Raw genomic sequence first — 218,387 nt, 5'->3', positions numbered from 1 at the left:
GCAAGATCTCCAACCACAGATCCCCTTTGGCGTAATTGACCGGTAGACAGTGAAGTGCGCCCGCGTACAAGGCCGTTCGGATGCACAACCTCAGCACCCCGGTGCCGTGATACCTTGAGTACACAACGACGCGGGGTGGAGCAGCTCGGTAGCTCGCTGGGCTCATAACCCAGAGGTCGCAGGTTCAAATCCTGTCCCCGCTACTGGAAAACGAAGGCCTGGATCCAACTGGATCCGGGCCTTCGTCATGCGTGGGGACCGGTGCGGTGCGCGCCGGGTCGAACGGTGTATGTGGGGAACCTGTGTGCTTGAGTTTGACAAGTCGCCGTATCGGGAAGTCGACAAACCGCTGAAGTGACCTCACTGGCTGCGGTATACCAGGTGTACGCGGGTTACAGGTGATGCGACGATGGGTCTTATGGGGGACAAGGCAAGGTTGTTGGAGACAGACCGGTTTGTGCATGCGCCCGACGACGGGCGCGAACCCGAGCTGCCGATGGATGCGATGGAGGCCGCGGAGGCCGCCGAAGCGTCCGACGCGGTGACCGAGACCGGCCACCGCCGGGCCGCCGAGGCGGGCGACACCGCCGCCATGAGCGCGCTCGGCGCGCTGCTGCTGCGCCGCGGCGATCTCGACGGCGCCGAGCCGCATCTGCGTTCCGCCACCGCCGCCGGTGACCGCGCCGCCGCCAACAACCTTGGCGTTCTGCTGCATCAGCGGGGATACGCGGACGAGGCGGCCGGCTGGTGGCGTATCGCGGCCGTCGCCGGTTCCGCCGCCGCCGCGCACGCCCTCGGGCGCCACTACCGCGAGCGCGGCGACGAGCCGGCCGCCGAGTACTGGCTGCGCCAGTCCGCCGAATCCGGCCATTGCCTGGGCGCTTACGCGCTCGCCGACCTGCTGGAGCACCGCGGCGATGTCGGCGCCGGACGCTGGTTCCGCGCCGCCGCCGAGCGCGGCCACCGCGAGGCCGCGTACCGCCTGGCCCGGCTCATCGAGGACGGCCGCGAGGCGGACCGCCGGGCCGTTCCCGCCTACGGGGAGCTCACCCAGGAGGCGGAGGCCGAGCAGTGGTACCGCCAGGCCGCCGCGCGCGGACACCAGCGCGCCGCACTGCAGTTGGGCACGCTCCTGGAGGAGCGGGGCGACGTCCAGGAGGCGGGCCGCTGGTACCTTTCCGCCGCCAAGGACGGCGAGGCGCGCGCCGCCTGCGCGCTGGGCTTCCTGCTGCGCGACGCCGGTGACGAGGAGAGCGCTGCGGAGTGGTGGCGCCGTGCCGCCCAGGACGGCGATGGCAACGCTGCCAACGCCCTGGGCGCACTGCACGCCGACCGCGGCGAACTGCAGACCGCAGAGCGCTGGTACCGCGTCGCGCTGGACGCCGGGGACGTCAACGGCGCCTACAACATCGGGCTGCTCTGCGCCGAGCAGGGCCGGGCCGGGCGCGGTGAGCAGTGGTACCGCCGGGCCGCCTACGCCGGGCACCGCGAGGCGGCCAACGCGCTCGCCATCCTGCTGCTGCAGCGCGGCGACGCCTCGGGCGCCGAGCCATGGTTCTCGAAGGCCGCCGAGGCGGGCAGCGTGGATGCCGCGTTCAACCTCGGCATCCTGTTCGCCGGGCGCGGCGAGGAGCGGATGGCGCACGCCTGGTACGAGCGGGCCGCCGCGGCCGGGCATACGGAGGCGGCGCTGCAGGTCGCCATCGTGCAGCTGCGCGACGGCGAGGAGGGGGCAGCGGAGCGGAATCTGCGCTGTGCGGCCGACGGCGGCAGCCCCGAGGCGGCCTTCCGGCTCGCCGACCTCCTGGACCGCCGGTCCGCGGAGGCGAGCGACGCCGGGCTGCCGGACGGTGAGCGGGCGCCCGACGACGAGAGCACGGAGTGGTACGAGCGGGCCGCGCGACAGGGACACCGCCGCGCCCAGGTTCGGGTTGGCATGTTCGCGGCGGCTCGCGGCGATGTCGTCGAGGCGGCGACGTGGTACCGCGCGGCGGCCGAGGCCGGCAGCGGTAACGGCGCCTTCAACCTCGGGCTGCTGCTGGCCCGCGAGGGCAGCCTCCCCGAGGCCGCCCTCTGGTGGCAGCGGGCGGCCGAGGGCGGGCACGGTCGCGCGGCCCTGCGGCTGGCGCTGCTCGCCGCCCGGCGCGGCGCGCTCGCCGAGGCGCAGGCCTGGTGCGCGCAGGCCGTGGAGCTCGGTCCGCCGGAGGTGGCGGAGCGGGCGGCACGGCTGCGTGCGGCGCTTCAGGAGGAGCTGAGCGCGTAGGCGCGGTCTGATGCCCAGGGCCGGGTCCCGGAGGCCGGGGCCTGGGTATCAGGAAGGGATTTGCGCTGGTCGTCGGCCTGGGGTTAGAGTTGACCCACAACGACGCGGGGTGGAGCAGCTCGGTAGCTCGCTGGGCTCATAACCCAGAGGTCGCAGGTTCAAATCCTGTCCCCGCTACTCAAAGACTGAGGCCCGGATCCATTGGATCCGGGCCTTCGTCGTGTCTGCGTGCCGAACGCGAGGGCCGGCCGTCTTCCGGATGCACGAAGGAGCCCGCGGCCATGAGGGCGCGGGCTCGGTGTGGGGTGCGTGGGGGCGGCCCCGGACGGGGGCCACTCCCCGGTGCGTCAGGAGTGAGCGCTGCAGTTGGGGCAGATGCCCCGGTAGGTCACGGTGACCTCGGAGACCTGGAAGCCGTAGCGCTCCGGTTCGGGCAGCGCGGAGAGCGGGTCGCCCTGGACGTGGACATCGCGGATCGTGCCGCACCGCGAGCAGACGAGGTGCTGGTGGTCGTGGTGGGCGTTCGGGTCGTAGCGCTTCGCCCGGCCGTCCGTGCTCACCTCGATCACCTCACCGAGCGACACCAGCTCGCCGAGGGTGTTGTAGACGGTGGCGCGGGAGATCTCCGGGAGCCGGTCGGCCGCCCGGGCGTGCACTTCGTCAGCGGTGTAGTGGACGTGGTCCCCGTCGAGGACCTCGGCGACGACGCGTCGCTGCGCGGTCAGCCGCCAGCCGCGTCCCCGGAGCCGTTCAAGCAGGTCACTCATGCCATTCACCTATCAGTCAGATACAGCAAGGGTAGCAGTGGCCGGTCCATCCCCGGATCAGGTACGAGTTTCGGCTTCATCTTGACTTAGACAATGTCCAATGTAGGATCGAGATCGGCGCAAGCCAGGGCAGGGACAAAGACTTCAGGAGGCGCACGTGTCGGTAGAGAGCACCACCGGACCGCTGACCACGGAGGCCGGAGCTCCGGTCGCGGACAACCAGAACAGCGAGTCGGCGGGCATCGGCGGTCCCGGCCTGATCCAGGACCAGCTGCTGATCGAGAAGCTCGCGCACTTCAACCGTGAGCGCATCCCGGAGCGCATCGTGCACGCCCGTGGCGCCGGTGCGTACGGCACCTTCACGGTGACCGCGGACGTCACCAAGTACACCCGCGCGAAGTTCCTCTCGGAGATCGGCAAGCAGACCGAGACCTTTCTGCGCTTCTCGACGGTCGCCGGCAACCTCGGCTCGGCCGACGCGGTGCGTGACCCGCGCGGCTTCGCGCTGAAGTTCTATACGGAGGAGGGGAATTACGACCTGGTCGGGAACAACACCCCCGTCTTCTTCATCAAGGACGCCATCAAGTTCCCCGACTTCATCCACACCCAGAAGCGCGACCCGTACACCGGCTCGCAAGAGGCCGACAACGTCTGGGACTTCTGGGGTCTGTCGCCCGAGTCCACCCACCAGGTGACCTGGCTGTTCGGCGACCGCGGCATCCCCGCCACGCTCCGCCACATGAACGGCTACGGCTCGCACACCTTCCAGTGGAGCAACGCCGCGGGCGAGGCCTTCTGGGTCAAGTACCACTTCAAGACCGACCAGGGCATCAAGAACCTCACCCAGGCCGAGGCCGACAAGCTCGCCGGTGAGGACCCGGACAGCCACCAGCGCGACCTGCGGACGTCCATCGAGAACGGCGACTTCCCGACCTGGACCGTGCAGGTGCAGATCATGCCGGCGGACGAGGCGGCCGCCTACCGCTTCAACCCGTTCGACCTGACCAAGGTCTGGCCGCACGAGGACTACCCGCCGATCGAGATCGGCAAGCTGGAGCTCAACCGCAACCCGGAGAACATCTTCGCCGAGGTCGAGCAGTCGATCTTCTCCCCGCACCACTTCGTGCCGGGTATCGGTCCGTCCCCCGACAAGATGCTCCAGGGCCGTCTCTTCGCGTACGGCGACGCGCACCGCTACCGCGTCGGCATCAACGCCGACCACCTGCCGGTGAACCGCCCGCACGCCACCGAGGCGCGCACCAACTCCCGTGACGGCTTCCTGTACGACGGCCGGCACAAGGGCACGAAGAACTACGAGCCGAACAGCTTCGGCGGCCCGGTCGAGACCGGTCAGCCGCTGTGGCAGCCGGTCGCGGTGACCGGCCGGTCCGGTGAGCAGGCCGCCCCCTCGCACGCCGAGGACGACGACTTCGTGCAGGCGGGCAACCTCTACCGCCTGATGTCCGAGGACGAGAGGGAGCGTCTGATCAACAACCTGGCGGGCTTTATCGCCAAGGTCTCCCGTGACGACATCGCGCAGCGCGCGATCGAGAACTTCCGCAAGGCGGACGCGGACTACGGCAAGCGGCTGGAAGCCGCGGTCCAGGCCCTGCGCGGCTGAGCTTTGCGGCGCCCTTTGCGGCTAAACCGCCGCCGCTCTCGCGGTTGTGGTTGATCGCCGTGGGGGTTGCTCAAGCGCCGCTTGCCGTACAAACGAAGAGGCCGGATGCCAATGGGCTCCGGCCTCTTCGCGTGCCCGGGGCCGTACGGGCGGGGCGGCTCAGGCAGGTATCGCGCCGGCCCGTTCGATGACCTCCGACCAGCAGTGGAGGATGTCGCGTACGGAGACGATGCCGACCGTTTCTCGGTCGTCCAGCACGATGAGATGGCGGAAGCCGCCGCGTACCATGGCTTCCGCCGCCTCGTCCAGGGTCCAGTCCGGAGCGGCGAAGACCACGTCTGAGGTGGTGTGGGCCTGGGCGGTTTCCCGGTCGGGGTTCTCGCCCGCGCCGAGCGAGTTGAGGATGTCGCGTTCGGTGAGGATGCCGATGCCGCTGGTGTCGCCGTCGAGGACGACGGCCGCGCCGACGCGGCGCGCCGACATCAGCCGGGCTGCTTGGCGGAGGGTGTGAGCGGGCCCGATGGTGAGGACCACCGTGCTCATGGCGTCGCGGACGTACATGGGCATGGAGTGGAGCCACCTCCTTCGTGAACGTGGCTTGCGAATGAATTCACAAGTTCACAAACTGGCGGATTCTCATGTTCACATGCTCACGCCGATGCAACAAGGGGCAGGCGCCGGACCGTTAGGAAGGTGTCCCCCCGGCGGTCCGGTCCGCGCCCGCCCCCTCGCAGCTCAGTGCCGGTCGTCGCCCACGTAGCTCAGCAGGTCCTCGTGCAGCAGGCCGTTGGAGGCCGCCGCGTTGCCGCTGTGCGGGCCCGGCTTGCCGTCCAGGCCGGAGAACCGGCCGCCGGCCTCCTGGACGACGACCGCGCAGGCCGCCATGTCCCACAGTGAGAGCTCCGGCTCCGCGCAGATGTCCACCGACCCCTCGGCGATCATCATGTACGGCCAGAAGTCGCCATAGCCCCGGGTGCGCCAGCAGTCCCGGGTCAGATCGAGGAAGCCGGGCAGCTTGCCGCGCTCCTCCCAGCCGGTCAGCGAGGAGTACGCGAACGACGCGTCCTGGATGCGGCCGACCTTCGAGACCTGCAGCCGGGACGCGGACGTCAGGCTGCGTCCGGTGAAGGCTCCCAGGCCCTCGGCGGCCCACCAGCGGCGGTTGAGCGCCGGCGCGGAGACGATGCCGACCACCGGCCGGTCACCGCCCTCGCCGCGCTCCATCAGCGCGATCAGGGTCGCCCAGACCGGAACCCCGCGGACATAGTTCTTCGTGCCGTCGATCGGGTCGATGACCCAGCGGCGTGGACCGGCGCCCTCGCTGCCGAACTCCTCGCCGAGCACCGCGTCCCGTGGCCGCGCGCGCTGGAGGTGGCCGCGGATCAGCTCCTCCGCGGCCTTGTCCGCCTCGCTGACCGGTGTCATGTCCGGTTTGGTCTCGACCTTGAGGTCGAGCGCCTTGAACCGGTCCATGGTCGCGGCGTCCGCGGCGTCCGCGAGGACATGGCCGAGGCGAAGATCATCGTGATAGTCGGGCATGTGCGAACAGTATCTACTGGTATACGCGGGAGCCACATGGCCATGCCCGGCCGGACGTGTGACACCCGCCGGCCCGGCGTGTGACGGCTCCCGGCCCGCCGTGCGGCGACCCTTGACAGTGCATGGCGCCGCGTCAATTCTGTGCGGACTCCGGCCATATGGGCCGGCGGCCCGGGAGGCGACGGATGACCGCAGCGCGTGAATCCTTGCTCGACGCCGCCATGACGGCGCTGACGACCCGGGCGTGGGCGGCCATCCGGATGGTCGATGTCGCGACGGCGGCCGGTGTCTCCCGGCAGACCCTCTACAACGAGTTCGGCAGCAAGGAGGGGCTGGCCCGCGCCCTCGTACGCCGGGAGACCGACAACTACCTGGCGGGCGTCGACCGGGTGCTGACCCAGGAGGGCGCGGCGGCCGCCGGGCCGCAGGACGACGCGGCCGGCCGAGTGGTGGCCGCGGCCGCCTGGACGCTGCGCACGGCGCGCGCCAACCCGTTGGTCCGGGCCGCGCTGACCGGCTGCTGGAGCGACCGGCTGCCGGCCCCGCCCGAAGCGTCGGCGGAACCGGCCCCCGTACGGGCCGCGCATCCGGGCGTCCCCGCGCAGCGTGCCGCGTCGTCCGGCGAGGGGCCGCTGCCGGGGCCCGCCGAACTGGTCGGCCGGTTCTGCGACCGGGCGGTGGCGGCCCTGGAGACGGACTGGCCCGAGGAGGAGCTGCCCGCCCTCGGAGCCGCCTGCGAGACCGCGGCACGGCTGACCCTGTCCTGTGTGGTCGCCCCGACCGGCCCGGCCGCGCCCGTACCGGCGCCCGCCGGGTCAGCGGTGGGACAGCCGCGGTGCGAGGCCGAGGCGGAGGCGGTGTCGCGGCTGGTGCGGGGGGCGTTCGCGCGGCTGCCGGCCGGGGATGCGGCGGCTGACACGACGTCACAGGGGGTGCGGGGGCGGCCGGATGGCGACCCGTAGGAGGCGGGGGAACAGATCCCTTACGGGATGCGAGCGCCCCTTGCGGGCCACAACGTGGGGGAACCGGTTGGTATTCCTGTAGGGGCGGAGGGAGAGAGCAGCTGCTCTCAGTGAGACGAGCTGAGAGCAGCTGCTCTCAGTGCGACGAGCCCGACAGTTGCAGGCCGATGACGCCGACGATGACCATGGTGATGGAGACCAGCTTCAGGGTGGAGACCACATCGCCCAGGAAGACCATGCCGTAGATGGCCGTGCCGGCCGCGCCGATACCGGTCCAGACCGCGTAGGCCGGGCCGACGTCGAGCCTGCGCAGAGCCAGCGTCAGCAGGCCGAAACTGCCGAGGGCGAAGGCGGCGAAGGCGACGGTGGGGAAGAGCCGGGTGAAGCCGTGCGAGAGCTTGAGGCAGACCGCGAAGCCGGTCTCCAGGAGCCCGGCCACGACGACCAGCAGCCATGCCATCGCCATATCGCATTGCCTCCGCCCGCGTCCCCGTCCCGGCGAAGCGACCCGGTGACCGCTTCGCCAGCCTTGGTGTGATTATGCAGTTACCCCGGACGGACGGCAGCGAATTCCGGCGATCAGTCGCCCTCGCGTCGCTCCCGGGTGGCCAGCAGGCGGCGCAGCGAGTACAGGCGGGCCGGATCGGCGTGCCCGTCGGAGACCCATGTGTCCAGCGCGCAGTCCGGTTCGTCGTGGCTGCAGGCGCGCGGGCAGTCGGCGGTGCCCGGTTCGAGGTCGGGGAAGGCGTGGATCACGCGCGACGGGTCGACGTGGTGCAACCCGAAGGACCGTACGCCCGGGGTGTCGATGACCCAGCCCGAGTCATCGGGGAGGGGGAGAGCCAGGGCCGAGGTGGTGGTGTGGCGGCCGCGGCCGGTGACCGCGTTGACGTGCCCGGTGGCCCGACGGCGGTCCGGTACCAGGGCGTTGACCAGGGTCGTCTTGCCCACCCCGGAGTGCCCGACGAACGCCGTCATACGGCCCGTCAGCTGTTCCCTGATCCGCTCGGCGGCGCTGCCGTCGGTCAGCTCGTCGCGGTTGGTGACGACAAACGGGACGCCCAGCGCGCCGTACGACTCCAACAGGGCGTCCGCGGACGCCAGATCGGACTTGGTCAGCACGAGGAGCGGGTCCAGGCCGGCGTCGTACGCGGCGACCAGGCAGCGGTCGATCAGGCGCGGGCGCGGCTCGGGGTCGGCGAGGGCGGTGACGATCGCGAGCTGGTCGGCGTTGGCGACCACGACCCGCTCGTACGGGTCGTCATCGTCGGCCGTACGGCGCAGCGTCGAGGTGCGCGGCTCGACCCGGACTATCCGGGCGAGGGTGTCCTTGGCGCCGGTCAGATCGCCGACGACGGCGACCCGGTCGCCGACCACCGCGCTCTTGCGGCCCAGTTCGCGGGCCTTCATCGCGGTGACCTTGCGGCCGTCGATCAGACAGGTGAGGCGGCCGCGGTCGACGGTCAGGACCAGGCCTTCGCCCGCGTCCAGATGCTTGGGGCGGATGTTGGTGCGGGGGCGGTTGCCCTTGGGGTTGGGGCGGACACGGATGTCGTCCTCGTCGGGGTTCTTGCGGTAGCGGCGCATGGCGGCGTGACCCCTCAGCCTCTCCGGGCGGGGACGGCTGCCGGGTCGAGCATGTCCGTCCACATCGCGGGGAAGTCGGGCAGCGTCTTGCCGGTGGTGGCGACGTTCTCCACCTCGACGCCCTCGACGGCGAGGCCGATGACCGCCGCGGCGGTGGCCAGCCGGTGGTCGTCGTAGGTGTGGAAGACACCGCCGTGCAGCGCGCGCGGCCGGATGTGCAGACCGTCCGCGGTCTCGGTGACATCACCGCCCAGCTCGTTGATCTCCTTGGTGAGGGCGGCCAGGCGGTCGGTCTCGTGGAGGCGCAGGTGGGCGACGCCGCGCAGGGTGGACGGGGAGTCGGCGAGGGCGGCGACGGCGGCGATGCCGGGGGTCAGCTCGCCGACCTCGCCCAGGTCGACGTCGATGCCGTGGATACGGCCGCTGCCGGTGAACGTCAGGCCCTGGTCGGTCAGCTCGCAGGAACCGCCCATGGTGGTGAAGATCTCGCGCAGCGCGTCACCGGGCTGCGTGGTGTGCTCGGGCCAGTCCGGGATGGTGACCCGGCCGCCGGTGACCAGCGCGGCAGCCAGGAACGGCTGGGCGTTGGACAGGTCGGGCTCGACGATCAGATCGCGGCCCAGCAGGGCGCCGGGGGTGACCCGCCAGACGTTCGGCTCGCCGCCGGCCTCGGGGGTGTCCACCTGGGCGCCGACACCGCGGAGCATGTCGACGGTCATCCGGATGTGCGGCATCGACGGCAGCGCCGAGCCGGTGTGCCGTACCTCCACGCCCTGGTTGAAGCGCGGCGCGGACAGCAGCAGGGCGCTGACGAACTGGGAGGACGAGGAGGCGTCGATCTCGACCGGGCCGCCGTCCAGGGCGCCGCCGCCGTGCACCGTCATGGGGAGGGAGCCGCGGCCGTCGTCGTCGATCCGGGCTCCGAGCGCGCGCAGCGCCTCGATGACGCCGTCGAGCGGGCGCTCGTAGGAGCGCGGGTCGCCGTCGAAGCGGATCGGGCCGTCGGCGAGCGCCGCGACCGGGGGCAGGAAGCGCATGACCGTGCCGGCGTTGCCGACGTCGACGGTGGCCGGGCCGTGCAGCCCCGCCGGGATCACCCGCCAGGCCTCACCGCCGCCGGCCTGCCCCACCGCGCCCGCGGAGCTGGAGGAGGCGGTCTCCTCGATGCCGACGCCCATGGTGCGCAGGGCCTCGGCCATCAGGAGCGTGTCGCGGGAGCGCAGCGGGCGGCGCAGCCAGCCGGGCTCGGAGGACAGGGCGGCCAGCACCAGGCCGCGATTGGTGACCGATTTCGAGCCGGGCACCGTCACGGTTGCATCGACCGCCCCGGGGGCGAGGGGGGCGGGCCACAGGGCGGGGAAAGCGGGGCTCTCGGTCATGCCCTTACTTTAATGGCTGGGCAAGGGTGCCGATCTTGATCAAAAGTGGCGCAACGTATACGAAACACGACGCTGGTAGTGCGCCTGCGCGTCGGGGGAGCGCCGCACCACGGGTCCCAGGTGCGGTGGGACACGCGTCGGAGCGGACCGCCGGGCGGGGGTCAGAGGCCGAGCATCCACTGGCCGCCGCCGATCAGGGAGCACAGCGTCACCACATGGAACAGACCGAGCCAGATGGCCGCCGGGACGTTGGTGAGCCGGGCCAGCTGGTCCGGGTCGGAGTCCCCCGCGCTGCCGCGCCGCCGCTTGCCCATCAGCTCGAACGGCGGCCGGACGCCGCCCAGTAGCAGGAACCACACCACCGCGTACGCGAACGCCGCCTGCACATCCGGCGTCGTCAGCCAGGAGACGAGGAAGAAGGCGGCACCGGCCAGGACGACGGTGAGCACCCCGTAGGCATTGCGGATCATGACCAGCATCGCGATGAGCAGCGCGGTGGCGCCCCACAGCAGCGCCGTGATGTGCCCCGCGGCCAGCAGCGCGGCGCCCGCGAGGCCCAGCAGGGACGGCGCGATGTAGCCGGCCGCGGCGGTCAGCACCATGCCGAGCCCGGTCGGCTTGCCCCGGGAGACGGTCAGCCCCGATGTGTCCGAGTGCAGCCGTATGCCGTCCAGGCGGCGGCCGGTGACCAGCGCGATCAGCCCGTGGCCGCCCTCGTGCGCGATGGTGACGGCGTTCCGCGACAGCCGCCACACGGGGCGCGGGAGCACGGCGCCCAGTGCGAGCACCCCCGTGGCGATCACCAGCCAGAACGACGGATCGGGCTGGGTCCCGAAGACTCGGCTCCATACGTCGGTGATGTGGTCGGTGTCCATAGTCCGCGTCTCCCCTTGGTTTGGCATGGCAGTGTGGCATGCATGTGCGGTAGGTATGCAGCGAGTCGTCGGCCCGAGGACCTGGTGGGGATCTTCGACGTCCAGCAGTGGGAGCCGACGGAGACCTTGGCGCCCAGTTGGAACGTGGCTCCCACGGACAACGTGCACGCGGTGCTCGAACGTCCCCTCAAAGGCGCGGCGGCCGACGATTTCCCGCCGGGCCCGGTGCGCCAGCTGCGGACGCTGAAATGGGGCCTGGTCCCGTCGTGGTCGAAGTCACCCGACACCGCCGCGAAGATGATCAACGCGCGGGCCGAGACGGTGCACGAGAAGCCGTCCTTCAAGCAGGCCTTCGCGGCCCGTCGGTGTCTGCTGCCCGGGGACGGCTATTTCGAGTGGGTCACCGATGCCGCCGAGCGGCAGCTGGAGGAGCAGGGCCGTAAGAAGCGGCCGCGTAAGCAGCCATACTTCGTGACGCCCGCCGACGGCTCCGTCATGGCGATGGCCGGGCTGTACGAGTTCTGGCGGGACCGGACCCTGCCCGGTGACCACCCGCTGGCGTGGTGGGTGACCTGCACCGTCGTGACGACCGCGGCGGAGACCGCACCGCTGGCCGGTGCCACCGGGGGCGAAGGACCGCAGTCCCTCTCCGACATCCACCCCCGGATGCCGCTGGTGCTGACACCGGACCGCTGGGATGCCTGGCTCGACCCGTCCCACTCCGACCCCGACGCCCTGCGCGAGCTGCTGGCACCGCCGCCGGGCGGGCTGATGCGGGCCTACCCCGTCCCGACGGGCGTCAGCAATGTCCGCAACAACGGGCCCGAGCTGGTCGAGGAGCTGGACGGACCGGAGGTCGGCACCCTGTTCTGATCGGCACCCTGTTCTGAGGGGAAGGGGTGCGGGGCGGCCCGGCGCGCTGCCGTGCCGGGACAGGTGAGTCCGGTGTCCCGGCCGCAGGCAGGATGGACGTATGAGCACGAGGGCGAACGAGAACGAGGCCGAGACGGTCGGGACGCCGGTGGGCGACGCGCGGATCACCTGGTACCGCGATCCGGAGCCGGCCCGGGGCGTGGTGGCCGTCAGCCACGGCGCCGGCGGCGGGATCGGGGCGCGTGACCTCCAGGCCCTGGCGGTCGCGCTGCCGGCCCGCGGTTACACCGTGGCGCTGGTCGAGCAGCCGTGGCGGGTGGCGGGCAAGAAGGTGGCGCCCGCGCCGAAGACCCTGGACGCCGGGTGGACCGCGCTGTGGCCCGCGCTGGCGAAGCCGGGGCTCCCGGTGGTCGCGGGCGGCCGGAGCGCGGGCGCCCGGGTGGCCTGCCGTACGGCGCGCGAGCTGGGCGCGCACGCCGTGCTGGCGCTGAGCTTTCCGCTGCATCCGCCGGGCAAGCCGGAGCGGTCCCGGGTGGACGAGCTGACCGGCGCCGGGGTGCCGACGCTGGTCGTCCAGGGCGCGCGGGACCCGTTCGGCCGGCCCGAGGAGTTCCCGCCCGGTACGGAGCTCACCGAGGTGGCGTACGGGGACCACGGCTTCGCGGTGCCGAAGTCGGCGGGCGTCAGCGAGGCGGAGTCGATGGCCGCGATCACGGACGCGGTGCTGGCCTGGCTCGACGGGATGTTCGGCTGAGGGCAGTCCTCAGCCGTCGAGCCGACGCGATCAGTCTGCCCGCCCGTCGCCCGACCTCCGCCCCCAGGAGACGGCGCTACGCGCCGGCTGCCTGTCCGCGCGGCCGGGCGCGGATGTGCATCCGTTCACCCTGCCGGCCGAAGAGGCTCAGCAACTCGACCGGTTCGTCACCGGCGGGGCCGAACCAGTGCGGCAGCCGGGTGTCGAACTCCGCCGCCTCCCCGGCCCGCAGCTCCACATCCCGGTCGGCCAGCAGCAGCCGCAGCCGCCCGGACAGCACATACATCCACTCGTAGCCCTCGTGCGTACGCTGCTCGCGAGGGCCCTCGACCGGTTCCATGACGAGCTTGAACGCCTGAAGGGCACCCGGCTGGCGGGTCAGCGGCACCACGGTCATATGGTGGCGCCGCTGCGGCACCGCCCGCACCCGCGGATCGCCGACCTCCGGCGCCCCCACCAGCTCGTCCAGCGGCACCTGGTGGGCCTGGGCCAGCGGCAGCAGCAGTTCGAGGGTGGCCTTGCGGCCGCCGGACTCCAGCCGCGACAGGGTGCTCACCGAGATGCCGGTCGCCGCCGAGAGCGCGGCCAGTGTCACCCCGCGCTCCTGCCGCACCCGCCGCAGCCGCGGCCCCACCTCGGCGAGGACCCGCTCGTACGCGTTGTCGCCCATCCCGCTATCGCTCATCCCCTCATTGCTGAAGCGGCAATCTGATTTGTCAAATCGATGCGGTGCGAGGAAGTCGTGGGGGTCGGGAATGAGCCGCGGGGTGCGGCTGTTGTGCCATGCGTAGGTAGCCAGAAAACCAGCGCAGCATGAGGAATGGGAGCCCGCCGCATGGGAATCGCCTGCCCCGCCCGCCCGGCCGCTGACCTGCAGTGGTCGCAGATGCAGGGGACGCAGCCCGCCATGGCTGGAGCGGCGGCGGCACCGGATCGTCGTCTATTCTCCGGTTCGAGGGGGTCCGCATCCGGATCCGTCACGGTGTTGGAGGAGGTGGGTCCGGTCACTGGGACCGACGCAGGGACCGACAGCACGGCTGGGGAGCAGGCTGCGAGCCGGAAGGAAAGCGCCGCCGAGCGCAACGCGCGCTTCGAGCGCGACGCGCTCACCTTCCTGGACCAGATGTACTCCGCCGCGCTGCGCATGACGCGCAATCCGGCCGACGCGGAGGACCTTGTGCAGGAGACGTACGCGAAGGCGTACGCGTCCTTCCACCAGTTCCGCGAGGGCACCAACCTCAAGGCGTGGCTGTACCGCATCCTCACGAACACGTTCATCAACTCCTACCGCAAGAAGCAGCGGGAGCCGCAGCGCAGCGCCGCCGACGAGATCGAGGACTGGCAGCTGGCGCGCGCCGAGTCGCATATGTCGACCGGGCTGCGCTCCGCCGAGTCGCAGGCGCTCGACCACCTGCCCGACTCGGACGTGAAGGCCGCGCTCCAGGCGATCCCGGAGGAATTCCGTATTGCCGTCTACCTCGCGGATGTCGAGGGCTTTGCGTACAAGGAGATCGCGGACATCATGGGGACACCTATCGGCACGGTGATGTCCCGTCTGCACCGCGGCCGGCGCCAACTGCGCGGCATGCTGGAGGATTACGCCCGTGAGCGCGGGCTGGTCCCGGCGGGAGCGTCGGCCACCGATGCGCAGGCCACGCAGACGTCGGGGTCGCACGACCGGAAAGGTTCGGGATCATGAGCTGCGGAGAGCCGCACGAGAAGGACTGCTCAGAGGTCCTTGACCACCTCTACGAGTATCTCGACCGCGAGATGCCCGCCGGGGAGTGCGCGGACTTCCAGGTGCATCTCGACGAATGCTCGCCATGCCTGGAGAAGTACGGCCTGGAGCAGGCCGTCAAGAAGCTCGTCAAGCGCTGCTGCGGCCATGACGATGTCCCCACCGACCTGCGCTCCAAGGTCATGGGCCGGATCGATCTGATCCGGGCCGGGGAAGAGGTGCCCGAGCTGAGCGTGCTCGAACAGGCCAAGCACGAGCAGGCGCAGCGTGAGCAGGCGGCGGAGGCCGCGGGCTCCGAGGCGCCGGGCTCCGGCGCGGCAGGCGCGACCGACACTGCCGACCCGGCCGAAGCACGGACCGAGACCGCGCGGGCCGAATAAGGCGACGCGTCACCCTAAGGGGTGAGGGCGGGGCGATTGGTCCCGCCCGATCCGCTGATGCGCCCTCTCCGGCGCCCCGGCCCCTCTATTCTCACCGAACCCGCCGCGCACCCGATGAGGCGCGAGCGGGATCCCCTGCTCCCCAAGAGATCGGGGGAGAGCAGTGGGCATGTGAGGAGGGCGCGATGCGGGGACTTCCGGCGGCCGCGCGAGGATATATCGGATGTACGGCCCTGGCCGCCGCACTGTGCGCGGCCCCCGCGGTGCGGCTCGGCGCCAACACCCCCTGGGTCGGCGCCCTGGCCCTCGCCACTCTCTACGGACTCTGCGAACGGATCCGCCGCTGCCCCTTGTTGGGCGGCCGGGTGCCGTTCGGTATGGGCTCCTACGGGAGACCCGGGGGGCTTCCCTCTGGTTGGGCAAGCCCCGTTCTGCTTGCCGGATCCTTTCTGCTGCCGCCGCCGCTGGCCGCGCTGACCGCCGTCCCCGGCGCGCTGATCGCACAGGCCCGGCCGCGCTCGGCCGGCGCCCGCCGGATCTGGCACGCCGCCGAGCTGGCCCTGGCCTGCTGCGCGGCCTCCCATGTCTTCCAGACGCTCGTCGACCACCCGCTGTCCGCACCGCAGTTCCCCGTACTGCTGCCGCCCGCCGCAGCCGCCGCCGGGACCTTCTGCGTGGTGCTCGCGGCACTGGACGGCGGAGTGCTGGTCGCCGCCGAGCGCCACCCGGCGCGCACGGCCTGGCGCGGGCTGCTGACCCGCTCGCTGGCGCCGTATCTGGTACACGGGCTCGCCGGGCTGATGATGGCGGTCCTGTGGCGCAGTTCGTACGGGCCGCTCGCGGCGCTGCTTGTGCTGCTGCCGATGTATCTCTCCTGCTGGGTCTTCGCCCAGTACCAGCGCGAACGTGCCGCCCATCAGGCCACCATCCGCGCCCTCGTCCAGGCCGTGGACATCAAGGACCGCTACACCCGCGGGCACAGCGAGCGGGTCGGCCGCGCGTCGGTGATGATCGCCCGCGAGCTGGGCATGGCGGAGGACCGGGTGGAGGTGCTGCGGTTCGCCGGCATCCTGCACGACGTCGGCAAACTCGGCGTCCCCACCCGGCTGTTGCGCAAGGACGGGCCGCTGACCCCGGAGGAGCGCAGCGTCATCGAGCTGCATCCCGAGTACGGGCACGAGATCGTGCGCGGCATCGGCTTCCTCGGCGAGGCGCGCGCCGCGATCCTGCACCACCATGAGCGGGTGGACGGCAGCGGCTATCCGTACGGCCTGGTGGGGCATCAAATTCCCGAATTCGCCCGGGTGGTGGCCGTCGCGGACGCCTTTGACGCGATGACCTCCACCCGCTCCTACCGCCGGGCCCGGCCGGTGTCCGTGGCGGTGGCGGAGCTGCGTAGATGCGCCGGTGCGCAGTTCGACCCGCGGATGGTCCGGGCGCTGACGGCGGCGCTGACGCGGTACGGCTGGCAGCCCGAGCTGGTGATGGCGGCGGATCCGGATCCGGACGCGACGGCCGGTAGAGGAAACGTCTCGCCTCCACGGCCGGACCGCGTGGGACGGGTGCCGGCGGCTGTGGGACGCGCGGACCGGGCGGACCGTCCGGAACACGGGCGCCGGGACGGTGACCGGTGAACGGCGGCCCGGGGGCGCCCCGCGGCTTGCGGTTGCCGGACGGTGGGCGCACGGCGGGCCGTGCCACCACAGCCCCGACCGGAACGACGCCGTCCCGCCACGCGAGCGCCGTCGTCGCCGGTGTCTACGCCGCGGCCGCCGCGCTGGCCTGCTGGGGGCTCGGCCGGACGCTGTGGGACGGCGTGGCCGAGCGGGGGACCGCGCTGGCCTTCGGAGTGCTGATCGCGGTGGGCGAGCTGGTGCGCTGGGCGCCCGCGCGGGTGAGCGGGCCGGGCCGGACGGCCGGGGAACGGGAGAGCGCACCGCTCGGCGCGGCCGGTGCGCTCGCGTACGCGTTGCTCGGCGAGGTCGGCGGGCGGCCGACGACGCATGATGTGCCGCAGGTCGTGGCGGTCGTCCTGGCGGCCGGCCTGGTGGGGCTCGTCCCGCGTATCGCGCTGGGCACCCGGGGCCCGGCCCTCGACCACCTCGCCCGCCGCGTGCTGACCGCCGGCTTCGCCGCCGTCTGCTTCCAACCCCTCTACAACACCGGGACGTTGGCGCAATGGCTGGCGGACGGCCCGGCCTACCCGCTGTTCATGATCGGGCTGCTGGCGCTCACGGCGCTCTGTGACGCGGTCCTGGCCGCCGCGCTCGCCCGCGCCGGCTGGCCGTACGGGCCGCTGCTGCGCGACGAGTTGCAGGCGCTGCTCGGGATCGGCTCGGCGGTCTGCGCCACCGGAGTGGTCATCTCGCTCGCCACTGCGGTCGCCGGGCTCTGGGCGCTGCCCATCTTCTGCCTGCCGCTGCTGCTGACCCAGTTCGCCTTCCGCCGGTTCGCCGCCGTACGGACCACCTACCACCAGACCATCGCCTCTCTCGCCCGCGCCACCGAGATCGCCGGCTACACACCCCACGGCCACGCCCGCCGGGTGGCCGCGCTCAGTCGGGCGGTGGGCCGCGAACTGGGCCTGAACGAACCGGATCTGGACGTCCTCGAATACGCCGCCCTGATGCACGACATCGGGCAGCTCTCGCTCCTCGACCCGGTGCCGGCCGGTGCGACCGCGCCGCTGCCGGCCGCCGAGCAGCGCCGGATCGCGCTGCTGGGCGGCGCGGTTGTGCGGCAGACCGGGGTCCCGGCGGAGGTCGCGGTGATCGTCGAGCGGCAGGCGGATCCGTTCCGGGACCAGCCGGTCACGGCGCGCATCGTCCGTGCGGTCAACGCCTACGACGACCTGGCGGGGGAGCGCGCGGGGCCCGGGGGGCCGCTGCGCGCCCTGGAGCGGCTGCGGCTGTCCACCGCGCAGGATTACGAGCCGGGGGTCGTCGAGGCGCTCGCCCGGGTGCTTGCGCGCAACGGCCGGACGGCGTGATCCGCAAGACGTAGGACTGCCATCCGTAAGGCCGCGATCCGTAAGACTGCGATCCGTAAGACCGCGATGCGAAAGGCCGCGATCCCTCAGACCCTGACCCGTACGACCCTGATCCTTGAAGAAGCGTGATCCGCAAGACCGTGATCGCGCAGAAGCGTGATCCCGTATGGGTGGGATCCCGTACGCACGTGATCCCGGGAAGTGCGACATCGTGGCGTGTTCGCGGGACGCGGAACCGGAGCGATGCCCCGCTTTTCCGCGTGCTGCCGGAGGCCGTACGGGCGAGTAGGTGCGGAGACGCCCAGGAGCGCGCAGGGGCGCCCCGGCCACCGGTGTCCCGGAGCCCTGTCGTAGAGCGGCCCGGGCCGCCCAACGTCGTGGAACCCATGGGTAATGAGCGCCCTCCGAGATGGGCATGGTTGGATGCGAAGGAAGCCCCTCGCAGGGGGATTCAGGGGGTCGGCGAAGGGCAGGGAGCCGCAGGGGGCGCAGCTATCGGGCTGAGTCCCACGGCAATCTGTGGCAGGTTGTCGAGTGGGCCCCCAGACGGCCCCGGGCACCGCCCGGGACGCATCCGGAGCGGCATCAAGAGCAACCAGCAGGCGGGAATCGTGAGGATCTTCGGCAAGGTACGGCACCGGCCCTCCGCCTCGTGGCGGCAGGCGACCGACCGCGCTTTCACGCTGATCGGCGACGGCCGTTACGAGGACGCGGGCGCGCTGCTGACCCGCGCCGCGGACATGGAGCCGTGGCTCTCGGAGTCCTGGTTCAATCTCGCCCTGCTGCACAAGTTCCGGCACGACTGGGAGCAGGCGAGGGCCGCCGGGCTGCGCGCCGTCGCCCTGCTGGACCGCGAGTCCGGGGCCCCCGACTGGTGGAACGTCGGGATCGCCGCGACCGCCCTGCAGGACTGGCCGCTGGCCCGCCGCGCCTGGCAGGCCTACGGCCTCAAGGTCCCCGGCGAGGGCTCGCCGTCCGGTGAGCCGGTCGGCATGGCCCTGGGCAGCGCCGCCGTCCGGCTGTCGCCCGAGGGCGAGGCCGAGGTGGTCTGGGGCCGCCGGCTGGACCCGGCCCGTATCGAGGTGCTGTCCATCCCGCTGCCGTCCTCCGGGCGGCGCTGGGGCGAGGTGGTGCTGCACGACGGCGTCCCGCACGGCGAGCGCACCACCACCGCGGCTGCCGACGGCGCCACCCGGGCGTATCCCGTCTTCGACGAGATCGAGCTGTGGGCGCCCTCCCCGGTCCCCACCTGGGTGGTGCTCCTGGAGGCCGCCACAGAGGCCGACAGGGACGCCCTGGAGCGGCTGGCGGCCGATGCGGGCTTCGCCGCCGAGGACTGGTCGTCCTCCGTGCGGCTGCTGTGCCGTACCTGCTCGGAGAGCCGGATGCCCAGCGACGAGGGCGACGGCGAGCATCTGGACCCGCACGACCACAGTGAGCCGGGCCATCCCGGTCCGCTCGGGCACCGCACCGCCGGTTCGGGCTCCCTGTGGGTGCCGGAGCGTGAATGCGGTATCGCGGCGCCCGCCGCCCTGGTGCGCGGGCTGCTGGACGGCTGGGTCGCGGACAGCCCGGACAGCCGGGAATGGCGGGATCTTGAAGAGGTCTGCTGAGCGCCCCCGTAGTCTGTAGGGCGACTAATCAGGGTTTTCAGGGTTTTCAGGAAGGCGAACGGCGGAGATGGCCCAGCAGCCTGTGTTTGATCAAGACGGTGAGCAGCGCGTGGACGAAGAGTTCATCGACGACACGACGGATGCGGAGCAGCGGGAGGCCGCCCATCGGGAGCGCGGGACCTCGCGGCCGATCACCGTGGTCGGCAATCCGGTGCTCCACAAGGAGTGCAAGGACGTCACGGAGTTCGGCGACGAGCTCGCCCAGCTGATCGATGACATGTTCGCCAGCCAGCGCACCGCCGAGGGCGTGGGCCTGGCCGCGAACCAGATCGGTGTGGATCTGAAGGTCTTCGTCTACGACTGCCCGGACGACTCGGGTGTGCGGCACACCGGCGCCATCTGCAACCCGGTCCTGGACGAGCTCCCGGCCGAGCGCCGGGTGCTGGACGACTCCAACGAGGGCTGCCTTTCGGTGCCCGGTGCCTATGCCGAGCTGGCCCGTCCGGACTACGCCGTGGTGCGGGGCCAGAACGCCAAGGGCGAGCCGATCGCGATCGAGGGCACCGGTTACTTCGCGCGCTGCCTTCAGCACGAGACCGATCACCTCTACGGCTACCTCTACATCGACCGGCTCTCCAAGCGTGACCGCAAGGACGCGCTGAAGCAGATGGCCGAGCGCGAGCCGCGCTACCCCGTCGTCGCGAACGACTGAGCGCCTGTCGCTGTCCGTACGGGCCCCCGCGGTTGAGCCGCGGGGGCCTTTGTGCTGCTGTGGCGAGGTCGCTGTGCCGTCATGACCATGCCGCTGTGCGGCCGAGCCGTTATGACGCGTTCTGGTAGGCGGTCCAGATCTGCGGCGGGATGGCCGTGCCCAGCCCGGAACTGGGGCCGCCGACGCCGTTCATCGGCAGCAGCTCGGGCGTGCCCGCCTTGTTGCGGAACATGGTGATGGCGGTGGTGGGTTCGCTGCCGTCACCGGCGCCGGGCCCGCGGTCCGGGCGGATACCGGGTGCGACGCCGGGCCCGGACGTGGTGCCGATGAACCACGCCGACTTCATCCGGTCGCTGGGCTCCGTGACACCGGCCGCGACCGGCTGCAACGGCGGCTGCTGGTCCGGGGCCCCCAGTGTGCGCCAGCCCAGGCCCTCCAGGGTCCCGGTCACCCGCTGGGCGACCTCGGGAGTGAGGACCTGCTCGGGCTCCGGGCGGTCGAAGCCGGGCACCTGCTTCCCGTTGTAGGTCATGCCGGACACCGCGTACGGCTCCGCGTGCAGCCCGCCATTGGCGAAGGTGGTGTACGCGCTCGCCATCCGGATCGCGCTGGGCGCCGAGGTGCCGAGCGGGAAGGTCTGCTCCAGCTGCGCCAGGCTCTCCTCGCGCAGCCCCGCGTCCACCACCAGATCCCGGATGGCCTCCAGCCCGATACGCTGCCCGGCCTGCACGAACGGCGGGTTCTCGGCGTTCATCAGGGCCGCGGTCAGGTCCCCGAAATCGCGCTCCCAGACCGGCTTCTGCGGCGGCAGCGCTTCGGGCGCGTCGTTCTGCTGATGGAGGGCGGCCGCGAGCACGAACGGCTTGAACGCCGAGCCGACCGGTACGGCCGTGGTGTCCGCGTTGTTGCTGAAGTGTTTGGTCGCGTCCGCGCCGCCGTAAATCGCGACGATCGCCCCGTCCTTGGGGCGTACGGAGGCCGCGCCGAACTCCACAAAGGTGTCGGCCGCGCGATTCTTCGGGTCGATGTTCTTCTTGCGGACCTCGGTGACCGCTATTTCCAGCCGACGGGTGCGCTGTTTGTCGAAGGTGGTGTGAATGCGATAGCCGCCGCGCGCCAGGTCCTTGTCGGTGAGCCCGGTGTCGCTCTTGATGAACTTATTGGCGATATCGATGAGATAGCCGGTCTGGCCGGCCTGGCTGGTGGGCTTCGACAGCGGCCTGGGCTCGGGGAACGTACGGTACCCGGCCCGTTCCCGCTGGCTCATGTGGCCGGTGGCGACCTGCCGGTCGAGTATCCATTTCCAGCGTGCGACGGCCCGCTCGTGGTTGGCCTTGCTCAGGCCCGGATCGTACTGCTCCGAGCCCTTCAGCGTGGCGGCCAGCAGGGCTCCCTGGCTGGGGTTCAATTTCTCCGCGTCGATGCCGTAATACGCGTGGGCGGCCGCCTGGATTCCGTACGAACTGCGGCCGAACCAGCTGGTGTTCAGATAGCCGCGCAGGATTTCCCGTTTGGACTTCTGGTTGTTCACCTTCAGCGAGATGATGAATTCCCTGACCTTGCGGGTGACCGTCTGGTCCTGCGAGAGATAGGTGTTCTTCACATACTGCTGGGTGATGGTGGAGCCGCCCTGGGCGTCCTCGCCGGAGACCATGTTCACCATGGCGCGGGCGATGCCTTGGAGAGAGACGCCGGAATCGCTGTAGAAGGTGGCGTTCTCCGCCGAGATCACGGCGTTCTCGACGGAGTCCGGCACCTTGTCGAGGGAGACGTTCTGCCGGTTGACCGCGCCCACGCTCACCATCTGGCTGCCGTCCGCCCAGTAGTAGACGGTGGCCTCCTTGCCGGCGAGGGTGTTCTCGTTCGGAATGTCGACGTTGATGTAGACGATCACGAACAGCCCCGCGAGGCCGGCGACGCCGAGCGTGACGGTGCCGAGCAGCAGCCTCCACGACGGCAGCCAGCGACGCCAACCCTCCCGTCCCTGACGCGGATAGTCGATGAACCGGCGACGCCCCTTCGTGCCCTTCATGCCTACTTAGATGTGACGGGTGGGGCTCCCGGTTGACCTGCTAACAGAACGGTCATAATCCGCGGGAGCCCGGGACGAAGGGGCGTCGTGCTGTGCGGTCCGGAGATGAGGTGCCGCTCAGCCTGCTGAGCGGCTGCCCGGTCGCCTAGAAGTCATCGTCGAACGAGACCGAACCCTCGACGGCGACCTGGTAGGCCGAGGCCCGCCGCTCGAAGAAGTTGGTCAGCTCCTGGACGTTCTGCAGCTCCATGAAGGAGAACGGGTTCTCCGAGCCGTATACGGGCGCGAAGCCCAGCCGCTGGAGCCGCTGGTCGGCGACGCACTGGAGGTACTCGCGCATCGACTCGGTGTTCATGCCCGGCAGCCCGTCGCCGCACAGATCACGGCCGAACTGCAGCTCCGCCTCGACGGCCTCCTTGAGCATGTCCGTGACCTGCTGCTGGAGCGCGTCGTCGAACAGCTCCGGCTCCTCGGCACGGACGGTGTCCACGACCTCGAACGCGAAGTTCATGTGCATCGTCTCGTCGCGGAACACCCAGTTGGTGCCGGTCGCCAGGCCGTGCAGCAGACCGCGCGAGCGGAACCAGTAGACGTAGGCGAACGCCCCGTAGAAGAACAGCCCCTCGATGCACGCCGCGAAGCAGATGAGATTGAGCAGGAAGCGGCGGCGGTCGGCCTTCGTCTCCAGGCGGTCGATCTTCTCGACCGAGTCCATCCACTTGAAGCAGAACTGCGCCTTCTCCCGGATGGACGGGATGTTCTCCACGGCCGCGAAGGCGGCGGCGCGGTCGTCCGGGTCGGGAAGATAGGTGTCCAGCAGCGTCAGATAGAACTGGACGTGCACGGCCTCCTCGAAGAGCTGCCGCGACAGATACAGCCGCGCTTCGGGGGAGTTGATGTGCTTGTAGAGGGTCAGGACCAGGTTGTTCGCGACGATCGAGTCGCCGGTCGCGAAGAACGCGACCAGCCGGCCGATCATGTGCTGCTCGCCGGGGGAGAGCTTGGCGAGGTCGGCGACGTCGGAGTGGAGGTCGACCTCCTCCACGGTCCAGGTGTTCTTGATCGCGTCGCGGTAGCGGTCGTAGAAGTCCGGGTACCGCATGGGGCGCAGCGTCAGCTCGAAGCCCGGGTCGAGCAGGTTCTTGGTGCCGGTCGCGGGGCCGTTGCCGGCGGCCGTGGTGGTGTCAGGTGCGGTCGTCATTACTGGCATGCCTCGCAGGACTCGGGGTTTTCCAGGGAGCAGGCGACCGCTTCGGGGTCGGCCACCGGCAGTTGTGCGGGAATGGACGCGCGCGCCGACTGGGCGATCCGGGTCGCCGGGCGCGAGCGCAGGTAGTACGTCGTCTTGATGCCGCGCTTCCAGGCGTACGCGTACATCGAGCTGAGCTTGCCGATGGTCGGCGACGCCATGAAGAGGTTCAGCGACTGGCTCTGGTCGAGGTAGGGCGTACGGGCCGCGGCCATGTCGATCAGCGCGCGCTGCGGGATCTCCCAGGCGGTGCGGTACAGCGCCCGGATCTCCTCGGGGATCCAACTCACGTCCTGGACCGATCCATTGGCCTCGCGCAGCGCGTCACGGGTCCGCGCATCCCACATCCCCAGCGCCTTGAGCTCCTCGATCAGATAGGCGTTGACCTGGAGGAACTCGCCGGACAGCGTCTCGCGCTTGAAGAGGTTGGAGACCTGCGGCTCGATGCACTCGTACACGCCCGCGATGGAGGCGATGGTGGCGGTCGGCGCGATGGCCAGGAGGAGCGAGTTGCGCATCCCGGTCGCCGCGATACGGGTGCGCAGCGCCGCCCAGCGGTCCGCCCAGCGGGGCTCCGTGGCGGGGTAGTGGTCGGGGTGCAGCACCCCGCGGGCGGTGCGGGTCGCGGACCAGGCCGGGTGCGGGCCGTGCCGCTCGGCGAGGTCGGCGGACGCCTCGTACGCGGCGAGCATGATCCGCTCGGAGATCCGGGTCGACAGCGCCTGCGCCTCGGCCGAGTCGAAGGGCAGCCGCAGCCGGAAGAAGACGTCCTGGAGGCCCATCAGGCCCAGACCGACCGGGCGCCAGCGGGAGTTGGAGGTCCCGGCCTGCTCGGTCGGATAGAAGTTGATGTCCACGACGCGGTCGAGGAAGGTGACGGCGGTGCGGACGGTGGCGTCCAGCCGCTCCCAGTCCATGTCGCCGTTGTCACCGAGGTGCGCCGCGAGGTTCACGGACCCGAGGTTGCAGACGGCCGTCTCGCCGTCGTTCGTCACCTCAAGGATCTCGGTGCACAGGTTGGACGAGTGCACGACGTTGCCGGGCTCGGCGGTCTGGTTGGCGGTGCGGTTGGCGGCGTCCTTGAACGTCATCCAGCCGTTGCCGGTCTGCGCCAGGGTGCGCATCATGCGGGAGTACAGCACCCGGGCCGGGATCTGCTTGAGCGCCCGGCCCTCGGCCTCGGCCTTGCGGTACGCGGCGTCGAACTCGTCGCCCCACAGGTCCACCAGCTCCGGCGCGTCGGACGGCGAGAACAGCGACCAGTCGGCGTCGGCCTCGACCCGGCGCATGAACTCGTCCGGGATCCAGTGCGCGATGTTGAGGTTGTGCGTACGGCGGGCCTCCTCACCGGTGTTGTCGCGCAGCTCCAGGAACTCCTCGATGTCGGCGTGCCAGGTCTCCAGGTAGACACAGGCGGCGCCCTTGCGGCGGCCACCCTGGTTCACCGCCGCGACGGAGGCGTCCAGAGTGCGCAGGAACGGCACGATGCCGTTGGAGTGACCGTTGGTGCCCCGGATCAGCGACCCCCGTGCGCGGATCCGGGAGTAGGAGAGACCGATACCGCCGGCGTGCTTCGAGAGCCGGGCGACCTGGTGGTAGCGGTCATAGATCGAGTCGAGCTCGTCCAGCGGGGAGTCCAGCAGATAGCAGGACGACATCTGGGGGTGGCGGGTGCCGGAGTTGAACAGCGTGGGGGAGGAAGGGAGGTAGGAGAGCGTGCTGGTGAGCCGGTACAGCTCGGCGACGTCCGCGAGCGCCCGCTCGGAACGGTCCTCGGCGAGGCCGCAGGCGACCCGCAGCAGGAAGTGCTGGGGCGTCTCGATGACCTGACGGGTGATGGGGTGCCGGAGCAGATAGCGGGAGTGCAGGGTGCGCAGCCCGAAGTACCCGAACCGGTCGTCCGCCCCGTCCTCCAGGGCCTGCGTCACGAGCGCGTCCAGGCCGGCCGCGTGGGTCCGTACGAACTCCGCGGTCTCGTCGGCGATCAGGCCCTCGCGGTGGCCGACCTCGACGGAGGCGGAGAAGGCGACCGCCCCCTGTTCGGCCGCCTCCTCCGAGATTGCGAGGGTGAGCAGTCGCGCGGCGAGCTTGGAGTACTGCGGCTCGTCACCGATCAGCCCGGCCGCGGCGTCGATGGCCAGCGACCGCAACTCGGCCCCGCCTGCGCCCTCGTACCGGCCGCGCAGGGCGGCGGCGGCCACCTTGCCGGGGTCGGTCGCGGTCAGGTCCTCGGTCAGCTCGGTCAGGGTCCGCAGCAGGGCGACGCCCGGTCCGTCCTGTCCGTCGTCGGCCCGCCCGCCCCGGCCGGCGGGGGCGTGCTGCGTGGCCACCGCGGGCTGTACGACCTCGGCGTCTGACGCGGGCTCCGTTGGCGCGATGGTCACGTGGTGCTCTCCCTCACTCGGCGGGGGCCAGGAGGGAGGGGCACGACGGGCGCTCGCAGGCATGCGGCACCCCGGTAGGTCAGGGGTGCGCGGGCACACCGCGCGGCGTCCACCGGCCCAACCCGCGGGGCCCGGACGTATGACGTCCGCACCCATGGCGGTGCGGGCGTACCGTCGGCAGGTCCTCGGACTTGTGGGTACGCGGCTGCGTACTCTCGATACACCGTTGCGGGACAGTTCCGGATTCCCACCGGATTCCCCTGCGGCGACAGCGAGCATGAGCATACATGTGGGGGTGGCTCCTCACGCGCACCCCCACATCTAGTGTGTCGTGTGTGATCAAGTGGTACCTGTCAGTGGCCTCGCCGACGTCGGTTCCACGTCCCCGGTCCGTCCGACGGCAGAAGGAGAAGGCTCCATGACCGCGCTTGCCGACCGCCGGCACACCGTGTCGTACGGCAGGAAACGCCACCTCCCGGACCCTGCGGGCATCACCCTCGAAACCGAGCCGCTCAAGGACTGGGTGCACTGAACCCGCGCGGACGGTGAGCCGCACCGGGCACGCCGACGGGCCGCCGCACCCCCAAAGGGACGCGGCGGCCCGTGTGTTCGCCGGAGTGGAGGCTCAGTGGCCTGCCGGGGCCTTCTCCGTGACCGGCGGCAGGTCGGGGCGGACGTCCGCGTCGCCGGCGTCCGCCGTGTAGTCGCCGGGGCTGGTCTCGTCGACGCCTTCCGGTGCCTTCGCGGCCTTCAGGGCGACGGTCAGTACGACCGTGACCACGAGGTTCAGCACGATCGCGGTCAGGCCGATGTAGCCGATCTCACCGATGCCGGGGATCTCGGCGGCCGAGCCGCCGAAGTGCTTCTGGGTGGGGCTGGCCACGCCGTACGCGGCGAGCGTGCCGTAGAGCATGCCGACCGCCCAGCCGGCCAGCAGGGCCCAGCGGTGGAACCAGCGGGTGAACAGGCCGCCCACCAGGGCCGGCATGGTCTGCAGGATCCAGATGCCGCCCAGCAGCTGGAAGTTGATCGCGACTGTCTTGTCCATGGTCAGGACGAAGGCGAGCGCGCCGACCTTCACCAGCAGCGACACCAGTTTGGCGACCTTGTGCTCCTGCTCCGGGGTGGCGGCAGGCTTGAGGAAGTCCTTGTAGACGTTGCGGGTGAAGAGGTTGGCCGCGGCGATCGACATGATCGCGGCCGGCACCAGCGCGCCGATGCCGATCGCGGCGAACGCCACGCCCGAGAACCAGCTCGGGAACATGTCCTCGAACAGCTGCGGAATCGCCAGCTGCGGATTGCCCTTGATGTCCGTACCGGCCTTGATCGCCATGAAGCCGAGCAGTGCCAGGAAGCCCAGCATCAGGGAGTACAGGGGCAGGATCGTGGTGTTGCGGCGGATCACATTGCGGCTGCGCGAGGACAGCGTCGCGGTGATCGAGTGCGGGTACATGAAGAGCGCCAGCGCGGAGCCGAGCGCCAGCGTGGCGTACGCCCATTGCGCATCGGGGCCGCTGGTCAGCGCGCCGCGCGGTTTGCCGGTCGGACCGGGCTCCGCGAACGCCTTCCCGGCCGCGTCGAAGATCGCGTCGAAGCCGCCCAGCTTGATCGGGATGTAGATGATGGCGACCGCGATGACGAGGTAGATCAGCCCGTCCTTGACGAACGCGATGAGCGCGGGCGCCCGCAGGCCGGACGAGTACGTGTACGCCGCCAGCACCGCGAACGCGATCAGCAGCGGCAGGTCCTTGATGAACCAGTGGGTGTTCTCACCGCCGCCGATGCCCATCACGTCCAGGACGGCCTGGATGCCGACCAGTTGGAGCGCGATGTACGGCATCGTGGCGAGGATGCCGGTGAGCGCGACGGCCAGCGACAGGCCCTTGGAGCCGAAGCGGCCGCGCACGAAGTCGGAGGTGGTGACGTACCCGTGCTTGTGGGAGACCGACCACAGGCGGGGGAGGAAGGTGAAGATCAGGGGGTAGACGAGGATCGTGTACGGGACGGCGAAGAAGCCGGCCGCGCCCGCCGCGTAGATCGCCGCCGGGACGGCCACGAACGTGTACGCGGTGTAGAGATCGCCGCCGAGCAGGAACCACGTCACCCAGGTGCCGAAGCTGCGGCCGCCCAGGCCCCATTCGTCGAGGTTGGCGGACTGCTCGGCCTTGCGCCAGCGGGCGGCGAGGAAGCCCATGACCGTCACGGCCACGAAGAAGAACACGAAGACGGCCAGCGCGATGCCGTTCACGCCGTCGGTCGGAGCGGCCGCGAGCGGGGTGGAGGAAGGGTGCAGAGTCACTTCGCCGCACCGCCCTTGGCTGCGCGCTTCTCACGCTGCACGAGCTTGTACGCGACCGTCGTCAGCCCGGTCGAGATCAGCACCCACAGCATCTGGTACCAGTAGAAGAACGGGATGCCGATCAGGGTCGGTTCGAGCTTCGCGTACGAACCCACCCACAGCATCGCGATGAACGGAGCGAGCAGACACAGCCCGGCCACCACCCGTGTGGGCGTGATGATCTGTCTGGTACCTGGTGATTCGGCTGGCTCTGACATGGCGCTGGCTCCGTCCTGGCGATGTCCTGACGATCTCCTGTGTAATCGGCTGGAAATCTATGGCAGGGCCGTGGAGCGCGTCACTAGGTGTCCGCATATCGGTATGGCAACGCGCCGAGGCGGACGAGGCATTCGGGGCCGGCGTCAGCAGCAGCGGAACCCCGAGCGGGGGTCCCCGTCGCGCGCGTCAGTACGACGGCGCTCGAACTCGCGGCGGCTGGGGACCGGGGCGGCCGGATCGCGCTGACGGACATGGGCGGTATAGCGCTCGTATGCCGACTCACCCGTCAATTCCCGTACGTACCAGCGGATCCAGCGCGCCCAACGTGGGGCCCTCATGGAGTGCCGCCTCTCTGTGCCGCCGCCAGCTCGGCCTTCTCCTCCTTGGAGGCGATCAGACCGGCCGGCGCCACTATGGCCGAGGTGACATGCGGTGCCTCGCTCAGCAGGGTCGCATCCGGTTTCCGTACATGCCGTATGCACACACGCGCCGCATCGGCGATCACCACCACGATCAGCAGCGCCAGCGCGGCCGAAAGGACGCCGTCCACCGTGGAGTTGGTGACGACGGTGTGCATATCGCCCGTGGTCTTGGCGGGCGGCAGGATCTTGCCGGCGGCTATGGCGTCCTCGTAGACGGAACGCTGGGTGAAGAAACCGACCCGGGGATCACCGGAGAAGACCTTCTGCCAGCTCGCGGTCAGCGTCACCGTCGCGTCCCAGGCGAGCGGAACGCCGGTGATCCAGGCCCACTTGAGACGGCCGGATTTCACCAGCAGTGTGGTGCAGACCGTCAGGGCCACCGCCGCCAGCAGTTGGTTGGCTATGCCGAACACCGGAAAGAGCTGGTTGATCCCGCCGAGCGGCTCATGGACGCCGACCCACAGGAAGTAGCCCCACAGTGCCACCACCGCCGCACCGCACAGCAGCATCCCCGGCTTCCAGCTCACCCTGCGGAACGGCTTGAAGACATTGCCCAGCATGTCCTGGAGCATGAACCGGCCGACCCGGGTGCCCGCGTCCAGTGCCGTCAGAATGAACAGCGCCTCAAACATGATCGCAAAGTGGTACCAGAACGCCTTCATCCCGGCGCCGCCCACCACCTTCGAGAAGATGTCGGCCACGCCGACGGCGAGGGTGGGCGCGCCACCCGTGCGCGAGAGCAGGGTCTGCTCCTCCACCGCTTTCGCCGCCGCTGCCAACTGGTCGGGGGAGATGCGGTATCCGAAGTGCGCGACGGCCTGTGAGGCGGACTGGACGGTGTCGCCGATGACGCCGGCCGGCGCGTTCATCGCGAAGTACAGGCCCGGGTCGATGACAGAGGCCGCGACCAGCGCCATCACGGCCACGAACGACTCCATCAGCATGGAGCCGTAGCCGATCATCCGTATCTGGGTCTCCTTCTGGACCATCTTCGGGGTGGTACCGGACGAGATCAGCGCATGGAACCCGGACAGCGCCCCGCAGGCGATGGTGATGAAGACGAACGGGAAGAGGGAGCCCGCGAAGACCGGGCCGTCGCCGCGTCCGGCGAAGGCGGTCACCGCGTCCATCTTCAGGTTCGGCAGCGCGACGACGACGCCGAGCGCCAACAGCCCGATGGTGCCGGTCTTCATGAAGGTGGAGAGGTAGTCGCGCGGCGCGAGCAGGGTCCACACCGGCAGGACGGACGCGATGAAGCCGTACGCCACCAGCCAGATGACCAGCGTCTTCGGCTGGAGGGTGAAGGCGTCCGCCCAGGACGACTCGGCGACCCAGCGGCCGGAGACCAGGGCGATGAGCAGCAGGCCGACGCCGATCAGCGAGACCTCGGTGACCCGGCCGGGGCGCAGTACGCGCAGGTAGAGGCCCATCAGCAGGGCGATCGGGATCGTCATGGCGATGGAGAAGGTGCCCCAGGGGGACTGTGCCAGTGCGTTGACGATCACCAGTGCCAGTACGCCGAGCAGGATGATCATGATGGCGAAGGCGGCGAGCAGCGCCGCGGCCCCGCCGAACGGGCCGATCTCCTCGCGGGCCATCTGCCCCAGCGACTTGCCGTCGCGCCGGGTGGAGAAGAACAGCACCACCATGTCCTGAACGGCGCCCGCGAAGATGACGCCGACGATGATCCAGATGGTGCCGGGCAGGTACCCCATCTGGGCGGCGAGCACCGGGCCGACCAGCGGCCCGGCGCCCGCGATGGCCGCGAAGTGATGGCCCAGCAGCACCCGCCGGTCGGTGGGGTGGAAATCGACGCCGTCGTTGAGGCGCTCGGCGGGCGTGGCGCGGGTCCTGTCGACGCGCAGCACGCGCGTGGTGATGAAGCGGGCGTAGAAGCGGTACCCGATGGCGTACGAGCCGAGGGCGGCGGCCACCATCCAGGCGGCGGAGACCTCTTCGCCGCGGGAGAGGGCGAGTAGCGTCCAGCCGGCCGCGCCGATCAGGGCGACGGCCGTCCAGATGACGATGGTTCGTGTATTGGCAGCGCGCACCGGGGGTCCTCCCGTCATTGCGATGACGAGAGGACCGTAGAGCAGGAAAATGACCCGCGCTACACCCTGTGGACGACGGGACCATTGTGTACAACTCGGTCACTCGCCGGTGTGTTTGTGCTCAGTCGTTGGGGCGCTGCAGCCTGGCGACGAACTTGTAGCGGTCGCCGCGGTAGACCGAGCGCACCCACTCCACCGGCTGCCCCTGGGCGTCGAGGGAGTGCCGGGAGAGCATCAGCATCGGCAGTCCGACGTCGGTGCCCAGCAGGCCCGCCTCGCGCGGGGTGGCGAGCGAGGTCTCGATGGTCTCCTCGGCCTCGGCCAGGCGGACGTCGTAGACCTCGGCCAGTGCGGTGTACAGCGAGGTGTACTTGACGAGGTTCCGGCGCAGCGCGGGGAACCGTTTGGCCGACAGATGGGTGGTCTCGATGGCCATCGGCTCACCGCTGGCCAGCCGCAGCCGCTCGATGCGCAGCACCCGGCCGCCGGTGGCGATGTCCAGCAGCCCGGCCAGCCGGTCGTCGGCGGTGACGTACCCGATGTCCAGCAGCTGTGAGGTCGGCTCCAGGCCCTGGGCGCGCATGTCCTCGGTGTAGGAGGTCAGTTGCAGCGCCTGGGAGACCTTGGGCTTGGCGACAAAGGTGCCCTTGCCCTGGATGCGCTCCAGGCGGCCCTCGACGACCAGCTCCTGGAGGGCCTGACGCACCGTCGTACGGGAGGTGTCGAACTCCGCGGCCAGGGTGCGCTCGGGTGGCACCGGGGTGCCGGGCGGCAGGGTCTCGGTGATCTCCAGCAAGTGGCGCTTGAGCCGGTAGTACTTGGGCACGCGGGCGGTGCGTGTGGCACCGCTGCCGTTCTCGGCACTGCCCCCGTCGGTTTCCATGCCCCGCCTCTCCGACTCCTGTCGTGCTGCCGTCACCGGCTCCTCCGTACGTAGCGGCTCACATCGTGGCACGGGTGGGGTTCCCGTGCTCCCTCGCAGGTCCCAGCCCGCCAGATGTCGGTCCGGTAACGGACCTGACAGCGACTCTTATACACCCTTGACACCCCAAAAGGTCTAGGCCAAGCTGCGGGCACTGGTCTAAACCATTAAAGACCACACCCGGCCTTTAGGGGAGAGCGCAATGAAGCGTGGGCTCATAGCAGCGACGGCGGTCGCGGGAATGCTGGTGAGTGTCGCTGCCTGTGGGTCCAGCGACGGCAACAAGGCGGGCGCGGATGGCTTCAAGGGCCAGAAGCTGACCGTTTGGGTGATGGACGGGTCCAATCCGGCGCAGTGGACCAAGCAGGTTTCCGAGCAGTTCAAGAAGAAGACCGGCGCCACCGTCGAGTTCAAGGTCCAGCAGTGGAACGGCATTCAGCAGAAGCTGAGCACCGCCCTCTCCGAGGACACACCGCCGGATGTCGTCGAAATCGGCAATACCCAGACCGCCGCGTACGCCACGGCAGGTGCCCTGGCCGACCTCGGCGATCTGAAGAAGGAAATCGGCGCCGACTGGAACGACGCCTTCAACAAGGCGGCGATCGCGGACGGAAAGCAGTACGCGCTCCCTTGGTATGCGGGAAACCGCGTGGTCATGTACAACAAGAAGATCTGGGCCGAAGCGGGCCTCAAGGGCACGCCCAAGACCCGCAATGAGCTCTTCAAGGCGTTCGACACCATCGAGAAGAAGACCGACGCCGAACCGCTGTACCTCCCCGGCCAGAACTGGTACTTCTTCGACGGCCTGACCATCGGCACCGGCGCGCACCTGGTGAAGAAGGAGGGCGGCAAGTGGGTCTCCAACCTCGGTGACCCCAAGGTCTCCAAGGCCATGGACATCTACAAGCAGTACCAGGCCTTCAGCTCCGCGCCGAAGAACAAGGACGAGGCCACCCCGCAGCAGGCCGAGGTCTTCGCCAAGGGGAAGACCGGCGCCGTCATCGCCATGGGATACGAGGCCGGCACCGCCATCAAGGCCAACCCGAAGATAAAGAACGACATCGGGTTCTTCACCATCCCCGGGGAGACCGCCGCCAAGCCCGAGGGCGTATTCCTCGGCGGCTCCAATTTCGCCGTCGCCGGCATGGGCAAGAACCAGGAACTCGCCAAGGAATTCCTGAAGGTCGCCCTGTCGAAGGAAAACGACGGACAGATGGTCAAGGAGGTCGGCTGGACGCCGAAGTCCCCCGATCTGGCCGATGCCGCAAAGGAGAATCCGGCCGCGGCCGCCGCCGCGCCCGCCGCGGAGAAGTCCGGCGGTACCACTCCGCTGATTCCCCAGTGGGCCGCGGTGGAGAACGTGCCGAATCCGATCAAGAACTATATGACGGCGGTTCTGGGCGGCAAGGCGCCGGCCGACGCGGCCAAGGACGTCGAGTCCGAGATCAACGCGCGGCTCGCCAAGCAGTAGCCACCCCTGGCTGCGTACGGGCCGGCCGCCCCCGGCCCGTACGCGTCCACCGCATGCGCACCACGGTCTGACGGCGAGAAGGAGAACAGGGGTCATGGCAGTGCAGCTCGACGACGCGGTGGAGCAGACCGCGCCGCGGATCGGCAAAGGCGGCGCACCGCCCGACGACGGCGCGCCGTCCGCCCGCCGCGCCCCGCATTCTCCCGCCCGCCGCACCCCGCATTCTCCCGCCCGCCGCACCCTGCGTTCCCCCGCCCGCCGCGCCCCGTATCTCCTGCTGCTCCCGGCCCTGATCGCCACCGCGGTCTTCCTGGGCTGGCCGATGGTGCGGAATGCCCTGCTCTCCTTCCAGAACCTCAACATGAAGGAGCTGATCCAGCACCTCACGGACTGGCGGGGAACCGGCAACTACCAGGAGATCCTGGGCAGCGACCAGTTCTGGCGGGTCACCCTCCGCACCGTCGTCTTCACCGGCGTCAACGTCACCCTGATCATGGTGCTCGGCGTGCTCATCGGACTGCTGCTGGCCCGGCTCGGCAAGAAGATGCGGCTGACGCTGTCCGTCGCGCTGGTGCTGGCCTGGGCGATGCCGGTGATCGCCGCCACCACCGTCTTCCAGTGGCTCTTCGACTCACGCTACGGCGTCGTCAACTGGGTGCTGGACAAGCTCGGCTGGCATGCCATGGCCGACTACGACTGGGTCGGCACCCAGCTGTCGACCTTCTTCGTCATCACCGTCCTGATCGTGTGGCAGTCGCTGCCCTTCGTGGCCCTCAACCTCTACGCCGCCACCACGACCATCCCCAAGGAGCTCTACGAAGCGGCGCGGATGGACGGCGCGGGCACCTGGAAGGTCTTCACCTCGGTGACGTTCCCGTTCCTCAAGCCCTTCTTCCTCGCCACGACGTTCCTCGAAGTCATCTGGGTCTTCAAGGCGTTCCCGCAGATCTTCGCGATCAACCAGGGCGGCCCGGACCGGCTCACCGAAACCCTGCCGATCTACGCCTTCACCGAGGGCGTCGGCAACCTCCACTTCGGTATGGGCGCCGCGATCTCCCTGCTCACGATCGTGGTGCTGCTGGCCATGACCGCGTACTACCTGCGCCTGACGATCAGGCAGGAACAACAAGAGGAGGACGCGCTGTGAAGCGCTCTGCTTCTTCACCCTCGTCAACGGTTCGCCGTCTCTGGCCCAACGCGACGGCGATCGTGCTCGCCCTCGGCTTCGTCTTCCCCGTGTACTGGATGTTCAACACGGCCTTCAAGCCGACCCAGGACATCATCACCGAAGACCCCGTGTGGTTCCCCCTCCACGGCACCTTCGAGCACTTCGCGACGGCCGTGAACGCCCCGGACTTCTGGACCCTGGCCGGGAATTCGGTCATCGTGACGGTGCTCGCCGTGGGGCTGTCCCTGCTGATCGCGCTCTGCGGATCGTTCGCCATCGCGCGGATGCGCTTCAAGGGCCGCAAGGGCATCCTGCTGACCTTCATGGTCGCCCAGATGGCGCCCTGGGAGGTCATGGTGATCTCGATCTACTTGATCGTCCGGGACGCCGACATGCTCAACAGCCTGCTGCCGCTCACCTTCTTCTACATGCTGATGGTGCTGCCCTTCACCCTCCTGACGCTGCGCGGCTATGTCGCCGCGGTCCCCAAGGAGCTGGAGGAGTCCGCGATGGTCGACGGCTGCTCCCGCCGCCAGGCCTTCACCAAGGTCGTCTTCCCGCTCCTCGCACCCGGCCTGATGGCCACCTCCCTCTTCGGCTTCATCACCGCCTGGAACGAATTCCCGCTCGTGCTGGTCCTCAACAAGGAGCCGGACATGGGCACCCTGCCGCTCTGGCTCTCCCAGTTCCAGAGCCAGTTCGGGGACGACTGGGGCGCCACCATGGCCGCCGCCTCCCTCTTCGCCATCCCGATCCTGGTCCTCTTCCTGTTCCTGCAACGCAAGGCGGTCGGCGGTCTCACCTCCGGCGCAGTGAAGGGATAACGCAGCCCATGACCACACTCGTACACTCCGCCGGCACCCTCACCCGCGACGCACTCACCGTCCTCCAGCCGGGCTTCACCGGCACCACCGCCCCCGACTGGCTGCTGCGCCGGCTCGGCGAGGGGCTGGCTTCGGTGGGCCTCTTCGGCCGCAACATCGCCGACCCCGGACAACTTGCCTCGCTCACCGCCCAGTTGCGTGCCGAACGCGAGGACGTCCTGGTCGCCATCGACGAGGAGGGCGGCGATGTCACCCGCCTCGAAGTGCGCGGCGGCTCCTCCTTCCCCGGCAACCTCGCCCTCGGCGCCGTCGACGACACCGCCCTGACCCGCGACGTCGCCCGCGAACTCGGCCGCCGTCTGGCCGACTGCGGTGTCAACCTCAACTGGGCGCCGTCCGCCGACGTCAACTCCAACCCCTCCAACCCCGTCATCGGCGTCCGCTCCTTCGGCGCCGACCCCCAGCTCGTCGCCCGGCACACCGCCGCATACGTCGACGGCCTGCAGTCCGCCGGCGTCGCCGCCTGCACCAAGCATTTCCCCGGCCACGGCGACACCGCGGTGGACTCGCACCACGACCTGCCGAGGATCGCCGCCGACCTGCCCACCCTCCAGGAACGCGAACTGGTGCCGTTCCGCGCCGCCATCGCCGCCGGCACCAAGGCCGTGATGAGCGCGCACATCCTGCTGCCCGCCCTGGACGGCAGCCACCCCGCCACGCTCAGCCCGGCCGCGCTGCACGGTCTGCTGCGCGCCCCCGTCGCCGAGGGCGGCCTCGGCTTCGACGGGCTGATCGTCACCGACGGGATGGAGATGCAGGCCATCTCCGCCACCTACGGCATCGAACGCGGCAGCGTCCTGGCCATCGCGGCCGGCGCCGACGCCATCTGCGTGGGCGGCGGACTGGCCGACGAGGACACCGTGCTGCGGCTGCGCGACGCCTTGGTGAGGGCGGTACGCGACGGCGAACTGTCGGAGAAGCGGCTCGCCGACGCCGCGGCACGGGTGCGCGCCTTGGCGCGCTGGCGGAGTGCGGGCGCGGCGGTGGGGACCGCGCCCGCACCCGGCATCGGTCTCACCGCCGCCCGCCGCGCCCTGCGCATCACCCCCAACGGTCCCTTCGAGCCACTCACCGCCCCCGCCCACGTCGCCGCCTTCACCCCCCTCGCGAACATCGCCGTGGGGGACGACACCCCCTGGGGCGTCGCCGCCGAACTCGCCCGGCTCCTCCCCGGCACCGAAACCGCCACCTACCCCGCGGACACCGCCGCCACGGCCGGCACCCCGGCCCTGATCGCCGCGCTCCTCAAGGCCGCCGCCGACCGCCGGATCGTCGCCGTCGTCCGCGACGTCCACCGCCACCCCTGGATGGCCGACGCCCTGCGCACCCTGCTCGCCGCCCGCCCCGACACCGTGGTCGTCGAGATGGGGGTCCCCCAGTCCCCGCCCGAAGGCGCCGTGCACATCGCCACCCACGGCGCCGCCCGGGTCTGCGGTCAGGCCGCCGCCGAGACCCTGACGGGCCGCCGGCCGGCCACCGGCGCCTGATACGCCTGCGGCCGGGGCATCCCCGCAAGGACACCCCGGCCGCACCGGCAGTCGCAGCCACCGCTGCGGATGACTGCGCCGTCAGATCCCCTGCCAGTCCGGCTTGGCGGCGTAGGTGGCGCGGAAGTAGTCGGCGAGCTTCAGCTTGGCGGCCGCGGCCTCGTCGACGACGACCGTCGCATGCGGGTGGAGCTGCAGCGCCGAGGCGGGGACCAGCGCGGCGACCGGGCCCTCGACGGCCTGGGCCACTGCGTCGGCCTTGCCCTCGCCGGTGGCGAGCAGCACCAGGTGGCGGGCTTCCAGGATGGTGCCGATGCCCTGGGTGATGACGTGGTGCGGGACCTCGTCGAGGCTGTCGAAGAACCGGGCGTTGTCCTCCCGGGTCTGCTGGGTCAGCGTCTTGATACGGGTACGGGAGGCGAGCGAGGAACACGGCTCGTTGAAGCCGATGTGCCCGTCGGTGCCGATGCCGAGCAGCTGGAGGTCCACCCCGCCGGCCTCGCTCAGCGCACTGTCATACGCCGCGCAGGCGGCCTGGACATCCTTGGCCGTGCCATCGGGCCCCATGAACGAGTCCTCGCCGAGACCGAGCGGCTCGACGACCTCGCGCAGGACCACCGAACGGTAGGACTCGGGGTGCCCTGCGGGCAGGCCGACATACTCATCGAGCTGGCAGACACGGGCACGCGAGGCGTCCACCTCTCCGGCCCGGACCTTGGCCGAGAGCGCCTGGTAGATGGGCAACGGGGTCGAGCCAGTGGCCACGCCGAGCAGCGCGTCGGGCTTGCGGCGCACCAGGGTGGCGAGGGCCTCCGCGATGAGTGCGCCGCCTGCCGTGGCGTCCGGGACGATGACAACTTCCACGCTTGGCCTGCCGTTCTGGAGAATGGACTCATGTGGTATAGACCAATCTACCAGAGGGTGACCCGCCAGGCCCTGAGGTGTTCCCCAACGGCCGGACACGTTTTCCCGTCCGCTCGATGACCATCCGGCCACGCGACCGTACGGCCGGGAGGGGCCGCGGCAGCCGAGCCGCCCCCGTCAGAGCAGAACGCCACCCGTCGCGTCGATCCAGTGGCCCGTCACCCAGCGGCTGTCGTCCGAGGCCAGGAAGGCCACCACGTCGCCCACATCGGTGGGGTCCGCGACCCGGCCCAGCGGGGATATGTCGCTGACCGCCTGCCGCGCATCGGCATTGGCCTCGCCTTGCAGCCAACCGGCGTTCATATCCGTGTTGACCACGCCGGGTGCCACCGCGTTGACCGTGATCGCCCGCGGGCCCAGGTCCTTGGCGAGGGTCGAGGTGAACACATCGATCGCGCCCTTGGTCATGGCGTAGGCGATCAACTCGGGCTTGGCCGCGCCGCGTGTCAGCCCCGTCGAGACATTGATGATCCGCCCGCCGTCCCGCAGGCGGCTCAGCCCCTGCTGGGCGATGAAGAACGGCGCCTTGGTGTTGACCGCGAAGAGGCGGTCGAAGTCCTCCGTTGTCACCTCGCCGATCCGCTTGAGCGTCCCGTCGACCGCCTTGTTGATCCCGGCGTTGTTGACCAGGATGTCCAGCCCCTCGGCCTGCTCGTCGAACGCGGCCCACAGCGTCCCGGCGTCGTCCGGGACCCCCAACTCGGCCCGGACCGCGAAGGCCTGGCCCCCGGCGGCCTCGATCGCCGAGACCGTTTCCTTCGCCGCCGCCTCGTCGCGCCCGTAGTGCACGGCCACCCGTGCGCCGTCCCTCCCCAGCCGCTCCGAGATCGCCCGGCCGATTCCCCTGCTGCCGCCCGTCACCAGTGCCGTCTTGCCGCTGAGTGCACCGCTCATGTCAGGCCCCCCATTTCCGTATGCGTGTGTGCGTCAGTCGAGCGCACGCCGGTACCGCATCGAGCAGTTTTCTGTATCGCTCGCTACATAAAAACCGTAGCACGCCTTCCGTACCGACCGCTATAGAATTCATGGCATGGCGACCAAGGAGACGAAACAGCGCGGGCGGCCCCGGTCCTTCGACCGTGAGACGGCCCTGGAGCAGGCGGTTCGGTCCTTCTGGGAGCAGGGATACGAGGCCACGTCCATCTCCGACCTCACCCGCGCCATGGGCATCAGCGCCCCCAGCCTGTACGCCGCCTTCGGTGACAAGCGGGCGCTGTTCGACGAGGTCGTGGCCGAGTACGGGCGGCTGTACGGCGGCTTTCTCTCCCGTGCCGTGGCCGAGGAGCCGACCGCCCGCCGTGGTGTCGAACGGGCGCTGCGGGAGGCTGCGGCCGAATACACCCAGCCCGGCCGCCCCCGCGGCTGCCTCGTCATCAGCGCCGCGCTCAACACGGGCCCCGCGTCCGCCGAAGTCGCCGCATCCCTGCGGGAGATGAGGCTGTCGACAGTGCGGGAGATCGAGCGCAGCATCCGGGCGGACATCGCGTCCGGCGAGCTCCCCGCCGATACGGACGCGAGCGCGCTGGCTCATTACGTGGGCGCCGTCGTCCAGGGCATGTCGCAGCAGTCCCGGGACGGCGCGGACCGGCCCACGCTGGAAGGGATCGCCGCAGTGGCGATGGAGGCGTGGCCTGCGACATAGAAGGAGAGGGGAGGGAGAGGGAGTAAGGAGAAGGGGCACGCACCGTAGGGCCGTCCATAAGGCCCGCCCCGTAAGGCGGCGCTGTCCACCCGCGCCCCGGAATACCGCCCCCAGAAACACCCGCGGGCCGCGGCGCCGGGACAGGACCCTCAACCTGTCCGGCACCGCAGCCCGGAGCTACCATCGGCCGGCCCCGCTTCCGGGCGGGATGTACCCCAATGTGCGGTAGGGGTACGGTCCCGTCCTGGGACCGGTCGATCGGAGGCCTCGGCGCAGTCAGGGCAGAGAGCGCTTCCGGCCTCGTTCCACTCTCCTGTGCGGGGAGAGCGGAGGATCGGAGTCTGGGGTGTCCCCCAGAGGTGTTGTACCAGAGATTGTGGACTAGACCATTCTGATCTGTCCATGCTCGTGCGAGCACAACAAGTACACCGTACGCCGGTAGGCTCCCATACGTGCCCTCCATGAACGATCTCGTACGCCAGCACACCGCTCTGAGCGACTCCGACCTTGAGTGGCTGCACCTGCTGGTCTCGGAGTGGCAGTTGCTCTCCGACCTGTCCTTCGCCGATCTCGTCTTGTGGGTCCCCACGCTCGACGGCACCCGCTATGTCTCGGTCGCCCAGATGCGTCCCAACACCGGCCCGACCTCCTACCAGGACGACATGGTCGGCCATCTCGTTCCGCGCGGCCGCCGCCCGATGCTGGACTCCGCCCTCGACGAGGGCCGGATCGTTCGCGAGGGCGACCCGGAGTGGCGCGAGGAGGTGCCGGTACGCGTCGAGTCCATCCCGGTCCGCCGTGAGGGCCGGGTGCTCGGTGTGATCGCCCGCAACACCAACCTGCTGACCGTACGGACCCCCAGCCGGCTGGAGCTCACCTACCTCCAGAGCGCCTCCGACCTCGCCCAGATGATTGCCGCAGGATCGTTTCCCTTCCCCGGCCAGCAGGTCGACATGGATGCCTCGCCGCGCGCCGGCGACGGGCTGATCCGGCTCGACGGCGACGGCGTCGTCCAGTACGCCAGCCCCAACGCGCTCTCCGCCTACCACCGGCTCGGTCTCGCCGCCGACCTGGTGGGCCACCACCTCGGCCAGACCACCGCCGAACTCGCGCCCGCCCGCGGCCCGGTGGACGAGGCCCTGGTCAAGCTCGCCAGCGGCTGGGCACCGCGGGAGTTCGAGGTCGAGGGCGACGACGGTGTGATCCAGCTGCGCGCGATCCCCCTCAAGCCCAAGGGGACGCATATCGGCTCGCTCGTGCTGCTGCGCGATGTGACCGAGCTCCGCCGCCGTGAGCGCGAGCTGATCACCAAGGACGCCACCATCCGGGAGATCCACCACCGGGTGAAGAACAACTTGCAGACCGTCGCCGCGCTGCTGCGGCTCCAGGCCCGACGGATGGACTCCGAGCAGGGCCGCGAGGCGCTCAACGAGGCGGTGCGCCGCGTCGGTTCGATCGCGATCGTGCACGAGACGCTGTCCCAGAACCTCGATGAGCGGGTCGAGTTCGACGAGATCGCCGACCGGGTGCTGGCCATGGTCGCGGAGATCGCCCCGGGCAAGGTGACCGCCCGCCGCACCGGCCGCTTCGGCATCCTGGACGCCGAGGTCGCCACGCCGCTGTCCATGGTGCTCACCGAAGTCCTGCAGAACGCCCTGGAGCATGCCTTCGCCCCGGGGGAGCACGGCACGGTCGAGGTCGGCGCGGTGCGCGGCGGCAGTCGTACGGAGCCGCGTCTGCTGGTCACCGTCCAGGACGACGGCCGCGGGCTGCCCGAGGGTTTCGATCCGCAGCGCGCCGGCAACCTGGGGCTGCAGATCGTACGGACCCTGGTGGAGGGGGAGTTGGGCGGGACGTTCGACATGGTGCGGGCGCCCGAGCGCGGCACCCAGGTCATCCTCGACGTCCCCGTCCGGCCCGAGAAGCAGCACTGAGAAAGCAGTACTGAGCAGCGGCACCGGCTCTGAACAGCAGCAAGCCCCGGACCCATCCGGTCCGGGGCTCAAAGCTCATATCGCGATGCGATTACCGCCCAGGCGTTGCCGCTCTGGGGGAGCATCGGGGGGTACTGCGCGCTGCGGCTCGGGGGCCACGGGGTGTCTGGCTCAGGCGCTGGCGTTGCGCGCCCGGTTACGAGCCGCACGGCGCTTCATCGCGCGGCGCTCGTCCTCGCTCAGACCGCCCCAGACGCCGGAGTCCTGGCCGGACTCAAGCGCCCACTGCAGGCACTGCTCCATGACGGGGCAGCGGCGGCAGACAGCCTTGGCTTCCTCGATCTGCAGCAGCGCAGGACCGGTGTTGCCGATAGGGAAGAAGAGCTCGGGGTCTTCTTCGCGGCAAACGGCGCGGTGACGCCAGTCCATGGCTGCTCCATCTCCTCGTATGACGGGAACGTTGCTTGTGAATGTGAACGCTTTCACGAATCCCTCCACAAGGGAAGGCCCGAACCCCAGTTGTGAACTGGTGCGGTCCTGTGGAATGAGGAGGAGGATTCGGGCTCTCAAGGGGGCCGGTAAAGCGGCCGTCCCGATCGCCATGAAGAGACTCGCAAACCTCGGCGGCGGATACAACCCCTTCCGGAAACTTTTTTTTGATTCCTTGGTGTCGCCTAGCTCACAGCCGTCATTCCAGGGGGTGGAAGTCAGCCTAAACGTTCGAGTGAAAGGACTTTAGGCCCTACTGCTCACACAATCACACGCAGTGCACGGCGAACGCCTGTGAACGTCACACTCGTACGCAGTCCCAGGTGGTCACCGTCCATCTGAAAGGGCAGTGGCACCTGTGATTGCAAGGTGAAGTCCGTCAGATCGTGCAGAGACACCGCATGCTTGCCATGGGGGCCGCGGTCGGCGGTTGACGCCAGCAGCTGGGTCGCGTACCGGGCCGCCGACGGGTACGAGAGCTTGCTCAGTGCGAACAGATCCAGCGCCGAGTCGAACGATGCTTCAGGGGATGGGTACACCGGGCGATTGCCCAGGTAGGTCCAGGGGGAGGTGTTGCAGATTATGGACATCACGAGGCCCTCGACGACGTCGGCGGAGCCCTCGGTTCCGCCCGGCCGTTCGAGGGTGATGGTGCCGTGCCGGCGGTTCGCCTCGCCCATGAACTGCCGTACGACCTGTCGCACGTACAGGGCGTGGGTCGAACGCTTGCCGCGTTCGCGCTGCTGCTCGACCCGGCCGACGACGCCCGCGTCAAACCCGAAGCCCGCGCAGAAAGTGAACCAGCGGGCCGGTACGCCCTCGTCGTCGGTGCCCGGGGTGCCCGAGGCCAGCCCCAGGCCGACCGTGCGCTCGGTGCCGTCGCGCAGCGCGTCCAGAAGGGCGCCGGTCGCCTCGACGGCGTCGTTGGGCAGCCCGAGAGCGCGGGCGAAGACATTGGTGGAGCCGCCGGGGACGACCGCCAGCCGGGGGTGCGAGTCCGGATCGGGGCCGTTCGCCAGCAGACCGTTGACGACTTCGTTGACCGTGCCGTCGCCGCCGAGCGCCACGACCAGCTCGGTCTCGCCGCCCTCGGTCGCCTGCTGTGCCAGGTCACGGGCGTGCCCGCGGTATCTCGTCTCGGCGACCTCCAGATCGAGGTCGCTGGCGAGCGCGTGGGTGAGTACGTCACGGGTGCGGGCACTGGTGGTGGTTGCTGCGGGATTGACCACGAGAAGTGCGCGCATGTGCAGCAGCGTACCTACCTGCAGGTACCCGCTTCGATCCCCGGTCGGTCTCCGGGGCGACCCGGCGTCCCCGGGCGCCGGCGCTACCCTGCTGGGGTGAGCAGTCAGCAGAAGCAGTCCGCGCCCCGAGCCACCGGCACCCCCGCCGTGCCCGAGCCGACCGGCCCGCGGCCCGCCCGGCTGAGCGCCGCCGCGGCGCTCACCGCCGTCGAAGGGCTGGCACTGGCCGCCATGGGCGGGTACATGCTGATCATGGGACTGGCCGGTTCGCCGGACAGCCCGCAGCAGGCGGAGATGGGCGGGCTGACGATCCTGGCGCTGGCGGCGCTGCCGCTGGTCGCCGCGCGCGGGCTGTGGCTGCGCCGCCGCTGGAGCCGCGGCCCCTCGCTGATCACCCAGATCGTGGCGCTGCCGGTGGCCTGGACGCTGGTCAAAGGCGGTGGCGCACTGATCGCGGCCGGCGCCGGGCTGGCCGTGGCCGCGCTGGTCGTCCTCGTGCTGCTGGTCAACCCGACGGCCACCGAGGCGCTGGGCATCGGGCCCCGGGAAACGGAGTAGGCGGGGCCCGTACGGACCCCGCCCCGCTCACACCCCGGTCACGCCGGGATCAGGCACTCCGCAGTCACTCACTGCAGTCACTCACTCCGCGGTCACTCCCCGGTCATTCCTCAACGAGCAGCTTGTCGCGCAGCTGGGCGAGGGTGCGGGCCAGCAGCCGCGAGACGTGCATCTGGGAGATGCCGACCTCCTGGGCGATCTGCGACTGGGTCATATTGCCGAAGAAGCGCAGCAGAAGGATCTTCTTCTCGCGCGGCGGGAGGTCCTCCAGCAGCGGCTTGAGGGATTCCCGGTACTCCACGCCCTCCAGCGCCTCGTCCTCCGCGCCGAGGGTGTCGGCAACGGCCGGGGACTCGTCGTCGGTGTCCGGAACGTCCAACGAGAGCGTGCTGTACGCGTTGGCCGACTCCAGGCCCTCCAGGACCTCCTCCTCGGAGATACCGAGGTGCTCGGCCAGCTCATGGACCGTGGGCGCACGGCCGTGCCGCTGGGAGAGCTCGGCGGTCGCGGTCGTCAGGGACAGCCGCAGCTCCTGGAGGCGGCGCGGGACGCGGACCGCCCAGCCCTTGTCGCGGAAGTGCCGCTTGATCTCGCCGACGACGGTCGGGGTGGCGTACGTGGAGAACTCCACGCCGCGTTCCGGGTCGAAGCGGTCCACCGACTTGATCAGACCGATGGTGGCGACCTGGGTCAGATCGTCCAGCGGCTCACCGCGATTGCGGAACCGCCGCGCCAGATGCTCGACCAGCGGCAGATGCATACGGACGAGGGTGTTGCGCAGCTCCGCGCGCTCCGAAGAGCCCTCGGGAAGCTTGCGCAGCTCGTAGAACATCGCCCGGGCGCCGCTGCGGTCATGCGGATCCTGGGAATGCCGCGCATTCTGGGGCTTCTGGTCGGGGCCGGGCGGATCGTGCTGATGCGCCTGCTGCCCCTGCTGCTCGCTCTGGTCCATGTGGTCCGCCCGCTCTGCCTGCTCCGCCGCGTCCAACCGGCCGCCGTGGTCGTCTGCGCCCACCGGATGCGGCCGGGCCTGCTGGTCGGGGATGGTGACACTGGGCGCCATCCGCGCGCCGCGTTCGAGATCTTTCACGGGGCCCCCTGTTCGGTCATGACGGTCCGGGACCGGCGCCGCGCTCCTTGTACAGGCTGATGGTGACCGTGCGGTCCTCGGCGACGGTGGAGTCGACCTTGCCGGCCAGCGCGGAGAGCACCGTCCAGGCGAAGGTGTCGCGCTCGGGGGCGCGGCCGTCGGTCGTCGGCGCCGAGACGGTCACCTGCAGTGCGTCGTCGATGAGGCGGAAGACGCAGCTGAGCACGCTGCCGGGGACGGCCTGTTGCAGCAGGATCGCGCAGGCTTCGTCGACCGCGATCCGCAGATCCTCGATCTCGTCAAGGGTGAAGTCCAAACGGGCTGCGAGTCCGGCTGTGGCCGTACGCAGCACAGACAGGTAGGCACCCGCAGCGGGCAGTCGGACTTCCACGAAGTCCTGAGTCCCGGGCTCGCCTGCGATCTGGGACACCCTCACCTCCAAGGTGGCACAAGCTGGTTGAGCTGGTATGCGTGAACAGTTCGAGTGTTGCGCAGAATCCGCGCCGGTCGTCTCTTCTCTCCGGTGAGAGGAAACTCCCTCCGGTGAAAGGAGAACGATCCGGCGCAGCTCATGGTTCGGCTGCGACGCTATCGCGATCTGCGGGCCGGTGTCGCCCGGACGGAGCATGGGTGCCTCCGGACCACGATCCTGCCGCGGTTATCAGGCACGAGGTTGTCACTGATTGTAAAACTACGGGCACATACAGTGGCTAGTGGTGTGCGCTATCAAATCCATACCGATTACGCTCCGTTGGCACGCGCGGAGCCGGCGAGATTGTGCAGCGCATTTCCAGTGAGCCGGAAGACCGTCCATTCGTCCATGGGCTGCGCACCGATCGACCGGTAAAAGCCGATGGACGGTTCATTCCAATCCAGGACCGACCACTCGAAACGCTCGTAGCCGCGGCTCACGCAGATCTCCGCGAGGGCCGCCAGCAGCGCCTTGCCGTGGCCGCCGCCGCGTGCCTCCGGCCGTACGTACAGGTCCTCCAGATAGACACCGTGTGTGCCCGTCCAGGTCGAGAAGTTCCGGAACCACAGGGCAAAGCCCACGGGTTCGCCGTCCGCCTCCGCTATGAGCGCGAAGGCCGCCGGCTGGTCGCCGAAGAGGGCCTCTTTCAGCTGCGGCTCGGTGGCCTGGGCGGCCTCGGGGGCGCGTTCGTAGGCGGCCAGCTCGCCGATCATGGCGAGGATGACGGGGACGTCGGCGGGGGTCGCTGCGCGAATCATGCCGAAAGGCTAAAGGGGCGTCCGGGAGCGTCTTACACCAGGAGCTCGTCGGTGAAGCACCAGCGCCAGGAGGCGCCCGGCTCGAACGACCGCATCACCGGGTGGCCGGTCTCCTCGTAGTGCGCGGTCGCATGCCGGTACGGCGAGGAGTCGCAGCAGCCGACATGGCCGCAGACCAGGCACAGCCGCAGCTGTACGGGGTGGCTGCCGGCGGCCAGGCACTCCGGGCAGGTGGCGCTCAGCGGGGCCGGCTCGGCGCGCGGGAGTTCGAGAACATGCGTGCACTCACTCATGCCGAAACCTCGCTTCGCTCGGCCCCGCATTCGCGAGGCACGCACCTCTTGATGGTTCTCTCGCTGCGCTCACTCACGCCGAAACCTCGCTTCGCTCGGCCTCGCATTCGCGAGGCACGCACTTTTTAATGATTCGCTCGCTGCACTCGCTCATGATGGCCAGGTTAGATCGCGGGGACGGATGGCGACGAGCGAGGGGACGGGGCCCGGACCGATGGATGTGATGCCGCTGTTGCTGCTGGTCGCGGGGAGTGCGGCGGTCGCGGGGCTGGCGCGGCGCACGCCCGTCCCGGCACCGTTGCTGCTGGTCGCCGCCGGACTCGCGGCCTCCTACATCCCCGGAGTGCCGGACTACACCCTCGATCCGCACATCGTGCTGCCGCTGCTGCTGCCGCCCCTGTTGCACACCGCGGCCCTGGACAGCTCGTATCTGGACCTGCGGGCCAACGTGCGGCCGGTGGCGCTGCTGTCGTTCGGGTACGTCCTCTTCGCGACCCTGGTGGTCGGCTACGCGGCCTACCTGGTCATCCCGGACCTGCCGCTGCCCGCGGCGCTCGTCCTGGGCGCCGTCGTCGCACCGCCGGACGCCGTCGCGGCCACCGCCATCGCCCGCAAACTGGGGCTGCCGAACCGGATCACGACGATCCTCCAGGGCGAGTCGCTGGTCAACGACGCCACCGCGATCACCGCCTACAAGGTCGCGCTGGCCGCGGCCGTGGGGGTCGGCGCCACCTGGGGCAGCAGCATCAGGGAGTTCGCCATCGCGTCCCTGGGCGGCATCGGCACCGGAGTGGTCCTGATGGTGCCGCTGCACTGGCTGCGCCGCCGGCTGAGGGACTCGGCGCTGCTGGAGAACACCCTCGCGCTGCTCATCCCGTTCGTGGCGTACGCGGCCGCCGAGCAGGTCGGGGCCTCCGGGGTGCTCGCCGTCGTCGTGGTCGGCCTCTACCTCGGCCACCGCAACTGGCAGGTCGACTTCGAGACCCGGCTCCAGGAGGAGGCCGTCTGGAAGATGGTCTCCTTCATCCTGGAGTCCGCGGTCTTCGCGCTGATCGGGCTCCAGCTGCCGGTCGTGCTGCGCGGCCTCGGGGAATTCAGCGGCGCGCAGGCGGTCTGGTACGCGGTCGTGGTGTTCGTCGTGGTGGTCGTCGCGCGCTTCGCGTGGGTCTTTCCCGCGACCTTCCTGCCGCGCTTCCTGTCCGCGCGGATCCGCGCCCGGGAGCCCGATACGGACTGGACCGCGCCGGTCATCGTCGGCTGGGCCGGGATGCGCGGTGTGGTGTCGCTGGCCATCGCCTTCTCCATCCCGGACACCGTCCACGGGGGCGGCGACCTCCCGGCCCGCAGCCTCGTGCTCTTCCTGACCTTCACGACCGTCATCGGCACCCTCGTCGTCCAGGGCCTGACGCTGCCGCCGCTGATCCGCGCCCTGAAACTGCCCGGCCGGGACATCCAGGCCGAGACGCTCGCCGAGGCGCAGGCGCAGAACGAGGCGTCCCGGGCGGCCGAGGCCAGCCTGGACGAGCTGCTGGAGGACAGCCGCAACGCCCTGCCCGGTCCCCTCTCGGACCGGCTGCGGACCGTCATGGAGCGGCGCCGCAACGCCGTATGGGAGCGCCTGGGCACGGTCAACAAGGAGACCGGGGAGAGCGCCGACGAGACCTACCGGCGGCTCGCACGGGAGATGATCGACGCCGAGCGGCGGGTGTTCGTCGAGCTGCGCGACGCCCGGCGGATCGACGACGAGATGCTCCGGACGCTGCTGCGCAGGCTGGACCTGGAGGAGGCGGCCGCGTACCGGGAGGGCGCGACGTAGGCCCGGTGGGCGTACCCGTGGGTCAGGGCGTACCCGTGATCACGGCCGCGACCGTACTGCCCGGTGGGAAGGCTCCCTCGCCGGCCAGCGTCGTCAGGCCGAGCAGCACCTTGGCGACGTAGATGCGTTCCAGCGGCAGACCGTGCCGGTTCTCGAAGGCGTCCGCGAACGCGTCCAGCTCGGGGGTGCGGCGGGCGTAGCCGCCGCAGTGGAAGCGGTCCTCAAGCCGCCAGTCGCCGCGCCGCCCCCCGAACGCCGCGCGCTGGAGCTCCTCGACCGTCTCCTGGAGGAAGTGCGGGCGGCCTCCCTTGAGCACGGGGAAGCCGATGGCGCGCTGACCCGGTCCGAGCCCGGCGGCGAGACCGGCCAGGGTGCCGCCGGTCCCGCAGGCCACCGCGACCGTGTCCGCGGTGCCGTGCAGCTCCCGGCCGAGCTCCGAACAGCCCTGTGTGGCAAGGGCGTTGCTGCCGCCCTCCGGTATGACGCGGAAGGCGCCGAAACGGTCGTGCAGGGCGGCGAGGACGTCCGGGCCGGTCTTGCGGCGGTAGGTGCCGCGGTCGACGAAATGCAGCCGCATGCCGTCGGCCGCGCAGCGGGCCAGGGACGGGTTGAGCGGCGCGCCGGCCAGCTCGTCGCCGCGGACGACGCCGATGGTGGCGAAGCCGAGGAGGCGGCCGGCCGCGGCGGTGGCCCGCAGATGGTTGGAGTACGCGCCGCCGAAGGTCAGCAGGGCGCGCTCGCCGGCCGCGGCGGCGGCCCGCAGATTGGGCGCCAGTTTGCGCCACTTGTTGCCCGGCAGGTCGGGGTGGATCAGGTCGTCCCGCTTGAGCAGCAGCCGTATGCCACGGCGCGCGAAGGGCTCGTCCTCGATCTCCTGGAGCGGGGACGGCAGGCGCGGTCGCAGCGCGGCGGGGTCGGGCGGAGCGGGGCTGGTCACACGCCCCATTGTCGCGCGGGGCCGGTCAGGCGGGCGGCCGGCCCCGGGGCATGCTTCCGCCCGTTCGTCCGCCCGCTCGCCCACTTCAGGTGCTCGGACCGCACTTCGGGCGTTCGTCGGTCACTTCAGGTGCTCGGCGATCCGGTCGCGCAGCCCGTCCATCGAGAAGCCGCGCGGATCGACTTTGCCCGGCTGCCACTCCAGATGCCCGATCACCGAGCGCTCCGTCCAGCCGTGCGCCCGGCACACCGCCGCCGCGGCCTTCTCCAGCGCCTCGGCCTGGGCCGGCGGCCACGGGTCCTTGCCGTCGCCGAGGTTCTCGCACTCGAAGCCGTAGAAGGCGCGGTTGCCGTCGGTGTCGGACTCGTTGTCCGGCGGCAGCCGCTTCTCGGCGATCACCGCGCGCAGTACGTCGCCGTCGCCCAGGCCCGCGTGGTTGGCGCGGCCGTAGCCGACGAGATGCACCGTGCCGTCCTTGGTGATCACGCCGTGGCACAGCGGCCCCGGCAGGTCCGGGCGCCCGTCGTGGCAGAGCCGGACGGTGTCCTCGGAGCCGGACGTCGCGGTGTGGTGCACCAGCACGCCGTGCACCGGGCCCCACGGCCCCTTCTCGTTGCGGTGGTGCGTCTTCCAGCCGTCGACTTCGGCGACCCGCAGCCCCTCGGCCTTCAGGGCGTCGAGGAACCGGGCGGCGGACAGCGGCTCGGACATGGCCGACTCCGATCGGTACGCGGCGGCCGCCGACCGCGTACCGCCTCATGCCCCGCTTTTACCGGATTGGTCGACATTGATGGAGCGGAACGGAGTAAAACGGACCGGCCGGTCGGGGCCGTACGAGCGGAATCAGCCGCTCGGTGGTCCGGCCATGCGGTTGTCCTTACGCTCACCCGCACAGGAAAGCGTCACGCTCACCCGCGCAGGAAAGAGTCCCCATGGGTGTTGATGTGTGCCTCCAGAGCGTTGAGCGCTTCCTGGGTCGCCTCGGATGAACCGCTGCCGCTGCGCTCGGCGTAATACGCGGCACCCAGCTTCTTCAGCAGGTCGCCTCCGGCCCGGTGCTGCTGCACTTCTTCGACCTTCTGCTTGCCCTGCTCCAGCCCGTGCTGTGCCTTCTCCTTGGCGCGGTCGAGAAACCCTGCCATAGCTGCCTCCGTGAAGGTCGGTGTCGTAAGGATCAACGGCGCGGACGGCCGCCAGGTTCCCGTGCCAGGCTGGTGCACGTGGGCGAAGAGCGCGACACGAGTGAGCCGCACGGCGCAGCCGGCGCGGCGAGTGCGGCGTACCGGGAGCGGGCGTCCCGGCTGCCCGGGGCCGTGCTGTGGACGAAGGCCACCGGGTCCTCGGCGCGGCCGGTGCTGCCCGACGGCTGCACCGATCTGATCTGGAGCGCGGGGCGGCTGCTGGTCGCGGGGCCGGACACGGGACCGCACCTCCCGGAGACCGTGCCGGCCGATTCCGGCCCCGATAGCGTTGCGGGCAGGGGAGGGGCCCCCGCCGTGGGACTGCGCTTCGCGCCGGGGCAGGGGCCGTCCGTGTTCGGCGTACCGGCCCATGAACTGCGGAATCTTCGTGTGCCGTTGGAGGACCTCTGGCCCGCCGGACGGGTGCGGGAGGCGGCCGAGCGGGTGGCGGCGAGCGGGGCGCCGGGGCGGGTGCTGGAGGAGACCGCGGCGGGACGGCTGCGCGAAGCGGCCGACTTGGCCGGGCTGGCTGACTGGGCTGACCGGGCCGACCGGTCAGGGCTCTCCGGTCGCTCCGCCCGGACCGCGGCGATCGCCGCCGCGCTCGCCCGTGGCCGGCCCGTCGCCGACGTCGCCCTCTCCGCCGGGCTGAGCGCACGCCAGTTGCACCGCCACAGCCTGGACGCGTTCGGATACGGCCCGAAGACGCTGGCCCGGGTGCTCCGGTTCGTGCGCGCCCTCGATCTCGCACGTTCCGGGATGCCGTACGCCGAGGTCGCGGCGCGCGCCGGATTCGCGGATCAGGCGCATCTCGCCCGCGAGGTGAAGTCGCTGGCGGGGGCTCCGATGGGGGTCCTCCTAGGGCCGGGTTAACGTTTCCGCCATGGACTACCAGGCCGTTCTCGAAGAGGTAGCGGCCTACGCCAGGCCGTTCGTGGGGCAAGGACACGTTGCCGACTACATCCCGGCCCTGGAGCGGGTGGACGCGGACCGCTTCGGGATCGCGGTGGCCGACATCAACGGCGCGGTGTACGGGGTCGGCGACTGGGAGGTCCCGTTCTCCGTGCAGTCCATCTCCAAGGCGTTCTCCCTGGCGCTGGTGATGGCGGGCTCGCACGGCGACGACGACATCTGGAAGCGGGTCGGCCGCGAGCCCTCGGGTACGCCGTTCAACTCGCTGGTCCAGCTGGAGTGGGAGAACGGCATCCCGCGCAATCCGTTCATCAACGCGGGCGCGCTGGTGGTCACCGACCGGCTGCAGTCCCTCACCGGGGACGCCAGTACGACGATGCTGCACTTCCTGCGGGAGGAGAGCGGCAACCAGGACCTCGCCTTCGACCAGGGGGTGGCCGACTCCGAGGCAGACCACGGTGACCGCAACGCCGCCCTCGCGCATTTCATGGCGTCCTTCGGGAACCTGGAGAACCCCGTTCCCAGCGTCATCGAGCACTACTTCTGGCAGTGCTCGATCGAGATGAGCTGCCGGGATCTCGCCACGGCCGGCGGCTTCCTGGCGCGCCACGGGCTGCGCGCCGACGGCAGCCGGCTGCTGGAGGCGCGCGAGGCCAAGCGGATCAATGCGGTGATGCTGACGTGCGGGACGTACGACGCGGCGGGGGAGTTCGCGTACCGGGTGGGGCTGCCCGCCAAGAGCGGGGTCGGCGGCGGCATCGTCGCCGTGGTTCCCGGTCGGTGCACGCTGTGCGTCTGGAGTCCGGGTCTGGACGCCCGCGGCAACTCCGTCGCCGGAGCAGCGGCTCTGGATCACTTCACGACGTTGACCGGGTGGTCGGTGTTCTGACGAGTCGGGCTGGCGTTGTGGCCCGTGTTTCCTCGGCGCATCGTTGGCGTAGGAGGTACACCGCCATGGAGCACGAGATGCGGGCCGAGTACGAGGAAGGCGTGCTGCCCCACGAGGACACGCCGGTCAAGATCTGGCACATGGTCCGGCGGGACGGGACCACGGCGATGTGCGGACGGCCGCTGGCTCCGGCCGCCGCCACCCAATCGGCCGAGGGATGGGGCACGCCCACGTCAGAGCCGTTCTGTCATACCTGCGGCGCCATGTATCTGCGCGAGCACCCTCAGGACACCGGCTGACGCGCTGCACCCCAGGGCACCGGCTACGGCGCGTTCTGAGGCAGCGGCGCGAACAGGTCCACGCCATGGCCGTCCGGGTCCTGCACCACGGCGTAGCGCTGGCCCCAGAAGGCGTCCCACGGCGGCTTTTCGCCCGTGTAGCCGGCGTCGGTGAGTTCCGCGTAGACCTTGTCGACCTCGGCGGGGCCTGCGCACTCGAAGGCCAGGCCGGTCGGCGCGCCGGCCTGCGGCGGCGTCCAGTCCGGGTCGATGGCGCGGACGGTCTCGTAGGTGTCCCACATCAGCCGCAGGCCGCCGGGGAGCGGCGCCTCGGCGTGCGGGGCGGTGTCCGCGTCGGCGGGGAGGTCCAGGCCCAGGCGGCGGTAGAAGGCGAGGGAGGCGGCCATGTCGGCGACCACCATGCCGATGGCCGCGAAGCGCGGGGCTGCCGGGGGTGTGGTGGAAGTAGTCATGCGGCGAGCGTAGGCAGCGGCGTCCGGCGGGGTCTTGAAGAAATCGGACGCGGCCGCCGGGCCGGCCTCAGGGGCAGCGGATGACCTGGCCCGCGTACGAGAGGTTGCCGCCGAAGGCGAACAGCAGGACCGGGGCGCCGGACGCGATCTCGCGGCGCTCCACCAGCTTGGAGAGGGCGAGCGGGACCGAGGCGGCGGAGGTGTTGCCGGAGTCGACGACATCGCGGGCGATCACCGCGTTGACCGCGCCGATGCGCTCGGCGACCGGCTCGATGATGCGCAGATTGGCCTGGTGCAGCACCACGCCCGCCAGGTCCTCGGGGAGGATGCCGGAGCGTTCGCAGACCTGACGGGCGATGGCCGGCAGCTGCGTCGTCGCCCAGCGGTAGACCGTCTGGCCCTCCTGGGAGAAGCGGGCCGGCTCGCCCTCGATGCGTACCGCGCCGCCCATCTGCGGGACCGAGCCCCACAGCACCGGGCCGACCTCCGGTTCCGGGGCGGCGGTGACGACCGCGGCGCCCGCGCCGTCGCCGACCAGGACGCAGGTCGTACGGTCCGTCCAGTCGACCACGTCGGTGAACTTCTCCGCCCCGATGACCAGCGCGTTGGTCGCGGAACCGGCCCGGATGGCGTGGTCGGCGGTGGCCAGCGCGTGGGTGAATCCGGAGCAGACGACGTTGATGTCCATCGCGGCCGGCGCGTTCAGGCCGAGCTGGGCGGCGACCCGGGCCGCGGTGTTGGGGCTGCGGTCCGCGGCCGTGCAGGTCGCGACCAGCACCAGGTCGATGTCGTGCGGCGCGAGGCCGCTCGACGCGAGTGCCTTCGCGGCCGCGGCGGACGCCATGTCGTCCACCGTCTCGTCCTTCGCCGCGACATGGCGGGTACGGATGCCGACCCGGCTGCGGATCCAGGCGTCGTCGGTGTCCACGATCTTCGCGAGATCGTCGTTCGTGAGCACCTCGGAGGGCTGGTAATGGCCGAGAGCCAGGACGCGTGACCCCGTCATGAGTTCCCCTGTGGGTGGGCGGGCGGTACCCGACCAGTGTCGCCCCTGGGTGCCGGCCGATGGTTGCGCGATCTACCAATCTTCGGCCGTCAGAACTGGAGAGACCCGACGCCACGCCGCGCCCACGGGCGTCCCCCGCCGTGTAAGGGACGTCCACGGCGAAGGACGGGTGCGGCGGCCCGCACAGGCCTCCGGGCGGGGCGGTGGGCGTCGCGGCAAGGGGCAGCAGTCGGCCCGATCCAACGGCAGGGGTACGGCCTCCGGTCGGTATTGCTCCGCTCGCGGGCGCGTCCCGGGGCGGGCCCGCGAGCGGTGTGCCGCGGGCCCGCCCCGGAAGCTCCCCGCTACTGGGCCGGCGCCCGGAAGCGCCGCAGCCGCAGGCTGTTGCCGACGACGAAGACCGAGGAGAAGGCCATCGCGGCGCCCGCGATCATCGGGTTGAGGAGCCCGGCCGCGGCCAGCGGGAGCGCCGCCACGTTGTAGCCGAACGCCCAGAACAGGTTGGTCCGGATGGTGCCGAGGGTGGCGCGGGCGAGCCGGATGGCGTCCGCCGCGGCGCGCAGATCGCCCCGTACGAGGGTGAGGTCGCCGGCTTCGATGGCGGCGTCGGTGCCGGTGCCCATGGCCAGCCCCAGGTCGGCGGTGGCCAGGGCGGCCGCGTCGTTCACGCCGTCGCCGACCATGGCGACCGAGCGGCCCTCGGATTGGAGGCGTTCGATGACGGCCACCTTGTCCTCGGGGAGGACCTCGGCGATCACCTCGTCGATGCCGACCTCGGCGGCGACCGCCTCGGCGACGGCCTTGTTGTCGCCGGTGAGCAGGACCGGGGTCAGGCCCAGCGCGCGGAGCCTGCGGACCGCCTCGGCGCTGGTGGGCTTCACCGCGTCCGAGACGACCAGCACGGCACGTGCCGCGCCGTCCCAGCCGACGGCGACCGCGGTCCGGCCCTCGGCCTCGGCCTCCTCCTTGGCGGCGACCAGCTCGGGCGGCAGCTGCTGGCTCCAGTCGTCGAGCAGTCGCTCGCGGCCGACCAGGACGGCGTGTCCGTCGACGATGCCCTGGACGCCGAGGCCGGGGACGTTGGCGAAGTCCTCGGGGACGGGCAGGGAGCCGGACGGCTCCGCGGCCTCGGCGGCGGTGGCGATGGCGCGGGCGATCGGGTGCTCCGAGGAGTGTTCGAGGGCGCCGGCCAGCCGTAGCGCCTGGCCACGGGGCACGCCGTCGGCGAGGTGGACGCCGGTCAGGGTCATCACGCCGGTGGTGACGGTGCCGGTCTTGTCCAGGACGATGGTGTCGGCCTGACGGGTGGACTCCAGGACCTCGGGGCCCTTGAGCAGGATGCCCAGCTGGGCTCCGCGGCCCGTACCGGCCATCAGCGCGGTCGGGGTGGCCAGGCCCAGGGCGCAGGGGCAGGCGATGATCAGGACGGCGACGGCCGCGGTGAAGGCGGCCACCGCGCCCTCGTCGGTGCCCAGCCAGTAGCCGAGGGTGCCGACGGCGAGCGCGATGACGACCGGGACGAAGACCGCGGAGATCCGGTCGGCGAGCCGCTGGGCCGCGGCCTTGCCGTTCTGCGCGTCCTCCACGAGCCGCGCCATCCGGGCGAGCTGGGTGTCCGCGCCGACCCGGGTCGCCTCGACGACCAGCCGGCCGCCCGCGTTGACGGTGGCGCCGGTGACGCTGTCACCGGGGGAGACCTCCACCGGGACGGACTCGCCGGTGAGCATGGAGGAGTCGACGGCCGAAGAGCCCTCGATGACCTGCCCGTCGGTGGCGATCTTCTCCCCGGGGCGTACGACGAAATGGTCTCCGACGCTCAACTCCGCGATGGGGATGCGGACTTCGCGCCGGCCCCCCTCGTGTCGCAGGACGGCGACGTCCTTGGCGCCCAGCTCCAGCAGCGCCCGCAGCGCCGAGCCCGCCGTGCGCTTCGAGCGTGCCTCGAAGTAGCGGCCGGCCAGGATGAAGGTGGTGACGCCGGCCGCCGCCTCCAGGTAGATGCTGCCGCTGCCGTCGGTGCGCGCGATGGTCAGCTCGAACGGGTGCGTCATACCGGGCATGCCCGCGGTGCCGAAGAAGAGGGCCCAGAGCGACCAGCCGAGCGCGGCGAGGGTGCCCATCGAGATCAGCGTGTCCATCGTGGCGGCGCCGTGCCGCAGATTGGTCCAGGCGGCCTTGTGGAACGGCCAGGCGCCGTACGCCACCACCGGGGCGGCCAGCGTCAGCGACAGCCACTGCCAGTTGGTGAACTGCAGCGCCGGCACCATCGCCATCAGGACCACGGGGAGGGAGAGGGCGAGGGAGGTGAGCAGGCGCCGGCGCAGGAGCGTGAGCGCGTCGTCCGGCGGGCTGCCGCCGGCCGCGCCGTTGCCGTCCCCGTCCGTGGCGGGGGCCGGTCGGGAAGCCGGCGGCTCGGGGAGCACGGCGGTGTAGCCGGTCTTCTCGACGGTGGCGATCAGGTCCGCGGTCTCGACCCCGCTGCCCTCGGCGACCGCCACCTTCGCCTTCTCGGTGGCGTAGTTGACGGTGGCGGTGACCCCCTCCATGCGGTTGAGCTTCTTCTCGACACGGGCCGCGCACGAGGCGCAGGTCATTCCGCCGATCTCCAGCTCGACGCGCTGTTCGCCGATCGCGGTGGTCATGACTGCTGCTCCTCGGGGTGCTGGGAGTGCTGTACGGACGGGGTGTGCTGCGTGTGCGGTGCGGGGTCGTGGTGTGCGGGACCGTCCCGGTCGGTGGCGCCGGCGCCGAACGCGCGGCCGAGGCCGAAGCCGGCGGCGAGGACGACGAGCAGGATCAGGGCATAGCCGCCGAGCTTGACGGGGGTGGTCAGGGCCGTCATGGCGTACTCCTCATCGCGAGCGGTGGGACAACGGCGGCGACCGGCGTCCACTCTCCCGAACCATATACCCCCTAGGGGTATTCCGTCACTCCGCTCCTTCTTCGGTGTTCCCGGCCGCCGGCCCCGCCGCCCGACTCGCCCGCCCGCCCATCGCCCGCAGGTAATCGGCCAGCTCCGGCGGCTCGTGCACGGTGAACTCGCAGCCCAGCATGGCCAGCCGGAACGCCAGCCACTCCAGCGAATCGGGCGTGCAGCGCAACCGGCAGGACCCTTCGTCGACCGGTTCGACCTGGCCCGCCGCCGGGCCGCCCAGCCGGGCGGTCACCTCACCGGCCGGTGCGTACACCGTCGCCACCGCCCGATAGGTCGAGCTCATCCCCTGCATCCGGTCCCGGACGTACGCACCGGCGTCGGAGGCGGGCAGTTCGCGGGGCGGGGTCCGCACGCCCGTGGGGAACGGCTCGCTGAGCCGGTCCACCCGGAAGATCCGCCAGTCCTCGCGGTCGTTGTCGTACGCCACGAGATACCAGCGGCGCGCCGCCGCGACCAGCCGGTGCGGCTCCACCAGGCGCCGGGTGCGCGCACCGGCGCGCGCCTCGTAGCGGAACCGCACCCGTTCATGGTTGGTGATCGCCGCGGCCAGCACCGTCAGATGCTCCGGGTCGACGGTCGGGCCGTCGCCGGACGGCATCGGGACGGTGGCCGTGCCCAGCGTGCCCACCCGCCGCCGCAGCCGGGACGGCAGCACCTGTTCCAGCTTGGCGAGCGCCCGTACGGACGCCTCCTCGATGCCGTCGATGGTGTGCCCGGCGGTCGATCGCAGGCCGACGGCGATGGCCACCGCCTCCTCGTCGTCCAGCAGCAGCGGCGGCATGGCCGTCCCCGCGGCCAGCCGGTAGCCGCCGTCCGCGCCCATCGTCGCGTGCACGGGGTAGCCCAGGTCGCGCAGCCGCTCGATGTCGCGGCGGATCGTCCGGGAGGTGACCCCCAACCGCTCGGCCAGCTCGCTGCCGGGCCATTCACGGGGGGTCTGCAGCAGGGACAGCAGATTCAACAGGCGTGCCGAAGTCTCACTCATGGCATCGATGATGCGCGCAGAAGTAGGACCGGATCTGTCCTAGACGACATCTAGTGTCGAAGAACGCCGAAGACGTGGACGTCCATGGCGTACGGAGACGTCGAAGACGTACGGAGCCGGCGCGGGCCATACACCCCGGGCCGCCTCCCCTTCCGCACCTCACCCCTTGCTTTCCCGCTCCCAGGAGAACGCCATGACCACGACCGTGCCCGCAGCCCCCGAGGCGGCCGAACCGGCCCCCGCGCCAGACCGCAGACGCTGGATCGCGCTTGCCGTCGTACTGACCGCGACCTTCATGGACCTGGTTGACGCGACCATCGTCAACATCGCCATCCCGAGCATCCAGCGGGACACCGGCGCATCCTTCAGCGCCCTGCAGTGGGTCACCGCGGGCTACGCCCTCGCCTTCGCCATCGGCCTGATCACCGGCGGCCGGCTGGGCGACATATTCGGCCGCAAGAGGTTGTTTCTGCTGGGGATGGGCGGCTTCACCGTCGCCTCCGCGCTGTGCGGCCTCGCCGCGAGCCCCGGGATGCTGGTCGGCGCGCGGGTGCTGCAAGGGGCGATGGCCGCGCTGATGGTGCCGCAGGTGCTGGCGATCATCCATGTCAGCTTTCCGGCCCGGGAGCGCGGCAAGGTCTTCGGGATGTTCGGCGCGGTGCTCGGCCTCGGCGCGGTCTGCGGCCCGCTGATCGGCGCGCTGCTCACCGAGGGCGATCTCCTCGGTCTCGAATGGCGCCCGATCTTTCTGATCAACCTGCCGGTCGGGGTCGCCGGCATCCTGCTCGGCCGCCGTTTCATCGCCGAGTCCAAGGCGCCCACCGCGCTGCGTCTCGACCTCGTCGGCACGGCGCTGGCCACCGTCGGCCTGCTGATGTTCCTCTACCCGCTCACCCAGGGACGCGAGTCCGGCTGGCCGGTGTGGGGCTTTGTGTCGATGGCGGCGAGCCCGCTCGTGCTCGCGGTGTTCGTCCGCTACGAGCGCGCCAAGGCCCGTAAGGACGGCTCACCGCTCGTCGAACTCTCCCTCTTCAAGATCAAGACGTTCGCGGCGGGCGCCGGCGTCCAGCTGACCTTCGGCGCCGCCTCCGGCCTCTTCTTCCTCGTCTGGACGCTGCACATGCAGCTCGGGCTGGGCTGGGGACCGCTGCACGCCGGACTGACCGGGGTGCCGTTCTCCCTCGCCTGCTCGGCAGCGGCGGGCATGTCCGTCCAGAAGCTGGTGCCGCGCTTCGGCCGCAAGGTCATGCAGGCCGGCGCGCTGATCATGCTGGCCGGTGCACTGCTCTACATCGGGGAGGCCGAGCACTTCGGAACCGCCATGCAGTCCTGGCAGATGGCGCCGGCGATGGTCCTGCTGGGCGCCGGCATGGGGCTGATCGTCGCCCCGATCACGGACTCGGTGCTCTCCGAGGTGCCGACGGAGCACTCCGGATCGGCATCCGGCATCTTCAACACCACCGGCCAGCTGGGCATGGCGCTGGGCCTGGGCCTGTCGTCGGTGGCCTTCTTCGGAGTGGTCGACGGTACGGGGGAGACGGGTGGCGCGGGGGCCGGGGCCGCGCTCGGGGCCTCGTTCATCGACGCCACCACCAGCGCCCTGTGGTGGGTGTCCGGCGGCCTGGTCATCATCTTCGGCCTGCTGTTCCTGCTGCCCCGGCAGGTACGGACGCAGAACCCGGCGGCCACCGAGGAGGCCGCCCCGGCGGCCACCGGCGAGACCGGAGCGTCCGTCGGCGAGACCGGGAAGACGCAGCCGGTCCTGGTTTCCTGAGGGACGGAGTCCGAGGCCCGGGTAAAACGGGGCGCTAGACGAGTAGGTCCTATGTCCCTTCTGGCTCGCCCTTCTGGCTCGCCCTACGGGCGGACGAAGGGACACAGGACTTACTCGTCTAGGCCGTACCGCTCGCAGGGGCCCGCGCGCCATACTGGCCGGGTGTCAATGATCAGCAACCTCCGCAAAGCCGTCCGGCTGCCGCAACCGCGTACCCACGGGGTCGACCTCAGTCACCCCGCGCGCTCGCCGCTCGGCACCGCCGTGGTGAACTGCGCGGTGTACGTGGACGGCGTGCGGCAGCAGGGAAACCACCCGGCTGATGTGGCGATACGCCAGGTCCGCGAGTCCGGCAACGGTTTTGTGTGGATCGGTCTGCACGAGCCCTCGGAGAAGGAGTTCGCCGGCATCGTCGAGCTGTTCGGGCTGCACCCGCTCGCCGTCGAGGACGCCGTCTACGCTCATCAGCGGCCCAAACTGGAGCGCTACGACGACTCGCTGTTCACCGTCTTCAAGACGGTCCGCTATGTCGATCACGACCGGCTCACCGACACCAGCGAGGTGGTCGACACCGGCGAGATCATGGTCTTCACCGGCGCCGACTTCGTGATCACGGTGCGGCACGGCGGACATGGCTCGCTGGGCCCGCTCCGCGAACAGCTGGAGTCCGTACCCCGGCAGCTCGCGCTGGGCCCGTCGGTCGTGCTGCACGCCATAGCCGACCTCGTGGTGGACGACTATCTGGACGTCACGGCCGCCGTCCAGGACGACATCGACGACGTCGAGAGCGAGGTCTTCTCCGTACGGGGCGGCGGCGGGGCCGGGCGGATCTACCAGCTCAAGCGCGAACTCCTGGAACTCAAGCGCGCGGTGGCCCCGCTGGACCGGCCGCTGCAGTCGCTGGCCACCCAGCCGATGTCGCAGGTCGACCCGCGGATCAAGACGTACTTCCGGGACGTCGCCGACCACCTCGACCGGGTCACCGAGCAGATCACCGCCTTCGACGAACTGCTCAACTCCATACTCCAGGCGCATCTGGCCCAGGTCACCGTGGCCCAGAACGAGGACATGCGCCGGATCAGCGCCTGGGTCGCGATCCTGGCCGTACCGACGATGGTCTGCGGCGTCTACGGCATGAATTTCGACTATATGCCGGAAAGGGGCTGGAAGTTCGGATATCCGCTGGTCATGGGGCTTATCGTCGCGATCTGCTGGGTGATCCACCGCGGGTTCAAGCGGAACGGCTGGCTGTAGGGCCGGGCGGGGCCGGCCGGAGGGGACTGCCCTGGTTCGGTCCGACCTCATAAGCTTCCGGAAATCTCCGGGACGGGTTCCCCCACGGGTCGCCCCACCGGCGGAGCCGGCGCGACCGGCGGAACGGGAGGGCCCATGGCAGAGGTGTTCCTACGGCGTCTGACCAGGTGGCAGGCGGAGACCCAGCGGGAGTCCGTCGCCGATCTGTACGTCGCGGCCCACCGCGGCCCGCCGGCCGACGACGCACCCGGCCGGGCGGAATTCCTGCGCCGGTTCGCCGAGCGCGATGTCCAGCGCCCCGGCTTCGAGATGGTCATCGGCAGCAGCCCGGCACTCGTCGGCTGCTGCTACGGCTATCCCGCCGACCGCGACGGCGACTGGTGCCGGGACCTCCCCGGCCAGGTGCCGGCGGAGCTGCGCGAACCGGCCGCGGCGGGGCGGCTGTTCATCATCGCGGAGCTGATGGTGCTGCCCGGCCATCGGCGTACGCGGGTGGCCACCCGCCTCCAGGAGACGCTGCTGATCCGCAGCAATGCGGTGGTGGCGGTCGTCCTGATCGCGCCGGACAACGGACCGGCGCGGGCCGCGTTCCGGTCATGGGGGTGGCAGCCGGCAACCGGAGAGGCCACCCGGGGGTCCGGCGACGGGACCCAACAGGAAGTGTGGAGCCGATCGTTGCGGTAGGGGGCCGCCCCCTGTACGGCCCCCGTCCACACAACAAGCGGTGGGGCTCCGAAGAGCCCCACCGCATGAGCGAAGGCCAAGGAGTGCGGGCTGGTGGGGATACGAGGGCCGGCCGCCAGGTACCGGCCCTCGTCAGCCGCAGGCCGTCGGCCGACCCGGACCACTCTCAGCAAGCCTGGTCAGGGCGCCACAAGCCTTCGCCGTACTTCAGGAGACCTTGCCGAAGCGAAGGCCTGCCAGGCCGTTGGCCCAGAGCTGGTCCACCTGGGCACGCTCGTTGTCGTCCGGCTGGGCGTTCTGGCACGACGGGCCGGGGCCGCCACCGGACATCAGCTCGCTGCACGGACCCTCGTAGTGGTCCGGCAGGCCCAGCACATGGCCGGTCTCGTGCGCGGTCACGCGGGTGGAGTTGTACTCCTGGTTCTGCTTGTAGTCCAGGAAGACAAAGCCCTTGCCGTGGCCGTCGGTGCTCGCGTACGAGCCGCGCGGGTCGTCGCCCTCGCGGTACTGGAAGTCGCCGCCGCTGCCTTCCTGCAGCTTGACGTTCTGCACGGAGCTGTTCCAGATCGACGCGCTTTCCGATATCTGGCCCGCGAACGTCGGGGCCGCGCTGGCGTCGTAGGTGACGGTGACCGAGGCCGCGTTCGGGTGCGCCTTCATCTTGGCCTTGGCCGACTTCATGACGGCCTCGAAGAACGCCTTCGTGTCCGCCTTGTCAGCGGCCGAACCCTGGTAGGCGGCGATGGAAGCGCGCGTGCTCTGGGAGGAGTGGGTGTGCGTGGAGGGGGAAGCTGCCGAAACCGGCGCCGCAGCTGCGAGCACGGCGGCGAGGCCCAGTCCGAGCGCCGCCGACAGCGCCTTCTTGGGAGAACTCATGTGGGGGCTCCTTAATTTCCGAGGGCCGTACGGTCGCCGTGTGGGGCGGCGACCGGGGCCCTGCGGATTTCTTGGTGCCGATGAGTCTGGACGGAGTTCACCCGTGAGGCGGAGATGCCAGGTGGCGATAGCGTCAGGCAATACCCCGGAAAAAACAGCTTGTTCGCATAGGTTTGAGAGTCTGGTGTGACGTATGCCTACGTCGTTATGCTCCCGATGTGGAGCTAGAGGTAAGGCATCTTCGCGCATTGTGCGCCATCGCCGACTCCGGCAGCGTACGCAAAGCGGCCAGGCAGTTGGGGATGACGCAGCCTTCCCTGACGACTCAGCTACACCGCATCGAGAAGGCCCTCGGGGGGCAGCTCTTCTTCCGCGAACCGACCGGCAGCCGGCCGACCGCCCTGGGGCATTCGGTGCTCTGCCGGGCCCGCCCCATAGTGGCCGAAATGCGGGCCCTGGTCGAGGAGATCGCCTCGGCATCCGTACGCGAACAGGGCGCCCGGCTGCGCATCGGCAGCACCAGCAGCCGTGCCGTCGCCGGCTGGCTGCGCCGGCTGCGGGTCCGGCTGCCGGAGACGGACACGACGATAAGGATCGATGTGTCCGCCAATGCGCTGCTCCAGATGGTCGCGGCCGGGCAGCTCGACGTCGCCTTCGTGCACGAGGTCGAGGGCGCGCCGCTGCGGGTCCCCGACGGCCTGGCCGAGCATGAACTCATCGCCAGAGAACCCCAGTTCATCGCGCTGGCGGACAGCCATCCGGCGGCCGGGCAGTCGATCGTCCGGGTGGCGGACCTCGCCGACGACCAGTGGATGGTCGACCCGACCGTGGACGGCGAGTGGGCCGGGCTGCGCCGCATCTGGGGCGCGGCCGGCATCAACCCCCGTGTGGTGCACGGCGACTATCTCACCGCCGTCGATCTCGTCACCGCCGGCGAGGTGGTCACCCCCTGCCAGCCGACCGCCCGGCTGCGGCCCGGCATGGCCGTCCGCCCGCTGTACGGTGACCCGCTCGCCGTCCGCCTCTTCATGGCCTGCCGCCAGGACGGCGCCCCGGCCGCCCCCGCCGACGCCCTCTTCGCCGACCTGACCTCCGCGTATATGGAGATCGCCTGGGCGAGCGTGGCGTATCGCGAGTGGCTGGTCCGGCATGACGGACCGCTGCCGGTGGCGACGTAGGGCGGACAGGCCCTAGGATTCGATCCGCTTCTCCAGGCGGCTGCCACGCGGCAGGGTGATGGACATGATGTCGCCGGGGGCGTCCAGTGCGATGCGGTGCCATCGCCCGCGCGGCACGATGGCCGCGGTGCCGGCCGCCAGCTTGATTTCCTCCTCCTCGTCTCCGGGCTGTTCCGGACGGAGGATGAGGCGTATTCCGCCGGTGAGGCAGGACACGACTTCGTCCGCGCCGGAGTGGACTTCCCAGTGGTCGGCGTGGACGTCGGCGTCGGTCTCCACATGGAAGGCCATCACCTGCCAGCCGTCCCGCTTGGGGTCGAACACCGGCTGCACGGCGCGCACCTGGCCGTCTTGGTCAAGGTGGATGAAGGAGGCGAAGAGATCGATCGGGGTAACGGTCACGCCGAGACGTCCTTCCTGAGGTGATCTTTCATCTGGTGGGTTGTGGCATGAGGGTGGCCGGCCTGGTCGGTCGCGACCGCCTCACTCGGCCAGCGCACGGCGCAGGGCTGCGGCGATTTCGGCGGTCTGCCGCTGCGACACCTCGGCGGACAGGATCGCCTGCGACCCGTGGAACGTGCCGGGCCACTGGTGCAGCTCGACCGAGACGCCGGCCTGCAGCAGGCGCAGCGCGTAGGTGATGTCTTCGTCGCGGTTCGGGCAGAGTTCCGCGGTGCCGATGTAGGCGGGTGGCAGGCCGGACAGCTCGGTGGCCCGCGCGGGGGCGGCGTACGGCGTGGCTGGCGCGGAGCCCAGGTAGTGCCGCCACGATGCGGTGACCTTGTCGCGATTCATCCAAGGCGTCTCGGTGAAGTGCCGTGCCGACCATGTCTCCTGCCGGTCGTCGAGCCCGGGCTGGCTGAGCAGCTGGTAGCGGATCGGCGGCCCCTGCTGGTCACGCGCCCGCAACGCCAGCGCGGCCGCGATCCCCCCACCGGCGCTGTGACCTCCGACCGCGATCCGCTCCGGGTCGATGCCGAGCTCGGCTGCGTGCTCGGCCGTCCAGGTCAGCACGGCGTAGGCGTCGTCCAGGGCGGCCGGGAACCGTTGCTCGGGCGCCAGTCGGTAGCCCACCGAGATCACCACCGTGCCGGAGAGGTCTGCGATCCGGGCGGCCCACGGGTGCTCGGTGTCCAGGTCACCCATGACAAATCCGCCGCCGTGCAGCCAGACGATGGCGCCGCCCTGCGCCTGGTGCGGGCGATAGATCCGCACCGCCACGTCCGGATCGGCGGGAACCGTGCGGTCCTCGATTTCCATTCCCGTGGTGTCTGGTGCCGGCACGGCGGCGGCCAAGTCGGCGAAGTTCTTGCGCTCGGTGACCGGGTCGGTCAGGTCGGCCCGGGGGAACAACGGTATGAATGCTTCGAGTTCGGGATCCATGTCGGCAATCCTGACGGTCGCCGCCCCCGAGATCATCCGCCAACTGTCGGGCATCCGGCCCGGATCACGCACCGATCGGCGCCTATGCTCCTGTCATGGAGGCACTGGCCGTACGGCTGTCGCGACTGGATTCGCACGTCGATGGCGCGATCCGCGTCATCATGTTCTACGACACACTGATGCGCCGACGGGTGGATCTCCCGGCACTCGCCCGGGCCTCGGCGGGCCTGGCCGAGTGCGTGACCGGGATTCGGCTCCATGGCACGGGGCGGGCGATCCGCGTCTCGCCCGACGGCACGGAAACGTCCGGCCCGCCGCAACCCGCGTCCGCCACGACGCCGATCACACTCGATGAGGAGGAGATCGGCACGGTGTGGCTGGAACGCCCCGGCTCGCCCGGCTCGCTCGAACTCGACGAGCTGCTGCTGGACCGGCTCGCCCTCGCCGCCGCGGCGGTCGTCGAGCGGTACGGTCCGGCCCGTACCACCATGGCCGACCCCGCCCTCGTCGAACTGGCGATCAGCGCCGACAGCGACGAGGCGGCCAGGGCCAGGGCGCTACGGCTCCTGGGTTTCGCCGCCGACCTGCCGGTCCGCGTCGTCGCCGTACGGTCGCAGCTTCCGCTCGACCAAATCGGCGGCCTGGTCTGCCCGGCCCGCCCGGTGAAGGCGGCACCGCTCGCCGACGTGGGCGTCATCCTGGCCACCACCGTGGACCAGGCCCGGTTTCCGGCAGGCGTACGCGCGGGCATCGGCGCCGCCGAAAGCCCCGACCGGTCCTGGCGGGAAGCGCGCACCGCCCTCCGCTTCACCACCCCACGCCAGCCGGTCGTCCACTACGACGGCCTGGGGGCGTTGGCGCTGCTCGCACAGGTACCCCAGGACACCGCGCGAGACAACGCCGACGTGACCGCGATCGCCCGAATCGCCGACAACCCGGAAGACCTGGAGACCCTGGACGCCTACTGCGCCGCCGGCTCCCTACGCCGCGCCGCCGACCTCCTCCACCTGCACCACAGCAGCGTCGCCCGCCGACTCGAACAGATCGGAAAGAACCTGGGCATCGAACTCACCGAACCCACCGGACTGATACGGGCCAGGCTCGCCCTCACCGCATGGCGGCTGCTCAACGACTGAGGAGGCCCGCTGTCGCTCCTGCGCTGCTGGGGCAGGAACGGGATGCTCGCAGCGGCTCGCGGAAAGACCCTAGCTGCAGCCTTCTTCGCGCTTCGCGACACCGAGAAGGATCGTGGTGTCGGTGTTGATCCGCCCGAACCCCCCGGGCATCTGAGTGCAGACCTTCCAACTCCGGTCGGAGGACGGTGTGCGGCCACGACCTCGTATGTCGTACGTACGGATCGACCGGAAGCCGGCGGCTCGCGCTTCGTCCCGGGCAGCCCTCAGCCCCTGGCCAGTGAGGCGCGGAACGGGCGCGTTCGCATGGCCGTTGCCGCTGCCGAGGGTGAATTTCGCCCCGGGGCCGACGGGGGCTGCCGTCTCGGGCGTTGGGGAAGCGGGCGTTGGGGAGGAGGGGCGCTGCGCGGAGGCTTCAGGGCCGGGTGAATCCGCGGTGCAGGCCGCGAGCGCGAGACAGGCGGCGGTGATGACGACAGTGGCGGTGGTACGGCGCATGGTTCCCCCGGTGGCGATGTAACGACGAGAGGAGACCGCCCGCCGCCACGGAAGGTTGTACGCGCGTGCGCCCTCGATGTGCACCTAGAGCAGGCCAGGGGGTTCAGAAACAGGCACGTACCCCTTGCCGAGGTAGGCGTCGGGGCGGGCCGGGGACGGCCCAGCCTCGCGGCATGCCGGCAAGGCAGCTGCGGTGAGCGGCTCACAGATGCGGGTGGCGGCCTGGGCCTACTGCGGGCGAGTGGTCACTGGAGCCATTGTGACCCTCCGGGGGAAATGGGTCGGTAGTGGTCGATCACGCCTGCGTGTTGGTTGGGCCCTGCGGCTCGGTGGGATTCAGGGTGGTCGAACCGGGGCCGCCGTCCGTGCAGCAGGAAGGCTGCGGTGCGGGAAGCCAGACGACTGAGGGTGGTTTTCATCGGTCCTCCGTTCGTAGCGTTCGGTGGTTCGAGCGTACGGAACGCAGGGCGAGCGGGTAGCGATCTGAACGAGAGTTGAGGGTGCACAGCGGGTTTTGCCAACCGCCAGTGGTTGGCGCAGATCGTGGGAGCCCTGGTCACCCCCCGCCGACCACCGCCGGCACCCTCTCGGCGTTTGCGCTGTAACACCCCTTCCGCAGGGCGCCATTGAGCCTGATCCGGCGATGACGTGCGCTACCGCGACCTCGACGGCAAGGAGCACGCCCGCCACTTCGACGGGGAACCGCTCAACTATCGCCGCTGGAGGACCGAGTGGAACTGCGCTCTACGCCCATCTGCGGCCGGGTGAAGAAGGCCGCACCCGCTCCGTCATGGACGCCGTGCTCGGCGGCATGCGGACCGGGTGCGGACAGGTAGCCGAGGCGACCCGAGAAAGTGCAGGTCGGACCGCCTAGACAAGGCTCAAGCCTTCTTCGTCTCCCAGAAGATCTTGTCGACCTGGGCGATGAGGTCGAGGGCCTTCTGGCCGGTGGCCGGGTCGTTGGAACCCTTGGCGGCGCTCAGGGCCTTGAGGGTGTCGTTGATCAGCTGGTGCAGCTCCGGGTACTTCTCGAAGTGCGGGGGCTTGAAGTAGTCGCTCCACAGCACCGAGACGTGGTGCTTGGCCAGCTCGGCGCGCTGCTCCTTGATCAGGACGGCGCGGGTGCGGAAGTCCGCGTCCTCGTTGGCCTGGTACTTCTCCTGGACGGCCTTGACCGACTCGGCCTCGATGCGGGCCTGGGCGGGGTCGTACACGCCGCAGGGCAGGTCGCAGTGGGCGCTGACCTTGACCTTGGGGGCGAACAGGCGCGAAAGCATGTTCAATCCTTCCTCGTGATCGTCTTCTCAGGTGCGAGATTACTCGGTACGGGAAGGCTTTTCTCGGGTGGCCCGGGGGTCTTAGGGCAAAAGTCCAGTGTCAGGCTGGGGCTGATGGAGGATGGACCGGTGAGCGGGTCGGACCGGGGTTGGACCGGGAGGTACGGGATGCCGGAGCAGGTGCAGGAGCGCGGCGGGGTGCTGCGTGCGTTCGGCCTTGCCGAGGTCTACAACCCGTCGATGGTGCCGACGCTGCAGCCGGGCGACCAGTTGGTGGTGCAGTACGGCGCGGCGGTGCGGCCCGGTGATGTGGTGGTGCTGCGGCATCCGTTCCGTCAGGACCTGCTGATCGTCAAGCGGGTCGTGGAGCGGCGGGACGGCGGCTGGTGGGTGCGGGGCGACAATCCGTACGTCGAGAACGACAGCCGGGAGTTCGGGACGGTTCCGGACGAACTGGTCATCGCCCGTGCCTGGTTGCGGGTGCGGCCGCCGCGCGGGGTTCAGCGGTCGCCGCGTGCGGTGCTCTCCTGGGCGCTCTCGGCGGTCCGTTCGGTGCGGGCGGACCGTTCGCTCTCCAGGCGCTTGCGGGCGCGGTAGGCGGCGACGTTGGCGCGGGTCGCGCAGCGGTCCGAGCAGTAGCGCCGGGAGCGGTTGGTCGAGGTGTCGAGGTAGGCGTTGCGGCAGGGGCGCGCCTCGCAGATGCCCAGCCGGTCGACACCCAGTTCGGTGAGGTGGAAGGCCAGGCCCATGCAGGCGGTGGCGGTGAAGCCGGCAGTGGCGTTGGCGGCGTGGTCGGCGATGTGCAGATGCCAGTTGGGGCGGCCGTTGTCGTCCCGGAACTCATGGCCGGAGATCTGCGGGCTGACCGGGAACTCCATCATGAGGGCGTTGAGGAGGTCCACGGCCAGCACCTCGTCGCCGGTGTCCGCGGCCTCGAAGACGGCGCGCAGCCGGGAGCGGACCGTGCGCAGCCGGGTCACATCGCTGTCGGTCGCGCGCCGGGCGGCCTGTTGGGCGACGCCGAAGAGTTCGCGTACGGCCTCGACCGAGGTGAGGGTGTCGCCGCCGCGCTCGGGTTGCTCGGTGTTGACGAGTCGCACGGCGTAATCCGAGTAATAGGCCAGTTCCACTTGTAGTCCTTACCGGGGCGGTCTAAGGTGCGAAGTGCTGCGGGTGGTAATGGGCGGTTCCCGCATGTGGGTATTACTAGGGTATTACGGGTTGGAGGGCTTGTGTCGACCGAGACCGTCGCCGGCGCCGATTGGCAGGCGTGGCAGAACAGCTGGGACCGGCAGCAGGAGTGGTATCTCCCCGACCGCGAGGAGCGGTTCCGGGTGATGCTCGACATGGTCGAGGCCCTGGTGGGCCCCGAGCCCCGGGTCCTGGATCTTGCGTGCGGTACCGGCAGTATCTCCGACCGGCTGCTGAAACGGTTCCCGAAGGCCGAGAGTGTGGGGGTGGACCTCGATCCCGCGCTGCTGGCCATCGCGGAAGGGTACTTCGAGGGCGAGCGCCGGGTCCGCTTCGTACGGGCCGATCTGAAGGACCCCGGCTGGGCGGCGAAGCTGCCGCACGACTCGTATGACGCGGTGCTCACCGCGACCGCGCTGCACTGGCTGCACACCGAGGATCTGCGCGGGCTGTACGGACAGCTCGGCGGGTTGCTCCGGGACGGCGGGGTCTTCATGAACGCCGATCACATGCCCGAGGAGTCCACGCCGCGGATCAACGCCGCCGAGCGGGCCTTCCGGCACGCGCGGATGGACCGCGCCAAGGAAGCCGGCGCGGTCGACTGGGCGGAGTGGTGGCAGCTGGCCGCCGCCGACCCGCGGCTGGCCGGCCCCACCGCTGAGCGCTTCGAGATCTACGGAAGCGACCACGCGGACGGGGACACGCCGTCGGCCGCATGGCACACCCAGGTGCTGCGCGAGTCCGGCTTCGCCGAGGCGCGGCCGGTGTGGGCGTCGCCCACGGATGCGCTGGTGCTGGGCCTGAAGTAGCCGGGCCGACGTAGGGCCTGTCCGATGGGTCGGGGTCGCAGAACAGCGGTGCCCGCCGTCCCGGCAGAGAACATCTGCCGGGACGGCGAGCACCTTGGACGACGCGTTACAGGACCTTCAGACGCGTTAGACGACCTTCGAGACGCGTTAGAGGACCTTCGACAGGAACGACTTCGTCCGCTCGTGCTGCGGGTTGCCGAGCACCTCGCGCGGGTGGCCGGATTCCACGACCACGCCGTCGTCCATGAAGACCAGCGAGTCGCCGACCTCGCGGGCGAAGCCCATCTCATGGGTGACGACGATCATCGTCATACCGTCCGCGGCCAGGTCCTTCATGACGTCCAGGACATCGCCGACCAGCTCCGGGTCGAGGGCCGAGGTCGGCTCGTCGAAGAGCATCAGCTTCGGCTCCATCGCCAGCGCGCGGGCGATGGCGACGCGCTGCTGCTGACCGCCGGAGAGCTGCGAGGGGTAGTTGCCGGCCTTGTCGGCCAGGCCGACGCGGTCCAGCAGCTTGGTGGCGCGCTCCCGGGCGGCGGCCTTGGACTCGCCCTTGACCTGGATCGGCGCCTCCATGATGTTCTCCACCGCGGTCATGTGCGGGAAGAGGTTGAAGCGCTGGAAGACCATGCCGATGTCGCGGCGGCGGGCGGCCACCTCGCGGTCGCGCAGCTCGTAGAGCTTGCCGTTGTGCTCCCGGTAGCCGACCAGCTCGCCGTCGACGGACAGCCGGCCGGCGTTGATCTTCTCCAGGTGGTTGATGCAGCGCAGGAACGTCGACTTGCCGGAGCCGGACGGGCCGATCAGGCAGAAGACCTCCTTGGGCGCCACTTCGAGGTCGATGCCCTTGAGGATGTGGGCCGCGCCGAAGGACTTGTGGACGTTCTCGGCCTTGACCATCGGGCCGCCGCTCTGGCCGGCGGTCTTGCTGGTGTCGATCTTGCTGGCGCTCATGCGGTACCTCCGGCGCGGTTGAAGCCGCCGGCCAGCTTCGCCTTGGCGCGCTGGAGCGGGGTGGGCGGAAGCTGTCGGCTGGAGCCGCGGGCGTAGTAGCGCTCCAGGTAGTACTGGCCGATGCTCAGGACGGTGGTGGCGACCAGGTACCAGACGGCGGCGAGGATCAGCATCTCGACGACGACACCGGAGTCGCGTCCGACGTTCTGCGCCGCCTGTAGCAAATCGTAGTACTGCACGGCGATGACCAGCGAAGAGGTCTTGAGCATGTTGATGACCTCGTTGCCGGTCGGCGGCACGATCACGCGCATCGCCTGCGGCACGATGATCCGGCGCAGCGTCTTGCCGTGGCTCATGCCCAGCGCGTGCGCCGCCTCGGTCTGGCCTTCGTCGACGGCGTTCAGGCCGGCCCGGCAGATCTCCGCCATGTACGCCGCCTCGTTCAGGCCGAGGCCCAGCAGCGCGCACAGGAACGGGGTCATGAAGTCCGACCACTCGTCCTTGTAGATCGGCATGATGTCGATGTACGTGAAGACCAGGCCGAGGTTGAACCAGAGGAACAGCTGGACGTAGACCGGCGTCCCGCGGAAGAACCAGACGTAGAACCACGCGACGCTCGATGTCACCGGGTTCTTGGACTGGCGCATCACGGCCAGGATCACACCCAGCACAATGCCGATGATCATCGACAGCACGGTGATCAGCAGGGTGTTGCGCAGGCCCTTGAGGATGTCCGCGTTGAACAGGTACTCCGGGATGGCGTCCCAGTTGATGTTCCCGGTGGCGAAGGCCCGGACGAGCAACGCGATGATCGCGAGCACGACGACCGCCGCGACCCAGCGCCCGTAGTGGCGGACCGGAATGGCTTTGATGGGCTCGGGCTGGGGCGGCGGGGCGTCCGCCGGTGGCTGTGCCGACTTGTCGACGTCAACTGACACGGATGTTGCCTTTCAGCGTTCGGACGGGAGTTGCGCGGAGGGCAGGGGAAGGGCTCGCGGCGGCTCAGGTGCCGCTGTTGAGCTTGACTTCCTTGACCGCGGCGTCCTTGACGTCCCACTTCTTGAGGACCTTGGCGTACGAGCCGTTCTTGATCGTGTTCTCCAGGGCGGCCTTGAGCGCATCACGCAGCTGCTCCTGGCCCTTGGGGACCGCGATGCCGTACGGCGCCGCCTTGAGCGGTGCGCCGCCGACCATCTCGAAGTCCTTGCCCTTGCCGGACACCTTCACCGCGTACGCCGCGACCGGGTAGTCGCTGGAGACGGCGTCCACACCGGCGGTACGCAGCCGGGTCTGGGCCTCGGAGTCGTTGTCGAAGGCCTCGATCGCGATGGCCTCCTCGCCGTTCGACTCGCACTTCTTCGACTTGTCCTTGGCCAGGTCGTGCGAGACCGTGCCGCGCTGTACGGCGATCTTCTTTCCGCAGAGCGTTTCCCAGCCGTCGATGCCCTGGGTCTTGCCCTTCTGGGTGTAGAGCGAGACGCCGACATTCAGGTAGTCGATGAAGTCGACGCCCTCGCCGATCTTCTTGCCGGTGTTGCCGTCGATGCCCTGCTGGCGTTCCTTGGTGTCCGTCATCGCCGACATCGAAATGTCATAGCGCTTGGACTTCAGACCACCCATAAGGGTGTCGAAGGTGGCGTTGTTGAAGTTGAGCTGGATGCCCAGCTCCTTTTCCATCGCCGCAGCCAGGTCCGGGTCGATGCCCACGACCTTGCCGTTGCTGCGGAACTCCACCGGCTTGTACGTGATGTCCGAGCCGACCTGGAGGAAGCCCTTGTCCTGAATGCCCTTGGGGAGCTTCTTGAAGAGCGGCGCGTTGACGTTGCGGTTCTTCTGCGCCTCCCGCTTGGCGATGGCCGCGTCCGTCTGGTCGCCACACGCGCTGAGCAGCAGCAGCGAGGCGGCGACCGCGGCCGTGGCGGCGACGGCTGAATGACGCCTGCCGGCGGCCGAGCGACGGGTGGTGCTTGCGGTCATGCTGATCCTCCTGCGGATGGAGAAGCCGATGTGTCCGGGAGGGACACGCCGATGAGCAATGAGAAGGGCCGGGCACACACCTTCGAGCGTCGCGACCTCGGTTGGTTACGGAATCCTGCCATCCGGACTCCGGTATTCGGACTGCTGCGCAGGTCAAAATCGGATAACGGACGAGCGGTGCCGCGGTATGGCCCGGGTTGCCCTAGGGAGACCCGGCTCCAGCGGTTTGCGAGCGGACTCCGGAAGGCTCGCAGTGTCTCGGAATCCGGACAACCATGCGCGAGTCTTCCGCGTTTTTGCGCGTTTCGCCGTCAATGCCGGAATCTCGAACCGGAGAGTAATGAATCTGACTCGTCGGGGCCCGCGCGCGTCCGGTAGAAAGGTTCGTTACACCCCTCATCCGGGGCTCAGGGCGCGTGTGCGGCGCGCCCGGCGTCCGTACCTCCCCCCGCGCGACGGCCATCCGCCGTGCAGGGACCGGACGCGGTGCCCGCCCACCCCTTAACCAGGGAGTGGTCACCCTCAACTGATTTTCGATTAAAGGGGTTGGAACAAGTGGCAGCGGAGATCGTCAATCCTCGCAGCGACAGCAATACGGACGCGGAGTCGGACGTGGGCTCGGATGAAGCCTTGTTCGATCCGGCCTTCGCGCTGCATCGCGGCGGCAAAATGGCCGTCCAGGCGACCGTCCCGGTCCGCGACAAGGACGACCTGTCCCTCGCGTACACGCCGGGCGTCGCCAAGGTGTGCACCGCCATCGCCGAGCAGCCCGAGCTGGTCCACGACTACACCTGGAAGTCCCAGGTCGTCGCCGTGGTCACGGACGGCACCGCGGTGCTGGGCCTGGGCGACATCGGCCCGGAGGCCTCCCTTCCCGTGATGGAGGGCAAGGCCATTCTCTTCAAGCAGTTCGGCGGCGTGGACGCGGTGCCGATCGCGCTCGGCACCACCGACGCCGACGAGATCGTCGAGACCGTCGTCCGGCTGGCGCCCTCCTTCGGCGGGGTCAACCTGGAGGACATCTCCGCCCCGCGGTGCTTCGAGATCGAGCGCAAGCTCCAGGAGCGGCTGGACATCCCGGTCTTCCACGACGACCAGCACGGCACGGCCGTCGTCACCCTGGCGGCGCTGCGCAACGCAGCCAAGCTCACCGATCGGTCGCTCGGCCAGCTGCGGGCGGTCATCTCGGGCGCCGGTGCGGCGGGCGTCGCCATCGCCAAGATCCTCATCGAGGCCGGCATCGGCGATGTCGCGGTCTGCGACCGCAAGGGCGTCGTCTCGACGGACCGCGGTGACCTCACGGACGTCAAGCGCGAGGTGGCCGGCTTCACCAACAAGGCGGGTCTGTCCGGTTCGCTGGAGGACGCGCTGGCCGGCGCCGATGTGTTCATCGGGGTCTCCGGCGGCACGGTGCCGGAGGAGGCGGTGGCGAAGATGGCGAAGGACTCGCTGATCTTCGCGATGGCCAATCCGAACCCGGAGATCCACCCCGACGTCGCCCACAAGTACGCGGCCGTCGTCGCCACCGGGCGCAGCGACTACCCGAACCAGATCAACAACGTGCTGGCCTTCCCCGGCATCTTCGCCGGCGCGCTCCAGGTGCGGGCCTCGCGGATCTCGGAGGGCATGAAGCTCGCCGCGGCCGAGGCGCTGGCCGCCGTCGTCGCCGACGAGCTCAGCGCCGACTGCGTCATCCCCTCGCCGTTCGACGAACGCGTCGCACCGGCGGTGACCGCCGCCGTCGCGGCCGCCGCGCGCGCCGAGGGCGTCGCCCGCCGCTGAGCGGGACGTACGCCGTCTCGGGTTGAACGGGCCGGGCCCGCACCAGTGATGGTGCGGGCCCGGAGTCGTTCGCCGGGCACAGTGGCGGGTCGGAGGGCGGCTGGAGCCGGTCGCTGGGCAACAGTGGCGGGTGGGAGGGCGGCTGGAGTCGTTCGCTGGGCAACAGTGGTGGGTCGGAGGGCGGCTGGAGCCGGTCGCCGGGCAACAGCGGCGGGTCGGAGGACGGCTGGAGCCGGTCGCCGGGCAACAGTGGTGGGTCGGAGGGCGGCTGGAGCCGGTCGCCGGGCAACAGCGGCGGGTCGGAGGACGGCCGCCCGCCTTCCGGCACGGCGCGCGGCGCGTGTCACACCCGTGCCCGGTACCGCAGCGGGCACCCGCGGCCTACGTTGGGATCATGTTTGCTGCCTACGCCGCCCGCATCGACCGTGACCAGCCGCTGAACGGCCTCGAACTGGGGGAACGCCCGGCCCCCGAGGCACGCCCCGGCTGGACGACCGTCAACGTCAAGGCCGCCTCCCTCAACCACCACGACCTGTGGTCGCTGCGCGGAGTGGGAATCAGCGAGGAATCGCTGCCGATGATCCTCGGCTGCGACGCCGCCGGGACCGACGCGGACGGCAACGACGTCGTCCTGCACTCCGTCATCGGCCAGACCGGCCACGGCGTCGGCCCCGGCGAACCGCGCTCCATCCTCACCGAGCGCTACCAGGGCACCTTCGCCGAGCAGGTCACCGTCCCCACCTGGAACGTGCTGCCCAAGCCGAAGGAGCTGTCCTTCGAGGAGGCCGCCTGTCTGCCCACCGCCTGGCTGACCGCGTACCGGATGCTGTTCACCAACGCGGGCGTACGGCCCGGGGACAGCGTTCTGGTGCAGGGCGCGGGCGGTGGCGTCGCGACCGCGGCGATCGTGCTGGGCGCCGCGGCCGGACTGCGGGTCTTCGCCACCAGCCGGGACGAGGTCAAGCGCAAGCGCGCCGAGGAGCTGGGCGCCGAGGCGACGTTCGCCAGCGGCGAGCGGCTGCCGCAGCGGGTGGACGCGGTGATCGAGACGGTCGGCGCCGCCACCTGGTCGCACTCCGTCAAGTCGCTCAAGCCCGGCGGCACGCTGGTGATTTCGGGCGCAACCAGCGGCTACACCCCCAAGAACGGGGAGCTCAACCGGATCTTCTTCCTGGAGCTGAAGGTCGTCGGCTCCACGATGGGCAGCAAGGAGGAGCTGGCGTCGCTGCTGAGCTTCTGCGCGGCCAAGGGCGTCCGTCCGGTCATCGACTCGCTGCTGCCGCTGGACCAGGCGCGCGAGGGCTTCGCGAAGATGGCGCAGGGCGATCTGTTCGGCAAGGTCGTACTGACGGTCTGAGCCGTGGCGGGGGAGGGCGGTAGGTCGGTGGGGCATGGCTGAGCGGTCCGGGAGGCCCGGGAGGTCCGGGACGTCTGGGACGTCCAGGAGGTCCGGGGAGGGGGCGCGGCGGTCGTCGGTCGTCGCCCCGGATGCGGTGCGCGCCGGGATCGGGCCGCCCCGGCGGCGGCGCAGGACGACCAGGCAGGAGTGGGCCGTCGGGCTGCCGCTGATGATCCTCGCGGTGCTGGTGGTGGCCGCGATCCTGGTGGCCACGCTGGCGTATGCGCTGGTCGGCACGGACGCGCCGTTCCTGGTCAATGCGCGCGGGCCGGACAAGGGCCCGGCGCCCACCGGTGCCCGAATCGAGGCCGCGGTCCTCTTTGCCGCCACCGTGGTGGTGGTGCTGGCGGGCCTGTGGGCCTATCTGCGGCGAAGGCTGGCGCGCGCCTGTGTGGCGGTGGATGCCCAGGGGGTGTGGCTCACCCGCGGCCGGTACGTCCAACAGGGGTTGCACTGGCGGGAGATCGCGGCGATCGATGTGGTGGAGGGGGAAAGGGAGGGGGAAATGGAGGTGGGGGTGGAGGCGACGGTCGGCGAAGGGGAAGGCGCCGGTGCCGTACGGGCGCCCTTCCTCGACCTCTATCCCGTCGACCGGGCCGAGGACTCGTACGGCCCGCTCGGCAGCCGCGTGCTCAACGCCCGGCCGGCCGCGCGGGGGCTGCGCGGTCGTCGCTATGCGCTCGAACTCGTCGGTGGGCAAGGTGAGTTGGCTGTGCTGCGGGCCGAACTGCGGCGGCTGGGGGCGCGCCGCCCCGGGGCGGGCTGACCAGGAGCGCGAAGGGCACCGTCGAACGCCGGCTGCGAAGGTCCACTTCGAGGGCGGCTCGGACCGGCCGGGTGTACGAGCCCTCGTCGAGCAACGGCGCACGGCGCTGCGGGTGTTCCTCGCGTACGACTACCACCTCGACCGGATCCTGGACGGGTAAGTCCTATGTCCCGTTCAGCTGGCGTCGTCCACGAAGTAGCTGTCGTGCCGGACAAGGAAGTCCGCGAACTCCTGGCCGCCACGCTGCGCCATCTCCGCCACGCGCTCGAAGTACTCCTCGCGTGGCGCGCCCGGCGAGAAGAGCATCAGCATGGACGCCGGGTCGTCGGAGTCGTTCTTGAAGGCGTGCAGACCGCCGGCCGGGACGTAGAGGAAATCCCCCGCGCCGCAGGTGGCCCAGCGCTCGCCGTCGTAGAGCTGGACGGAACCGGACAGCACGAAGAACGACTCCGAGATGGTCCGGTGGAAGTGGGTGCTCGGGCCGGGAGCCCGGGGGCCCATATCCAGCCGGTACAGGCCGAATTCGCCGCCGGTGCCGGCGTGTGTCGCCAGGTAGTGGGTGCGGTTGGCGCCCCTGACCAGGTCGGGGGCGGTGTTCGCCGGGCGGTGCACCGCGGTGATCTCGCCGTTGTCGCCCAGGTAGCGGGGCTCCGGATAGGACATGTCAGGCTCCTTCGGGTGGGCGGACTGCGGTTCTCCAGGAGCCTGTCTCCTCAAGCGTGGTTGAGGTCAAGGGGGAGGGCAGGGGCCCTCCTGGCCGGAACGGGGGGTGTGCCCCTGCGAACCTACGAACGGCCCGCCGTTCCGCACGTGTCCGGCCGCTCCGCGAACAGCCGGGCCTTGCACGGGTATCCGACCTTGACCCTCCCGATCCCCAGCGTGCTGCGCCGCGGCAGATAGCCCGCCGCGAAGACCGCGCCGAGCAGCGGGCCGGTCAGGTGGGCGAGGCGCTCGGCGCGGGCCCGGCCCAGCGCCCGCCAGGGGCCGGCGGCCAGCCGGTCCGTCATCCGCTCGATCGCGTAGCGCTCCTTGTGGGCGCGCTCGGTCGCACTGCCGTCCGGGGCGATCCAGCCACGGGCGGCGAGGCGGTGCCGGGCGTCGCTCCATTCCTGCGCGCTCCAGCCGCGCCCCACGAAGTCGGCGGCCGGCGCGGCGCCGATCGCGGCGAACGACACCAGGGCCTCGCACGGATCGAGTCCATAGGTCAGCAGCGCCGCCAGATGGCCGTCGCCGCGGTGTTCGCGCAGTACCGTCGCGGCCTGCCAGAGCACCAGGTGCGGTGCGTCCGGCCAGGGCAGATCGCGGTTGGCGGCGGCCAGCGGACGGGCCGCAGGACCGGCGTTCTCGGCGGCCTGGCGCGCCAGCCGGGCCGCCTCGGCGAGCTGCGCGCCGCTGAGCCGGTCGCCGATGAGGGCGGTCAGCACCCGGTCCATGGCGAGCAGCCGCGCGTCCAGCACCTTGGCCGGGTCGGCGGTGGTCCAGATCTGCGGTACGTACCGGGCGACCAGCCGCGGGCTGAAGCTGTAGTAGGTGGCGGTCACCAGCTCGGGCCCGGCCGCCCCCAGCGGGGCCGTCCGCCAGGCGAAATAGCCGGGCCATCGGGACGCGACGTCATAGCCGAGGTCCGAGAGGACCTGACGGGCCTCGGGAGCGAAGTAGAGCGTGGCGTGCAGCGGTTCGAGCTGGTGCCACATCCGGCGGGCGACCGAAAGGTATTCCGACATCGCTTCACCTCATGGCCTTCACGATGCGTGCAGACAGGATTGGTTGGCGGGTGACCGTAGTCCTGTGAACGGCCGTGGGTCCGCGGAGTCGGCGGCTGGGGCACCCCCGGGCCCGGTGCCGGACGAAAGACCGTACGACAGTCGAGTTCCCCGATTACGCGCGGTGAATCCAGCCCACTGGGGGCAACTCTGCGTAACCGCAGGTGGGTTGGGTGGGACGGTGGGCATGGTTTTCGGCCACCGGGAAAATCGATCGAACCGGGCTGGTCGCCGTACGTATCGTGACCCGGCCGGCAGCGCAGGCAGCGGCCGGCCCGTAGTCAGCAGTGAACCGGCGATCAGCAGTGAACCGGCAGTCAAGCAGTAGGCCGGAAGTCAACAGTCAAACGGCCACGGGGGATCCGTGCGCTCCGACGCGAGGAAGAGAGCAGACGATGCAGCGCAACGGAGGGGCCGACGAGGGGTTCGGGCCCGTCGCGGACGAGTTCGCCCGGAACTTCTCCGAACGTGGTGAACTCGGTGCGGCCGTCACCGTGTTCGCGGACGGGCGCAAGGTCGTGGACCTCTGGGGCGGCACCGCCGATGACCGGACCGGGCGGCCGTGGGAGGCGGACACGCCCGTTCCCGTGATGTCCAGCGGCAAAGGCATCGTGACCATCCTGGCCTATCTGCTCGCACAGCAAGGACGACTGGATCTCGACGCGCCGGTGGCCGCCTACTGGCCGGAGTTCGCGCGGCACGGCAAGGAGGGCATCACCACGCGGATGGTGCTCGCGCACACCGCCGGAATCCCCCTGTTCGAACGGAAGTTGACCTTCCAGGAACTGACCCAGTGGGATCCGGTGATCCACGCCCTGGAGGAGCAGGCGCCGCTGTACGAACCGGGCACCGCGTACGAGTACCACGCGCACGTCTTCGGCTTCATCACCGGTGAGGTGATCCGGCGCATCACGGGCCTCACTCCCGGCGCCTGCTTCCGCAAGACCATCGGCGACGAACTGGGCCTGAGCACCTGGATCGGCGTACCGCAGGAGGAAGTCCCGCGGCTGGCCCGGCTGGCCCGGCTGGTCGAGGGCGAGGGGCGGGGGCCCCTGCCGGACGCCCACCTGCTGCCGATGCGGGCGGTGATGATGAACGGTGCGCTGGTCTTCCCCGGCGTCGACGATCCGCACGGCTGGAACTCGCCCGCGCTACTGACCGCGGAGTTCCCCGGGGCGGGCGCGGTCTCGACGGCGCGCGGCTTGGCGACCCTTTACGCGGCGGCCGCCACCGGAGTCGACGGCTCGCCGCGTCTGCTTGCTCCGGACACCGTCACCGACGCCGTCACGGAACGGTCCGGCGGCGCATCGTGGTCGGGCTTCCCGGACCTGGGCGCGCGTTGGGGAACCGGCTTCCTCATCGACTCGCCGTTCCGTCACACGCTCGGTCCGCGCAGCTTCGGCAATGACGGGGCGGGCGGCTGCCAATTCGCCTTCGGCGACGATGAGTTCGGTGTCGGCTTCAGCTACACCGCCAACCGGATGGGCGGCCGCGGGGACGTCCGCACCAACCGGCTGGTCGAGGCGGTACGGGAGTGTGTGGCGGGTTGATCAGGGTTGATCAGGGTTGATCAGGCGCGGTTGGGGTTGGCCGGGGTTGGTTGGGGTGAGCGGGGCCGGGGGATCGGGGTGCTGATCGCGGGCCGATCCTTCGTCGCGGGTGGTCGCGGGCTGATCCTCCGCCGTGGGCGGCGGAGGGAGCCTCTCCTCGTCTGCTTGTGAGCCTTCTTCCCTCCCGAAGCGGGCCCCGTTCCTTCCGGTTGAGGGCCCTCTCGCCTCCGGCCCGCGGCTGGTCTCCCGTCCAGCCGTGGATCTCCCGTCTAGCCGTCCGGATCCATGCGGGAGGAGTACCGCTCGGGATCGCGGAGCAGTGCGCCGATGTGAGCGGCGGCCGTCGAGAGGCGGCGGCGGGATTCCTTCAGCTGCTCCCCGGTGACGCCGTGGTCGCGGGCCGCGTCCCGGAGGTCGTCGCGGAAACGGTCGAGCAGGCGGTCGAAGTCGCGGGCCGGATCGCCACTGGCCGGTTCGCCCGCCCATGCGGGGGCCGGCGGCGGCTCGGCCGCGGGGCCCTCGTTGGCCCCTGCCGCCTTGACGCCCTCGGTCCCCTCGGCTCCTTCAGCCCCCTGGTCGTCCTTCGCCAGATCGACGCGCTCGACCGTCACCCGGGTCTCGCCCTCGGCGCCGCCCCGCCCGGCGCCGGACTGGCCGTTCGTGAAGCGGCCGACCTCGCGGGACACCTCGGACAGCGCCTCGCGCACCGCCCCCGACCAGTCGCCGGAGCGCATATGGCCCTGGGTCTGTTCCTGGACGCGCTTGATGACCCGCTGGACCTCTTCGCGCGCGAAGACCTGCGCGTCTTTCGCCTGCTTACGGGCCCGTTGGGCGTCCTGCTTGGCCCGCCGGCTCTCCTCCTTGGCGCGCCGGGCCTGTTCCTTCCACTCCTCCTTGGCGCGCCGGAACTCCTCCTTCGCCTGCCGCCAGGTCTCCTTGTCGCCGAACGACCCGTCGAAGTAGTCCGAGGAGTCCGGGAACGGCCGTCCGGCGCCGCCGTGCTCTTCGCCGCCGTCCTTGCCCGCCTTCCGGGCCCTTCCGGAGTCGCCCGCGCCGGAGTCCCCCCTGGCCTGCTGCGCGGCCTCCCGGATCTCGCGGCGCAGATCCCGCGCCGAACCGCTCACGTCCTCGCGGATGTCGGACGCCAGCGCGGCGACCGACTCGCGGATCTCCAGCTCCAGATCCGCCAACTCGCCACCACGGTCAGCGAGTTCGGCCCGCCCGGCGGCGGTGATCGAATAGACCTTGCGGCCGCCCTCGGTGGCGTGCGTGACGAGGCCCTCGGCCTCCAGTTTGGCCAGCCGCGGGTAGACCGTGCCGGCGGAGGGGGCGTACAGGCCCTGGAAGCGCTCCTCCAGGAGGCGGATGATCTCGTAGCCGTGCCGGGGGGCCTCGTCGAGCAGCTTGAGGAGGTAGAGGCGGAGGCGGCCATGGGCGAAGACGGGGGGCATGCTCAGAGCACCTTCTTCTCTGCATCTGTGGGCGGGGCGGTGGGGTCGGCGTCGCGCGGACCGGAGGAGGGGCTGTCGTGCGGGCCGCCGCCGGAGGCGTCCTGTGGTTCCTCGAAAGCGGGGCGGCGCAGCAGGGCCAGACTGCCGGAGACGGTGGTGGCCTTGAGCGTGCCGCTGCCCGAGCCCAGCGAGCCGGTGATCTTCTTCGCGCCCCACTGACCGCTGACCCGCAGATCGTCGAAGGCATTGGTGACCTTGCCGGTCGTGGTGTTGGCCTCCACCCTGGCGTCGGCCGGGTCGGGCAGCCGGATGGCGACCTCCCCGGAGATCGTCGTCAGATTGATGTCGGCGCCCTTGGCGGGGTCCAGATCGAGGACCATGTCGCCGCTGACGGAGTCGGCGTGCACCCCGCCGCCGGCGCCGTCGATGACCGTCAGATCACCCGAGACGGAGTTGAACCGCAGATCGCCGGTGAGTGCCTGCGCCTCGACATCGCCGGACACCGTCTCGGCCTGCACCGGGCCGGTCAGCCCGACCAGTGTGCTGTTGCCGGAGACGCCGCGGACGTTCGTACGCCCCGAGACGGCGGAAACCACCGCGCTGGCGCTGACCACGCCGACCTCGACGCGGGTGTCGGTCGGCACCGTCACCGAGACCACCGCGTTGCGCTTCCACCCCTTGCGGTCGAGGAAGTTCAAGAAGCCCTTCCACGGAAGGTCCTCATACGCGATGGACAGGGTGCCGTCGGCGCACGAGACGATCAGTGGTGCGCCCTGCAGCTCGCTGATCTCCAGGCGGGCCGGACTGCCGTCCGAGGTGCCGACGACGTTGACGGTGCCGCCGACCACGCGCACATTCAACGCGCTGACGGGCTCTTCGATCTCCAGCTTCCGTGGCTCGGAGACCGACCACACGCTCCCGGCTGACATTCCTGGCCTCCCCTGGGTAGGCATGCAACGCAACATATCGCGTCTTCTGAAGACACGATATATCGCGAATTGCGGAAGTCAAGCGGCCCGGTCCCCGAGCTTGCCCTTATCCGCCCCCTAGGGGGTTTGCAGTTGTCCCCTGTGTTCCCTGCCCTGTTACTCCCCGTCGTTACTCCTCGTCCTCATCCTCGTCGTCGAGCCGGGCCAGCCAGGTGGCCAGCCGCTCCACCGGCACCTCGAAGTCCGGGTTCAGGTCGACGAACGTACGCAGCTGATCGGCCACCCAACCGAGGGTGACCTCCTCCTCGCCGCGCCGGTTCTCCAGCTCCTCGATGCCACGGTCAGTGAAATACACGCGCTCTCCACCAGGGGTCATGGGTCGTTCCGAGCCAGGATAGGCAGGCTCACGGACCTCTCGCGCCACAGGCACCCGCGGGCTAACCTGATCGTCTGTCAACGGTCCTGCGGCAATGGGGAATTGCCGCCTAGGGGGAGCAGGAGGCCGTGATGCAAGATCGCGCTCAGCAGATCACGCTGCCCGACGGTACGGAGGTCTGGGCCCGCGTCTCCAGACTGGACGCACCCGGGCTCGGCGGGACGGACACAACGGCCGGTGCCGACGGGGAATTCGAGGACGTCGGCGCCTGGGACGCGCTCGGTGCCCGGGTCGAGGGCCTGCGCGAGGTGATCGGCGGGGTCGCCGCCAGCGTCCGTCAGGCCGCCGAGCGGGTCGCGCCGCACGAGACCAGCGTGACCTTCGGGGTGGAGGTGTCCGCCAAGCCGGGCAAGGCCGTCGCCCTGCTCGCGGACGGCGAGGCGAAGGCGAACCTCTCGGTGACGCTCACCTGGCGGCGCGAGGACGGGGCGCCCGCACCGGGGGAGCCCCAACGGCCCGCCGACCCCCAGGAGCCGGATGATTCGGGCCGCTGATGGCGACCTCCCAGAGCCCGGCCGGCGGCCGCGGAGGCCGCGCGGCGTCCACACAGCTTCTCGACCACGCCGGGCGGACCACCGTCAGCCTGCGGGCCGCACCGGGCGCACCGGACACCCGGCTGTGGGGGAGCGGCGTGCTGATCGCCCCCGGATGGGTGCTGACCTGCGCGCATGTGCTCGCCGCGAGCGACGGACGACGGCGCGAGGCGGGCCCCGGCGGCGTCTTCGGGGTCGCGTTCGGCGGGCGGGTGCGCGCCGCGCGGCTGGCATACGACCTGAGCCGGCCCGACCCGGAGGCCGGGCCGGCCGCCCGCGCCGATCTCGCCCTGGTCCAACTGCTCGACCCGGAGGCCGAGCACCCCTGTGCCTGGCTCAGCGACCAGCCGACGACGCTCCTGGAGGACGCGTACATCTTCCGCGGACATGACCGGCCGGGCGCAGGAGCGTGCGAGGGGGAGTCCGCCGCGCAGGAACGCGTAATACGTGAGTCCGGTGGTGTACGCGACACGGCGCACGACACGTTCCTCGCGGTCCGGTTCGGTGCCCGGGACGCCCGGGGGCTCCAGTTCGGGAGCGATGTCCGGGTCATGCCGGGCGCGTCCGGGGGGCCGCTGCTCGAATGCGACCGCGGTGAGGTGGTCGGCATCGTCAAGGGCCGTCATCAGCATGACCACGTCGGGCTCGCGGTGCCGGTCACCGCGCTGCGCGGGCTGGGCCCGGAGCATCTCGTGGCGGGCGCCGCGGGGCTCGGCCCCGACCCGTATCACGCGCTGATGAGCCTGCACGACCGCTGGCACTGGGCCGGGCAGGAGCTCGGCCGCCCCGGCGGGCCCACCTGGTTCGACGCCCAGCACGCGATCATGGCGGGGCGGGGGCGGCTGTGGGGCGTCCAGGAGCGGCTGCAGGCGCTCGATCTGCTCGCCCGGCTGCCCGCGCCGCGTGACCCGCTGGTCGTCGAGCGGGCGGTCGGCGAGGCGCTGGAGCGCGGCGACGGCCCCGCGGCCTGGCCGCTGCGCACCTGGCGGGACGGCCACGGCGAGCTCTACCGGGGCAGTGACCCGTACACGGAGCTGTGCGCCTTTGTGCACTATCTGCGGATCGTGGCGCAGCTGACGGCCGACGAGACGCGCGACGTACCGGGCGAGGCGGCCGCAGCGGCGCGCGGGGAGGCGGCCCGCCTTGCGGAGTTCGTGCAGGCCAAGGCGGTGGTGCTGCAGCCGCAGGACCGCCGCAGGATCGGGCCCGTGCGGCGCCGGCCGCGGTCCGTGCTCGTCGAGTTCGAGCCGCTGTTCTACGACGAGGGCGGGCACGAGCTGTTCAACTGGTCGGTCAGCGAGGGCTACGGCCAGGGGAAATGGCTGCGCGTGGACGTCCAGGAGTCGGACGGCGGGGTGCCGTTCGAGCAGGCCCGTGGGCAGGTCCTGCGGCGGCTCGGCGCGCGGCTGCTGCGCGCCGACCAGGACGCGGGCCCCGATGCCCGGGTGCGCCTGGAGGTCGCCGTCCCCGAGGGCCACTGGCACACGCCGGCCGGCCAGTGGGAGGTCGCGGCCTCCACCCGGCGCACCGCCCGGGTGCGGCCGGTGGGCCCGGGGCGCGCGGTGATCCTGCGTGACCAGGGGCGGCGCGAGGAGGTCGACCCGGCCTGGCTGCGCCGCTGGCAGGGCATCACCGTCGCGCCCGAACTGCACGCGCTGCGCCTCCCGCCGCGTCCGGGCGCGGGCGCCGGTGCGCATCCGGGCACCGCCTCCGCCGAGGCCATGTGGCGGCTGCTGGAGTCGGCGGACGGGGGTGCGCTGCCCGCGCTGTGCCATTCGGTCGCCGAGGGGTTCGGGCGGGACGCGGTCGGCGTCGCCCTGGACAGCGGCTTCCCGGCCGCACTGTGGCCCGCGACCGGCCACGGCGAGCGGGAGTGCGACGCCTCCTGTGAGGAATTCCACCGCGGGGTACGGGAGTTGCTGCACGGTGCGGGGGCGGTGTCCCGGCTTCCCGAGCTGGTCAGGGAGCTGCGGGCGAAGGCCGCCGAGGCCGCCGAGGAGGGCATGCACTGGGCTCGCGATCTGGTGCTCCTCTATGACGACCCGGAGGATCCGATACCGCAGCTCTTCGCGGACCGGCCGCAGGTGTCGCCGTGACCGGCCGCCGTGACCAGGAGCTCGGGCCCCCGCCCGCGTACGCCCCGCGTCACCCCGCACGCGCCCGGCGCCTGCCCCGTGCGCGGCGCCCTGCGCATGCCAAGTCACGCCCCGTACGAGGCACTTGGCGCCCGGTGATGAAGACAGTGGAGACCGGAAACCGCCCCGTGAGCTTCCGTACGGAGGGGTACTGTCATAGCGTCGTGAGAGATTGTTCCGTGGTTGTGTTCGGTCTTTCTGTTCGGTGGTTCCGATCCGTGATTGTCCGTGGCGGACATGGGGGATGTGGCGGAGGAACGGGGGCGGATGCCGGCGTCTCCGCGACGGCCCTACATGACCATTGCTCCTGCCCGATGCCTGGCCGGCGACGAGGAGTTCCGACGTGAGCGACTGGCTCATCTACCGCGGCGCGGGGGCACCGCACGACGGCATTGAGCACCTTCCGCCGCCGCCACCCTGGCGCGATTTCGACGGCGGGCCCCTCGTGGCGCCGCCCGCCGCCCTAGACCCCGCCTCCGAGCGCCGGCTCGGCGTGCAGCGCCGCGAGGCCAGCCACCACCGGCCCGGCGAGACCGAGCGCGAGCTGGTCAACGCCGCGCTCTATCTGCGCAGGCCGCTGCTGGTGACCGGCGCTCCGGGCAGCGGCAAGAGCACCCTCGCGCATTCGGTCGCGTACGAACTCGGCCTCGGCCGGGTGCTCAGCTGGCCCGTCGTCAGCCGCAGCACGCTCCGCGACGGCCTGTACGCGTACGACGCGATAGGCCGCCTCCAGGACCTCCAGATCGCCCGTGCCGCGCCGCCGCGGCCGACGCCCGATGATGCCGCCGGTGGCGGCGCCGCAGACGCGGATCCCGCCGACGATGCCGCCGACGAGCCGGGCGGCGGCATCGGGCGCTATATCCGCCTCGGCCCGCTCGGCACGGCGCTGCTGCCCGCCGCCAGGCCCCGGGTGCTGCTCGTCGACGAGCTGGACAAGAGCGATATCGACCTGCCCAACGACCTCCTGAACGTCCTGGAAGAAGGGGAGTTCAGGATTCCGGAGCTGGAGCGGCTGGCCGGATCCGCCTTCGAAGTGCAGGTGCTCAGCGACGACGGCGCGCGGGTGACGGTGCGCGACGGCCGGGTGCGCTGCCGGGCCTTCCCGTTCATCGTGCTGACCAGCAACGGCGAGCGGGACTTCCCGGCGCCCCTGCTGCGCCGCTGTATCCACCTGCACATCCCCGTACCGGACAAGGAGCGGCTCGCCGCCATGGTGCGGGCCCACTTCGGCGAGGAGGCGGCCGAGCGCCACGAGGAGGTGATCGACCGCTTCCTGGACCGTGAGCCCGGTGATGTGCGCGCTGTCGACCAGCTGTTCAACGCCATCCACCTCACCCAGAAGGCCGGCTGGACGGACGAGGACGAGGAGGAGACCCGACGGCGCCTGACGGCCGAGCTCATGCGGCCTCTTGACCGGACGAGGTGAGCGCGGTGCCTCTCGGGGAGCCCGGTCCCGGTCCCCTCGACGAGCTCGTCGCACGGCTGACCGCGGCGGGGGTGCCCGCCGATGCCCGGGGGATGGCGGACGCCCTCTGGCTGGCGCAGTGGATCACGCCGGACGAGACGCGGACGGCCGGCGCCGACGCGCCCGCGCCCGCCCGCGCGGACCGCAGCGATCCGGCCAGTTTCTCGGTGGGACCGGCGGAGCCCGCTGATCCTGTGGCCGACGACGCCCCGGAACCGTCCGCCGGCAGATCCATGCTCCAGGAGCCCACCGGGCGCGGCCGCGAGGCGGAGCTGCTGCCCGCCCAGGACGAGAGGTTCTCCGACCCGGACCGCCTCCGCCTCGGCGAGGTCGCCGTCCCGATCGCCTCCGCCTTCCCCGGACTGCTGCCGCTGCAACGCGCCCTGCGGCCCGTCCAGCGCTACCACCCGCCGGTCGCGCCGGTCCGCCGGGAGCTGGACGAGTCCGCCACCGCCGAGCTCTCCGCACACGCCGAAATGGTCATCCCGGTGCTGCGCGGAGTGCACCGCCGGGAGGCCGCGCTGCGGCTCCTGATGGACGGCTCGTCCTCGATGGCCGTCTGGGAGCAGATGCTGCACGACCTGCGGCAGGTCTGCGAGCGGGTGGGCGCCTTCCGCGATGTCACGGTGCATTACCTGCACCCGCACGGCCCGGACGTCGGCGTCGCCGCGGCCCCGGGCCCCGGCCGGCCGCTGCGCCCCGCCGACCAGCTGCACGATCCCACGGGCCACCACCTCACCCTCGTCGTCAGCGACTGCGCGGGCCCCCTCTGGCAGGACGGCCGGATGCAGCGGCTGCTCTACCGCTGGGCGGCCGACGCGCCGCTCGCCGTCGTCCAGCCGCTGCCGCAGCGGATGTGGGCGCGCACCCTCCTGCCCGCCGTCGCCGGCACCCTCGTCCGCCGCCAGGGGCCGTACCAGGCCCTGGACTTCCAGCCCGCGAGGCGCCGCCGCCGGGCAGCCGCACCACCCGGCCCGGGGGCCGGAACGACCCGGGAACGCGCCATCCCGGTCCTGTCCGCGACCCCCTCCGCGCTCGGCTCCTGGGCCCGACTGGCCGCCGCCGACTCCGGTCTCTCGCTGCGCGGCGCGGCCTCCGTCGTCCGCGCCGACCATGGCGCGGAACCTGCCGCAGGGCCCCCTTCGGAGCCCCCGCGCGCCGAACCGGAGCGGATGGTGAGCGAGTTCGCCCGGCTGGCCTCGCCCGCCGCCCGGCTGCTGGCCGTCCATCTGTCGGCGGTCCCGCTGGCGCTGCCCGTCATCCAGCTCGTCCAGCGCGCGATGCTGCCGCAGACCGGACCGGCGGAGCTGGCGGAAGTGCTGCTCAGCGGCCTGGTCAGGCAACTGCCGGCGGACCGGCTGCCGCCGGATCAACTCCCCGCCGACCAGCGCCCGCCGGGGCCGGAGACCGCTGCCGGCGGCCCCTGGTACGACTTCGTCCCCGGCGTACGCGACGAACTGCTCGGCCGGCTGAGCGCGGGCGAGGCCGCGCTGGTCCTCAAACACTGCTCGCTCTACATCGAGCGCACCTTCGGCCGCACCGCTCGCAACTTCCCGGCCGTCGCCGTCGCCATGCTCTCCGGCAGCGGCCGCGAGCCGGAGTCCGGGCAGCGCGCCGTGCCCGAACCGTTCGCCCGGGTCTCCGAGCGGGTCCTGCGCCGCTTCGAACCGGCGCTGCGGCCGCCCGCCGAGCGGCCGTATGTGTCCGACGGCCCGGCCGCCGAGGGCGCCGCCCTGCTGGAGCGCTACGAACAGGACCGCGCCGTCCGCGACCTCATCGAGGCGGTACGGCTGCTGCGTGCGGCGGCCCGGCGGCTGCCCCAGGCGGGCACCGACCTCGCCCGGGGACTGCTGCACGCCTGGGCGGAGTGGCGCCAGCCCGACGCCCTGGAGGAGGCCGAACGCGCGGTGCGGGCCGCGATGGGGGCCTCCCCTGCTCGAACCGAGTCGAGAGCCTGGGGGATGGCCACCGCGCCGGATGACGACAACGGTGAGCGGGCCGCGGGCCTGGAGGCCGAGCGCACCCGCGCGCTGATCGTGCTCGGCCGGGTCCGGCACGCCCGTGCCCAGGAGCGTCGCGCCGCCGGCGCACCGGACGAGGAGCGCGCCGCCCTGGAGGACGCCGCACACCAACTGCACGCCGCCTGCGGGCTGATGAGCCTGCTCGACCCCCGCGTCCTGGAGAGCATGGTGCTGCGCACCCGGGTACTGCGCCGACTGGCCGCCCTGCCCTCGGACGGGACAGCCGCCCCGTCCGACGCCGCCACACCGCCCGCCTTGCCCGACCCCCTCGGCGAGGCGGAACGCTCCCTCACCACCCTCCTCGACCAGTGGCCCAGCGGCGAGCGGGTCCCCGGTGAGGTCTACGCGGCGCGCGGCGGCGTCCTGCTGGACCAGGCCCGGCGGGCCGCCCGCGGCCGCTCCGAGGGCCCGCCGCTTCCCGGCGCTCCCGCCGACGCCCTCGCGGTGCGCGCCGCGGACGACCTCGACACCGCCACCGTGCTGCTGCGCCGTCGCGGCAGCGCTGCCGACCGGCTGGTCTGCGAGACGCTGCTCGACCTGGCGGCGGCCCGCTCGCTGACCGGCGGCGCGGGACTGCTCTCCGTACTGCCCACGCTGGAACGCGCCCACGCAATGGCCCGAGCCCTTGAAGAACCGGCCCTGGAGGCCGACAGCCTGCACCGGATCGCGGCCGCCCAGCGGGCCGTGCACACCCGGACCGGCGCCGTGACCGCCCTCGACGACGCCATCGCCGCGCTGGCCGCCGCGCTCCGCCTGACCGCCCCGGATTCCCCCCAGCACAGCTCGCTGCTCGCCGAGCGCGGCGAGGCGCTGCTGCTCAGGGCCCGGCTGGAGCCGGCCACCGAGCCGGGCAAGCGGCTGGCCAACGAGGCGGTGCATGTACTGCGCGAGGCGCTGGCCCGGGTCGCGCCGCAGGATCCCAGTCTCGGCGGACACCGGCTGTTGTTCGGGCGCGCGTTGCGGCTGCGCCATGAACGCCAGCCCTCGCTCGCCGATCTGCACGAGGCCGACTGGGTCCTGGAGCTGGCCGCGCGCGGTACGGAGGTGCCGGCCGTGGCGGCCGAGGCGTGGCTCGAAGTGGGCGATGTCCAGCTGCTGTTGGACCGCCGCTTCGGCTCCAGGGAGCGGCACGACCGGGCCGCGGCCTGCTACCGCCGCGCCGCCGCCGACGCCCGGCGGGCCGGCAGCGCCGTGCTGGCCGCCCGCGCGCACCACCGTCGCGGCGAGGTCCTGGAGGTCACCGCGGGCCCCCAGTCCGCGCTGTACGCCTACCGGGAGAGCTGGGAGCAGTGGCAGCGCGCGGCCGAGGACACCGGCCCCGAAGCCCTGCGCACCCGTGCCCGTATGCGTGCCCTCGACCCCACCGCCTGACCACCCCCCGAGCGCCGGCCGGCTGTCTGGCCGTCCGCCGTGGAACGTGTTTCTGCGGACGGGAGTTCGGGAACACCACCGTCCAGCCGGCCCAGAGGAGAGCAGTGTGGCGACCACCCCCCGCACCGAACCGCTCGCGGGAGCCTCAGCCTGCCCCTCCGGGCCGTCCGGCCCGTCGGCCGTGCCGCTCCCGGACTTCGAGGGCGTCGACGTGGGCGTACTGGCGGCGCGGACGGACCATGCGGTGCTGCGAGAGGTGGCGGCGCTGCTGCTGCGCAACTGGCCTTCGGCGGACGACGCGGTGGCGTACTACGAGGACGGCCCGGGAAAACTCTTGCATTGACGGTCGGGAACAGTTGTTTTTAGGCAAACGGGCAAGGGAATCGGCCAGTTATCCAGGGAATTCGAATTCTCGATCGATGGTGGAGTCAAGTACCTGAGAGCGGGAGCGCGGACGGAAGCCCGATGACCCCGGACGTCTACTGAGGCAGGGGGCGGCGCCGTGGTGGACGAACCGAGCGGCCGGACCACCGCCGTACCCTTCCGGCAGTTCGTTCTGAAGATCCACAGCCGCTGCAACCTTGCCTGCACCTACTGCTACATCTACGCCGGACCGGACCACAGCTGGCGCGACCGCCCGCGGCTCGTCCCGGCCGCCACCGTCCGCCAGACCGCGCTGCGCATCGCGGAACACGTCCGCACCCACCGCCTCCGCGAGATCCGCATCGATCTGCACGGCGGCGAGCCCCTGCTCACCGGCCCCGGCCCGCTCCTCGAACAGGCCGCCGCCGTCCGCGCCGCGCTCCCCGCCGACTGCACCGCCGAATTCGGCGTGCAGACCAACGGCACACTGCTCACCCACGACACGATCGCCACCCTCGGCGCCGCCGGATTCCGCCTCGGCCTCAGCCTCGACGGCGGCACCCCCGGCCTCAACCGCCGCCGTCTCGACCACGCCGGACGCCCCTCCTGGCCCGCCGTCTCCCGCGCCGTACGCCTGCTCTCCGGCCGCCCCGACGTCTTCGCCGGCGTCCTCTGCACCATCGACATCACCGCCGACCCGGCCGAGGTCTACCGCTCGCTGCGCGCGCTCGGCCCCCCGATGCTCGACTTCCTCCTCCCGCACGCCAACTGGTCCAGCCCGCCGCCCGCCCCGCTGCCCGCCTCTCCGGCATCTGCGAGCCGCACCCCGTACGGCGACTGGCTGTGCACCGTCTTCGACCTCTGGTGGGACGGCGGCCCCGGACCCCGGGTGCGGGTGTTCACCGAGATCCTCGGCCTCCTCCTGGGCCGGCCCAGCTCCAGCGAAGCGGTCGGCCTCTCACCGGTCGTCGCCCTCGTCGTCGACACCGACGGCGCCATCGAACAGGTCGACTCGCTCAAATCCACCTACGAGGGCGCCGCCGCCACCGGCCTCGACGTCTTCCGCCACACCTTCGACGAGGCCCTCGTGCACCCCGGCGTGGCCGCCCGCCAGGGCGGCCGCGACGGCCTCGGCGCTCAGTGCCGGCGCTGCGCCCTGATACAGGTCTGCGGCGGCGGCAACTACGCCCACCGCTACCGCGCGGGCGCCACCGGATTCGCCAACCCGTCCGTGTACTGCGCCGACCTGGAACGCCTGATCCGGCATATCGCCGCCCGTCTGGACGCCGCTGTTCTGCGCGGGATTCCCCCAACTGAGGCCCCTCCAACATGACCTGACGCACTGTCGTCATATGGAGGGACACTTGGGTTATCGTGCCCAAGAACTGGACGGGTAGGTCCGGTGCCCCTTCGACCGCCCGGCGGGCAGGAAGGGACACCGGACCTACCCCGTCCGGCCCCCACAGCCTCTGCACGCGCGCCCACCATCTCAGGGAGACGGTCGCATGGTCGAGCAGTCCGCTTCTTCTGGTCCGTCCGGTCCCAGCCGCTCCAGAGAACACATCACGATCAGCTATGCGGGATTCAACCGGCCCTGGGCGGCATGGATCTCCCACCAGCTGGAGCAGCTGGGCCACGGCACGACCATGCTGCGCTGGGACCCCGCCGCGGACACCCCGCTCGCCGAAGAGCTGTCCGGGCTGCTGGCCGCCGAGGGCCGCCTGCTGATGGTGCTGGACGACTGGTACTTCCGGCTCGGGCCCAAGAGCCACGACGAGTGGACCGCCGCACTGCAGGAAGTCCTGCCGCCGCACGCCGACCGGTTCGCGGCGGTGAGCATCGCCAGCCAGAAACTGCCCACCACCGCCGCCATCCTGCGCCCCGCCGACCTGCGCGACCTGGACGCCGTCGAGGCCAACCGCCGGCTGCTGCACCGCCTCGGCGTCACCCCCGCCCGGCGCACCCGCGGCGAACCGTCCGCCGACGCCCCGCGCTTCCCCAACGACCCGCCCGAGGTCTGGAACATCCCACGCCGCAACAACCGCTTCACCGGCCGCGACAGCGTCCTGGAGGAACTGCACAGCAAGCTCGCCGGCGGCGGCCTCGGCGCCGGCCCGCCGCTGGAGACCCGGATCGCGCTCTACGGCATCTCCGGCGTCGGCAAGAGCCAGATCGCCGCCGAATACGCGCACCGCTTCGGCAACGACTACGACGTGGTGTGGTGGATCAGCGCCACCACCCGCGGCGCGGCCCGCGAACAGCTCGCCGAACTCGCCACCCGCCTCGGCCTGCCCGTAGGCCAGGAGCTGGGCGACCGCATCCGCGCCGTCCATGAAGCGCTGCGCATCGGCCGCCCGTACCGCCGCTGGCTGCTGATCTTCGACAGTGCCGACGACATGGAGCAGATCGAGGACCTGGTTCCGGACGGCCGCGGCCATGTGCTGATCACCACGCTCACCCGTGACTGGTCGGGATCGGGCAGCGCCCAGGAGATCGAGGTACGGCCTTTCACCCGTATCGAGAGCGTCGCCTACGCCCGGCGCCGCGCGTCCCGGCTGACGCCCCTGGAAGCCGACCTGCTCTCCGACGCCGTGCAGGACCTGCCGCTGCTGCTCGCCCAGACCGCCGCCTGGCTCGACGCCAACCCGATGTCCCCCAAGGAGTACATCGAGCTGATCCGCCGCGGCGAGCCCAGCCTCGTCGGCATCCGGATCTCCTCCGACTACCCGATGGCCTTCCAGACCAGTTGGGCCATAACTCTCAACACACTGCGCGAACGCAGCCCCGCCGCGGTGGAACTCCTCAAGCTGTTCGCGTTCTTCGCGCCCGACGCCATCCCCGTCCCGATGCTCGCCAAGGCCCGCCGCGGCGACCTGCCCGAACACCTCGCGGACCTCGCCGCCGAGCCGATCAGCTGGAACACCGCGCTCCGCCGGCTGACCGAATCCACCGCCGTACGCCTCGACTACCAGATCTCCCAGGACTCCGACCCGGCCGTCGAGACCGCGCAGATGCACCGGCTCTACCACCGCTTCCTGCGCAGCGACATGACCGAGGACGAGCGGGACCACATGTCCGCGACGGCCTGCCGGGTGCTGGTCACCGCCGACCCGCAGAACCCCTCCGACACCCGCTACTGGGAGCGCTACGCCGAACTCATCCCGCATCTGGAGTCGGCCGGCGTCCTCGACAGCCCCGAACCGGCAGTCCAGGAGCTGCTGCTCAACTGCATCGAGTACCTCCGGGTCCGCGGCGAGTACCGGATGGGCCTCCGGCTGTGCGAACAGTCCATGTCCCGCTGGCGCACCCGTCTCGATCCCACCCGGCGCACCATGCTCGTGCTCACCCACCAGCACGCCAACATGCTCCGCAGGCTCGGCCGTTACCGCGAGGCCGAGGCGGTCGGCAGCGCCATCGTCGATCAGCTCACCACCGAGCGCGAAGCCTCCGACGCCGATCTGCTGCGCGCTCAGGACGGCCTGGCCGGCACCCTGATGGCGCTCGGCTCGTACGAGGAGGCGTACCGGCTCTTCGACGCCGTCTGGCGCGCCTACACCGAGCTCCTCGGCCCGGAGGCCCCGCGCACCCTCTCCTCACGCCACAACCTCGGCTCGGCGCTGGCGCTGCTCGGCCGGTACGAAGAAGCGCTGGTCACGCACCGCGAGGTGCTGGCATTCCGGAAGCGGGAGCTGCGCGATCGGCACCACCTCACCCTCAACGCGGGAAACGCCCATGCCCGAATGCTGCGGCTGCTCGGCCGCTACCGCGATGCCACTTCCAGCCAGGAGCTCAACGCGCGGCTGCATCTGCAGGTGATGGGCCCGCACACCCCGCAGACGCTGCGCGCCGAGCACGACCTCGCGCTGTGCCTGCGCCGCTCCGGTGAGGTCGCACGGGCCGGCACGCTGATGGCCGACCTCGTCGAGCGCTCCCGCCAGGTCCTGGGGCCCCGGCATCCCGAGACGCTGACGGTGCTCGCCGACCACTCCACCTTCCTGCGCGAGCACGGCGACCTCGGGCAGTCCCGCGAGATCGGCGAGGAGGTCGCCGAGCGCTACCGCACCCTGGCCGGCGAGAGCCACCCGTACACCATCGGCACCCTGGGCAACACCGGCCTGGTCCGTGCGGAGTTCGGCGAGATGCCGGAGGCGCTGGAGATCGCGGAGCGCGCGCTGAGCGGGATGACCCAGGTCATGGGCGCCGACCATCCCTGGACGCTGGGCTGCGCGCTGAACGCCGGCGCCGCCCGCAACCGCGTGGACGACGAGGAGGGCGCGCTGGAACTGGGCCGCGACACCCTGGAGCGGGCCAAGGCGGCGCTCGGGGAGACCCACCCGATGACCCTCTCCGCCAAGACGGCACTCGCCGAGGACCTGCGCACGCTGCGCCGCGGCCAGGAGGCGGCGAAGCTGGAGCAGGAGGCCGTCCAGCAGCTCACCGAGACGCTGGGCGCCGAGCACCCGCACACCCTTTCCGCGCGGCGCCGCCGTCGCCCGTACTGGGACTTCGAGCCGCAGCCCGTGTAGACGGCCCGAAGGGCCCGCCCCCGCAACTGCGAGGACGGGCCCTTCGGATACTTCAGGTACTCCCGGTGCTCCCGGAACTCCGACGGCTATGCGTCGAAGACCTCCGCGACCAGCTGGGCCTGCTCCGCCTGGTGGCGCTTGGCGGAGCCGACGGCCGGGGACGAGCCGTGCGGCCGCGAGATGCGGCGCAGGCGCTCGCCGTGCGGGACGTCGGCGCCGACGGCCAGGTCCAGGTGGTCGATCAGGTTGAGGCCAAGGAACGGCCAGGCACCCTGGTTCGCCGGCTCTTCCTGGGCCCACAGGTACTTCTCGGCGTTCGGGAACTTGGCGATCTCCGCCTGGAGTTCCGCGCCGGGCAGCGGGTAGAGCCGCTCGATACGGACAATCGCCGTGTCGTTGGCGCCGCGCTTCGCCCGCTCCGCCTCCAGGTCGTAGTAGACCTTGCCGGAGCAGAAGACGACCTTGCGGACCGCCTGGGCGTCCACCGTGGTGTCGCCGATGACGGGGCGGAAGCCGCCCGTCGTGAACTCCTCCGTCTTCGACGCCGCCGCCTTCAGACGCAGCATCGACTTCGGGGTGAAGACCACCAGCGGCTTGTGGTGCGGGTTGTGCACCTGCCACCGCAGCAGGTGGAAGTAGTTCGACGGCAGCGTCGGCATGGCGACCGTCATGTTGTTCTGGGCGCAGAGCTGCAGGAAGCGCTCGATCCGGGCCGAGGAGTGGTCCGGGCCCTGGCCCTCGTAGCCGTGCGGGAGAAGCAGGGTGACGCCGGACGTCTGGCCCCACTTCTGCTCCGCCGAGGAGATGAACTCGTCGACGATCGTCTGGGCGCCGTTGACGAAGTCACCGAACTGCGCCTCCCACATGACCAGCGACTCCGGGCGGGCCAGCGAGTAGCCGTACTCGAAGCCCATCGCCGCGTACTCGCTCAGCAGCGAGTCGTAGACGTTGAAGCGGGCCTGGTCCTCGGAGAGGTAGAGCAGCGGGGTGTAGTCGTCGCCGGTCTGGCGGTCGATGAGCACCGCGTGCCGCTGGCCGAAGGTGCCGCGGCGGGAGTCCTGGCCGGCGAGCCGGACCGGGGTGCCCTCCATCAGCAGCGAACCGATGGCGAGGGTCTCGCCCATGCCCCAGTCGATCGCGTCGTCCTCCACCTGGGCCGCGCGGCGCTGCAGCTGCGGCAGCAGGCGCGGGTGGACGGTGACCCGCTCGGGGATGTTGACCTGGGACTCGGCGATCCGCTTGACGACCTCCTGGGAGATCGCGGTGTCCACGTAGACCGGGAACTCGGCCTTGGGCTGCGGCACCTCGGGGACCGCCGGCGCCGTCGTGGCGTCGCGGACCTCGGTGAAGACCTTCTCCAGCTGGCCCTGGAAGTCCTGCAGCGCCTGCTCGGCCTCTTCCAGCGTGATGTCGCCGCGACCGATGAGCGACTCGGTGTAGAGCTTGCGCACCGAGCGCTTCTTGTCGATCAGGTCGTACATCAGAGGCTGGGTGAAGGCCGGGTTGTCCGACTCGTTGTGGCCGCGACGGCGGTAGCAGATCAGGTCGATGACGACGTCCTTGTTGAACGCCTGGCGGAACTCGAAGGCCAGACGGGCGACGCGGACGACGGCCTCGGGGTCGTCACCGTTCACGTGGAAGATCGGCGCCTCGATCATGCGGGCCACGTCGGTGGCGTACATGGAGGAGCGGGACGCCTCCGGCGCGGCGGTGAAGCCGACCTGGTTGTTGATGACGATGTGGACCGTGCCGCCGGTGCGGTAGCCCCGCAGCTGCGACATGTTCAGCGTCTCGGCGACCACACCCTGGCCGGCGAACGCCGCGTCACCGTGCAGCTGGACCGGCAGGACCGTGAAGTCCGTGCCGCCCTTGTTGATGATGTCCTGCTTGGCGCGTGCGATGCCCTCGACGATCGGGTCGACGGCCTCCAGGTGGGAGGGGTTCGCGGCCAGCGAGACGGTGATCTGCTCACCGTCCAGGCCGGTGAAGGTGCCCTCGGCGCCCAGGTGGTACTTCACGTCGCCGGAGCCGTGCATCGACTTCGGGTCGAGGTTGCCCTCGAACTCCCGGAAGATCTGCGCGTACGACTTGCCGACGATGTTCGCCAGGACGTTGAGGCGGCCGCGGTGGGCCATACCGATGACGACCTCGTCGAGGCGCGACTCGGCCGCGGAGTCGATGACCGCGTCCAGCAGCGGGATGACGGACTCGCCGCCCTCCAGGGAGAAGCGCTTCTGGCCGACGTACTTCGTCTGCAGGAACGTCTCGAACGCCTCGGCGGAGTTCAGGCGGCGCAGGATGCGCAGCTGCTCGTCGCGCTCGGGCGACTTGTGCGTGCGCTCGACGCGGTCCTGGATCCACTTGCGCTGCTTGGGGTCCTGGATGTGCATGAACTCGATGCCGGTGGTGCGGCAGTACGAGTCGCGCAGCACGCCCAGGATGTCGCGCAGCTTCATCATGGACTTGCCGGAGAAGCCGCCGACCGCGAACTCGCGCTCCAGGTCCCACAGGGTGAGGCCGTGCTCGATGATGTCGAGGTCGGGGTGCTTGCGCTGGTGGTACTCCAGCGGGTCGGTGTCGGCCATGACATGGCCGCGGACCCGGTAGGAGTGGATCAGGTCGAAGACCCGGGCGGCCTTGGTGACGTCGTCGTCGTGGGAGACGTCGATGTCCCGCAGCCAGCGGACCGGCTCGTAGGGGATCCGCAGCGACTTGAAGATGTCGTCGAAGAAGTCGTTCTCGCCGAGCAGCAGCTGGCTCATGATGCGCAGGAACTCGCCGGAGGCGGCGCCCTGGATCACACGGTGGTCGTACGTGCTGGTCATCGTCATGACCTTGGCGACGCCCAGCTTGTTCAGGGTGTCCTGGGAGGTGCCCTGGAACTCCGCGGGGTAGTCCATCGCGCCGACGCCGAGGATGAGGCCCTGGCCGGGCATCAGACGGGGCACCGAGTGGACGGTGCCGATGCCGCCCGGGTTCGTCAGCGACGCGGTGACTCCGGTGAAGTCCTCCATCGTCAGCTTGTTGTCGCGGGCCCGGCGGACGATGTCCTCGTAGGCCTGCCAGAACTCGAAGAAGGACAGCGTCTCGGCCTTCTTGATGGCGGCGACGACGAGCTGGCGGTCGCCGTTCGGCTTCACCAGGTCGATGGCCAGACCGAGGTTGACGTGCTCCGGCTTGACCAGCGTCGGCTTGCCGTCCTTCTCCGCGAAGGAGTAGTTCATCGACGGCATGGCCTTGAGGGCCTGCACCATCGCGTACCCGATGAGGTGCGTGAAGGAGACCTTCCCGCCACGGGCGCGCTTGAGGTGGTTGTTGATGACGATGCGGTTGTCGAACAGCAGCTTCACCGGGACGGCGCGGACGGACGTGGCCGTCGGCAGCTCCAGGGAGGCGTTCATGTTCTTCGCGACGGCGGCCGAGGGACCGCGCAGGGTGACGAGCTCGGGGCCGGCGGGGGCCTCGGTGGCGTCGGGCTTCTTGGCGGCGGGCTTCGCGGCCGGCTTGGCCGGTGCCGGCTTCGCCGGGGCCGGGGCCGGGGCGCTCGCGGCGGGCTTCGCCGGAGCTGGAGCCGGAGCAGCCGGAGCAGCCGGTGCGACCGGTGCGGCCGGGGTGGCGGCCTTGGGCTCGGCCGGCGCGGCCGGGGCGGCCGGAGCGGGGGCAGAGCCCTCCGCCGGCTGGCCCGGCGCGGTGGCGCCGCCCGGCTTGTAGTCAGCGAAGAAGTCCCACCAGGCTCGGTCTACCGAGTTCGGGTCCTGGAGGTACTGCTGGTAGATCTCGTCGACGAGCCACTCATTGGGACCGAACGCGGCAGCAGGGTTCTTTCCCTGCCCTGCTTGGTCGGTCGAGATGCTCGAGCTGTTGGGGGACTGTAGCGACACGGCGGCAACCGCCCTCTTCCGCTTCCTAAGGTGGTGGACAGCGGGAATAAAGGCTACGCCTGTTGTGACCTTTGGTGCAGTCCGGGAGGGTCACTCGTCGCGCACGTCACATTCACCGAAGGGTTTCAGGGCATGACAAGGCGGGAAACACACGAAGTTTGCCCGCGTGCGGGTAGGACTCATCGCCGTCGCACCCCGGAAGTGAGCCCCGGAATGAGTGCTCCCGCCACCGACCCTACGTCACGGCCGTCAACCCCGGGCTGACTCCAGCCCCGGAAGAGTGACGCGGATACGGCAGCCACGTGCGGATTCGGCCACGCCGATCCGCCCGCCGTGCAGATCCACCGCCCAGCGCGCGATGGCCAGGCCCAGCCCCGTACCGCCGTCCGTCCCGGGCCCGGACGCGCCGGGCCCGCCGCGGTTGAACCGCTCGAAGACCCGGTAGCGCTCCGACTCGGGGATGCCGGGGCCCTCGTCCTGCACCTCCACCACCAGGCTCTCCGAGCCCTCGCCACGCCGCGCGTGGACCGTGACCCGGCCGTGTTGCGGGCTGTGCTTGATGGCGTTGTCGATCAGATTCGCCACGACCTGGTGCAGCCGCTCGGCGTCGGCGTGCGCGGTCAGCTCCGGCGGCGAGACATCCAGATGTAGATGCACATCCGTTCGGGTGTGGGTGCCGGTACCGGCGACCCCGGCCAGTGTCGAGGCGCCCCGGCTCATATTGGCTTCCTTGAGCACCCCCGACAGATACGGCCAGACCTCGAAGCGCCGGGCGTGCAGCGGTACCACGCCGTTGTCCAGCCGGGACAGGTCCAGCAGGTGCTCGACCAGCCGGCCGAGCCGCTCGGTCTGCTTCAGCGCGGTACGCATCGTCTCCGGATCGGGCTTGGAGACGCCGTCCACGACGTTCTCCAGCACCGCCCGCAGCGCCGCGATCGGGGTACGCAGCTCGTGCGAGACATTGGCGACCAGCTCCTTGCGGTGGGTGTCCACCGCCTCCAGGTCGGCCGCCATCCGGTTGAAGGCGCTGGCCAGGTCCCCGAACTCGTCGCGGCGCCCCGAGCGGACCCGCCGGGTGTAGTCACCGTGCGCCATCGAGCGGGTGACATCCGTCATCTCGCCGAGCGGAGCGGTCAGGCTGTTCGCCACGAACTGGGTGATCAGCAGCGAGGCGATGATCGAGAAGACCGTGATCACCCGCAGTTCGGTCGCCGAGTGGATCGCGACGAACACCAGCAGGGTGGTGATGATCACCGAGACGATGACCAGTGCGCCCAGCGCGGCCTTGACGGAACGGTACGGGTCCAGCGGCCGCAGCCCCTCCCAGACCTGCTGCCACAGCCCGGCGGCGGGCGACCGCCACCACTTGCGCACCGGCGGCCGCCGCGATTGCCGCACGGACCGCCACCAGTTGCGCAGCCGCGGTCGCCACGATTGCCGCACGGACAGGCGCCACCGCGTCATGCGGCCGGAGTCTCCAGCGCGTAGCCGACGCCGTGGACCGTACGGATGCGCTCGGCGCCGATCTTGCGGCGCAGCGCCTTGATGTGGCTGTCGACCGTGCGCGTCCCGGAGGCGTCCGCCCAGTCCCAGACCTCGGCCAGCAGCTGCTCGCGGGAGAGCACCGCGCGCGGGGTGTTCGCCAGGCAGACCAGCAGATCGAACTCGGTGGGGGTGAGATGGACGTCCACACCGCGCACCCGGACCCTGCGCTGCGCGTGGTCGATCTCCAGCTCGCCGAGGCGGAGGATGCCGCTGCGCGGGGTGTGCGCGGCCAGCGCGGCGCGCTCGACCCGCCGCAGCAAGACATGCACCCGGGCCGCCAGCTCCCGCATGGAGAACGGCTTGGTCATGTAGTCGTCGGCGCCGACGCCGAGGCCGACCAGCATGTCCGTCTCGTCGTCCCGGGCGGTGAGCATCATCACCGGTACGGGGCGCTGGGCCTGGACCCGGCGGCACACCTCCAGGCCGTCGAAGCCCGGCAGCATCACATCGAGGACGAGCAGGTCGGGCTGCCATGCCTCGGCGGTGTCCACGGCGGCCGGGCCGTCCGTGGCCGTCTGCACCTGGAAGCCCTCGGCGCGCAGCCGGGCCGCGATGGCTTCGACGATCGTCGGGTCGTCCTCCACGACCAGCACCCGGCGCTGGGCGCCCGGCGTGGCCGCGGCGGTGCCGCCCTGGGTTGTCTGAGTCTGGTCCATCGCCCGCCCCTGCATGTCCCCTGCGTGGTCGCGTCTTGCTGGGCAGCAGCGTAAAGCCATGGTGTGACTGTCGGCTACGCGCCCTTGCGGGCGAGATGGACGACGTCCGGGACGCCTCGGACAACGGGGATCTCTTCCGTCCGTACCCCGTTGAAACCGGCATTTCGCAGGGCTTGTTCGAAGTCCGGGGAGGGCTGTGCGGACCAGACGGCGAGCACACCGCCGGGCGTCAGCCGGTCCCGGCAGGCGGCGAGACCGGCGGGGGAGTAGAGGCTGTTGTTGTCCTCCGTGACGGTCCAGTCCGGGCCGTTGTCGATGTCCAAACACAAGGCGTCGAAGGCGTCTTGGCCAGCGCCCTCACGGATGAACGAGACCAGGTCGGTGTGCAGGATCTCGGTCCGCGGATCGGCCAGCGCGTCCGCCGAGACCACGGACAGTGGGCCCGTACGGTGCCAGTCGATGACCGCTTCCTCGCGTTCGACGACGGCGATCCGGCCCCAGCGCGGACCGGCCGCGGCCCGCGCTAGCGAGAAGCCGACGCCGAGGCCGCCGATCAGGACGGCGGGCTGCTCGCTGCCGGCCGGTAGCTCGGCCAGTGCGGCGTCGATCAGCAGCCGTTCGGAGCGGCCGTCGGAGGTGTCCATCAGGAAGCAGCCGTTGGCGATGATCTCGAAAACCGCAGGTGCCGCAACGGTTCCCGGGCCGTCGGGGGCGCCGCCCCGCTGCCGCAACACCACCTCGCCGTACGGGCCTTGGCGCCGGTCGAGGGTGCGCGGGGCCTCCTGGGGTTCGGCCGCCGGAGATGAGGAATGAACGGGAGCCATGCGGCCATCTTGGCCAACGCCGGGTCCGGCGGTCCAGCCGCTCGGGTCCGGCGTCCGGTATCCGGAATCACCGCCCGTCGGCCCCGTGAGGTGGTGAATCTCATGAAGGTTGCCTCGCGTGACGCATCTCACTCACACAGCTGGCTCATGGGTTGAGAGTGCAGGGTGGTCGCGAACGTTGTTCACCGCAGAGGGATGACGAACGCGGAATCACGGCCGAGGGACACGGGCGTGGCTCACCGTATGCGCCAGGACGGAAGGGGCTTCGGAACGTGAGCTGGCTTGGAACCGCCGACGGCGCGTCGGCCGACACTCCGGCCGAGGGCGGGCGGGGCGACACGACGCCCGCCCTCGCGGGGATTCCCCGGCAGCGGAGGGGCGGGGGGCCGAGGGCTTCCGGGACGCTCGGAGCGCCGGGCCCGGCGCTGGCTGCTGCTGCGGCTTCGGCGGCTGCCCCGGCTTCGGTGGCTGCCGCGGACGGGGCCGGGCCGGGTGCCGCCCGGCCCCCGCGCACCCGATGGCGGCCCTGGAGGCTGCTGCCCACCCCCATCGGCACCCCTTTCACCTTCTGTTACGCCGTTCTCCTCGCGGCGACCTCGCTCTTCGCCGACCACGCCGACCCCTCGCTGGTCTCCGAGCTGCTGCGCGGCTCCAGCACCGACGTCGTTCATCTCGCGCGCACCCCGCTGCTGGTGCTCGTCGCCAGCGCCCTGTGGATAGCGGGCGGTATGGCCTCCGCGTACGCCGTCGGCTTCCTCTTCGTCCTGACGGCGCTGGAGCGGCGGATCGGCGGGCTGCGCACCGCCGCCGTCTTCTTCGGCGGGCATGCGCTGGCCACCCTCGCGACCGAAGTGCCGGTGGGCCTGTCGGTCGCCGCAGGACAACTGCCGGACAGCTCCCTGCACCGCCTCGACTACGGCATCAGCTTCGGCGTGATGACCTGCGCCGGGGCGCTCGCGGGCGTACTCCCCGGCTGGTGCCGCTGGCCGCTGCTGGCCGGCGTCTGCTATCTGGCCGTCGCCGATCTCCTCGCCTACGTCGACCCGGTGTCCGACTGGGGCCATCTGCTCTCGCTCACCCTGGGCGTCGCGAGCTGGCCCCTGCTGCGCCGCTGGCGCGATCACCGCACCGCGGACGTCCCGCTCCTCGGCGACCTGGGCCATCCGGCGCTGCGCGCGGTGCGCAGGCTCTGAGGCCGCCAACCCCCGTTCGCCTTCCCCCGGGCGCTTCGCCAACCTGGAGCCCACCCCGGAGCCCAATCCGGAGCCCGGCCCAGCGCCCGACCCGGGCCCTATCCCAGCCAGACGAGCATCCCGTCGCCCTCCTCCGCCGCCGTGCGGAAGAACGGGCGGAGCCGGTCGTAGTGGTCGCGTACGTAGTCCAGGGACTCGCCGCGCTCCCAGATGATCGTCGGGTAGACCTCCGCGCGGGCGAGGTCCTCCGGGGCGGCGCCGGACGTCAGGTCCTCGCCGGATATCTGCTCCAGCGCCTTGGCGGCGAGCCGGACCCGGTCAGGGGTGAGGTAGCGGGGCGGGCCGTAGCCCCAGTCGTCGGCGTCCGGTATGGCCTCTTCCCCGTGGACGATGTCCACGGGGAAGGCCGCGCGGTGGAGCAGGAAGCCGAGGGCGCCCCACGCCTTGTCGACGTCCAGGCAGCGTGCCTTCGCGGGATCAGTTCCGTCGGCCGTGTCCGCGTCCATCCGCTCGCCGACCAGCTTCAGCGCCCACTCGGGATCGCGGAGGGCCCGGTCGAGTTCGGCGGGTGTGACGCGTGCGTACTCTCCGATCATGCTCATGGTCCGGATGCTAGGGCCCGGCCATGGCCCATCGGACAGGCCCTAGGTGCGACCACTGACAACGCCGCCGGTACGGGGCGCGGGCCGGTCGCCGCAGCGACGAAAACCGGCCATCCGAGGCAGCCACCGCCTGAGACAATGGAGCACCCATAGCGTCAGTGGCAGGAGTGCACGCACGGTGTCCCAGGACCGCCAACCCCCGATTCCCGACGGTGCCGATCTCGGCCTGCAGCCCGTGGATCTCGGCCTGCAGTCCGATTGCGGTAGCTGTTTCGGCCTGTGCTGTGTCGCGTTGCCGTTCGCGGCCTCGGCGGACTTCGCGATCGACAAGGACGCCGGGCGGCCCTGCCCGAACCTGAGCACGGACTTCCGCTGCGGCATCCACACGGACCTGCGGCAGCGCGGCTTCTCCGGCTGCACCGTCTTCGACTGCTTCGGCGCCGGCCAGAAGGTCTCCCAGGTCACCTTCGGCGGCCAGGACTGGCGGCAGGCCCCCCGTACCGCCCGCCAGATGTTCGACGTGTTCCCCGTCATGCGGCAGCTCCACGAGTTGCTCTGGTACCTGGCCGAAGCGCTGGCCCTGCCGCCGGCCCGCCCCGTCCACGCCGAACTGCGCCGCGCGCTGGAAGAGACCGAACGCCTCACCCGAGGCACCGCCCAGGAGCTGAAGGACCTGGACGTCCCGGCACACCGGGGCGAGGTCAATGCGCTGCTGCTGCGGACCAGTGAACTCGTACGCGCGAAGGTCCCGGGCCGCAAGAAGGACCGTCGGGGCGCCGACCTGATCGGAGCCCGCCTCAAGGGCGCCAACTTGCAGGGCGCCAACCTTCGCGGGGCCTACTTGATCGCCGCCGACCTCAAGGGCGCCGACCTGCGAGCGGCCGACCTGATCGGCGCGGACCTGCGGGACGCCGACCTCACCGGCGCCGACCTCACCGGCAGCATCTTCCTCACCCAGTCCCAGCTCAACGCGGCCAAGGGCGACGCCGCCACCAAGCTGCCGCCGGCTCTCACCCGCCCCGCCCACTGGTAGCGGACCCCGCTCCCGATCGCTCACAGCGAACGCGCTCGGGGGAACATCTCCCACCCCGGCTGCATTGAGTGAGTACAGCTCAACTTGCCTGCTGAAGGGGAGATCATGGCTTCGACGTCCACACCGCTCACCCTGCCCGTGCTGCCTCTCGACGACGAGGTCGTACTGCCCGGCATGGTGGTGCCCCTGGACCTGTCCGACACGGAAGTGCGGGCCGCGGTGGAGGCCGCGCAGGCAGCGGCTTCCGCCGATTCCTTGGGTTCTTCGGGTAACAAGCCGAAGGTGCTGCTTGTGCCCCGGGTTGACGGGACGTACGCGGGCATCGGCACGCTCGGGCGGATCGAGCAGGTCGGGCGGCTGTCCGACGGCGATCCCGGGGCGCTGATACGGGGCCTGGGCCGGGTGCGGATCGGTTCCGGCACGACCGGGCCGGGTGCCGCGCTGTGGGTGGAGGGCACGGCCGTGGAAGAGCGGGTCCCGACTGCGGCTGATGGAACGCCGGGGCTGCCCGGGGCGGTCGCCGAACTCGTCACCGAGTACAAGGCGCTGGCCACGAGCTGGCTGCGGAAGCGCGGCGCCTGGCAGGTCGTGGACCGCGTGCAGCAGATCGAGGATGTGCCGACGCTGGCGGACAACTCCGGATACTCGCCGTTCCTGACGATGGAACAGAAGGTCCGGCTGCTGGAGACCACCGACCCGGTGGCCCGGCTGAAGTTCGCCACCGACGCGCTGCGTGAGCACCTCGCCGAGCAGGACGTCGCCGAGTCCATCGCCAAGGACGTCCAGGAGGGCGTCGACAAGCAGCAGCGGGAATTCCTGCTGCGGCGGCAGATGGAGGCGGTCCGCAAGGAACTCGCCGAGCTCAACGGCGATCCCGAGGACGAGAGCGGCGACTACCGCGCCCGGGTCGAGGCCGCCGGGCTGCCCGAGGACGTCCGCAAGGCCGCCCTCAAGGAGGTCGACAAGCTGGAGCGGGCGAGCGACCAGAGCCCCGAGGGGTCGTGGATCCGCACCTGGCTGGACACCGTTCTGGAACTGCCGTGGAACGAGCGAACCGATGACAGCGCTTCCGCGTACGACATCGCCGGCGCCAAGGCGGTGCTGGACGCGGACCACTCCGGCCTGGCGGACGTCAAGGAGCGGATCACCGAGTACCTGGCCGTCAGGAAGCGGCGGGCCGAACGCGGTCTCGGGCTGATCGGAGGCCGCCGCGGGGGAGCCGTGCTGGCGCTGGTCGGGCCGCCCGGCGTCGGCAAGACCTCGGTTGCCGAGTCGGTCGCGCGGGCCATGGGGCGGAAGTTCGTCCGGGTCGCGCTCGGCGGCGTACGGGACGAGGCGGAGATCCGGGGGCACCGGCGTACGTACGTCGGCGCGCTGCCCGGCCGGATCGTGCGTGCCGTCAAGGAGGCCGGCTCCATGAACCCGGTCATCCTCCTCGACGAGATCGACAAGGTGGGATCCGATTTCCGGGGCGACCCGGCCGCGGCCCTCCTGGAGGTCCTGGACCCGGCGCAGAACCACACCTTCCGGGACCACTACCTGGAGGTCGAACTGGACCTCAGCGATGTGGTCTTCCTGGCCACGGCCAACGTCCTCGAAGCCATCCCGGAGCCGCTGCTGGACCGGATGGAACTGGTCCGGCTGGACGGCTACACGGAGGACGAGAAGGTCACCATCGCCCGGGACCACCTGCTGCCGCGGCAGCTGGAGCGGGCCGGTCTGGAGCCCGGCGAGGTGACGTTGGAGGACGCCGCGCTGCGCAAGCTGGCGGGCGAGTACACCCGCGAGGCGGGCGTACGGAATCTGGAGCGGGCGGTCGCCAGGCTGCTGCGCAAGGTCGCCGCCCGGCACGAAGTGGGTGAGCAGGAGCTGCCGTTCACGGTCGGGGCTCCGCAGCTGCGCCCGCTGATCGGGCGGCCGCACCACACCCCCGAGTCGGCGCAGGACCCGGCCGAGCGGCGGACCGCGGTGCCCGGTGTGGTCACCGGCCTCGCGGTCACCGGCGCCGGCGGCGATGTGCTGTACGTCGAGGCGTCGCTGGCCGACCCGGAGACCGGTGCGTCCGGGCTCCAGCTGACCGGTCAGCTCGGCGATGTGATGAAGGAGTCGGCGCATATCGCGCTGTCGTTCCTGCGCTCGCACGGCGCGGAACTGGAGCTTCCGGTCGCCGACCTGAAGGAGCGCGGCGTGCATCTGCACGTACCGGCGGGTGCCGTCCCCAAGGACGGTCCGAGTGCGGGCGTGACGATGACGACTGCGCTGGCGTCGCTGCTGTCGGGCCGCCAGGTCCGGCCGGAGGTGGCGATGACCGGCGAGGTCTCGCTCACCGGGCGGGTGCTGCCGATCGGCGGCGTCAAGCAGAAGCTGCTGGCCGCGCACCGGGCGGGGATCACGACCGTCGTGATCCCGAAGCGGAACGAGGCCGACCTGGACGACGTCCCGGCCGAGGTCCTGGAGAAGCTGGACGTCCACCCGGTCTCCGACGTCCGCCAGGTCCTGGAGCTGGCACTGACACCGGCGTCGAACGGCGCGGCGCCGGAGGTCGCCCCTCTTTGCGCCTGAACCGGCGCCGTCCCCCGGCTCACGCTGGGAGGTGCCCCCACTCGCGGAGGCGGCTGATCGCCGCGGGGGGTTGCCCAAGCGGTGGTTGCGGTGTTGAGGGTGGGCGCGTTCTGCCGCGAGAGCGCGCCCATCCCGGGGGTGTCTGTCAGCCGTTGGCGAGTGCCCTCAGCCGGTCGTACGCCCCGTTGAACCGGTTGTGGTCACCGACCGTCGGACCCGACGAGGTGTACTGCCAGATGGTGTGGAAGCCCCAGCCGGCCGGGAGTTCGCCGACGGAGGAGCCATAGCGCGGGACCCACAGCGGGTTGACCTTGCCGAAGGCCCGGGAGTTGCCGGTGCACTGCTTCCACCAGCGGGTGGAGGTGTAGAGGACGGCGTCCCGGCCGGTACGCGCCTTGTAGCCGGCGAACCAGTCCTTCATCCAGTTGACCAGCCCGGCCGCGCTCATCCCGTAACAGACCGAACCGTACGGGTTGTACTCCATGTCGAGCGCGCCGGGCAGCGTCTTGCCGTCCTTGGACCAGCCGCCGCCGTGGTCGACGAAGTACTTCGCCTGGGCCGCGCCGCTGGAGGTGTTGGGGGTCGCGAAGTGATAGGCCCCGCGGATCATGCCGACCTTGTACGAGCCGTTGTACTGCTGGGTGAAATAGGGGTTGGTGTAGCTCCTGGACTCGGTCGCCTTGACATAGGCGAACCGGACTCCGCTCTTCCATAGCGTCGACCACGCGACATTGCCGTTGTGGCTGCTCACGTCCACGCCGTGGACGGACGCCCGGGGCGACGCCGCCTGGGCCATGCCGGGTGCGGTGCCCTCGTGTTTGGCGATCTCCGAACCGGCCCAGTCCTGGCCGGGGTGACTGGGTTCCGGAGCGTAGTCCGTGGCCGCGGCGGCGGTGCCGGGCAGCGTGAGGAGAAGGGAGACGATCGCGAGAAGGATGCCGGCCGCGGTCGCGAGGGAACGTGCCGGACAGTGGGGGGAGCCGGATCTGCGCACGGTCATACGTGCCTCCGTAGATCTCGATGGATCTCGGTGAGTGACCTGAGGGGGGATGTGGAGCGGGGATGGCGAGCGGCCGATTTTTGGTGTGGTCATGCCACGAATACCGGTACGCGCGTAGACCACCCTCCCAAAAGAGTGTTACCGGGCCGCCGTTGGTCTAACCGTGCGAAATACTGGCCGAGCTGCGGCTTAGGCCGCCGCTGAAAGAAAGTTCCAGGGCGGGGAACGAAGGAAAGGGTGCTGACGTGCACAACACCGGAGCCGACGGTACGACGGCGAACGGCGAACCGAGTGGTGTGGACCACGTATTCCTTTCCCTGGAACGGGAGTTGGCGGTATTCCTCCGCCGCGCCCGCGCGTCTTCCGGCGAATTGGCACGCGAGGTCCATCCCGACCTGGAGTCGGCCGCGTACGGGCTCATGGTCCGGCTGGCGGACGCCGGCGCACAGCGCGCGACCGACCTGGCCGGTTTCTTCGGCGTCGGCAAGGCCACGATGAGCCGTCAGCTGCACGCCCTGGAGCGCCTCGGCCTGGTCGCCCGCGAACCGGATCCGGCCGACGGCCGGGCCGTCCTGGTGCGCATCACCGACGAGGGCCTGGACCGCTTCACCCGCGTCCGTACCGCCCGCCGCGCCCAGTACGCACGCCGCCTCGCCTCCTGGGACCGCACCGAGGTCGCCGAACTCGCCCGTCTGCTGCACCAGCTCAACGCCGGGCAGGAGGGACAGGAGGGGCAGGAGAGTCAGTAGGCCGGTCCCCGCGCCACGTTTTCTGTCACGGCGCCGCGTTTTTTGTCACGGCGCCACAAAAATCACCGCGGCGTCGTCCCGCGCCTTGCCGCGCGGATACGCCGCGCAGTCCGGGTCCGCGGCCTCCGCCGCCCGTACCTGGTCGATCAGTGCCTGCGGGCCCTGCTTGGCGACCAGTGCCGCGCAGTCCGCCCAGGAGCCTTCCTGGAAGACCTCGACCCAGCGGCCCGCCCCGTCGGTCAGCGCGGTCAGCGAACGGATCCCGGCGCGCGGGGTGCTGCCGGTGACCGCGCGGGCGGCCACGGACGGATCGGCGGCCGCGGTGAAGAAACCCCCTTCGGCATTGCGCAGCGCCTCGACCGCGCGGGCGTACTCCCGGCCCGCGGCGGCGCGTTCGGCTGAGCCGCGGGGCAGCGCCCGTACGGCCGCCCGCTGCGCGCGGACCGCGGGCGGCAGTTCGTCCAGCCGGGAGTCCAGTACGGGGCGCACCGAGCCGTCCGTCCGCTCCAGGAGAAGGACGGAATCCGACAGCACCAGGTGCTCGACGGTGTGTTCGGACCACCGCGCGGCGACCACCGTTGCCTGCGGAGTGCGGACGTGAGAAAGGTCACACGTGGCGCGGTGTGTGTCGGCTGTGCGGGAGATGGCTGCGGCGAGTACCTCAGCCAGTGTCATATCCGGGTGTGATCCCGACAGTTCGAGCATTGCGCCCCCGAGGCGCGCGGTGAACCAGGGCACGGAATGGACACAGCCGACATCGCCCTCCGGAGGCGTCACGCCGTCCAGGAGGACCAGGACTCCGCCCTGGCCGGAGGCCGGAAGGGCGACGGATGCGTAGTCCTCGTTTGGGCGTTGGGGATCGCCCGGCTCGGTGGCGAGTTCGATGCGCATACCGCCAAGTCTGCCGGAGGGGGCCGGTTCGCCCCGGTGGCCGGGCCGATCCGGGTGCCGGCATACGGCCAGGTCAGCGGTGCGCGGAAATTGCGGGGCCGCTGGGGCCGACGGGCTGCGGGCGCGCATCCTTCCAGGGCCGGGGCGGTTCTCCAAACGCGTCTCGGGGTTGCGCGGGGTTGCGGCCGAGGTCGGCCGCGCAGGGGAGTTGATGGTCAAACTGGGATTGATGTTCACTCGTTCAGGTGGCCAGGCATCTGTTGCCGAGCCACTGCGCGGCGCCGGTGGAATGGTCTCTTCCCGGATCATGGGGGTGGGGCCAGGACGTTCGTCGCGACGCGCAGAATCCGGGCTGTTTCCCTTCGCGGATGTGTGTGCTGCGGTCTTTGCGCAGGTCCGCCCCGCGAGCGGAAGCGAGCCGGGTCCGCGACGCCACTCGGCGTGGGCAGGCGAGACAGGAATGCGAGCAGCGGTGCGGATGAAGCGGCTTCGGGGCGGCGCAGGGAAGCCGGGTTCACCGGCCGGTTCGGTCTCGGGACCGGGCACGACGGACGGCGGCGACCGCACGGGACGGCGTCCCGCGCGGGTACGCAACCGGCTGGTCGGGGCCGTGGCCGTGGTGGCCGTCGCCATCCTGGGAGCCGGCGCGCCCGCCGTGGCCACCGCGGCCGACAACGCCCACAACACCCAGCAGCTGGTCGACCTCGCCGAGCTGAACGCGCGCGCCATCGCACTCGCGCACTCCCTCGCCGACGAGCGCGACGCCATGACCGCCTACGTCGCCGCCGGGCGCAGTGCCCGCACCGGCGACAAGGCCGCGCAGTCCCAGCGTGCCCGCGTGGACCAGCAGATCAGCGAGCTGCGCACGGAGGCCGGCGACGCCTCCGGGGAGAGCACCGTGTACGCCGAGGCCGACAAGCTCCTCGCCGCGCTGCCGCAGACCCGTCACCAGGCCCTGTCCGGGCCCGGATCGGCCGAGGACACCTTCGACGCGTACACCGAGGTCGTCCAGGCGCTCGGCGCCATCAGCGACGACATCGCCCGCGGCCTGCCCGCCCGCGCGGACTCCGCGGACGCCGACACCCGCGCACTGCCCGCCCTCGGCCGCGCCACCGACCAGGCGGCCGGCGCCCGCGGGCTGCTGCTCGCCGCGCTCAACGCGGGCGGCCCGCAGCCCCGGCTGACCGCCGCCGCACAGCTCGCGCACCTCCGCGAGCAGGGCACGCTGGCCGACTTCACCCAGTCGGCGAGCCAGGGCGCCCGGGACCGCTACGACCGCACCGTCAACGGCACGGACGTCACCACCGCCGAGCGCTATCTGACCCACCTCACCGACCAGCCCCGCCTGGACGCCGCCGATCTGCGGCTCAACCGCCAGCGGGTGCAGGCCACGCTCAGCGCCCGCGTCGGTCTGATGCGCGGTGTCGAGTCGGCCATGGCGACCGCCGACATCGAGCGGCTCGGCGCGCTGCGCGACGACGATGTGACGGAACTGGAGATCCGCATCGGCCTGGAGGGGCTCTGCCTGCTGCTGGCCGTCGGCGCCGGTATCTGGGCGGCCCGCTCCATGACCCAGCCGCTGGCGGCGCTGCGGATCGGCGCCAAGCGGGTGGCCGAGGACCCCGCGCACGAGGAGCCCATCACCTACAAGGGCCGCAACGACGAGTTCGCCGCCGCCGTGCGGTCCGTCAACGCGCTGCACGCCCAGGTCGGCGAGCAGGCGCGGCGGACCGCGGAACTGGAGGGCGAGCGCAAGCGGCTGGTCGGCGGCCGGCAGCGGCTGGTCGCCGAGCGCGAGGTGCTCCAGGAACAGGGCGAGGAACTCAAGGAAGAGATCGCGGACCTCACCGAGCGGCTGGCAGCCCTGCGCGCCGGTGTCCACGGGCGGTTCGTCAACCTGTCGCTGCGCACCCTCGGCCTGGTGGAGCGCCAGCTCGCGGTCATCGAGTCGCTGGAGGAGCGGGAGCAGGACCCGGAGCGGCTGGAAACTCTCTACAAGCTGGACCACTTCGCCGCGCGGATGCGCCGCAACAGCGAGAACCTGCTCGTCCTGGCGGGCGCGGAACACTCCACCGCGCATGTGGGCCCCGTAGCGCTGCTGGATGTGCTGCGCGCCTCGATCAGCGAGATCGAGCGCTATGAGCGGGTCCGTGTCCAGTCGTTGCCGCCGCACTCCCAGGTCGCCGGGTTCGCCGCGGACGACCTCAGCCACCTCGTCGCCGAACTCCTGGAGAACGCCACCGCGTTCTCGCCGCCGGACGCCCATGTCGAGCTGTCCGGCTGGCTGCTGGAGAGCGGCGAGGTCATGCTCTCCGTCCAGGACGAGGGCATAGGGATGACCCCGGACCGGCTGGCGGAGCTCAACGAGCGGCTGTCGGACGCCGAGGCCGCCTCGTCCTCGGAGACCCTCGACGAGGCGCTGGGCCTCGGCCTGTACGTCGTGGTGCAACTGGCCGCCCGGCACGGTATCCGGGTCGAGCTGCGGGACCAGAAGCAGGGTGGCGTCACCGCCGCCGTCGTCCTGCCCCGCTCCATCCTGCCCACCCGCCCGGCACCGGCCGCCCACCCGGCGGCGTCCCCCGCGGACCCGGCCCCCGCCCAGACGCTCCCCGGCTCGGTCGCCGAGGCGAACTCCAACACCCTGCTGACGCGGCGGCCGTGGGCCGACCGGCGGGCGGTCGGGGCGGCGACCGCAGCGGAAGCCGACGCCGACGGTGCTGACGCGGCGGGTGACGCGCCGGTGGGCGATGCAGCGCCGGATGCCGACGAGGCCGCTGCGCCCGCGCCCCTCGACGACTCTCCGGCCGCGCCCGTCGACGAGGCTCCGGTCACCCCCGCCACCGACCCCTTCGTCGCCGCCGCGGAGCGCGCGATCGACGCTGCCGGGCTCGGCTCCACCGGCGAGCACGCCCGCCCCGAGGACGACGCCGGCCCTGCCGCGGCGTCCGGCCCGAGCACCGGCGACCGCAACACCGGCGGCCCGGCTGCCGGCGACCCGTACGCCATCGGCCCGGACGAGCACACCCGCCCGGAGTCCGACACCGCGACGGACGAACCGCATACCGCTGACGCGCAGACCGCTGACCCGCAGTCGGACGAACCGCAGACGGACGAACCCCAGGCCACCGATCCGCAGCCCGAGCCCGACGACGACCCGTCCCCCGGGGAGCGGCGGACGACCGGCACCGGTCTGCCCAAGCGCACGCCCAAGATCGTGGCGCAGCAGTCGCCCGCCCCGCCCACGGGCGGCGCGGTCAACGCCGAGGCGCTGAGCCGCCGGCTCGGCGGATTCCAGCAGGGGGCGCGGGACGGCCGGCGCGAGGTCGAGGCCGAGATCGCGGAACGTACCGCGGAGCAGCACATCCCACAGAACGACACCGACGGAGCGGGGGCCCCGGGAGATCGCCACGTTGTCGAGGAGGCACGCGATTGAAGGCGCAAGCGCCCACTTCTTACGGACACGGACTGAGCAGTCAGGCACGGAACCTGCACTGGTTGCTGACCAATCTGGTCGACGAGGTGCCCGGCATCCGCTCGGTCGCGGTGGTCTCCTCCGACGGTCTGCTGCTGCTCTCCTCCGACCCCGACCGGGCGGCCGGAACGGCGACGCCCGGCGAGAGTGACGGGCCCAAGGGGTCCAGCGCCGATCTCGCCACCATCATCTCCGGGCTCGGCAGCCTCACCAACGGCGCCGCGAAGCTGATGGACGGCGGGGTCGTCAAGCAGACGATGGTCGCGATGGACGAGGGCAGCCTGTTCGTCATGTCGATCAGCGATGGTTCGCTGCTCGGCGTGCACGCCGCCCCGGACTGCGATATGACCGTCATCGCGTACCACATGGCGTTGTTCGTCGGCCGGGCCGGACACGTACTGACCCCCGAACTCCGCACGGAACTCCGCGAGTCGATGGAGAACACCCAGTGAGTGAGCGCAGCGAGCGAACCATTGAGAGGTGCGTGCCGAGCGAGTGCGAGGCCGAGCGGAGCGAGGTTTCGGCATGAGTGCTGCCCCCAAACTCCCCAAACGCGGCGGCGGCGAGAAGAGACCCGCACGCGTCCGGCCGTACTCGCTCACCGGTGGCCGCACGCGATTCGGCCATGTGCTGCTCGTCGAGTCGTTCGTGGCAGCGCTGGACGGCCCCGAGGAGCGGCGTGAGCCGGCCCCGACGGATGGCCGCTGGGTCGCCCGGGTGATGCCGGAGATGCGCGCGATCGTCGATCTGTGCCGCCGGATGCGCTCGGTCGCCGAGATCTCGGCACTGCTCAAAATGCCACTGGGAGTGGTCCGGGTGCTGCTCAGCGACCTCGCCGACCAGGGAAGGATTCGCGTGTACGGCACCGGGCACGGCATCGGCCGGCCCGACCGCGCACTGCTGGAAAGGGTGCTGAGTGGACTTCACAGGCTCTGACACGACAGCGGCCGGGGCGACGCTGACCGCCGACTCCGTGGGACGGGCCGACGCCGTGGCTGTGTCCGATGGGGCCACCGACGCGGGCCTGCAGAGCTGGCAGATGGACCGTACGCGGGCGCCGATCGCCACCAAGATCGTGGTGGCGGGCGGCTTCGGCGTCGGCAAGACCACGTTCGTCGGGGCGGTCTCGGAGATCACCCCGTTGCAGACCGAGGCGGTGATGACGCAGGCCAGCGAGGGCACCGACGATCTGTCCGCCACCCCGGAGAAGACCACGACCACGGTCGCGCTGGACTTCGGCCGGATCACCCTCGACCAGGACCTGGTGCTCTATCTGTTCGGCACGCCCGGACAGCAGCGCTTCTGGTTCATGTGGGACGACCTGGTGCGCGGCGCGATCGGCGCGATCGTGATGGCCGACACCCGGCGGCTGGAGGACTGCTTCCCGGCGCTGGACTACTTCGAGAGCTGCGGACTGCCGTACGTCGTCGCGGTCAACCACTTCGAGGGGACCGATTCGTACGCCGTGGACGACGTCCGTGACGCGCTGACCGTGCCGGCGCACGTACCCGTGGTGATCATGGACGCGCGCAAGCGGATCACGGTGACCGAAGCGCTGCTGACGCTGGTCGCGCACGCCCTGGACGCCGCGCCCGAGTAGAGCGCACCTCAGCCCCCACCCCCCCGAACAACAGCAGTGAGCAGAGAAGAGCGCCGCCATGCGGAAGATCCTGATCGTCGGTGCCGGCCAGTCCGGCCTTCAGCTCGCCCTCGGTCTCCAGTCCCAGGGCTACGAGGTCACCCTCATGTCCCACCGCACCGCCGACGAGATCCGCTCCGGCCGGGTCATGTCGACGCAGTGCATGTTCGACACCGCCCTCCAGCACGAGCGCGACCTCCAGATCAACTTCTGGGAGAGCCAGGCCCCGCGCATCGAGGGCCTCGGCGTCTCGGTCGCCGCACCCGGCAGCCATGCGGAGCCCGGCGGCTCGGCGCGCGCCGTCGACTGGGTCGCAAAGCTGGACGGCTACGCCCAGTCCGTCGACCAGCGGGTGAAGATGGCCGGCTGGATGGAGACCTTCGCGCAGCGCGGCGGCCAGCTCGTCATCCACGGCGCCGCCGTCTCCGACCTGGACTTCTTCGCCGGCCGTTACGACCTGACGCTGGTCTCGGCCGGCAAGGGCGAGCTGGTGTCCATGTTCGGCCGGGACGCCGCCCGTTCGCCGTACGACGCCCCGCAGCGCTCGCTCGCCGTCGCCTACGTCCACGGCCTGGGCCCGCGCCCCGAGCACCCCGAGTTCGACGCGGTGCGCTGCAACCTCGTCCCCGGCGTCGGCGAGCTGTTCGTCATGCCGACCCTCACCACCTCCGGCCGCGCCGACATCCTCTTCTGGGAGGGCGTGCCCGGCGGCCCGGTGGACGTCTTCCAGGGCACCAAGGACCCGGGCGAGCACCTCACCAGGACCCTTGAGCTGATGGAGAAGTTCCTGCCCTGGGAGTACGCCCGTGCCACCAAGGTCGAGCTGACCGACGACAACGGCACGCTCGCCGGCCGCTACGCCCCGACCGTGCGCAAGCCCATCGGTCGGCTGCCGTCCGGCGGCCTGGTCCTCGGTGTCGCGGACGTCGTCGTCGCCAACGACCCGATCACCGGCCAGGGCTCCAACTCCGCGTCCAAGTGCGCCGCCGCCTACCTCGCGGCCATCGTCGAGCGCGGCGACCGGCCGTTCGACGGGGACTGGATGCAGGCCACCTTCGACCGCTACTGGACCACCGCCCAGCACGTCACCAAGTGGACCAACGCGATGCTGGCGCCGCCGCCCGAGCACGTCCTGAACATCATCGGCGCGGGCGGTCAGGTCCAGAGCATCGCGGACCGCTTCGCCAACGCCTTCGACGACCCGTCCGACTTCGAGAACTTCTTCTACGACCCGGACAAGGCGAACGCCTATCTCGCCTCGGTCACCGGCTGAGGCCCCGCTCCCGGCCCCGGTGGTCGCGTCCGATGCGCGCGGTGTCCGGGGCCGGGGCGGGGGGCGTCACGGCAGCAGGGCTTCCAGCTCCCAGTCCTCCAGCGTCCAGTCCTCCATCTCTCTGACCGGGCCCGGTTTGTCCGGCTGCGGTGTGTCGGGCTCCGGTTTCGTCAGCCCCGGGTCCGGGCGTACCGCGCCCAGCAGCGGGTTCGCCGCGACCGGCGTGATCTGCACGCGCTTGCCCGGCCGGGGCGCCTGGACGACCTTGCCGTCGCCGATGTACATCGCCACATGCGTCGCGCCGGGGTAGTAGATCACCAGGTCGCTGGGGCGCAGCTCGTTCAGCCGGACACGTGGCAGGTTCTTCCACTGCCCCTGGCTGGTGCGCGGGATCTTCCGTCCCGCGCGCGCCCAGGCCTGTGAGGTCAACCCCGAGCAGTCGAAGGCATTCGGACCGGACGCGCCCCAGCCGTACGGCTTGCCGACCTGTTTGAGGGCGTACGCGAGCGCCCGCTCGCCGACCGATGACGGAGCGCTCTCCTCGCCCTTCTTGTTCTTCCCGCCGACCTTGCCCGCCGACACGGCGGCGCGCTGTGCGCTGTCGACGCCCTGCGCCTCCAGCCGGCTCAGCTGCGTGAGCTGCTCCTCGGTGAGCGAGGCGAGCAGCTTTTCGACGTCCTTGAGCTTCGTCTGCACAGCATCCCGCTGCTGCTGGCGCTGGTCGGTCAGCTGTTGCTGCTTGTCGAGCGCGGCTCGGGCCTCCTTGGCCAGCGTGTCGGCCTTCTTCTCGGCGGCGGTCAGCCGGGCGACGGTCGCTGCCTGCTCGGTGGCGGCCTCCTGGAGCAAGTGACCCTGATCCATTGCCTGTTGGGGGTTCTTCGCCATCAGGATGCGCAGATACGACGAGAGCCCGGCCGCGCGCGTGCTGCCCTGGTACTGCTGCCGGGCCAGCCGCCCCGCGTCGGCCCGCCCTTCGGCCAGCTCCTTACGGGCCGCCACGAGCTGGGTGTTGAGCTTCGCGGACTTCTGCCGCGCCGCTTCGAGGTCCTCCTGCGTCGCGTTGTACGCCTCCGTCGACTCCTCGGTCTTGCGGTAGAGGGTCTGGAGTTGCCTGAGCAGGGCGCTGGGTGTGCGCTCCGAGGGGGAGAGAGGGGTGGTGTCCGTCCTGTCCGTGGCGCTTGTGCCGGTGGGGTTGCCGGTCTCCGGCCCGCCGTCGACGCCCTCGGTGACATGCGCCAGCTCGCCCTCACCCGTGTCCGACGAGCCGGTCTCCGGGGTCCCGGTCTCCGGTGACCCGGTGCCCGATGTCCCGCCGTCCGACGATCCCGTAGGCGGTGGTTCGGGCCCCGCCTCGGCCAGGACCGGTGACGCGGACAGTGTGACCGTCACGGCTCCGACGAGCGCCAGCGCGCAGACCGACTTCAGCAACCGTCCGGACACGAACCCACCTCCGACTCCCGGGACACCATCCGTAGGGATCGGATGGTCGGATGATTCGGATGCTGCCACGGCAGTCATACATTTCCGGCTAATGGGTGGGCTTCATGACATTCAGATCACTCGATCAGCCGTCGAAGTAGGTGTCGAAGGCCTTCTGGAACTCCCAGCCGTTTTGACGTCCTCACCCATGTGAGAGTGGGTGATCCCGCCTGCCTCGCTGTGGTGAACCGCGGGGCTTCGGGTGGGTTCCTGCTTCGACGAGCGCTGCCCCGACTTGCGGGGTCTGACGCGCTCTCCACAGGCATTTTGACGCTCCGCCTCGTGCCGCATCTCAGCGGCACGTTTCCGTCCAGCGGCGCGTATGTTGACCTCGGCGTTGGTGTCCCGGTCGTGGGCGACTCCGCATCCGGTGCACGTCCACCTCCGGACGTGGAGCTGGTCCCGTCCTTTGGGCCCGGTGAGCTCGTGGCAGGCCGAGCACTCCTGAGTGGACGGGTACCAGCGGGAGACCTTGACAAAAGTGCGCCCGTGCCGGGCGCACTTAGCTTCCAAGGTGCGGGTGAACTTGCCGAGGGACTGATCGTGGACGCTCTTGCCTAACCGTCCGCGCCGGGCAGCCATGCCCTTCATGTTCAGATCCTCCACGTACACGCCTTGGCTCTCGCGCGTGATGGTGGTGGTGTGCTGTTCGATGAAGTCGCGTCGCTGGTCAGCGATGCGGGCATGGATCCTGGCAACGACAAGTCTGGCTTTACGTCGGTTGTTTGATCCCTTCTTCTTGCGGCTGAACACCCGCTGGGCGCGGCGCAGCTTCTTCTCTTGGCGTCGGAAGAACTTCGGTGAGGTGATCTTTTGGCCGCGCAACACGGCATAGGAGGACAAGCCCAGGTCGATCCCGGTGTCCGTCTCCTCCACGTCTAGCTCAGGCAGGGGCTTGTCTTGGGCTTCCACCACAAACGACGCGAAATACCTTCCGGCCGGGTCCTTGATAACCGTCACCGACGAGGGGGCGGAGGGTAGCTCGCGGGACCAGCGGACGGGGATGTCGCCGATCTTTGGCAGGTGCAGCTTTCCGCTGGGGGTGATTGACCAGCGGGCGTTGGCGGTGAACCGGACGGCCTGGCGGGCAGCCTTCTTCTTCATGCGAGGCGGGCTCACCCTCGGGCCCTTGCGGGTGCCGTTCTTCGAGGCGAAGAAGTTGCTGTAGGCGGCTTCCAGATCCCGAAGGGACTGTTGGAGAACCACGGCGGATACGTCGCGGAGCCATGCCCGTTCCGGGGTCCGCTTGGCTTCGGTGATGACCCTCGTCGACAGTTCGGCGGCCTTGGGCCGCGCATGGCCCTGAGCGTATGCGTCACGGCCGATACGTAACGCGTCGTTGAACACGACGCGGGCGCACCCGAATGCCCGTGCCAGCTCCCTGCACTGATCTGGGCCCGGGTACAAGCGGAAGTTGTACCTGAGCTTCACGGCAATCAACGTACTGCAATCAGTCCATTACTGAGTGTAGAACGATCGAATCGTGAACAAACCCCACAGGGTGCGCGGGTCGAGAGGGGAGAGGGGGCCGCCCCTGCGGGTCGGGGCCGGCCAGGGAGGCGCGGGGCGGCTCCCTGGCCAGGCAGCAAACAGGACTAGACCACTGCTGTCAATGGTCCGGACCAGACTGGGTGGGTGGCGGGAGGTCGACCCGGGCGGCGCTCAACCGGACTTCTTCCAGGGCCACTTGGGGCCGGACGGCGACTTCCCCTGCGACGTCTTCCCTTCCGGGGCATACTCGTACTTCCACCCGCTCGGCAGCCCCAGGCGACCCACCCGCGCCGGGACCCGCCGGTAGACATGCAGCGTCGGCGGCCGCCCGTCGTCGTTCGGCACCGGGATCTCGTACGTCTTCGGCGGCTGGCCGGTAGCGCCGACCAGCACGGGCAGCACCCGGCCGTCCAGGGGTCCGCCGACGAAGGGGGTGTTCTCGCTTCTCACTCCCCAAGTGTCACACCTGGAGGCGTCCGGCGGGGCCGCGGGCCGCCGTCCGGCGACCTCCGGCCGGGGTGGCGGAGCCGCAGGTCACAGCAGGTGCGCGGCGTCACTGACGATGGGCAGGATACGGCGCGCCAGATTGCCTACGGGGCCGTCGGAGGTCTCCAGGTCCAGCGCCGCCCGGGTCACCCGCGCGGTCTGCGGGTCCCGGGCCGCGGTCGCGGTCAGCAGCGCGATGAAGTGGTCGACCAGCCAGTCGCGCAGTTCGTCCAGCGCGGGCTGCTTGTCCTCGTCGAGCCAGATCAGCGAGGCGCCCTCGACGGCGGTGATCCACATGCGGACGGTCATCCGCAGCCGTACGCCCGGCTCCGGCTCGCCCAGATGCCGCAGGATCTGGTCGGCGGCGGTGCGCCGCACCTCGTCCACGATCGCGGACGTACGGGAGGTCTCCACGACGCTGCCGCCCTGGAGCAGCGCGCTGAACCCCGCGTCGTGCTCGTCGACGAACGCCAGATATCGGTCCAGGGCGCGGGACAGCCGCTGGGTGAGCGGGCCGGTCTCCGGCTCCGCGAAGCAGCCTTCGAGGCTGTCGGCGGCGCTGCGCAGCGCCGCCTCGTACAACTGCTGTTTGCCGCCCGGGAAGTAGCGGTAGACGAGCGGGCGCGACACCTCGGCGGCGGTCGCGACATCGTCCAGCGAGACATCCTCGGGCGCGCGCTGCGCGAACAGGTCCAGGGCGGCGGCGAGCAGTTGGGTGCGGCGCTGCTCGACGCCCATCCTGCGATAGGCGGGTCGGGGTACTGCTGGGGCGGTGCCGCTGCCGTTCATGAACAGCAGCGTAACCGCCCCGGAATCCGTGTCGTACATGTGCTCGTACGGCATGGCCGATACCTGCGAGTACGCGGTCGTCGGCGCGGGTTCAGGCCAGCAGGCCGGAGCTCTTCCACAACCTGCGGCCCACGCCGCGCAGTACACCGATCTCGTCGAGGAAGTCGGTCAGCCGCTGGGCGCCGGACTGCATGATCTCGCGGCGGTGGCCGCTGGCCTTCACCTGGGCGACGGCCTCGCGCCTGTCCAGGCCGACGTTGGTGTACACCTCCGGGTTGACGAAGGCGATGGAGAAGACCCGGGCCGCCTCGCCGGAGCTGATGCGGGTCAATTCCTGCTCCCAGCGCGGTGCGGTGACCATCTGGCGGCGCAGTTCCTCGCGCGCGTACCGGACGTGCCGGGCCTCCTCGACGACGTGGATACGCGTCACGCCGCGCACGATGGTCTGCACCCGCTCGTCCGGGAAGGTCAGCCGCTGCATCCAGTCCAGGATCTCCTCGCCGAGCAGCGTGCAGGCGAACGAACCCGGGGTGGTGGAGACCGTCTTGAGGATCCGGGCGAGATTGTGGTTGAGGCGGGAGACCGGGTACGCCGGCGCGCCGCCCTTGTGGATCATGCGCGCGAACATCTTGGAGTGCCGGCACTCATCGGCTATCTCGGTGAGCGCGTAACGGACATGTGCGCTGGTCACCGGCTTGTCGTAGATATGGCGCACCAGGAGCTGCATCAGGATGATCTCGAACCAGATGCCCAGCGAGGCGAGGGAGGCGGCCTCGTGTCGGGAGAGGTCCTGCTGCTGCTCCAGCGACATCCGCTTCCACAGCGGGGTGTCGTAGAGCGAGATCAGCTCCGGCGGCCAGAACCACTTGCCCTCTTCGAGGGGCGCGTCCCAGTCGAGTTCGGTGTCGGGGTCGAAGGAGTGCTTGGCGGAGGAGTCGAGCAGTCGCTCGGCGACCTGTTCCCGGTCCTTGAGCAGCCCGAGGGCGTCCCGCAGGACTTCGGTATCCGTCACGGTCATTGCGGTGGGCGCGCTCGTCATGGCTGTGGCTACCTCGCTAGTGGGGTTACCCGCGGTCGCATCTTATGAGACTGCGTGTCAGCAAGGGCGTCAATCCCTTCTGCGCGAGTTATTGACCCTTCAGTAAGAAACGTGTGAGCCTGCCAACCACCATCCGGGGCAAGGCGTTTGGCGATCCAAGGAGGCGTCCGTGTCGACCCGAGATCTGTACGTTCAGGACCCAGGCGACTCCCTGTGGCAGGTGCCCGCCTCCGGCGCGGCCCGTTTCAGCTGGGAATACGACGATGGGCGGGACCGGCTGCTCGCGCTCTACCAGAAGGGCAAGGACAAGCAGTGGGACGCCACCCTGCGCATCGACTGGGACCTGGAGGTCGACCCCAAGGACCCGCTCGGCACTCCCGATGAGTCGATGTCCCTGTATGGCACGAAGTACTGGGACAAGATGACGGAGAAGGACCGCGGCGATCTGCGCCAGCACTACACCTCCTGGCAGTTCAGCCAGTTCCTGCACGGTGAGCAGGGCGCCATGGTGTGCGCCGCGCGGATCGTGGAATCCGTCCCGGATCTCGACGCGAAGTTCTACTCCGCCACCCAGACCATGGACGAGGCCCGGCACGCCGAGATCTACAGCCGCTTCCTCCAGGACAAGATCGGGATGCTCTACCCGGTGAACGACAACCTCCAGGCGCTGCTCGGCGACACCCTGAAGGACTCCCGCTGGGACATGCCGTACCTGGGCATGCAGGTGCTGATAGAAGGCCTCGCGCTGGCCGCGTTCGGCATGATCCGCGACACCACCACCAAGCCGCTGCCCAAGCAGATCCTCGCGTACGTCATGCAGGACGAGGCCCGTCACGTCGCCTTCGGCCGGATGGCGCTGCGCGACTACTACAAGCAGCTCACCGACGCCGAACTGCGCGAGCGCGAGGACTTCGTCATCGAGGGCTGCTACTTGATGCGCGACCGGCTGCGCGGCCTGGAGGTCCTGGAGAACTTCGGCATCCCCCATCAGGAGGCCGCCGAGTTCACGGAGCGCTCCGAATTCCTGCATCTCTTCCGCAAGCTGCTGTTCAGCCGGATCGTGCCGTGTGTGAAGGACATCGGCCTGTGGGGCGAGCGGCTGCAGCGCGCGTATGTCGACATGGGCGTCTTCGAGATGGGCGACTCCAACCTGGATCTGCTGATGGCCCAGGACGAGGAGCTGGCCGAGAAGCTGGACGCGGAACGCTTCGCGGCCGAGGAGGAGGACCGGACGGCCGAGGTCGCGGCGGCCATTGCGGAGGGGGCCGCGGAGGGCTGAGGGATATCGAAGGCAGCCGCCCGCTCCCGCGTGGCAGGATCCCGGCCATGGACTATCGACGGCGCGCAGCGGTGCGCGGAAGTATCGAAGGGCTGGCGTTCGGCGACGCCTTCGGGGAACGCTTCTTCCGGCTGGTCCGTCCCATGGACGAGTCCCGGGCGCTGATCGCGGCACGCCGCACCCCGCCCGACCCTCGGTGGCACTGGACCGACGATACGGCCATGGCGCTGGCCCTGCTCACCGTACTGAAGACGCACGGTGAGGTCGAACAGCCCACTCTGGCAAAGGAGTTCGCGGACTGCTACAAGGCGGATCCGGGCCGCTGCTACGGCTCGGGCATGCACGCCCTGCTGCCCCGCGTCGCCGCGTCCCCCGACGACTGGGCGGAGCTGGCGGCCGCGCTCTTCGGCGGCGAGGGCAGCCTCGGCAACGGCGCCGCCATGAGGGTGGCACCACTCGGCGCCTGGTTCCACGACGACCTCGACCGCGTCGTCGAGCAGGCGGCGCTCTCCGCCCAGGTCACCCACGCCCATCCCGAAGGCATCGCGGGCGCGATCGCGGTGGCCGTCGCGGCGGCCCTCTCGGCACGCGGCGAACCGCCGGCACTGGAAGCCGTCGCCGCCCGCACACCAGACGGGCCGGTACGGCAGGGCCTGTTGCGCGCCGCCGAGCTGCCGCCCGGAACCGATCCCGTCGCCGCATCCGCAGCGCTCGGCAGCGGCAGTCGTATTCGGGCCGACGACACCGTCCCGTTCGCCCTGTGGAGCGCCGCTCGACACCCCGACGACCTGCCGTCCGCCCTCTGGACGACCGCGGCGGGCCTGGGGGATGTGGATACCACCTGCGCCATCACGGGCGGGGTGGTGGCGGCACGTACGGGAACAGCGGCGCTGCCGGAGGAGTGGTGGGAGCGGCGGGAGGCGCTGCCGGGGTGGTGCGCGGAGCTGTGATCGGAAGGCACTGACGCTACCCCGACCTGGCCGGCCACCGCCCCGGCGCTTTAGCGCTGCGTAGTTGACGCCAGCCCCAACAGCCCCCGCACCTTTGCATACTTGGCGGTCAGCCGTTCCCGCGTCGCCGCGTCCAGGACGGCCAGCCGGGCCGGATCGGCGTTGTGCGCGAGATCGGACTCCTTGATCAGCAGCGCGCCGGGCGTGGCCAGGATGCGTGCGGTGTACTCCTCGACCGGTTCGCCCGCGCGCTTGGTGACGGCCAGAACCATGTCCTTGGTCGCGTCGGTGAGCGCCGCGCCGGCCAGCCAATCGCGGCTGAGCGCGTCGTCCTCCACGGCGTCGTGCAGCCACGCCGCGGCGATCTGCTCGTCGCTGCCGCCGCGTTCGCGTACCCCCGCCGCCACCGCGGCCAGATGCTCGGCATACGGGCGGCCGGCCTTGTCGGTCTGCCCCGAGTGCGCGCGCCGGGCCAGCGCCTCCACTTCGGCCAGGGACAGCGGCGGGGGCGGGCACGGGGGCGTGTAAGTCATACGGACATTGTGCGCGCGGGGGAGAGAGACCGGCCGGCCACCCCGCGATCCGGCGGCAGGGCGCCCTCAGCGCAGCGCGGCCAGCATGACCGCGCGGGCGATCGGCGCCGCGCTGCCGCCGCCGCTGATATCCGCCCGGTCGGCGGCGGCGTCCTCGACGACCACGGCCAGTGCTACCGCCGGCTGCATACGGTCCTTGGCCCGCGCCCAGGAGATGAACCAGGCATACGGGGTGCCCTCGTTGTGCACCCCGTGCTGGGCGGTGCCGGTCTTGCCGCCGACGGTGACGCCCTCGATGGCGGCCTGCCGTCCGCTGCCGCGCTCCACCACGTCGACCATCATTTCCTGGAGCCGCTGGGCGGTGGCCGGGCCCATCGCCTGGCGCGCGCGGCGGTGACGGCTGGTGAAGACGGCGGTCCCGTCCGCGTCGGTCACCTCCTCGACGAGCCGCGGCGGGGTCAGCGCACCGTCGTTGGCGACCGCCGCCGCGACCATCGCCATCTGGAGCGGGGTGGCGGTGGTGTCGTACTGGCCGATGGCCGACAGCGCGACCTGGGCCGGGTTCATCCGGGTGTCGAAGTTGCTGGGGGCGACGGCGGAGGGGATGCGCAGCCGGCGGTCGTTGAAGCCGAATTTCTGCGCGGCCTCGACCATGCCGCGCAGTCCGATGTCGGCGCCCAGCCGCGCGAAGACGGTGTTGCAGGAGACCCGGAAGGCGTCCTTGAGGGTGGCGTGCGCGCAGCCGGCCGCCGCGTTGCCGAGCCGGCTGCCGGTGCCGGGCAGGGGGTACGGATCGGGGGCGTCCGTAGGGGCGTCGATATCGGTGACCCTGCCGTTGTCCAGCGCGGCCGCCGCGGTGACGACCTTGAAGGCGGAGCCGGGCGGATAGGTCTGCCGGAGGGCCCGGTTGAGCATCGGCCGGTCCGCGGCGCCGTTCAGCCGCCGCCAGGCCGCGCCGACCGAAGCACTGTTGCCGGACAGCTCGCCCGGGTCGTACGACGGGGTGCTGGCCAGCGCCAGGATCCGGCCGGTCCGCGGCTCGATCGCGGCCACCGCGCCCTTCCTCCTGCCCAGCCCGTCGAACGCGGCGCGCTGCATCAGGGGCCGGATGGTGGTGACGACGCGGCCGCCCGGCTGGTGGGTGCGCGTCAGGTCGTTCCACCAGGGGAAGGCGGTGAGCCGTTCGTCGGTGCCGGAGAGGATGCCGTCCTCGGCGCGCTCGATCAGGGAGGTGCCGTAGAGCTGCGAGGAGTAGCCGGTGACCGGCGCGTACAGGCGTCCGTTGGTGTACGTCCGCTCGTAGCGCAGCCGGCCGCCGCTGTCCCGGGAGCCGGTGACCGGCCTGCCCGCGACGAGGACGGCGCCGCGCGGCTGCCCGTAACGCTCCATCACGGTACGCCGGTTGGCCGGATTCCCGGTGTATGCGTCCGCCTCGAAGAGCTGCACCCGCACGGCGTTGACCAGCAGCGCGACAAGCAGCAGGAGGGAGAAGGCGGCGGTCTGCCGGATACAGCGGATCACCGGCCGGTCTCCGGGGGCACGGTTTCCACCCGGTCGGCAGGGGCGCGGACGGGCGTATCGCTCACCTCCGGCCGTGGTGCGCGTGCCCGGTCGCTGAGGCGCAGCAGCAGCGCGATGATGATCCAGTTGGTGACGACGGACGACCCGCCCTGAGCGAGGAACGGCATCGCCATGCCCGTCAGCGGGATCAGTCCCATCACCCCGCCCGCGATGACGAAGACCTGGATGGCGGGCAGGGTGGCCAGGCCGACGGCGAGCAGGCTGCCGAACGGGTCGCGCAGGCCGAGGGCGGCGCGATAGCCGCGGGCCACCAGCAGTGCGTAGAGCAGAAAGAGAGCGGTCAGGCCGACCAGCCCCAGTTCCTCGCCGAAGGTCGCCAGGATGAAGTCGGACTTCATGGCGAACCCGATGAGATACGAGTGGCCCTGGCCGAGCCCGGTGCCCAGCATCCCGCCGGTGGCGAAGGCGAACAGCGACTGGGCGAGCTGGCCGGGGCCCTCACCCGCCGCGATGCCCGCGAACGGGTGCAGCCAGTCCTCGACCCGGCTGTGCACATGCGGCTCCAGTGTGCCGACGGCGGCCGCGCCGGCACCCGCGAGGAGCAGTCCGACCGCCAGCCAGCCGGTCCGCCCGGTGGCCACGTACAGCAGCACGACGAAGACCCCGAAGAAGAGCAGCGAGGTGCCCAGATCGCGTTCCAGGACCAGGACGGCGACGCTGATCAGCCAGATCGCGACGATCGGGCCGAGCAGCCGGCCGGTGGGGAGCCGCAGTCCGCCCACCGTGCGGCCGGTGTGCGTCAGCGCGCCGCGGTTGGCGGCGAGATAGGCCGCGAAGAAGACGGTGATCAGGACCTTGGCGAACTCGCCGGGCTGAATGGAGAATCCCGCGATCCGGATCCAGATCTTGGCGCCGTTGATGGCCGGGAAGAGAATCGGGGCGACCATCAGGAGCAGCGCGAGCGCCGCACAGACATAGGCGTACCGCTGGAGCATCCGGTGGTCGCGCAGCAGCACGACGACCGCGGTGAAGAGCGCGACGCCGACGGTGGACCAGATCAGCTGGATGGGCGCGGCCAGATCGCCGGGGGTCTCCAGATCGAGCCGGAAGATCAGCACCAGGCCGAGCCCGTTGAGCAGGACGGCGATGGGGAGCAGCAGCGGATCGGCGTACGGGGCGCGGAAGCGGACGGCGAGATGGGCCAGCAGCGCCAGGCCGCCGAGCCCGGCACCGTAGCCGGCCGCGCCGCCCGGGACGGCATGCGTCTTGGCCAGGCCGACAGCGAGATAGCCGCAGACGCTGATGAGGACGGCGGCTACGAGGAGGGTCAGTTCGATGCCGCGCCGCTGGGGGCATGACGGCAGCGGCGGGGGAGTGTCCGCCGGGCGCGCGGGGGCCGCCGTTGCCGTTGCCGTCATGCCTGGCAACGTAGCAAGCGGCGGGACATATTTCCGTTATGCCGGAAACGGCGTTCGGGGGGTGCTCGGGCGCGGCCGGAGTTTCGGGCCGGGGGCACCCCGGGGCCAGGGGGCCTGCAGACCGCGCCGTACGCCCCGGGCGGCGCGAGGCCTGCGAGGCGTACGAGCGCGGAGACGCGGATAATCAACCGCCGGTGCTCACATCAGCACCAGCGGGGAGCCATACCGATGTTCACGATGTAGCGCGCCGACGACCAGGCGTACGAGCCGTCCTTGAGCTTGTACCAGCGCGGGTTGCCCTGGATGCTCTCGCCGTTCACCTTGCACTTGATCTTGACGACCTTGTTGTACGGATTGCTGCCGACCACCTTGTACTTGGTGCTCGGCCCGGTGCGCTTCAGCAGGCCGTTCTTGGCGACCACCTTGCCCTTGTAGATCTTCATGCGGTGGTCGTCGCCGCTATCCACCGCCAGGGCCGGGCCGGCCGCGACGGCAGTGGCCAGTGCGCCCGAGAGGACAAAGAGCGCGAGCTTGCCGGAATTCGACTTCGGAAACATCTGGCTTCCTCCTGCGAAGGGGAGATCCCCTGTGGGGTGAGTCGAGTGGGGTGCCGGGAGTCGGGTGACGGACGGGGTGGGAGCTGCCTCGCAGGGCGTGATAGCTGCGCCCTTACCCGGCTGCCCGGCTGCGAGCGCGACTTTATGTCGCTTTATTGCGGTTTGCCCGCCTCGCTTGCCTCACGCTAGAGAGACCTCGAAGGGTCCGCAACTCATCACCCTTCGTAAAAAGGCTCAGGTCGGGGAATCCTCAGGCCGGCAAGTCCGCACGCCGGCGGGAATCATGACGCCGGGACATTCCAGGACCGCACATCCGGGACGGCGACCGCACGCCCGCCCTCCGCCGGCGAAACCGCCGCGGAGGTCCCCACGAGCGAGGCCGCGACGGCCTGCCGCACCGGGACGCGGGGCGCGGCACCCTCCTCCATACAGGCGCGGAAGGCGTCGGCGACAAGGGCGGTGCCCTCGTCGTGGTGGGGCACATCGAAGACGCGCGGGCCGCCTGGCGCACCTCCGCCCCCGCTCAGCCGCAGCGCCGGCGGAGTCAACTCCTCCTCGTACGCACTCCGCCCCTCCGCCGTGGCCCAGGCGTCCCGCGCCGCAGCCGCACATGCCGGGAGCGCCCTCCGGCAGCCCGCACCGACTCGGCCAGGCCCCGTGGGCCGCGCACCGAGAGCCAGTGCCAGGTCGGCGACCATCACGGCGATCTCCTCGGGGGCACACCGTGCAGGTAGTCGGACTCGATCAGCTGGGGCGTGCCGATCGCGCCGTCCCGCACGAGGCCCTGGATGGCACGTACATGAGCATGCGTCACATAGTTCTCGGCGAAGGAGTACGAGGCAGATCCCGCCACCGGTCGGTGGTGCGGGCGCCGGGGAATTCGCGCGCCGCTTCGGTCAGCCGCGCCGGGTCGGTATCGCACAGCGCGGTGATCCGCACACCCATCCGCGCACACCATCGGGCGACATACAGGCCACGGATGAGACCAACAGCGCCTAAGGCAGTCATGCGGAGAGTCTGCGCGCGGGAGGCCGGGGGTGATCGAATTTCGCGGCGATTCCAACGTCTCCTCCCTCTCCTCCCTCTCCTCGCCTCTCTTCTCTCACCCCCCTCTCCTTCGTCTTACGCCGTTCGCCCTGGAAGGAATTGACGGGCGGGCTTCCGGGCATGCGGTTGCATGCCCGGCATGACGACCGAGATTCCCGCCGCCCAGGCGGACCTGCTGCGCCGTATGTACGAGATTTTCAACACTCAGGATGTCGACGACTTCACCCGTGCCGTCTTCCATCCGGACGTGGACTGGCCGAATGTGCTCGAAGGCAAGCGGGTGCACGGCATCGAGGCGGTGCTGGCCTATTGGCGGGGGCAGTTCGCCGTAGTGCATCCACTCGTGCGGATGGAGGGGATGACGGCGGAGCCGGACGGCCGGGTCGCTGTACGGGTGCGGCAGGGGGCGCGGGCCGCCGACGGCGACCACTGGGCGGAGGGGACCGTCCAGCACGTCTACACCTTCCGGGACGGCAAGGTGGCACGCATGGAGGTACGGGAGGGGTAGCTCGCGTCCTTGAGGGGAGACGTAGGGGACTTACCGGGGATGGGGCAGGGGCGGTTCAGGGATGGTTCAGGGGCGGTCCAGGGTTGTTCCGTGAACGAGGCCAATGGCAGTTTGTAAACTCGTTCCGAACAAAAAGAAGAAGGCCGAGCTCGTCACGCTGATGCGGACGGCCGGACACACCGGTCGACGGCATGGACCTGAGCCATGACCGCCGCGAGCGAGGGGCTTATGGCGTACGACACATCCGTGCACGCCGAGTGGAGGTCCTGGACTGACTCGGCTCCTTCGGGCCGCCGAGCGCGGGGGACCGTCCCCCTCGACGAAAGGCAGTATTAGCGTCATGACGACTCTCCGTTCCCGGATCATCGCCTGGGCCGGCCGTATGTATCTGGCGAGAACACAGAAGAAAGGCTTCGACTTGTCTCGAATGTCTTTCTTGCCCGAGTCTGTCCTGATGCCATTGCGGCGCGATGGACTCGATCCTGTGGACGATCTGGCAGCCGTCCGGGAGAAGGAGCCCATCACCCGGCTTCCGGTGCCGATAGCCGCCAACGTCTGGCTGGTCACCGGCTACGACGAGGTCAAGGCGGTGCTCGGAAAGGCCAATGCCTTCAGCTCCGACTTCACCAACCTGGTCGGCAAGGCCGGCGCCGGAGTGGACCAGAATCCCGGCGGCCTCGGATTCGCCGACCCGCCCGTGCACACCCGCCTGCGCCGCCTCCTCACCCCCGAATTCACCATGCGCCGGCTCGGCCGACTCACCCCCCGCATCCATGAGATCGTCGAGGAACGCCTGGACGCCATGGAGGCCGCCGGCAAAAACGGCGACCCGGTCGACATCGTCCATTCCTTCGCGCTCCCCATCCCCTCCCTCGTCATTTGCGAACTCCTCGGCGTCCCTTACGAAGACCGTGCCGACTTCGAACGCCTCAGCGCCGCCCGTTTCGACCTGTTCAGCGGTGCAAACGCCTCCTTCGGCGCCATATCCGAATCCCTCTCCTATTTCCGGGACATCGTCAAGAAGCAGCGCCAGGATCCGGGTGACGGTCTGCTCGGCATGATCGTGAAGGAACACGGCGACTCGGTCAGCGACGAGGAACTGGCGGGGCTCGCCGACGGCGTACTGACCGGCGGCTTCGAGACCACGGCCAGCATGCTGGCGCTCGGCACCCTCGTCCTCCTCCAGGACCCGAAACACTTCGCGGCCATGCACGACGGCGATGACGTCGTCGACCGCTATGTCGAGGAGCTGCTGCGCTACCTCACCGTCGTACAGGTGGCGTTCCCGCGCTTCGCGCGCGAGGACCTGGAGATCGGCGGCGTGCACATCGCCTCCGGAGATGTGGTGCTGTGCTCACTGAGCGGCGCGGACCGGGACGGCAAACTGGGCCCGGACATGGAGCAGTTCGACCCCTCGCGCAATGTCCCTTCGCACCTCGCGTTCGGTTACGGAATCCACCGCTGCGTCGGTGCGGAACTGGCCCGGATGGAACTCCGCGCCGCCTATCCCGCGCTGGTACGCCGGTTCCCCAACATGCGCCTGGCCGCCGAACCGGAGGAGCTGGAATTCCGAAAACTGTCGATCGTCTACGGAATCGAATCCCTGCCGGTCCGGCTCGACGGCTGACCGCTTCTGCGTATCGCCCCCTGACCGCTCCTTTCGCACCGATCCCCGACCGGGCACCTGGCTTGATGGCCGAGTGCCCGGTCTCTGCTTTATGGCTCGGTACCGGCCGGGCCGCGCAAAATCCGGCCGGGCCGCGCACAACTGCCCCCGCCACACGCCCCGTACGACAGAATGTCGGCCCGTGACCATTCGCTTATTGATTGCCGACGACCAGGAGATGGTCCGTCGGGGACTATGGCGCATCGTGACGACATTCGACTCGACGAATACGTCTATCCCGTGCTGCGGTTCGGTGCTTCCGGGTTCCTGCTCAAACGGTCCGGGCCGGCGCTGCTAGCAGAATTCCCGCGCACGGCAGTCGCCCTGCCGAACCCGCTGCCGCTGCTGGTGGTGCGGAGTCGCCCTCCAACGTATCGAGGAGGCGGGGCTGCGCGCGCTGGAGGGATGGCAGGTCACCTCACCTGCGCACTACCCACCCCACCCTGGCCAACCAGTGCCCGGATATCTACCCAACGGCAGATGTGCAGCGACTCCAGAGCCCGGATCCTCTTGAGAACGCAAGAGCCACAACTCCGGAGGACCCCATGCCCATTGCCCTCAACTCGGCCATTCCGAAGCCAAAGCGGCCGTCCGTCCTCGCCCTCACGGCTGCGGCTGTCACCGCATCCCTGGTCGAGGTACCAAGAGGCATCGCCGTGACACGGGACGGCCAGAAGATCGGCCTGATCGCCGCCTCGGCCCCGAAAACCCACCCCGCGCAATGACAATTCTTGATCTCGCAGCAGTGGGCGGGAAACGAACCTCGTTCGTCATTGCGTAGTGGCCAATCCGGCAAAAGCTCAGGGCCTCGGCCGAGATCTCTGGCCATACGCGAAGACCCCGCACTCAGCACTTCTGCTGATGGCGGGGTCTCGTGGCACCTCATAAAGGGTGCCCCCGGCAGGATTCGAACCTGCGCACACGGCTCCGGAGGCCGTTGCTCTATCCCCTGAGCTACGGGGGCGTTTCGCCGTGTTGTGCGGCGACGGGTAGAACCCTACCAGCTCTGACGGGGTGTCCATGAACAGGGTTTTTCGGGGGTGCGGAGGAGGGGCACTAGCGCATCGCGGGGGCGTGTCGGCGGCGGTCGGGGAAAGGTCCCTCGCACGGGGGCGGAAGTGGGCAAAACTGGGACGCAGCCGCAGGTGGGCCCCTAGTCTCATGGTGTGCCTGGCTTGTCCGGTCGGATCCTTGTTGTGGATGACAACAAGGTGATCCGGCAGTTGATCAGGGTCAATCTCGAGCTGGAGGGCTTCGAGGTCGTGACCGCGGCTGATGGTGCCGAGTGTCTGGATGTCGTGCACCACGTAAGACCTGATGTCGTGACCCTCGATGTCGTGATGCCGCGGCTCAACGGTCTGCACACCGCGGCGCGGCTGCGTTCCGATCCCCGGACCTGGGACATCCCCATCGCCATCGTCAGCGCATGCACTCAGGGCGATGTGCACAACGGTGAGTCGGTGGGTGTCGATGCCTTCCTGGCGAAGCCGTTCGAGCCGACCGAGCTGGTGCGGACCGTGGGGATGCTGGTGCGCGAGGGGCGGCAGCGGGAGCGCGGGCCTGACGGCGGGGCGGACGAGGAGAGTGCGGCGGAGCGTGGCGCCGCGTCCGGTGGGATCGGGCTGGTGGAGGCCGGCGGGGATTCGGAGCACGCCGGGCGGCCCGGCGCCTGAGTCTGCGCGCGCGGTGTCCACAACGCGAAACTGGGTCGCGTGTTCGCCCCCCTTCTCCCATACGCTTGTCCCGTGACCCCCGCTGAGCTCTCCCGTACCGTCCTGCGCTCCGTGCGCGGTGCCGTTGCGGAGCGGGAGCTCTCCGTGTCGGTGCCGGAGCGGATCGTGGTGCAGCCGCCGCCGCGGGCCGGGTGTGGGGACTATGCCTCCAATGTCGCGCTGCGGCTTGCCAAGCAGGCGGGGCGGCCGGCCCTGGAGGTCGCCGAGATTCTGCGCAGGCGGCTGGCCGGGAGCGCCGGGATCGCCCGGGTGGAGATCGCCGGACCGGGGTTCCTGAATTTCACGCTGGGGGACGGTGCACGGGCCGCGCTCGTACGGGATGTGCTCGCACAGGGCCCCGCGTACGGGAGCGGGGGCGGTGGCGGTGAGTTGGCTGCCGATGAGCTGGTTGTCGGCGATCTCCCTGCGGGTGAGCCCCCTGCCGGTGACCTCGTCAACGGGGATCTCCTTTCGCCGGCGCTCCACGGTGCGCGGGCGCTTGTGGTGGCCAATGCGCTGGGGCGGTTGCTGCCGGCCGCGGGGATGGGCCGGCCGACGCGCAAGGGTGCAGCGGGCGCCCGTTCCGCGGGCGATGGCGAGCTCGCCGGGCTCGTCGCGCGGCTGGGGGCCGATGAAGCGCGCTGGGCGTTGCTGCGGCCCGCGGCGCATGATCCGGTGCGGCTGCCCGAGCGGCCGGTGCAGCGGGAGAGCAATCCGCGGTTCCGGGTGCAGTACGCGTACGCCAGGACCCGCGCCCTGTCGCGCAATGCCCGTGAGCTGGGGTTCGAGAGCGAGCCGGGAGACGTACTCGAAACCGCCGCCGAGTCCGCTGACGGAACCACTGATTCCGCCCACCTCCCGGAAGCGCCTCAGCAGTCCCTCCACACGCTCCTTGCGACCTATCCCCGTACCGTCGAAGCCGCGGCCCGCTACCGGGCGCCGGACCGGATGGTGCGGCATCTGGAGGCGACGGCGGACGCGTTCTTCCGTTGGCAGGACGTGTGTCCGCCGCTGCCTGTCGGGGAGCGGAAACCCTTGGCCGTTCACCGCGCCAGGCTGGCCCTCGCCGAGGCCACCGGGACGGTGCTCGCCAACGGCCTGCGCCTGCTCGGCATCTCCGCTCCCGAACACCTCTGAACGATTTGATGGGATCTTCACCGCTATGAGCCGTTCCGCGCACCCCGCAGGGCCCCGGCACGCCGATGTGCTTCCCGAGGGCCACTACGCCGGGCCGCCCGCCGATCTCAACACCCTCGACCCGCTCGTCTGGTCCCGCACCGTCCGCCGCAATGCCGATGGTGCGGTGACGGTCGGCGGGCTCGACGTCGGCGCCCTCGCCGAGGAGTTTGGTACGCCCGCGTACTTCCTGGACGAGGACGACTTCCGGGCGCGCTGCCGTGCCTGGAAGGACGCCTTCGGGCCGGATGCCGATGTCTTCTACGCCGGTAAGGCGTTTCTGTCCCGGGCCATAGTGCGGTGGCTGAACGAAGAGGGGCTGAATCTCGACGTTTGTTCCGGCGGAGAGCTGGCCACGGCGCTCGCGGCGGGGATGCCCGCCGAGCGGATCGCGCTGCACGGGAACAACAAGAGCACGGAGGAGATCACCCGCGCCGTGGAAGCGGGGGTGGGCCGCATCGTGCTGGATTCGTTCCAGGAGATCGTGCGGGTCGCGCACATCGCGGAGCGGCTGGGCAAGCGGCAGCGGGTGCAGATCCGTGTCACGGTCGGCGTCGAGGCGCATACGCACGAGTTCATCGCGACCGCGCACGAGGACCAGAAGTTCGGGATCGCGCTGGCCGGCGGGCAGGCCGCGGAAGCGGTACGGCGGGCGCTGAAGCTGGACGGGCTGGAGCTCGTCGGGATTCATTCGCATATCGGGTCGCAGATTTTCGACATGGCGGGATTCGAGGTATCCGCCCGGCGCGTGGTGCAGCTGCTGACCGAAGTACGGGACGAGCACGGCGTCGAGCTGCCGGAGATCGATCTGGGCGGTGGGCTCGGCATCGCGTACACCTCGGAGGACGATCCGCGGGAGCCGCAGGAGATCGCCAAGGCGCTGTCCGAGATCGTGAGCAAGGAGTGCGCGTCCGCCGGTCTCGCCGTCCCCCGCCTCTCCGTCGAGCCGGGGCGGGCGATCGTCGGGCCGACCGCGTTCACGCTGTACGAGGTCGGCACCGTGAAGGAGCTTGAGGGGCTGCGGACGTATGTGTCCGTGGACGGCGGGATGTCGGACAACATCCGGACGGCGCTGTACGACGCGGAGTACAGCGTGGCACTCGTTTCGCGGACCTCGGATGCTGAGCCGATGCTGTCGCGGGTGGTCGGCAAGCACTGCGAGAGCGGGGACATCGTCGTACGCGATGCCTTCCTGCCCGCCGATGTGGCGCCGGGGGACCTGCTCGCGGTGCCGGCCACCGGCGCGTACTGCCGCTCCATGGCGAGCAACTACAACCATGCGCTGCGGCCGCCGGTCGTGGCGGTCAGGGACGGTGTGGCCAGGGTGATCATCCGGCGGGAGACGGAGGAAGATCTCCTGCGGTTGGATGTCGGGTAGGGGCCGATCCACGGGATGGTCCCCCGGATGAAATAAATGTCTCGGTATCCGGACGACGAACGGAAAGTGCCGTCCGGTGCGTGAGACTGGTGGATTACCAGGCATGAAATCGGGATCGATGAAAAGCAGAGGTCGAATGATGCGTACGCGTCCGCTGAAGGTGGCGCTCCTGGGCTGTGGTGTTGTCGGCTCAGAGGTGGCTCGCATCATGACGACGCACGCCGACGACCTCGCAGCCCGCATCGGCGCGCCCGTCGAGCTCGCCGGGATCGCCGTCCGCCGCCCCGACAGGGTGCGCGACGGCATCCCGGCAGAGCTCGTCACCACCGACGCGACGGCCCTCGTCAAACGCGGCGACATCGACGTCGTCATCGAGGTCATCGGCGGTATCGAGCCGGCCCGGGGGCTGATCACCACAGCTTTTGAGCACGGTGCGAGCGTGGTGTCCGCCAATAAGGCGCTGGTCGCCGCGGACGGTGCCGCGCTGCATGCCGCGGCCGAGGCCAATGGCGCGGACCTGTATTACGAGGCCGCCGTCGCGGGCGCGATCCCGCTGGTCCGGCCGCTGCGGGAATCGCTCGCCGGCGACAAGGTCAACCGCGTCCTCGGCATCGTCAACGGCACCACGAACTTCATTCTCGACAAGATGGACAGCAGCGGGGCCGGGTACAGCGAGGCGCTGGACGAGGCGACCGCGCTCGGTTACGCGGAAGCCGACCCGACCGCCGATGTCGAGGGCTTCGACGCCGCCGCCAAGGCCGCGATCCTGGCCGGTATCGCCTTCCACACCCGCGTCACCATCGACGATGTGCACCGCGAGGGGCTGACCGAGGTCACCGCCGCCGATATCGCCTCGGCCAAGCGGATGGGCTGTACGGTCAAGCTGCTCGCCATCTGCGAGCGGGCCGCGAACGGCGAGTCCGTCACCGCCCGGGTCCACCCGGCGATGATCCCGCTCAGCCACCCGCTGGCCTCCGTGCGCGAGGCGTACAACGCGGTCTTCATCGAGGCCGACGCGGCCGGCCAGCTGATGTTCTACGGCCCGGGAGCGGGCGGCTCACCGACCGCCTCCGCGGTCCTCGGTGACCTCGTCGCGGTCTGCCGCAACAAGGTCGCCGGAACGACCGGGCCGGGTGAATCCGCGTACACGGCCCTGCCTGTGAGCCCCATGGGCGAGGTCATCACGCGGTACCACATCAGTCTCGACGTGGCCGACAAACCCGGCGTTCTCGCGCAGGTCGCGACGGTCTTCGCCGAACACGGCGTATCGATCGATACGGTCCGTCAGCAGGGCAAGGACGGCGAGGCATCCCTCGTCGTCGTCACCCACCGAGCGGCCGACGCGGCCCTGTCGTCGACCGTCGGGGCACTGCGCGAGCTGGACACCGTTCGCGGTGTCGCCAGCATCATGCGGGTCGAAGGGGAGTAAAGGAACCCATGTCTGCCAATTCCACCGTGACCACGACAAGCCGTCAGTGGCGCGGAATCATCGAGGAATACCGTGACCGGCTCCCGGTCAGCGACACGACCGAGGTCGTCACCCTCCGGGAGGGCGGCACCCCCCTGGTACCGGCTCAGGTGCTCTCCGAGCGCACCGGCTGCGAGGTGCACCTCAAGGTCGAGGGTGCCAACCCCACCGGGTCGTTCAAGGACCGCGGGATGACGATGGCCATCACCCGGGCGAAGGAGGAGGGCGCCAAGGCGGTCATCTGCGCCTCCACCGGCAACACCTCCGCGTCGGCCGCCGCGTACGCGGTGCGGGCCGGCATGGTCTGCGCGGTGCTCGTCCCGCAGGGCAAGATCGCCCTCGGCAAGATGGGCCAGGCGCTGGTGCACGGCGCGAAGATCCTTCAGATCGACGGAAATTTCGACGACTGCCTGACGCTGGCGCGCGGTCTGTCCGAGAAGTACCCGGTCGCACTTGTGAACTCCGTTAACCCGGTGCGCATCGAGGGCCAGAAGACCGCCGCCTTCGAAATCGTCGACATGCTCGACGACGCGCCCGACATCCATGTGCTGCCCGTCGGCAACGCCGGCAACATCACCGCGTACTGGCGCGGCTACAAGGAGTACGCCGCCGACGGCATCTCCTCGCACACCCCGCGGATGTGGGGCTTCCAGGCCTCCGGCAGCGCGCCGATCGTGCGCGGAGAGGTCGTCAAGGACCCGCACACCATCGCCACCGCGATCCGGATCGGCAACCCCGCCTCGTGGGAGTTCGCCGAGCAGGCCCGGGACGAGTCCGGCGGCTTCATCGACGAGGTGACGGACCGTCAAATCCTCGCCGCCTACCGCCTGCTGGCCGCCCAGGAGGGTGTGTTCGTGGAGCCCGCCTCGGCTGCTTCCGTCGCCGGTCTGCTCAAGGCCGCCGAGCAGGGCAAGGTCGACCCGGGCCAGAAGATCGTCTGCACGGTCACCGGCAACGGCCTCAAGGACCCGGACTGGGCGGTGGCCGGAGCGCCGCAGCCGGTCACGGTCCCGATCGACGCGGACGTCGCGGCCGAGCACCTCGGCCTCGCGTAGCGCGTACGGAGCCACGGGCAGGTCCTGCCCGTACGGCGTGGGGTGCGGGGCGGCAGACGCCCCGCCACCCCTGTCCAGCAAAGTGTGCAAAGGCTGCAAAGGTCGGGGAAGGCAGTCTCGGGGCACAGGATGGCGGCGACACGCATCGTGCGCCTCCTGTGCGCCCTATGTCGCCACAGAACCTTCCTTCGATAGGCTGGAGCCAACTCCCCTCCCCACGGCATAACGCAGTGGTGTGCAGGGCAAGTCAGAACAGACCCCATGAGCCGGCCGGGCGCCTCGGCGCCGCGGTGTTCTGGGGCAGTACCGCAGCATCAATCAAGGAGAGTCATCGAGCGATGGCCGGTCCCGCGTTCCGCGCCGCCGCCGTCCGGGTGCGCACCCCCGCTACCAGCGCCAATCTCGGTCCCGGCTTCGATGCCCTGGGTCTGTCCTTGGGGCTGTACGACGATGTCGTGGTGCGGGTCGCCGACTCCGGTCTGCATGTCGACATCGCAGGTGAGGGGGCCGACACCCTCCCGCGCGACGAGAGCCACCTGCTCGTACGGTCCCTGCGCACGGCCTTCGAGGTGCTCGGCGGGCAGCCGCGCGGCCTGGAAATCGTCTGCGCCAACCGCATTCCGCACGGCCGCGGCCTGGGGTCGTCCTCGGCCGCCATCTGCGCCGGCATCGTCGCCGCCCGCGCCGTGACCATAGGCGCCGAGCAGAAGCTCGACGACGCCGCGCTGCTGGAGCTGGCCACCGAGATCGAGGGCCACCCCGACAATGTCGCCGCCTGTCTGCTGGGCGGATTCACGCTGGCCTGGATGGATACCGGATCCGCGCGGGCGATCCGGATGGATCCCGCCGAATCCATCGTTCCGGTGGTCTTCGTGCCCGGGAAGCCGGTGCTGACCGAGACCGCCCGCGGACTGCTGCCGCGTACCGTTCCGCATGTGGACGCCGCGGTCAACGCCGGCCGTGCCGCACTGCTCGTCGAGGCCCTGACCAGGCGCCCCGAGCTGCTGCTTGCCGCGACCGAGGACCGACTTCACCAGGAATACCGCGCCCCCGCGATGCCGGAGAGCGTGGCCCTGGTGAACCGACTGCGCGCGGACGGCGTCCCTGCAGTCATCTCCGGTGCGGGCCCGACGGTGCTCGCGCTGGTCGAAGAGGCCGCGGCCGACAAGGTCGCGGCGCTGGCGGGAGAGGGGTGGGCGGCCAACCGGCTGACCCTCGATGCGGCGGGCACCAGTGTGCTGCCGCTCGCCGGGTGATCACACGGAGTGATCGACGATTGCCGGTCTTAGAGAGGGGGAATGTTTGTTGGATCCGGTAGTGTTAACCTCAAGTCAGTACTCGACGCCAGTGTGGCGCGGTGCTTCGTGTCCCCCATCGGGACCACTTTCTTCCGGGAGCCTCCCAAACTGCTTGGAGCAATGGCCTGAGCAGTAGTGAGCACGCTCCGGAATTCGGCGTGACGAAGTCTCTCTGTTTCGCTCGCCGGAACCATGAATTGATCTTTCCGCCGTATCCGGCGGGACCACCGCCCCGGCTCCGGTCCGAAAGACCGAAGGACCACAGCCGGACAGCACAACCGGTCGCCGAGCCAGACAGGCCGACGCCCGCTCCAGGGAAGGACCCTTCGTGAGCGACACCACCGATCTGATGGGCGTGCGCACCGATGGCAGTGCCACCGCGCCCGCCACGGACGCTCCCGCCGCGCCTGCCACCGGTGCTGCCCCAGCCTCCCGGCGACGCCGTTCCGGTACCGGCCTTGACGGCATGGTCCTGGCGGAGCTGCAGCAGGTTGCCTCCGGCCTCGGCATCAAGGGCACCGCGCGGATGCGCAAGAGCCAGCTGATCGAGGTCATCAAGGAGAAGCAGGCCGGCGGCTCGGGTGCCGCGGCCAAGGCCGACGCGCCCGCCGACACCGAGACCAAGCCCAAGCGCCGTACGACCTCCAAGGCCCGCACCGGCGACGACGGCGCGGAGCGGCCTGCCGCCAAGGCCGCCAAGGCTGAAAAGGCCGAGAAGGCCGCGGCCCAGCAGCAGATCGAGATCCCCGGCCAGCCGGTGAGCGACGAGCAGCCGGCCGGCGAGCGCCGCCGGCGCCGGGCCACCGCCGCCGCGGGCAGCCCCGAGGCCGCTTCCGGCGACCTCAAGACCGACACCCAGGTCGAAGCGAGGACCGACACGACGACAGCCAAGGCGGACGCCAAGGCCGAGTCCGCGGTCGCCACGCAGGACACCGGCGAGGGCCGGCAGGCCAAGACCGGTGAGCGTCAGGACCGCGGCGAGCGCCAGGACCGCGGCCCGAAGGGCGACCGCGGGGACCGCGGCCAGCGCGGCCAGCGTGACCGTGACCGTGACCGTGACCGCCGCAAGGGCGACGCGGGCGACGGCGGCGGCCAGGGCGGAAACCGCCAGCGTGACCGCCGTGCCGAGGACGAGGACGACTTCGAGGGCGGCCGCCGTGGCCGTCGTGGCCGCTACCGCGACCGCCGCGGCCGCCGCGGTGGCCGCGAGGAGTTCGGCAACGAGCCGCAGGTCTCCGAGGACGACGTCCTGATCCCCGTCGCGGGCATCCTCGACATCCTCGACAACTACGCGTTCATCCGGACCTCCGGCTACCTGCCCGGTCCGAACGACGTGTACGTCTCGCTCGCCCAGGTCCGCAAGAACGGTCTGCGCAAGGGTGACCACGTCACCGGCGCGGTCCGCCAGCCCAAGGACGGCGAGCGGCGCGAGAAGTTCAACGCGCTGGTCCGGCTGGACACCGTCAACAGCGTGGCGCCCGAACAGGGCCGCCAGCGCGCGGAGTTCGGGAAGCTGACGCCGCTCTACCCGCAGGAGCGGCTGCGCCTGGAAGGCGAGTCGGGCGGCCTGACGACCCGGATCATCGACCTGGTCGCGCCGATCGGCAAGGGTCAGCGTGGTCTGATCGTGGCCCCGCCGAAGACCGGCAAGACCATGATCATGCAGGCGGTCGCCAACGCGATCACCCGCAACAACCCCGAGTGCCACCTGATGGTCGTCCTCGTCGACGAGCGGCCCGAAGAGGTCACCGACATGCAGCGGTCGGTCAAGGGCGAGGTCATCTCCTCGACCTTCGACCGCCCGGCCGAGGACCACACCACCGTCGCCGAGCTGGCCATCGAGCGGGCCAAGCGGCTCGTCGAGCTGGGTCATGACGTGGTCGTCCTGCTGGACTCCATCACCCGTCTGGGCCGCGCGTACAACCTCGCTGCCCCCGCCTCCGGCCGCATCCTGTCCGGTGGTGTCGACTCGACCGCGCTCTACCCGCCGAAGCGCTTCTTCGGTGCCGCGCGCAACATCGAGGACGGCGGTTCGCTGACCATCCTGGCCACCGCGCTGGTCGAGACCGGCTCGCGGATGGACGAGGTGATCTTCGAGGAGTTCAAGGGCACCGGCAACCTGGAGCTCAAGCTCGACCGCAAGCTCGCCGACAAGCGCATCTTCCCGGCGGTGGACGTCGACGGGTCCGGTACCCGTAAGGAAGAGATCCTGATGGGCAGCGACGAGCTGAGCGTCGTCTGGAAGCTCCGCCGGGTGCTGCACGCGCTGGACCAGCAGCAGGCCATCGAGCTGCTGCTGGACAAGATGAAGCAGACGAAGTCCAACGCGGAGTTCCTGCTCCAGATCCAGAAGACCACGCCGGGTATGGGCGGCAACGGCAACGACTGACGCCCGTAGCGACACACCCGAAGCCCTCCTCGCCCCTGTGGTGAGGAGGGCTTCGTGCTGCCCGCGTACCGCGGCCGTCCGGTGTGACCTGCGCCGCCCGCGGGCCCAGCCCGCCTGAGACGTTTCGCACAGGATCGCCGCCCGACCGCTGGATCCGGCCATGGCTGAAAACGGGTCGAAACCCCAGGTGAGAAGGACGGGAGCGGTGCACCGGCGCGCACCGGCGGCTCGTTTTTCTAAGAAAGGACTCATATTGCGCTGTGCAACCCTTCCGGTCGACCTCCCGTCTGACAAGGCGCAACAGCCGTGACAGCACGGAACACGGTGACGGCGAGGGGTAGCAGAGACAACGAGGACTGAGGAGCAGATGGCGGACAGCAACGGGACCAATACGGCCGGAAGCCGTGCCCGCGGCATACGGGCCACGGGCCGCCGGCGCAAGAGTCCGACCCGACGCCGCCGGGCCCTGACCATCGGCCTGTGCGCGGTGGTCAGCGCCGTACTGCTCGGTGGAGCGGGACTCGGCTACGTCTACTTCAAGCTCAACGGCAACCTCAAGGGCGTTGACATCAACGCCGCCCTCGGCCGCGACCGGCCGAAAAACGTCGACAACGGCTCGATGGACATCCTCGTGATGGGGTCCGACTCCCGGGCCGGCAAGAACGGGAAGTACGGCCGGGACGAGGGTGGCGCGCGCTCCGACACCGCGATGGTCCTGCACGTCTACAAGGGCCACAAGAAGGCCAGCGTCGTGAGCATCCCCCGCGACACCATGATCAAGCGGCCCGACTGCACCAAGGACGGCAAGGACGTCCCCGGTTCGCAGCGGGCGATGTTCAACACCGCCTACGAGGTCGGCGGCCCGGCCTGCGCCGTCAAGACCGTCGAGTCGATCAGCGGAATCCGTATGGACCACTTCATCGAGGTCGACTTCACGGGCTTCAAGAAGCTCATCGACGCGCTGGGCGGTGTGGAGATCACCACCACCAAGGCGATCGACGACGACAACAGTCATCTGCATCTGAAGCCCGGCAAGCACACCCTCGACGGCGAGGACTCGCTCGGTCTCGTACGGACCCGGCACGGCGTCCCCGGAGGCGACGGCAGCGACCTGGGCCGCATCCAACTGCAGCAGACCTTCATCAAGGCCCTGATGAACCAGGTCAAGAACGTCGGGGTGCTGACCAACCCCGCCAAGCTCTACGACGTCGCCGACACCGCCACCAAGGCCATCACCACCGACACCGACCTCAACTCGGTCGGCGAGCTGACCGGGCTGGCCAAGAGCCTGGGCGGCATCGGGTCGGACAACATCGACATGGTGACGCTGCCGGTGGCGTACGACAAGATCGACCCGGACCGGGTGCTGCCGATGGCCGAGCAGAGCAAGCAGGTCTGGGACGCACTGGAGAAGGACACGGACATTCCCAAGTCCGCGATCAAGGACTCCGCAGGTGACAAGGGCGGCACGGACACCTACGTGCACTAGGGCCCGGCCGGTGGATCAGGCCCGTCCCGGCGCCGGGGCCGGTGGGGGAATAGTTGCGGACGTACCCCGGTTTTGGGAGATACGGCGAGTCCTGGCAGACTGGACCGTCGGCCCCGGTTCACGTGACGCAATCCGCAGCACGACCCGGTGCACTCCCGAACCTAGGAGAATCCCTTGAAGCGCGACATCCACCCGGAGTACGTCGAGACCCAGGTCAGCTGCACCTGTGGCGCGTCGTTCACCACCCGTAGCACCGTTGCCGGCGGCAGCATCCGCGCCGACATCTGCTCCGAGTGCCACCCGTTCTACACGGGCAAGCAGAAGATCATGGACACGGGCGGCCGCGTGGCCCGCTTCGAGGCCCGCTTCGGCAAGGCTGCGGCTGCCAAGAAGTAGCGACCCGCAAGGCGCCGGTCTCCGGTCGCCCCTGTCCAGGGGGTGACCGGACCGGCGTCTTTATTTGCCGGGGGTCTGGGGCCCGCGGCCAAGACGCACATGACGCAGCCCCCAGACCCCGCAGCGTCGTCACAGGCCCGGTAGCCACAGCCAGCAGAGGAACCCAAGATGTTCGAGGCGGTCGAGGAACTGATCGGCGAGCACGCCGATCTTGAGAAGCGGCTGGCCGACCCCGCGGTCCACGCCGACCAGCGCGAGGCCACGCGGCTCAACAAGCGCTACTCCGAGCTGACCCCGATCATCACGACGTACCGCTCCTGGAAGCAGACCGGCGACGACATGGAGACCGCGCGCGAACTCGCCGCGGACGACCCGGACTTCGCCGACGAGGTCAAGGAACTCGACGTCCAGCGCGAGCACCTCACCGAGAAGCTGCGGCTGCTGCTCGTGCCCCGCGACCCCAGCGACGACAAGGACGTCATCCTGGAGGTCAAGGCCGGCGAGGGCGGCGAGGAGTCCGCGCTGTTCGCCGGCGACCTGCTGCGGATGTATCTGCGCTACGCCGAGCGGGCCGGCTGGAAGACCGAGATCCTCGAAGCCAACGAGTCCGACCTCGGTGGCTACAAGGACGTCCAGGTCGCCGTGAAGACCAAGGGCGGGGGCGGCGCGACCGAGCCCGGCCAGGGCGTCTGGGCGCGGCTGAAGTACGAGGGCGGGGTGCACCGCGTGCAGCGGGTGCCCGCCACCGAGTCGCAGGGCCGTATCCACACCTCCGCGGCCGGTGTGCTGGTCACGCCCGAGGCCGAGGAGGTCGAGGTCGAGATCGGCCCCAACGACCTGCGGATCGACGTCTACCGCTCCTCGGGCCCCGGCGGCCAGTCCGTCAACACCACCGACTCCGCGGTCCGCATCACGCACCTGCCCACCGGCATCGTCGTCTCCTGCCAGAACGAGAAGAGCCAGCTCCAGAACAAGGAGCAGGCGCTGCGCATCCTCCGCTCGCGGCTGCTGGCCGCCGCCCAGGAGGAGGCCGAGCGTGAGGCGTCGGACGCCCGGCGCAGCCAGGTGCGAACGGTCGACCGCTCGGAGCGCATCCGCACGTACAACTTCCCGGAAAACCGCATTTCGGACCACCGGGTCGGCTTCAAGGCGTACAACTTGGACCAGGTGCTCGACGGCGAGCTCGACCCGGTCATCCAGGCGTGCGTCGACGCCGACTCGGCCGCCAAGCTCGCCGCCGCACAGTAGGACCGCAACACCGTAGGACCCGCAACACCCGTAGGACCCGTAATACCCGCAAGACCCTGTACGTACCGGCTGGAGGAAGAGCGTGAACCTGCTGCTCGCCGAGGTGGCCCAGGCCACCCAGCGGCTGGCCGACGCCGGCGTGCCCTCTCCGCGCTTCGACGCGGAGGAGCTCGCCGCGCATGTGCACGGGGTCAAGCGGGGCGAACTGCACGCGGTCCCCGACGCGGACTTCGACGCCCGCTACTGGGAGGCCGTCGCCCGCCGCGAGGCGCGCGAGCCGCTCCAGCACATCACCGGCCGCGCCTTCTTCCGCTACCTCGAACTCGCCGTCGGGCCAGGGGTGTTCGTGCCCCGCCCGGAGACCGAGTCGGTGGTCGGCTGGGCGATAGACGCGGTGCGCGCCATGGACGTCGTCGAACCGCTGATCGTCGACCTGTGCACCGGCTCGGGCGCCATCGCGCTCGCCCTGGCGCAGGAGGTGCCGCGCTCGCGGGTGCACGCCGTGGAGCTGTCCGAAGAGGCCCTGCAGTACGCCCGCAAGAACGTCGAGGGGTCCCGCGTCGTTCTCCATCACGGCGATGCGCTGACCGCGCTTCCCGAACTGGACGGGCAGGTCGACCTGGTCGTCTCCAACCCGCCGTACATCCCGCTGACCGAGTGGGAGTACGTCGCGCCTGAGGCACGCGACCACGACCCCCAGCTCGCGCTGTTCTCGGGCGAGGACGGCCTGGACACCATCCGGGGCATCGAGCGGACCGCACACCGCCTGCTGCGGCCCGGCGGCGTCGTCGTCATCGAGCACGCCGACACCCAGGGCGGCCAGGTGCCGTGGATCTTCACCGAGGAGCGGGGCTGGGCGGATGCGGCCGACCACCCCGACCTGAACAAGAGGCCCCGCTTCGCCACCGCGCGCCGGGCGACGCCATGACGCGCACCACTGCCGTAACCGAAGCGTCCGACGCTTCCGATGTATCCGTTCCGCACGAGGAGGTTCGCTAATGGCACGGCGATACGACTGCAGCGACGCGACCGACCGCGCGACCGGTCTGCGCGAGGCCGCCTCGGCCGTCCGCCGCGGCGAGCTGGTCGTGCTGCCGACCGACACCGTCTACGGCGTCGGTGCGGACGCCTTCAGCGCCGAGGCCGTCAGCGACCTGCTGGAGGCCAAGGGGCGCGGGCGCGGTATGCCCACCCCGGTCCTTGTCGGATCCCCGAACACCCTGCACGGCCTGGTCACCGACTTCTCCGAGCTGGCCTGGGAGCTGGTCGACGCCTTCTGGCCCGGCGCGCTGACCCTCGTCGCCAACCACCAGCCGTCGCTGACCTGGGACCTGGGCGAGACCCGCGGCACGGTCGCGGTACGGATGCCGCTGCACCCCGTCGCGATCGAACTGCTCACCGACTTCGGCCCGATGGCCGTCTCCAGCGCCAACCTCACCGGCCACCCCTCCCCGCAGGACTGCGACGCCGCGCAGGAGATGCTCGGCGACTCGGTCTCCGTCTACCTCGACGGCGGCCCGACGCCCGCCGCCGTACCGTCCTCGATCGTCGATGTCACCGGAAAGGTCCCGGTGCTGCTGCGGGAGGGCGCGATCAGTGCGGAAGAGCTGCGCAAGGTGGTACCCGAGCTTGAGGTGGCCAATTGATGGCGCCCCTAGGGCGTGGCATAGCGGGACCAGGCGATGAACCCCTCCTCCCCCCGGCACCCCTCTTCCGGATCCTCCACGTCAGCACCGGCAACGTCTGCCGCTCGCCGATCACCGAGCGGCTGCACCGCCATGCCCTGGAACTGCGGCTCGGCGAGGCGCAGAGCGGCGGGCTGCTCGTGGAGAGCGCCGGCACCTGGGGCCACGAAGGCGCCCCCATGGAGGCCCACGCCGCGACGGTGTGCAGCGACTACGGCGCCGACCCGGGCGGGTTCATCGGCCGTGAGCTGCTGGACGAGCACGTCATCCGCGCCGACCTGGTGCTGACCGCGACCCGCGACCACCGCGCCCAGGTCATCTCGATGGGGCACTCCGCGGGACTGCGCACGTTCACGCTCAAGGAGTTCAACCGCCTGGTGCGGGCCATAGACCCCGCCACGCTGCCCGAGCCCGACCCGGAGCTGCCGGACGGCGGCCTGGTCGAGCGCGCCCGCGCGCTGGTCGGCGCCGCCGCCGCGCTGCGCGGCTGGCTGCTCGCGCCGAACCCGGAGTCCGACGAGGTCCACGACCCGTACGGCGCGCCCATCACCTTCTTCCGCTCCATCGGCGACGAGATCAACCAGGCGCTCGACCCGGTGGTCACGGCCCTCACGGGACTGCCGGCACGCGCGTAGGGTCTGGGGACGTTTCCGGGGGGTCCGGGGGCCGTGCGGCGCAGCCGTGGGAATCGCTTCCCCGGAAGCCACGAGCCGCCGCGCCCGATCGCGCCGCCGCGCCTACATTGGGACTACGTCCCCGTACGAGGCCCGGAGCAAGCGATGCCCGCTACCACCGCGTCACCCCGCAGCACCGCCTCATCCCACAGCGACCCCGACGCCACCGCCACCGAACCCGCCGGGGCCGAGACGATCGAGGACCGGGCGCGGGCGGCCGCCCGCGACGGCACCCAGCCGGCCGGTGTCCCCGACTTCGCCGCCCTCCTCTGCCAGGACCCCGAGATCGCCGGTGTGCTGCTCGGCGAGAGCGCCCGCCAGAGCGACGGCCTCCAGCTGATCGCCGCGGAGAACTTCACCTCGCCCGCGGTCCTCGCTGCCCTCGGCTCCCCGCTCGGCAACAAGTACGCCGAGGGATATCCGGGCGCCCGGCACCACGGCGGGTGCGAGATCGTCGACCTCGCCGAGCGGATCGCCGTCGAACGCGCCAAGGCCCTTTTCGGCGCCGAACACGCCAACGTCCAGGCCCACTCCGGGTCTTCGGCCGTACTGGCCGCCTACGCCGCCCTGCTGCGCCCCGGTGACACCGTCCTGGCGATGTCCCTGCCACACGGCGGGCACCTCACCCACGGATCGCCCGCCAACTTCTCCGGCCGCTGGTTCGACTTCGCCGGGTACGGCGTCGACGAGGAGTCCGGGCTCCTCGATTACGGCGCGATCCGCGCGCTCGCCCTGGAGCGCCGGCCCAAGGCCATCGTCTGCGGCTCGATCTCCTATCCGCGGCACGTGGACTACGCCGCGTTCCGCGATATCGCGGACGAGACCGGTGCCTATCTGATCGCGGATGTGGCGCACCCCATGGGGCTGATCGCCGGGGGAGCGGCGCCCAGTCCCGTCCCGTACGCCGATGTGGTGTGTGCCACCACCCACAAGGTGCTGCGGGGGCCGCGCGGCGGGATGATCCTGTGCGGCGCGAGGCTGGCCGAGCGGATCGACCGGGCGGTGTTCCCCTTCACCCAGGGGGGAGCCCAGATGAACGCGGTCGCCGCGAAGGCCGTCGCCTTCGGTGAGGCCGCCACCCCCGCCTTCAGCGCGTACGCCCATCAGGTGACGGCGAATGCCCGCGCGCTCGCCCAGGCGCTGGCCGAGCAGGGGCTGACGATCACCACCGGCGGTACCGACACCCATCTGATCACCGCGGACACCGCACCCCTCGGCCTGGACGCGCGGACCGCCCGGGGGCGGCTGGCGGCGGCCGGGATCGTGCTGGACACCTGCGCGCTGCCGTGCGAAGCAGCCGAGGAGGGCAGTCCGGGGGTTGCCGGCCTCGCCGCGCGCAGGACCGGTATCCGGCTGGGCACCGCCGCGGTGACGACCCAGGGGATGGGAGAGGGCGAGATGCGCCGGATCGCCGAGCTGATCGGGGCGGCGCTGCGCGAGGAGGGCGGGACCCGCACGGAGACCGTCGCATTGGTCCACCGGTTCCCGCCTTATCCCGATCGCGGCTGACGGCTGGAACCGTTCCCGGACGGCTTGCGTCTTCCTCTGTATTCACGGCTGTATTCACGGCCCGAGGCCAGACACGCATATGGTGTGTGGCTGTGATGGCCAGCTATACCAATGGGGCAGCCCGTGCGTGAATACCTGCTGACGCTGTGCGTCACGGCCGCGGTGACCTACCTGCTGACCGGGCCGGTGCGGAAGTTCGCGATCGCGGCCGGTGCGATGCCGGAGATCCGCGCGCGTGATGTGCACCGCGAGCCGACACCGCGGCTCGGCGGGATCGCGATGTTCGGCGGGCTGTGCGCGGGTCTCCTGGTCGCCTCGCACCTGACGAACCTGAAGAGCGTCTTCGAGCATTCCGACGAGCCGAAGGCGCTGCTCTCCGGCGCCGCCCTCATCTGGATCCTCGGTGTGCTGGACGACAAGTGGGGCGTGGACGCGCTGGTCAAGCTCGGTGGCCAGATGATCGCCGCGGGTGTGATGGTCCTCCAGGGGCTGACGATCCTGTGGATCCCGGTCCCCGGCGTCGGTACCGTCTCGCTGACCCCGATGCAGGGCACGCTGCTGACCGTCGCGCTGGTCGTGATCACCATCAATGCGGTGAATTTCGTCGACGGTCTGGACGGGCTGGCCTCCGGCATGGTGTGCATCGCCGCCGCGGCCTTCTTCATGTACGCGTACCGGATGTGGTTCGGCTACGGCATCGAGGCGGCCGCGCCCGCAACGCTGTTCTCGGTCGTTCTGATGGGCATGTGCCTGGGCTTCCTGCCGCACAACATGCACCCGGCGCGGATCTTCATGGGCGACTCGGGGTCGATGCTGATCGGCCTGGTGATGGCCGCCGGCGCGGTCTCGGTGACCGGCCAGGTCGACCCGGACCTGCTGGGCCAGAAGGCCGGTGGTCTCCGTGAGGCCACGCACGCGATGGTGCCGGTCTACATTCCGCTGCTGCTGCCGCTGACCGTTATCGCGGTTCCGGTCGCCGACCTGATCCTGGCGATCGTGCGGCGTACGTGGAACGGCCAGTCGCCGTTCGCCGCCGACCGGGGGCACCTCCACCACCGGCTGCTGGAGATCGGTCACTCGCACAGCCGCGCGGTGCTGATCATGTACTTCTGGTCGGCGCTGATCGCCTTCGGCGCGGTCGCCTATTCCGTGAACAACGCCAGCATGTGGATCGTGCTGGGCATCGTGCTGCTGAGCGCGGTGGGTCTGGTGCTGCTCCTGCTGCCGCGCTTCACGCCGCGGGCCCCGCGCTGGGCGGAGTGGATGGTTCCGCCGCGCTACCGCAGGGTCGTACGCGAGCCGGTGGCGGGTGCCGAGGGGGCGGACGGCGAGAGCACGGTGAGCGTGGGCGGGCAGGCCGGCGACGCGGAGCCCGAGCAGGTCCCCGGGGGCCTCCATGGTGCCACCGCGATCGGCGACCGGTCACGCTTCGTGGACCGCCGTAAGGCGGACAGTCATCGCTGAACCGGCGGTACGACCGGCACGTCGCGTGTCTCGAACCGGGGCGGTTGACCTCATACCAGACAAATGTCGAGCCGTCAGTGCACCAACGCGCACGTTCACGCTCAGGTGTGACAGGTAGCACACGAACCAGGTAAAGACCTCATCAAATAGTTTGTGATACCGTTCACGAAACCCGGCGGCAGAGCCGAAGGACCGTAGTGCGACGGCCCTTTGGGCTCAGGTTCAACCTCACGCCGGGTTTACGCTCGTCCCTGACGACACCACCCCCACCCCTTGCCGGAGCGCCGCTATGCAGTCGAATGACGCCCGACTACTCCTTCACGCCGTTGTGCCCACACTCGCCATCGGCGTCGTCGCCGTTTCCGTGAGTGCTGTGGTCGCAGGCGTGCCAGGAGCGATCGGCGCCGTCGTCGGCACCGCGCTGGTGGTGCTCGTGATGGGCGCCGGGCTCGCCGTCCTGCAACACACCGCGCGGAGTTATCCGCAGCTGTTCCAGATGATGGGGCTGCTGCTCTACACGGTGCAGATCCTGCTTGTCGCGGTCTTCTTGATGGTGTTCCAGGACACCACGCTCTTCGACACGAAGGCATTCGCGTTCACTTTGCTGGGCGCCACCCTCGTATGGATCGCGGCACAGACCCGTGGTCATATGAAGGCAAAGATTCTGTACGTGGACCCCGACTCCGCAGACGCCAAGAAGGCGGAGACGGCGGGGTCGCCGACGTGACACGTAGGGCCGGAATAAATGCCCTCATGCGGGCCTGCTATCGTCCGGTGCCAACTGCGGCACAGATGGCGCAGGCGGCTGAGCTCCCGAGTTCCACGCGATGGAACGGGCAGTTCTCGCGGCCGATGCCTGTGATCCGGCCCGGCCCAGCGTCGGCCCGCCGCCCCCAAATCCGTAAGACCAGTCCAGTGCCGCACCGTGGCTCAACGCCGCGCCGACACAACGAGGTTGCCGTACCCATGCGCCACGCTGAAGGAGCTCGCGGTGAGTGCTGAAACGATGCTCGCCTTCGAGACCGACTGCCACATCTTTTCCGGGTGCGGCTTCCCTGCTCCCGGGCTTCATTCGTTCGTCTTTGAGCCGCTGTTCACCATCAACGGCTTCGAGTTCAACAAGGTCATGCTGCTGGCACTGCTCAGCACCGTCGTGGTCGTGTGGTTCTTCTGGGCGGCGTTCGGCAAGGCCAAGGTGGTCCCGGGCAAACTGCAGATGATCGGCGAAGCGGGTTATGACTTCGTGCGCCGCGGGATCGTCTACGACGCGCTCGGGAAAAAGGAGGGCGAGAAGTACGTCCCCTTCATGGTCGCGCTGTTCTTCTTCGTCTGGATCATGAACATCTGGTCGATCGTCCCGATCGCCCAGTTCCCGGTGACGTCGATCATCGCCTTCCCGGCCGGTCTCGCCGGCATCGTCTACGTCACGTGGGTCACCCTGACCTTCAAGAGGCACGGCTTCGTCGGCGCGCTGAAGAACTTCAGCGGCTACGACAAGTCGCTCGGCGCGGTCCTGCCGATGCTGATCGTCATCGAGCTTCTCTCGAACCTGATCATCCGGCCCTTCACTCACGCGGTCCGGCTCTTCGCGAACATGTTCGCCGGCCACCTCCTGCTGCTGATGTTCACGATCGCCACCTGGTACCTGCTGAACGGATTCGGCGTGGTCTACGCCGGCGCCTCGTTCATCATGACCATCCTGCTGACCGCGTTCGAGCTGTTCATCCAGGCCGTCCAGGCGTACGTCTTCGTGCTCCTGACCGCGAACTACCTCCAGGGCGCGCTCGCCGAGCACCACTGAGCCCTGATTCCCCAGCCCCTATAGACGCCCGGTGGCCAACCCCCACCGGTCCGTGAAAGAGAAGGAAGTAACGGCATGTCCGCTGCTCTCGAGACTGTCAACCTCGCCGCCGGTGTCACCGGCAACCTCGGCTCGATCGGTTACGGCCTCGCCGCGATCGGCCCCGGCGTCGGCGTCGGCATCATCTTCGGTAACGGCACCCAGGCCCTCGCCCGTCAGCCCGAGGCTGCCGGCCTGATCCGCACCAACCAGATCATGGGTTTCGCCTTCTGTGAGGCGCTCGCCCTGATTGGCATCGTCATGGGCTTCCTCTTCAAGGCCTGACGGACTGCTGCAATCACCGACAGACGGAAGGCATTGATGTGAACGCCCTGGGCTTCAACATGGCGGCGGAGGTTCCTGAGAACCCCCTGATCCCGCCGATTCCAGAGCTTGTCATCGGCCTGATCGCCTTCTTCATCGTCTTCGCCTTCCTCGCCAAGAAGCTTCTCCCGAACATCAACAAGGTTCTGGACGAGCGCCACGCGGCGATCGAAGGCGGGATGAAGAAGGCCGATGACGCGATGGCCGAGGCGCAGCAGGTGCTCGACGAGTACCGGACGCAGCTCGCCGACGCCCGCCATGAGGCCGCGCGACTGCGCCAGGAGGCGCAGGAGCAGGGCGCGACCCTCATCGCCGAGATGCGCGCCGAGGGCCAGCGGCAGCGTGAAGAGATCATCGCTGCCGGTCACGCCCAGATCGAGGCCGACCGTAAGGCGGCCGCGCAGTCGCTGCGTCAGGACGTGGGCAAGCTCGCCACCGACCTGGCCGGCAAGCTCGTCGGCGAGTCCCTTGAGGACCACGCCCGGCAGAGCCGGACCATCGACCGCTTCCTCGACGAGATCGAGGCCCAGGCGGCGTCGGACGCGACGAAGGCTGAGGCCGGCCGATGAACGGAGCGAGCCGCGAGGCACTCGCCTCCGCACGCGAGCGTTTCGACGCGCTGACGGACGACACCTCCGTCGACGCGGCGAAGCTCGCCGAGGAGCTGGCTGCCGTCACCGCTCTGCTCGACCGCGAGGCGTCGCTGCGTCGGGTCCTGACCGACCCGGCGCAGGCCGGCGAGGCGCGAGCCGAGCTGGCCGGGCGGCTGCTCGGCAACCAGGTCGGCGGCCCGGCCCTCGAACTGGTCACCGGCATGGTCCGCTCCCGCTGGTCGCGTTCGCGCGACCTGCCGGACGCGATCGAGGAGCTGTCCTACAGCGCCGAGCTCGTCGTGGCGCAGCGGGCCGGCAGGCTCGACGACGTCGAGGACGAGGTGTTCCGGTTCGGCCGGATCGTCGCCTCGGCCGGGGAGCTGCGCAGGGCGCTGACCGACCAGAACGCGACGGTCGCCGCCAAGACGGAGCTGCTGCACTCGCTGCTGGGCGGCCGGGCCAACCCGGTCACCGAGCGGCTGGTGATCCGTCTCGTCGGACACCCGAGGGGCCGTAGCCTGGAAGCAGGGCTCGACGCCCTCGCCAAGCTCGCGGCGAGCCGCCGGGGCCGGACGATCGCGGTGGTCACCTCCGCGGTGCCCCTCAGTGAAGGGCAGCGGGAGCGCCTCGGTGCTGCGCTGACCGAGCTGTACGGACGGCAGATCCACCTGAACCTCGACGTGGACCCCGAGGTCCTCGGCGGGCTCCAGGTCCGGGTCGGCGACGAGGTCATCAACGGGACCATCGCGGAGCGCCTCGACGAGGCGTCCCGGCGGATGGCCGGCTGACCCAGCCACCAACTCAAGAGCTGCACAACCGGCGGTCGGACGCCGGGCCAGCCGGCCGGACCGAGAGGTCCGGCTGCGGTCCGGAAGAAGCCCCGGCGACACAGCACAAGCATGACGGCGGCCCGAGTTGGGCCGTAAGCGGAAACCCCCTGAGGGGCACCCCCTCAGACACCCGCAAGTAACTTCGGGCCCAACAAGGAGAGCAGGGAACCCAGATGGCGGAGCTCACGATCCGGCCGGAGGAGATCCGGGACGCGCTGGAGAACTTCGTCCAGGCGTACAAGCCGGACGCGGCCTCGCGCGAAGAGGTCGGCACGGTCAGCGAGGCCGGTGACGGCATCGCGAAGGTCGAGGGACTTCCCTCGGCGATGGCGAACGAGCTGCTGAAGTTCGAGGACGGCACGCTCGGTCTTGCGCTGAACCTGGAAGAGCGCGAGATCGGTGCAGTGGTCCTCGGCGAGTTCAGTGGCATCGAGGAGGGCCAGCCGGTGCAGCGCACCGGTGAGGTGCTCTCGGTCGCCGTGGGCGAGGGCTACCTCGGCCGCGTGGTCGACCCGCTGGGCAACCCGATCGACGGCCTCGGCGAGATCGAGTCCGAGGGTCGCCGCGCCCTGGAGCTGCAGGCTCCCGGCGTCATGGTCCGTAAGTCGGTCCACGAGCCGATGGAGACCGGCTACAAGGCCGTCGACGCGATGACCCCGATCGGCCGCGGCCAGCGCCAGCTGATCATCGGTGACCGCCAGACCGGCAAGACCGCCCTGGCCGTCGACACGATCATCAACCAGCGCGACAACTGGCGCTCGGGCGACCCGAAGAAGCAGGTCCGCTGCATCTACGTCGCCATCGGCCAGAAGGGCTCCACCATCGCGTCCGTGCGCGGTGCGCTGGAGGAGGCGGGCGCGCTTGAGTACACGACGATCGTCGCGGCTCCGGCGTCCGACCCGGCCGGCTTCAAGTACCTGGCCCCGTACACCGGTTCGGCCATCGGCCAGCACTGGATGTACCAGGGCAAGCACGTTCTGATCGTCTTCGACGACCTGTCGAAGCAGGCCGACGCCTACCGCGCCGTGTCCCTGCTGCTGCGCCGCCCGCCGGGCCGTGAGGCCTACCCGGGTGACGTCTTCTACCTGCACTCGCGTCTGCTGGAGCGCTGCGCGAAGCTCTCCGACGACCTGGGCGCCGGTTCGATGACGGGCCTCCCGATCGTCGAGACCAAGGCCAACGACGTGTCGGCGTTCATTCCGACCAACGTCATCTCCATCACCGACGGCCAGTGCTTCCTGGAGTCCGACCTGTTCAACGCCGGCCAGCGTCCGGCCCTGAACGTCGGTATCTCGGTCTCCCGTGTCGGTGGATCCGCCCAGCACAAGGCCATGCGGCAGGTCTCCGGCCGACTGCGTGTGGACCTCGCCCAGTACCGCGAGCTGGAGGCGTTCGCCGCCTTCGGTTCCGACCTGGACGCGGCCTCCAAGGCATCGCTGGAGCGCGGTAAGCGCATGGTCGAGCTGCTCAAGCAGAGCCAGTACGCGCCCTTCGCGACCGAGAACGAGGTCGTCTCCATCTGGGCCGGCACCACCGGCAAGATGGACGACGTCCCCGTCGAGGACATCCGCCGCTTCGAGGGGGAGCTTCTCGACTACCTGGGCCGGGAGAAGAAGGACCTGCTGACCAGCATTCGCGAGGGCGGCAAGATGTCCGACGACACCATCCAGGCGCTCACCGACTCCGTCGCCGCCTTCAAGCAGCAGTTCGAGACCTCGGACGGCAAGCTGCTCGGTGAGGACGCTCCGGTCAGCACCACCAAGTGACGACGGAAGGGACCTGATCCATGGGAGCCAAGCTCCGGGTCTACAAGCGTCGCATCCGCTCCGTCACCGCGACCAAGAAGATCACCAAGGCGATGGAGATGATCGCCGCCTCGCGCATCGTCAAGGCGCAGCGCAAGGTGGCGGCATCGACGCCGTACGCGAGTGAACTGACCCGCGCGGTGACAGCGGTTGCCACCGGTTCGACCACCAAGCACGCCCTGACCACCGAGGTGGACAACCCGACCCGTGCCGCGGTGCTGCTCATCACGAGCGACCGCGGTCTGGCCGGCGGCTACTCCTCGAACGCCATCAAGGCCGGTGAGCAGATCACCGAGCGGCTCAAGGCCGAGGGCAAGGAGGTCGACACCTACATCGTCGGCCGCAAGGGTGTCTCGTACTACGGCTTCCGTGAGCGCAAGGTCGCGGATTCGTGGACCGGCTTCACCGACAGCCCGACGTACGCGGACGCCAAGGCGGTCGCCGGACCGCTGATCGACGCCGTACAGAAGGACACGGCCGAGGGCGGCGTGGACGAACTCCACATCGTCTTCACCGAGTTCGTGTCGATGATGACGCAGACGGCGATCGATGATCGTCTGCTGCCGCTCAGCCTCGGCACGTCGGAGGCGGAGGAGTCGTCCAAGGGCGAGATCCTTCCGCTGTTCGACTTCGAGCCGTCGGCGGAGGACGTCCTGGACGCCCTGCTGCCGCGGTACGTCGAGTCGCGGATCTACAACGCACTCCTGCAGGCCGCCGCCTCCAAGCACGCCGCCACGCGCCGTGCGATGAAGTCGGCGACCGACAACGCAGAAGAGCTCATCAAGTCGCTCGCGCGGCTTGCCAACGCGGCCCGACAGGCCGAAATCACCCAGGAAATCAGCGAGATCGTCGGTGGCGCCAGTGCTCTGGCCGACGCGACCGCGGGGAGTGACTGACCACTATGACCACCACTGTTGAAACGGCCACGGCTACGGGCCGCGTCGCGCGGGTCATCGGCCCGGTCGTCGACGTGGAATTCCCCGTCGACGCGATGCCGGAGATCTACAACGCGCTGCACGTCGACATCGACGACCCGGCCGAGGCCGGCACGCGCAAGACGCTGACCCTTGAGGTCGCGCAGCACCTCGGCGAGGGCGTGGTCCGCGCCATCTCGATGCAGCCCACCGACGGCCTGGTCCGCCAGGCCCCGGTGACCAACACCGGGGCGGGCATCACCGTTCCGGTCGGCGACATCACCAAGGGCAAGGTGTTCAACACCCTCGGTGCGATCCTGAACGAGCCGGAGGCGGAGGCTCAGGTCACCGAGCGCTGGCCGATCCACCGCAAGGCCCCGGCCTTCGACCAGCTTGAGTCGAAGACCGAGATGTTCGAGACCGGCCTGAAGGTCGTCGACCTGCTGACCCCGTACGTCAAGGGCGGCAAGATCGGTCTGTTCGGTGGTGCGGGCGTCGGCAAGACCGTCCTCATCCAGGAAATGATCATGCGTGTGGCCAAGCTGCACGAGGGTGTTTCCGTGTTCGCCGGTGTCGGCGAGCGCACCCGTGAGGGCAACGACCTCATCGACGAGATGACGGACTCCGGCGTTCTGGACAAGACCGCGCTGGTCTTCGGCCAGATGGACGAGCCCCCGGGCACCCGTCTCCGCGTCGCGCTGGCCGGTCTGACCATGGCGGAGTACTTCCGCGATGTGCAGAAGCAGGACGTGCTGTTCTTCATCGACAACATCTTCCGCTTCACCCAGGCCGGTTCCGAGGTCTCCACCCTGCTGGGCCGGATGCCCTCCGCGGTCGGTTACCAGCCGAACCTGGCGGACGAGATGGGCCTCCTGCAGGAGCGCATCACCTCGACCCGTGGTCACTCGATCACCTCGATGCAGGCGATCTACGTCCCCGCGGACGACCTGACCGACCCGGCCCCGGCGACGACCTTCGCGCACCTCGACGCGACGACCGTGCTGTCGCGTCCGATCTCGGAGAAGGGCATCTACCCGGCGGTGGACCCGCTGGACTCGACGTCCCGCATCCTGGACCCGCGCTACATCGCGCAGGACCACTACGACGCGGCCCGTCGCGTCATCGGCATCCTGCAGAAGTACAAGGACCTGCAGGACATCATCGCCATTCTCGGTATCGACGAGCTGGGCGAGGAGGACAAGCTGGTTGTCCACCGTGCCCGTCGTATCGAGCGCTTCCTGTCGCAGAACACCCACGCGGCGAAGCAGTTCACCGGTCTCGACGGATCGGACGTTCCGCTGGACGAGTCGATCGCGGCCTTCAACGCGATCGCCGACGGCGACTACGACCACTTCCCCGAGCAGGCGTTCTTCATGTGCGGTGGCCTGGACGACCTCAAGGCGAAGGCCAAGGAGCTCGGCGTCTCCTGACCCGTGCTCCCGGACCGGGGGTGGCCGTGGCCGCCCCCGGTCCGGACGACCACTAGTATTTGACCCAGCATCTGCCGAGCCAGGCAGGTGGAGACCCGAGGAGCCATCGTGGCTGAGCTGCACGTCGAGTTGGTCGCCGCGGACCGTCAGGTCTGGTCCGGCGAGGCCAGCCTGGTCGTCGCGCGCACCTCGTCGGGCGACATCGGCGTCATGCCCGGACATCAGCCGCTGCTCGGCGTGCTGCAGTCGGGCCCGGTGACGATTCGTACGACCGGTGAGAGCGGGGACGGCACCGTCGTCGCCGCTGTGCACGGCGGCTTCATCTCGTTCGCCGACAACAAGCTGTCTCTGCTCGCGGAGATCGCCGAGCTGTCGGACGAGATCGATGTCCAGCGCGCGGAGCGGGCCCTGGAGCGAGCGAAGTCGGAGGCCGACGCGGCCGCCGAGCGTCGCGCAGATGTCCGGCTGCGTGCGGTGACGGGCGTTCACTGACCCCGTCACCGACGAGATCGATCCTCAGCCGCGGGCTGCCCCGGAGACCTCCGGAGCGGCCCGCGGCTGAGGCAATGCAGGTGCGTTTCCCTCCCCCACGCCTGAACGGCGCGGGGGCACCCCCATCGAGGCGAGGAGGTCGGTCGAGATGGTCCTCGCTCTGCTTGTGAGCGGCGCGGTCGTGGTACTGGTGCTGCTGGGGCTGTTCGTCTTCGGACTGAGAAGGCGGCTCATCCAGCGGTCCGGCGGCACGTTCGACTGCAGCCTGCGCTGGAACGTACCGGAGAAGGAGACCGACCCCAGCGGCAAGGGCTGGATCTACGGTGTGGCGCGCTACAACGGTGACCGGATCGAGTGGTTCCGGGTGTTCTCGTACGCGCCCCGGCCCCGGCGGATGCTGGAGCGCTCCGCCATCGAGGTCCTGGAGCGCCGTACCCCCCAGGGCGAGGAGGAGCTGGCGCTGCTCTCCGACTCCATCGTGCTCGCCTGCCGCCACCGCGGCACCCGCCTGGAGCTGGCGATGAGCGAGGACGCGCTCACCGGCTTCCTGGCCTGGCTGGAGGCGGCGCCGCCCGGCCAGAGGGTGAACGTGGCCTGACGGGCGCGGTACCTAGGGCGTGGGCGAACACATCCCGTAGGGGAAGCAAGAGCCCCCTGCGGGGCCACAACGCGGGGGCAGGGGATGGTATTCCGGTGGCCCACCACGCGATCGGTGAGACGTTGCCTACCAACCGTCGACCCCCAACTCCTGTGCCAGCACCGCCGCCTGGACCCGGCTGCGCAGATCCAGCTTGGCCAGCAGCCGGCTGACATGCGTCTTCACGGTGGCCTCCGCCATCGCCAGCCGCACCGCGATATCGGCGTTCGACAGCCCCCGCCCCAGACAGCCGAGCACCTCCCGCTCGCGCGGTGTCAGCGCCTCCAGGACCGCCGGATCGGGGGCGGCGCCGTCCCGGCCCGGCCGCGCCGCGGCGCTCGGCCGGGCGAACTCCGCGATCAGCCGGCGAGTCACCGCTGGGGCGATCAGCCCCTCGCCGGACGCGACCGTGCGCACCGCCGTCAGCAGCTCGGCCGCGTCGCTGTCCTTGAGCAGAAAACCCGCCGCGCCCGCCCGGAGCGCCTCGAAGACATACTCGTCCAGGTCGAAGGTGGTCAGCACCAGGACATCCGCCAGCCCCTCGGAGACGACCTGCCGGGTGGCGGAGATCCCGTCGAGCCGGGGCATCTGGACGTCCATGAGGACGAGATCGGGGCGCAGCTCGCGGGCGAGCCGCACCGCCTCCTCACCGTCCAACGCCTCCCCGACGACGTTGATGTCGGGTACGGAGCGCAGGATGAGCACCAGCCCGGCGCGTACGGCGGACTGGTCCTCGGCGACGAGGACCCGGATCGGCTGCGCGATGGCGCCTGTCATCGTTGTTCTTCCTCCTCGGCGGCGGGCAGCGCTGCCCGCACCAGCCAGACCCGTCCGGCCGGCCCGCTCTCCGGGCCGGCCTCGAACTCCCCGCCCAGCAGGGCGATCCGCTCGCGCATCCCCACCAGGCCGGCGCCGGAGCCGGGCGCGCGGGGACCGGGCCGGTCGGCGAACGGGCTGCTGACGGAGACGGTGAGCGGCCCACCCCGCTCATGGGCGATCCGCACCCGGACGGCACCGGGCGCGGCGTGCTTGAGCGCGTTGGTCAGCGACTCCTGGACGATGCGGTACGCGGCCAGCTCGACCGGCGCCACCAGCTTGGCCTCGGGCCCCGCGCCGTCGGTACGCCGGGCGTCGTCGAGCGTGAAGGTCAGGCCGCTGCTCGCGCCGTTCGTACGAGCCTGGGCGATCAGTGCGTCGAGCCCGCTGAGGGTGGGGGTCGCGGCCGGCTCCTCGCTGCCGTGGGTCGCCTCGGGGTCGCGCAGCAGCCCGATGAGACGGCGCATTTCGGCCAGCCCCTGCACGCTGTTCTCACGGATCACCCCGAGCGCCTCGCGGGTCGCCGCCGGGTCGTCGATGGCCTGCGCGGCGGTCGAGTGGATCGCGATGGCGGACAGATGGTTGGCGACCATGTCGTGCAGTTCGCGCGCCATCCGGGCCCGCTCGCCGGCCACCGCCTGGGTCCGGTCCATCTCGGCCAGCAGCGCGGTCTGCTCGGCCCGCAACCGGGCGGCCTGGGCGGCGTCGCGGTGCTGCCGGATGATGGCACCCGTCCAGGCGGGGGCGATGGTCAGTACGCCGGCGCCGACGCCGAACAGCAGCGCCTGCGGGTCGCGCAGCAGCGCCACCGGGACGAGGGTGGCGAGCACGGTGATCACCTCGGAGGCGATCGGGATCCGGCGGGCCATCGTCGGGGAGCCGTACAGCACGGCCGCGTACACCACGTCCGTGAACATCACGACCGTGGCGATCAGCCCGCCGGCGCACAGGTCCAGGGCGAGCGCCCCGCCGGCGAGCGCCAACGCGGTCCGCGGGGCCGTACGGCGCAGCAGCTCCGTACCGCTCATCACGACCAGCGCGACCAGCGCGAGCCGGACCGGGACGCCCGGCAGCGGGGTGCCGTTGCGCAGCCCCAGTGCCCACAGCAGCAGGCCGCCGAGCAGCCCGCAGGCCGCGATGTGCACATCGTCGCGGTGCGGCCGGGCGGCCAGGGCGGCGAAGTAGCGATTCGCGGTCACCGTCACTCCTCCATCCAACACGGCGGTGCTGCCCGCCACCTCCACGCCGGGGCCGAGGCCGTACCGCGCGCGACTACATCGAAAGATGCAGCCGGGGATCGTCGCGGGCGACGACGCGGGCGCCTGTTTCCCGGGTGAGGCTGGAAGCAGGTCCTGCGAGGGGGAGAGGTTCTGTCGTGGTCGTTACGTTGATCATCATCTGTGAGGTCGGCTTCTGGGTTCTCCTGGTCGCCGGGCTGGCATTGCGCTATCTGGCGCGGATGCCGCGCACGGGAGCGGTGGTGCTCCTGATGGAGCCGCTGCTGGAGCTGGTCCTGCTGATCGTCACCGCGGTCGACTTGAAGAACGGCGCGGCGGCGGACTGGAAACACGGCCTGGCCGCCGTCTACCTCGGATACACCGTCGCCTACGGCCACTACACGATCAAATGGATCGACGGCCACTTCTCCCACCGCTTCGCGGGCGGTCCGCCCCCGGTCAAGCTCTACGGCATGGCACGCGCCATGCACGAGGGGAAGCTGTGGCTGCGTACGGTGCTGATGGTGGCCGTCGCGGCGGCCCTGCTGCAGATCGCGATCTGGTACGTCGGCGACAGCGGCAACATCGAATCGCTGCGCAGCTCGCAGCTCGCCACCCTGCGCATCGTCGTCATCCACGGCGTCATCGCACTGACGTACTTCCTCTGGCAGAGGAAGGCCCCGGAGGGGAGCCCGGAGAACGGGGAGCCGGCCCGGCCGCAGGAGAAGAGCCTGCGGTAGGGGCGCGGCGTCGGTGGCCTACGGGCGGCAGTGCCTCAGCGCTCCCCGCCCGGTACCCACAACACGTCCCCGACCTCCTTGTTGGCCGTGCGGGCGAGGATGAACAGCAGGTCGGAGAGGCGGTTGAGGTAGGTGGCGGTGAGCGGGTTCATGCTGCCGTCCGTGCCTGTGGCGCCGTGTTCCTCGAAGGCCGCCCACGTCGAGCGTTCCGCGCGCCGTACGACCGTGCACGCCTGGTGCAGCAGCGCGGCGCCCGCCGTGCCGCCCGGGAGGATGAAGCTGCGCAGCTTCTCCAGTTCCTCCAGGAAGCGGTCGCAGTCGGCCTCCAGCTTGTCGATATAGGCCTGTTCGACGCGCAGCGGCGGGAACTCCGGGTTCTCCACCACTGGCGTCGACAGGTCGGCTCCGACATCGAAGAGGTCGTTCTGTACGCGCAGCAGGACCGCCGAGACATCGTCCGGCAGCGAGCCCAGTGCCAGGGCCACGCCGATGGCCGCGTTGGCCTCGTTGGCGTCCGCGTACGCCGCGATCCGCGAATCGGTCTTGGCGGTGCGGCTCATGTCGCCGAGGGCGGTGGTGCCCTTGTCGCCGGTGCGGGTGTAGATGCGCGTCAGATTCACCATGGGGCCGAGCCTACGCCGCGGCTCTGCGGAAGGTGCGGGTGCAGACGGTCACCGACACCGCGGCGAGTGCGAGGGCGACGAGGACTCCGTAGAGCATGGCCGAGGAGGCGTAGGAGCCGACGTACGCGGCCCGCACCGCGTCCACGAGATAGCGGAACGGCATGAAGTGCGACAGCACATCGAGCCACTTGGGCCCCAGTGACATCGGCAGCATCAGTCCGGACAGCAGCATCGAGGGCATGGTGACCGCGTTGATGACCGGCCCGAACTCGTGCGGGGCGGTGACCTTCAGCGCCAGCGCGTAGGACAGCGAGGCGAGCGCGACGGTCAGTACGGCGACGAACGCGAAGCCGATGAGGATGCCGGGCAGCGGCGCGCGCAGGCCCATGGCCAGTGCGGCCAGCACCAGCAGCACGGACTGGAACACGAAGAGCAGCGCGTCGCGCAGGACGCGCCCGAGCAGCAGCGCGAGCCGGCTCACCGGTGTCACCCGCATCCGCTCCACGACGCCGTACTGCTTCTCGACGATGATGCCGAAACCGCAGAACGAGGCCCCGAACAGGCCGAGTTGGAGCAGTAGGCCGGGCACCAGCAGCTGCCAGGAGCTGTCGGCTGAGGACAGCGGCAGATCGGTCAGCAGCGGGCCGAAGAAGAGCAGGTACAGCAGCGGCATCAGAACGCCGAAGCCCATGTGGAGCCTGGAGCGCAGGGTCTGGCGGGCGTAGCGGCCGAAGACCAGCGCGGTGTCGGAGAGGAAGGGAGTCAGGGACAAGGGGTGCTCCTAGACGGCTATGGGGGCGGAGTCCTTGGGCGCGGGGCCCCGGCCGGTGATGGCGAGGAAGGCGTCCTGCAGGGACGCGTCGGGGGAGCCGGCGTGGATGCGTTTGAGGGCGTCCGGGGTGCCTTCGGCGACGACCACGCCCTTGTCGACGATCACCAGCCGGTCGGCGAGCGCATCGGCCTCGTCGAGGTAGTGGGTGGTGAGGAAGACGGTGGTGCCGTGGTCGGCGCGGATCCGCCGGATCAGCTCCCACAGGTCGGCGCGGCTGCCGGGGTCGAGCCCGGTGGTCGGTTCGTCGAGGAACAGCACTTCGGGGCGGTGGGTGAGGCCCATCGCTATGTCCAGCCGGCGCCGCTGGCCGCCGGAGAGCGTGGCGGCCTTGCGGTCGAGCAGCCCGGTCAGGCCCAGGTCGGCGGCCAACTCCTCGGTGCGGGCCAGGGCTTCGGCCTTGCCGAGCCGGTAGAGGCGGGCCTGGGTGACCAGTTCCTCGCGAACCGAGACATTCGGGTCGACGCCGCCGGACTGGGCGACGTACCCGGAGGCGCGGCGCACCCCCGCCGGGTCGCGGACGAGGTCGCAGCCGGCGACGGTCGCGCTGCCGCCGGTGGGTGCGAGGAGGGTGGTGAGCATCCGAAGGGTGGTGGTCTTGCCGGCGCCGTTGGGGCCGAGGAAGCCGAGGATCTCGCCGCGCTCGGCGGTGAGGTCGATGCCGCGGACGGCCTCGACGGGGCCGTTTTTGGTGGTGAAGGTCCGGGCGAGTCCGGACGCGCTGAGGACTGGCATGTCGATAGAAAAACAGAGGGACTGAAAAATTGCAATGTGCCCAAAATTTAATGGAGCCCAGCGAAGGGTAGGGTGAGGGCATGGCTGAGGGACTCAGGGAACGGAAGAAGCGGCAGACCCGCCAGTACATCTCGGACACGGCCACCGGCCTCTTCCTGGAGCGCGGCTTCGACGCGGTGACCATCGCGGAGATCGCCGAGGCGGCGGATGTCTCCGTCAACACCGTGTACAACTACTTCCCGGCCAAGGAGGACCTCTTTCTGGACCGCAGCAAGGGCCTGATCGACCGGCTGTCGCGGTTCGTACGGGCCCGGGCCGCGGGGGAGTCGGCCGCCGCCGCCGTACTGCGGGAGCTGCGCGAGGAGGTCGAGAGCGTCTCGCCCAAGGTCGGACTCATGGAGGGGTACGACCGCTTCATGAAGGTCGTCCACGGGTCGGCGACCCTCCAGGCCCGCCTGTGGTACCTCCAGCGGGAGCAGTACGAGCACCTGGAGGCCACCCTCAGGCAGGAGACCGGCGCCGCGGACGACGACCCGATGCCCGGTCTGATGGCCGGCCAGATGAACTGGGTGCACGAGACCTTGATGACCGCCATCGCCCACGAGATGATCGCCGGCCGCAAGCCCGACGTCGTCTCCCGCGAGGCCCTCGTCCTGCTCGACGAAGTGGCGGACCTTCTGAGCGAAAAGGTCCTCAACTACGCCGTACGGGCGTCCGGCTGACGGCCGCCGGGCCGGATTCCGGCCAGTGTCCGCCCCTCGACGGTGTGATGTCCGTCATCTGAGACGTGACGCGCATCTCTTACCCCCCAATGGAGCGCTCACGACCGCTAACGTCACCTTGAGAGCCGTTAAGTGCACAGGGTGTTAGGGGACAGCAGTGGCAAGGAAGCTCGCCGTCATCGGCGCCGGACTCATGGGATCCGGTATCGCGCAGGTCTCCGCCCAGGCAGGCTGGGACGTCGTCCTCCGCGATGTGACGGACGAGGCGCTGGCCCGCGGCAAGGGCGGCATCGAGGCCTCGTACGAGAAGTTCGTGGGCAAGGGCAAGCTGGAGGCGTCCACCGCCGAGCAGGCGCTGGCCCGTATCACCACGACGACCGATCTCGACGCCGTTGCCGACGCCGATATCGTCGTCGAGGCCGTCTTCGAGAAGATCGAGGTCAAGCGGGAGATCTTCCAGGCGCTCGACAAGATCGCCAAGGATGACGCGGTGCTGGCCTCCAACACCTCCGCCATCCCGATCACCAAGATCGCCGCCGCCACCTCCCGCCCCGAGCGGGTCGTCGGCGCGCACTTCTTCTCGCCGGTGCCGATGATGCAGCTGTGCGAGCTGGTGCGCGGCTACAAGACCAGCGACGAAACCCTCGCCACCGCACGGGAATTCGCCGAGTCCGTCGGCAAGACCTGCGTCGTCGTCAACCGCGATGTCGCCGGTTTCGTCACCACCCGGCTGATCTCGGCGCTGGTCGTCGAGGCCGCCAAGTTGTACGAGTCCGGTGTGGCGAGCGCCGAGGACATCGACATCGCCTGCAAGCTGGGCTTCGGCCATGCGATGGGACCGCTGGCCACCGCCGACCTGACGGGCGTCGACATCCTGCTGCACGCCACCAGCAACATCTACACCGAGTCCCAGGACGAGAAGTTCGCGCCGCCGGAGATCATGCGGCGCATGGTCGACGCCGGTGACATCGGCCGCAAGAGTGGGCAGGGCTTCTACGAGCACTGATACCGCGTCAGGTCCCCCGGACGAGTGAGTCCGACGGGGTCACCCCACCGGGTGAATTCGGTATCGGTTCGCTTACAGGCGGCAACTTGTCCGCATGAGAGGCAGTCAGTTCTGTAGACGTCCAGGCACGAGTACCCATCACTTCGGGGAGCGGATATGCACATCAGGGGCGACCACGTCGAGCTGGTCGTCGGGGGCCGCCTCGACGTCCGCAGCGCGGCGGACGCCCGTACGGCCCTGCACACCGCCGTCGACTCCGGTCACGGTGACCTCGTGCTGGACCTGACCGAGCTGGATTCGTGGGACGCCACCGGCCTCGGTGTGATCATGGGTGCGCACCGCCGCGCGGGCCGGGTCAACCGCCGGCTCGTGCTGCGTGGTGTGCCGCCCCAGATGCAGCGTCTGCTGGTCGCCACCCGGCTGCACCGCATCCTCGCGATCGAGGGCGGCATCGAAGCGGAATCGCTGCCGCGCGTCTGAGCCGCCGGCGGCGGTCAGGACCGGCCGCCGGACGATCAAGGCCGGTCGATCAAGCTCGCACCGGCGAAACGCCGTAAAGCGGATGAGATCCGCCACGCCGGGATGTTCCGGTCAGCACCGGACCCCGACGGTGCATCGGTGCGGCCTTCAGGTCTATGGTTCGGTTCCCCGGCGTATGCCATCGGCACGGCGGGACCGGACCAGACGCGACGGCTGAGGACGACCCGGCCGGAGCCGGGGGAGGGCGGACGGCCGGATAGGAGTCGGCACGTCACTGGGAGCTTTCAGCATGGACCCGAACACCCACCGGGGACCTGAGGAGTACGGCGAGCAGGGCCGTACCGCCGAGCCGCCGCTACCCGCGTTCGGCGGCCCGCAGGGCGGCACCGGCGGCCCGGCCGGCTCCGGCGGGCAGGCCCGCGTCGTCCGGCTCGTCGCGAGCGGCTACCTCGTCACCGTCAACCCCGTCGACGGCAGCGAAATAGAGCCCTGCCCGCCCGGAGAGCGCCCCGCCGCGCCCGTAAAGCTCGGGCCGCAGGAGCGCACCGAGGCCGCCCAAGCCGCCGCGCCCCCGCTGCCCCCGGGGCAGCCCGGATTCGCCGGGCACGAGATCCCCCTGGAAGAGCGCTCCGAGGAGACCGAGCGCCTGGTACGGCTGCTCTCCCGCGGCCGGTCCGTACGCGTCACCGGCCCCTCCGGCTCGGGCCGCACCCGGCTGCTGGACGCCGTCGCCACCGCCTGCGCCGAGGTCGCCCCCGACGGTGTGGTCCGGCTCTCCGGCTACCACCGCACCCCCACCGACCTGCTCTACGCGCTGTTCGGCGCCGTCTACGGCGCCCCGCGGCACCGCCCCGACCGCCCGGAGCTGCTGCGGCTGCTCGCCGGCATCGGCGCGATCGTCGTCCTGGACGACCTGGAATTCGGCGGCGCCCCGCTCGACGAGATGCTCGCCGCGACCCCCGAGTGCGCCTTCCTCCTCGCCGCCACCCCGGACGTCCCGGCCCCCAGCCCCGACTCCCACCTCGAAGAGGTGTTCGTCGGCGGTCTCGGCCGCGGTGCCTGCGTACGGCTGCTGGAGCGCGCCGTGGACCGGCAGCTCACCGACGACGAGGAAGCCTGGGCCGCGGACCTGTGGTTCGAGTCCGAGGGGCTGCCGCTGCGGTTCGTGCAGGCCGCGGCGCTGCTGCGGCAGCGCGACCAGATGCGGGCCGGACCCGGCGCCCTCGACGACGGCTACGGCCTGTTCCCCGACGAGTCCAAGGACCCGGGCGGCGACTCCGCCGACCGGCCGGACGTCCCGCTGCCGTCCCTCGGCGACGCCACCTCGCCCGCCCCGCTGCTCGCCGCCCGGCTCGGCGCCGCCGCCCAGGAGACACTGCGCTTCGCGGTCGCCCTCGGCGGCGAGCTGCCGCACCAGGCGCATCTGCCCGCGCTCACCCAGGACACCCACGCCGACGCCGCCCTCGGCGATCTGCTGGGCTGCGGCCTGATCAGCCCGGCCGGCACCCACTACCGGCTCGCCGCGACCGTCGAGGAACAGCTGGCGGCCGCCGGGTACGAAGCGGGCGCCGCCGCGCGGGCACATACCGCCGCCCAGCACTACGCCTGGTGGGCCGGGCACCCCTCGGTCACCCCGGAGCGTGCCGCCGCCGAGTCCGACGCGGTGCTGGCCGCGATGGGCGTCCTCACCGGCAGCCGGGAGTCCGGCCACGCCAGCGCGGCGGTGCTGCTCGCCCACACGGCGGCCCCCGCGTTCGCCGCGGCGCTGCACTGGAGCGCCTGGGAGCGCAGCCTGCGGCACGGCCAGGAGGCCGCGCGGCTGGCCGGCGAGGTCGCCGAAGAGGCCTACTTCCACCACGAGCTGGGCGTACTGGCGCTGTGCACCGGCAGCCTCGACCGGGCGCGCGCCGAGCTGGAGGCGTCCATCGGCCTGCGCGGTGTGCTCTCCGACCGCAATGGCGCGGTCGCCGGACGACGGGCACTCGCCCTGGTCACCGACCGCACACGGGCCACCTCGGGGGCCACTCCGAAGATCGGCTTCCCCAAGGTCACGGCCAGCGCGCCGGCACCGGCGGCGCGGCCGGACTCGGCCACCACGCCTCCTGACGCCGTGTCGACCACGGTGCTGCGGGCCTCGCGAGCCGAAGGGACCGCATCGACGGTCGCCAACCGGGTCACCCCGGTCACCGCGGTCACCGCACCCACCACGGCCCTCGCGGGCGCCACCGCCGACCCCGGTGGCGAGAGCGCGGGCACCCCGGCCAAGCGGACGGCGTTCCGCGGCGGGCGGCGCAACCTCTTCGCGGCCGGTGCCGGCGCGCTGCTGGTGGCCGTACTCGGCACCGTCGTGACCATCGGCGCGACCTCCGGCGGCGACGGCGCCGAGAGCGACCAGGTCACCACCGAACAGACCACGGACGACAGCAACCCGGACTGGCCCGTCGAACAGCCCGGGTCGAGCCTGCCGCCGTCGGGCTCCCGTACGGCCAAGCCCGGCACCCCGAGCCACAAGGACAGCGCGTCCCCGTCGGCCGGCGACCCCGCCACCAGCGGCTCGCCGACCGACCCCAGCACCGCGCCGACGGGCCCGACGTCCGGACCCACCGAGCCGACCGGCAGGCCCACCACACCCACCAGCAGGCCGACCGCGCCGACCCACAAGCCGACCAGCAAGCCCACCGACCCCACACCCACGGACGAGCCGACCGGCGACCCCACGGACCCCACGCCGACCGACGAGCCCACGGGCGGCCCGACGACCCAGAGCCCGCCGGAGAGCACCAACAGCGCGTCCGGCACCCCTGAGGCCGCGGTGCCGGCCGGCGACACCTCCTCGCCCTCGTCGTCCGCAGAGAGCAGCCCGTCCGCAGGCCAGGACACACCGACCGCCTGACGCCCCTGGGCGGCCGCCCACGGAGAGCACAACGGCCCGGTACGAAACCGGCCGCCATCAAGGCGGGCCGGCCGCGTACCGGGCCGTTTGCGTGTCTACCGCGGTCTCTGCGAGGTGTGCCGCGGCCCCTGCGGGGCCGACCGGTCAGAACAGCCGCAGCTTGTCGTCCTCGATGCCGCGCAGCGCGTCGTAGTCCAGCACCACACAGCTCATACCGCGGTCGGTGGCCAGCACCCGCGCCTGCGGCTTGATCTCCTGAGCTGCGAAGACACCCTTCACCGGGGCCAAGTGCGGGTCGCGGTTGAGGAGTTCGAGATAGCGGGTGAGCTGTTCCACGCCATCGATCTCGCCACGCCGTTTGATCTCGACGGCGACGGTCTGGCCATCGGCGTCCCGGCACAAGATATCCACCGGCCCGATGGCGGTGGGGTATTCACGCCGAATCAACGAATATCCCTCGCCGAGGGTTTCGATCCGGTCCGCGAGCAACTCCTGGAGGTGCGCCTCCACACCGTCCTTGATGAGGCCGGGGTCGACGCCGAGCTCGTGCGAGGAGTCGTGGAAGACCTCCTCCAGCGTGATGATGAGCTTCTCGCCGCCCTTGTTCTCCACCGTCCACACATCGCCGTCCCCCTCCTTGAGGGAACAGGGCGGGGACATCCAATTGAGCGGTTTGTAGGCCCTGTCGTCCGCGTGAATGGAGACGGAGCCGTCCGCTTTCACCAGGATGAGGCGGGGGGCCGACGGGAGGTGGGCAGTGAGCCGGCCCGCGTAGTCGACGGAGCAGCGGGCGATGACGAGACGCATGGTGCGCCACGCTACTCGACCGGAGGGCACCCGCGCGATTCGCCCTTGGATCATGGTGCCTTTACGGGGGAAACCCCCGCACCCCCGGCGTTCGGTAATGGCCGGTTGTATGTGCAATCTCCTGGTGCGGGCCTCTTGCGCGGCATAACGTTGAAGCAGGGGGTCGTGATGCGAACACGCTCTGTCGCGATTTCCCCTTGTCCCATCCCTGAGGTCCCGTCCCGGCGGGGCCGCGAGAGGAGAACCTCATGTCGCTCGACGTCTCACCGGCCCTCCTCGAACAGGCCGAGCGAGGCGAGGTCGACGAAGCCGCATTCGTCGACTGCGTCCGGAACTCCCTGCCCTACGCATGGGGGATGATCAGCTCTCTGGTGGCTCAGCTGAAGGTGGACGGCGGCGAGTTCGCCGACAATCAGACGCCCCCGCCGGACGAGCAGGCGCGTGGCCAGCTGCTGCGCGCGCTGGCGAGTGACGCCATACGTGGTTCGTTGGAGCGCCACTTCGGTGTGCGTCTCGCCTTCCAGAACTGCCACCGGGTCGCGGTCTTCCCGCTCGACTCAACCGTGGACGACCGCCTGGCCCGATTCACCTCCATTCGGGGTCAGCTGCTGAACCAGTCGCCCGAACTGCGCGACTGCTGAACGGAGTTGCTGCCGCTGCGTCCCATCGCGTGGGCACGCGCGAGGCCCGTGCGTCAGCGGCAGCAACCGCACCGCCGGACGATGTCCCCCTCGGGGTCACCCCAGCTGTGGCAGGACTTCGGAGCCGAGCCGGCGGACGTTCTCCTCGGTGGCGGCGAGGTCGCCGGAGCCCTCGACGAGCAGCGCGAATCTCCTGACGCCGGTACGCTCCGCCGTCGCCGCCAGGCGGTCCGCGCACAGCTGCGGCGGGCCGACGGGATGCAGCCCGCACAACAGCTCCGTATAAGCCACCGGATCACGCATCGCGCGATAGCGGCCGTCGACCGTCACATGCGCGCCGAGCCCCTGCCGCAGCCAGCCGGGCATCGCCTTCGTCAGCGTCTCCTTCGCGTCCCTGCGGGCATCGGCGATCTGCACCACACCCGCCGAGACATGCTCGGCCGCGGCCACCTCGTCGCCGTCCCGGCCCGCCTCCCGCGCGGCCGCCCGCCACAGCGCGACCATCTCCGCCTTCTCCTCGTCGCCGCAGTGCATGCCCAGCAGCATCGGCAGCCCGCGCTCGGCGGCCCGCCGGACCGTCGCGGGAGAGGTGCAGGCGAGCACCACCGGCGGCCCGGCCTTCCCGGCGGCCGGACCGTGCAGCGCCTGATCCGGCCGCGGCACGACTGCCACCTCCCGGAACGCATAGCGCTCGCCCGCCGCGCCGACCCGTGGCTCGCGCAGCCAGCGCAGCAGCAGATCGAGCGACTCCGGGAAGCCGTGGTCGTACGCCGCGAGGCCGGTGCCGAAGACCTCCAGGTCCACCCACGGGCCGCCCCGGCCGACACCGAGCGTGAAGCGACCTTCGGAGGTGAGATGCAGCAGCGCCGCCTGCTCACCGAGCGCCACCGGATGCTGGCTGGGCAGTACGCTGACGGCCGTCCCGACACCGATCCGGCGGGTGCGTCCCAGCAGCAGTGCGGCCAGCGTCACCGCATTCGGGCAGACGCCGTACGGTACGAAGTGGTGTTCCGCGAGCCAGACGTCATCGAGACCGGCCTGTTCCGCGACCTCCGCGGCGCGCACCGCGCGGTGCAGTGCTTCCCCCTGTCCCTGACCGGGGAATTGAGCGGCCAGGATGAAAGCCCCAACGCGCATCGCTCTCTGCCTCCTCGCAGCCGACGCGACTCCCCCCTTACAGGCAACAACGTCTGACACGTGCCAAGGGCACGGCCTGAGGCCAAATTTCCCGATGATCGCAGAAATGGCACGGGCAGCGCATTCCGGCCACCCGGCCGCGTACGCTGGTGACAGCCCGTGACCCCAGAGATTTCCCGAGGTGCACAGTGTCTCCGCGTCGAAACCGCCAGCGGGGCGGTGGGAAGCCCACCGACCACTCGGGCGGGGGCCGCTACGGTCTGGAACAGACGGAAGAGTGGCGCGGCGAGGACTGGGTGGTCCGGCAGATCGGGGGCGGCGGGGCCGCCAAGCACTACCGCTGCCCCGGCTGCGACCAGGAGATCCCGCCCGGCGTACCGCATGTCGTCACCTGGCCGCAGGGCGGCGACGTGGACGACCGCCGGCACTGGCACAAAGCGTGCTGGAACGCACGGGACCGCCGGAGCGCGCGGCTCCAGCGGTCCCGTAATGCCCCCAGGTACTGAGCGGTTGAAGCGTCCTGCGTCCTACACGTCGCGCCGGGACTGCGCGGCGAAGGCGCCACCCAGTACGACGGCGGTCACACCGGCGAGGACCCACAGCGGAGTCCAGCCCTGCGGACCTGACTCCGTGCCCAGGAACGGGTTGTCGTAGAGCGTCGCCAGTGAGTTGGGGACCGAGTACGAGATCAGGGCCTTGCTGACCTCCTGCAGGCTGTCCGAGCCGAGCATGAAGACCGCGAGCAGCATCGGCAGCAGCACCACACCGAGCATGGCGCTGATGGCGCCCGCGGAGTGCCGCAGCAACGAGCCGACCGCCAGGGCCAGCAGACCGAGCACCGACACATACAGACCGACGCCCACGGTGGCCCGGAACCACTGATCGGTCGTCGGGTCCGGGCCGTACAGCATGCCGTTGAAGATCAGCGCGACGAGGGTCGTGGCCACGGTCGTGATGACGAAGGCGAGCCCGAAGAAGACGATCGCCTTGGCGGCGAGCACCCGCGCCCGGCTGGGGCAGGCGGTCATGGTGGTGCGGATCATCCCCGTCCCGTACTCGGAGGAGATCACCAGCACGCCGAGCGGGATGATGCACAGGGTGCCCAACAGGACGCCGAGGAACGAGAACCCGAGCTTGGGATGGACCTGGCGGTCCGGGCTGCTCAGCGCGAGGGCGGTCATCAGGCCGATGCCGAGGATCAGCACGATCATGACGCTCAGCGTCCAGATCGTCGAGCGCACCGAGCGGATCTTCGTCCACTCGGAGGCCAGCGCATGGCCGAGGTGGGTACGGCGTACCGGGATCGGCGAGACGTAACCGGCGCCGCCGGCCTGCCAGTTGGGGGCCGCCTGCTGCTGGGGCCGGCCCTGGGGCTGGCCCGGTCCCTGGGGTGCGGCGGCTCCGGCGTACGCGGGCTGGTGCTGCGGCTGAGGCGCCTGGGCCGGGGGCTGGGCGGCCTGGAGCATCATCGTGCCGCCTTCATTGCCCGCGCCGTGGGCCGCACTGCCCGGCCCGTGGGCCGCGAGTGGCTGTGGCTGCGGGGCCTGCGACTGGGCCTCGGGGAGCGGCTGCGCCTGGAGCATCATCGTGCCGGCCTCCTTGGCGAGGCCGGGCTGCGCCGGTGCCGGCTGGGCCTGGAGCATCATCGTGCCCGCTTCCTTGGCGGGCGCGGGCTGCTCGGGTCCGCCCGCCCGGGGCTGGTCCTGGGGCTGCTGCGGCGGTGCGGCCGGCGGCATCGGCGGGGCTGGCGGCATCGGCTGAGCCTGCGCGGCGGCGGGGGCGTTCGGCTCAGGCTGCGGCTGGTGCTGCGGCTGCTGAGGGCTGGTCATCGGGCGTCCTCGATGTGCGGCGTGGGCATGTCGGCGGGGGGCATCGGCGAGGGGGCCTGCGGCTGCTGCCCGTACGGGTTGGGCGCGCCGTACGGTGCGGCCCCGTACGGGTGACCCTGGGCGGGCGGCGGATAGCCCTGTCCCGGAGCGGCACCGGGCGCCTGCTGGGCGTACGGATTGGGCTGTCCCTGGGCGGGCGCGTACCCCGGGGCTGAATACCCCTGCGGGGCGGCTCCCTGCTGCGCGCCACCCTGCGGTGCGTACCCGGCCGGCGGCTCCTGCAGCCCGGCCCGCTGGTCGGCCGTCGAGCGGTAGTCCACGGCGCCCTGTGTCAGCTGCATATACGCCTCTTCCAGAGACGCCTGGTGCGGCGACAGCTCCCACAGCCGGACATCGGCCTCGTGCGCGAGATCGCTGATCCGGGGGAGCGGCAGCCCGGTCACCCGGAGCGCGCCGTCCTTCTCGGTCACGACCTGCCCGCCCGCCTCGCCGAGCGTCGAGGTCAGCTTGTCGCGCTGATCGGGCTCGCTGTCGGGGGTGCGTACCCGGGCGAAATCGGCGGAGTTGGCCGAGATGAAGTCCTTGACCGGCATGTCCGCCAGCAGCTGGCCACGGCCGATCACGATCAAGTGCTCGGCGGTGAGCGCCATTTCGCTCATCAGGTGCGAGGAGACGAAGACCGTACGGCCCTCCGCCGCCAGCTGCTTCATCAGATTGCGCACCCAGAGGATGCCCTCGGGGTCGAGGCCGTTGACCGGCTCGTCGAAGAGCAGCACCTGCGGGTCGCCGAGCAGCGCCGCGGCGATGCCGAGCCGCTGGCCCATGCCGAGCGAGAAGCCCTTGGAACGCCGCTTGGCGACGCCCTGGAGGCCGACCACACCGAGTACCTCGTCGACCCGGCGGGCCGGGATGCCGGACAGCTGGGCGAGGCAGAGCAGATGCTGGCGCGCGCTGCGGCCGCCGTGCACGGCCTTGGCGTCGAGCAGGGCGCCGACCTGGCGAGGGGCGTTGGGGAGCTTGCGGAAGGGGTGGCCGCCGACGGTGGCGTGCCCCGAGGTCGGGGTGTCCAGGCCCAGAATCATGCGCATCGTCGTCGACTTGCCGGAGCCGTTGGGCCCCAGGAAGCCGGTGACCGTGCCCGGCCGTACTTGGAACGACAGGTTGTGCACGGCCGTCTTGGCGCCGTAGCGCTTCGTCAGGCCGACTGCCTCGATCATTCTCCGCCCCTCGCGAGATCGTCGGGGCAGAGGCGGCCTCGTGCCCCCGTGAGGGTTAGGAGGCTATCCGGACGTTGACGGTTCCCGTCAATTGGGATGGATGCGCAACTCCCGCTCTCCGGCGGAGCGTCACGCGTCGCGCTGCTTCAGCAGCACAAACCCCCCGGCCAGCGCCACCACCGTCCACCCCACCATGATCGCGAGACCACCCCAGGGTCCATAGGGCACCGGATCGTTCATCGGCGGCACCACCTGCATGATCTTCTGCCCCGCCTGGTCCGGCAGATAGCGCCCGAGTTTCCGGGTCGCGGAGACGTTTCCCAGAATGCTGGAGATCAGGAAGAAGAACGGCATCAGGACGCCGAGCGACAGCATCGCGCTGCGCAGCATCGCGGCCACCGCCATGGAGAACAGCGCGATCAGCGTCATATAGAGCCCGCCGCCGATGACCGCGCGCAGCACACCCGGATCGCTGAGGTATGCGCGGTGGTCGCCCAGCACCGCCTGTCCCGCGAAGAACGCCACGAAGCTGGTCGCCAGGCCGACGACGAAGACCAGTGCGGTAGCGACCAGCAGCTTGCAGAAGAGGAAGGTGGCGCGCTGCGGTACCGCGGCGAGCGAGGTGCGGATCATGCCGGTGCTGTACTCGTTGGCGACGACCAGCACTCCGAAAACGATCATCGCGAGCTGGCCCAGGGCCATCCCGGCGAAGCTGACGTTGGTCGGGTCGAAGACGATCTGTTCCTTGATCGGCTTCGACCCGAAGTCGGCCCTGACCAGGGCGCAGATCAGCATGCCCATGGCGATGGTGACCAGCATGGCGGTGCTCAGCGTCCACATTGTCGACCGCACCGACTTGATCTTCGTCCACTCGGACCGCAGAACCCGTGGTACCTCCGCCATCGTCAGCTCCCCTTCTTCTGCCATTCCGTGCCCCAGCCGCCCGGGGCCGGCTCCGGCGTTCCCGCATGGGCCGCCACCGGCTCGCCGTCATGCGCGTGATACTCCACCGACCCGGCCGTCAGCCGCATGAACGCCTCCTCCAGGGAAGCCCGCTGAGGGCTCAGCTCATGCAGGACGATCTGATGCCGGGCGGCCAGCCCGCCCAGCTGGTCGGCGGGCACCCCGTCGATCTCCAGCGAGCCGTTGCCCACCGCCACCGCCTCGATGTTCTCCGCATGGAGCACATCCCGCAGCCGCTCCGGCTCCGGTGACCGCATCCGGACGTACGACCGCGAGTTCTGGTGAATGAAGTCCGCCATCGAGGTGTCCGCCATCAGCCTGCCCTGCCCGATTACCACCAAATGGTCCGCGGTGAGCGCCATTTCGCTCATCAGGTGCGAGGAGACGAAGACGGTACGACCCTGGGTCGCGAGGTTCTTCATCAGATTGCGGATCCAGTGGATGCCTTCCGGGTCGAGGCCGTTGACCGGCTCGTCGAACAGCAGGATCTTCGGGTCGCCGAGCAGCGCAGCGGCGATACCGAGCCGCTGGTTCATACCGAGCGAAAAGCCCTTCGGGCGTTTCTTGGCGACCGAGCTCAGTCCGACCGTGTCCAGCACCTCGCCGACCCGGGCGCGCGGAATGCCGTTGCTCTGGGCCAGGCACAGCAGATGGTTGAAGGCGCTCCGGCCGCCGTGCATCGCCTTCGCGTCCAGCAGCGCGCCGATGGACGTCAGCGGATCGTTCAGCTGCCGGTAGTGCTTGCCGCCGATCCGGACCGTGCCCGTGGTCGGATTGTCCAGATCGAGCATCATCCGCATCGTCGTGGACTTGCCCGCGCCATTGGGGCCGAGGAAGCCGGTGACGATACCGGGCCGCACCGTGAACGTGAGGTGGTCCACGGCGAGTGTGTCGCCGTAGTACTTGGTCAGCCCCTCAAGCTCGATCATGTACAGCACGCTAGGCGCGCCCCGAGGCCCCCGCCACCGGTGCACAGCCGCCCGGTGGCGGCGTCACACGAGAGCGCCCCCGCACCGCCGAGGGGCGGTACGGGGGCGCGCTGCGCTGTTCTGTGCGACCTGCCTGGCGGCGCCTCCTGGGGGAGGGTCAGCGGGTCTGCTGGGCGGGGACGCCGCGGGAGATCGACTCGTCGTCCGTGCCCGGGGCGCCGGCCGCGGCCACGGCCGCACCGGTCAGCGTCGCCAGCATCTCGCGGACGTTCGTCAGCTGCGCGTTGATGGAGTCGCGGCGGTTCGTCAGCGCCGCCAGCTCGCGCTCCGATTCGCTGCGGATCCGGTCGGCCTTGGCATTGGCGTCGGCCACGATGTCCTCGGCCTGGCGCTGCGCGGTCTCCACCGTCTGGCGGGCCCGGCGCTCGGCGTCCGTACGCAGCTTCTCGGCCTCCAGGCGGAGCTGCTCGGCACGGTGCTCGATCTCGGCCAAACGCTTCTCCGCCTTGGCCTGACGCGAGGCCAGGTCGCGCTCGGACTGCTCACGGCGCTTGGCGAGGTTGGTCTCGAAGTCGGCGGCGGCCTGTGCGGCCTTGGCGCGGGTCTCCTCGAAGAGGGAGTCGGCCTCCTCGCGCTTGGACTGCGCGTCCTTCTGTGCCTCGGCGCGCAGCGTGGACGCCTCGCCCTTGGCCTTCTCGACGATCCGTGCGCCCTCGTCCTCCGCCTTCGCCTTGCGCTCGGCGGCGAACGACTCGGCGTCGTTACGGACCTGCTGGGCGGCCGACTCGGCCAGCTCGCGGTGCTGCTCGGCGGCGCGGCGGGCCTCCTCGCGCAGGTCCTTGGCCTCCTCCTCGGCGAGACGGAGGATCTTCTCGACGCGCGCACCGAGGCCCGCGTAGGACGGCTCGGCGTCATTGACCTGGGCCTGGGCATTCTGCGTTTCGAGGTGGAGTTCCTCGATGCGCTTTTCCAGCGAGGTGATACGGGCCAGTGCGCTGTCGCGGTCGGCGACGAGCTTCGTAATGCGGTCGTCGACCTGACCGCGGTCGTACCCACGCCGCACGAGCTCGAAACCGAAGGGGGAGGAAGTGTCGCTCATGGGGTTCCTGTCGAAAGAGACCGGTGAGGTGATAAGGGGAATCCTAGGGGCCACTACGGCGTGTCATCGAGTCAATGCCCGATTGATCTGGAGAATGACCCCTCGTTCGAGTGGCTACCCCTCAGACTGCTTGCCACTCGAACGAGTTACACCCGCGCCCGCGGCGGCTTTGACGCCCCCGTTTTTACCTTCCGCGCCCCCCGTTGGCGTTTCGAACGATTCCAGCGCTTCCAGAACGTCCTGGACGCGGGAGATTTCGGTGTTGATGTCCTCGCGCCGACGCACCAGGACCTCCAGTTCGCGCTTGCCCTCGGCGATGATCCGGGCGGCCTCCGCCTCGGCCTCGGTGCGCATCCGGTCCGCGTCGCGGACGGCCTGGGCCTTCTTGTTCTCGGCTTCCTTGATCAGGCCCTCGGCCTTCTTCACCGCGGCGATCCGGACCTTGCTCGCCTCGCTGTTCGCGTCGGACACCAGCTGCTCGGCCTTCTCCTCGGCCGCCGCCTGCTGCGTGGTGGCCTGCGCGATGAGCTTGTCGACCCGCTCGCCGGCGTTCTTCATCGTCTCCGCGGACTCCCGGCGGGCCCGGTCGTGCAGCTCCTCGACCTCGGCCTCGATCCGCACCCGCAGCTCCTCCGCGCGCTCCCTGATGGCCGTGGCGTCGCCGCGGGCCTCACCGAGCAGCGTATTCGCGTCCGTACGGGCCTTCTCCACCCGGACGTTGCCATCGGATGTCGCTTCGGTGACGATCCGGTCGGCCTCCTTGCGGGCCGCCGCCACCATCGTGTCGGCCTGCTCCTCGGCGGCGGTGGCCGCTTTCAGCGCCTCCTCCTGAGCCTTGGCGACGAGCTGGTCGGCCTGCTCCGCGGCGTCCCCGCGACGCTTGGCGGCGTCCTTACGGGCCTCGTCCAGAAGCCGGTCCGCCTCCTGCTGGGCCTCCGTCCGCAGCCGCTCCGCCTCGGCCTCGGCGTCCTCCCTGACCTTGGCGGACTCGGCGCGGGTGCGGGTGGCGTGCTCCTGCGCGGAGGTGACCGTCTCGGCCGCCTCGGCCCGCAGCCGGTCCGCCTCGGTGGTGGCCGCCGCGACCATCCGGTCCCCGTGCTCGCGGGCATCGGCCCGGGTACGGTCCGCGTCCCGCTCGGCGTCCGCGGTCGTCTCCGCCGCCTCGGAGCGCAGCCGCTCCGCCTCGCCGGCGGCCTCCGACATCAGCTCGTCGGCCTGCTCCGCGGCGTCCGAACGCGTCTTGTTGGCCGCCTTGCGCGCCTCGTCGCCGGTGCGCTCCGCGTCCGTACGCGCGCGCTCCAGCACCTCGGCGGCCTCGGCCCGCAGCCGTTCCGCGGTCTCCGTCGCCTCCGAGACCAGGCTGCGCGCCTGCTTCTCGCCGTCCGCGCGCAGCCGGTCCGCGGCCTGCTGCGCCTCGCGGACCGTACGGTCCGCGTCGTCCTGTGCCGAAGACGTCAGCTCGGTGGCTTCGGTGACGATCCGTTCAGCCTCCGAACGGGCCTCGGCGATCAGCCGGTCGGCCTGCTCGGCGGCGTCCGTCCGCATCCGGTTCGCGTCGTCCCGCGCCTCGGCACGCGCCCGCGCCGCGTCCTGCTCACCGGACGCCAGCGCGTCCGACGCGTCGGTACGCAGCTGCTGCGCCTTCGCGGTGGCGTCCGCAACCAGCTTCTCCGCCTGCGCGGTCGCCTCCGACACCAGCTGGTCGGCCTGTGCGGCGGCGCCCGTCCGCGCCGTGTTGGCGTCCCTGCGCGCCTCGTCGAGGATGCCGGCCGCTTCCGTGCGCAGCCGCTCGGCCTCCTCGATGGCCTCCGTGACCGTCCGCTCCGCCAGGGCCCTCGCGGCGTCCGACGCCTCCTGCGACTCGCGCCGCACCCGCGTCGCGTCCGCCGAGGCCCGCTCACGCTCGTCGTACGCGTCCGCGCGGACCCGGTCCGCCTCGGCCTGCGCCTCCGACTTGGTGCGCTCCGCGACGTGCTCGGCCGCCGAGCGGAGCCCGGCGATCTCCTCCTCGGCCTGCTCGTGCAGACCCGCGACCGCGTCCCGCACCTGCTGCGCGGTCTGCTCGGCCACCGCCACCAGCTCGCCGGCGCGCCGGTCGGCGTCCTCGACCAGCCGCTCGGCCTCCGCCTGCGCCTCACTCACCCGCGTACGGGCCGACGCCAGCAGCTCCTCGCTCTGCTCGCGCGCCGCGGTGCGCTCCTGGTGGGCCTCCTCGCGGGCCTCGCCCAGCAGCTGCTCGGCCTCCCGGCGCCGCCGCGCGGCCTCCTCCTGGGCCTCGGCCAGCGCCTGCGCCGCTTCCGTGCCGGTGCGCTCCGCGGCGGCCGCCGCCTCCGCGCGCACCCGGTCCGCGGTCTCCTGCGCCTCCGCCTTCAGCCGCTCCGCCTCGGCCGCCGCCTCGCTGCGCAGCCGTACGGCGACCGACTCGCCCTCGGAACGTGCCGCCGAGGCATCCGAAGCGGCCTCCGCGCGCAGCCGCTCGGACTCGTCCTCGGCCTGCTGCTGCAGCGTCCGCAGCCGCTCCGAGGCCTCCGCCTTGAGGCGGGCCGCCTCCTCCTGGGTCTCCCGGCGCAGCTGTTCTGCCTCCGCGCGGGCCTCGCGCAGTGACTCCTCCGCGGCGGAGACCTTGTCCTCCGCCTCGGTGTACAGCCGGGTCAGCTCGGCCTGCGCCTCCGCCCGTCGCTCCTCCGCGGCCTGTTCGGCCTCGGCGCGCAGCCGGCCGGCGGCCGCCTCCGCCTCCGACGTCACCAGCTCCGCGGCCTGCGCGCCCTCGGTGAGCAGCTCCTCGGCCTCCGTACGGGACCGCTCCAGCGCGTCCTCGGCCTGCCGGCGCAGCGCCGTCGCGCGCTCGATGGCCTCCGTCCGCACCCGCTCGCTCTCCGCGACGGCACCCGAACGGGTCTCCTCCGCGTCGGCCTTGGCCTTGCCCAGCAGCTCCTCGGCGGTACCGGCCGCCTCCTCGATCTGCTGGACGGCCTCCCGGCGGGCCTCGCTGCGGATCCGCTCGCCCTCGGCGACCGCGTCCGCCCGCAGCTGCTCCGCCTCGCCGCGCAGCCGCCGTGCCTCCTCCTGGAGTTCGACGGTCTTGGCGCGGTACTCCTTGGTGTCGTCCTTCGCCGCGCCCTTCAGCTGGGCGGCGGTGTCATGCGCCTGCTCCCGCAGCCGGTCCGCCTCGGACTCGGCGTCCCTGCGCAGCCGTTCGGCCTCCTCCGCGGCGGCCTTGGTGGTGGCCTTGGCGTCCTCCGACGCCTTGGTCAGCACCTCCTCCGCGGTCCGTGCCGCCTTCGCCAACTGCGCCGCGGAGTCCTCCGACGCCTTGGCGCGCGCGGTCTCCTGCGCCTCGGCGACCAGCCGCTCGGCCTCCGTCCGGGCGTCCGCGCGCAGCTGCTCGGCCTCCGCCTTGGCCGCGTCGGTCTCCTTGGTGGCCTCGCTGACCAGCCGGGCGATCTCGGCCTTCGCGGTACGGGTGCGCTGTTCGTTGTCCGACTCGGCGGCCGACAGCCGCTTGGAGGCGCTCTGTTGCGCCTCGTCGACCAGCTTCTCCGCCTCGGCGCGCGCCTCGCGCAGCGCCGTGTCGGCCTCCTGGATACGGGCCTCGGCGGTCCGGGTCAGCTCCGCGGCCTGCCGGCGCGCCTCCTCCGACTCGGTGCCGGCGGTGGTCCGCAGTTGCTCGGCCTGATCCGTGGCCTCCTGGGCCTGGTTGGAGGCGGCGGTCAGCAGCCGCTCGGCATCCGTACGCGCCCGGCGCAGGATGCTGTCCGCTTCGGCGCGGGCCTCCGACGCCTCGGTGCCCAGCCGCTCACGGGCCCGCTCGGCCAGCCGCTGCGCCTCGGTGCGTGCGGCGGCCAGCGCCTGCTCGGCCTCCGCCCGGGACTCCTCCATGAGGCGGCGGGCCTGGGACTCCGTACGGGCCCGCAGCTGCTCGGCCCAGGCGACGTTCTCGTTGACATGCGATTCGACGGTCTGCCGGCGCTCGTTGAGCTCCTCGTCCAGCCGCTGCCGGCGGGTGACCGCCTCGGTGTGCAGCTCGGCCTCCAGCCGGGACTGCCGCTCGGCCTGCTCCTGCAGCAGCCGCTGGGTCTGCGCCCGGGCGTCGCGCAGCTCGCGCTCGGCGTCCGAGCGCAGCTGGTCCGCCTGGATCTGCGCGTTGCGCAGCAGCTGTTCGGCCTGGTGACTGATGTTGTCGTAGGCAGGGCGGGTCGCGAGGTTGCGGCGCGCCTCATGGAGCTTGGCGCGCAGCACCTCGACCTGATAGCCGAGGTCGTCGGCGTGCTGGACGGCCTTGTCCCGCTCGGTCTTCAGCCGCTCCATCTCGGCTTCGAACTGCGAGAGGTGGTCGTCAGCCTCGTAGCGGTCGTTGCCCCGCACTGCGCGGTCCCATCCGTCCCCTGGTCATGGTGGCGGCCGTCTCCGTCCTTCTCGCGCTCGTCCCGTACACGTCATGTCGTACCGGATCTGCACTTCTGGAGCTGACCCTTCCGAAGAAATGGTGTCAGATCATCGGCAGAGTATGGACCGAGCCCCACTCCCTTACCCCGGCCGAGGCTGCACTCTACCGGCCGGGGAACGTGAAGGTCAGTGGTCCGTCGGGGCTGCACCGTGATGGGAGGGTGCCGCGGTGACGAGTTCGGTGAGCACTCCGTGGCAGTCCTTGGGGTGCAGGAAGGTGATCCGGGACCCCATCGAGCCGGTCCTGGGCTCGTCGTAAAGGACGCGTACGCCCTTGTCGCGGATGTCGGCGGCGGCCCCGTCGACGTCCGCGGTACCGAAGGCGATGTGGTGGACGCCCTCGCCGTTCTTGGCCAGCCACTTGCCTACCGCGGAGTCCTCCCGGGTGGGCTCCAGGAGCTGCAGATAGGAGGCGCCGCCGTCCGAGGTCTCATTGATCTTGAGCATGGCTTCCCGGACGCCCTGCTCCTCGTTGACCTCGGAGTGGAACACCTCGAACCCGTACGTGGCACGGTAGAACTCGACGGTCCTGTCAAGGTCGAAACAGGCGATCCCGATGTGGTCGATTCGCGTCAGCATGGCTCCAGTGCACCGCTCACACAGGCGGTTACGCAACGTGCGCGCGATCACACCCGCTTGCCGGTGACCCGGGGCGTACTGCTCAGTACATTGACGGGAACCCTCGTTAACTTCCCTGCAAAGGAAGGCCGCACCGCATGTCTGCAACGAACGGCACGAAGCGCACCACCTCAGTGATCGTGGCGGGAGCGCGCACCCCGATGGGCCGCCTCCTGGGGTCCCTGCGGACCTTCTCCGGAGCCGACCTGGGCGGTGTGGCCATCAAGGCGGCGCTGGACCGGGCGGGCATCGGCGGCGACCAGGTTCAGTACGTGATCATGGGACAGGTCCTCCAGGCCGGCGCGGGCCAGATCCCGGCCCGCCAGGCCGCCGTCAAGGCCGGCATCCCCATGAACGTTCCCGCGCTCACCGTCAACAAGGTCTGTCTCTCGGGCCTCGACGCCATCGCGCTGGCCGACCAGCTGATCCGCGCCGGGGAGTTCGACGTGGTCGTCGCGGGCGGCCAGGAGTCCATGACCAACGCGCCGCACCTGCTGCCCAAGTCCCGTGACGGCTTCAAGTACGGTGCCGTGCAGATGCTCGACGCGATGGCCCACGACGGCCTCACCGACGCCTACGAGAACGTCGCCATGGGCGAGTCGACCGAGAAGCACAACACCCGCCTCGGCATCGCCCGCCCCGAGCAGGACGAGGTCGCCGCGCGGTCCCACCAGCGGGCCGCCGCCGCCCAGAAGAACGGGCTCTTCGAGGCCGAGATCACGCCCGTCGAGATCCCGCAGCGCAAGGGCGACCCGGTGATCTTCAGCAAGGACGAGGGCATCCGCGGCGAGACCACCACGGAGTCGCTCGGCAAGCTGCGCCCGGCCTTCGCCAAGGACGGCACGATCACCGCCGGCACGTCCTCGCAGATCTCCGACGGCGCCGCCGCGGTGGTCGTGATGAGCAAGGCCAAGGCCGAGGAGCTGGGCCTGGAATGGATCGCGGAGATCGGCGCGCACGGCAATGTCGCCGGTCCCGACAACTCGCTCCAGTCGCAGCCCTCCAACGCCATAAACCACGCCCTGGGCAAGGAGGGCCTGACCGTCGAGGATCTTGACCTGATCGAGATCAACGAGGCGTTCGCGGCGGTCGCGGTGCAGTCAATGAAGGACCTCGGGGTGTCGCCGGAAAAGGTGAATGTCAACGGCGGTGCGATCGCGCTCGGCCACCCGATCGGTATGTCCGGCGCCCGGATCGTGCTGCACCTGGCGCTGGAGCTGCGCCGCCGGGGCGGCGGCGTAGGCGCGGCCGCGCTGTGTGGCGGCGGCGGCCAGGGTGACGCGCTGATCATCCGCGTCCCGGGTAAGTAAGCGGCAGGACCTACGCGTCCAGGCCCCGTCCCGCGGAGATCCGCCGGACAGGGCCTGGCAGCCAACGCACAACAGCCAAGCCGAAGGAGCCGAGCAGCGATGGTGGACATCCCGCAGCTGGTGGAGCAGGCACGGCAGGGCCGGCCGAGGGCGGTGGCCCGGCTGATCTCCCTCGTGGAGGGGGCGTCGCCGCAGCTCCGCGAGGTGATGGCGGCACTGGCCCCGCTCACCGGCGGCGCCTATGTGGTCGGGCTGACCGGCTCGCCCGGCGTCGGGAAGTCCACCACCACATCCGCGCTGGTGACCGCCTACCGCAAGGCGGGCAAACGGGTCGGGGTCCTCGCCGTCGACCCGTCCTCGCCGTTCTCCGGGGGCGCGCTGCTCGGCGACCGGGTACGGATGAGCGACCATGCCTCGGACCCCGGCGTCTACATCCGCTCGATGGCCACCCGCGGCCATCTGGGCGGGCTGGCCTGGGCCGCGCCGCAGGCCATCCGGGTGCTGGACGCGGCGGGCTGCGACGTGGTCCTCGTCGAGACGGTCGGCGTCGGCCAGTCCGAGGTGGAGATCGCCTCGCAGGCCGACACCAGTGTGGTGCTGCTGGCCCCCGGGATGGGCGATGGCATCCAGGCGGCGAAGGCCGGAATCCTGGAGATCGGCGATGTCTACGTCGTCAACAAGGCCGACCGGGACGGCGCGGACGCCACCGCCCGGGAGCTGAACCACATGCTCGGCCTGGGCGAGTCGCGGGCGCCGGGGGACTGGCGCCCGCCCATCGTCAAGACGGTCGCGGCGCGGGCCGAGGGCATCGACGAGGTCGTCGAGGCGCTGGAGAAGCACCGGGCCTGGATGGAGGAGCGGGGGGTGCTGGGGCAGCGCCGGCGCTCCCGCGCGGCCCGCGAGGTCGAGACGATAGCGGTCACGGCGCTGCGGGAGCGGATCGGCGACCTGAGCGGCGACCGGCGCCTGGACGCGCTCGCCGAGCGGATCGTGTCGGGCGAGACGGATCCGTACCGGGCGGCGGACGAGCTGGTCGACGGGTTGACGAACGGGGGCTGACGAACGGGGGCTGAGGCCATCCGCCCCAGCCCCCGGGCCGGCCCTGCCGACCGCCGCCGTCAGTCGTCGGAGCCGTCGTCGTCGCTGTCGTCGTCACCCTGCGCCGGGGCGGCCGTCAGCTTGCCGGACTGCGGGTCGACGAGCAGCTTGTGCTCCTTGCCGTCCTTGGTGACCGTTTCGACCTCCCAGACGCCCTTGGCCCGGTGGTCGTCGTCCAGGTCGACGGAGGTCACCGTGCCGTGTGCCGCGGCGCTGCGGGCCGCGCTCGCCGCCGTGACCTTGGGGGCCTCGGCGCCCTTGAGAGCGGCCGCCTCCCGGGCGTGGTCGTCATCGTCCTCGTGGTCGATGTGCTGGTTCAGCACCCGCGCGTTACCGGCGTCGAGGGTGAGCTCGTGCCACTTGCCGTCCTTGCCCAGCACATCCACGTCCCAGACCAGGCCGGGGCGGTCCGCGTCCAGGTCGAGCCCGGTCACCGTGCCCGGCACGGCCTTCAGCGCGGCGGCCGCGGCGTCCGGCGCGCTCACCTTGGCGGCCTTGGCCTCGCGGATGTCCTCCTGGCCGTCGTCGTCGCGGCCGTCGTCGTCCTGCATACGGATGCTGGACCGGTCCTGCGCCTTGGACGTGTCGGTGTCCTGCGTCCCCGTGCCGTGCGCCCCTGCGTCCTGCGCCGCGAGCTGCGCCGATGTCTGCACGCCGGACTGCGCGCTGCCCGGCCCGTCGCTGCCGTTGACCGCGACGGCGGTGGCCGTGCCCCCGGCGATGAGGGCGGCCGCGGCGGCGGTGGCGATGATGATGTTGCGCTTCATGACTTCTCCCCGGTGATCGGCTGTGACATCAATGTGGCCGAACCAAGCTGAAGGGGAGCTGAAGGTGCCTGAAGAGGTCTTCAGGTTCGGGGTGGCAGGCTGGCCCCATGCGCCTGTTGATCGTGGAAGACGAAAAGCGGCTGGCCCTGTCGCTGGCCAAGGGCCTGATGGCCGAGGGATACGCGGTCGATGTGGTGCACGACGGTCTGGAGGGCCTGCATCAGGCGAGCGAGGGCGCGTACGACCTGATCGTGCTGGACATCATGCTGCCCGGGATGAACGGCTACCGCGTGTGCGGCGCGCTGCGGGCGGCGGGCCATGACGTGCCGATCCTGATGCTGACCGCCAAGGACGGCGAGTACGACGAGGCCGAGGGGCTGGACACCGGCGCCGACGACTATCTGACCAAGCCGTTCTCGTACGTGGTGCTGGTGGCGCGGGTCAAGGCGCTGCTGCGGCGGCGCGGCCGGACCGCGCAGCCGGTGCTGCGGGTGGGGTCGCTCACCGTCGACCAGGGATCGCGCAAGGTCGAGCGGGACGGTGTGGAAGTGGTGCTGACCGCCAAGGAGTTCGCCGTTCTGGAGCAGCTGGCGCTGCGGGCGGGGGACGTCGTGTCCAAGGCGGAGATCCTGGAGCATGTCTGGGACTTCGCCTACGAGGGCGATCTCAACATCATCGAGGTGTATGTGAGCGCGCTGCGGCGCAAGATCGGCTCCGGGGCCATCGCGACGGTGCGCGGCGCGGGATACCGGCTGGTGGCCGGTGAGTAGGGTGCTGGGCTCCGTACGGGCCAGAGCGGCGGCCGGGGCGACGCTGGTGGTGGCGTTGGCCCTGATCGCGGCAGGGACGGCGCTGCTGTTGGTGCTGCGCGGCAGTCTCCTCGATCAGGTGGATCTGCAGGCCCAGCTCGCGGCGCGCGAGGTCGCCGCGCAGATCGCGACGGGCACCGCCTACGACAAGCTGGACCTGCCTGACGGCGATGAGCATCCGGTGGTCGTCGTCGCCGAGGACGGGCGGGTGCTGGCGGCCGGTGACGATGTGCGTGCCGTGGACGGCAAGCCGGTCGCCGGCGCGGGCAAACAGGTGGGCACCGCGCCGGGTCCGTCGGACGATGACGATGATGACGACGACGTCAGCGGGCCGAAGCCCGGTGAGGTCGACGACGACGAGCGTTACCAGGACGGGACCGCGACCGTCGACGGCAAGGTGGCCGACTACCGGTTCGCGTTGGTCGAGGTCGAGGACACCGGCGGGGCGAAGGCCACCGTGCGGGCGGGCGCGGCGCTGGCTCCGCAGCAGGACGCCGTCGGTACGGTGCGCGACGCCATGCTGATCGGGCTGCCGCTGCTGCTCCTGGTGGTGGCCGGGGTGACCTGGCTGGTGACCCGGCGGGCGCTGCGCCCGGTGGAGGGGATCCGCGGCGAGATGGCCGCGATCACCGCGAGCACGGATCTGAGCCGGCGGGTGCCGGTACCGTCGTCGAAGGACGAGATCGGCCGGCTGGCGCGTACGACGAACGAGACGCTGGCGGCCCTGGAGACGTCCGTGGAGCGGCAGCGGCGGTTTGTCGCGGATGCCTCGCACGAGCTGCGCAGCCCGATCGCGAGCTTGCGTACGCAGTTGGAAGTGGGGGTGGCGCACCCGGAGTTGCTGGATGTGCCGGGCGCGGTGGAGGACACCGTACGGCTGCAGCGGCTGGCCGCGGATCTCTTGCTGCTGGCCCGGCTGGACGCGGGGGAGCGGCCGGCGGACGCCCGGATCGATCTGGCGGCGCTGGTGCGCGAGGAGGGCTCGCAGCGGATCACGGACCGGATTCCGGTTCGGGTGGGCGAGTTGGCGAGCGCGGAAGTGGCCGGGTCCCGGAGCCAGTTGGGGCGGGTGCTGGGGAACCTGCTGGACAACGCGCAGCGGCATGCCGAGGCGTCCGTGCGGGTGGCGGTGGTGCGCGAGGGGGCGTGGGTGGTGCTGCGGGTCGACGATGACGGACCCGGTGTGCCGGAGGCGGAGCGGGAGCGGATCTTCGAGCGGTTCGTCCGGCTCGATGACGCGCGGGCGCGGGATGACGGCGGGGCCGGGCTCGGGCTGGCCATCGCGCGGGATGTCGCGGTGCGGCACGGCGGCTCACTGGCCGTACGGGAGGGCTCGGTCTTCGAGCTGCGGCTGCCGGTGGCGGGTGGCTGAGCGGGTGGCCGGCCGGCGTGGCAGGGCATGCCGGGGCGCGTCGGTGGTGCCGCGGCCCCCGCGCCCGGGGCCGCGGCGGGCCGTCAGAGGCTGCCGCGCGATTCCCGGAGGTGTTCGGCCACGGGGGTCAGCGCGGAGCGGAGCCCCTCCAGGTCCTCCGCGGAGAAGAGGTCGATGAAGTGCTTGCGCACCGACGCGACGTGGTGCGGGGCGACCCGGCGCATGGTGTCCCAGCCCTCTTCGGTCAGGACGGCGTACAGCCCGCGGCGGTCCGACTCACAGCTTTCGCGGCGGACGAGGCCGGCGTTCTCCATACGGGTGATCTGGTGCGAGAGACGGCTCTTGGACTGCAGGGTGCTGGTTGCCAGATCACTCATCCGCAGCCGCCGGTCCTCGGCTTCGGAGAGGTTGACCAGGATCTCGTAGTCGTTGATGGTCAGCCCGAACGGCTGGAGGTCGCGCTCCAACTGGTGCATCAGCAGCCTGCTGACGTCCAGGTGAGTGCGCCAGGCACGCTGCTCCTGGGCGGTCAGCCAGGGGGTGTCGCTGTCGGTCGTCATGGATGAATTCTACCCGTAAAGTTGAAATATTAATTAATCGCGGCGGTGGGTGGCAGACCTCGGCCGGGATTCGGTGCCGGGTGTTGGTCAGACGTTCGAGGTCACCGTCCGCAGACTACCGCTCACAGCCCGAAGCGCCGTTGGAGCCCCCCGAGGTTTCCGGGCAACTGCGGCAGTTGTGAGCCACTTTGCGGAGCGTGGCCGCCGCCCGGCACGCCCGCCTCGTCCGGCACCGCGCCGGTCGCCAGCTCGGCCATCAGCTGCTCCGTCGACTGCAGCAGGACCGTGCCGGCGCCGATGAACTCGAATTGGTGCTCCTCGCCCGAGGCCCCGCCGATGCCGGTGTGCGCCCGTACTCCGCCAAGGAATCCGCGCAGGTACTGATGGTCGTAGTGGTGGCACGGGGAGGGGCAGTCGGCCCAGCCGACCAGGGCCTGCGGGTCGACCCGGACCGGTGGTTCGACGAACACCACCGGGCCGTTGGAGGCGGCCACGAACTTGCCCGTGCCGATGAGGGTGAGAAATCCCGGGATGATCGACTGCTTCAGCGACAGAGATGGCTGAAAGGCGAGCAAGTTGCCCGAGCGAATAGTGAGGTTGCCCTCATCCAGATCGTAGGAATTCACATCGAAGGCACGGTCAGCGAGGAGCATCTTGCCCTGGCCCTCGGCAACGACCCAGTCCGCGGCGTGCAATGGCGAATGGAACGCACCGGCGATCAGCCGGTCGAGGCGGCCGTGCCCGATGCCCTGGAAGTCGATCTGCCCGTAGTAGGCGATCATCTTCCCCTTCTGCAGGAACCATTGGCCGTTGAGCTCCACGCTGAAGGCGTAGGGATTGACGTTGTCATCGGCCGGGAGAGTCTGGACGTCGTGGACAACGGGACCGGTCACAGCTTTTCCTCCGACGCCTGTACGTAGACGGTGCCCTGGCCCGACAGCTCCAGCTGGAAGGCCTCGCCCGAGCCCCGGCCGACCATGTCGCGCCAGCCGAGGGCGGTGGACAGTTTGTTGCGGACCTCGCCGCGGTGCGCGACGTACGCCTGCGGGTCGACATGGACCGGGCGCTGGGGCGTGATCGGCAGCTCGATGACGCCGCCGTGGGCCATCACCGCGGCCGCGCCATGGCCCTTGAGGGTGGTGGTGAACAGGCCCTGGCCGGTGACCTGGCCGCGCACCATGCCCATCACCCCGCCCTGCGAGCCCATGAACATCGTGCCCTGCTGGAGCGACCCGTCGAAGGCCAGCAGCCGGTCGGCCTCGACGTACAGCGTCTCGCCCGCCAGATCGACGACATGGACGTGGTGGCCGCCGTGGCCGAACATGACGGTGCCGCTGCCCTCGACCGTCATCAGGGGCGTGGCCTCGCCGGCGATCCGGCGGCCGATCATCGAGCCGACGCCGCCCTGGCCGCCCTGGATGTTCGGGGTGAAGGAGACCTCGCCGCGGTAGGCGAGCATCGCGCCGCGCTGGCTGAACATCCGCTGGCCGGGGCCGATCCGGGCCTCCACCATGCGGGAGTTGAGGGCTGTGAACGGCATCAGACCTCACCGCCCACGGTGTTGCGCTCGCTGGGTTGGACGTACACCAGGCCCTCGCCCTCGAACCGGATCTGGAACGCCTCACCGGAGCCCTCGCCCATGAACGTACGGAAGTTGACCCCGGACTGGAAGTGCTGCTTGAGGTCGCCGGTGTGCGCGACGTATGCGCCCGGGTCGACCTGCAGGGGGGACTGCTTCGTGACCCGCAGCACCACCGCGGGCCCGTCGGAGGTGATCGCGGCCTGGCCGCGGCCCTCGACGGTGGTGGTGAACAGGCCGTTGCCCTGCGAGGCGCCGCGGAGCCCCGTGAAGGTGGTGCCGGTGCGCAGTGCCGCGTCCGTGCACAGCAGATTGCTGGCCTCGACGTACAGCTTCTCGCCCTGCAACTGCACCAGGTTGATCTCGCTCGCACGGTCGGCGAAATAGCAGGTGCCCTGCCCCTTCACCTCCATCACGGCCATCTGCTCGCCCGTGAGACGACGGGTGACCATGCCGCGCAGGCCCTCGCCGCCGCCGGACATCTTCTTGAACGACATCTGGCCGTCGTACGCGACCATCGCACCGTTTTTCGCCTTGACGGCATCGCCCGTCATGTCGACGGCGAGCACCTTGCTCCCTTGGAGCCGAAACTGAGCCACGCGTCAGACGGTAGTCGGCCGGAGCCGTGCGGGGCAGGTCCTTCGACCCTGACCCGGCCCCGGCTTTTCCCTGACCCGCCCCCGACGCGGTGATCGTCGGGGCGGCTGTAACAATGGAGCGAAGCTTGTGAACTCTTGCACAAGCACTTTGCTGCCTCCCATGCCGTCCGAACGAGGTTCCCGTGGACATCAAGACCGCCGCTGCCCTGCACCGACTGCGCCTGGCATCCATCCCGGAGGCGCTCTCCTTTCCGGCGCTGCTGATCTTCGGCACAGGATTCCGGATCGCCTTCGACTACGACTCCCTGGTGATGCCGCTCGGGCTGATCCACGGGCTGCTGTTCATCGCCTACGTGGTGCTGCTGCTGGACGTGTGGAACCGCACGAAGTGGCCCTTCAAGCGCGTCGCCTTCTTCTTCGTGCTCGCGATCCTGCCCTTCGGCGGACTGTTCGGAGACCGGGTCCTCAAGCGCGAGGAGGAGGCCGGCGTGATCGCCGCCCGCGCGCGCAGGGAGTCCGCTGCGCTCGGCTGAGCCGCCTTGGTTGCTCGCCGTTGTCGGCTTTCCCGCCGTTGTGGTGTCTCGCCGTGGCGCCTGCGGCAGGCGTGGATTTGTCGGGTGCGGTGACGGCCCTCCGGACTCCGTCCTGCGGGCCGCCCCCTCCCGTGGGTGGGTGGTAAGGGCCGGTGGGGGCTGGCGTTGCATGTCCCGTTTCTGATCGTGTCCACTGGGCGCGCGTGATCGATTACGTGCACCCCCACCTGTCTTTTCCCACACTCAACGGGAGGAGCCGGACCGCAGGACGGAGTCCGGAGGTCCGGAACCGCACCCGACAGCCCCGCGCAGCGGCAACCGCCCCGCCGCAGGCACAACGGCCAGAAACCCCCACGGCGGGACAGCCGAAAACGTGGGGGATCAGCACAGCGCAGCGCCCAGCGGCGTGCGCTCGTACAGCACCTGATGTCCGTGCCGGCGCGAGGCCAGCAGACCGGCCTCGCGCAGCACGGACAGATGCGCCGAGACGGACGAGGCGGCCAGCCCCAGCCGGTGCGCGAGCGCCGATGTCGATGCCGGCGCGTCGAGGGCGGCCAGCACCGCGGCCCGGTTCGGCCCCAGCAGCCGCACCAGCGCCGCGCCCGTCTCCGGCTCGTGCCACAGCCCGCCGATGCCGCGCGCCGGGTAGATGACGGTGGGCTGCCACGGCGGATCGAATCCGCTCACCACGTCGGGCCATACGAACACGCTCGGCAGCAGCAGCACCCCGCGGCCGTCCAAGTCCTGCATCTGTACGAAGTCGGTACGGGTGCGGACGGTGAGTGTGTCGCCGGACCAGGTGATCCGCGGATGCAGGTCCGCGAACAACCGTTGCAGCCCGCCTCCCGCCAACTGGCGTGACCGGTAGGCGATTTCGGCCTCCAGCAGCGCGCGCAGCCGTGGCCAGTCCGGGGCGAGCAGCGCGTGCCAGGCCCGTTCGGTGGCATCGGCCAGCTCCCGGATGGCCCGCGCCGGGTCCGCCAGCGCCGCCCGGCCGGGCGCCGACTCGGCGGCATCCGGCCTGCCCGCCAGCGACTTCGCCATCTCGGCGCGCGCCAGGGCCGGATCGGTGGCCCGCAGCCGCGCCAGCTCCTCGCCGAAGCCGGCCAGCGGGACGTCTGGCGGGCGGCCCAGGAAATCCGGTGTGTACCCGGGCCGCGGCGACGGCATGAACAGCCACAGCGGCGAGAGATCGAGTCCGGCCAGCGTCTCGCGCATCCGCCGCAGCCACGGCAGGTGATAGCCGTGCCGGTGGGCGTGCCGCAGGGTCCGTACGGCCTCGTGGGTCTCACACAGCGGCGAGATCGCGAACCGGATGCGCAGCAGGTCGTCGGCCCCGAAATGCAGGTCCAGCGGCACCGGCGGGCCCTCCCCTCCCCGGGATTCGGCTGGGGCCGAAAGACTACGACGCAGGCCCCGGCCCCGGCACGCTGCCGCCATGTCCTCGCCCTCCGGGCCCGCACAGCCGGGCCGCATCCCCGCACGCCCCGACGTGGGCGCTACGGCCCCCGGTGACCGTGGCGATACCGCCCCGGACGGTGGCTCGGGCGAAAAGGAACCGGACGGCGCGCGCCCCGGCGCGGCCGGCTACCGCGCCGTCTTCGCCGTCCCGGAGTTCCGCTACGTCTTCGCCGCGCACCTCCTCTCCTCCCTCGGCGTGGTCGTCTGCGAGATCGCCCTCTCCTTCCTGGTCTTCCGGCTGACCGCCTCGCCACTGCTGAGCGCGCTGACCTTCGCGCTCGGCCTGCTCCCGTACGTCGTCGGCGGCACGCTGCTGTCGGCCGTCGCCGACCGCTACCCCGCGCGCCGCGTCCTGGTCGTCTGCGATCTGCTGTGTGCGCTGGCCGCGGCCGGAATGGTGCTGCCAGGTACCCCCGTCGCGGTCCTGCTCGCACTGCGCTGCGTGATCGCCGCCATCGCGCCGGTCTTCGCCGGTACGCGCGCTGCGACGCTCGGCGAGATCCTCGGCGAGGGCGATCTGTTCGTGCTCGGCCGCTCGGTGATCCGCATCGTCAACCAGAGTGCGCAGCTCGCCGGTTTCGCCGCCGGGGGCCTGCTGCTGGCCGTCGCGACTCCCGCCACGGTGCTCGCCATCACTGCCGGTACGTTCCTCGGCTCGGCGCTGCTGCTGCGCCTGGGCACCCTCGTCCGCCCGGCGCGCGACGCGGCCCGCGGTGCTCTGCTGGGCGCCTCGCTGACCGGCACCCGCCGACTGCTTGCCGACCGCCGGATTCGCGCGCTGCTGCTGCTGACCTGGCTGCCGCCGACGTTCGTCGTCGTCCCCGAGTCGCTGCTGATCCCCTTCTCCGACCTCCTCGGCGTCGGCCCGGCCGGCCTGGGACTGCTGCTGTGCAGCATGCCCATCGGGGCGGTCGTCGCCGAGCCCCTGGTCGGCTCCTTCCTCGGCCCGCACGCCCGCGCCCGGCTCACCTACCCCATGGCCGTCTTCGCCGTACTCCCCTCCTTGGGCTTCGCCGCGCAGCCCTCGCTCGGCTGGGCCGTGCTGCTGCTTGTCCTGACCGGCACCGGAATCTCGTACAACTTCGGTGTGGACCGATGGTTCGTCGCCGCAGTCCCCGAGGAGCTGCTGGGGCAGGCCATGACGGTGATGCAGGCGGGGCGGATGACGATCATGGGGCTGGGGATGGCGCTGGCAGGGGTGGCCGCAGAGTTCGCACCCCTTCGGGTGGTGATGCCGGCCGGGGGAATCGTGGGGGCGGTGTGCGTACTGGCGGTGATCGCCGAGGTACGGCGCACGGCAGGGGAGGCAGGGGAGGCAGGAGAGATAGGGGAGGCAGGGGGAAAGCGGCGCCCTGGCCCGCTTCCCGCGACCGAAACCTGAGACGGAGCTGACCACAATATGACCGCCCGGTAGGGTCGGGTGCGTGCCGAAGCCGCTCAGCCTTGCTTTCGATCCCATCTCGCGCGCTGATGAACTGTGGCAGCAGAGATGGGGCGCCGTGCCCTCCATGGCCGCGATCACCTCTGTCATGCGGGCCCACCAGATCCTGCTGGCCGAGGTGGACGCGGTGGTCAAGCCGTACGGGCTGACCTTCGCGCGCTACGAGGCGCTGGTGCTGCTGACCTTCTCCAAGGCCGGTGAGCTGCCGATGTCGAAGATCGGCGAGCGGTTGATGGTGCATCCGACGTCGGTGACCAACACGGTGGACCGGCTGGTCAAGTCCGGTCTGGTGGCCAAGCGGCCGAACCCGAACGACGGGCGTGGAACGCTCGCCTCCATCACCGACAAGGGGCGCGAGGTGTGTGATGTGGCCACCCGCGAGCTGATGGCGATGGACTTCGGGCTCGGGGTGTACGACGCCGAGGAGTGCGGGGAGATCTTCGCGATGCTGCGGCCGCTGCGGGTGGCGGCCGGGGATTTCGAGGACAAGGGCTGAGGGCTGGGCTTACCCTCGCTGAGGGTCAGCGCGCTTGTGCCCCGCGTGTGCGGGGATGGCCCATCCAGAGTGCTCACCCGCTGCCGGGTGGTCGCGTGCGCCCCGCGTCCGCGGGGATTTTCCGGGCGGTTACGCTCGTACCCATGAAACAAGGCGTGCTGACCCGCTACCGGGTGATGGCCTATGTCACGGCCGTCATGCTCCTCATCCTGTGCGCGTGCATGGTGGCCAAATACGGCTTCGACACGGGCAAGGACCTCACCCTCGTCGTCTCCCAGGTCCACGGCGTGCTGTACATCATCTACCTGATCTTCGCCTTCGACCTGGGCTCCAAGGCGAAGTGGAAGTTCGGCAAGCTGCTGTGGGTGCTGGTTTCGGGCACCATTCCGACCGCCGCGTTCTTCGTCGAGCGCAAGGTCGTCAGCGAGATCGAGCCCCTGGTCGCGGGAGCGGCGCCGGAGCCGGTCAAGGCCTGAGCGCCCGCTTTTCACGCGCCCGTCCCGTGCTGCGGACGGGCGCGTTTGTGCTGCCCGGAGCCTGTGCCGGTGCGCCCTTCCCGTGACTCTCCCCGTCTCCCATCGACAATTACTAGGACGTCCTAGTAAATTCGAAGGTATGGACGCTGACGCGATCGATGAGGGCCGCCGTCGCTGGCAGGCCCGGTACGACTCCGCCCGCAAGCGGGACGCGGACTTCACCACGCTGTCGGGCGACCCCGTCGAGCCGGCGTACGGGCCGCGACCCGGCGACTCGGTCGAGGGGTTCGAGCGGATCGGGTGGCCGGGTGAGTACCCCTTCACGCGCGGCCTCTACCCCACCGGCTACCGGGGCCGGACCTGGACCATCCGGCAGTTCGCGGGCTTCGGCAACGCCGAGCAGACCAACGAGCGCTACAAGATGATCCTCAAGGCCGGCGGTGGCGGGCTGTCCGTCGCGTTCGACATGCCGACGCTGATGGGGAAGGACTCCGACGACCCGCGTTCGCTCGGCGAGGTCGGCCACTGCGGCGTCGCCATCGACTCGGCCGCCGACATGGAGGTCCTCTTCCAGGACATCCCGCTGGGTGACGTCACGACCTCGATGACGATCAGCGGCCCCGCCGTACCCGTCTTCTGCATGTATCTCGTCGCGGCCGAGCGTCAGGGCATCGACCCGGGCGTCCTCAACGGCACCTTGCAGACGGACATCTTCAAGGAGTACATCGCGCAGAAGGAGTGGCTGTTCCAGCCGGAGCCGCATCTGCGGCTGATCGGCGACCTCATGGAGCACTGCGCGAAGGGCATCCCCGCCTACAAGCCGCTCTCGGTGTCCGGCTATCACATCCGCGAGGCGGGGGCGACGGCCGCGCAGGAGCTGGCGTACACGCTCGCCGACGGCTTCGGGTACGTCGAACTGGGGCTCTCCCGCGGTCTGGACGTCGACACCTTCGCCCCGGGCCTGTCGTTCTTCTTCGACGCGCACCTCGACTTCTTCGAGGAGATCGCCAAGTTCCGTGCCGCGCGCAGGATCTGGGCCCGCTGGATGCGGGATGTGTACGGCGCCACGAGCGAGAAGGCGCAGTGGCTGCGGTTCCACACCCAGACCGCCGGTGTCTCGCTGACCGCCCAGCAGCCGTACAACAACGTCGTACGGACCGCGGTGGAGGCGCTTGCCGCGGTGCTCGGCGGCACCAACTCGCTGCACACCAACGCCCTGGACGAAACCCTGGCGCTGCCCAGTGAGCAGGCCGCCGAGATCGCGCTCCGTACGCAGCAGGTGCTGATGGAGGAGACCGGTGTCGCCAACGTCGCGGACCCGCTGGGCGGTTCGTGGTTCATCGAGGCGCTGACCGACCGGATCGAGGCGGACGCCGAGAAGATCTTCGAGCAGATCAGGGAGCGCGGGACGCGCGCCGTACCGAACGGGCAGCACCCGATCGGGCCGATGACCTCCGGGATTCTGCGCGGCATCGAGGACGGGTGGTTCACCGGCGAGATCGCCGAGTCCGCCTTCCGGTACCAGCAGGCGCTGGAGAAGGGCGAGAAGAAGGTCGTCGGGGTCAACTGCCACCACGGTTCGGTCACCGGTGATCTGGAGATCCTCCGGGTCAGCCATGAGGTCGAGCGGGAGCAGGTGCGGGTGCTCGCGGACCGCAAGGCGGCGCGTGACGACGCCCGGGTGCAGGACTCGCTGCGGGCGATGCTGGCGGCCGCGCGGGACGGCGGCAACATGATCGAGCCGATGCTGGAGGCCGTCCGGGCCGAGGCGACGCTGGGCGAGATCTGCGGGGTGCTGCGGGACGAGTGGGGGGTTTATACGGAGCCGGCTGGGTTCTGACACTGCTCATGGGGGTGGGGCTGTCGCGCTGACGGCCCCACCCCCACGTCTCAACTGCCGGCAGTGAGGGCGAAGCCGAGGGCCGGGCTGATGACGAACGCGCCGAAGAGGGCCGCCGCGGCGGCGCTGAGCACGATCTTGCGGGTTCGGGTGCCGGCGCTCGCACGCCACGCCGCCCACTGCTGGGCGATCGTGCGAGTGGTTTCATCAAAGCGCGTGAGCCAGGAGAAGAGCAGCACGGGGATGATGAAGAGGAGACCGGCAAAGCCGGTGGAGAAGTTGCCTATGGCTGCTTCGCGGCCGGCGACGGTGTAGTTCGCGGCGGACAGGACACTGAGAACGGTGCTGTCGTTGTGCCCCTGGACCGCGAGTTTGAAGCCCGGGTCGTACCCGGTGTCGAGGTTGCCCAAGGACGCCTTGTTGTCCACGACCTTCCCGTCGTCCGAGCGGAAGGTGCCGTCGCAGTCGTAATAGTGCGAGGCCGTGGAGCGGTGACTTGTGCTTTCACGGACGCATTCCTTGATCGTGAGCAGTCCGTGCGTGCCCGTGAGGCCCGCTGAGGTCAGCCCTTTGATGAAGAAGACGGTGAAGAACACCAGAGCGACGGCAAGGAAGAAAAGGTGCCCGTATAGCGTCTTCAAAGGTGTCTTGCCAGACATCCGTGGAGAGTTGGACATAGGGGGAATTCCCTTTCATGGTCATCGGCCGGTACTCCGGTAGGCACAGGCGTCGGCTACCGTACGGCATAGGCTTTAGCGGACTCTTGATGCAGCCGAGAACAAGGGGTACCCATGGCAGGCTCCGGATACGACGTGGATCCGGCCGTCCTCAAGTCGCAGGGCGATGTCTTCAAGGATATTGGCTCCGATTTCAGCGGTGCCGCCAAGAAGTTGGCGGCCACGCTCAAAGAGGCCGAAGACTGGGGCGACGACGATCTCCTCAAGTACTTCATGGACGTCTACACGCCGGTGAGTGCAGGTCTCGTCGAGTCGATGCCCACCCTCGGTGAAGGTCTCTCCACGATCGGGGAAAAACTCGAGGCGACGGGCGAGCATTACGCCACCACCGAGCAGGATCAGCATGATCACCTCGCCAAGTACACGGCGAGCCGCCCCAAATTCGCGAATTGACGTCGATTCAGCTCGGTACACCCCCACATACACCTCATAGACGAACGAAAATACGCTTCCCGGGGGAGTGAGTCATAGTGGCCACCATCATGCTTCCTGTCGAGGTCGACTGGGTCCTCGATCTACTGGGCTTCCAATGGCCCAATATCGACGAGGACAAGATGCGCGACGCGGCCGAGGCCTGGAGCAGCTTCGCTGCCTCTGTGCGTGCGGCCCAGCAGCAGGGAGAGAGTGCCACCCAAGCGGTGCACGGCGCCAACTCCGGTGAGGCGATCGAGGCGTTCGACAACAAATGGCGGAAGTTCTCGGGCGACGGCTATCTCGATGAGGCCGCCGACGCGGCCGAGGCGCTCGCCGTGGTGCTCCAGGTGGTGGCCGTGATCATCATGGTGATGAAGATCGCGGTGATTGCCCAGCTCATCGCGCTGGCCATCGAGCTCATCGCGGCTCAGGTCGCTGCTCCCGTCACCCTGGGCGCCTCCGAGGCCGGTGCCGCCGCGGCCACGGCAACCACCAGGGTCATCGTTCGCCGGATCATCAACGAGGCGAAGACACAGATCATCCAGGCCATCAAGGACGCCATCGCCAAGAAGGTGAAGCGGTCGGGCAGGGAGATCGCGATTGATCTGGCCAAGGAACTCGGCATCGACGCCGGCAAGAAACTCGCCGGGAACCTCGCCACGCAGGGGATCAAGAGCCACTTCGGGGCGCAGAAGGGGTTCGACTTCGGGGCTGCGGGTGAGGCCGTGGCCAAGCCCTTTGTCGACAAGGGGAAAGAGGTCGTCGACGGCGCCAAGGGCGTGGGCGAGGTCGGCCAGGGTCTCGGAAAGATGGCGACGGGCGATTTCAGCGAGGGCGCCAAGCAGGTCTACGAGGGGGAGCAGAAGGTCGCCAAGGTCGCCAAGACCGTTTACGGCGCCACCTACAAGGACCCTGAGCCGGCCGCCTCGGGTGCCGGCACGTCGTCGGAAGGCGGCGACGGCAGCTCCTCCGAGGGCGGTTCCAGTTCCTCGTCGTCCTCGTCCGAAGGCGGGTCCGGCGGCTCGTCCGAAGGTGGCTCCAGCGGTTCCTCCGAAGGCGGCTCCGGCGACTCGTCGTCCTCCAGCGGTGGCTCCGACGGCTCGGACTCGTCGTCTGCTGCCTCCGCGGGCGGAGCTGCCAGGTCCCGCGCCGAGAGCAACACCGACACCGACAACGACGGCCAGGACGAGGCCGCACGCGTCCGCAACGCCTTCGGCTGACGCAGACCCATACCGTCCGACAGGAGCCGTACCCCATGACCAGCAACAACGCCTTCACCAACCCCGGCGACCGCGAATACCCCATCGAGGAGAGGGACCTCTCCGAGGAGCAGAACGAGCACCTCACCAAGTCCCTCCGGGCCGTACGGAACAATCCGGCCACTCCGCCCGCCCTCCAGGACATTGCCCGCAAGATGCTCGGCGGCCGGCTGGAGCTCAAGGACGTGCTCGACGACCCGTCCGGGTATCGCGCGCTCACCGACGGCATCGCCGGGATGCGGGACAGCTGGCGGTCGATGTCGCCGCAGGACCGGCAGGCGGTTCGGGCGAAGGTCGAGGAGAAGGCGGAGGAGGCAGAGGCCGAGGGGGTTGGCGCCTCGTACCGGCCTCGTGAAGCGTGACGGTGTCCCCGTTACGCCACTCCGACCGGCAGCCGCATCCGGAACAACGCCCCGCCGCCCGGGGCCTGTTCGGCGCTGAGTTCGGCGCCGTGCGCGCGGGCGATCTGGCGGGCCATGGCCAGGCCGAGGCCGGAGCCGGGGAGGGCGCGGGCCGCCTTCGCGCGGTAGAAGCGGTCGAAGACATGGGGGAGGTCGGTGTCCGCGATGCCGGGGCCGTGGTCGCGGATGGTCAGGTCCAACTGGCCTGCGGTGAGGGTGAGTTCGGTGTCCACCGGTCCGCCGGGCGGGGAGAACTTCGCCGCGTTGTCCAGGAGGTTGGAGAGGAGACGGGCGAGGCGGGACGGCACGCCGGGGACGGTCGTCCCGGCCGCCGCCGGGTCGATGCGGGCGGTGAAGACGATTTCCGGCCAGTGCTCGCGGGCCGCGCCGACCGCGTGCTCCAGCAGAGCGGCCGGGCGTACCTGTTCCACCAGGGGCTGCGGCTCCTCGTCACGGGCGAGTTCGATCAGATCGTTGACGAGGGTGGTGACCTCGCGGAGCTGCCGGGCGAGGGCCGAGGAGGCGCGGTCGCGCTGGGCGTCGGTCAACCGGTCGGCGCGGGCGAGCAGTTCGGCGTTGGTGCGGAGCGCGGTCAGCGGGGTGCGGAGCTCGTGTGAGGCGTCCGCGACCAGCCGGCGCTGCGCGGTGACCGACTGTTCCAGCTCGCCGAGCATGGTGTTGAAGGTGGTGGCGAGGCGGGTGATCTCGTCCTCGTGGGCCGATGCCCCCCGGGGCAGTTCGATGCGGTGGCGGGCGTCTCGGGTGGCCGCGATCCGCTCGGCGGTGGCGGTGAGCCGGGCGACCGGCGCCAGGCCGGTACGCGAGACCCAGTAGCCGAGCACCGCGGCCAGCAGGACGCCCGCGCCGCCGACGGCCGAGAGCGCCCAGGCGGCGCGCTGTACGCCCGTTTCCACGGTGTCGGAGCGCAGCGCGACCTGGAGCGCCTCGTCCCTGCCCGGGAGGCGGGTGGTGAACATCCGGACCGGCTGCCCGGCAACCGTCAGCTTGCTGTAGTACGGCTCGTGCCGCCCGTCGGCGACCTTGCGGGTGGCGTCCGCGACCGGCAGCTCGTACCGCTCGCGCGGGTCCCTGGCCGGGTCGGACGGCACGATCTGGACGCAGGGCACGGCCTGGTACCGGCAGGAGGTGTCACCGGCGGTCGGGCCCCAGCCCCGGGTCTGGTGGGTGACCTGGGTGGCCGTCTGGGCCAGGTTCAGTTCGAGCTGGCGGGTCATCTGGTGGCGGAGGATCAGGAAGGCGGCGGCACAGATACCGATGGCCACCACGGCCACGGCCGCGGAGGCGGCCAGCGCCAGCCGGGTACGCAGCGGCCGCCGACGCACCCAGCGGGCACCGAGCCCACGCCGGCCGGTCATGTCGAAACCTCGATTCGCCCGGCCTCGCACTCGCTCGGCGCGCACCTTTCCATGGTTCTCCCGCTGCGCTCGCTCATGCCGGGTCCGCCCGGTCCAGGCGGTAGCCGACGCCGTGCACGGTGTGCACCAGCCGGGGTTCGCCGCCCGCCTCCAGCTTCCGGCGCAGATAACCGACGTATACGGCAAGGGAGTTGGAGTCCGGGCCGAAGTCGCGGCCCCACACCCGATCCAGGATCACCTCGCGCGGCATCACCTGCCCCGGGTGCAGCAGCAACAGCTCCAGCAGCGCCCATTCGGTGCGGCTGAACTCCAGCGGTCGGCCCGCCCGGTGGCCGGTGCGGGTCACCGGGTCGACGACCAGGTCGTCGAAGGAGAGGGAGGTGTCGTCGGCGGCGGGGGCCGAGGCGCGGCGCAGCAGGGCCCTGATCCGCGCCACCAGCTCGTCCAGCGCGAACGGTTTGACGAGATAGTCGTCGGCGCCCGCGTCGAGGCCGTCGACCCGTTCGCTGACCGAGTCCAGCGCGGTCAGGACGAGGATCGGGGTGCGGTCGTCCAGTGCGCGGAGGCGGCGGCAGACGGCCAGCCCGTCGAGGACCGGCATCAGCACGTCCAGGACGATGGCGTCCGGCTGCCAGGTGGCGACCTCCGAGAGGGCCGCGAGGCCGTCGGCGGCGCCGCGTACCGCATAGCCCTCGACGGCGAGGCCGTCCTCCACCGCGGCGCGCACCTCAGGCTCGTCGTCGACGACGAGGATCTTGGGGGGCGGGGCGCTCTTGGATGCGGGGGAGTCGGACGGGGGCGGCAGGGACGATGGCGTGGGCATGGACACAGGCTGCCAAACACCTCTCTTAGAAGCTTCTTAGGGCAGTTCGCGAGCGTGGCGGCCATGCGCACACCACTCTCCGTCGTGATCGGTGCGGGCGGCACCGGCGGCCATATCTATCCGGGCCTCGCCCTCGCGGACGCACTCCGCCGGGCCGAGCCCGATGCGGTGATCTCCTTCGTCGGGACCGAGCGCGGACTGGAGACCCGGCTCATCCCGCAGGCCGGATACCGGCTGCACACCGTCGACATGATTCCCTTCGACCCGTCACTCGGCGCCCGACGCTATCTGCTGCCGGCCGCGCTGCTCAGGTCGGGCGCCCAGTGCCGCGCCATCCTGAAGGCGCAGCGCGCCCAGGTCGCGGTCGGTATGGGCGGCTATCCGAGCGCGCCGGTCATCGTCGGGGCACGGCTGGCCGGGCTGCCGAGCCTGGTCCACGAGTCCAACGCGGTGCCGGGCCGGGCCAACAAGTTCGCGGCCCGGCTCACCCCGCACATCGCGCTCGCCTTTGACCGCAGCCGGGAGCATCTGGCGGGCGGCGAGCACGCCGAGACCGTCGGGATGCCGCTGGTCGGGCCGCTGGCCCGGCTGGACCGTACGGCTCTCCGGGCGGGCGCGCGGCGGGAGCTGGGCGTGCCGGACGGTGCGCGGCTGCTGCTGGTCAACGGCGGGAGCCTGGGTGCGGCCCGGCTCACCGAGGCCGCGGTGGGTTTCGCCGCCCGTCACCGGTCCCGAGCGGATCTGCGGCTGCTGATCAAGACCGGTCCGGCGGCCCTGGACGCGACCCGGGCGGCACTGGCGGCGAACGGCGGGGCGGCGGTCGCCGAGGCGGTGCCCTATCTGGACCGGATGGATCTGGCCTACGCCGCCGCCGATCTGGTGGTCAGCCGGGCCGGTTCGGCGACTGTCGCCGAACTGGCCACCATCGGGATGCCGTCCGTCCTCGTGCCGTATCCGCATGCGCCGGGCGACCACCAGACGCATAACGCGCGGGTGCTCTCCGATGCCGGGGCGGCGCTGCTGCTGCCCGACGCGGAGACCACCGCCGAGCGGCTGGACGCTCTCGTCACGCCGCTGCTGGACGATCCCGACCGGCTCGCCGCGATGGGCGCGGCCGCCGACCCGGGCACCCATGCGCGGGCCGCCGACCTCCTGGCCGCGAAGGCCCTCGCGCTCGCCGGCCACCCGAACCCCCATCACCTCACCCTGAAGGAGTCAGCATGACCAGCACGAGCATCATCAGCAGCACACAGCAGTGGAACGGCCGCAAGGTCCTCGTCACCGGGGCCGAGGGATTCATCGGCTCGGCCCTCGTCGACCTGCTGGTCGGGAGCGGCGCGGAGGTGCGCGCCTTTGTGCACTACAAGCCGTATGCGGAGAAGGGCAATCTGGCGCGCTATCTGGCGCCCGGCAGTCCCGTCGAGATGGTCGCGGGGGACATACGGGACGCCGGCCGGGTGATGGACGCCGTCGAGGGCTGCGACACGGTCTTCCATCTCGCAGCGCTGATCGGCATCCCCTACAGCTATGACTCGCCCGGCGCGTACGTCCAGACGAATGTCGTCGGTACCGAGAACGTGGCGGAGGCCTGCCGCCGGCACGCCGTCCGGCGCCTCGTCCACACCTCCACCAGCGAGGTCTACGGGACCGCGCGGACCGCCCCGATCGGCGAGGACCACCCGCTGCAGCCGCAGTCCCCGTACTCCGCCTCGAAGATCGGCGCCGACATGATGGCGCTGTCGCACTGGCACGCGTTCGAGCTGCCGGTGACGGTCGTCCGGCCCTTCAACACCTATGGGCCGCGGCAGTCCGCGCGCGCCGTGATCCCCACCATCCTGGCCCAACTCCACTCCGGCGCCCGGCAGATCAAGCTGGGCTCGCTCACCCCGACCCGCGACTTCACGTTCGTCACCGACACCGCGGCCGGGTTCCTGGCGATGGCCGACTGCGACCGGGCGCTGGGGCAGGTCGTCAACCTCGGCAGCGGCCGGGAGATTTCCATCGGCGCGCTCGCCGAGGCGCTGATAGCGGCGTCGGGCCAGGACGCGGAGGTAGTGGTGGACACCGAGCGGCTGCGGCCTTCGGGCAGCGAGGTCGAGCGGCTGCTGTCGGACAACTCCCGTGCGCGGGAGTGGGCTTCGTGGGAGCCGCGGGTGTCCCTGAAGGAGGGGCTGGAGCGGACGTCGGCCTGGGTGGCCGAAAACCTGGAGCTGTTCCGCGCGGAGCGGTACCAGGTCTAGGGCGGAGCCGTATCAGGTCCGCTGGGGGCCCTTGCATCCCCTACGGGATCTGGTTCGCCGCCCCGGATGAATGAGTCCGGTGTTCGCACTGGCTGCCACCCGTGGAATCCGTCACCTAACATGCCAGGTCATGGCGATGTTTGTGCACTTGACGTCGGCGGCGAACGCGCCGCGCATCCGACGGTCCGGGATCCGGGCAGCCAGCCACGGACAAGGCGGTGCGCGCGGGGTGTACTGCTTCCCGGTGCTGCCGTCGTACACCCTCACCCACCAATGGCTGCGTGAACTGGCTCGTTTCGGCAGCCGGGGCGGGCTGGTGGCCGTCCACGTGCGGCTGGACGACGACCAGCACGTGCTGGTCGGGCGCTATTCGGACCGGAGGCGGGACGCCCAGTCCACCGTCCCCGCAGCCGAGGCGGTCCGGCGGATCGCCTCGCTGGACGACCCGCGCGGATGGGAGGTGTTCGTACCCCGGGCGATCCGGCCGCGCGAAGTGCACCGAGTCCGCACCGCGCCCCAGCTCGTGGGCTGGCGGTACCGGCCGGACGCGCACGGCGTCCGCCCCTGCACCTGCTTCGGATGCCGGGTGCGCGGAGAGTACGGGGGGCGGCGCCTGCGAGAGCGGTTGCCGCATCCGGAGGACGGTCCGCCGCCACCGGTCAGAGTGCTGCTCGCTAGGGTCACGGCAGCCGGCGACCCCGGAGACCCAGTCGTGCTGCGGGAGGCGCTGCACTGGTTCGGCATGCGTCGACGGGGCCCGCTTGCCCAGCTGACCCACCTTGCCGCCCACCCCCACCCCGGCGTGCGGGAGGACCTGGTGTGGGCGGTCGCCCGCTGGTCCACCCCCGGGGTCGCTGAGCTGCTGGACGGTCTCGCCGACGACCCGCACCCGGACGTCCGGGAGGCGGTGGAGGCGATCCGTGAGCCGTAGTGACCACTGACCCCTTGGAATCGATCACCTAGGGTCGGGCCTCAAAGAGGTCTACACGGGGGACTCACATGGATGACCGCACGGCGGACGATGTCTACATGGAGGGCAGGCACGCTCCGGAGGGCTCTCCCGCCCACCGGCTGTACCTCTGGATCGAGACCCTGCATGAACTCATGGACCGGTTCATCAGCCAGTTCATGCGCGAGGAATGGGAGCACGACTACAGCGTCCGTGAACTGCCGGGCCTGGAGGAGCACCTGCTCGACTTCTGCAGAGGTGACGACGGCAGCGACGACGCGAACGCGATGTTCATCGAATCCGCGGCGGCCTATCTGGGCGAGACGCTGATCGAGGAGGCGGGCGGTCGCTGGGACTGGGACGAGAGCGCGGGAACCGACGGGCTGCCCGTGGTGTGTCCGGACCCTGTCCTCGGCCTTGAGCCGGTCGTTCCGCTGCTCGTCGTCGGTCAGGCCCTCAACGAGGGGACGGGACAGGTCTTCGCCACGGCGGCGCGCCTGCTGCGCAAGGCGGTCAGGGACCGGCAGCGGGAGCAGCCGGAGTGGTGGCCGAAGCGGGTTCCCACGCCGTGGGTTCGTTACGCGGACGTGTTCACGGCCGTCCACACGGCGTACCGATGGCAGAACAAGCGCATGCTCGACTACCTCGACTGGTGGGCCGAGGAAGCCGGCGGCCGCACGCATTGGCTCTTCACGCCCAAGTCCTTGGACGCCTTGGAGGCGATGCTGCGCAAGAACTTCCCGACGGTCGAGGACTACCACCGGGCCGCGGACGAGCCCTTCTGGATCATGGCCGCATGGTACGTGGGCAAGTACGTCGTCGAGAACAAGGACGCCCAGTGGCAGTACCGCGGGGTCAACCCCGATGCTCCGCCCGGCACTTGGCACGCGGAGGACGGTTACTGGTCCGGCGCCGTCTTCGTCAACCAGCGGCTCCGCTACGACGGTCACGCCGAGCTTCTCCCCGCCATGCTGCAGGACGTCGTCGCAGGCGAGAGTCTGCGCGAGGTGGTGGACCGCTTTCCGGACCGTTTGCCGGAGGGTGACTACGTGTGGGGGGAGCCGGCCTGGCCTGAGGTGTTGTGGGTGTTGGCCCGCCCGGAACATCTGGAGACGCCGTCCCTGCCGCCCCTCACGGAGGAGGAGCTGAAGGAGCTGGAGGAGGCGGACGATCTGCAGGGGCCGGACTTGACGGACAACCACCGACTGAACACCTGGCTGGCCGAACGGCGGGAAGCCTTCCCCGCGTGGGCCGACGAAGCGGGCGGCGGAACCGCCTCGTGGGACTTCTCCCCCGAGTCCCTCGACCGGCTCGAAGACCTGGTGCGTGGGCTGTTCTCCACCTACGAGGAGATGCTGGCCGCGTGGAACGACCCGTTCCTGGTCGGCGCGGCCTGGTACTTCGGTGAGGTCCAGGTCAGGCAGTGCGGCGCCGTGTGGAGGTGGCACCCGAAACCCTCCGAGGAACCCGACAACATGCACGACGTCCCGATGGTGCAGGGGCCCGAACCCGACCCGGACGAGGACGAGGACGAGTACGACGACGATTCCGATGGGTACGACGACGACCACGTCCACATCTGCGACGTGATGAGCGAACTGCACGCGTTGCTGCTGCGTGGGCCGGACAACAGGCTGCGGAACGCCTTGGAGCCGTACGACAGGGCATAGGACTTATTCGTCCAGACCCGTCACCCCAGCCGGCCGAGTCCCATCAGCAGCACCGTCGAAAGCTGGTGGGCCCATGCGGTGTCCACCGGCTCCGCGGTGACCAGGGTGCGGTGCACGATCGCCCCGGCGATGAGATCGAAGATCAGGCCGACGATCTGCGCTGCGGCCTGCTCGCCGTCGGGTCCCGGGGCGTTCGGCGGCAGTTCGCCGCGCTCCTGGGCGCGTTCCCGGCCGAGGATTACCAGCCGCTTCTGGCGGTCGACGATCGCCGAGCGGATCCGCTCGCGCAGCGCGTCGTCGGTGGTGGACTCGGCGACCACGGCCATCAGTGCGGTCTTGGTCTCGGGCCGCGCCAGCAGCGCCCCGAACTGCAGCACCACACCCTCGATGTCGGACTGCAGACAGCCCCGGTCGGGGAGTTCGAGCTCGTCGAAGAGGACCGCCACGGCGTCGACTACGAGCTCGTTCTTGTTGGCCCAGCGGCGGTAGAGCGTCGTCTTGGCGACGCCGGCCCGGGCCGCGACATCGCCCATGGTGAGTTTTCCCCAGCCCAGATCGACGAGCGCGGCACGCGTGGCGTCGAGGATCGCGCGGTCGGTCTCGGCGCTGCGCGGGCGTCCCGTGCGGCCTTTCCGGGGGCTGGCGGAGTGGTGCATGCGGGCGACCATACCGGCCGGTAAGCGGGCGGGTGCCGAGGCTCGTGAGGCAGATCACGGAGTACGGGGCCGGAAGTGGGTGCCGAGAGGGGGCCGCGGCCAGTTACGCTACGGGTCGTAGCGTAAGAGCGATAGCCACCGGGCCTTGGGTGGGGACCCAGGGCCCAATCGACCGGTCCTTCGGGATCGGGCACGGTCCTCCTCGGGACCGAACGGGCACCGAACCCGTCGTACGCCGGCATTCCGGCGGGGCGTGCGGGCGGGGGCGGTGCCCAGCGGCAGATCCGACACGTCCGGCGAGCCCGATCGGTGCCGCCGGGCCGGAATTTCCGCATCGCTTTTCGGAACGGAGCGCCCAGGGGGGAGGATGGACCCATGCAGCCACGCAACATGTCCATGAGCGGAGTCGTCGACCTTGCCGCAGTGAAGGCGGCCGGGGAAGCGAAGCAGAAGGCGGAGCACGCGCGTGCCGAGGCCGCCCGTACGGGCCAGGCCCCCGTCGGCGGTGCCCGGCTGGTGTTCGACGTCGACGAGGCGGGGTTCCAGCAGGACGTCCTGCAGCGCTCCACCGAGGTTCCGGTCGTCATCGACTTCTGGGCCGAGTGGTGCGAGCCGTGCAAGCAGCTGGGTCCGCTGCTGGAGCGCCTCGCGGGGGAGTACGCCGGCAAGTTCGTGCTGGCCAAGATCGACGTCGACGCCAACCAGATGCTGTTCCAGCAGTTCGGGGTGCAGGGCATCCCGGCGGTGTTCGCGGTCGTCGCGGGCCAGCCGATCCCGCTGTTCCAGGGCGCGGCCCCGGAGTCGCAGATCCGCCAGGTGCTGGACCAGCTGGTGCAGGCCGCCGAGCAGCAGTTCGGCATCGTGGGCGCACCGGTGGACGCGCCGGCCGCGGGTGAGCAGGAGGCGGCGGCCGAGGCGCCGGCGCCGGTCGGCCCGTACGACGCGCTGCTGGAGGCCGCGAACTCGGCGCTGGACTCCGGCGACCTGGGCGGCGCCATCCAGGCCTACCAGAACGTCCTCTCCGACGACCCGGCCAACCCGGAGGCCAAGCTCGGTCTCGCGCAGGCCGAACTTCTGCAGCGGGTGCAGGGGCTGGACCCGCAGGCCGTACGCAAGGAGGCCGCGGAGAACCCGGCCGATGTGCAGGCGCAGATCCGTGCCGCCGACCTCGATCTGGTCGGCGGGCATGTCGAGGACGCCTTCGGGCGGTTGGTCGACGCGGTGAAGCGGACGTTCGGTGACGACCGGGACGCCGCACGGGTGCGGCTCCTGGAGCTGTTCGAGGTGATCGGCGCGGAGGACCCGCGGGTGACCTCGGCGCGCACCGCCCTGGCCCGCGTGCTGTTCTGAGCCGCCGGCCTTTCCGACACCGCCGGGGCGCACCGCCCCGTAAGCACCCCTGACAAACAGCAGCGGCCGCGTTTTACCAAAACTTGGTAAACGCGGCCGCTGTTACTTGGAGTAAGCCAGGTGGGTGCCTTCATGGCGATATGTCCGTAGTTCATTGATGTCTCTTCGTTGTTAACGACGACCGTCCGTACCCGGGCGATATCAGCGGGTCGCTGCCTGGTTATCGGCCCGTTACCCGCAAGTAACGAGCCTCTTGTGCGGCGGCTGCGAATGCACCACGATCGGCCTCGCTCGGTCCATTCCCGCAGCCCGGCATCCGGCCGGTGCCGCGGGGTATTTGGGTCCCCACCGAGTGGTCGGCGGCAGTGGCGCCGGCCGTGGACAGGGGGGTCTCTGCCCCATCCGGCAGGGCCTGTCCAGTGAGGTTGCGCGAGAGCGTGGCCAGTGGTTGTCGCTCGGGGGTGATCGCCGGTATTCGGAACGCACTTCGCCTCCGAGGACGGGCGCTCTCCTTCCCGAGGACGTAGCACTTCTCCCATCCCAGGTGCGGCCGCTCAATTCAGACGGCCGACGCCGGAGATGTACGTCCGAGAAGGAGGAAAGTCATGGAGTCCCTGGCTCGTGGCGGGACCAGATGGAAGCGGTTCGCCGTCGTCATGGTGCCGAGCGTCGCGGCGACTGCCGCGATCGGCGTGGCCCTCTCGCAGGGTGCGCTCGCGGCCTCGTTCAGCGTGTCCGGCCAGCAGTTCAAGGTGGCCACCGACCGTCTGGAAGGCACCGGCTTCGTTCAGTACGGAGCCGTTGACGCCCAGAAGGACGGCAAGGCGATCCCGGTCGCGGTCTCGGCGTTCTCCAGCGCCAAGATCAAGAACCTGTGCCAGTCCGTAGTCGTGCCCGTCCCGGTCTTCGGTGACGTGTCGATGGTGCTCAAGGCGGGCGGCGGCGCCAAGCCGGTCGAGGCGAAGAACCTCTACATCGACCTCGACCAGCTCAGCGCGGACGCGACCTTCAACAACATCAACATCGGTGTTGCCGCGGGTTCGACGTCCAAGGGTCCCGGCATCAAGAAGGGCGACAAGACGGACCCCGGTTCGTTCGCCCAGGAGGCCGACACCGCCACGCTGACCGGCGTCAAGCAGACGGCCTGGGCGACCACGGCCGGCACGTTCAAGCTCAGCGGCCTCAGCATGAAGGTCACCAAGGGCAAGAACGAGTGCTACTGACGCACTGAGTGTGCGGGCGCGGGGCGAGCTGTGCGGCGTCTTGAGCCGTGCCCCGTGCCCGTACGCCGGTGGTGCGTCGTAGGCCACTCCAGCTCAGAACCACCGAATTAGCCAGTCCCGAGGAGCTGTACGACATGAGCGCCGAAACGCGACCACGGCTGATCGAGTCCATCGGCCACAAGCGGCTTTCGTTCCGGGAGTGGCGTGGCCGTCGCCCGTTCTGGGGCGGTCTGCTGACTCTGCTCGGCGGGGTCCCGATCATGTACTTCCCCTACGCGCATCTCACGCTCGGGGGCATGACCCTCAGCATGGCGACAACGGCCGGTGCGGGCTCGCTGATCATCGGCGTGCTGCTGGTCGTGCTCGGTCTCACCATGTGGTTCCAGCCGGCCTCGCGCGTGTTCGCGGGCGTGGCGGCGATTCTGCTCTCCCTGGTCTCCCTGGTCGTCTCGAACTTCGGCGGCTTCGTGGTCGGCTTCCTGATGGGGCTGATCGGCGGTGCGCTGGCGGTTGCCTGGGCGCCGGGCAGTCCGGAGAGCAAGGGCGACGCCGGTGAGGCGGCCCGCGATGTGCCCGCCGGGCCGGTGCTGGCCACCCATCCCACGCCGGCCACCGGCGCCGGTTCGGGGTCGGGCTTCGGACTGGACGACCTGTCAGGAACGAGCCCGACCAACGGGCCGAACAACGGGAGGCACCGTGCCGGGTGACGAGCTGCACCAGAACGCAGCCGCCGGGGCGAGATCCGGGCCGCGGCACGCGGCGCCGAAGAAGCCGTTGCTGACGCGGCTCCACGTGCCCGCGGGCAAGGCGATCGCCATCGCCGCCATGCCGTCCGCCGTGCTCATGGGCATGGGGCTGACGCCCCAGATGGCGATGGCCAAGGCGCAGCCGCCCACGAGCCCCTTCAAGGACGGTCCGTGTGTGACCGCTCCGGACAAGACGGACCAGGGCGGCGAAGATTCCACGGCGAAGGACGGTGCCAAGGACGACGCCGAGCCGTCCGCCACCCCCTCGCCCAAGCCCTCGCCGTCGGCGAGCAAGGAACCGACCAAGGCCCCCGAACCGTCCGACTCCCAGAAGACCGACGAGCCGTCCGGCTCCGCATCGCCGTCGCCGTCTCCGTCTCCGTCGGCCTCTGACGAGGAGAAGGACGACGGCGGGGGGCTGCTGGGCGGCATCGGTGACGCGCTCGGCGGCCTCTTCGGCGGCGACGACTCCAAGGAGACGGACGCTTCGCCGAGCCCGTCGCCCTCGCAGTCCACCGCGACCGCTTCGCCGAGCCCCTCGCCGACCGCGTCCAAGGACTCCACGTCCACGGACTCCACGTCCACGGACTCCGGGTCCGACAAGGTCACGGATGCCGTCAAGGGCGTCACGGACGGTGTCACCAGGGGCGTCGAGGACCCGTCGAAGGCGGCCAACGACACCGTCCACGGCGCCGTCGGCACGGCGGACAGCGTCCTGCCCGGTGGGGGTCTGGACGGCAAGGACGCCGATGGCAAGGAGTCGTTCCCCTGTGTCGTGGAGAACAAGCAGGCGGGCAAGAACGAGCAGACGCCCGTCACGCTGCCCGACGACCCGTGGCACCTGGAGTCCAGCGGGCTCACCCTGCGCGGTCTGGACTTCGAGGGCGTGGTCAACGTCACGACCCAGAGCGGCCGCACCAAGCAGGCGCTGAAGTTCACCGCCGACACCGTGGACATCGCCGATCTGCACCAGACCGTCGACGACCGGGCATCGGGCAAGAAGTACCACGTCCGATCGGACCCGGGCTCCACGTCGACCATGCGCGGCGGCAAGGTGACGATGTACACCGAGCGGCTTCAGGGCAATCTCTTCGGGCTGATCCCGATCGTCTTCGATCCGGAGCACCCGCCGCCGATCAATGTCTCGTTCGCCTACTTCACCAAGGTGAAGATCGATCAGGCGGGCCAGTTCGGCGGCAACCTCCATGTCCCGGGCATGCGGGTGAGCATCGAGGACTGACCGGAGCACCACCCGGCCGAAGCCTTTCCGGGAGCCGCAGAAAACGACGGTGGGCCGCCCCTCAACAGGGGGCGGCCCACCGCCGTTTTCATGACCTACGGGAGCGTCAGGCGCTCTCGCCGCCGAGGTGGTGCACCCGGACCATGTTGGTGGTGCCGGGGACGCCGGGGGGCGAACCGGCAGTGATGATCATGGTGTCGCCCTTGCTGTAGCGCTGGAGCTTCAGCAGCTCGGCGTCCACGATGTCCACCATCGCGTCGGTGTTGTCGACGTGCGGCGCGACAAAGGTCTCCACGCCCCAGCTCAGCGACAGCTGGTTGCGGGTGGCGGCGTCGGTGGTGAAGGCCAGGATCGGCTGGCAGGCGCGGTAGCGCGACAGCCGGCGGGCGGTGTCACCGGACTTGGTGAAGGCGACCAGCGCCTTGCCGTCCAGGAAGTCCGCCATCTCGCAGGCCGCGCGGGCCACCGCGCCGCCCTGCGTACGCGGCTTCTTGCCGGGCACCAGCGGCTGCAGGCCCTTGGACAGCAGCTCCTCCTCGGCCGCCTCGACGATCTTCGACATCGTCTTGACGGTCTCGATCGGGTAGGCGCCGACCGAGGACTCCGCGGAGAGCATGACCGCGTCGGCGCCGTCGAGAATGGCGTTGGCGACGTCGGACGCCTCGGCGCGGGTCGGCCGGGAGTTGGTGATCATCGACTCCATCATCTGGGTCGCGACGATCACCGGCTTGGCGTTCCGGCGGCACATCTCCACCAGGCGCTTCTGCACCATCGGGACCTTCTCCAGCGGGTACTCCACCGCCAGGTCGCCACGGGCCACCATGACCGCGTCGAAGGCCATCACGACCTCCTGCATGTTGGCGACCGCCTGCGGCTTCTCGACCTTGGCGATGACCGGGACCCGGCGGCCCACCTCGTCCATGACGCGGTGCACGTCCTGGACGTCCTTGGCGTCCCGGACGAAGGACAGCGCGACCATGTCGCAGCCCATGTGCAGGGCGAACTTGAGGTCGTCGATGTCCTTCTCGGACAGGGCCGGGACGTTCACCGCGGCGCCGGGCAGGTTGATGCCCTTGTGGTCGGAGATGACCCCGCCCTCGATGACGATGGTGCGCACCCGGGCGCCGTCGACCTCGACGACCTGGAGCGCGACATTGCCGTCGTTGATCAGGATCGGGTCGCCCTTGGAGACGTCACCGGGCAGGCCCTTGTAGGTCGTGCCGCAGATGGACTTGTCGCCGGGGACGTCCTCGGTGGTGATGACGAACTCGTCACCGCGGACCAGCTCGACGGGTCCGTCGGCGAAGGTCTCCAGGCGGATCTTGGGGCCCTGGAGGTCGGCCAGCACGCCGACGGCGCGGCCGGTCTCCTCGGAGGCCTTGCGGAGGCGCTGGTACCGCTCCTCGTGCTCCGATTGGGTCCCATGGCTCATGTTGAAACGGGCCACGTTCATACCGGCCTCGATCAGCGTCTTCAGCTGGTCGTAGGAGTCGACGGCGGGGCCCAGGGTGCAAACGATTTTGGAACGGCGCATGGGCTGGATCCTATCGGTTTGTTTAGGAGCGGAATATTCCACCTGGTGGAAGCCCCAGCGACTAGGCGTTGACCAGGGCGTATGTCTGCTGAGCGATCTCAAGTTCCTCGTCGGTGGGGACGACGGCGACCGCGACCCGGGCGTATTCGGGCGAGATCAGCCGCGGCTCGTCGCCCCGGACGGCGTTGAGCGAGGCGTCCACCGCCATGCCCATCTCCTCCAGGCCGTCGATCGCGGCCGCCCGCACCGGGGCGGCGTTCTCGCCGACGCCCGCGGTGAACGCCACCGCGTCGACCCGGCCGAGCACCGCGCTGTAGGCGCCGATGTACTTCTTCAGCCGGTGGATGTAGATGTCGAAGGCCAGCTTCGCCTGGGTGTCGCCCTCGTCGATCCGGCGGCGGATCTCGCGCATGTCGTTGTCGCCGCACAGCCCGACGAGACCGCTCTTCTTGTTGAGCAGCACGTCGACCTCGTCCTCCGACATCCCGGCGACCCGCTTGAGATGGAAGGTCACCGCGGGGTCGATGTCGCCGGAGCGGGTGCCCATGACCAGGCCCTCCAGCGGGGTGAGCCCCATCGAGGTGTCCACGCAGCGGCCGCCGGCCACCGCCGAGGCGGAGGCGCCGTTGCCCAGGTGCAGCACGATGACATTGATGTCTTCGGGGGCCTTGCCGAGCAGCTCGGCGGTCTTGCGCGAGACATAGGCGTGCGACGTGCCGTGGAAGCCGTAGCGGCGGATGCGGTGCGCGTCGGCGGTCTCCACGTCGATCGCGTAGCGGGCCGCGTACTCCGGCATCGTGGTGTGGAACGCGGTGTCGAAGACCGCGACCTGCGGCAGGTCGGGGCGCAGCGCCCGGGCGGTCCGGATGCCGGTGATGTTCGCCGGGTTGTGCAGCGGCGCGACCGGCACCAGCCGCTCGATCTCCGTCAGCACCTCGTCGTCGATCACGGTCGGCGCGCTGAACTTCAGCCCGCCGTGCACCACACGGTGGCCGATCGCGGCCAGCTCCGGGGAGTCGAGCCCGAGGCCGTCCGCGGACAGCTCCGTGGCGACGGCCTTGAGTGCGGCCTTGTGGTCGGCTATCGGGCCCTCGGTCTCGCGCTTGGCGCCGCCGGTGGCCAGCGGGGTGTGGGCCAGACGCGAGGTCTCCTCACCGATCCGCTCGACGAGACCGACGGCCAGCCGGGTGCCCGCGGGGGAGCCGTTGATCGACTCCGTCTGCATGTCGAGCAGCTGGTACTTCAGCGACGAGGAGCCGGAGTTGAGGACGAGGACGCGGGAGGCGGTGGCAGTCATAAAGCTTTCCGATGGGGAGGGGTGTTTCGGGGGGCTCAGGCGGTGGGTGCGGCGCCGGGCTGCGCGCCCTGTGCCTGGATGGCGGTGATGGCCACGGTGTTGACGATGTCCTGGACGAGGGCGCCGCGCGACAGGTCGTTGACCGGCTTGCGCAGACCCTGCAGGACCGGGCCGACCGCGACCGCGCCGGCCGAGCGCTGCACGGCCTTGTAGGTGTTGTTGCCGGTGTTGAGGTCCGGGAAGATCAGCACGGTGGCCTTGCCGGCCACGTCCGACTCGGGGAGCTTGGTCCGCGCGACCGCGGAGTCCACCGCCGCGTCGTACTGGATCGGGCCCTCGACCAGCAGGTCGGGACGGAGCGCGCGGACCAGCTCGGTGGCCTTGCGAACCTTGTCGACGTCGGCGCCGGAGCCGGAGGTGCCGGTGGAGTACGACAGCATCGCGATCCGCGGCTCGACGCCGAACTGGGCGGCGGTGGTGGCCGACTGGATGGCGATGTCGGCGAGCTGCTCGGCGTTCGGGTCCGGGTTGACCGCGCAGTCGCCGTAGACCAGGACGCGGTCGGCCAGGCACATGAAGAAGACCGACGACACGATCTGGGCGTTCGGCTTCGTCTTGATGATCTCGAAGGCGGGGCGGATGGTGGCCGCGGTGGAGTGCACCGCGCCGGAGACCATGCCGTCGGCCAGGCCCTCCTGGACCATCAGGGTGCCGAAGTAGGAGACATCCGCGACCACGTCGAAGGCCAGCTCGTAACTGACCCCCTTGTGGGCGCGCAGCTTCGCGTAGAGCTCGGCGAACCGCTCGCGCAGCTCGGAGGTCTGCGGGTCGATGATCTGGGCGCCCGCCAGGTCTATGGCCAGGTCGGCGGCGCGCTTGCGGATCGACTCCTCCTCGCCGAGCAGGGTCAGATCGCAGACGTCGCGGCGCAGCAGCACATCGGCGGCGCGCAGTACGCGTTCCTCGGTGCCCTCGGGGAGGACGACGCGGCGGCGGCCGGACCGGGAGCGCTCGATCAGCTCGTGCTCGAACATCATCGGCGTGACGCGGCCGGAGCGGGCGACGGAGATCCGGTTCGTCAGCTCGGCGGTGTCCACATGCCGTTCGAAGAGGCCCAGTGCGGTCTCCGCCTTGCGGGGGGAGGCGGCGTTGAGCTTGCCCTCGATGGCGAACAGCTCGGCGGCGGTGGGGAACGAGCCGCCGGGCACGGAGACGACCGGGGTGCCGGGAGCGAGGCGGCCGGCCAGCGCCATGATGTCGGGCCCCGGCCGTTCGTCGAGGGTGAGCAGCACTCCGGCGATCGGCGGGGCGCCGGCGCTGTGCGCGGCGAGCGAGCCGATGACCAGGTCGGCGCGGTCCCCCGGGGTCACCACGAGGCAGCCGGGGGTCAGCGCCTTGAGGAAGGTCGGCAGCATGGCGCCGCCGAAGACGAAGTCCCGCGCGTCCCGGGCGAGCCCGGAGTCGTCGCCGAGCAGCACCTCCGCGCCGAGGGTGTGCACGATCTGCGCGACGGTCGGCGCGGAGAGCGAGCCGTCCTCGGGGAGCACGTAACAGGGGACGGGGAGGCGGGCGGAGAGCCGGTCGGCGACGGCCTCGCGCAGCTCGGGGGCGACCCGGTTCACGACCATGGCGACGACGTCGCAGCCCAGCGACTGGAAGGCCCGGTGGGCGTTGCGGGCCTCGGCGCGTACGGACTCGGCCTCCTGGCCCTGGCCGCCGACGACGGCGATCAGCGAGGCGCCGAACTCGTTGGCGAGCCGGGCGTTGAGGCTCAGCTCGTCCGGGAGGCTGGTGTCGGCGTAGTCCGAGCCGAGGACCAGGACGTACTCATAGTCCCTGGCCACCGCGTGAAAGCGGGCGACGAGCCGGGAGACCAGCTCGTCGGTGCCGCGCTCGGCCTGGAGAGTGCCGGCCTCCTCGTAACTCAGGCCGTATACGGTGTCCGCGGACTGGGTGAGCCGGTAGCGGGACCGCAGCAGATCGAAGAGCCGGTCCGGTCCGTCGTGGACCAGCGGGCGGAAGACCCCCACCCGGTCGACATGGCGGGTCAGGAGCTCCATGACTCCCAGCTCGATGACCTGGCGGCCGTCGCCGCGGTCGATCCCGGTCACGTACACGCTGCGCGTCACGCGTGCTCTCCGATCCGTTGCATCGCTCTTCGTTCCGTTGCTCACCAGGGCAAATCACCCGTTATTGTTGGGCTTGCCCCCCTTGACAATACCTGCGTGGGTGGCTAGGCCGCTCTCCCAGTTTCCCCTGAGCGTCCGGTGAAGGAACAGTGGGGTGCCCGCCGGGTGAAGGCAGTGCCCTCCGGCCCGTGAAACAATCGGACCGGCTCTCACGAACCGACCGCGAGCACAGGAGACACAGCACGATGCGTATCGGAGTCCTCACCGCAGGCGGCGACTGCCCCGGACTGAATGCTGTGATCCGGTCTGTCGTCCACCGCGCCCTCACCGGCCACGACGACGAGGTGATCGGCTTCGAGGACGGCTTCAAGGGCCTGCTCGAAGGACGCTTCCGCAAGCTCGATCTTGAAGCGGTCAGCGGCATCCTCGCCCGCGGCGGCACCATTCTCGGCTCGTCCCGGCTGGAGCGCGACCGGCTCCGCGAGGCCTGCGAGAACGCCAAGGACCTCTCCAAGGACTACGGCATCGATGTGCTGATCCCGATCGGCGGCGAGGGCACGCTGACCGCCGCCCGGATGCTGTCGGACGCCGGGATGCCGGTCGTCGGCGTCCCGAAGACCATCGACAACGACATCTCCTCCACCGACCGCACCTTCGGCTTCGACACCGCCGTCGGCGTGGCCACGGAGGCCATCGACCGCCTCAAGACCACCGCGGAATCGCATCAGCGCGTCATGGTCGTCGAGGTCATGGGACGGCACGCGGGCTGGATCGCGCTGGAGTCCGGGATGGCCGGCGGCGCCCACGGCATCTGCCTGCCGGAGCGGGAGTTCGACGTCAACGACCTGGTCAAGATGGTCGAGGAGCGGTTCGCCCGGGGCAAGAAGTTCGCCGTGGTCTGCGTCGCCGAGGGCGCGCACCCGGCCCCCGGCACCATGGACTACAAGAAGGGCGCCATCGACCCGTACGGCCACGAGCGGTTCTCCGGCATCGGCAACGCCCTCGCCCACGAACTGGAGAAGCGCCTCGGCAAGGAGGCCCGCCCGGTCATCCTCGGCCATGTCCAGCGCGGCGGCACTCCCACCGCCTACGACCGGGTGCTCGCCACCCGCTTCGGCTGGCACGCCGTCGAGGCCGCCCACCGCGGTGACTACGGCAGGATGACCGCCCTGCGCGGCACGCACATCACGATGGTGCCGCTGGCCGAGGCCGTCACCGAGCTCAAGACGGTGCCCGCGGACCGGATGGACGAGGCCGAGTCGGTCTTCTGAGCCGCAGACCTCCGAGCCGCAGACCTCCGAGGCACGGGCCTTCTGCGGCACGCTCTCCAGCGTCACGTCTTCGGTACTGACCACCGCAACGGCGGCGCGCTTCCCCCTGGTTGAGGGGAAGC

General features: G+C 70.6%; 198 protein-coding genes, 3 tRNA genes, 1 pseudogene and 1 riboswitch. Of the genes and pseudogenes, 110 read left to right on the top strand and 92 right to left on the bottom strand.

Going from position 1 to position 218,387, the window contains the following annotated elements:
• Positions 1-129: 129 nt before the first annotated feature.
• The 3 genes from AB0I10_RS10450 to AB0I10_RS10440 all read left to right on the top strand — a co-directional run bounded on the left by AB0I10_RS10450 (position 130) and on the right by AB0I10_RS10440 (position 2,440).
• Positions 130-203: transfer RNA gene (locus AB0I10_RS10450), tRNA-Met, on the top strand.
• Positions 204-409: 206 nt separating this feature from the next.
• Positions 410-2,263, top strand: coding sequence for a tetratricopeptide repeat protein (locus tag AB0I10_RS10445; RefSeq protein ID WP_363151951.1), 1,854 nt, complete (start codon positions 410-412; stop codon positions 2,261-2,263).
• 103 nt (positions 2,264-2,366) lie between these two features.
• Positions 2,367-2,440, top strand: a tRNA-Met gene (locus tag AB0I10_RS10440).
• 170 nt (positions 2,441-2,610) lie between these two features.
• On the opposite strand, the gene AB0I10_RS10435 is transcribed toward AB0I10_RS10440, so the two are convergent.
• Positions 2,611-3,030 carry a Fur family transcriptional regulator gene (locus tag AB0I10_RS10435; RefSeq protein WP_363151950.1) on the bottom strand — a complete coding sequence of 140 codons (420 nt, stop codon included), beginning with the start codon at positions 3,028-3,030 and terminating at the stop codon, positions 2,611-2,613.
• A gap of 157 nt (positions 3,031-3,187) precedes the next feature.
• On the opposite strand from AB0I10_RS10435, the gene AB0I10_RS10430 reads away from it, so the two are divergent.
• Positions 3,188-4,651 carry a catalase gene (locus tag AB0I10_RS10430; RefSeq protein ID WP_363151949.1) on the top strand — a complete coding sequence of 488 codons (1,464 nt, stop codon included), beginning with the start codon at positions 3,188-3,190 and terminating at the stop codon, positions 4,649-4,651.
• Between the two features lie 159 nt (positions 4,652-4,810).
• On the opposite strand, the gene AB0I10_RS10425 is transcribed toward AB0I10_RS10430, so the two are convergent.
• Entirely contained in the window at positions 4,811-5,212 is a 402-nt protein-coding gene (locus AB0I10_RS10425) for a CBS domain-containing protein (protein ID WP_363151972.1), read from the bottom strand.
• A 174-nt stretch (positions 5,213-5,386) separates the two neighbouring features.
• A complete protein-coding gene (hisN, locus tag AB0I10_RS10420) occupies positions 5,387-6,190 on the bottom strand; it encodes a histidinol-phosphatase (RefSeq protein ID WP_363151948.1) in 804 nt (267 codons plus the stop codon).
• A 185-nt stretch (positions 6,191-6,375) separates the two neighbouring features.
• Here hisN and AB0I10_RS10415 point away from each other — a divergent pair, with 185 nt between their 5' ends.
• Complete coding sequence (locus tag AB0I10_RS10415; RefSeq protein ID WP_363151947.1) at positions 6,376-7,152, top strand: TetR/AcrR family transcriptional regulator; 777 nt, start codon at positions 6,376-6,378, stop codon at positions 7,150-7,152.
• 136 nt (positions 7,153-7,288) lie between these two features.
• On the opposite strand, the gene AB0I10_RS10410 is transcribed toward AB0I10_RS10415, so the two are convergent.
• The 4 genes from AB0I10_RS10410 to AB0I10_RS10395 all read right to left on the bottom strand — a co-directional run bounded on the left by AB0I10_RS10410 (position 7,289) and on the right by AB0I10_RS10395 (position 10,993).
• Positions 7,289-7,612: a multidrug efflux SMR transporter gene (locus AB0I10_RS10410; RefSeq protein ID WP_363151946.1), complete on the bottom strand. Its 324-nt coding sequence runs from the start codon at positions 7,610-7,612 to the stop codon at positions 7,289-7,291.
• 119 nt (positions 7,613-7,731) lie between these two features.
• Positions 7,732-8,739, bottom strand: a complete 1,008-nt coding sequence (rsgA, locus tag AB0I10_RS10405; protein WP_363151945.1) for a ribosome small subunit-dependent GTPase A — start codon at positions 8,737-8,739, stop codon at positions 7,732-7,734.
• A gap of 14 nt (positions 8,740-8,753) precedes the next feature.
• Complete coding sequence (gene aroA, locus AB0I10_RS10400) at positions 8,754-10,118, bottom strand: 3-phosphoshikimate 1-carboxyvinyltransferase (protein WP_363151944.1); 1,365 nt, start codon at positions 10,116-10,118, stop codon at positions 8,754-8,756.
• Between the two features lie 161 nt (positions 10,119-10,279).
• Positions 10,280-10,993, bottom strand: coding sequence for a M50 family metallopeptidase (locus tag AB0I10_RS10395; protein ID WP_363151943.1), 714 nt, complete (start codon positions 10,991-10,993; stop codon positions 10,280-10,282).
• A gap of 42 nt (positions 10,994-11,035) precedes the next feature.
• On the opposite strand from AB0I10_RS10395, the gene AB0I10_RS10390 reads away from it, so the two are divergent.
• Both AB0I10_RS10390 and AB0I10_RS10385 read left to right on the top strand, forming a co-directional pair.
• Positions 11,036-11,866, top strand: a complete 831-nt coding sequence (locus AB0I10_RS10390; protein ID WP_363151941.1) for an SOS response-associated peptidase — start codon at positions 11,036-11,038, stop codon at positions 11,864-11,866.
• 100 nt (positions 11,867-11,966) lie between these two features.
• A complete protein-coding gene (locus tag AB0I10_RS10385; protein ID WP_363151940.1) occupies positions 11,967-12,620 on the top strand; it encodes an alpha/beta family hydrolase in 654 nt (217 codons plus the stop codon).
• 76 nt (positions 12,621-12,696) lie between these two features.
• Here AB0I10_RS10385 and AB0I10_RS10380 read toward each other — a convergent pair whose 3' ends face one another.
• Positions 12,697-13,290, bottom strand: a complete 594-nt coding sequence (locus AB0I10_RS10380; protein WP_363151970.1) for an XRE family transcriptional regulator — start codon at positions 13,288-13,290, stop codon at positions 12,697-12,699.
• A gap of 324 nt (positions 13,291-13,614) precedes the next feature.
• Here AB0I10_RS10380 and AB0I10_RS10375 point away from each other — a divergent pair, with 324 nt between their 5' ends.
• The 6 genes from AB0I10_RS10375 (at position 13,615) to def (ending at position 20,052) form a co-directional block, all read left to right on the top strand.
• On the top strand, positions 13,615-14,319 hold the full coding sequence (locus tag AB0I10_RS10375) for a sigma-70 family RNA polymerase sigma factor (protein WP_363151939.1): 705 nt from the start codon (positions 13,615-13,617) through the stop codon (positions 14,317-14,319).
• A complete protein-coding gene (gene rsrA, locus AB0I10_RS10370; RefSeq protein WP_363151938.1) occupies positions 14,316-14,738 on the top strand; it encodes a mycothiol system anti-sigma-R factor in 423 nt (140 codons plus the stop codon). The genes AB0I10_RS10375 and rsrA overlap by 4 nt, the downstream gene beginning before the upstream one ends.
• A 185-nt stretch (positions 14,739-14,923) precedes the next feature.
• The gene (locus AB0I10_RS10365; protein WP_363151937.1) at positions 14,924-16,372 is read left to right on the top strand and encodes an HD-GYP domain-containing protein; all 1,449 of its coding nucleotides are present in this window, start codon (positions 14,924-14,926) and stop codon (positions 16,370-16,372) included.
• Positions 16,373-16,515: 143 nt separating this feature from the next.
• Entirely contained in the window at positions 16,516-17,727 is a 1,212-nt protein-coding gene (locus AB0I10_RS10360) for an HD domain-containing protein (RefSeq protein WP_363151969.1), read from the top strand.
• Positions 17,728-18,338: 611 nt separating this feature from the next.
• Positions 18,339-19,340, top strand: coding sequence for a hypothetical protein (locus tag AB0I10_RS10355; RefSeq protein ID WP_363151936.1), 1,002 nt, complete (start codon positions 18,339-18,341; stop codon positions 19,338-19,340).
• Between the two features lie 67 nt (positions 19,341-19,407).
• Complete coding sequence (def, locus tag AB0I10_RS10350) at positions 19,408-20,052, top strand: peptide deformylase (RefSeq protein ID WP_363151935.1); 645 nt, start codon at positions 19,408-19,410, stop codon at positions 20,050-20,052.
• A gap of 109 nt (positions 20,053-20,161) precedes the next feature.
• Here def and AB0I10_RS10345 read toward each other — a convergent pair whose 3' ends face one another.
• From AB0I10_RS10345 to AB0I10_RS10310, 8 genes are all read right to left on the bottom strand, one after another.
• On the bottom strand, positions 20,162-22,084 hold the full coding sequence (locus tag AB0I10_RS10345) for a transglycosylase domain-containing protein (RefSeq protein ID WP_363151934.1): 1,923 nt from the start codon (positions 22,082-22,084) through the stop codon (positions 20,162-20,164).
• A 145-nt stretch (positions 22,085-22,229) separates the two neighbouring features.
• On the bottom strand, positions 22,230-23,285 hold the full coding sequence (locus AB0I10_RS10340) for a ribonucleotide-diphosphate reductase subunit beta (RefSeq protein ID WP_363151933.1): 1,056 nt from the start codon (positions 23,283-23,285) through the stop codon (positions 22,230-22,232).
• Entirely contained in the window at positions 23,285-25,717 is a 2,433-nt protein-coding gene (locus AB0I10_RS10335; protein WP_363151932.1) for a ribonucleoside-diphosphate reductase subunit alpha, read from the bottom strand. Before AB0I10_RS10335 ends, AB0I10_RS10340 begins: the two co-directional genes overlap by 1 nt.
• 180 nt (positions 25,718-25,897) lie before the next feature.
• Positions 25,898-25,977: riboswitch (cobalamin riboswitch) on the bottom strand.
• Between the two features lie 365 nt (positions 25,978-26,342).
• Positions 26,343-27,965: a monocarboxylate uptake permease MctP gene (mctP, locus tag AB0I10_RS10330; RefSeq protein ID WP_363151968.1), complete on the bottom strand. Its 1,623-nt coding sequence runs from the start codon at positions 27,963-27,965 to the stop codon at positions 26,343-26,345.
• Between the two features lie 47 nt (positions 27,966-28,012).
• A complete protein-coding gene (locus AB0I10_RS10325; protein WP_363151931.1) occupies positions 28,013-28,273 on the bottom strand; it encodes a DUF3311 domain-containing protein in 261 nt (86 codons plus the stop codon).
• A 144-nt stretch (positions 28,274-28,417) separates the two neighbouring features.
• Positions 28,418-28,612, bottom strand: a complete 195-nt coding sequence (locus tag AB0I10_RS10320; protein WP_363151930.1) for a YbdD/YjiX family protein — start codon at positions 28,610-28,612, stop codon at positions 28,418-28,420.
• Positions 28,609-30,747 (bottom strand): carbon starvation CstA family protein, encoded by a 2,139-nt coding sequence (locus AB0I10_RS10315; RefSeq protein WP_363151929.1) that lies wholly within the window; start codon positions 30,745-30,747, stop codon positions 28,609-28,611. The genes AB0I10_RS10320 and AB0I10_RS10315 overlap by 4 nt, the downstream gene beginning before the upstream one ends.
• Positions 30,748-30,868: 121 nt before the next feature.
• Positions 30,869-31,630: a GntR family transcriptional regulator gene (locus AB0I10_RS10310; protein ID WP_363151927.1), complete on the bottom strand. Its 762-nt coding sequence runs from the start codon at positions 31,628-31,630 to the stop codon at positions 30,869-30,871.
• Between the two features lie 241 nt (positions 31,631-31,871).
• On the opposite strand from AB0I10_RS10310, the gene AB0I10_RS10305 reads away from it, so the two are divergent.
• The 4 genes from AB0I10_RS10305 to AB0I10_RS10290 all read left to right on the top strand — a co-directional run bounded on the left by AB0I10_RS10305 (position 31,872) and on the right by AB0I10_RS10290 (position 36,679).
• Positions 31,872-33,140, top strand: a complete 1,269-nt coding sequence (locus tag AB0I10_RS10305) for an extracellular solute-binding protein (protein ID WP_363151926.1) — start codon at positions 31,872-31,874, stop codon at positions 33,138-33,140.
• A 94-nt stretch (positions 33,141-33,234) separates the two neighbouring features.
• Positions 33,235-34,287 (top strand): sugar ABC transporter permease, encoded by a 1,053-nt coding sequence (locus AB0I10_RS10300; protein WP_363151925.1) that lies wholly within the window; start codon positions 33,235-33,237, stop codon positions 34,285-34,287.
• Entirely contained in the window at positions 34,284-35,132 is an 849-nt protein-coding gene (locus tag AB0I10_RS10295) for a carbohydrate ABC transporter permease (protein ID WP_363151924.1), read from the top strand. The genes AB0I10_RS10300 and AB0I10_RS10295 overlap by 4 nt, the downstream gene beginning before the upstream one ends.
• Positions 35,133-35,140: 8 nt before the next feature.
• The gene (locus AB0I10_RS10290) at positions 35,141-36,679 is read left to right on the top strand and encodes a glycoside hydrolase family 3 protein (protein ID WP_363151923.1); all 1,539 of its coding nucleotides are present in this window, start codon (positions 35,141-35,143) and stop codon (positions 36,677-36,679) included.
• An 81-nt stretch (positions 36,680-36,760) separates the two neighbouring features.
• Here AB0I10_RS10290 and nagB read toward each other — a convergent pair whose 3' ends face one another.
• Together nagB and AB0I10_RS10280 are read right to left on the bottom strand one after the other, a co-directional pair.
• On the bottom strand, positions 36,761-37,543 hold the full coding sequence (nagB, locus tag AB0I10_RS10285; protein WP_363151922.1) for a glucosamine-6-phosphate deaminase: 783 nt from the start codon (positions 37,541-37,543) through the stop codon (positions 36,761-36,763).
• 177 nt (positions 37,544-37,720) lie between these two features.
• The gene (locus tag AB0I10_RS10280; RefSeq protein WP_363151921.1) at positions 37,721-38,497 is read right to left on the bottom strand and encodes an SDR family oxidoreductase; all 777 of its coding nucleotides are present in this window, start codon (positions 38,495-38,497) and stop codon (positions 37,721-37,723) included.
• A gap of 136 nt (positions 38,498-38,633) precedes the next feature.
• Here AB0I10_RS10280 and AB0I10_RS10275 point away from each other — a divergent pair, with 136 nt between their 5' ends.
• Both AB0I10_RS10275 and AB0I10_RS10270 read left to right on the top strand, forming a co-directional pair.
• Positions 38,634-39,245, top strand: a complete 612-nt coding sequence (locus AB0I10_RS10275) for a TetR/AcrR family transcriptional regulator (protein ID WP_363151920.1) — start codon at positions 38,634-38,636, stop codon at positions 39,243-39,245.
• Between the two features lie 461 nt (positions 39,246-39,706).
• A complete protein-coding gene (locus tag AB0I10_RS10270) occupies positions 39,707-41,179 on the top strand; it encodes a PAS domain-containing sensor histidine kinase (protein WP_363151967.1) in 1,473 nt (490 codons plus the stop codon).
• A gap of 171 nt (positions 41,180-41,350) precedes the next feature.
• Here AB0I10_RS10270 and AB0I10_RS10265 read toward each other — a convergent pair whose 3' ends face one another.
• Together AB0I10_RS10265 and AB0I10_RS10260 are read right to left on the bottom strand one after the other, a co-directional pair.
• Positions 41,351-41,608, bottom strand: a complete 258-nt coding sequence (locus tag AB0I10_RS10265; RefSeq protein WP_003983230.1) for a WhiB family transcriptional regulator — start codon at positions 41,606-41,608, stop codon at positions 41,351-41,353.
• A 320-nt stretch (positions 41,609-41,928) separates the two neighbouring features.
• A complete protein-coding gene (locus tag AB0I10_RS10260; RefSeq protein ID WP_363151919.1) occupies positions 41,929-42,912 on the bottom strand; it encodes a diacylglycerol kinase family protein in 984 nt (327 codons plus the stop codon).
• 96 nt (positions 42,913-43,008) lie between these two features.
• Here AB0I10_RS10260 and AB0I10_RS10255 point away from each other — a divergent pair, with 96 nt between their 5' ends.
• The gene (locus AB0I10_RS10255; protein WP_363151918.1) at positions 43,009-43,470 is read left to right on the top strand and encodes a hypothetical protein; all 462 of its coding nucleotides are present in this window, start codon (positions 43,009-43,011) and stop codon (positions 43,468-43,470) included.
• Positions 43,471-43,573: 103 nt separating this feature from the next.
• On the opposite strand, the gene AB0I10_RS10250 is transcribed toward AB0I10_RS10255, so the two are convergent.
• The 4 genes from AB0I10_RS10250 to AB0I10_RS10235 all read right to left on the bottom strand — a co-directional run bounded on the left by AB0I10_RS10250 (position 43,574) and on the right by AB0I10_RS10235 (position 46,083).
• A complete protein-coding gene (locus AB0I10_RS10250; protein ID WP_363151966.1) occupies positions 43,574-44,533 on the bottom strand; it encodes an RNA polymerase sigma factor SigF in 960 nt (319 codons plus the stop codon).
• A 43-nt stretch (positions 44,534-44,576) separates the two neighbouring features.
• Positions 44,577-44,990: an anti-sigma factor gene (locus tag AB0I10_RS10245; protein WP_003985353.1), complete on the bottom strand. Its 414-nt coding sequence runs from the start codon at positions 44,988-44,990 to the stop codon at positions 44,577-44,579.
• Positions 44,991-45,301: 311 nt separating this feature from the next.
• On the bottom strand, positions 45,302-45,790 hold the full coding sequence (locus tag AB0I10_RS10240) for a GNAT family N-acetyltransferase (RefSeq protein ID WP_363151917.1): 489 nt from the start codon (positions 45,788-45,790) through the stop codon (positions 45,302-45,304).
• 32 nt (positions 45,791-45,822) lie between these two features.
• Positions 45,823-46,083, bottom strand: coding sequence for a UBP-type zinc finger domain-containing protein (locus AB0I10_RS10235; protein ID WP_363151916.1), 261 nt, complete (start codon positions 46,081-46,083; stop codon positions 45,823-45,825).
• A 214-nt stretch (positions 46,084-46,297) separates the two neighbouring features.
• Here AB0I10_RS10235 and AB0I10_RS10230 point away from each other — a divergent pair, with 214 nt between their 5' ends.
• Entirely contained in the window at positions 46,298-47,899 is a 1,602-nt protein-coding gene (locus AB0I10_RS10230; RefSeq protein ID WP_363151964.1) for a Na+/H+ antiporter, read from the top strand.
• 22 nt (positions 47,900-47,921) lie between these two features.
• Here the strand turns inward: AB0I10_RS10230 and AB0I10_RS10225 are convergent, their stop codons facing one another.
• The 3 genes from AB0I10_RS10225 to AB0I10_RS10215 all read right to left on the bottom strand — a co-directional run bounded on the left by AB0I10_RS10225 (position 47,922) and on the right by AB0I10_RS10215 (position 49,978).
• Positions 47,922-48,845: a pyridoxal-phosphate dependent enzyme gene (locus tag AB0I10_RS10225; RefSeq protein ID WP_363151915.1), complete on the bottom strand. Its 924-nt coding sequence runs from the start codon at positions 48,843-48,845 to the stop codon at positions 47,922-47,924.
• A gap of 111 nt (positions 48,846-48,956) precedes the next feature.
• Positions 48,957-49,547, bottom strand: a complete 591-nt coding sequence (locus AB0I10_RS10220; protein ID WP_363151914.1) for an N-acetylmuramoyl-L-alanine amidase — start codon at positions 49,545-49,547, stop codon at positions 48,957-48,959.
• Positions 49,548-49,744: 197 nt separating this feature from the next.
• Positions 49,745-49,978 (bottom strand): hypothetical protein, encoded by a 234-nt coding sequence (locus tag AB0I10_RS10215; RefSeq protein WP_363151913.1) that lies wholly within the window; start codon positions 49,976-49,978, stop codon positions 49,745-49,747.
• Between the two features lie 78 nt (positions 49,979-50,056).
• On the opposite strand from AB0I10_RS10215, the gene AB0I10_RS10210 reads away from it, so the two are divergent.
• The 3 genes from AB0I10_RS10210 to AB0I10_RS10200 all read left to right on the top strand — a co-directional run bounded on the left by AB0I10_RS10210 (position 50,057) and on the right by AB0I10_RS10200 (position 52,117).
• Positions 50,057-50,890: a helix-turn-helix domain-containing protein gene (locus AB0I10_RS10210; protein ID WP_363151912.1), complete on the top strand. Its 834-nt coding sequence runs from the start codon at positions 50,057-50,059 to the stop codon at positions 50,888-50,890.
• A 10-nt stretch (positions 50,891-50,900) separates the two neighbouring features.
• Positions 50,901-51,818 (top strand): glutaminase, encoded by a 918-nt coding sequence (locus tag AB0I10_RS10205; protein WP_363151911.1) that lies wholly within the window; start codon positions 50,901-50,903, stop codon positions 51,816-51,818.
• Positions 51,819-51,883: 65 nt separating this feature from the next.
• Positions 51,884-52,117: a hypothetical protein gene (locus AB0I10_RS10200; protein WP_363151910.1), complete on the top strand. Its 234-nt coding sequence runs from the start codon at positions 51,884-51,886 to the stop codon at positions 52,115-52,117.
• A 23-nt stretch (positions 52,118-52,140) separates the two neighbouring features.
• Here AB0I10_RS10200 and AB0I10_RS10195 read toward each other — a convergent pair whose 3' ends face one another.
• The 5 genes from AB0I10_RS10195 to AB0I10_RS10175 all read right to left on the bottom strand — a co-directional run bounded on the left by AB0I10_RS10195 (position 52,141) and on the right by AB0I10_RS10175 (position 57,495).
• On the bottom strand, positions 52,141-52,569 hold the full coding sequence (locus AB0I10_RS10195; RefSeq protein WP_363151909.1) for a VOC family protein: 429 nt from the start codon (positions 52,567-52,569) through the stop codon (positions 52,141-52,143).
• Positions 52,570-52,636: 67 nt separating this feature from the next.
• Positions 52,637-53,575 (bottom strand): beta-ketoacyl-ACP synthase III, encoded by a 939-nt coding sequence (locus AB0I10_RS10190; protein ID WP_363151908.1) that lies wholly within the window; start codon positions 53,573-53,575, stop codon positions 52,637-52,639.
• 344 nt (positions 53,576-53,919) lie between these two features.
• Positions 53,920-56,217: a heavy metal translocating P-type ATPase gene (locus tag AB0I10_RS10185; RefSeq protein ID WP_363151907.1), complete on the bottom strand. Its 2,298-nt coding sequence runs from the start codon at positions 56,215-56,217 to the stop codon at positions 53,920-53,922.
• On the bottom strand, positions 56,214-56,417 hold the full coding sequence (locus tag AB0I10_RS10180) for a hypothetical protein (protein ID WP_363151906.1): 204 nt from the start codon (positions 56,415-56,417) through the stop codon (positions 56,214-56,216). Before AB0I10_RS10180 ends, AB0I10_RS10185 begins: the two co-directional genes overlap by 4 nt.
• An 85-nt stretch (positions 56,418-56,502) precedes the next feature.
• Positions 56,503-57,495 carry a YafY family protein gene (locus AB0I10_RS10175; protein ID WP_363151905.1) on the bottom strand — a complete coding sequence of 331 codons (993 nt, stop codon included), beginning with the start codon at positions 57,493-57,495 and terminating at the stop codon, positions 56,503-56,505.
• Between the two features lie 193 nt (positions 57,496-57,688).
• On the opposite strand from AB0I10_RS10175, the gene AB0I10_RS10170 reads away from it, so the two are divergent.
• The 3 genes from AB0I10_RS10170 (at position 57,689) to AB0I10_RS10160 (ending at position 61,207) form a co-directional block, all read left to right on the top strand.
• The gene (locus tag AB0I10_RS10170) at positions 57,689-59,269 is read left to right on the top strand and encodes an MFS transporter (protein ID WP_363151904.1); all 1,581 of its coding nucleotides are present in this window, start codon (positions 57,689-57,691) and stop codon (positions 59,267-59,269) included.
• Between the two features lie 168 nt (positions 59,270-59,437).
• Complete coding sequence (locus AB0I10_RS10165) at positions 59,438-60,523, top strand: magnesium and cobalt transport protein CorA (protein WP_363151963.1); 1,086 nt, start codon at positions 59,438-59,440, stop codon at positions 60,521-60,523.
• 135 nt (positions 60,524-60,658) lie between these two features.
• Positions 60,659-61,207, top strand: a complete 549-nt coding sequence (locus AB0I10_RS10160) for a hypothetical protein (protein WP_363151903.1) — start codon at positions 60,659-60,661, stop codon at positions 61,205-61,207.
• A 207-nt stretch (positions 61,208-61,414) separates the two neighbouring features.
• Here AB0I10_RS10160 and snpA read toward each other — a convergent pair whose 3' ends face one another.
• Positions 61,415-62,083 carry a snapalysin gene (snpA, locus tag AB0I10_RS10155; RefSeq protein ID WP_363151902.1) on the bottom strand — a complete coding sequence of 223 codons (669 nt, stop codon included), beginning with the start codon at positions 62,081-62,083 and terminating at the stop codon, positions 61,415-61,417.
• Positions 62,084-62,301: 218 nt separating this feature from the next.
• Here snpA and AB0I10_RS10150 point away from each other — a divergent pair, with 218 nt between their 5' ends.
• On the top strand, positions 62,302-63,261 hold the full coding sequence (locus AB0I10_RS10150) for a LysR family transcriptional regulator (RefSeq protein ID WP_363151901.1): 960 nt from the start codon (positions 62,302-62,304) through the stop codon (positions 63,259-63,261).
• Positions 63,262-63,273: 12 nt separating this feature from the next.
• Here AB0I10_RS10150 and AB0I10_RS10145 read toward each other — a convergent pair whose 3' ends face one another.
• A complete protein-coding gene (locus AB0I10_RS10145; protein ID WP_363151900.1) occupies positions 63,274-63,663 on the bottom strand; it encodes a cupin in 390 nt (129 codons plus the stop codon).
• An 81-nt stretch (positions 63,664-63,744) separates the two neighbouring features.
• A complete protein-coding gene (locus AB0I10_RS10140; RefSeq protein WP_363151899.1) occupies positions 63,745-64,644 on the bottom strand; it encodes an alpha/beta hydrolase in 900 nt (299 codons plus the stop codon).
• 95 nt (positions 64,645-64,739) lie between these two features.
• Between AB0I10_RS10140 and AB0I10_RS10135 the strand changes: the two genes are divergently transcribed.
• A complete protein-coding gene (locus AB0I10_RS10135; RefSeq protein ID WP_363151898.1) occupies positions 64,740-65,780 on the top strand; it encodes a helix-turn-helix domain-containing protein in 1,041 nt (346 codons plus the stop codon).
• A 69-nt stretch (positions 65,781-65,849) separates the two neighbouring features.
• On the opposite strand, the gene AB0I10_RS10130 is transcribed toward AB0I10_RS10135, so the two are convergent.
• A complete protein-coding gene (locus tag AB0I10_RS10130; RefSeq protein ID WP_363151897.1) occupies positions 65,850-66,275 on the bottom strand; it encodes a hypothetical protein in 426 nt (141 codons plus the stop codon).
• A gap of 881 nt (positions 66,276-67,156) precedes the next feature.
• A complete protein-coding gene (gene sodN, locus AB0I10_RS10125; protein ID WP_363151896.1) occupies positions 67,157-67,552 on the bottom strand; it encodes a superoxide dismutase, Ni in 396 nt (131 codons plus the stop codon).
• Positions 67,553-67,720: 168 nt separating this feature from the next.
• Here sodN and sodX point away from each other — a divergent pair, with 168 nt between their 5' ends.
• Complete coding sequence (gene sodX, locus AB0I10_RS10120; RefSeq protein ID WP_363151895.1) at positions 67,721-68,149, top strand: nickel-type superoxide dismutase maturation protease; 429 nt, start codon at positions 67,721-67,723, stop codon at positions 68,147-68,149.
• Here the strand turns inward: sodX and AB0I10_RS10115 are convergent.
• Positions 68,053-68,682: a CGNR zinc finger domain-containing protein gene (locus tag AB0I10_RS10115; protein ID WP_363151894.1), complete on the bottom strand. Its 630-nt coding sequence runs from the start codon at positions 68,680-68,682 to the stop codon at positions 68,053-68,055. The two genes, sodX and AB0I10_RS10115, sit on opposite strands and share 97 nt — an antisense overlap.
• A 102-nt stretch (positions 68,683-68,784) precedes the next feature.
• Here AB0I10_RS10115 and AB0I10_RS10110 point away from each other — a divergent pair, with 102 nt between their 5' ends.
• Positions 68,785-69,552 (top strand): class I SAM-dependent methyltransferase, encoded by a 768-nt coding sequence (locus tag AB0I10_RS10110; protein ID WP_363151893.1) that lies wholly within the window; start codon positions 68,785-68,787, stop codon positions 69,550-69,552.
• Positions 69,553-69,699: 147 nt separating this feature from the next.
• On the opposite strand, the gene AB0I10_RS10105 is transcribed toward AB0I10_RS10110, so the two are convergent.
• The 3 genes from AB0I10_RS10105 to AB0I10_RS10095 form a co-directional block, all read right to left on the bottom strand.
• Positions 69,700-70,452 (bottom strand): amino acid ABC transporter ATP-binding protein, encoded by a 753-nt coding sequence (locus AB0I10_RS10105; protein WP_363151962.1) that lies wholly within the window; start codon positions 70,450-70,452, stop codon positions 69,700-69,702.
• Between the two features lie 50 nt (positions 70,453-70,502).
• Positions 70,503-71,444 (bottom strand): amino acid ABC transporter permease, encoded by a 942-nt coding sequence (locus AB0I10_RS10100; protein WP_363151892.1) that lies wholly within the window; start codon positions 71,442-71,444, stop codon positions 70,503-70,505.
• A gap of 64 nt (positions 71,445-71,508) precedes the next feature.
• Entirely contained in the window at positions 71,509-72,483 is a 975-nt protein-coding gene (locus tag AB0I10_RS10095; protein WP_363151891.1) for an ABC transporter substrate-binding protein, read from the bottom strand.
• A 555-nt stretch (positions 72,484-73,038) separates the two neighbouring features.
• Here AB0I10_RS10095 and AB0I10_RS10090 point away from each other — a divergent pair.
• The 3 genes from AB0I10_RS10090 to AB0I10_RS10080 all read left to right on the top strand — a co-directional run bounded on the left by AB0I10_RS10090 (position 73,039) and on the right by AB0I10_RS10080 (position 76,430).
• Positions 73,039-74,265 carry an NADP-dependent malic enzyme gene (locus AB0I10_RS10090; protein WP_363151890.1) on the top strand — a complete coding sequence of 409 codons (1,227 nt, stop codon included), beginning with the start codon at positions 73,039-73,041 and terminating at the stop codon, positions 74,263-74,265.
• A 394-nt stretch (positions 74,266-74,659) separates the two neighbouring features.
• Positions 74,660-75,622 (top strand): zinc-binding dehydrogenase, encoded by a 963-nt coding sequence (locus AB0I10_RS10085; protein WP_363151889.1) that lies wholly within the window; start codon positions 74,660-74,662, stop codon positions 75,620-75,622.
• Between the two features lie 136 nt (positions 75,623-75,758).
• Positions 75,759-76,430 carry a hypothetical protein gene (locus AB0I10_RS10080; protein WP_363151888.1) on the top strand — a complete coding sequence of 224 codons (672 nt, stop codon included), beginning with the start codon at positions 75,759-75,761 and terminating at the stop codon, positions 76,428-76,430.
• 174 nt (positions 76,431-76,604) lie between these two features.
• Here AB0I10_RS10080 and AB0I10_RS10075 read toward each other — a convergent pair whose 3' ends face one another.
• Entirely contained in the window at positions 76,605-77,093 is a 489-nt protein-coding gene (locus AB0I10_RS10075; RefSeq protein WP_363151887.1) for a cupin domain-containing protein, read from the bottom strand.
• 122 nt (positions 77,094-77,215) lie between these two features.
• A complete protein-coding gene (locus tag AB0I10_RS10070) occupies positions 77,216-78,154 on the bottom strand; it encodes a hypothetical protein (protein ID WP_363151886.1) in 939 nt (312 codons plus the stop codon).
• Between the two features lie 434 nt (positions 78,155-78,588).
• On the opposite strand from AB0I10_RS10070, the gene AB0I10_RS10065 reads away from it, so the two are divergent.
• On the top strand, positions 78,589-79,743 hold the full coding sequence (locus tag AB0I10_RS10065; RefSeq protein ID WP_363151885.1) for a serine hydrolase domain-containing protein: 1,155 nt from the start codon (positions 78,589-78,591) through the stop codon (positions 79,741-79,743).
• Positions 79,744-80,012: 269 nt separating this feature from the next.
• Here AB0I10_RS10065 and AB0I10_RS10060 read toward each other — a convergent pair whose 3' ends face one another.
• The 3 genes from AB0I10_RS10060 to AB0I10_RS10050 all read right to left on the bottom strand — a co-directional run bounded on the left by AB0I10_RS10060 (position 80,013) and on the right by AB0I10_RS10050 (position 82,478).
• On the bottom strand, positions 80,013-81,194 hold the full coding sequence (locus AB0I10_RS10060) for a helix-turn-helix transcriptional regulator (RefSeq protein ID WP_363151884.1): 1,182 nt from the start codon (positions 81,192-81,194) through the stop codon (positions 80,013-80,015).
• Positions 81,195-81,196: 2 nt separating this feature from the next.
• Positions 81,197-82,123 carry a DUF4097 family beta strand repeat-containing protein gene (locus AB0I10_RS10055; protein ID WP_363151883.1) on the bottom strand — a complete coding sequence of 309 codons (927 nt, stop codon included), beginning with the start codon at positions 82,121-82,123 and terminating at the stop codon, positions 81,197-81,199.
• Positions 82,124-82,292: 169 nt separating this feature from the next.
• Entirely contained in the window at positions 82,293-82,478 is a 186-nt protein-coding gene (locus AB0I10_RS10050) for a DUF6104 family protein (protein WP_363151882.1), read from the bottom strand.
• A gap of 152 nt (positions 82,479-82,630) precedes the next feature.
• On the opposite strand from AB0I10_RS10050, the gene AB0I10_RS10045 reads away from it, so the two are divergent.
• The 7 genes from AB0I10_RS10045 (at position 82,631) to fxsT (ending at position 94,973) form a co-directional block, all read left to right on the top strand.
• On the top strand, positions 82,631-83,053 hold the full coding sequence (locus AB0I10_RS10045; RefSeq protein ID WP_363151881.1) for a CU044_2847 family protein: 423 nt from the start codon (positions 82,631-82,633) through the stop codon (positions 83,051-83,053).
• Positions 83,053-85,188 (top strand): trypsin-like peptidase domain-containing protein, encoded by a 2,136-nt coding sequence (locus AB0I10_RS10040; RefSeq protein WP_363151880.1) that lies wholly within the window; start codon positions 83,053-83,055, stop codon positions 85,186-85,188. The genes AB0I10_RS10045 and AB0I10_RS10040 overlap by 1 nt, the downstream gene beginning before the upstream one ends.
• Before the next feature lie 382 nt (positions 85,189-85,570).
• Positions 85,571-86,653, top strand: coding sequence for a MoxR family ATPase (locus AB0I10_RS10035; protein WP_363151879.1), 1,083 nt, complete (start codon positions 85,571-85,573; stop codon positions 86,651-86,653).
• A 5-nt stretch (positions 86,654-86,658) separates the two neighbouring features.
• Entirely contained in the window at positions 86,659-90,084 is a 3,426-nt protein-coding gene (locus tag AB0I10_RS10030) for an SAV_2336 N-terminal domain-related protein (protein ID WP_363151878.1), read from the top strand.
• A 106-nt stretch (positions 90,085-90,190) separates the two neighbouring features.
• On the top strand, positions 90,191-90,427 hold the full coding sequence (locus AB0I10_RS10025; protein ID WP_363151877.1) for a YxD-tail cyclophane-containing RiPP peptide: 237 nt from the start codon (positions 90,191-90,193) through the stop codon (positions 90,425-90,427).
• A gap of 159 nt (positions 90,428-90,586) precedes the next feature.
• Positions 90,587-91,780, top strand: a complete 1,194-nt coding sequence (locus AB0I10_RS10020) for an FxsB family cyclophane-forming radical SAM/SPASM peptide maturase (RefSeq protein ID WP_363151876.1) — start codon at positions 90,587-90,589, stop codon at positions 91,778-91,780.
• A 172-nt stretch (positions 91,781-91,952) separates the two neighbouring features.
• Positions 91,953-94,973 carry an FxSxx-COOH system tetratricopeptide repeat protein gene (gene fxsT, locus AB0I10_RS10015; protein WP_363151875.1) on the top strand — a complete coding sequence of 1,007 codons (3,021 nt, stop codon included), beginning with the start codon at positions 91,953-91,955 and terminating at the stop codon, positions 94,971-94,973.
• An 86-nt stretch (positions 94,974-95,059) separates the two neighbouring features.
• Here the strand turns inward: fxsT and AB0I10_RS10010 are convergent, their stop codons facing one another.
• From AB0I10_RS10010 to AB0I10_RS09995, 4 genes are all read right to left on the bottom strand, one after another.
• Complete coding sequence (locus tag AB0I10_RS10010; protein ID WP_363151874.1) at positions 95,060-98,854, bottom strand: multifunctional oxoglutarate decarboxylase/oxoglutarate dehydrogenase thiamine pyrophosphate-binding subunit/dihydrolipoyllysine-residue succinyltransferase subunit; 3,795 nt, start codon at positions 98,852-98,854, stop codon at positions 95,060-95,062.
• A gap of 249 nt (positions 98,855-99,103) precedes the next feature.
• Positions 99,104-100,228, bottom strand: coding sequence for an ATP-binding protein (locus AB0I10_RS10005; RefSeq protein WP_363151961.1), 1,125 nt, complete (start codon positions 100,226-100,228; stop codon positions 99,104-99,106).
• Positions 100,229-100,314: 86 nt separating this feature from the next.
• A complete protein-coding gene (locus AB0I10_RS10000) occupies positions 100,315-101,055 on the bottom strand; it encodes a response regulator transcription factor (RefSeq protein ID WP_363151873.1) in 741 nt (246 codons plus the stop codon).
• Positions 101,056-101,129: 74 nt separating this feature from the next.
• Positions 101,130-101,879: a spermidine synthase gene (locus tag AB0I10_RS09995; RefSeq protein ID WP_363151872.1), complete on the bottom strand. Its 750-nt coding sequence runs from the start codon at positions 101,877-101,879 to the stop codon at positions 101,130-101,132.
• 272 nt (positions 101,880-102,151) lie between these two features.
• Here AB0I10_RS09995 and AB0I10_RS09990 point away from each other — a divergent pair, with 272 nt between their 5' ends.
• A complete protein-coding gene (locus AB0I10_RS09990; protein WP_363151871.1) occupies positions 102,152-103,072 on the top strand; it encodes a rhomboid-like protein in 921 nt (306 codons plus the stop codon).
• Between the two features lie 98 nt (positions 103,073-103,170).
• On the opposite strand, the gene AB0I10_RS09985 is transcribed toward AB0I10_RS09990, so the two are convergent.
• Positions 103,171-103,674, bottom strand: coding sequence for a YfbM family protein (locus AB0I10_RS09985; protein ID WP_363151870.1), 504 nt, complete (start codon positions 103,672-103,674; stop codon positions 103,171-103,173).
• Positions 103,675-103,876: 202 nt separating this feature from the next.
• Here AB0I10_RS09985 and AB0I10_RS09980 point away from each other — a divergent pair, with 202 nt between their 5' ends.
• Together AB0I10_RS09980 and lon are read left to right on the top strand one after the other, a co-directional pair.
• The gene (locus AB0I10_RS09980) at positions 103,877-104,707 is read left to right on the top strand and encodes a pentapeptide repeat-containing protein (protein WP_363151960.1); all 831 of its coding nucleotides are present in this window, start codon (positions 103,877-103,879) and stop codon (positions 104,705-104,707) included.
• 105 nt (positions 104,708-104,812) lie between these two features.
• Positions 104,813-107,269: an endopeptidase La gene (gene lon / locus AB0I10_RS09975; RefSeq protein WP_363151869.1), complete on the top strand. Its 2,457-nt coding sequence runs from the start codon at positions 104,813-104,815 to the stop codon at positions 107,267-107,269.
• A gap of 145 nt (positions 107,270-107,414) precedes the next feature.
• Here the strand turns inward: lon and AB0I10_RS09970 are convergent, their stop codons facing one another.
• A complete protein-coding gene (locus tag AB0I10_RS09970; RefSeq protein ID WP_363151868.1) occupies positions 107,415-108,269 on the bottom strand; it encodes a lysozyme in 855 nt (284 codons plus the stop codon).
• 245 nt (positions 108,270-108,514) lie between these two features.
• On the opposite strand from AB0I10_RS09970, the gene AB0I10_RS09965 reads away from it, so the two are divergent.
• A complete protein-coding gene (locus AB0I10_RS09965) occupies positions 108,515-109,018 on the top strand; it encodes a MarR family transcriptional regulator (RefSeq protein ID WP_363151867.1) in 504 nt (167 codons plus the stop codon).
• A gap of 45 nt (positions 109,019-109,063) precedes the next feature.
• Here the strand turns inward: AB0I10_RS09965 and AB0I10_RS09960 are convergent, their stop codons facing one another.
• Complete coding sequence (locus tag AB0I10_RS09960) at positions 109,064-109,909, bottom strand: hypothetical protein (RefSeq protein ID WP_363151866.1); 846 nt, start codon at positions 109,907-109,909, stop codon at positions 109,064-109,066.
• Positions 109,910-110,387: 478 nt separating this feature from the next.
• On the opposite strand from AB0I10_RS09960, the gene AB0I10_RS09955 reads away from it, so the two are divergent.
• The 5 genes from AB0I10_RS09955 (at position 110,388) to AB0I10_RS09935 (ending at position 116,293) form a co-directional block, all read left to right on the top strand.
• Complete coding sequence (locus tag AB0I10_RS09955; RefSeq protein ID WP_363151865.1) at positions 110,388-113,342, top strand: nitrate- and nitrite sensing domain-containing protein; 2,955 nt, start codon at positions 110,388-110,390, stop codon at positions 113,340-113,342.
• Positions 113,339-113,833, top strand: coding sequence for a roadblock/LC7 domain-containing protein (locus AB0I10_RS09950; RefSeq protein WP_363151864.1), 495 nt, complete (start codon positions 113,339-113,341; stop codon positions 113,831-113,833). The genes AB0I10_RS09955 and AB0I10_RS09950 overlap by 4 nt, the downstream gene beginning before the upstream one ends.
• A 73-nt stretch (positions 113,834-113,906) precedes the next feature.
• Positions 113,907-114,317, top strand: a complete 411-nt coding sequence (locus AB0I10_RS09945; protein WP_363151863.1) for a DUF742 domain-containing protein — start codon at positions 113,907-113,909, stop codon at positions 114,315-114,317.
• Between the two features lie 103 nt (positions 114,318-114,420).
• Entirely contained in the window at positions 114,421-114,981 is a 561-nt protein-coding gene (locus AB0I10_RS09940) for an ATP/GTP-binding protein (RefSeq protein WP_363151959.1), read from the top strand.
• 58 nt (positions 114,982-115,039) lie between these two features.
• Positions 115,040-116,293, top strand: coding sequence for a styrene monooxygenase/indole monooxygenase family protein (locus tag AB0I10_RS09935; RefSeq protein WP_363151862.1), 1,254 nt, complete (start codon positions 115,040-115,042; stop codon positions 116,291-116,293).
• A gap of 66 nt (positions 116,294-116,359) precedes the next feature.
• On the opposite strand, the gene AB0I10_RS09930 is transcribed toward AB0I10_RS09935, so the two are convergent.
• From AB0I10_RS09930 to AB0I10_RS09910, 5 genes are all read right to left on the bottom strand, one after another.
• The gene (locus tag AB0I10_RS09930) at positions 116,360-117,733 is read right to left on the bottom strand and encodes an NlpC/P60 family protein (protein ID WP_363151861.1); all 1,374 of its coding nucleotides are present in this window, start codon (positions 117,731-117,733) and stop codon (positions 116,360-116,362) included.
• A gap of 111 nt (positions 117,734-117,844) precedes the next feature.
• Positions 117,845-119,203, bottom strand: a complete 1,359-nt coding sequence (locus tag AB0I10_RS09925; RefSeq protein ID WP_363151860.1) for an RNA-guided endonuclease TnpB family protein — start codon at positions 119,201-119,203, stop codon at positions 117,845-117,847.
• 231 nt (positions 119,204-119,434) lie between these two features.
• Positions 119,435-119,713, bottom strand: a complete 279-nt coding sequence (locus AB0I10_RS09920) for a hypothetical protein (protein WP_363151859.1) — start codon at positions 119,711-119,713, stop codon at positions 119,435-119,437.
• Positions 119,714-119,797: 84 nt separating this feature from the next.
• Positions 119,798-120,538, bottom strand: coding sequence for a TetR/AcrR family transcriptional regulator (locus tag AB0I10_RS09915; RefSeq protein WP_363151958.1), 741 nt, complete (start codon positions 120,536-120,538; stop codon positions 119,798-119,800).
• A gap of 91 nt (positions 120,539-120,629) precedes the next feature.
• Positions 120,630-121,577, bottom strand: a complete 948-nt coding sequence (locus AB0I10_RS09910) for a diiron oxygenase (RefSeq protein WP_363151858.1) — start codon at positions 121,575-121,577, stop codon at positions 120,630-120,632.
• Between the two features lie 169 nt (positions 121,578-121,746).
• Here AB0I10_RS09910 and AB0I10_RS09905 point away from each other — a divergent pair, with 169 nt between their 5' ends.
• Positions 121,747-122,856, top strand: coding sequence for a ferritin-like domain-containing protein (locus AB0I10_RS09905; RefSeq protein ID WP_363151856.1), 1,110 nt, complete (start codon positions 121,747-121,749; stop codon positions 122,854-122,856).
• A 47-nt stretch (positions 122,857-122,903) separates the two neighbouring features.
• Positions 122,904-123,806: an ADP-ribosylglycohydrolase family protein gene (locus tag AB0I10_RS09900; protein WP_363151855.1), complete on the top strand. Its 903-nt coding sequence runs from the start codon at positions 122,904-122,906 to the stop codon at positions 123,804-123,806.
• A 50-nt stretch (positions 123,807-123,856) separates the two neighbouring features.
• On the opposite strand, the gene AB0I10_RS09895 is transcribed toward AB0I10_RS09900, so the two are convergent.
• The 6 genes from AB0I10_RS09895 to AB0I10_RS09870 form a co-directional block, all read right to left on the bottom strand.
• Positions 123,857-124,339, bottom strand: a complete 483-nt coding sequence (locus AB0I10_RS09895) for an HD domain-containing protein (protein ID WP_363151853.1) — start codon at positions 124,337-124,339, stop codon at positions 123,857-123,859.
• A gap of 66 nt (positions 124,340-124,405) precedes the next feature.
• A complete protein-coding gene (locus AB0I10_RS09890) occupies positions 124,406-125,860 on the bottom strand; it encodes a penicillin-binding protein 2 (protein ID WP_363151852.1) in 1,455 nt (484 codons plus the stop codon).
• Positions 125,857-127,278 (bottom strand): FtsW/RodA/SpoVE family cell cycle protein, encoded by a 1,422-nt coding sequence (locus AB0I10_RS09885; protein ID WP_363151851.1) that lies wholly within the window; start codon positions 127,276-127,278, stop codon positions 125,857-125,859. Before AB0I10_RS09885 ends, AB0I10_RS09890 begins: the two co-directional genes overlap by 4 nt.
• 203 nt (positions 127,279-127,481) lie before the next feature.
• Positions 127,482-127,835 carry an SH3 domain-containing protein gene (locus tag AB0I10_RS09880; RefSeq protein ID WP_363151850.1) on the bottom strand — a complete coding sequence of 118 codons (354 nt, stop codon included), beginning with the start codon at positions 127,833-127,835 and terminating at the stop codon, positions 127,482-127,484.
• 281 nt (positions 127,836-128,116) lie between these two features.
• Positions 128,117-128,536 (bottom strand): hypothetical protein, encoded by a 420-nt coding sequence (locus AB0I10_RS09875; RefSeq protein WP_363151849.1) that lies wholly within the window; start codon positions 128,534-128,536, stop codon positions 128,117-128,119.
• Positions 128,533-128,688 (bottom strand): hypothetical protein, encoded by a 156-nt coding sequence (locus tag AB0I10_RS09870; RefSeq protein ID WP_363151848.1) that lies wholly within the window; start codon positions 128,686-128,688, stop codon positions 128,533-128,535. Before AB0I10_RS09870 ends, AB0I10_RS09875 begins: the two co-directional genes overlap by 4 nt.
• Positions 128,689-129,021: 333 nt before the next feature.
• Between AB0I10_RS09870 and AB0I10_RS09865 the strand changes: the two genes are divergently transcribed.
• The 4 genes and pseudogenes from AB0I10_RS09865 (at position 129,022) to AB0I10_RS09850 (ending at position 131,781) form a co-directional block, all read left to right on the top strand.
• Positions 129,022-129,390 carry a nuclear transport factor 2 family protein gene (locus AB0I10_RS09865; protein WP_363151847.1) on the top strand — a complete coding sequence of 123 codons (369 nt, stop codon included), beginning with the start codon at positions 129,022-129,024 and terminating at the stop codon, positions 129,388-129,390.
• 340 nt (positions 129,391-129,730) lie between these two features.
• Entirely contained in the window at positions 129,731-131,017 is a 1,287-nt protein-coding gene (locus tag AB0I10_RS09860; protein WP_363151846.1) for a cytochrome P450, read from the top strand.
• Between the two features lie 258 nt (positions 131,018-131,275).
• Positions 131,276-131,359, top strand: a pseudogene (locus AB0I10_RS09855) (DNA-binding response regulator); the annotation flags it as partial.
• A 242-nt stretch (positions 131,360-131,601) separates the two neighbouring features.
• Positions 131,602-131,781 (top strand): hypothetical protein, encoded by a 180-nt coding sequence (locus AB0I10_RS09850; RefSeq protein ID WP_363151973.1) that lies wholly within the window; start codon positions 131,602-131,604, stop codon positions 131,779-131,781.
• Between the two features lie 167 nt (positions 131,782-131,948).
• Here the strand turns inward: AB0I10_RS09850 and AB0I10_RS09845 are convergent.
• A tRNA-Arg gene (locus AB0I10_RS09845) sits at positions 131,949-132,020 on the bottom strand.
• Positions 132,021-132,243: 223 nt separating this feature from the next.
• Between AB0I10_RS09845 and AB0I10_RS09840 the strand changes: the two genes are divergently transcribed.
• From AB0I10_RS09840 to AB0I10_RS09720, 25 genes are all read left to right on the top strand, one after another.
• Positions 132,244-132,729 carry a response regulator gene (locus tag AB0I10_RS09840; protein WP_363151957.1) on the top strand — a complete coding sequence of 162 codons (486 nt, stop codon included), beginning with the start codon at positions 132,244-132,246 and terminating at the stop codon, positions 132,727-132,729.
• Positions 132,730-132,801: 72 nt separating this feature from the next.
• On the top strand, positions 132,802-133,905 hold the full coding sequence (gene nrtL / locus AB0I10_RS09835; RefSeq protein ID WP_363151845.1) for an ArgS-related anticodon-binding protein NrtL: 1,104 nt from the start codon (positions 132,802-132,804) through the stop codon (positions 133,903-133,905).
• Between the two features lie 25 nt (positions 133,906-133,930).
• Positions 133,931-135,322, top strand: coding sequence for a diaminopimelate decarboxylase (lysA, locus tag AB0I10_RS09830; protein ID WP_363151844.1), 1,392 nt, complete (start codon positions 133,931-133,933; stop codon positions 135,320-135,322).
• A 136-nt stretch (positions 135,323-135,458) separates the two neighbouring features.
• Positions 135,459-136,751 carry a homoserine dehydrogenase gene (locus AB0I10_RS09825; RefSeq protein WP_363151843.1) on the top strand — a complete coding sequence of 431 codons (1,293 nt, stop codon included), beginning with the start codon at positions 135,459-135,461 and terminating at the stop codon, positions 136,749-136,751.
• 8 nt (positions 136,752-136,759) lie between these two features.
• Positions 136,760-137,845, top strand: a complete 1,086-nt coding sequence (gene thrC, locus AB0I10_RS09820) for a threonine synthase (RefSeq protein ID WP_363151842.1) — start codon at positions 136,760-136,762, stop codon at positions 137,843-137,845.
• Between the two features lie 338 nt (positions 137,846-138,183).
• The gene (gene thrB, locus AB0I10_RS09815) at positions 138,184-139,101 is read left to right on the top strand and encodes a homoserine kinase (RefSeq protein ID WP_363151841.1); all 918 of its coding nucleotides are present in this window, start codon (positions 138,184-138,186) and stop codon (positions 139,099-139,101) included.
• Positions 139,102-139,471: 370 nt separating this feature from the next.
• Positions 139,472-141,532, top strand: coding sequence for a transcription termination factor Rho (gene rho, locus AB0I10_RS09810; RefSeq protein ID WP_363151840.1), 2,061 nt, complete (start codon positions 139,472-139,474; stop codon positions 141,530-141,532).
• 367 nt (positions 141,533-141,899) lie between these two features.
• A complete protein-coding gene (locus AB0I10_RS09805; RefSeq protein ID WP_363151839.1) occupies positions 141,900-143,021 on the top strand; it encodes an LCP family protein in 1,122 nt (373 codons plus the stop codon).
• A 174-nt stretch (positions 143,022-143,195) separates the two neighbouring features.
• On the top strand, positions 143,196-143,417 hold the full coding sequence (rpmE, locus tag AB0I10_RS09800) for a 50S ribosomal protein L31 (protein WP_136742604.1): 222 nt from the start codon (positions 143,196-143,198) through the stop codon (positions 143,415-143,417).
• A gap of 168 nt (positions 143,418-143,585) precedes the next feature.
• Positions 143,586-144,665 (top strand): peptide chain release factor 1, encoded by a 1,080-nt coding sequence (prfA, locus tag AB0I10_RS09795; RefSeq protein WP_363151838.1) that lies wholly within the window; start codon positions 143,586-143,588, stop codon positions 144,663-144,665.
• 82 nt (positions 144,666-144,747) lie between these two features.
• Positions 144,748-145,593 carry a peptide chain release factor N(5)-glutamine methyltransferase gene (gene prmC, locus AB0I10_RS09790; RefSeq protein WP_363151837.1) on the top strand — a complete coding sequence of 282 codons (846 nt, stop codon included), beginning with the start codon at positions 144,748-144,750 and terminating at the stop codon, positions 145,591-145,593.
• A 70-nt stretch (positions 145,594-145,663) separates the two neighbouring features.
• Positions 145,664-146,311, top strand: coding sequence for an L-threonylcarbamoyladenylate synthase (locus AB0I10_RS09785; protein WP_363151836.1), 648 nt, complete (start codon positions 145,664-145,666; stop codon positions 146,309-146,311).
• The gene (locus AB0I10_RS09780) at positions 146,311-146,985 is read left to right on the top strand and encodes a protein-tyrosine-phosphatase (RefSeq protein ID WP_363151835.1); all 675 of its coding nucleotides are present in this window, start codon (positions 146,311-146,313) and stop codon (positions 146,983-146,985) included. The genes AB0I10_RS09785 and AB0I10_RS09780 overlap by 1 nt, the downstream gene beginning before the upstream one ends.
• Before the next feature lie 144 nt (positions 146,986-147,129).
• The gene (glyA, locus tag AB0I10_RS09775) at positions 147,130-148,533 is read left to right on the top strand and encodes a serine hydroxymethyltransferase (protein WP_363151834.1); all 1,404 of its coding nucleotides are present in this window, start codon (positions 147,130-147,132) and stop codon (positions 148,531-148,533) included.
• Between the two features lie 111 nt (positions 148,534-148,644).
• On the top strand, positions 148,645-149,997 hold the full coding sequence (locus AB0I10_RS09770; RefSeq protein WP_363151833.1) for an MraY family glycosyltransferase: 1,353 nt from the start codon (positions 148,645-148,647) through the stop codon (positions 149,995-149,997).
• A gap of 289 nt (positions 149,998-150,286) precedes the next feature.
• Positions 150,287-150,724, top strand: a complete 438-nt coding sequence (locus AB0I10_RS09765) for a hypothetical protein (protein WP_363151832.1) — start codon at positions 150,287-150,289, stop codon at positions 150,722-150,724.
• Between the two features lie 279 nt (positions 150,725-151,003).
• Positions 151,004-151,798, top strand: a complete 795-nt coding sequence (gene atpB / locus AB0I10_RS09760) for a F0F1 ATP synthase subunit A (RefSeq protein ID WP_363151956.1) — start codon at positions 151,004-151,006, stop codon at positions 151,796-151,798.
• Between the two features lie 75 nt (positions 151,799-151,873).
• Positions 151,874-152,122 carry an ATP synthase F0 subunit C gene (gene atpE, locus AB0I10_RS09755; RefSeq protein ID WP_018087389.1) on the top strand — a complete coding sequence of 83 codons (249 nt, stop codon included), beginning with the start codon at positions 151,874-151,876 and terminating at the stop codon, positions 152,120-152,122.
• A gap of 38 nt (positions 152,123-152,160) precedes the next feature.
• Positions 152,161-152,730, top strand: coding sequence for a F0F1 ATP synthase subunit B (locus tag AB0I10_RS09750; protein ID WP_363151831.1), 570 nt, complete (start codon positions 152,161-152,163; stop codon positions 152,728-152,730).
• Positions 152,727-153,542, top strand: a complete 816-nt coding sequence (locus AB0I10_RS09745; RefSeq protein WP_363151830.1) for a F0F1 ATP synthase subunit delta — start codon at positions 152,727-152,729, stop codon at positions 153,540-153,542. The genes AB0I10_RS09750 and AB0I10_RS09745 overlap by 4 nt, the downstream gene beginning before the upstream one ends.
• A gap of 215 nt (positions 153,543-153,757) precedes the next feature.
• Entirely contained in the window at positions 153,758-155,350 is a 1,593-nt protein-coding gene (gene atpA, locus AB0I10_RS09740) for a F0F1 ATP synthase subunit alpha (RefSeq protein ID WP_363151829.1), read from the top strand.
• Between the two features lie 20 nt (positions 155,351-155,370).
• Entirely contained in the window at positions 155,371-156,285 is a 915-nt protein-coding gene (locus tag AB0I10_RS09735; RefSeq protein ID WP_363151827.1) for a F0F1 ATP synthase subunit gamma, read from the top strand.
• 5 nt (positions 156,286-156,290) lie between these two features.
• The gene (gene atpD / locus AB0I10_RS09730; RefSeq protein WP_363151826.1) at positions 156,291-157,733 is read left to right on the top strand and encodes a F0F1 ATP synthase subunit beta; all 1,443 of its coding nucleotides are present in this window, start codon (positions 156,291-156,293) and stop codon (positions 157,731-157,733) included.
• Between the two features lie 108 nt (positions 157,734-157,841).
• On the top strand, positions 157,842-158,225 hold the full coding sequence (locus tag AB0I10_RS09725; RefSeq protein WP_136742616.1) for a F0F1 ATP synthase subunit epsilon: 384 nt from the start codon (positions 157,842-157,844) through the stop codon (positions 158,223-158,225).
• Positions 158,226-158,373: 148 nt separating this feature from the next.
• Positions 158,374-158,823, top strand: a complete 450-nt coding sequence (locus tag AB0I10_RS09720) for a DUF2550 domain-containing protein (RefSeq protein ID WP_363151825.1) — start codon at positions 158,374-158,376, stop codon at positions 158,821-158,823.
• A gap of 126 nt (positions 158,824-158,949) precedes the next feature.
• Here the strand turns inward: AB0I10_RS09720 and AB0I10_RS09715 are convergent, their stop codons facing one another.
• Together AB0I10_RS09715 and AB0I10_RS09710 are read right to left on the bottom strand one after the other, a co-directional pair.
• Positions 158,950-159,639, bottom strand: coding sequence for a response regulator transcription factor (locus AB0I10_RS09715; RefSeq protein ID WP_363151824.1), 690 nt, complete (start codon positions 159,637-159,639; stop codon positions 158,950-158,952).
• Positions 159,636-160,877 carry a histidine kinase gene (locus AB0I10_RS09710; RefSeq protein WP_363151823.1) on the bottom strand — a complete coding sequence of 414 codons (1,242 nt, stop codon included), beginning with the start codon at positions 160,875-160,877 and terminating at the stop codon, positions 159,636-159,638. Before AB0I10_RS09710 ends, AB0I10_RS09715 begins: the two co-directional genes overlap by 4 nt.
• A gap of 176 nt (positions 160,878-161,053) precedes the next feature.
• On the opposite strand from AB0I10_RS09710, the gene AB0I10_RS09705 reads away from it, so the two are divergent.
• Positions 161,054-161,635 carry a hypothetical protein gene (locus tag AB0I10_RS09705; RefSeq protein WP_363151822.1) on the top strand — a complete coding sequence of 194 codons (582 nt, stop codon included), beginning with the start codon at positions 161,054-161,056 and terminating at the stop codon, positions 161,633-161,635.
• Positions 161,636-161,670: 35 nt separating this feature from the next.
• On the opposite strand, the gene AB0I10_RS09700 is transcribed toward AB0I10_RS09705, so the two are convergent.
• Genes AB0I10_RS09700 through AB0I10_RS09690 form a run of 3 tightly spaced genes read right to left on the bottom strand, consistent with a single transcriptional unit; the run spans position 161,671 to position 163,822 of the window.
• Positions 161,671-162,258, bottom strand: coding sequence for a cob(I)yrinic acid a,c-diamide adenosyltransferase (locus AB0I10_RS09700; RefSeq protein WP_363151821.1), 588 nt, complete (start codon positions 162,256-162,258; stop codon positions 161,671-161,673).
• A 10-nt stretch (positions 162,259-162,268) separates the two neighbouring features.
• Entirely contained in the window at positions 162,269-163,024 is a 756-nt protein-coding gene (locus AB0I10_RS09695; RefSeq protein ID WP_363151955.1) for an ABC transporter permease, read from the bottom strand.
• A gap of 15 nt (positions 163,025-163,039) precedes the next feature.
• Positions 163,040-163,822, bottom strand: coding sequence for an ATP-binding cassette domain-containing protein (locus AB0I10_RS09690; protein ID WP_363151820.1), 783 nt, complete (start codon positions 163,820-163,822; stop codon positions 163,040-163,042).
• Positions 163,823-163,902: 80 nt separating this feature from the next.
• Between AB0I10_RS09690 and AB0I10_RS09685 the strand changes: the two genes are divergently transcribed.
• The 4 genes from AB0I10_RS09685 to AB0I10_RS09670 all read left to right on the top strand — a co-directional run bounded on the left by AB0I10_RS09685 (position 163,903) and on the right by AB0I10_RS09670 (position 168,923).
• Positions 163,903-164,544 (top strand): helix-turn-helix domain-containing protein, encoded by a 642-nt coding sequence (locus AB0I10_RS09685; protein ID WP_363151819.1) that lies wholly within the window; start codon positions 163,903-163,905, stop codon positions 164,542-164,544.
• A gap of 157 nt (positions 164,545-164,701) precedes the next feature.
• A complete protein-coding gene (locus tag AB0I10_RS09680; RefSeq protein WP_363151818.1) occupies positions 164,702-165,550 on the top strand; it encodes a 3-hydroxyacyl-CoA dehydrogenase family protein in 849 nt (282 codons plus the stop codon).
• Between the two features lie 156 nt (positions 165,551-165,706).
• Positions 165,707-166,030, top strand: a complete 324-nt coding sequence (locus AB0I10_RS09675; protein ID WP_030065555.1) for an STAS domain-containing protein — start codon at positions 165,707-165,709, stop codon at positions 166,028-166,030.
• 289 nt (positions 166,031-166,319) lie between these two features.
• Complete coding sequence (locus AB0I10_RS09670) at positions 166,320-168,923, top strand: ATP-binding protein (RefSeq protein ID WP_363151817.1); 2,604 nt, start codon at positions 166,320-166,322, stop codon at positions 168,921-168,923.
• Positions 168,924-169,067: 144 nt separating this feature from the next.
• Here the strand turns inward: AB0I10_RS09670 and nucS are convergent, their stop codons facing one another.
• Positions 169,068-169,730 carry an endonuclease NucS gene (nucS, locus tag AB0I10_RS09665; RefSeq protein WP_363151816.1) on the bottom strand — a complete coding sequence of 221 codons (663 nt, stop codon included), beginning with the start codon at positions 169,728-169,730 and terminating at the stop codon, positions 169,068-169,070.
• 248 nt (positions 169,731-169,978) lie between these two features.
• Between nucS and AB0I10_RS09660 the strand changes: the two genes are divergently transcribed.
• Positions 169,979-170,371: an SCO5389 family protein gene (locus AB0I10_RS09660; RefSeq protein WP_363151815.1), complete on the top strand. Its 393-nt coding sequence runs from the start codon at positions 169,979-169,981 to the stop codon at positions 170,369-170,371.
• A gap of 96 nt (positions 170,372-170,467) precedes the next feature.
• Here the strand turns inward: AB0I10_RS09660 and AB0I10_RS09655 are convergent, their stop codons facing one another.
• Positions 170,468-171,508 carry an LLM class flavin-dependent oxidoreductase gene (locus tag AB0I10_RS09655; protein WP_363151813.1) on the bottom strand — a complete coding sequence of 347 codons (1,041 nt, stop codon included), beginning with the start codon at positions 171,506-171,508 and terminating at the stop codon, positions 170,468-170,470.
• 188 nt (positions 171,509-171,696) lie between these two features.
• Between AB0I10_RS09655 and AB0I10_RS09650 the strand changes: the two genes are divergently transcribed.
• Positions 171,697-172,014, top strand: a complete 318-nt coding sequence (locus AB0I10_RS09650) for an ATP/GTP-binding protein (RefSeq protein ID WP_363151812.1) — start codon at positions 171,697-171,699, stop codon at positions 172,012-172,014.
• A 21-nt stretch (positions 172,015-172,035) separates the two neighbouring features.
• Here the strand turns inward: AB0I10_RS09650 and AB0I10_RS09645 are convergent, their stop codons facing one another.
• From AB0I10_RS09645 to mce, 7 genes are all read right to left on the bottom strand, one after another.
• Positions 172,036-173,337 (bottom strand): ABC transporter permease subunit, encoded by a 1,302-nt coding sequence (locus AB0I10_RS09645; protein WP_363151811.1) that lies wholly within the window; start codon positions 173,335-173,337, stop codon positions 172,036-172,038.
• Positions 173,334-174,554, bottom strand: a complete 1,221-nt coding sequence (locus AB0I10_RS09640; protein WP_363151810.1) for an ATP-binding cassette domain-containing protein — start codon at positions 174,552-174,554, stop codon at positions 173,334-173,336. Before AB0I10_RS09640 ends, AB0I10_RS09645 begins: the two co-directional genes overlap by 4 nt.
• Before the next feature lie 129 nt (positions 174,555-174,683).
• Positions 174,684-175,457: an ABC transporter permease subunit gene (locus AB0I10_RS09635; RefSeq protein WP_363151809.1), complete on the bottom strand. Its 774-nt coding sequence runs from the start codon at positions 175,455-175,457 to the stop codon at positions 174,684-174,686.
• Positions 175,458-175,459: 2 nt separating this feature from the next.
• Positions 175,460-176,446, bottom strand: a complete 987-nt coding sequence (locus AB0I10_RS09630) for an ATP-binding cassette domain-containing protein (RefSeq protein ID WP_363151808.1) — start codon at positions 176,444-176,446, stop codon at positions 175,460-175,462.
• A 157-nt stretch (positions 176,447-176,603) separates the two neighbouring features.
• Positions 176,604-177,545 carry a cellulose-binding protein gene (locus AB0I10_RS09625; RefSeq protein ID WP_363151807.1) on the bottom strand — a complete coding sequence of 314 codons (942 nt, stop codon included), beginning with the start codon at positions 177,543-177,545 and terminating at the stop codon, positions 176,604-176,606.
• A gap of 114 nt (positions 177,546-177,659) precedes the next feature.
• Positions 177,660-181,910: a polarized growth protein Scy gene (gene scy, locus AB0I10_RS09620; protein WP_363151806.1), complete on the bottom strand. Its 4,251-nt coding sequence runs from the start codon at positions 181,908-181,910 to the stop codon at positions 177,660-177,662.
• A 207-nt stretch (positions 181,911-182,117) separates the two neighbouring features.
• Positions 182,118-182,570, bottom strand: coding sequence for a methylmalonyl-CoA epimerase (gene mce, locus AB0I10_RS09615; RefSeq protein ID WP_363151805.1), 453 nt, complete (start codon positions 182,568-182,570; stop codon positions 182,118-182,120).
• Between the two features lie 173 nt (positions 182,571-182,743).
• Between mce and AB0I10_RS09610 the strand changes: the two genes are divergently transcribed.
• Positions 182,744-183,919, top strand: coding sequence for an acetyl-CoA C-acetyltransferase (locus tag AB0I10_RS09610; protein ID WP_363151954.1), 1,176 nt, complete (start codon positions 182,744-182,746; stop codon positions 183,917-183,919).
• A gap of 99 nt (positions 183,920-184,018) precedes the next feature.
• Positions 184,019-184,978, top strand: coding sequence for a methylmalonyl Co-A mutase-associated GTPase MeaB (meaB, locus tag AB0I10_RS09605; RefSeq protein ID WP_363151804.1), 960 nt, complete (start codon positions 184,019-184,021; stop codon positions 184,976-184,978).
• Positions 184,979-185,037: 59 nt separating this feature from the next.
• Here meaB and AB0I10_RS09600 read toward each other — a convergent pair whose 3' ends face one another.
• Complete coding sequence (locus AB0I10_RS09600; RefSeq protein ID WP_363151803.1) at positions 185,038-185,784, bottom strand: PepSY domain-containing protein; 747 nt, start codon at positions 185,782-185,784, stop codon at positions 185,038-185,040.
• 107 nt (positions 185,785-185,891) lie between these two features.
• Here AB0I10_RS09600 and AB0I10_RS09595 point away from each other — a divergent pair, with 107 nt between their 5' ends.
• Together AB0I10_RS09595 and AB0I10_RS09590 are read left to right on the top strand one after the other, a co-directional pair.
• On the top strand, positions 185,892-186,554 hold the full coding sequence (locus AB0I10_RS09595; protein WP_363151802.1) for a response regulator transcription factor: 663 nt from the start codon (positions 185,892-185,894) through the stop codon (positions 186,552-186,554).
• A 4-nt stretch (positions 186,555-186,558) separates the two neighbouring features.
• Positions 186,559-187,965, top strand: a complete 1,407-nt coding sequence (locus tag AB0I10_RS09590; RefSeq protein ID WP_363151952.1) for a HAMP domain-containing sensor histidine kinase — start codon at positions 186,559-186,561, stop codon at positions 187,963-187,965.
• Positions 187,966-188,048: 83 nt separating this feature from the next.
• On the opposite strand, the gene AB0I10_RS09585 is transcribed toward AB0I10_RS09590, so the two are convergent.
• The 4 genes from AB0I10_RS09585 to AB0I10_RS09570 form a co-directional block, all read right to left on the bottom strand.
• Entirely contained in the window at positions 188,049-188,525 is a 477-nt protein-coding gene (locus AB0I10_RS09585) for a MarR family transcriptional regulator (protein ID WP_363151801.1), read from the bottom strand.
• 122 nt (positions 188,526-188,647) lie between these two features.
• Positions 188,648-189,418, bottom strand: a complete 771-nt coding sequence (locus AB0I10_RS09580) for an AIM24 family protein (RefSeq protein WP_363151800.1) — start codon at positions 189,416-189,418, stop codon at positions 188,648-188,650.
• Positions 189,415-190,065: an AIM24 family protein gene (locus AB0I10_RS09575; RefSeq protein ID WP_363151799.1), complete on the bottom strand. Its 651-nt coding sequence runs from the start codon at positions 190,063-190,065 to the stop codon at positions 189,415-189,417. The genes AB0I10_RS09580 and AB0I10_RS09575 overlap by 4 nt, the downstream gene beginning before the upstream one ends.
• A complete protein-coding gene (locus AB0I10_RS09570; RefSeq protein ID WP_363151798.1) occupies positions 190,065-190,703 on the bottom strand; it encodes an AIM24 family protein in 639 nt (212 codons plus the stop codon). Before AB0I10_RS09570 ends, AB0I10_RS09575 begins: the two co-directional genes overlap by 1 nt.
• 182 nt (positions 190,704-190,885) lie before the next feature.
• Between AB0I10_RS09570 and AB0I10_RS09565 the strand changes: the two genes are divergently transcribed.
• On the top strand, positions 190,886-191,236 hold the full coding sequence (locus AB0I10_RS09565; protein ID WP_363151797.1) for a DUF3817 domain-containing protein: 351 nt from the start codon (positions 190,886-190,888) through the stop codon (positions 191,234-191,236).
• A gap of 381 nt (positions 191,237-191,617) precedes the next feature.
• Here AB0I10_RS09565 and AB0I10_RS09560 read toward each other — a convergent pair whose 3' ends face one another.
• A complete protein-coding gene (locus tag AB0I10_RS09560; RefSeq protein WP_363151796.1) occupies positions 191,618-192,595 on the bottom strand; it encodes a DUF5937 family protein in 978 nt (325 codons plus the stop codon).
• A 79-nt stretch (positions 192,596-192,674) separates the two neighbouring features.
• Between AB0I10_RS09560 and AB0I10_RS09555 the strand changes: the two genes are divergently transcribed.
• From AB0I10_RS09555 to AB0I10_RS09540, 4 genes are all read left to right on the top strand, one after another.
• Positions 192,675-194,078, top strand: a complete 1,404-nt coding sequence (locus tag AB0I10_RS09555; protein ID WP_363151795.1) for an MFS transporter — start codon at positions 192,675-192,677, stop codon at positions 194,076-194,078.
• A 43-nt stretch (positions 194,079-194,121) separates the two neighbouring features.
• The gene (locus AB0I10_RS09550) at positions 194,122-194,634 is read left to right on the top strand and encodes a MarR family transcriptional regulator (protein WP_363151794.1); all 513 of its coding nucleotides are present in this window, start codon (positions 194,122-194,124) and stop codon (positions 194,632-194,634) included.
• Between the two features lie 143 nt (positions 194,635-194,777).
• Positions 194,778-195,110 (top strand): DUF3817 domain-containing protein, encoded by a 333-nt coding sequence (locus AB0I10_RS09545; protein WP_363151793.1) that lies wholly within the window; start codon positions 194,778-194,780, stop codon positions 195,108-195,110.
• Between the two features lie 139 nt (positions 195,111-195,249).
• Positions 195,250-196,950: a methylmalonyl-CoA mutase family protein gene (locus tag AB0I10_RS09540; protein ID WP_363151792.1), complete on the top strand. Its 1,701-nt coding sequence runs from the start codon at positions 195,250-195,252 to the stop codon at positions 196,948-196,950.
• A gap of 50 nt (positions 196,951-197,000) precedes the next feature.
• Here AB0I10_RS09540 and AB0I10_RS09535 read toward each other — a convergent pair whose 3' ends face one another.
• Positions 197,001-197,609: a hypothetical protein gene (locus tag AB0I10_RS09535; protein ID WP_363151791.1), complete on the bottom strand. Its 609-nt coding sequence runs from the start codon at positions 197,607-197,609 to the stop codon at positions 197,001-197,003.
• 132 nt (positions 197,610-197,741) lie between these two features.
• Between AB0I10_RS09535 and AB0I10_RS09530 the strand changes: the two genes are divergently transcribed.
• From AB0I10_RS09530 to AB0I10_RS09520, 3 genes are all read left to right on the top strand, one after another.
• Positions 197,742-198,080, top strand: a complete 339-nt coding sequence (locus tag AB0I10_RS09530; RefSeq protein ID WP_363151790.1) for a hypothetical protein — start codon at positions 197,742-197,744, stop codon at positions 198,078-198,080.
• 89 nt (positions 198,081-198,169) lie between these two features.
• The gene (locus AB0I10_RS09525) at positions 198,170-199,321 is read left to right on the top strand and encodes a hypothetical protein (RefSeq protein ID WP_363151789.1); all 1,152 of its coding nucleotides are present in this window, start codon (positions 198,170-198,172) and stop codon (positions 199,319-199,321) included.
• 35 nt (positions 199,322-199,356) lie between these two features.
• Positions 199,357-199,722, top strand: coding sequence for a hypothetical protein (locus tag AB0I10_RS09520; RefSeq protein ID WP_363151788.1), 366 nt, complete (start codon positions 199,357-199,359; stop codon positions 199,720-199,722).
• An 11-nt stretch (positions 199,723-199,733) separates the two neighbouring features.
• Here the strand turns inward: AB0I10_RS09520 and AB0I10_RS09515 are convergent, their stop codons facing one another.
• A complete protein-coding gene (locus tag AB0I10_RS09515; protein WP_363151787.1) occupies positions 199,734-201,137 on the bottom strand; it encodes a HAMP domain-containing sensor histidine kinase in 1,404 nt (467 codons plus the stop codon).
• A gap of 73 nt (positions 201,138-201,210) precedes the next feature.
• Positions 201,211-201,960 carry a response regulator transcription factor gene (locus AB0I10_RS09510; RefSeq protein ID WP_363151786.1) on the bottom strand — a complete coding sequence of 250 codons (750 nt, stop codon included), beginning with the start codon at positions 201,958-201,960 and terminating at the stop codon, positions 201,211-201,213.
• A 63-nt stretch (positions 201,961-202,023) separates the two neighbouring features.
• Between AB0I10_RS09510 and AB0I10_RS09505 the strand changes: the two genes are divergently transcribed.
• The 4 genes from AB0I10_RS09505 to AB0I10_RS09490 all read left to right on the top strand — a co-directional run bounded on the left by AB0I10_RS09505 (position 202,024) and on the right by AB0I10_RS09490 (position 206,819).
• Positions 202,024-203,184, top strand: coding sequence for a UDP-N-acetylglucosamine--N-acetylmuramyl-(pentapeptide) pyrophosphoryl-undecaprenol N-acetylglucosamine transferase (locus AB0I10_RS09505; RefSeq protein ID WP_363151785.1), 1,161 nt, complete (start codon positions 202,024-202,026; stop codon positions 203,182-203,184).
• A complete protein-coding gene (locus tag AB0I10_RS09500) occupies positions 203,181-204,200 on the top strand; it encodes a GDP-mannose 4,6-dehydratase (protein WP_363151784.1) in 1,020 nt (339 codons plus the stop codon). Before AB0I10_RS09505 ends, AB0I10_RS09500 begins: the two co-directional genes overlap by 4 nt.
• Before the next feature lie 130 nt (positions 204,201-204,330).
• On the top strand, positions 204,331-205,131 hold the full coding sequence (locus AB0I10_RS09495; protein WP_363151783.1) for a HEAT repeat domain-containing protein: 801 nt from the start codon (positions 204,331-204,333) through the stop codon (positions 205,129-205,131).
• Positions 205,132-205,199: 68 nt separating this feature from the next.
• Complete coding sequence (locus AB0I10_RS09490; RefSeq protein ID WP_363151782.1) at positions 205,200-206,819, top strand: hypothetical protein; 1,620 nt, start codon at positions 205,200-205,202, stop codon at positions 206,817-206,819.
• Between the two features lie 20 nt (positions 206,820-206,839).
• Here AB0I10_RS09490 and AB0I10_RS09485 read toward each other — a convergent pair whose 3' ends face one another.
• Positions 206,840-207,475: a TetR/AcrR family transcriptional regulator gene (locus tag AB0I10_RS09485; protein WP_363151781.1), complete on the bottom strand. Its 636-nt coding sequence runs from the start codon at positions 207,473-207,475 to the stop codon at positions 206,840-206,842.
• 375 nt (positions 207,476-207,850) lie between these two features.
• On the opposite strand from AB0I10_RS09485, the gene AB0I10_RS09480 reads away from it, so the two are divergent.
• The 4 genes from AB0I10_RS09480 (at position 207,851) to AB0I10_RS09465 (ending at position 212,034) form a co-directional block, all read left to right on the top strand.
• Positions 207,851-208,825 carry a tetratricopeptide repeat protein gene (locus tag AB0I10_RS09480; RefSeq protein ID WP_363151780.1) on the top strand — a complete coding sequence of 325 codons (975 nt, stop codon included), beginning with the start codon at positions 207,851-207,853 and terminating at the stop codon, positions 208,823-208,825.
• 605 nt (positions 208,826-209,430) lie between these two features.
• Complete coding sequence (locus AB0I10_RS09475) at positions 209,431-210,048, top strand: DUF6230 family protein (RefSeq protein ID WP_363151779.1); 618 nt, start codon at positions 209,431-209,433, stop codon at positions 210,046-210,048.
• A 134-nt stretch (positions 210,049-210,182) separates the two neighbouring features.
• Positions 210,183-210,755: a DUF6114 domain-containing protein gene (locus tag AB0I10_RS09470; protein WP_363151778.1), complete on the top strand. Its 573-nt coding sequence runs from the start codon at positions 210,183-210,185 to the stop codon at positions 210,753-210,755.
• Positions 210,745-212,034, top strand: coding sequence for a hypothetical protein (locus tag AB0I10_RS09465; protein WP_363151777.1), 1,290 nt, complete (start codon positions 210,745-210,747; stop codon positions 212,032-212,034). The genes AB0I10_RS09470 and AB0I10_RS09465 overlap by 11 nt, the downstream gene beginning before the upstream one ends.
• Before the next feature lie 106 nt (positions 212,035-212,140).
• Here the strand turns inward: AB0I10_RS09465 and pyk are convergent, their stop codons facing one another.
• The 3 genes from pyk to pta all read right to left on the bottom strand — a co-directional run bounded on the left by pyk (position 212,141) and on the right by pta (position 216,994).
• The gene (pyk, locus tag AB0I10_RS09460) at positions 212,141-213,568 is read right to left on the bottom strand and encodes a pyruvate kinase (RefSeq protein ID WP_363151776.1); all 1,428 of its coding nucleotides are present in this window, start codon (positions 213,566-213,568) and stop codon (positions 212,141-212,143) included.
• 61 nt (positions 213,569-213,629) lie between these two features.
• The gene (locus AB0I10_RS09455; protein WP_363151775.1) at positions 213,630-214,865 is read right to left on the bottom strand and encodes an acetate kinase; all 1,236 of its coding nucleotides are present in this window, start codon (positions 214,863-214,865) and stop codon (positions 213,630-213,632) included.
• A gap of 35 nt (positions 214,866-214,900) precedes the next feature.
• Positions 214,901-216,994, bottom strand: a complete 2,094-nt coding sequence (gene pta / locus AB0I10_RS09450) for a phosphate acetyltransferase (protein ID WP_363151774.1) — start codon at positions 216,992-216,994, stop codon at positions 214,901-214,903.
• Between the two features lie 245 nt (positions 216,995-217,239).
• Between pta and AB0I10_RS09445 the strand changes: the two genes are divergently transcribed.
• Positions 217,240-218,265 (top strand): ATP-dependent 6-phosphofructokinase, encoded by a 1,026-nt coding sequence (locus AB0I10_RS09445; RefSeq protein WP_363151773.1) that lies wholly within the window; start codon positions 217,240-217,242, stop codon positions 218,263-218,265.
• Positions 218,266-218,387 lie beyond the last annotated feature (122 nt).

The organism is Streptomyces sp. NPDC050636, assembly GCF_040654775.1.
Classification (GTDB): Bacteria; Actinomycetota; Actinomycetes; order Streptomycetales; family Streptomycetaceae; genus Streptomyces.
This window is presented reverse-complemented; position numbering and strand designations above follow the sequence as displayed.

Coding starts and splice junctions, on each gene's coding strand:
- AB0I10_RS10170 (WP_363151904.1), top strand. CDS start 57,689: ATGACCACGACCGTGCCCGCAGCCCCCGAGGCGGCCGAACCGGCCCCC.
- AB0I10_RS09860 (WP_363151846.1), top strand. CDS start 129,731: ATGACGACTCTCCGTTCCCGGATCATCGCCTGGGCCGGCCGTATGTAT.
- AB0I10_RS10175 (WP_363151905.1), bottom strand. CDS start 57,495: ATGAGTGAGACTTCGGCACGCCTGTTGAATCTGCTGTCCCTGCTGCAG.
- AB0I10_RS09575 (WP_363151799.1), bottom strand. CDS start 190,065: ATGCCGTTCACAGCCCTCAACTCCCGCATGGTGGAGGCCCGGATCGGC.
- AB0I10_RS09915 (WP_363151958.1), bottom strand. CDS start 120,538: ATGAACGGCAGCGGCACCGCCCCAGCAGTACCCCGACCCGCCTATCGC.
- AB0I10_RS09970 (WP_363151868.1), bottom strand. CDS start 108,269: ATGACCGTGCGCAGATCCGGCTCCCCCCACTGTCCGGCACGTTCCCTC.
- AB0I10_RS09985 (WP_363151870.1), bottom strand. CDS start 103,674: ATGAGCATGATCGGAGAGTACGCACGCGTCACACCCGCCGAACTCGAC.
- AB0I10_RS09485 (WP_363151781.1), bottom strand. CDS start 207,475: ATGCACCACTCCGCCAGCCCCCGGAAAGGCCGCACGGGACGCCCGCGC.
- AB0I10_RS09995 (WP_363151872.1), bottom strand. CDS start 101,879: ATGGCTCCCGTTCATTCCTCATCTCCGGCGGCCGAACCCCAGGAGGCC.
- lysA (WP_363151844.1), top strand. CDS start 133,931: ATGAGCCGTTCCGCGCACCCCGCAGGGCCCCGGCACGCCGATGTGCTT.
- AB0I10_RS10225 (WP_363151915.1), bottom strand. CDS start 48,845: ATGGGGCGTGTGACCAGCCCCGCTCCGCCCGACCCCGCCGCGCTGCGA.
- AB0I10_RS09595 (WP_363151802.1), top strand. CDS start 185,892: ATGCGCCTGTTGATCGTGGAAGACGAAAAGCGGCTGGCCCTGTCGCTG.
- AB0I10_RS09540 (WP_363151792.1), top strand. CDS start 195,250: ATGGACGCTGACGCGATCGATGAGGGCCGCCGTCGCTGGCAGGCCCGG.
- AB0I10_RS10300 (WP_363151925.1), top strand. CDS start 33,235: ATGGCAGTGCAGCTCGACGACGCGGTGGAGCAGACCGCGCCGCGGATC.
- AB0I10_RS09625 (WP_363151807.1), bottom strand. CDS start 177,545: ATGAGCGACACTTCCTCCCCCTTCGGTTTCGAGCTCGTGCGGCGTGGG.
- rsrA (WP_363151938.1), top strand. CDS start 14,316: ATGAGCTGCGGAGAGCCGCACGAGAAGGACTGCTCAGAGGTCCTTGAC.
- AB0I10_RS09470 (WP_363151778.1), top strand. CDS start 210,183: ATGAGCGCCGAAACGCGACCACGGCTGATCGAGTCCATCGGCCACAAG.
- AB0I10_RS10200 (WP_363151910.1), top strand. CDS start 51,884: ATGGAGCACGAGATGCGGGCCGAGTACGAGGAAGGCGTGCTGCCCCAC.
- AB0I10_RS10185 (WP_363151907.1), bottom strand. CDS start 56,217: ATGACCACCGCGATCGGCGAACAGCGCGTCGAGCTGGAGATCGGCGGA.
- AB0I10_RS09805 (WP_363151839.1), top strand. CDS start 141,900: ATGGCGGACAGCAACGGGACCAATACGGCCGGAAGCCGTGCCCGCGGC.
- AB0I10_RS10190 (WP_363151908.1), bottom strand. CDS start 53,575: ATGACGGGGTCACGCGTCCTGGCTCTCGGCCATTACCAGCCCTCCGAG.
- atpB (WP_363151956.1), top strand. CDS start 151,004: ATGCTCGCCTTCGAGACCGACTGCCACATCTTTTCCGGGTGCGGCTTC.
- AB0I10_RS09655 (WP_363151813.1), bottom strand. CDS start 171,508: ATGCGCGTTGGGGCTTTCATCCTGGCCGCTCAATTCCCCGGTCAGGGA.
- AB0I10_RS10135 (WP_363151898.1), top strand. CDS start 64,740: ATGGAGGCACTGGCCGTACGGCTGTCGCGACTGGATTCGCACGTCGAT.
- AB0I10_RS09510 (WP_363151786.1), bottom strand. CDS start 201,960: ATGCCCACGCCATCGTCCCTGCCGCCCCCGTCCGACTCCCCCGCATCC.
- rsgA (WP_363151945.1), bottom strand. CDS start 8,739: ATGCGCCGCTACCGCAAGAACCCCGACGAGGACGACATCCGTGTCCGC.
- AB0I10_RS09480 (WP_363151780.1), top strand. CDS start 207,851: ATGCAGCCACGCAACATGTCCATGAGCGGAGTCGTCGACCTTGCCGCA.
- def (WP_363151935.1), top strand. CDS start 19,408: ATGGCCCAGCAGCCTGTGTTTGATCAAGACGGTGAGCAGCGCGTGGAC.
- AB0I10_RS10000 (WP_363151873.1), bottom strand. CDS start 101,055: ATGGACCAGACTCAGACAACCCAGGGCGGCACCGCCGCGGCCACGCCG.
- AB0I10_RS10220 (WP_363151914.1), bottom strand. CDS start 49,547: ATGTCCGAGCCGCTGTCCGCCGCCCGGTTCCTCGACGCCCTGAAGGCC.
- AB0I10_RS10270 (WP_363151967.1), top strand. CDS start 39,707: ATGAACGATCTCGTACGCCAGCACACCGCTCTGAGCGACTCCGACCTT.
- AB0I10_RS09675 (WP_030065555.1), top strand. CDS start 165,707: ATGCACATCAGGGGCGACCACGTCGAGCTGGTCGTCGGGGGCCGCCTC.
- AB0I10_RS09505 (WP_363151785.1), top strand. CDS start 202,024: ATGCGCACACCACTCTCCGTCGTGATCGGTGCGGGCGGCACCGGCGGC.
- AB0I10_RS10365 (WP_363151937.1), top strand. CDS start 14,924: ATGCGGGGACTTCCGGCGGCCGCGCGAGGATATATCGGATGTACGGCC.
- AB0I10_RS09945 (WP_363151863.1), top strand. CDS start 113,907: ATGAGTGCTGCCCCCAAACTCCCCAAACGCGGCGGCGGCGAGAAGAGA.
- hisN (WP_363151948.1), bottom strand. CDS start 6,190: ATGCCCGACTATCACGATGATCTTCGCCTCGGCCATGTCCTCGCGGAC.
- AB0I10_RS10055 (WP_363151883.1), bottom strand. CDS start 82,123: ATGTCAGCCGGGAGCGTGTGGTCGGTCTCCGAGCCACGGAAGCTGGAG.
- AB0I10_RS09955 (WP_363151865.1), top strand. CDS start 110,388: ATGAAGCGGCTTCGGGGCGGCGCAGGGAAGCCGGGTTCACCGGCCGGT.
- AB0I10_RS10320 (WP_363151930.1), bottom strand. CDS start 28,612: ATGAGGGCCCCACGTTGGGCGCGCTGGATCCGCTGGTACGTACGGGAA.
- AB0I10_RS09445 (WP_363151773.1), top strand. CDS start 217,240: ATGCGTATCGGAGTCCTCACCGCAGGCGGCGACTGCCCCGGACTGAAT.
- fxsT (WP_363151875.1), top strand. CDS start 91,953: ATGGTCGAGCAGTCCGCTTCTTCTGGTCCGTCCGGTCCCAGCCGCTCC.
- AB0I10_RS10415 (WP_363151947.1), top strand. CDS start 6,376: ATGACCGCAGCGCGTGAATCCTTGCTCGACGCCGCCATGACGGCGCTG.
- AB0I10_RS09455 (WP_363151775.1), bottom strand. CDS start 214,865: ATGACTGCCACCGCCTCCCGCGTCCTCGTCCTCAACTCCGGCTCCTCG.
- AB0I10_RS09865 (WP_363151847.1), top strand. CDS start 129,022: ATGACGACCGAGATTCCCGCCGCCCAGGCGGACCTGCTGCGCCGTATG.
- nucS (WP_363151816.1), bottom strand. CDS start 169,730: ATGCGTCTCGTCATCGCCCGCTGCTCCGTCGACTACGCGGGCCGGCTC.
- AB0I10_RS10235 (WP_363151916.1), bottom strand. CDS start 46,083: ATGAGTGAGTGCACGCATGTTCTCGAACTCCCGCGCGCCGAGCCGGCC.
- AB0I10_RS10040 (WP_363151880.1), top strand. CDS start 83,053: ATGGCGACCTCCCAGAGCCCGGCCGGCGGCCGCGGAGGCCGCGCGGCG.
- AB0I10_RS10325 (WP_363151931.1), bottom strand. CDS start 28,273: ATGTCAGAGCCAGCCGAATCACCAGGTACCAGACAGATCATCACGCCC.
- AB0I10_RS10130 (WP_363151897.1), bottom strand. CDS start 66,275: ATGCGCCGTACCACCGCCACTGTCGTCATCACCGCCGCCTGTCTCGCG.
- AB0I10_RS09910 (WP_363151858.1), bottom strand. CDS start 121,577: ATGACGAGCGCGCCCACCGCAATGACCGTGACGGATACCGAAGTCCTG.
- AB0I10_RS09530 (WP_363151790.1), top strand. CDS start 197,742: ATGGCAGGCTCCGGATACGACGTGGATCCGGCCGTCCTCAAGTCGCAG.
- AB0I10_RS09500 (WP_363151784.1), top strand. CDS start 203,181: ATGACCAGCACGAGCATCATCAGCAGCACACAGCAGTGGAACGGCCGC.
- AB0I10_RS10265 (WP_003983230.1), bottom strand. CDS start 41,608: ATGGACTGGCGTCACCGCGCCGTTTGCCGCGAAGAAGACCCCGAGCTC.
- snpA (WP_363151902.1), bottom strand. CDS start 62,083: ATGAGTTCTCCCAAGAAGGCGCTGTCGGCGGCGCTCGGACTGGGCCTC.
- AB0I10_RS10085 (WP_363151889.1), top strand. CDS start 74,660: ATGTTTGCTGCCTACGCCGCCCGCATCGACCGTGACCAGCCGCTGAAC.
- atpE (WP_018087389.1), top strand. CDS start 151,874: ATGTCCGCTGCTCTCGAGACTGTCAACCTCGCCGCCGGTGTCACCGGC.
- AB0I10_RS10260 (WP_363151919.1), bottom strand. CDS start 42,912: ATGCGCGCACTTCTCGTGGTCAATCCCGCAGCAACCACCACCAGTGCC.
- AB0I10_RS10435 (WP_363151950.1), bottom strand. CDS start 3,030: ATGAGTGACCTGCTTGAACGGCTCCGGGGACGCGGCTGGCGGCTGACC.
- AB0I10_RS09640 (WP_363151810.1), bottom strand. CDS start 174,554: ATGATCGAGGCAGTCGGCCTGACGAAGCGCTACGGCGCCAAGACGGCC.
- pyk (WP_363151776.1), bottom strand. CDS start 213,568: ATGCGCCGTTCCAAAATCGTTTGCACCCTGGGCCCCGCCGTCGACTCC.
- AB0I10_RS10195 (WP_363151909.1), bottom strand. CDS start 52,569: ATGACTACTTCCACCACACCCCCGGCAGCCCCGCGCTTCGCGGCCATC.
- AB0I10_RS09940 (WP_363151959.1), top strand. CDS start 114,421: ATGGACCGTACGCGGGCGCCGATCGCCACCAAGATCGTGGTGGCGGGC.
- AB0I10_RS09935 (WP_363151862.1), top strand. CDS start 115,040: ATGCGGAAGATCCTGATCGTCGGTGCCGGCCAGTCCGGCCTTCAGCTC.
- AB0I10_RS10180 (WP_363151906.1), bottom strand. CDS start 56,417: ATGACGGCCCTGACCACCCCCGTCAAGCTCGGCGGCTATGCCCTGATC.
- AB0I10_RS10305 (WP_363151926.1), top strand. CDS start 31,872: ATGAAGCGTGGGCTCATAGCAGCGACGGCGGTCGCGGGAATGCTGGTG.
- AB0I10_RS09520 (WP_363151788.1), top strand. CDS start 199,357: ATGACCAGCAACAACGCCTTCACCAACCCCGGCGACCGCGAATACCCC.
- AB0I10_RS09555 (WP_363151795.1), top strand. CDS start 192,675: ATGTCCTCGCCCTCCGGGCCCGCACAGCCGGGCCGCATCCCCGCACGC.
- AB0I10_RS10385 (WP_363151940.1), top strand. CDS start 11,967: ATGAGCACGAGGGCGAACGAGAACGAGGCCGAGACGGTCGGGACGCCG.
- AB0I10_RS09780 (WP_363151835.1), top strand. CDS start 146,311: ATGGCGCCCCTAGGGCGTGGCATAGCGGGACCAGGCGATGAACCCCTC.
- AB0I10_RS09670 (WP_363151817.1), top strand. CDS start 166,320: ATGGACCCGAACACCCACCGGGGACCTGAGGAGTACGGCGAGCAGGGC.
- AB0I10_RS09635 (WP_363151809.1), bottom strand. CDS start 175,457: ATGGCGGAGGTACCACGGGTTCTGCGGTCCGAGTGGACGAAGATCAAG.
- AB0I10_RS09685 (WP_363151819.1), top strand. CDS start 163,903: ATGGCTGAGGGACTCAGGGAACGGAAGAAGCGGCAGACCCGCCAGTAC.
- AB0I10_RS10290 (WP_363151923.1), top strand. CDS start 35,141: ATGACCACACTCGTACACTCCGCCGGCACCCTCACCCGCGACGCACTC.
- AB0I10_RS10250 (WP_363151966.1), bottom strand. CDS start 44,533: ATGGCGCCCAGTGTCACCATCCCCGACCAGCAGGCCCGGCCGCATCCG.
- sodX (WP_363151895.1), top strand. CDS start 67,721: ATGCCGGAGCAGGTGCAGGAGCGCGGCGGGGTGCTGCGTGCGTTCGGC.
- AB0I10_RS10390 (WP_363151941.1), top strand. CDS start 11,036: ATGTGCGGTAGGTATGCAGCGAGTCGTCGGCCCGAGGACCTGGTGGGG.
- AB0I10_RS09745 (WP_363151830.1), top strand. CDS start 152,727: ATGAACGGAGCGAGCCGCGAGGCACTCGCCTCCGCACGCGAGCGTTTC.
- AB0I10_RS09645 (WP_363151811.1), bottom strand. CDS start 173,337: ATGACCAGCCCTCAGCAGCCGCAGCACCAGCCGCAGCCTGAGCCGAAC.
- AB0I10_RS09770 (WP_363151833.1), top strand. CDS start 148,645: ATGGGGCAGCCCGTGCGTGAATACCTGCTGACGCTGTGCGTCACGGCC.
- AB0I10_RS09545 (WP_363151793.1), top strand. CDS start 194,778: ATGAAACAAGGCGTGCTGACCCGCTACCGGGTGATGGCCTATGTCACG.
- AB0I10_RS09600 (WP_363151803.1), bottom strand. CDS start 185,784: ATGAAGCGCAACATCATCATCGCCACCGCCGCCGCGGCCGCCCTCATC.
- AB0I10_RS10230 (WP_363151964.1), top strand. CDS start 46,298: ATGGATGTGATGCCGCTGTTGCTGCTGGTCGCGGGGAGTGCGGCGGTC.
- AB0I10_RS10275 (WP_363151920.1), top strand. CDS start 38,634: ATGGCGACCAAGGAGACGAAACAGCGCGGGCGGCCCCGGTCCTTCGAC.
- lon (WP_363151869.1), top strand. CDS start 104,813: ATGGCTTCGACGTCCACACCGCTCACCCTGCCCGTGCTGCCTCTCGAC.
- AB0I10_RS09690 (WP_363151820.1), bottom strand. CDS start 163,822: ATGCCAGTCCTCAGCGCGTCCGGACTCGCCCGGACCTTCACCACCAAA.
- AB0I10_RS10060 (WP_363151884.1), bottom strand. CDS start 81,194: ATGCCCCCCGTCTTCGCCCATGGCCGCCTCCGCCTCTACCTCCTCAAG.
- AB0I10_RS09785 (WP_363151836.1), top strand. CDS start 145,664: ATGGCACGGCGATACGACTGCAGCGACGCGACCGACCGCGCGACCGGT.
- sodN (WP_363151896.1), bottom strand. CDS start 67,552: ATGCTTTCGCGCCTGTTCGCCCCCAAGGTCAAGGTCAGCGCCCACTGC.
- AB0I10_RS09585 (WP_363151801.1), bottom strand. CDS start 188,525: ATGACGACCGACAGCGACACCCCCTGGCTGACCGCCCAGGAGCAGCGT.
- AB0I10_RS10165 (WP_363151963.1), top strand. CDS start 59,438: ATGATCAGCAACCTCCGCAAAGCCGTCCGGCTGCCGCAACCGCGTACC.
- glyA (WP_363151834.1), top strand. CDS start 147,130: ATGCCCGCTACCACCGCGTCACCCCGCAGCACCGCCTCATCCCACAGC.
- AB0I10_RS09900 (WP_363151855.1), top strand. CDS start 122,904: ATGGACTATCGACGGCGCGCAGCGGTGCGCGGAAGTATCGAAGGGCTG.
- AB0I10_RS09825 (WP_363151843.1), top strand. CDS start 135,459: ATGATGCGTACGCGTCCGCTGAAGGTGGCGCTCCTGGGCTGTGGTGTT.
- AB0I10_RS09515 (WP_363151787.1), bottom strand. CDS start 201,137: ATGACCGGCCGGCGTGGGCTCGGTGCCCGCTGGGTGCGTCGGCGGCCG.
- AB0I10_RS09735 (WP_363151827.1), top strand. CDS start 155,371: ATGGGAGCCAAGCTCCGGGTCTACAAGCGTCGCATCCGCTCCGTCACC.
- AB0I10_RS09495 (WP_363151783.1), top strand. CDS start 204,331: ATGGCGATGTTTGTGCACTTGACGTCGGCGGCGAACGCGCCGCGCATC.
- AB0I10_RS10070 (WP_363151886.1), bottom strand. CDS start 78,154: ATGTCGGAATACCTTTCGGTCGCCCGCCGGATGTGGCACCAGCTCGAA.
- AB0I10_RS09475 (WP_363151779.1), top strand. CDS start 209,431: ATGGAGTCCCTGGCTCGTGGCGGGACCAGATGGAAGCGGTTCGCCGTC.
- atpA (WP_363151829.1), top strand. CDS start 153,758: ATGGCGGAGCTCACGATCCGGCCGGAGGAGATCCGGGACGCGCTGGAG.
- AB0I10_RS09700 (WP_363151821.1), bottom strand. CDS start 162,258: ATGGTGAATCTGACGCGCATCTACACCCGCACCGGCGACAAGGGCACC.
- AB0I10_RS10095 (WP_363151891.1), bottom strand. CDS start 72,483: ATGACCGCAAGCACCACCCGTCGCTCGGCCGCCGGCAGGCGTCATTCA.
- AB0I10_RS09630 (WP_363151808.1), bottom strand. CDS start 176,446: ATGATCGAGCTTGAGGGGCTGACCAAGTACTACGGCGACACACTCGCC.
- AB0I10_RS09765 (WP_363151832.1), top strand. CDS start 150,287: ATGCAGTCGAATGACGCCCGACTACTCCTTCACGCCGTTGTGCCCACA.
- AB0I10_RS09490 (WP_363151782.1), top strand. CDS start 205,200: ATGGATGACCGCACGGCGGACGATGTCTACATGGAGGGCAGGCACGCT.
- AB0I10_RS10310 (WP_363151927.1), bottom strand. CDS start 31,630: ATGGAAACCGACGGGGGCAGTGCCGAGAACGGCAGCGGTGCCACACGC.
- AB0I10_RS09720 (WP_363151825.1), top strand. CDS start 158,374: ATGGTCCTCGCTCTGCTTGTGAGCGGCGCGGTCGTGGTACTGGTGCTG.
- AB0I10_RS09960 (WP_363151866.1), bottom strand. CDS start 109,909: ATGCGCATCGAACTCGCCACCGAGCCGGGCGATCCCCAACGCCCAAAC.
- mce (WP_363151805.1), bottom strand. CDS start 182,570: ATGCTGACGCGAATCGACCACATCGGGATCGCCTGTTTCGACCTTGAC.
- AB0I10_RS09525 (WP_363151789.1), top strand. CDS start 198,170: ATGCTTCCTGTCGAGGTCGACTGGGTCCTCGATCTACTGGGCTTCCAA.
- thrC (WP_363151842.1), top strand. CDS start 136,760: ATGTCTGCCAATTCCACCGTGACCACGACAAGCCGTCAGTGGCGCGGA.
- AB0I10_RS09660 (WP_363151815.1), top strand. CDS start 169,979: ATGTCGCTCGACGTCTCACCGGCCCTCCTCGAACAGGCCGAGCGAGGC.
- AB0I10_RS09895 (WP_363151853.1), bottom strand. CDS start 124,339: ATGACTTACACGCCCCCGTGCCCGCCCCCGCCGCTGTCCCTGGCCGAA.
- AB0I10_RS10215 (WP_363151913.1), bottom strand. CDS start 49,978: ATGGCAGGGTTTCTCGACCGCGCCAAGGAGAAGGCACAGCACGGGCTG.
- prfA (WP_363151838.1), top strand. CDS start 143,586: ATGTTCGAGGCGGTCGAGGAACTGATCGGCGAGCACGCCGATCTTGAG.
- AB0I10_RS10105 (WP_363151962.1), bottom strand. CDS start 70,452: ATGGTCAAGGCCGAGAACGTCCACAAGTCCTTCGGCGCGGCCCACATC.
- AB0I10_RS10340 (WP_363151933.1), bottom strand. CDS start 23,285: ATGACGACCGCACCTGACACCACCACGGCCGCCGGCAACGGCCCCGCG.
- atpD (WP_363151826.1), top strand. CDS start 156,291: ATGACCACCACTGTTGAAACGGCCACGGCTACGGGCCGCGTCGCGCGG.
- AB0I10_RS10045 (WP_363151881.1), top strand. CDS start 82,631: ATGCAAGATCGCGCTCAGCAGATCACGCTGCCCGACGGTACGGAGGTC.
- AB0I10_RS09850 (WP_363151973.1), top strand. CDS start 131,602: ATGCCCATTGCCCTCAACTCGGCCATTCCGAAGCCAAAGCGGCCGTCC.
- AB0I10_RS09880 (WP_363151850.1), bottom strand. CDS start 127,835: ATGTTTCCGAAGTCGAATTCCGGCAAGCTCGCGCTCTTTGTCCTCTCG.
- AB0I10_RS10280 (WP_363151921.1), bottom strand. CDS start 38,497: ATGAGCGGTGCACTCAGCGGCAAGACGGCACTGGTGACGGGCGGCAGC.
- AB0I10_RS10140 (WP_363151899.1), bottom strand. CDS start 64,644: ATGGATCCCGAACTCGAAGCATTCATACCGTTGTTCCCCCGGGCCGAC.
- AB0I10_RS10425 (WP_363151972.1), bottom strand. CDS start 5,212: ATGTACGTCCGCGACGCCATGAGCACGGTGGTCCTCACCATCGGGCCC.
- AB0I10_RS10065 (WP_363151885.1), top strand. CDS start 78,589: ATGCAGCGCAACGGAGGGGCCGACGAGGGGTTCGGGCCCGTCGCGGAC.
- AB0I10_RS10205 (WP_363151911.1), top strand. CDS start 50,901: ATGGACTACCAGGCCGTTCTCGAAGAGGTAGCGGCCTACGCCAGGCCG.
- AB0I10_RS10445 (WP_363151951.1), top strand. CDS start 410: ATGGGTCTTATGGGGGACAAGGCAAGGTTGTTGGAGACAGACCGGTTT.
- AB0I10_RS10075 (WP_363151887.1), bottom strand. CDS start 77,093: ATGTCCTATCCGGAGCCCCGCTACCTGGGCGACAACGGCGAGATCACC.
- AB0I10_RS10410 (WP_363151946.1), bottom strand. CDS start 7,612: ATGGCATGGCTGCTGGTCGTCGTGGCCGGGCTCCTGGAGACCGGCTTC.
- AB0I10_RS10380 (WP_363151970.1), bottom strand. CDS start 13,290: ATGGGCGACAACGCGTACGAGCGGGTCCTCGCCGAGGTGGGGCCGCGG.
- aroA (WP_363151944.1), bottom strand. CDS start 10,118: ATGACCGAGAGCCCCGCTTTCCCCGCCCTGTGGCCCGCCCCCCTCGCC.
- AB0I10_RS10160 (WP_363151903.1), top strand. CDS start 60,659: ATGGCAGAGGTGTTCCTACGGCGTCTGACCAGGTGGCAGGCGGAGACC.
- AB0I10_RS09885 (WP_363151851.1), bottom strand. CDS start 127,278: ATGACGGCAACGGCAACGGCGGCCCCCGCGCGCCCGGCGGACACTCCC.
- AB0I10_RS10240 (WP_363151917.1), bottom strand. CDS start 45,790: ATGATTCGCGCAGCGACCCCCGCCGACGTCCCCGTCATCCTCGCCATG.
- AB0I10_RS10345 (WP_363151934.1), bottom strand. CDS start 22,084: ATGAAGGGCACGAAGGGGCGTCGCCGGTTCATCGACTATCCGCGTCAG.
- meaB (WP_363151804.1), top strand. CDS start 184,019: ATGGTGGACATCCCGCAGCTGGTGGAGCAGGCACGGCAGGGCCGGCCG.
- AB0I10_RS09535 (WP_363151791.1), bottom strand. CDS start 197,609: ATGTCTGGCAAGACACCTTTGAAGACGCTATACGGGCACCTTTTCTTC.
- AB0I10_RS10395 (WP_363151943.1), bottom strand. CDS start 10,993: ATGGACACCGACCACATCACCGACGTATGGAGCCGAGTCTTCGGGACC.
- AB0I10_RS09715 (WP_363151824.1), bottom strand. CDS start 159,639: ATGACAGGCGCCATCGCGCAGCCGATCCGGGTCCTCGTCGCCGAGGAC.
- thrB (WP_363151841.1), top strand. CDS start 138,184: ATGGCCGGTCCCGCGTTCCGCGCCGCCGCCGTCCGGGTGCGCACCCCC.